Origin of the sequence: Streptomyces sp. NPDC086147 (assembly GCF_040702165.1) — a bacterium.
Taxonomy (GTDB): Bacteria; Actinomycetota; Actinomycetes; order Streptomycetales; family Streptomycetaceae; genus Streptomyces.
This window is the reverse complement of record NZ_JBFBJO010000001.1, coordinates 616978-846033: the sequence shown is the minus strand read 5'-3', so window position 1 is coordinate 846033 and position 229056 is coordinate 616978. Positions and strand designations below refer to the sequence as shown.

The following is a 229056-nucleotide window of genomic DNA, read 5'->3' as shown; positions in this document are numbered from 1 at the left end:
CGCCGGAGTCGCCGGCCCCGAAGTCCCCGGAGGAGAAGTCGCCGCCCTGGAAGTCGCCGCCGCCGTACTCGGAGGCGTACGCCGGGGTGGAGAGCATGGAGCCGAGGAAGGTACCCATGAGGAGGCCGGGGAGCAGGCCGCCGCCGAAGTAGCCGCCGGCCCAGGGGCCGTAGGCGGGCCCCGCCTCCCAGTAGGGGCGGCGGCCGGAATCGGTGTCGACCGTGCGGGCGAGGGGGTCGAGGCCGTCGTCCAGGCGGGCCGCGTCGGCGGCGCAGACCGGCACCTCGCGGGCGGTCCCGCCGGCCGGGGTCCAGCGGCGGTCCTCGGTGGAGGGGCCGTGGCGCGGGTCGAAGAAGCAGGGGGCGCGCCGCTCGGGCAGCGGGCGGCGCTCGCGGCGGGCGGCCAGGACGGCGAGGGAGAAGCGCCCGTCCTCCAGCGCCTCCGTCACCCCGCGCACGTCGTGCGGGCGGGCGGCGGAGCCCATGAGGGACTTGGCCCGGTCGTAGGCGTCGAGGGCGCGTTCGTAGTCGCCGCGCATGGTGTCGTCGGCGCCGGCCTCGGCGGGGTGGAAGTCGAGGCGTTCCAGCTCCTCGCCGAAGGCGGTGATGTCCTCGTCGACGACGACCCGGAGCTTCTCCAGGGCGGCCCGCTCCTCGGCCTCCTTGCGGAGCCGGTTGCGGCGGACGACCGCGTAGCCGCCCGCGCCGGCCGCGACGACGACGCCGCCGAGGACGGCGAGTCCGGCGACCGGGACCCCGGAGCCGGATCCGGCGGAGCCCCAGGAGGAGGGGGCGGAGCCCTTCATGGCGGGCAGGGCCTGGTCCACGAAGGCGTTCAGCTCGGTGGCCGCGTCCACGTCCGGCGTACGGACGGAGGCGGCGAGGTTCCGGACGGCCGCCGGGGACATCACGGAGGGGTCGACCCCGGCGTCGAACCGGTCGCCGAGCCGTACGGCGTACAGACCGGTGGCGCCGGTCCGGGCCCGCAGGTCGTCGAGGAGCCCCTGCGGCGGGAACTGGGCGTTCGCGGGCAGCACGGCCACGAAGAGCGGCTTGTCCGCGTCCTCGATCTTCCGCGCGAGGGCGTCCGCGTCGGCCTCGGACAGCTGGTCGGCGGCGCCGGGGTCGACGTAGACCGGGCCCTGCCTCAGGGCGGCGGCCGCGTCGGACACGCCCGTGGCCCTGGCGCCCGCGGTGGGCACCAGGACCAGGAGCAGCAGCAGTATCAACCCGCCGAGAGCCGCAAGGCGGGCGAGCGGCCTGGTCCTCATACGTCGACGCTACCCGAACGGCGTCGAACAGAACATAAAAGACCAAAGGCGACTATTCGGCGGGGTCGACTCCCGCCCGCAGCAGGCCGTAGGTGAAGGCGTCCTCCAGGGCCTGCCAGGAGGCGGCGATGACGTTCTCGCCGACGCCGACCGTGGACCACTCGCCGCGGCCGTCGCTGGTCGTGACCAGGACCCGGGTGGTGGACTCGGTGCCGTGGCGGCCCTCCAGGATGCGGACCTTGTAGTCGGTCAGCTCGAACTTGGCGAGCTGCGGGTAGATCCGCTCCAGGCCGACCCGGATCGCCCGGTCGAGGGCGTTGACCGGGCCGTTGCCCTCGGCGGTGGCGACGATCCGCTCGCCCTTGGCCCAGAGCTTCACGGTGGCCTCGTTGGCGTGGGTGCCGTCGGGGCGGTCCTCGACGATCGCCCGCCAGGACTCCGTGCGGAAGTAGCGGCGGGCCCGGCCCTCGGCCTCCTCGCGCAGGAGCAGTTCGAAGGAGGCGTCGGCGGCCTCGTACGTGTAGCCCCGGAGCTCGCGCTCCTTGACCCGCTCGACGACCCGGGAGACCAGCGCCCGGTCGCCGCCCAGGTCGACGCCGAGCTCCTTGCCCTTGAGCTCGATGGAGGCGCGGCCGGCCATGTCGGAGACCAGCATCCGCATGGTGTTGCCGACCCGCTCGGGGTCGATGTGCTGGTAGAGGTCGGGGTCGACCTTGATCGCGGAGGCGTGCAGTCCGGCCTTGTGGGCGAAGGCGGAGACGCCCACGTACGGCTGGTGGGTGGAGGGCGTGAGGTTGACGACCTCGGCGATGGCGTGCGAGATCCGGGTCATCTCGGCGAGGGCGCCCTCGGGCAGCACCCGCTGGTCGTACTTGAGCTCCAGGGCCGCGACGACGGGGAAGAGGTTGGCGTTGCCGACCCGCTCGCCGTAGCCGTTGGCGGTGCACTGGACGTGGGTGGCGCCCGCGTCGACGGCGGCGAGGGTGTTGGCGACGGCGCAGCCGGTGTCGTCCTGGGCGTGGATGCCGAGCCGGGCGCCGGTGTCGGCGAGGACGGTGGCGACGACGGCCTGGATCTGGGCGGGGAGCATGCCGCCGTTGGTGTCGCAGAGGACGACGACGTCGGCGCCGGACTCGTGGGCGGCGCGGACGACGGCCTTGGCGTAGTCGGGGTTGGCCTTGTAGCCGTCGAAGAAGTGCTCGCAGTCGACGAAGACGCGGCGGCCGTGCTCGCGCAGGTGGGAGACGGTGTCGCGGACCATCTCCAGGTTCTCTTCGAGGGTGGTGCGCAGGGCCAGTTCGACGTGCCGGTCGTGCGACTTGGCGACCAGGGTGACGACCGGGGCGCCGGAGTCGAGGAGTGCCTTGACCTGCGGGTCCTCGGCGGCGGTGCCGCCGGCCCTGCGGGTGGCGCCGAAGGCGACGAGCCGCGCGTTCCTGAACGCGATCTCCTGGCGGGCGCGGGCGAAGAACTCCGTGTCGCGGGGGTTGGCGCCGGGCCAGCCGCCCTCGATGAAGCCGACGCCGAAGTCGTCGAGGTGCCGGGCGATGGTCAGCTTGTCCGCGACGGTGAGGTTGATGCCCTCGCGCTGCGCCCCGTCGCGCAGCGTCGTGTCGAAGACGTGGAAACTGTCGTCGAGGGGTGCGGCCTCGACGTTCTCCGTGGTCATGGCTGTCATGGCTCCTGTCGGATGTGGCTCCGGAAGGTCTGGCTCCACTTGCCCCCATTCTCGCGCCGCGTCCGTCTCCGGCGTGGGTGGGGCCGGAAAACGAAAAAACCCCTCGCGGGTGCGAGAGGTCTGCGCGCGGGTCTGGGGCACGGTGTCCGCCTGCGTGGGGGTCGTTCCACGCTTCAGCGGTCACTGCGGACCGGCGCGCCGCTGCCGATAATCATCGTGGTAGCAGGCACGCCGGAAGTCTGGCACAGGTGACCGCCCCGTGGGGCGGGGGTCTCACGATACGGGCAGGCTGTCCGGTTTCCGTCCGGTGCCGGTCTCCGCGCCGGCGTCCTTCCCGACCCGGCCGAGGTCGATGTCTCGGGTCTCGCGCATCGTGAGGTAGACGACCAGGGAGACGGCCGCGCAGCCGGCGACGTACCAGGAGAAGCCCGACTCGATGCCCGCGTCCTTGAACCAGAGGGCCACGTACTCGGCGGTACCGCCGAAGAGGGCGTTGGCGACGGCGTACGGCAGGGCGACGCCGAGGGCGCGGACGCCGGTCGGGAAGAGCTCGGCCTTCACGCAGGCGTTGATGGAGGTGTAGCCGGTGACGACGAGGAGCGCGAGGAGGGAGAGGCCGAGGGCCGGCCAGAAGGAGCCCGCGTGCTTGAGCATCGCCATGATCGGCACGGTGAGGAGGGTGGAGCCGACCGCGAAGGTGATGAGCAGGGGGCGGCGCCCGATCCGGTCGGAGAGCCGGCCGGCGAGCGGCTGGAGGCAGGCGAAGACGATCAGGGCGCAGAAGGAGACCAGGGTGGCGGTCTGCTTGGGGAGCCCGGCGGAGTTGGAGAGGTACTTGGTGAGGTAAGTGGTGTACGTGTAGTACGCCACGGTCCCGCCCATGGTGAGCGCGACGACGAGGAAGGCCTCGCGGCGGTGCGCCCAGAGGGCCTTGAGGGTGCCCTGCTGTCCCTGCTCGACGCCGACGCCCGCGGACTCCTCGTAGACCTCGGTCTCCAGCATGGTGCGGCGCAGGTAGAAGACGACGGCCGCGCCGAGGGCGCCGACGACGAAGGGGACGCGCCAGCCCCAGGAGTGCAGGGCCGCGTCGGACAGGGTCTGCTGGAGGACGAGGAGCAGGCCGAGGCCGAGGACCTGGCCGGCGGTCATCGACACGTACTGGAAGCTGGAGGCGAAGCCCCGGTGCTCGGGGGCGGAGGCCTCGGTGAGGTAGGTGGCGCTGGCCGCGTACTCGCCGCCGACCGAGAGGCCCTGGAGGAGGCGGGCGACCAGGAGGACGGCGGCGCCGCCGTACCCGGCGACCGCGTAGGTGGGGGCGACGGCGATCAGGACGGCGGAGGCGGACATCAGGGTGACGGTGAGGGTGAGGGCCGTCTTGCGGCCCTTGCGGTCGGCGACGCGGCCGAGGAGCCAGCCGCCGACCGGGCGCATGAAGAAGCCGACGGCGAAGATGCCGGCGGTGTTCATGAGTTTGGCGGTGTCGTTGCCCTCGGGGAAGAACGCCCCCGCGAAGTAGGTGGCGAAGCTCGCGTACACGAACCAGTCGAACCACTCGACCATGTTGCCGGCGGAGCCGACCCAGATCTTCTTCCAGTGCTCTCGTCCCATGGGCAGGAACCGTGCCGGAGCACCGGCCCGGCCAACAAGGGTGCAGCGGGCAACGATCCTGTGTACTTGCGTGCGTTACGGTCGCGCGAGCAGCTCCTGTTCGACGAACTCCCGCACGTGTTCGAGGACTTGACCCCTCCCCGTGCCGGGGATGCCGACGGCGACGTGCACGCTGAAGCCGTCGAGCAGGGCGCGCGTCCGGGTGGCGAAGCGGTCCGGGTCGACCGGCCGGAACTCACCGCGCGAGACCCCTTCGGCCAGGATCGCGACCAGGTCCCGGTGCCAGGCCCCCTCGATGGCGGCCTGGCGCGCGCGGGCGTCGGCGTCGGCGTTCTGCGAGCGGTTCCAGACCTCCAGCCAGAGCGTCCAGTGCGGGTCGCGCGGCCCTTCGGGCACGTACACGTCCACGTATCCGTCGAGCCGCTCACGGGCGCTGCCCGGCCGGGAGAGCAGGGCGCCGCGCCGGGCCCCGAGCCGCCCCTCGCTCCACTCCAGGGTCTGGAGCAGCAGTTCGTCCTTGGTGCGGAAGTAGTACAGCAGGTGTCCGCTGCTCATTCCGACCTGCCGCCCGAGCCCGGCCATGGTGAGCCCGTCGAGCCCGCGCTCGGCGATGGTCCCCATGGCGGCGGCGAGCACCTCCTCGCGGGGCGGTGCGGCCTGGTTGCGGCGGCGGGGAGGGGACGTCGGACTGCTGCTCTGACTCACTCGTACGTTCTACCCGATGACGGGCCCGGGAGGCCCGGCCCTCAGACCTTCGGCTGCTGCTGGGTGATGCAGTGGATGCCGCCGCCGGCCGCGAAGATCGTGCGCGCGTCGACCAGGACGACCTCGCGGTCGGGGAAGAGGCGGCGGAAGATCTCGGCGGCGAGCTCGTCGTGGGGGTCGTCGAAGGCGCAGAGGATCACGGCGCCTTCGCAGAGGTAGTGGTTGATGTACGAGTAGTCGACCCAGTCGCCCTCCTCGTCCTTGAGGACGGTCGGGGCCGGGATCTCGATGACCTCCAGGGGGCGGCCCCGGGCGTCGGTGGCGGCGCGCAGGATGCTCGCGTGCGTCCGGGAGCGCTCGTAGTCGGGGTGGGCCGGGTCCCGCTGGCTGTGGACGAGGACGGTGCCGGGGCGGGCGAAGGCGGCGACGATGTCGACGTGGCCCTGGGTGCCGTACGTGCCGTAGTCGGCGGCGAGGCCGTGCGGGAGCCAGATCGCCTTCGTGGTGCCGAGCCTGGCGTGGATCTCGGTCTCGACCTGCTCTCGGGTCCACCCGGGGTTGCGGCCGGAGCCGAGCTGGACGGTGTCGGTGAGGAGGACCGTGCCCTCGCCGTCGACGTGGATCGCGCCGCCCTCGTTGACGAGGGGGCTGCTTACGACGGGGACGCCGGCCGTGTCCGCGACGTGGCGGGCGATCTTGGAGTCGTGCTCCCAGCGGGCCCAGTCCTGGGCGCCCCAGCCGTTGAACACCCAGTCCACGGCGGCCAGTTCGGTGCCGTTCGTGACGAAGGTCGGGCCGATGTCCCGCATCCAGGCGTCGTCGAGGTCGCGCTCGACCAGCTCGACGTCCTCGCCGAGGAGCGCGCGGGCGCCCTCCGCGTCGCCGGGGGCGACGACCATCGTCACCGGCTCGAAGCGGCGGACGGCGCGGGCCACCGAGGCCCAGGCGGCGCGGGCGGCGGTCAGCTCCTCGGCATCGGTGAAGGTGGGGTTGGGGCCGGGCCAGGCCATCCAGGTGCGCTCGTGCGGTGTCCACTCGGCGGGCATGCGGTACGTCATGGTCAGTGGGTCCTAGAGGAAGTAGGGGTGGTCGAGGGGGGCGAGACCGGTCCGGCCGCCGGCGCGGCGGCGCCGTGGGCGCCGGACCGCGTTCCGGGGGCGAGCCGGTTCACAGGTGCCGGTGGCGGTGTCCGGATCGCCCACGACCCCGTACGCAGGGCCGCGGGCGATCGCCGGGCCGACGGGCGGCCCGGCCGCGGTGAAGGTCCGGCGTACGGTCTCGCCGGCCCTTCCCGTCCCCCGCGTGCCGGAGGAGGTGATCCCGGTCGCGCCGAGGCCGTGCGGGGCGTCCCGCGGGCCCATGGCTCCGACCTGGAGCCGATCGCGTTCCGCGGGGGCAGTCGCACGTCCCAAACACCTCCCGTTTGAGCGTCACTCTAAATGCTGAGACGCGTGGCTCCAAGCATTGACGCACGGTATGGGCACAGGTCACATTGAGCGTCACTCTAAAAGTCGTCCACCAGCTTCCCCCGTCCCCTCTCAGCTCCCCGGGAGACCCCATGCCGATAGAACAGCGCGGAGTCGACACCGTCCCCGAGGCCGAACGCACCAGCGGCCCCCGCGACCTCGTCTCGATCCTGCTCGGCTCCAACCTCTGCCTGGGGGTGATCGTCTTCGGCTGGCTCCCCGTCTCCTTCGGCCTCGGCCTCTGGGGCTCGGTGACCTCCGTCGTCACCGGCACCCTCGTCGGCGTCGCGGTCACCGCCCCGCTCGCGCTGGTCTCCCTGCGCACCGCGACCAACCTCTCCACCTCCTCCGGCGCCTTCTTCGGCGTCCGGGGCCGGCTCGTCGGCTCGGTGGTGGGGCTGCTCCTCTCGCTCGGCTACACCGCCCTGACCCTCTGGATCGGCGGCGACGTCGTGGTGGGGGCCCTCGCCCGGCTGACCGGCCTGCCCACGGGCAGCGGCGCCCACGCCGTCGTCTACGCGCTGCTCGCCGCCTGCACGGTGGTCGCCGCCGTGTACGGCTACCGGCTGCTGCTGCGACTGAGCAAGGTGCTCGCGGTCGGCATGACCGCGCTCCTCGCCGTCGGCCTGGTCGCGTACGCCGGGGACTTCACCACGGCGGCGGTGCCGGACACCCCGTACCTCCTGGGCTCCTTCTGGCCGACCTGGCTGCTCTCGGCGGTGGCGGCGGGGCTCAGCGGGCCGGTCGCCTTCATCACCCTGCTCGGCGACTACACGCGGTACGTCTCCCCCGAGCGGTACGGCGCGCGGACCGTGTGGCGGGCGACCTGTCTGGGCCTGGTCGTGGGCCTGCTCGTCCCGCAGCTCTTCGGCACGTACACGGCGCTCGCGGCCCGCGGGGCGCTCGACTACGCCGGCCCGCTCGTCGCCGCCTCGCCCGGCTGGTACCTGGTGCCGCTCCTCGTCGCGGCCACGGCCGGCACCGTCGGCAACGCCGGGCTGATGCTGTACTCCATGGGGCTCGACCTGGACGCGATCCTGCCCCGGGCCACCCGGGCGCGCGCCACGCTCGTGGTCGCGGCGGTGGCCACCGCCTTCGTCTTCCTCGGCCACTTCGCCTCGGACGCGCAGACGGCGATGACCTCGTTCGTGCTGCTGCTCACCGCGATCGGCACCCCGTGGGCGGTGATCACCCTGATCGGGCACGCGCGCTGCGGGGGCGTCTACGACCCGGAGGCACTCCAGGTCTACAACCGGCGCTCGCGCGGCGGGATCTACTGGTTCTCGGCGGGCTGGCACCCGCGCGCCACCGCATCCTGGGCGGTCGGCGCGGCGGTCGGCCTGGCCGCGGTGTCGACGCCGCTCTACGAGGGGCCGCTGCTCGCCCTGACGGGCGGGATCGACTGCAGTTTCGTGCTCTCGGGGATCACGGGCGGCGCGCTGTACGCCGTCCTGACGCCGCACGGGGCCCCCGTGGCCGCGACGGCCCCGGAAGCCCCGGTGCGGGTGGAGGGGTAGGGATCAGCCCAGCTCGTGCATCCAGCCGTGGTTGTCCTCGGCCTTGCCGGTCTGGACGGCGAGGAGCGCCTCGCGCAGCCTCATGGTGACCTCGCCGGGCTCCCCGCCCGACTGGGTCCACTCGCCGCGCTCGGACTTGACGGTGCCGACCGGGGTGATGACGGCGGCGGTGCCGCAGGCGAAGACCTCGGTCAGGGTGCCGTTCTCGCTGTCGGCCTGCCACCGGTCGATGGAGACACGGCCCTCCTCGGCCTCCAGGCCCAGGTCGGCGGCCAGCTTGAGCAGCGAGTCGCGGGTGATGCCGGCGAGCAGCGAGCCGGTGAGGACGGGGGTGATCAGCTTGTTCCCGTACACGAAGTACAGGTTCATGCCGCCGAGCTCCTCGACCCACTTGTGCTCGACGGCGTCGAGGTAGGCGACCTGGTCGCAGCCCTTGGCCGCCGCCTCGGCCTGCGCGAGCAGGGAGGCCGCGTAGTTGCCGCCGGTCTTGGCGTCGCCGACGCCGCCGGGGACGGCGCGGACGCGGTTCTCCGAGAGCCAGATGGAGACGGGCTTCACGCCGCCGGGGAAGTACGGGCCGGCCGGGGAGGCGATGACCACGAAGAGGTACTCGTTCGCCGGGCGGACGCCCAGGCCGACCTCGGTCGCGATCATGAACGGGCGCAGGTAGAGCGAGGCCTCGCCGCCGTGCTCCGGGACCCACGCCTTGTCGTGCTGGACGAGGACGTCACAGGCCTCGACGAAGGTCTCGACCGGCAGCTCGGGCATGGCGAGACGGCGGGCGGAGGCCTGGAAGCGGCGGGCGTTGGCGTCGGGACGGAAGCTGGCGACCGAGCCGTCGGGGCGGCGGTAGGCCTTCAGGCCCTCGAAGATCTCCTGCGCGTAGTGCAGGACGTTGGTGGCCGGGTCGAGCGCGAGCGGGCCGTACGGGACGAGTTCGGCATCGTGCCAGCCGCGGCCGTCGGTCCACCGGATGGTGACCATGTGGTCGGTGAAGTGGCGGCCGAATCCCGGGTTGGCCAGGATCGCCTCGCGCTCCGCGTCGGACAGCGGGCTGGAGGAGGGCTTGAGCTCGATCGTGGGCGTCGTCATGAGTGCGTGTCCTTCACCGGTCGTGGGGAGAGGACCGCGCGCGTACGCCGCTGTCGGAGACGGCTTGTCCCTGACGGAGTGGACGTCCGACGGTGCCCGCATACGGCGGCCCCGCGTTCGATTATCGCGCGCGGGGACCGGTGCGTGAAACAGGCTGGCGCGGTCCGGGGTTCTTTCGGGGTGCGCACCCCGCGGCCGCGCATGGGACAGCCGCCGGGCGCTGTGCGACCCGGCGGCTGATGGCGTGTGTCAGTCGGCGCGGGTCAGCTCGCTACTCGCGCGGCGAGCGCGTCGCCGATCTCGTCCGTGGTGCGGACGGAGTCGCCCCGCTCGGTGAGGTCGGCCGCGACGGCCTCCTCGACCCGGACGGCCTCGGACTCGTAGCCGAGGTGGCGCAGCAGGAGGGCGACGGAGAGGACGGTGGCCGTGGGGTCGGCCTTGCCCTGGCCCGCGATGTCCGGCGCGGAGCCGTGGACCGGCTCGAACATGGACGGGAAGTCGCCGCTGGGGTTGATGTTGCCCGAGGCGGCGACGCCGATGCCGCCGGAGACGGCCGCGGCGAGGTCGGTGATGATGTCGCCGAAGAGGTTGTCGGTGACGATCACGTCGAAGCGGGCCGGGTCGGTGACGAGGAAGATCGTCGCGGCGTCGACGTGCAGGTAGTCGGTGGCGACCTCGGGGAACTCGGCGGCCACCCGGTGGAAGGTGTCCGTCCAGAGGTGGCCGGCAAAGGTCAGCACGTTGTTCTTGTGGACCAGCGTGAGCTTCTTGCGCGGGCGGGCCTGGGCGCGGGCGAAGGCGTCCCGGACCACGCGCTCGACGCCGAAGGCGGTGTTGACCGAGACCTCGGTGGCGACCTCGTGCGGGGTGCCCTTGCGGATGGTGCCGCCGTTGCCCGTGTACGGGCCCTCGGTGCCCTCGCGGACCACGACGAAGTCGATCTCGGGCTGTCCGGCGAGCGGGGTCGCCACGCCGGGGAGCAGCTTCGAGGGACGCAGGTTCACGTGGTGGTCGAAGGCGAAGCGGAGCTTCAGGAGGAAGCCGCGCTCCAGGACGCCGGAGGGCACCGACGGGTCGCCGATGGCGCCGAGCAGGATGGCGTCGTGCTTCTTGAGGGAGTCCAGGTCGGCGTCGGTGAGGGTCTCACCGGTGGCGTGGTAGCGCGTGGCGCCGAAGTCGTACTCCTCGGTCTCCAGCTTCACGTCCTGGGGAAGGACGGCCGAGAGGACCTTGAGGCCCTGGGCCACGACCTCCTGGCCGATGCCGTCGCCGGGGATGACTGCGAGATCGATGCTGTGAGACATGTCGGCACCCTACTGGTCGTCCCATCGTCTGACACGTCACGTCCATCATGTGGACGAACGTCCAGGCCTCGACGGGGGGGTCAGTGGCCGGTGGAGCCGCCGTTGTCACGGCGGTCGAGGGCGCGCTGGAGGGCGGCGGCGGCGTTCTGGCGGGCCTCGTCGGCGGGACGGGCGGCGGAGTGGCGGACGCGGCGGGCGGCCTGGGCGGCGATGGGGGCCATGAGGGATCGACTCCTTGAGATCAGTGGTGATCCGGCGTGCGGAGATGAGCGACGTACGGGGACCGGGAACGGTCGGCGACGTGCGGGGACCAGTGGTGATCGAAGGCGCCGGAAGGGGCGGGGAGCGCCGCCGCAGGGGTTGCCTGCACGGGGCGTCGCGCTCTCGACCGCCATTCGCTGATGGAGCGAGACGTTCGGCTCCTACAAAGCTAGGGCAGGCCGCCGCATCTGTCTCCACAATTACTCGGACTTCCTACTATCTGAGACGGCAGGACACCGAGGGTCACCCCGCGACGGCCCGCAGCTCCCGGATCAGGGCCCGTACGGCGGGCGAAGAGGCCAGCTCGGGGGTGGTGACGTAGCCCACCGAGCGCGTCGGGCGGTCCGGTCCGAGATCGGTGATCCGCACCGAGGGCGGCGCCCCGACCAGGGAGAGCTCCGGCATCACGGCCATCCCGAAACCGGTGCCCACCATGGAGAGGACCGTCCCGTCGTCCTCGGCCTCCACCGTCGCGGGCGGCAGCCACTCCTGCCCGGCCCACCACTCCCGGGTGTACGAGGTGCAGTTCTCCGTCCAGTCGATCAGCGGGAGCGTGCGCGGCGCCGGGTGCCCGGCCGGGTGCACCAGGGCGTACCCCTCCTCCAGGAGGACGCCGCCGACCAGCTCCGGCGGCACCGGCGAGGTGGTGCCGAGCGTCGCGATCCCCAGGTCGGCCCGCCCGTCGAGGACTTCGCCGGCCGTGCCGCGCCCCACCTCCCGCACGATCCGCACCTCGGGCACGACGTCCGGGTGGCGCTCCGCGAGCCGTCCCAGGGCGCGGGGCAGCAGGTGGAGGGCGGCGCTGCGGAAGGCCGCGATCCGCAGCGGTCCGGCGGGAGCGTCCGCCTTCGTGGCACGCACCTCGGCGGCCATCACCTCCAGGAGCCGCAGCACCCGCCGGGCGTACGCGAGGGCCCGCTCCCCGGCCGGGGTCGGGGTGGCGCCGGTCCGGCCCCGCTCGAAGAGGACGACGCCCAGCTTGCGTTCGCTGCCGCGCACCGAGTGCGAGACGGCGGACTGGGTCGTGCCGAGGACGATGGCGGCGGCCGAGAAGCCGCGCTCGCGCCCGACGGCGACGAGGACGCGCAGCTCGTGCGGGGCCAGATCGACGGCCTTGCTCCCGGACCCGTTCATGCGCGGCGCCACCCCTTCGTGCGTATCTGCGTGCTTGCGCGCCCACGTACCTGCGTGCCCGCGTGCCTCTGCGTACCTGCGTACCCGAGCGGCCGAGCGCCCGCGTACGCGACCTCGTCGCGGAGCCGTCGCATCCGCCCCCACCCGCGTCCATGAGCGACTTTCATGGATCCGCCGGAGCCATCGACGCTACCCCCTGCCCGGGCCGCCGGCCGCCTCCTACGGTCGGCGGCATGACGAACGACACCATGATCACCGTCCGGCAGACCGCCCGCCCCACCGGCTTCCCGACCCCCGACCTGTTCTCCTTCACGGAGGAACCGCTGCCGGCGCCCGGACCGGGCACCGCGCTCGTCCAGAACCTCCGGCTCTCGGTCGACCCGTACCACCGCGAGGCGATGGACACGGACGAGCTGTGGACCCTGGGCTCCCCGATGGAGGGCCGGGCCCTGGGCCGGGTGCTCGACTCGCGCGACCCGTCGCTGCGCCCGGGCGACCTCGTCCTGCACCGCAGGGGCTGGCGCACCCACGCCGTGGTGGCGCCGGACGAGGTGCGCCGGGTCCCGGACCTCGGCCCCGGCGTCCCGCTCGCCGCGCACCTGAGCCTGCTCGGCGGTACGGGCCTGTCGGCCTATGTGGGCCTGACCAGGATCGCGCGGCTCCGGGCGGGCGAGGACCTGTTCGTCTCGGCGGCGGCCGGCGGGGTGGGCACGGCGGCGGGGCGGCTCGCCCGGCTGCTCGGCGCGGGCCGTCTGGTGGGCAGCGCGGGTTCGGCGCGCAAGGTGGCGTACCTGACGGAGGAGGTGGGCTTCGACGCGGCCTTCGACCACCACGACGGGCCGGTGGCGGAGTCGCTCGCGAAGGCCGCGCCCGACGGGCTCGACGCGGTGCTCGACGGGGTGGGCGGCGAGCACCTGGAGGCCGCGATCGGCTCGCTGCGCGAGCACGGCCGGATCGCCTGGGTGGGCGCCGTGGCCCAGTACCACTCGCTCTCCGCTCCCCCGCCGGCCCCGCGCAACCTCTTCGACCTGGTCGGGAAGAGCATCCGGCTCGAAGGGTTCCTGGTCCGGAACCACATGGACGCCCTGGAGGAGCTGTACGACCTCGCCGTCCCGCACCTGCGCGACGGTTCGCTGCCGCTGGACGTGACGGTGGCGGAGGGCTTCGAGCACGTGGTGGACGCGTTCCTGGGGATGCTGCGGGGCGAGAACCTGGGGAAGATGCTCGTCACGGTCTGACTCGGCACACCCACCTAGGTTGTTTTCCTACCTAGGTAGTGATGGAATGCACGCATGGCCGCAGACCGCAGATCCAGCTGGCTCAAGGGAGTCCTCGACCTGCTCGTCCTCTCCTGTCTGACCGACGGCGAGAGCTACGGGTACGAGATCGCGAAGGCGCTCGCCGGGGCGGGCCTCGGCGAGATCAAGGGCGGGACGCTCTATCCCGTCCTGAACCGCCTGGAGGAGGCCGGTCTGGTCGAGGCCGAGTTCCGCGCCGCCGAGCGCGGGCCGGGCCGCCGCTACTACCGGCTCACCGACCCGGGCCGGACGCACCTGGCGGCCGAGGGCGCGGCCTGGACGGAGTTCCACCGGGCCGTGGGGACGCGACTGCACGCAGGGGGAGCAGCACCATGACCACCGACGCCTACTTCGAGGAGCTGACGGGCGCGCTGCGCGCGGCGGGCGTGCCCGAGGAGCAGATCGACCGGACCGCCGCCGAGCTGCGCGGGCACCTCGCGGAGACGGGGTCCGCGCCGGAGGAGGAGTTCGGGCCCGCCGCGCGGTTCGCGGCCCGGCTCGGCGGGCTCGCCCCGGCGCCCGGGGAGCCGGACGGGGCGGCGGAGCACTGGACGTGGACCGCGGACCTCTTCAACGACCGCCGGATGCTGGCCGTCCACGGGGACCAGGGCTGGGAGGTGGAGTCACTGGACGCGCTCGGCCGGTTCGTCTGCCGCCGGGCGCCGGGGGCCGCGCTCGCCTGGGAGTACCGCCGCGAGGTGATCACGGACCGCCGCCGCGCCCGGGTCCTGGACGAGCTGGAGCCGGAGGGCTGGGAGCTGTGCGGCGAGTGGCTGGTGTACGGCTACTTCAAGCGCCCGAAGGCGGCGACCGCGGGCCCCGAAGGGGGCCTGGAGTCGCTGCCGGCCCGCCCGCACGGGTGGCTGTTCCTCAGCCGCCGGGGCAAGGCGGTGCTGGCGGTCTGGGCGCTCGCCGTCCTCGGCTGTCTGGCGGTGGCCCTGGCCGGCCTCGGGCTGCCGGGGTACACGATCGCGCTGCTCGGCCTCGGCTACGCGATCGGCATGACGTACACGGCGAGGAAGGAGACGGAGAGGGGCCGCGTCCACGCGGACCGCGCGGCGACGGGGAACGACGGCCCCTGACGCACCGTCACACCCCCACGCCCTCAAATCCCTTCACGTCACATCGCCGTCCCGCCAGTCGAAGACGAGCGGGGCGGCGGGGTCCGGCAGGGGCCCCGCGCCCGCCGGGCGCAGGAAGACGCCCCCCTCCTCCTCCGGGAGGTGGACGATCCCGCCGGGCGTGAACGCCTCGACGCGCCCCTCCCAGACCTGCCAGCCGCGCCCCCGGTAGAGGGCCGCGCCCGCGTCCGAGGCGGCGAGCGCCCCGAAGGCGTAGGCCCCGTCGATCACCCGCTCCAGCTCGGCCATGACCGCCCCGCCGAGCCCCTTGCGGCGCAGGTCGGCCCGGACGGCGACCCCTTCCACGTACCCGACGCGGTGCGAGCGCCCTCCGTGGAGCAGCCGGCGCATGACGACGGCGCCGTGGGCGGCGATCCCCTCCCCGTCCTCGATCCAGGCGTGGAAGCCGCCGAGGGTGTGGTCCCAGTCCTCGTCGTCGAAGTTCCCCTCGAAGGCGAGGTCGAGCATCTCGCGTACGGAGCGGAGCCGGGCGGCTCCGAGTGCATGGGTGGGCGCGGTCCTCACGGTCATGCGCCTCACCCTCCCACATCACATTAACCCTTGAAAGTGAATTGACAGGTTACTCCGGGTCTGCTGGAATCACCCTGCCGACACCTAACCGTTAATCCACACCTAAGGGGTTAGAAGATGTCCGTACTGCCGACCCACCACCGCACCGTCACCGTCCGCGGGCACGAGATCGCCTACCGGGAGGCCGGCCCGGCCGACGCCCCCGCCCTCCTCCTGCTGCACGGCTTCCCCACCAGTTCGCACATGTTCCGCGACCTGATCCCCCTGCTCGCCGACCGCTACCGCCTGATCGCCCCCGACCACCTGGGCTTCGGCCGCAGCGCCGCGCCCCCGGCCGGCGACTTCCCCTACACCTTCGCCGAACTGGCCGCGCTCACGGCCGAGTTCACCGAGGCCGTCGGCCTGGAGCGGTTCGCGCTCTACGTCCAGGACTACGGCGCCCCCATCGGCCTCCGGCTCGCTCTCGCCCACCCCGGGCGGATCACCGCGATCGTCACCCAGAACGGCAACGCGTACGAGGAGGGCCTCGGCGCCGAGGCGTGGGCCCCGGTCCTCGCCCTGATCGAGGAGCGCACTCCGAAGACCGAGGAGCCGGTCCGCGCCATCCGCTCCCCGGACGGCATCCGGTGGCAGTACGAGACGGGCGTCCCCGCCGAGTACCACGACCTCCTCAGCCCCGACGCCTGGCACCACGACGCCGCCCTGATGGCCCGCGAGGGCCAGGACGGCATCCAGCTGGACCTGATCACCGACTACGGCTCCAACTTCGCCCTCTACCCGGCCTTCCAGGAGTACTTCCGCACCTCCCGGGTCCCCCTCCTCGCCGTCTGGGGCGAGGGCGACCAGGTGTTCGTCCCGGCGGGCGCCGAGGCCTTCCGCCGCGACCTCCCGGACGCCGAGGTCCACCTCCTGCCCACCGGCCACTTCGCCCTGGAGACCCACGCGCCGCGGATCGCGACGCTGATCGACGACTTCCTGACCCGGCGGGTCCCCGTCAGGCCGTAGCCTTCTCCAGGTCGCGGGCCATGCGCTCCACCCACTCGGTGAAGCCTTCCCGATGGCGGCCGTCACCCGCGAGCAGGGTCGCGACCTGCGCGTCCGTGAGCCGGTCGGGCCCCGGCCCGGTCAGCAGCCGGTGCAGCTCCTTCATCAGGGACGTCATCCGCAACGCGTCGAGGTGCTCGATCGCGTCGACCCCGTGCCCGGGGCCGAGTGTCGTTGAACCGGGCATGTCGTGCCTCCTCACCGATCCCCTCCCAGCAGCGTAAGCCTCCCGCATGGAAACCGCCCCCGACCCCGGTTGGGGGACCGGGGTCGGGGGCGGTGTCGGGGGCCCGTCCCGAGGGGACGGGGGTCTGCCCCTGGGGGCAGGGGCCGCTCGCGCGGCGGGCGGGCGTCAGCCCATGTGCGGGTAGCCGTACTCGGTCGGCGGGACCAGCGTCTCCTTGATCGCGCGGGTCAGCGTCCAGCGCATCAGGTTCTGCGGGGCGCCGGCCTTGTCGTCGGTGCCGGAGGCGCGGCCGCCGCCGAAGGGCTGCTGGCCGACGACGGCGCCGGTCGACTTGTCGTTGATGTAGAAGTTGCCCGCGGCGTAGCGGAGCTTCTCCATCGTGTACGCGGCGGCGGCGCGGTCGTTCGCGATGACCGAGCCGGTGAGCGCGTAGTCCGAGACCGACTCCATCTGGGTCAGCATCTCGTCGTACTTCTCGTCGTCGTAGACGTGGATCGCGAGGATCGGGCCGAAGTACTCGGTCGTGAAGACCTCGTTCTCCGGGTCGGCGCACTCGATGACGGTCGGGCGGACGAAGTAACCGACCGAGTCGTCGTAGGTGCCGCCGGCGACGATCGTGCAGCTCGGGTCGGACTTGGCGCGGTCGATCGCCGCCTTGTTCTTGGCGAACGAGCGGTCGTCGATGACGGCGCCGATGAAGTGCGACAGGTCGGTGACGTCACCCATGGTGATGCCGTCGACCTCGGCCGCGAACTCCTCCTTGAAGCCGTCGTTCCAGATCGAGGCCGGGACGTAGGCGCGCGAGGACGCGGAACACTTCTGGCCCTGGTACTCGAAGGAGCCGCGGGTCAGGGCGGTCTTCAGGACGGCGCGGTCGGCGCTGGGGTGGGCGACGACGAAGTCCTTGCCGCCGGTCTCGCCGACGATCCGCGGGTACGAGCGGTAGTTCTCGATGTTGTTGCCGACCGTCTTCCACAGGTGCTGGAAGGTCTTGGTCGAGCCGGTGAAGTGGATGCCGGCCAGGTCGCGGTGGTTCAGGGCCACCTCGGAGACGGCGATGCCGTCGCCGGTCACCAGGTTGATGACGCCCTTGGGCAGGCCCGCCTCCTCCAGGAGCTCCATGAGGAGCACGGCGGCGTGGGTCTGCGTCGGGGACGGCTTCCAGACCACCACGTTGCCCATGAGGGCGGGGGCGGTGGGCAGGTTGCCCGCGATGGCCGTGAAGTTGAACGGCGTGATCGCGTAGACGAAGCCCTCGAGCGGGCGGTGGTCCAGACGGTTCCAGACGCCCGGCGAGTTGGCCGGGGGCTGCTCGGCCAGGATCTGGCGGGCGTACGCCACGTTGAAGCGCCAGAAGTCGACGAGCTCGCACGGGGTGTCGATCTCGGCCTGCTGGGCGGTCTTGGACTGGCCGAGCATGGTGGACGCGGCCAGCGTCTCGCGCCAGGGCCCGGCGAGCAGCTCGGCGGCGCGCAGGATGATCGCGGCGCGGTCGTCGAAGGACATCGCGCGCCAGGCGGGGGCGGCGGCCAGGGCGGCGTCGATCGCGTCCTGGGCGTCCTGCTGGGTGGCGCCGCGGAAGGTGCCGATGACGGCCCGGTGGTTGTGCGGCTGGACGACCTCGAACTCCTCGCCGCCGCCCAGGCGCTTCACGCCGCCGATGGTCATCGGCAGCTCGCGCGGGTTCTCGGCCAGCTCCTTGAGCTTGAGCTCCAGACGGGCGCGCTCGGGGGAGCCGGGGGCGTAGCCGTGCACCGGCTCGTTGACGGGAGTGGGGACCTGGGTCACAGCGTCCATGAGTCTCGATACTCCTTCGGAGGGGTGGTGGGGCTCAGCCCTTGGTGAGGATGGAGCGGACGAAGAAGAGGAGGTTGGCCGGCTTCTCCGCCAGACGGCGCATGAAGTAGCCGTACCAGTCGGTGCCGTACGCGGTGTAGACGCGCATGCGGTGGCCCTCGGCGGCGAGGCGGTTCTGCTCCTCGCTCCGGATGCCGTACAGCATCTGGAACTCGTACTCGTCCGGCTTGCGCCCGGCGCGGCGGGCCAGCTCCTGGCCGACGGAGATCAGGCGCGGGTCGTGGGACCCGATCATCGGGTAGCCGGAGCCCTCCATCAGGATCTTCGTGATCCGGACGTACGCCTTGTCGATCTCCGGCTTCTCCTGGATCGCGACGGAGGCGGGCTCCTTGTAGGCGCCCTTCACGATCCGGACGCGGGAGCCGTTCGCGGCGAGGCGGCGGGCGTCGTCCTCGGTGCGGAAGAGGTAGGCCTGGATGACGCAGCCGGTCTGCGGGAAGTCCTTCCGCAGCTCCTCGTGGATGGCGAACATCGAGTCGAGGGTGGTGTGGTCCTCGGCGTCCAGGGTGACGGTGGTGCCGATCTCGGCGGCGGCCTCGACGACCGGCCGGACGTTGGCGAGCGCCAGCTCGTGGCCGTTCTCCAGGGACTGGCCGAACATCGACAGCTTCACGGACATCTCGGCGCGCTCGCCGAGGCCCAGCTCCTTCAGGCGGCCGATGAGCTCCAGGTAGGCGTCCCGGGCGGCGTGCGACTGCTCGACGGTGGTGATGTCCTCGCCGACGACGTCGAGGGTGACCTCCAGGCCGCGCTCGCTCAGCTCCCGCACGATCGGGACGACGTCGTCCACGGTCTCGCCGGCGATGAAGCGTGCCACGACCTGCTTGGTCCCGGGCGCGGCCGAGACGAAACGGCGCATCTTGTCGCTGCGCGACGCGGCGAGGATCACGGGACCCAGCACGGGGCACCTCCAGAGGGCAAGGGTAGAACGGGGCCGTACCCGGATGAAGACGCCGAAGCGAACGAACCGGAACAGCACGGATAACCACTGTGAAACCTACGAATCGGTCCGATCGTCCGCCACCTACAGCTGTCACGCATCCGTGGCCCGCCTCTCATACATCTGTCTGAGGGGGTGCGAGAATGGGTCGGTGAAGGGCGATTACCAAGACCTGGTGGACGAGATCTCCGCACTCCTCGGGGCCCCGGCGACGCTGGAGAACCGCGACTTCGGGCTGATCGCCTTCGGTGCCCACGACAGCGACGACGACACGGCGATGGACCCGGTCCGGACCCGGTCGATCCTGACCCGGCGGTCCACCCCGGCGGTCCGCGCCTGGTTCGAGGGCTTCGGCATCACCCGGGCGGAGGGCCCGGTCCGCATCCCCGCCTCCCCGGACGCGGGCGTCTTCCGGGACCGGATCTGCCTTCCCGTACGCCATCGGGGTGTCGTCCTCGGGTACGTGTGGCTGCTCGACGCCGAGCCGGGGCCCCCGCCCGAGCAGCTCGCGGCGGCCATGGAGGTGGCCGCCCGGATCGGCGGGCTCCTCGCCGACGAGGAGCGGGCGGGCACGGACCTCTCGCGCGAGTTCACCGCGGCCCTGACCGCCGGGCGCGGCTGGCAGAACGACATGGCCGTCGCGGCGCTGCGGGCGGCCCTGGGGCCCAGTGCGGACGGCCTGCACGCCGTCGTGTGCGTGACCCCGTGGCGGGGCGAGACCCCCTCGGTACGGGCCGTCCCCGGCGCGGCGGCGGTCGCCGCGCTCCCGGACGCCGCCTCCCTCGCCCTCCTCGTACGGCTGCGCACGGCCGAGGACCCCTCCCCCGCCCGCGCGGCGGCCGAGCGGCTGCGCGGGGACGCCCCGGCCGGGATCGCCGTCCCCCGCCGGGGCCTCGCGGAGCTTCCGGCGGCCTGGCGGGAGGCGAGCACGGCGGCGCGTGCCGCGACGGCGCAGCCGAAGCTGGGCCCGGTCGCGGAGTGGGCCGGGATCGGCCCGTACCGGCTCCTGGCGGCGCTCTACCACCCCGAGGTCGACCCGGTCGTCGCGCCGCTGCTGGCCCCCGCCCACACGGAACTGGCCCGCACGGCCGAGGCGTACCTCGACCACGCGGGCCAGGCGGGGCGCACGGCGGCGGCCCTGGGGATCCACCGGCAGACCCTCTACTACCGGCTGTCCCGGGTGGAGCAGCTCACCGGCCTGGACCTGGACGACGGCGAGGACCGGCTGCTGCTCCACATGTCCCTGAAGTCGGCCCGGTTGTAGGGATTCCCCAGGGTCGGATCACGAGCACAGGGGGAGCGTTCGGCGGCTGGGTCCCGCCCACGGAAGGTCGAGCACCGGCTGTACGAGGCCGCGGTGCGCGACGACGTCGACGCCGCGACACGGGTGCCGGCGGGCACGGACCCCTTCGTCCTCGCGCCGAAGGCGGAGGTCCCTCACCGAACACGAGGGCAGCCCCTGGAAGCACATCCCCTGGCGCTGAGGCGTCCGTGACAGCACGACGCCCGGCCGCCGGGCGCTCGTACGGGACGAGCGGCCGACGACCGGGCGCGGGGCGCGGGGCCGTGCGTCAGATCAGGTTGACCGAGCGGGCCGAGGTGGCGCCGATCTCCGCCGAGATGTCCGAGAGCACCGCCGCCGGGACGGTGTCGTCCACGGTGAGCACGACGAGCGCCTCGCCGCCCTCCTCCGCGCGGGAGACCTGCATGCCGGCGATGTTCAGACCGGCCTCGCCGAGGATCCGGCCGACCGTGCCGACGACGCCCGGGCGGTCCTCGTAGCGCAGCACGACCATGTGGTCGGCGAGCGCCAGGTCCACGTCGTACTCGCCGACGGCGACGATCTTCTGGAGGTGCTTGGGGCCGGCCAGGGTGCCGGAGACCGAGACCTCCTCGCCGCTGCCGAGGGTGCCGCGCACGGTGACCACGTTGCGGTGGTCGGGCGACTCGGAGCTGGTGGTCAGGCGCACCTCGACGCCGCGCTCCTGCGCGAACAGGGGGGCGTTGACGTACGACACGGTCTCGTCGACCACGTCCTCGAACACGCCCTTGAGCGCGGAGAGTTCGAGCACCTTCACGTCGTGCTGGGTGATCTCGCCGTAGACCTCGACGTCGAGCCGGGCCGCGACCTCGCCCGCGAGGGCGGTGAAGATCCGGCCGAGCTTCTCGGCGAGCGGCAGACCGGGCTTGACGTCCTCGGCGATGACGCCGCCCTGGACGTTGACCGCGTCCGGGACCAGCTCGCCGGCGAGCGCCAGGCGCACCGAGCGGGCGACGGCGATGCCGGCCTTCTCCTGGGCCTCGTCCGTGGAGGCGCCGAGGTGCGGGGTGCAGACGACCTGGTCGAGCTCGAAGAGCGGGGAGTCCGTGCAGGGCTCCTTGGCGTACACGTCGAGGCCGGCGCCGGCGACCCGGCCCTCCTTGAGCGCCGAGTACAGCGCCGCCTCGTCCACGATCCCGCCGCGCGCGGCGTTGACGATGCGGACGGAGGGCTTGACCTTGTGCAGCGCCTCGTCGCCGATGAGACCGAGGGTCTCCGGGGTCTTCGGCAGGTGGACGGTGATGAAGTCCGCGACCTCCAGGAGCTCGTCCAGGGTCAGCAGCTTCACCCCCATCTGGGCGGCGCGGGCCGGCTGCACGTAGGGGTCGTACGCGACGATCTTCATGCCGAAGGCGGACATGCGCTGGGCGACCAGGACGCCGATGCGGCCGAGGCCGACGACGCCGAGGGTCTTCTCGCTCAGCTCGACGCCGGTGTACTTGGAGCGCTTCCACTCGCCGTTCTTCAGCGCGGTGTTGGCCTGCGGGATGTTGCGCGCGGTGGCGACGAGGAGGCCGCAGGCGAGCTCGGCGGCGGTGACGATGTTGGACGTCGGGGCGTTGACGACCATCACGCCGGCCTTGGTGGCGGCGGAGACGTCGACGTTGTCCAGACCGACGCCGGCGCGGGCGACGACCCGGAGCTTCTTCGCGGCGGCAAGGGCCTCGGCGTCGACCTTGGTCGCGGAGCGGACCAGGATCGCGTCCACGTCGGCGACGGCGGGGATCAGCTCGGCGCGGTCGGCGCCGTTGCAGTGCCGGATCTCGAAGTCCGGGCCCAGCGCGTCGACGGTGGCGGGCGACAGCTCTTCAGCGATGAGTACGACAGGTTTCGAGCTCACGTGAGTCCTCACAGGTCCAGTGCGGACGGCCGTCCCGACGGCCGCAGGCGGTGGAGGGGGCTTGCCGCGTGAAAGCGCACGACGCTGTGGGCCTGACGCGTATGTTGTTGAGCAGTGTAGTGGTGCGAAGGCACGGTTCATGCGCCTCGTTGGAAGGATCACCCTTCCGTGGTTGGACGGCGTGTCCAACCACGTGGAACGGGGCCGGACAGCGTGTCCGGCCCCGCCCCGGAGGGCTTACGCCTCCTCGTCGTTCACCCAGCTCATGAGCTTGCGCAGCTCCTTGCCGGTGGTCTCCAGGAGGTGCTGCTCGTCCTGGGACTTGTACTCGTTGTACTTCTTCAGACCGCCGTGGTACTCGTCCATCCAGTTCTTGGCGAAGGTGCCGTCCTGGATGTCGGTGAGGACCTTCTTCATCTCGGCCTTGGTGGCGTCGGTGATGATGCGGGGGCCGGTGACGTAGTCGCCCCACTCGGCGGTCTCGGAGACCGACCAGCGCATCTTCTCCAGGCCGCCCTCGTACATGAGGTCGACGATGAGCTTCAGCTCGTGCAGGCACTCGAAGTAGGCGATCTCCGGCTGGTAGCCGGCCTCGACCAGGGTCTCGAAGCCGGCCTTGACCAGCGCCGAGGCACCGCCGCAGAGGACGGCCTGCTCGCCGAAGAGGTCGGTCTCGGTCTCCTCGGTGAAGGTGGTCTTGATGACGCCGGCGCGGGTGCCGCCGATGGCCTTGGCGTACGAGAGCGCCAGGGCGAAGGCGTTGCCGGTCGCGTCCTGCTCGACGGCGGCGATCGCGGGGACGCCGCGGCCCTCCTCGTACTGGCGGCGGACCAGGTGGCCCGGGCCCTTCGGGGCGACCAGGGCGACGTCGACGCCGGCCGGGGGCTTGATGAAGCCGAAGCGGACGTTGAAGCCGTGCGCGAAGAAGAGGGCGTCGCCGTCGTTCAGGTTCGGGGCGATGGACTCCTCGTAGACCTGGGCCTGGATCGGGTCCGGGATGAGGATCATGATGACGTCGGCCTCGGCGGCGGCCTCGGCGGGCGTGACCACGCGCAGGCCCTGCTCCTCGGCCTTGGCCTTGGACTTGGAGCCCTCGTGCAGACCGACGCGGACGTCGACACCCGAGTCACGGAGCGACAGCGCGTGGGCGTGCCCCTGGCTGCCGTAACCGATCACCGCGACCTTGCGGCCCTGGATGATGGACAGGTCGGCGTCGGCGTCGTAGAACAGCTCGGCCACTGGGATTCTCCTTGGTGTGCTGGTGTTGCGTCCCACCGTACGGCGGGCGGGGGAAGGGAGGTCGTGCGGTCTCGTCAGACGGACCGGGCGGGGCTCAGGCGGAACGGTCGAGGGACCGCAGGGACCGGTCGGTGATGGACCGGGCGCCACGCCCTATGGCGATCGTGCCGGACTGGACGAGCTCCTTGACGCCGAACTGCTCCAGCATCTTGAGCATGGCGTCCAGCTTGTCACTCGAACCGGTGGCCTCGATGGTGACGGCCTCGGGCGAGACGTCCACGGTCTTGGCGCGGAAGAGCTGGACGATCTCGACGATCTGGGAGCGGGTCTCGTTGTCGGCGCGGACCTTCACCAGGACGAGCTCGCGCTGGATCGCGGCGCTGGGCTCGAGTTCGACGATCTTCAGGACGTTGACCAGCTTGTTGAGCTGCTTGGTCACCTGCTCCAGGGGCAGTCCCTCGACGTTGACCACGATGGTGATGCGGGAGATGTCGGGGTGCTCGGTGACGCCGACGGCGAGCGAGTCGATGTTGAAGCCGCGGCGGGAGAACAGGGCGGCGATCCGGGCGAGGATGCCGGGCGTGTTCTCGACGAGGACGGAGAGCGTGTGCTTGGTGGACATGTCAGGGTCTCTTCCTTTTCGCTGTCGCTCTGCGTACTCAGTCGTCTTCGCCGTCGCCGAAGTCGGGACGGACGCCCCGGGCGGCCATGACCTCGTCGTTGGAGGTGCCGGCGGCGACCATCGGCCAGACCTGGGCGTCCTCGTGGACGATGAAGTCGACGACGACCGGCCGGTCGTTGATGGCGTTGGCCTCGGCGATGACCTTGTCCAGGTCGGCCGGGTCCTCGCAGCGCAGGGCGACACAGCCCATGGCCTCGGAGAGCTTGACGAAGTCGGGGACGCGGGTGCCCTTGTTCGCCTTCAGCTCGTCGGGACCGGAGTGCAGGACGGTGTTGGAGTAGCGCTGGTTGTAGAAGAGGGTCTGCCACTGGCGGACCATCCCGAGGGCGCCGTTGTTGATGATGGCGACCTTGATCGGGATGTTGTTCAGGGCGCAGGTGGTGAGTTCCTGGTTGGTCATCTGGAAGCAGCCGTCGCCGTCGATGGCCCAGACGGGACGGTCGGGCAGACCGGCCTTGGCGCCCATCGCGGCGGGGACGGCGTAGCCCATCGTCCCGGCGCCGCCGGAGTTCAGCCAGGTGGCCGGCTGCTCGTAGTCGATGAAGTGGGCGGCCCACATCTGGTGCTGGCCGACGCCTGCGGTGAAGATCGTGTCGTCGGGGGCGAGCTGTCCGATGCGCTGGATGACCTGCTGCGGCGAGAGGCTGCCGTCCTCCGGCAGGTCGTAGCCGAGCGGGTAGGTCTCGCGCCAGCGGTTCAAGTCGCTCCACCAGGTGGTGTAGTCGCCCTTGTTGCCCTCGCTGTGCTCGGCCTGGACGGCCTGGACCAGGTCGGCGATGACCTCGCGGGCGTCGCCGACGATCGGGACGTCGGCGACGCGGTTCTTGCCGATCTCGGCCGGGTCGATGTCCGCGTGGACGACCTTGGCGTACGGGGCGAAGCTGTCGAGCTTGCCGGTGACGCGGTCGTCGAAGCGGGCGCCGAGGGCGACGATCAGGTCGGCCTTCTGGAGCGCGGTGACGGCGGTGACGGAGCCGTGCATGCCCGGCATGCCGACGTGCAGCGGGTGGCTGTCGGGGAAGGCGCCGAGGGCCATCAGGGTGGTGGTGACCGGGGCGCCGGTGAGCTCGGCGAGGATCTTCAGCTCGGCGGTGGCGCCGGACTTGATGACGCCGCCGCCGACGTACAGGACGGGCCGCTTGGCGGCGCTGATCAGCTTGGCGGCCTCGCGGATCTGCTTGGCGTGCGGCTTGGTGACCGGGCGGTAGCCGGGCAGGTCGGTCTGCGGCGGCCAGGAGAAGGTGGTCTTCGCCTGGAGGGCGTCCTTGGCGATGTCGACCAGGACCGGGCCGGGGCGGCCGGTGGAGGCGATGTGGAAGGCCTCGGCGATCGTCCGCGGGATGTCCTCGGCCTTGGTGACCAGGAAGTTGTGCTTGGTGATCGGCATCGTGATGCCGCAGATGTCCGCCTCCTGGAAGGCGTCCGTGCCGATGGCCTTGGAGGCGACCTGGCCGGTGATCGCGACGAGCGGGACGGAGTCCATGTGCGCGTCGGCGATCGGGGTGACCAGGTTGGTCGCGCCGGGGCCGCTGGTCACCATGCAGACGCCGACCTTGCCGGTCGCCTGGGCGTAGCCGGTGGCGGCGTGGCCCGCGCCCTGCTCGTGGCGGACCAGGATGTGGCGCACCTTCTGCGAGTCCATCAGCGGGTCGTAGGCCGGGAGGATGCAGCCGCCGGGCAGGCCGAAGATGGTGTCCGCGCCCACCTCTTCGAGAGAGCGGATGAGGGACTGCGCGCCCGTGACGTGCTCGACGGGGGTGGGCAGCGCGCCGTTACGGGGCCGCGGCTGCGGATGGTGCCCGGTGGCCTGCTCGGTCATCAGCATCTCTTCTCGAAGCAGAGGGTTTTTGCGAGGTGTTCTATGAGGGTTTGCGGCGATTTCAAAGGGAGCCGGTGCAACAAAAAACCCCTCGTGCCGTGAGGCAAGCGAGGGGAGCGCGTCGGTGCGTTCTAAGCCGGGCCTACGGTGGCCCTGCTTCAGCCGACGCGCTTTCCAAGTACGAGAATTCGGGTGCGCATGGCACTGACCCTCTCCCTCAGCCCGCTGCACTGTCAAGTGGGTGGGACGGGCGTCTCAGTATGTGAGCGGATCGGGGGGTGGTTTCCGACACGCACGGGGACCGCTCCGGGCAGCGGGTACTCGTCCCTGACCAGGGCCCTGCGCAGCCGGTACTCGTCGAGCGGACCCGAGAAGGCCATGCCCTGGGCGTGGGTGCAGCCCATGGACCGCAGGGCGACGACCTGCTCCGGCACGTCCACGCCGTCGGCGACCGTCCGGATGCCGAGCTCGCCGGCGGTGCGGAGCACACCGCGGGTGATCTTGCGGAGCCGGGCGGACTCGACCACGCCCTCGACGAGCCCCCGGTCCAGCTTCAGCATGTCGACGGGGAGCCGCCGCAGGGCGTTGACCGCCACGTGTCCGCTGCCGAAGCCGTCGAGCGCGATCCGCACCCCGAGCCTGCGCAGGACGGCCAGGCGCTGCTCCAGCTCGTCGAGCGGGATCCGGGGGTCGCTGTCGGCGAGCTCGACGATCAGCGAGCCGGACGGCAGCCCGTGCCGGGTGAGCAGGGACTCGACGGAGCCGAGCGGCAGCGAGCGGTCCAGGAGGCGCCGGGCGGAGAGGCGGATGGAGACCGGCGTGCGATGGCCGATTCCCGCCCGCTCGGCGGCCTGCTCCACGGCCTCTTCGAGGAGCCAGCGTCCGAGCTCGGCGGTGCGGTCGCCGTCGTCGGTGACGCGGAGGTACTCGGCGGGGGTGAAGAGGATCCCCTGGGCGGAGCGCCAGCGGGCCTGGGCGCTGACGGCGGCGATCCGGCCGGTGGCGAGGTCGACGACCGGCTGGTGGAGCAGGGCGAACTCGCCGTCGTGGAGTGCGGTGCGCAGCCGGGCGGCCAGCTCCGTCCGCCGGACGACCTCGGCCTGCATCTGGGGGGCGTAGAGCTCGACGCGGTCCTTGCCGGCGGCCTTGGCGCGGTACATGGCGAGGTCGGCGTTGCGCAGCAGGTCGCCGGCGTCGACGCCGGGCTCGGCGAAGGCGACGCCGATGGAGGCGGCGACCCGCGCCTCCTGGCCGCCGTCCAGGCGGTACGGCTGGGAGAGCGTGAGCCGGAGCCGGTCGGCGATCTCGTGGACCTGGTTCCTGCGGGCCGTCCGGTCGCTGCCGCCGTCGCCGAGGATGAGGGCGGCGAACTCGTCGCCGCCGAGCCGGGCGGCCGTGTCCCCGGCCCGTACGGAGTCGTGGAGGCGGCGGGCGGCCTGGACGAGGAGCTCGTCGCCGGCCTGGTGGCCGAGGCGGTCGTTGACCCCCTTGAAGCCGTCGAGGTCGATGAAGAGCACGGCGGTGCCGGGGTCGGAGGAGCGGCGGCCGCCGAGGGCCTGCCGGACCCGCCGGGTGAAGAGCGCCCGGTTGGGCAGGTCGGTGAGCGGGTCGTGCTCGGCGTTGTGCTGGAGCTGGGCCTGGAGGCGGACGCGTTCGGTGACGTCCCGGCTGTTGAAGATCAGGCCGCCCTGGTGACGGCTGACGGTCGACTCGACGTTCAGCCAGTCCCCGCCGCGGCCCGAGCGGAAGCGGCACTCGATCCGGGTGGTGGGCTCGTCGGCAGGCGGGGCGGCCAGGAACCGCCGCACCTCGTGGACGACGGCGCCGAGGTCGTCGGGGTGGATGAGGGCGGCGAGCTCGGTGCCGATCAGCTCGTCGGCGTCCCGCCCGTACACCCCGGAGGCGGCCGGGCTGACGTAGTGCAGCCTGCCGTTGGGCGCGGCGATCATGATGACGTCGCTGGAGCCCTGCACGAGCGACCGGAAGTGGTTCTCCTTGTGGGCCAGTTCGTGGGTGAGGGCGATGTTGTCGAGGAGCATGATGCCCTGCCGCACGACGAGGGCGAGCACCACCGCGCAGCCGGTGAGGACGACGACGCGGTCGACCCGGCGCCCCTCGACCACGTTGTAGAGGATGCCGAGGGTGCAGACGGCGGCGGCGAGGTACGGGGTGAGGGCGGCGAGCGAACCGGCGACCGGACGGCTGTGGAGCCCCGGGCCGCGTGCGGCGGCCGCGCCGTCCGGGAGCCGGCGCACTCCCCAGGGCGCGTAGGCCAGCAGCAGGGAGCCGGCGAACCAGCCGGCGTCGAGGAGCTGGCCGGAGGCGTAGTTCTCGCGGAGCAGCGGCGAGGTGAACAGGGCGTCGCACAGGACGGTGAGGGCGAGGGCGGCGATCGCGGTGTTGGTCGCGGAGCGGTTGGCCTGCGCGCGCCGGAAGTGCAGGACGAGCACCATGCTGACGAGGACGATGTCGAGCAGGGGGTACGCGAGGGAGAGCGCGGCGCGGGCGACGGACTCGCCCCCGAAGTGGGCGGTGCGGGCGAGGGCCAGGCTCCACGAGAGGGTGAGCAGGGAGCCGCCGATGAGCCAGGTGTCGAGCGCCAGGCAGACCCAGCCGGCCCGGTTGGCGGGCTTCTTCGCCAGGACCAGGAGGCCGACGATGGCAGGCGGCGCGAAGAGCAGGAAGAAGACGTTGGCGACGGAGAAGTCCGGCACCTCGGTGCGCAGGACGACCTCGTACCAGCCCCACACCGCGTTCCCCGCGGCGGCCATGAACGAGGAGAAGGCGAAGAGCAGCCAGGCGGGGCGGGCGCTGCCGCGGTGGGCCCGGGCGTAGAGGTAGCAGGAGACCGCGGCGGTCAGGGCGGCGGCGCTCAGTCCGAAGTCGCCCATGAAGAGCGCCAGTTCCGGCGAGCCCCAGCCGAGGGAGGCGCCGGTTGTGTAGCCCGCGCAGAGGAGCCCCAGGGCGACCTGGGCGAGGACCGCCCCGGCGCCGGGGCGCCCGGGGGGCGGGGGCCCCGGATCCCCGTCGCCGACGGGGCGGCGCACCAGGACGGCCCCGGGCGCGCTCACCGGGCCCTCCGGCGCCGGGCTCCCGCACGCGGCCGCGTCGTGCGGCCGGGCGGGCGGCTCGTCGGCACCCCCGGGGGCGTGCCCGTCGCAGTCGCGGCGGTCGGGGGCGGCGCCGCGGTCCGGGGGCGCGACGCCCCCGGCCACCGCCCGCCCGGCGGTGTCCGTCGGCCCCGGGGGGCCGGGCGACCGGTGCGGCGCGGCCTGGTCCGGCACCGAACGCACGAGGCCGGCGGCGAGGCCCGGAAGGCCGGCGGACGGCGGTGCCGTCGCGTCGGATCGTCGGTCCTCAGGCCGTGCTCCACCCGTCGCCCCCCTCGGAATCTGATGTCCCGTCACTTCGCTCCCCGGCGTCAGCCCGTACTCGACGCAGTCCCCCGCTCCGGGACGATACACCAGGTTGGTCACTCAGGGACAGGTTCGCAGTACTCTCCGTGACGACCAGGGGAGTTGTGTCCGTTGTGCGCCGGGCGTGCGCCGTCCGGCGGCGCCCGGCGACGCCCCGCGGCGGCGTCCGGCCGCCGCGTCCGGACGGGGCTCAGCCGGTGGTGAGGAGGACGTTGACCAGGTCCTCGCCCGCCGCGAACCGCCGCAGCTGCCCCGCGATCAGCCGCTTCGCCCGCGGCATGAAGGCCGAGGTGGAACCGCCCACGTGGGGGCTGATCAGGACACCGGGAGCGTGCCACAAAGGGTGTCCGGTCGGCAGCGGTTCCGGGTCCGTGACGTCGAGCGCCGCCGTGATCCTGCCGCTCTCGACCTCCTTGAGCAGCGCGTTCGTGTCGACGACGGGGCCCCGGGCGACGTTCACCAGGAGCGCCCCGTCCTTGAGCCGCGCGAGGAACCCGGCGTCGGCGAGATGCCTGGTGGCGGGCGTGAGCGGGGTGGAGAGGACGACGACGTCCGCCTCCGGCAGGAGGGCCGGCAGGTCGGCCAGGGCGTGGACCGGGCCGCGCCCTGTGGTGCGTGCGGAGCGTGCGACGCGCACCACCCGCGCGCACTCGAAGGGTGCGAGCCGGTCCTCGATCGCGGCGCCGATCGAGCCGTACCCGACGATCAGGACGGACTTGTCGGCGAGCGCCGGGTAGAAGCCGGCCCGCCACTCCTCGGCGTCCTGGCCGCGCACGAACCCGGGGATGCCGCGCAGCGAGGCCAGGATCAGGGCGAGCGTGAGCTCGGCGGTGCTGGCCTCGTGCACGCCCTTGGCGTTGCACAGGGCGACGCCCGGCCGCAGCGAGCCGATGCCGGGGGTGACGTGGTCGATGCCGGCGGACAGGGTCTGCACGACCCGGACCGAGGTCATCCCGGCGAGCGGCCGGACGGCGATCTCCGTGCCCTTCATGTACGGGACGACGTAGAAGGCGCAGTGCGCGGGATCGGCCGGGAACTCCGGTCCGCCGTCCCAGAAGCGGTAGTTCAGGCCGGACTCGCCCGGCTCGGGAAGATCTTCGATCTCGTCCGCGGGAATCGGGAGCCACACGTCGGCGGCCGTGTCTTCGCATCTCATGTCCGGGAGGCTATGCGAAGAATCCCGTGCCCCATTGGTTACTTTGGGGGCGGCACAGGGAGGGGTACCGGCAGGTGGAGCGCAGGACTATCGGGGCGGCGGCGCTCGACGTGGGGGCGATCGGCCTGGGGTGCATGCCGATGCACTGGGCGTACAGCCGTTCGCAACAGCGCGGGGACCGCTCGCTGCGGACCGTGCACGCGGCCCTCGACGCCGGGGTGAGCCTGCTCGACACCGCCGACATGTACGGCCCGTTCACCAACGAGCTTCTGGTGGGGCGGGTGTTGAAGGAGCGACGGGCCGAGGCGTTCGTCTCGACGAAGTGCGGACTGCTCGTCGGCGACCAGCACGTGGTGGCCAACGGGCGCCCGGGGTACGTGCGTCGGGCCTGCGACGCCTCGCTGCGGCGGCTCCAGACCGACGTCATCGACCTGTACCAGCTGCACCGGGCGGACCCCGAGGTGCCGGTCGAGGAGACCTGGGGCGCGATGGCCGAGCTGGTGTCGGCGGGCAAGGTGCGGGCGCTCGGGCTCTGCGCCGTCGGCGCCCGGACCGGACGCCGGGGCACGGCCCGCGACGGTTACGAGGGAACGATCCGGCAGCTCGAACGGATCCAGCAGGTGTTCCCGGTGGCGGCGGTGGAGGCCGAGCTGTCGGTGTGGTCGCAGGAGGCGCTGGCGCGGCTGCTGCCCTGGTGCGCGGCCCGGGGCGTCGGCTTCCTGGCGGCGATGCCGCTGGGCAGCGGCTTCCTGACCGGGACGCTGACCCCGGGCGGCGGCTTCGAGCCGGACGACCCGCGGGCCCGGCACCCCCGGTTCACGGCGGAGATGATGGCGGCGAACCAGCCGCTCGTGGCGGGCCTGCGCCGGGTGGCCGCGCGGCACGGGGCGGACGTCACCCCGGCGCAGGTGGCCCTGGCGTGGGTGCTCGGCCGGGGACGGCACGTGGTGCCGGTGCCGGGGACGAAGCGGGAGCGGTGGGCGGTGGAGAACGCGGCGGCGGCCTCGCTGCGGCTGACGCCGGAGGACCTGACGGAGATCGCGACGCTCCCGGCGCCCCGGGGGTCCTGGGACTGAGCGGTCCGGACGCACCGGACGCGGACTCCCCGGGACCGGGTGGTCCGGGACCGGACGCGGGTCCCGGGACCAAAAGCCGACTCCCCGGGACCGGCCGTCCCGGTCCTCCCCGGATTCCCCCGTGGGGGACCCCGCCGGGAACCCCTCCGGGCCGGGAGGTGTTCTCAGGGGTAGGGATGCCGTTCGACCCGTCGAGCCCGCCGGACCCTCCGAAGGGGAGCGCGCCATGAAACGTCCTGTCGTCGTGAAGGCCCTGGGGAGCGTCGCCGCGCTGGTCCTGGCGGCGGGCTGCGCCCCGGGCGGCGCGTCCTCGGGGAGCGCGGAGGAGCGCCCTCGTACGCCCCCGTCGGCGTCGACGTCGGTCTCCGGGACCGCCGCCGCTCCCCCGGCCGCCGCCGGCCGGGTGACGGTGGCGGGGACGCTGACCGAGGGCCTGGAGTCGCCCTGGGGGCTCGCGGAGCTGCCCGGCGGCGATCTGCTCGTCTCCTCGCGGGACGAGCGGACGGTCACCAGGATCGACGGGCGGACCGGCGCGAAGACGCCGCTCGGCGAGGTGCCGGGGGTCGTGCCGGCCGGCGAGGGCGGACTGCTCGGCCTCGCGGTCCGGGACGGCTGGGTGTACGCGTACCTGACGGCGTCCTCGGACAACCGGATCGTGCGCATGCGGTACGGGGGCGGGGCCGGTGACCGGCTCGGGCCGCCGGAGCCGGTCCTGACCGGCATCCCCAAGGGGTTCACGCACAACGGCGGGCGGATCGCGTTCGGCCCCGACGGGATGCTGTACGCGGGGACCGGCGAGACCGGCGACACGGGTCTGGCGCAGGACCGGGAGTCGCTGGGCGGGAAGGTCCTGCGGATGACGCCCGAGGGGAAGCCTGCGCCGGGCAATCCCTTCCCGGGCTCGCCGGTCTACTCGTACGGCCACCGGAACGTGCAGGGGATCGCCTGGGACGCGGACGGGCGCCTGTGGGCGGCCGAGTTCGGACAGAACACCTGGGACGAGCTGAACCTGGTCGGGGCCGGGCGGAACTACGGCTGGCCGGAGGCCGAGGGGCGGGCGGGGAAGGAGGGGTTCACGGACCCGGTGGCCCAGTGGCCGACCTCGGAGGCCTCCCCGAGCGGGATCGCGTACGCGCGGGGCGCGATCTGGATGGCCGGCCTGCGGGGCGAGCGGCTGTGGCGGATCCCGCTCTCCGGCGCGGAACGCTCCGGAGAGCCCGAGGCGTTCCTCGAGGGCGAGTACGGACGGCTGCGGACCGTGCTCGCGACGGGCGGCGACCGGCTCTGGCTGGTGACGAGCGAGACCGACACCCGGGGGACGCCCGGGCCCGGCGACGACAGGATCCTCCGCCTCCGGGCGGAGTGAGGAGGACGGGACCGTGTTCGATCCGATGGCGGAGTTCTTCGCGCCGGGGCGCCGGCACACCGAGGAGGAGCGGCAGCGTCTCGCCCTGACCCGGGAGGACCAGGGGGACGCGGATCCGGGGCGCGGGCCGATAGACCTGCGGTCGGGGCGGGTGACGATACGGGTCCCCCGCGCGGAGAGGGATCCCGGCGGCGGGTCAGCGGGGCGCGGCGACCAGGTGCAGACGGTGGGCGAGGGCGGCGGCCTCGCCGCGGCCGGCGACGCCGAGCTTGGCGAGGATGTGGGAGACGTGGACGCCGGCCGTCTTGGGTGAGATGAACAGTTCCTCGGCGATCTGGCGGTTGGTGCGGCCGGCCGCGACCAGGCGCAGCACGTCCTGTTCGCGGGGGGTCAGGCCGAAGGCGTCGTTCCCGGGCTCCGCCGGCGCCGGGGGCCGCTCCTCGGGGGCCAGGGAGAGCCGGGCGCGGGCGGCGAGCAGGTCCACGTCCTCGCGGAGCGGGCGGGCGCCGAGCAGGTCGGCGGCGGCGCGGGCCCCGCGCAGCAGGGCGGCGGCCTCCTCGCGCCGGCCGCCCTCGGTGAGCAGGGCGTCGGCGAGGCGGTAGCGGGCGCGGGCGAGCTGGGCCGGACGGTCCAGCGGCTCGAAGGCGGTGACGACCTCGGCCCAGCGGGCGGCGGTCTCGCGGCCCTCGGCGCGGGCCAGCTCCTCGGAGGCCTGCCGGGCGTACGCGGCCCAGACGGGGACCGGGGCGGCCAGGGCGCGCAGGCAGCGGCGGACCAGGGCGAGCGCCTCCGCGCGGCCCTCGTCGGCGGCGGGCAGCCCCCGGCTGTCGGCCTCGGCGGTGACGGCGGTGAGGACCAGCGGCCAGCCGTAGCGGTGGGTGCCGGGCGGGAAGCCGCCCCGCTCGGCGGCGGCCAGCTCGGCCCGGACGTCGGCGACGCGCCCCTCGGCGGCGGCCACGGCGACCGCGACCTGGGCCATGGGCAGGGTGTACTGCGGGATCGGGTCGCGGGTGCCGTAGACGGCGCGGGCGTCGGCGAGGTGGCGGGCGGCGGCACCCGGTTCGCCCCGGGCGGCGGCGAGCTGGGCGAGCCGCAGCGATGCGGAGCCCCGGGGCTTGGTGCTGGTGGCCGAGCGCAGCAGCCGCTCGGCGGCCTCCCGGACCTCGTCCCAGCGGCCCAGGGAGAAGAGGGACTCGGCCCGGTTGGCCTCGGCCCAGCCGACGCTGTCGACGAGTCCGTACCTGCGGGCGAGGCGGACGCCCCCTTCGGCGACCTCGACGGCCTCGTGGGAGCGGCCGAGGAACTCCAGGGCGGAGGAGATGTTGATGTGGGCGCGCGCGGTCTCGTTGAACTGGCCGAGGGCGCCGGTCCGTTCCCGTACCGCGTGCATCTCGGCGAGGCCGGCGTCCACGTCGCCGGCCGCGACCCTGATGGTGCCGAGGGTCAGGCGGGCGTTGAGCTCGATCGACTCGGCCTCGACGAGGCGGGCGTACTCGACGGCGCGTTCGGCGGCGGTGAGGGCGTCGGGGCCGGGGTCGCGGAGCATGCCCCAGCCGGCGGCGCCGACGAGGACGACGGCGTGGACGGCGGAGGGCGGCAGGCCCTTGACGAGCTCTTGCGCGCGGGCGATCTCCTCGCGTCCGTCGCCCCGGCCCAGATTGGACTGGAGGCGGGCCTTCTCGGTCCAGAACCAGGCGGCGCGCAGGGGGTCGCGCTCCTCCTCGCCGCCGAGGATCCGCAGCGCCGTCTTCCCGATCTTGAGGGCGCGTTCGCGTTCGCCGCTGAGCCGGGCGGCGACGGCGGCCTCGGCGAGCAGGTCGAGGTGGCGCAGGGGGGTGGTGTCGGGGTCGCAGCCGCAGGGCGGGTAGGACTCGGCGTAGTCGATGGGGCGCAGCGAGGCCCGGACCTCGGCGGGGGCCTCGTCCCAGAGCTCCATGGCCCGTTCGAGGAGCCGGAGCTGCTCGGCGTAGGCGTGGCGCTTGCGGGTGGCGACGGAGGCGCGCAGGACGGCGGGCAGGGCCTTGGCCGGGTCGTGGGCGTGGTACCAGTACGTGGCGAGCCGGGTGGCCCGCTCGTCGGCCCGGACGGGCGTCGGATCGGCCTCCAGGGCCTCGGCGTAGCGGCGGTTGAGGCGGGAGCGCTCGCCGGGCAGCAGGTCGTCGCTGACGGCCTCGCGGACGAGGGAGTGCCGGAAGCGGTAGCCGTCGCCGTCGGGGACGGCGAGCAGGATGTTGGCTCCGACGGCGGCCCGCAGCGCCTCGATGAGGTCGTCCTCGGCGAGCCGGGCGACGGCGGCGAGGAGCCCGTACTCGACGGTGGAACCGCCCTCGGCGACGATCCTGACGACCCGCTGGGCGTCCTCGGGCAGGGCCTCGACCCGGACGAGGAGGAGGTCGCGCAGGGAGTCGCCGAGCCGCCCGGGGGCGCAGCCCGCCTCGTGGGAGACGACCAGTTCCTCGACGAAGAAGGCGTTGCCGTCGGAGCGTTCGAAGACCTCCTCGACGAGGCCCGGGTCGGGTTCGGCGGCGAGGATGCCGGTGAGCTGGCGGTGCACTTCGGTGCGGGTGAAGCGGGGCAGTTCGATGCGGCGGAGGGTGCGGAGCCGGTCGAGCTCGGCGAGGAGGGGGCGCAGCGGGTGGCGGCGGTGGATGTCGTCGGCGCGGTAGCTGGCGACGACCACGATCCGGCCGCGCCGCAGGGTGCGCAGCAGATAGGTGAAGAGGTGGCGGGTGGAGGTGTCGGCCCAGTGCAGGTCCTCCAGGACGAGCACGAGCGTGCGGTCGGCGGCGAGCCGTTCCAGGAGCCGTACGGTCAGCTCGAAGAGGCGGGCGGTGGAGTCCTCGTCGGCGGGGTCGTGGCCGCCGGGGTCGCCCAGTTCGGGCAGCAGCCGGGCCAGTTCGCCGTGCTGGCCGTCGGCGGCGGCGGTCAGCTCGTCGGGGAGCCAGCGGCGGAGCGCGCGCAGGGCGGCGGAGAAGGGCGCGAAGGGCAGCCCGTCGGCGCCGAGCTCGACGCAGCCGCCGAGGGCGACGACGGCGCCCCGGTCGCGGGCCGTGCCGGTGAACTCCTCGATGAGCCGGGTCTTCCCGACGCCCGCCTCACCGCCGATGAGCAGGGCCTGCGGCTCTCCCGCGGTCGCGCGGGAGAGCGCCTCGGTGAGGGCGGTGAGTTCGCCGGCCCGGCCGACGAAGACGGGGCTGACGGACCTGGTCTCCACGGGGCCGAGCATCGCACAGACGCCGCCGGGGGCGCTCGTACGGGGGCCGGGGGCCACCGGGGGGTCACGCGGCCCGGACGAAGCCGCCGGAGCCGCCGCCGTCGTCCACCCGCCCCTCCGCGTCCCGGCCCCCGCTCCGGCGGCCGGAGCGGTGCGGCTCCCGGGCGGCGGACGCGGCGGCCTCGCGGGACAGGCGCCGGGCGGCGGCCTCGCGGACGAGCTGGGCGTGGTTCATGCGGTCGATCTCGTACTCGAACATCGGGTGCTCCCTGGGAGGGCCGGGTGTCGGCGTCGCTTCTCGCGACGCCTCCACCGTCGTCCCCCAGGGGCCCCGGCCGCATCGGGCAAGTGCCGCATGTTCGGGGCGCGGGGGTCCTTAGGCGCTCCTCGGGGGTCCTTAGACGGTGCCCTCCATGGCCGGCTGCCCGTGTGCTGGTCATCGGGGGCGGAGGAGGGAGACGGACCGTTCCGGACGGGTCGGGGGAGACGGCGGGGCCGTTTCCGCCTCCTGCTCGCGTGCGACCGCAGGACGGTGGGGTCGCGAACGTCGATGGCGAGGCCGGCCGCACCAGAAGGTGCTCGAGCTCCTGGACGGCCACGGTCCGGCCCGGGCGGTCCTCGACCCCGCTCGTGTCCACACTGAAAAGGGGAGGACCTCGCAGATCCGAGCCCCGTGGACAGGGTGAGGCCCGGTGGACGGAGGTCAGAGCTTGAGGACCGCTCCGCGCCAGGTCCATCCCGCGCCGAGGACCGCGGCCCGCAGCGGGTCCTTCATGTCCGAGGTGTCGAAGCGGTAGAACTCCGTCGCCCGGAGGTCGCCTTCGGCCTCCCGCTCGACCGACCGGCGCCACGACACCGTCTTCACCTGCCCTCGTGACGCTTCGGCCGACACAGCCAGTGTGGGCGTACCACCGACCCACGAGACCTCGAACTGGCGGTCGATGGTGCGGACTTCATGAGACGCCGGGACCAGACGCATCCTGAACTGGGTGACCCGGCTCACCTGGGTGCGGATGAAGAACGTGTGCCAGGCGGGATCCGAGATCCGCCATTCCGCCACGAGGTCGGCCCCTTCAGGGGCGCCACCGCGCACGACGAACGGCACGTCCGGCCCGTTGAGCGCGAGCAGCGCCGCCCGGACCTCCTCCGCGGAACGCGGGGGAGTGCCACGGTCGGGACGCTCGGTGCCGGTCAGTCTGTCGAAGATGCCCATCCGCTCAACCTACGAAGCTCCGGCCCCGGCCACAACATCTCCCTGCGGCAGGACCGGATCCGTCCAGCCCGTAACCTTGCGTGATCAGGCGTGATCAGGCGTTGTCAGGTCCGCCGGAGGGTACCTGCCCGGTGTCCGGGCGGACTGTCCGGAGGAAGTCCTGGAAGTCTTCCAGGACATGGTCGTGCTGTGTCGCGGTGGCGGTCAGGATCAGCCGGATCACGGCGCGTCGCTTGGGGTCCGCGCTGTCCAGCATGGCCAGATAGACCTGCGACTGGACGAGGTTTCGGCGTACGCCTTGCACGACAGCCGTAAGCGCCAGCCGCTGTGTGAGGCCGGGAGCCTGCGCGGATCCGACGTCGCGACGCCGGACCACTGCCACGGACTCGGCGCCGTCACGCAGACGTTCCACCGCGTCGTCGGCGACGCCTTCCAGCGTCTCGGCCTCCGATAGGAAATCGCCGTCGATGGTGATGTTCGCCGTGAATCCGGCGTCCGCCTGCGGATGCAGAGCGACGAAGGCCACGGCCGGGGCGTCGACCTCGTCCGGCGGTGCCGGGATCCAGCCCTCCGGCAGGCGGAACTCGATCGGGAGGGGCAGGGTCGTGGCCATTCAGGTCCTTCCTTCCACTGAAACGCACATCAGTCGAACCAGCTGGTGACTTCGTCCTTGACGGAGCCGGCGGTGTCGCCGACCGCACCGGCCGCGTCCCCGACGGCGTTGGCGGCGTCGCTCGCGGCGGCCGAAACCTTGGCCGGATCGACCGTGAACTCTCCGCCCAGCTTTCCACCCAGGCCGACGGCGACGCCGAGTTCGCCACCGATGTGGAACTTGCCGTCCTCGCCCTTGCCGAAGGTCACCTTCGCCTCGGCGCCCGCCCCGGCCCATCCCTCGGCCGTCCCACCGGCGCCGATCCCGGCGAGCTCTCCACCCGCCGCGTACGAGGCCTTCGCCCCGGCGAAGGCCTTGGCACCCGCGTTGACGCCGCTCAGGCCCGCCCCCGCGCTGACTCCGGCCTCGGCTCCGGCGAACCCCTCACCGCGCATGTAGTAGCCCATGTGCCCGTACTCCGCCCGGCCCTCGGCCAATGCCCGCCCGCCCACGGAGGCCTCGGCCTTGCCGGTGAGACCGCTTTCGGTGAACCCGACGTTGGCGGTGGCCCGGGCTCCCGCGTAGGCGTCGGCGATGCCGGAAAGCTTCGTGGACCCGTTGGTCAGGGATCCTTCGGCAGTGGCGTGGCCGAGGTCGGCATAGGCCTTGGCCGAGGCCTCCTTGCCGTACTGGGGGCCGTAGGCGGAAACGCCTGCCGCGGGACCGGTCGCCGAGGCCTTGCCCTCGGACTGCCACCCGTCGGTCTTCGTGGTGGCGTCCTTGTCGGCTGCCCTCGGCATCGGAACCTTCGACAAGTCTCCCTCGGCGTGGGCATTGAAACCGTTGAGGGTCTGGTCGGCACCCTTGCCGAAGTTGTCCTTGTTGCTGTCGACCACAGCGGCCTCAAGAGCGATCTTGACGTGCTCGTCCGCCTGGGTGACGGCCCTGACCCGATCGTCGATGTATTGCTGCCACTTGGCGACCGCGCTGCGGATCGAGGTCTCGCCGTCGGGGTCGTGCCGGTAGGCGCTGCGCTCGGCGGGAGTGAGCTTGGCGTAGTCGAAGGCCACACGCCCCTGCTCCGAAACGGTCATGCCGGCGGCTATCGCCTCGGCCCGGGCGCTCTCGACCCGCTTCTTCAGATCCGTGAACTGCGCATGGGCGTCCCGCAACAGGCTGGCGATCGCCTTGGCCTGGATCTGCGCGGCCGAGTACTCGTAACGAGTCGCCGTGAAACCCGTCTGCGCGGTGCCGGCACTGACACCGACCCAGTTCTGGCCGCCGGTCGATGTCTTCTGTACGGTTTCCCCGTAGCGGATCTCGACCTTGTGCAACTCACCCGCCATGGCGTCCCATTTGGCGGCCGCCGTCGTCAGTAGGCCCAGGTCCGTGGTCATGACTTCGTGGTACGTAGGCACAGCGGTCCCCCTACAGGCCGTTCAACTTCGACTGCGACAGGAACTGGTTGCCGAGGCCGGTGTCGTTGCGGACGAAGAGGCCCGAGGCGCCGCGCAGCGCGCTCTTCTCGCCTGCAAGGCGGCCCATCAGAGTCTTCACCTGCTGGTCCCAGGTGTCCGCCACCTTCTTCAGACCGGCGGCCGTGTCCCAGCCTTCGAAGCCCTTCTGGGCCGACCCCGTGGCGTCGTCCGCGTGCTCCGAAGCCTTCTTGGTATTCGGCTCCAGCTCCGTCTCGATCGTGCCGGCCGCTGCCTTCTTCTCCGCAGGCGTCGAGGCGAAGTCCTGGGACCCGCCCGGAGAGAACAGTCCCGCCGAGGGCGGAGTGAAGCCCGGGGCATACGGCCCAGGCGGTCCACTGTTCAGCCGCAGGCCCGCGTCCTGCTCCACGCTGCTCGCACTTTCGAGAACCGGTTCCCTTTCGGAACTCCCTGACATGGTGCGCCTCCCCGTTGACAGGCACCGATCATAGGATCATTGCCCGTCCCCGAGGTGAACGGGACCCTGCCGCGCCGAACCGGTGACGAGCCGGGAGGACTCCGCCGAGCAACGCGGACCCGTCACGCTCCGAAAGAAACGACCCGACGAGCTCGTACGCGGCAGGCGGCGACACGCGGCGGCAGAGCCGCCAAGCGCATCCACCGACGAGCACGTGGACCATCGAGGCGAACACCGCCCCGTCATCGATGTTCGTGACCCCACCGCCCTGCGGCCGGGCGAGCTCAGGAGCCGGCGGTCGGGAGGGAGAGGAACAGGTCGAAGTAGGTGCCGACCGACAGGAGCAGGCCGAGGCCGCCCAGGACGGCTCCGGCGACGGCGACCGCGCGGACCCAGGCGGGGCGCCGGGGAAGGGCGAGCACGGTGACGGCGACGATCAGGGCGATCAGGGCGAAAACGCCGTTCACCAGGGCGGTGCTGTGCCAGGCGTCGCCGTAGATCTCGCTGATCTGCTGGGTGGGGGTGCCGGAGCCGGAGGTCTTGATCTGTCCGAGGAGCGTCTCGCGCTCGGAGACGACCTTGCCGGCCCAGGTGCCGGTGAGCGCGACGGCGGCGAGGGCGGCGGAGACCACGGCGGCGGCACCGGCGCCGACGCCGGTGTCCGTGACGGCGTGGGTCTCCCCGTCGAGGTCGTCGTCGAGGTCGTCGAGGTCGTCGAGCTCCCCGGCCGGCTCCTCCGCCGGATCCCCGGCGAGCGGGCCCGCGTCCGTCGCCGTCTCCCCCGCTCCGTCGACCCGCTCGGTCTTCCCGGCCGCCTCGGCCGTCTCGGTCTTCCCAGCCGTCTCGGCCGTCTCGGCCGTCTCGTCCTGCCCGGTCTTGCCGGTCTTCCCGGTCGTCTTGATGTCCATGCGGCGCACGCTAGGGGCCCCGTATGAGAGCGGTCTTAACGAACCGGATACCGGGCTACTCCCCCGCCCGTTCCTTCTTCGCCGCGCGCCACTCCGGCGCCAGTACCGACCAGAGCTCGGTGTCCGTGCGCGTGCCCCGGTGCGGATAGTTCTCGCGCAGGACGCCCTCCTTCGTCATCCCGAGGCGGCGGGCGACGGCGAGACTGGCCCCGTTCTCCGTGGAGGCGTACCACTCGACGCGGTGGATGCCGCGCTCCTCGACCGCCCAGTCGATGAGGATCCGGCAGGCCCGGGTGACCAGGCCCTTCCCGGCGGCGGACGGCTCCAGCCAGCAGCCCGCCTCGGCGGTGCCGTACGTTACGTCCATGGTCCGGAGCATGACGCCGCCGACGAGGGTGCCCCCGGTCCAGATGCCGAGGATCCGGCCGGCGTCGTTCGCGGCCTTCTCGGCGTACGAGCGGAGGAAGGAGCGGGCGGAGTCCAGGTCCGTGACGACGTCCGGGAGGCCGATGTGCTGCCCGACGTACTCCCGTCCCCGGTCCATGTGGGCCAGGAACTCCTCGGCCCGCCAGGGCTCCAGGGGCCGCAGCTCGGCGCCGTCGTCACCCAGCGATATCGCGAACATCCTCGTTCTCCTCCGTGGTCGGGACCGTCAGGCGCTGTACGGGGATACTCGCACGCGCGTCGGCGGTGGCCCGGCACTCCGGGGGTTCGATGCTGATCCGGGGCAGCAGGCGGTCGAGCCCCTTCGGCAGCCACCAGTTCGCGCCGCCGAGCAGGTGCATGAGGGCGGGGACCAGGAGGGTGCGCAGGACGAAGGCGTCGAGGGCGACGGCGGCCGCGAGGGCGATGCCGAACATCGCGACGACCCGGTCGCCGGAGAGCACGAACGCCAGGAAGACGGAGATCATGATGACGGCGGCGGAGTTGATCACCCGGCTGGTCTCGGCGAGGCCGACCCGGACGGCCCGCCGGTTGTCGCCGGTCTCCAGCCACTCCTCGTACATCCGGCTGACCAGGAAGACCTGGTAGTCCATGGAGAGTCCGAAGAGGACGGAGACCATGATCACCGGGAGGAAGGGTTCGATCGGTCCGGCGCTGCCGAGGCCGAGGAGTTCGCTCCCCCAGCCCCACTGGAAGACCGTCACGACGACGCCGAAGGCCCCGGCGACGGCCATGACGTTCATGACGGCGGCCTTGAGCGGGATGCCGATCGAGCGGAAGGCGAGCAGCAGGAGCAGACAGCCGAGGGCGACGACGACGCCGACGAAGAGCGGCAGCTTGCCGACGATGATCTCGGCGAAGTCGTCGTACGAGGCGGTGACGCCGCCCACGTTCACGTCGAGGGAGGTGCCCGCCTCGGCCCTCGGCAGCACGTCCTGGCGCAGCCGGTCGACCAGTTCGCTGGTCGCCTTCGACTGCGGCGAGGAGTCCGGGACGACGGTGAGGACGGCGGTGTCGCCCGAGCCGTTGTACGTGACCGGGGAGACGGCCGCGACGCCCTCGGTCGCGGAGAGCGCGGCCGGAAGCCGGTCCAGGGCGACCCGGTCGTCGGCGCCGTCGAGTCCGGCGACGAGGGTGAGAGGGCCGTTGACACCGGGTCCGAAGCCCTCGGCGAGCAGGTCGTAGGCCTTGCGCGTGGTCGCGGTGGCCGGGCCGTTGCCCTGGTCGGAGGTGCCGAGGTGGAGCGAGAGGGTGGGCAGCGCCAGGACCGCCATGACGACGGCGGCGACGGCCCCGAGGAGCTTGGGGTGGCGCTCGACGAAGGCGGACCAGCGGGCGGCGAAGCCGGTGGGCAGCTCGGGCTGCGGTCCGTGCTCGGCCAGGTTGCGGCGCTCGCGCCGGGACAGGGCCCGCATGCCGATCAGGGAGAGCAGCGCCGGGAGGAGGGTGACGGAGGCGGCGACCGTGAGGACGACGGTGAGGGAGGCGGCGACGGCGACGCCGTTGAGGAAGTTCAGCCGCAGGATCAGCATGCCGAGCAGGGCGATGCAGACGGTGGCCCCGGCGAAGACGACGGCGCGGCCGGTGGTGGCGACGGCGGTCTCGGCGGCCTCGGCGACGGGCAGGCCGCGTTTGAGGCCCCTGCGGTGCCGGGTCACGATGAAGAGCGCGTAGTCGATGCCGACGCCCAGGCCCACGAGCATGCCGAGCATGGGGGCGAAGTCGGCGACGGTCATCAGGTGGCCGAGCAGCACGATCCCGGAGTACGCGATGCCGACGCTGACGAGCGCGGTGGCGATGGGGAGCGCGGAGGCGGCGAGCGAGCCGAAGGCGAGGAAGAGGACGACGGCCGCGACGGCGACGCCGACGACCTCGGCGACGTGCCCGCCGGGGGCCTCGGTGAGGGCGACGACGGTGCCGCCCAGCTCGACCTGGAGTCCGTCGGTCTCGGCGCCCTTGGCGGTGTCGACGAGGGCCTTCGCCTGCCCCTCGGGGACGTCGTCGGCCTGCTCGGCGAAGGTGACGGTGGCGTAGGCGGTGCGTCCGTCCTCGCTGATCCGGCCCGCCGCGTCCTCGTAGGGGGAGGTCACGGCGGCGACGCCGGGCAGCTCGGCGACCTCGCGGAGCACGCCGGTCATGCGCTCCTGGACGGCGTCGGCGCGGACGCTGCCGCGTTCGGTGTGCCAGACGATGGTGTCGCCGTCGCCGCCGAGGCCGTGGAAGCCCCGGTCGAGCAGGGCGGTGGCGCGGCCGGACTCGGTGCCGGGGACCTCGTAGTCGTTGGAGTACGCGTTCCCCGCGAGGATCGCCCCGGTGCCGGCCCCGCCGAGGGCGAGGAGCCAGAGGAGGACGGCGACGAGGCGGTGCCTGATGCACCACCGGGCGATGGCTGCCAAAGGACGTGCTCCCTGGGTGGTTCGTGGATCTTTCCCGGGAACGGCCCGATAAAGAACGCATGACCTACGTGCGCCCACTCTCGCAGTCAAACGTGATCGTTTGCCCCTTTCGTGTCGATGGTCACAGCGGTGTCGTTCACCGGGGCGCGGGGGCTCCCCGCCCGTGCCCCGGCTCGCCCTCCGCGCTCAGCCGGAGACGCTGGCGCGCCCGTTCTCGATGTGGCCCATCAGCCGGCGGCGGAAGCCTCCGGGGGCGGTCACCTCGACGTCGTACCAGCCGTGCGCGTCGGCGGCCGAGTGGACGACGGTACGGGTCCGTCCCGGCTTCACGGTGACGGTGCGGGTCCAGTCCCCGAGGTCGTCCTCGTCCACGTAGCCCAGCGGCCGGACGGTGAAGGAGACGGGGGCGCGGCCGGTGTTCCGTACGGTGAGGTGCAGGTCGCGGTCGTGGTGGTCGATCCGGGTGGCCAGCTCGGCGCCGCCGGTCGCGGGGCCCTCGAACTCGCGCCGGAAGCCGTTGGGGCCGGTGACCGTGAAGCGGTAGCGGTCGCCCGGGACGGGGACGGTCCACTCCCCCGTACCCCTGACGTCCCGGTGCTGCGGGGCGGCGAACTCGCCCGCGTACGGGTAGAGGGCGAAGTGCGCGCTCGCCCTCCCCCGGTTGCTCAGCGCGACCGTGACGGCACCGGCGCGGACGGTGGCGGCGGCGTCCGGCTGGTACGGCAGGGGGCGGGCGGGGCGGACGCCGGGCTCCTGGACGGGCATCCGCTGCACGGCCGGGGGCTGGGGCCGCCAGCGGCCGGTGAACGGTGGGACCGGTCCCGGCTGCTCGACCTCCGGCTGCCTGCGGCCCCGGTGGAAGTCGAAGGCGGAGGTGAGGTCGCCGGTGACGGTCCGGCGCCAGGGGGTGATGTTGGGCTCGCGGACGCCGGTGAGCTTCTCCAGGAAGCGGATGACGGAGGTGTGGTCGAAGGTCTCGGAGCAGACGTAGCCGCCGACCGACCAGGGGGAGACGACGAGCAGCGGGACGCGGATGCCGAGGCCGGTGGGCTGCCCCTGCCAGCGCTCGTCCGTGTCGTCGGCGGGCGGGACGGGCGGCGGGACGTGGTCGAAGAAGCCGTCGTTCTCGTCGTAGTTGATCAGGACGACGGTGTGGCGCCAGACGTCGGGGTGGGAGCCGAGGGCGTCGAGCACCTTGTAGACGAGGGTGGCGGAGGCGATCGGGGAGGAGGAGCCGGGGTGCTCGGAGTCGATCGCGGAGGGCACGAGGTAGGAGACCTCGGGGAGGGTCCCGGCGGCGACGTCGGCGCGGAAGGCGTCGGCGAGGGTGCCGCTCTCGACGCGGCGGAGCCCGCGCTCGAAGAGGGAGCGCTCGGCCTCGGTGAGCCCCGCGACGCCCTCTTCGAGGAGGCCGAGGAGCCGGGCCCGCTCGGCGGGGTCCTTCGTGCCGCGCACGGCGGCGTAGAAGGACTCCATGAAGGTGTGGCCGCCGGTGCGGGCGAGCGCCTTGCGGGCGATCTTCTTGAAGGTGGTGAAGAACTCGATGTTGTTGTCGGTGAAGTTCTCCCACTCGGTGTACGTCTTCCAGCTCCGCCCGGCGGCTTCGAGCCGCTCGGCGTAGGTGGACCAGCCGTAGCCGGGGTGGGTGGCCTCGGCGTACGCGGCGTTGGTGACGGCCCGGCTGCCGTCGGCCTCGTGACCGGTCCAGCCGGACCAGAGGTGGTTGCGGTTGGGGCTCGTCGAGGTGTGGATCGACGAGTGGTAGGCGTCGCAGACGGTGAAGGTGTCGGCCAGCTCGTAGTGCAGGGGGATGTCGCGCCGGTCGTAGTACGCCATGGTGGCGGCGGTCTTGGCCGAGACCCAGCCGTCCATCCAGCCGCCGTGCCAGGCCTTGGCGCCGCCGCCCCAGGAGTGGTCGAGGTCGCCGATGTACTGGAGGTCCTTCTTCTGCGTCGCGGCGGCGTCCCGGATCGGGAAGGGGAGGACGGTCCGGTCGGCGCCGGCGGGCTGCTCGAAGACCGGGCGGCCGGAGGGCAGCTCCATGGCATTGCGGTCGCCGAATCCGCGGACGCCTCGGAGAGTGCCGAAGTAGTGGTCGAAGGAACGGTTCTCCTGCATCAGCACCACCACGTGCCGGACCGCCGAAAGGCCCCCGGAGTGGGGCTCCGCGGCCATCGCGGCCTGCAGGGACGGCGGCAGCAGCGATCCGGCCGCGGCGGCACCGAGGGCGCCTCCGCCCAGTGCGAGGAGCCTTCTGCGGGACATCTCGGACGACAAGACCGACCTCCAGTCGACGGCCAATGGTTCTCCTTCGAGCCATTGGATGGTTCGTCGGGGACGGTAGTGAGACGGGGTGACGGGCGGAAGGCCCGGGGCGGACCGGGTGGTGAACGTCCAACACCCGGTCACGGGAGTCCAAGCCGGAACGGCTCCGCGCCGCACGGGCGGGTGGGGGTACGGGCGTGGTGCACGGGGGCACCCCGGGTGCCGGGGGGGGCTCACGGGCCGGTCTCGTCCGGGCCCAGGCGAGAGGCGGCCGGTCGTCACGGCCGACGATCACGGCCGGCCGCCGCGGCCGACCCCCACGGTCGGCAGTCACCGGCAGCCACGGGCTGCGGCACCGCGCCGCCGACCGCGCCGAGGAACTGCGCCATGGTCTGCTTGTCGAACTCCGCCTTCTCGCCGAAGGGTTTGATCCGGTCCGCGCCGTTCTCGGCGGTGGCCTGGAGGTCCGGCATGTACTCCGCCGCCATGTTGCCGAGGTTCGGGGCGATGCCGACGAGCGGGCCGTCGTCGACGGCGAGCCCCGCTGACGTGCCGACCTTCTCGACGACCTTCTCCATGACGCTCGCCATGCTCTTGGTGTGCTCCACGGGCTTCGCGTCCTCGTCGCCCGGGACGCGACCGGTGACCGCCGCCTCCAGGGCGTTGCCCATGGCCGACTGGCCGATCGCGCCGAGGTCGTCCCGGTTCACGACGAGGTCGCCGGGACCCGCGCTCGTACCGCCGTTTCCGTCGAGTCCGTTCAGCCGCGTCCGCGACGACTGCCGCTCCACGGCGTCGCTCTTGCAGCTTTTCCCACTCGCCCCAGGACATCGAACCCCCTCCTTCGACCGGGTCCGCATTTCATTCGGCGTACGCCGGAAGGTTCGCGGAAGCGATGGCCGACCCCCTGTCGCCCACCGCTCGGTTCCGGCCACGGCCGCATCGCTCGCACCCCTTCCACGCGGGGCCCGAGACCGTCCGGGCAGGAGGGTGGACGGGCGGACAGGGGTGGTCCGGAAAGCGGTTCGGCCGTGCGTCTGCGAACAATCGGGGAGGCCCTCGCGGACGCGGAATTCGCCCCTCTCGGGCGGGCCTTCTCCGGTTGACCACGGAGGCGGCCGGACGGCAAGCTGACTTCCTGTCATTCACTGTGCCCTGGGGGAAACTTGAGCAAGACGGCACACCACATCGGCCCCGACTCCGCTCCCGACCGGTACCGGCTCCTCCGGTCCATCGGACGCGGCGGCGAGGCCGTGCTCTATCTCGCGGAGATCGAGCTGGCGGGCGGCACCGAGCCGGTCGTCGTCAAGGTCCTCGACTCGAAGACGACGATCACGCCCGAGATCTTCGAGCGGATCAGCCAGAAGTGGAACGAGCAGGCCGAACTGCTCCGCTTCGTGCACCGCCCGGGCGTCGTCGGCGTGCGGGAGCACTTCCAGGGTCCGCCGATCCACCGGCCCGGCGAGTCCGGGACGATCACCGGCCGGGCCCTGGTGCTCGTCATGAACCACGTCGACGGCCTCGACCTGCGCGACTGGCGGGCCGAGCGCACCCTCGCCTCCCCCGCCGAGCGGCGCGAGGTGATGCGGACCCTGGAGCAGCTCGCGGACGTCCTCGACTGGCTGCACTCCGGGAAGGCCACCCCGTCCGGGCGCACGGTCGTCCACGGCGACCTCTCGCCGGGCAACGTCATGGTGGACGAGCACGGGCAGGCGACCCTCGTCGACTTCGGCCTCAGCAAGCTGACCGCCGACCACCAGACCGCCGAGGTGTGGTTCACCCCCGGCTACGCGGCCCCCGAGATCTTCGACGGCAAGCGCACCCCGGCCACCGACCGCTACGCCTTCGGCGCCATCGCGTACTTCCTGCTCAGCGGGCAGTCCCCGCCCACCGCTCCCGAGCAGCTGGTCGCCGCGCTCCGCGCGCTGCCGCAGATCGCCGGGCTGCCGGAGGAGCAGCGGGACCGGGTGCTGAGCATCGCCTCGGCCGACGCCGGGCGGCGCCCGATCTCCCTGTCGTCCTGGGTGAAGGACGTACGGCACGGGGTGGTGTCCACCACGACGACCTCGCGCCCGGCGACGGTCGCGGACGCGGTCCCGCCGGTCGCGGACGCGGTCCCGCCGGCCCCGGCCACGCCCCCCGTCCCGTCCGCCCCGCCCGTCGCACCGCCGCTGCCCGCGGCCCCGCCGCAGAGCGCGGCCGCCACGGCGGCACCGGAGGACCGGCCGTCCTCGGGACCCGTCGTGTCGCCGCCCCCGGTCGTGACCCCGCAGCCGGTGGTCGCCCCGCCCGTCGCCGCCCCGGCGACCCCCCTCGACCCGCGGCACGCCGCGTACCAGCCCACCGCCGCCCCGCACGGCACCGCCGACGCCCCCGGCTTCGGCGGTCCCGGTTCCGGTTCCGGCGGATCGGGCTTCGGAGCGCCCGGCTTCGGCCCGCCGACGCCTCCCCCGTCGTCGGGCCCGGCCACCGCCTCCACCCCGGTCCCCGAGCCGCGGCGCCGCCGTCGCAAGGGCCCGCTGATCGGCGCCGTGGCCGGTGTCGTCGTGGTCGCCGCCCTCGCGGTGGCCGGCGTCCAGCTCCTCGGCGACAAGGAGGGCGACGGCAAGAACACCGCCGCCGGCCCGGTCTCCACCTCCCCGGTCGCCTCGACGGAACCCACCCCGGACCCCGGCACCGAGAGCCCGTCGGAGGAGCCCACGAGCGAGGCGCCGACCGAGGACTCCGCCTCCCCCTCGGAGTCGGCGAGCCCGACGGACGACCCCGGCTCGGTGCGGGACCTCCCCGTGGCCGATCTGACCACGCTCGCCTCCGTCAGCGACCCCGACGACTTCACCGTCGGCGCCGCCAAGATCAACACCAAGGAGTACGGGGCCACCCTGATCGGCGACTGCTACAACGGCGCCTACGTGGAGTACGACCTCAACCGCGAGTGGAAGAACTTCGAGTTCACCGCCGGGATCGACGACGGCTCGAAGATCGAGTCCGCCCGGGTCGTCATCTCCGTCGACAACCAGCCCGCCCTCTTCAACGAGACGGTGGAGCTGGGCAAGCCGATCACGAAGAGCCTGAAGATCGACGGGGCCCTGCGGCTGCGCCTCAAGGTCGAGTCGACCTGCACCGACAGCGGCAACGCCGTCATCGCCGCCCCGCTCCTCAAGCGGTAGCCGGAAGGACACAAGACGGCGGCCCCGCACCGGAGTTCCGGTGCGGGGCCGCCGTCCGTACGCGTACGGGACGGGGATCAGCCTTCGGCGACGCCCAGCCTCTCCAGGATCAGGTCCTTGACCTTCGCCGCGTCCGCCTGGCCGCGGGTGGCCTTCATGACCGCGCCGACCAGGGCGCCGACCGCCGCGACCTTGCCGCCGCGGATCTTGTCCGCGATCGCCGCGTTGCCCGCGATGGCCTCGTCGACCGCCGCGCCGAGCGCGCCGTCGTCCGAGACGACCTTCAGACCGCGCTTCTCGACGACCTCGTCCGGGGTGCCCTCGCCCGCGAGGACGCCCTCGATGACCTGGCGGGCCAGCTTGTCGTTGAGGTCGCCGGAGGCGACCAGGGCCGAGACCCGGGCCACGTCCGCCGGGGTGATCGCCAGCTCCTCCAGGGAGACGCCCTGCTCGTTGGCGTTGCGGGCGAGCTCGCCCAGCCACCACTTGCGGGCCGAGGCCGCGTCCGCGCCCGCCTCGATCGTGGCGACGATCGGGTCGACCGCACCCGCGTTGAGGATGGACTGCATGTCCAGCTCGGACACGCCCCACTCCTCGCGCAGCCGGTTGCGGCGCACGCGCGGCAGCTCGGGCAGGCCCTTCCGCAGCTCCTCGACCCACTCGCGGGAGGGGGCCACCGGCACCAGGTCCGGCTCGGGGAAGTAGCGGTAGTCCTCGGCGTTGTCCTTGATGCGGCCAGAGGTGGTGGAGCCGTCGTCCTCGTGGAAGTGACGGGTCTCCTGCACGATCGTCCCGCCGGAGGACAGGACGGCCGCGTGGCGCTGGATCTCGAAGCGCGCCGCGCGCTCCACCGAGCGGAGCGAGTTGACGTTCTTCGTCTCCGAGCGGGTGCCGAAGGTCTTCCTGCCGTGCGGACGCAGCGACAGGTTCACGTCGCAGCGCATCTGGCCCTTGTCCATGCGCGCCTCCGAGACGCCCAGGGCGCGGATCAGCTCGCGCAGCTCGGCGACGTACGCCTTGGCGACCTCGGGGGCCCGGTCGCCCGCGCCCTCGATCGGCTTGGTGACGATCTCGATGAGCGGGATGCCGGCCCGGTTGTAGTCGAGCAGCGAGTGCGAGGCACCGTGGATGCGGCCGGTCGCGCCACCGATGTGGGTGGACTTGCCGGTGTCCTCCTCCATGTGGGCGCGCTCGATCTCCACGCGGAAGATCTCGCCGTCCTCCAGCTGGACGTCCAGGTAGCCGTTGAAGGCGATCGGCTCGTCGTACTGGGAGGTCTGGAAGTTCTTCGGCATGTCCGGATAGAAGTAGTTCTTCCGGGCGAAGCGGCACCACTCGGCGATCTCGCAGTGCAGCGCGAGGCCGATCTTGATGGCGGACTCGACGCCGATCGCGTTGACGACCGGGAGCGAGCCGGGCAGGCCGAGGCAGGTCGGACAGGTCTGCGAGTTGGCGTCCGCGCCCAGCTCGGTGGAGCACCCGCAGAACATCTTGGTCCGGGTGCCGAGCTCGACATGGACCTCCAGGCCCATGACGGGGTCGTACTCGGCGAGCGCCGCTTCGTACGACAGCAGTTCAGTGACAGTCACGGTGAGACTTTCCCTCTCAGCCCAGCAGGACGTCGTCGTCGCCCAGGCGCTTCAGCTCCCGGTAGAGGATCGCCAGGCCGGTCGCGATCGCGGCGGCGGACACCGCGGCGTCCAGCAGTCGCAGGACGTCGTTGTCGGCGCGGGCCAGCTTGGCCTGCTTGGCGACGCTGACCGCGCCGAAGGCGGTGGTGGCCAGCGAGACGTACAGACCGGTCTTCGACTTCTTGAAGTTCTTGGCCTTCTTTGCCATGGCACTCACAGCGACGGAGCCTCCTCGAGCAGCGGGTGTCCCCACTTTTCCACGAAGGCGGCCTCGACGGCGGCTCCGACCTTGTAGAGCCGGTCGTCCTTCAGGGCGGGGGCGATGATCTGCAGACCGACCGGCAGGCCGTCCTCGGGCGCGAGGCCGCAGGGCAGCGACATGGCGGCGTTGCCGGCCAGGTTGGTCGGGATGGTGCACAGGTCCGCGAGGTACATGGCCATCGGGTCGTCGGCGCGCTCGCCGATCGGGAAGGCGGTGGTGGGGGTCGTCGGGGAGACGATCACGTCCACCTCCTCGAAGGCCTTCTCGAACTCGCGGGTGATCAGGGTGCGGACCTTCTGGGCCGACCCGTAGTACGCGTCGTAGTAGCCGGAGCTGAGCGCGTACGTACCCAGGATGATGCGGCGCTTGACCTCGTCGCCGAAGCCCGCCTCGCGGGTGAGGGCGGTGACGTCCTCGGCCGAACGGGTGCCGTCGTCGCCGACGCGCAGGCCGTAGCGCATGGCGTCGAAGCGGGCCAGGTTCGAGGAGCACTCGGACGGCGCGATCAGGTAGTACGCCGAGAGGGCCAGGTCGAAGGTGGGGCAGTCCAGCTCGACGATCTCGGCGCCGAGCGACTTCAGCAGCTCGACGGACTCGTCGAAGCGCTGCACGACGCCGGCCTGGTAGCCCTCGCCGCGGAACTGCTTGACGACGCCGACGCGCATGCCGGCGACCGAGCCGTTGCGGGCGGCCTCGACGACCGGCGGGACCGGGGCGTCGATGGAGGTGGAGTCGAGCGGGTCGTGCCCGGCGATCGCCTCGTGCAGCAGGGCCGCGTCCAGGACCGTGCGGGCGCAGGGGCCGCCCTGGTCGAGGGAGGAGGAGAAGGCCACCATGCCGTAGCGGGAGACCGCGCCGTAGGTCGGCTTGACGCCGACGGTGCCTGTGACGGCGGCGGGCTGGCGGATGGAGCCGCCGGTGTCCGTGCCGATGGCGAGGGGGGCCTCGTACGCGGCGAGCGCGGCGGACGAACCGCCGCCGGAGCCGCCGGGGATCCGGGTGAGGTCCCAGGGGTTGCCGGTCGGGCCGTAGGCGCTGTTCTCGGTGGAGGAGCCCATCGCGAACTCGTCCATGTTGGTCTTGCCGAGGATGACGACGTCGGCGGCCTTCAGGTTCTTGACCAGGGTCGCGTCGTACGGCGGGATCCAGCCCTCCAGCATCTTCGAGCCCACGGTGGTCGGGATGCCGACGGTGGTGAAGATGTCCTTGAGCGCGAGCGGCACACCGGCGAGCGGGCCGAGCTTCTCGCCCCGGGCGCGCTTCTCGTCCACGGCGCGGGCCTGGGCGAGGGCGCCGTCGCGGTCGACGTGCAGGAAGGCGTGGACCTTCTCGTCGACGGCCTCGATGCGGGCGAGGTGGGCCTCGGTGACCTCGACGGCGGTCAGCTCGCCGGCGGCGATCTTCCCGGCGATCTCGGCCGCGGTGAGCTTGATGATGGTGTTGTCCGTCATGACTTCTTAGTCCTCCCCCAGGATCTGCGGCACCTTGAAACGCTGCTGCTCCTGGGCCGGGGCGCCGGAGAGCGCCTGCTCGGGGGTGAGCGACGGACGGACCTCGTCCGCGCGCATGACATTGGTCAGCGGCAGCGGGTGGGAGGTCGGCGGTACGTCTTGGTCGGCGACCTCGGAGACGCGGGCGACCGCGCCGATGATGTCGTCGAGCTGGCCGGCGAAGTGATCGAGTTCTTCGCCCTTCAGCTCCAGACGCGCCAGCCGTGCGAGGTGGGCGACCTCCTCGCGCGTGATGCCAGGCATGCGGTTCCTCACGGGGTGAGCTTGATGGTGTGGGTCCATCCTATGGGGCCCGCGCCCTCGCCCGTGCAGTAACCTCCCGCCGCCCCGGCCGGGTCACCCCCGGGGGGCGACCTGGCCCGAAGGGTGGTCCAGGTCGGTCGGGGGCGGGAGGTCGGCGGGGCGGCGCCAGCCGTGCTCGCCGCGGGCCAGGAGCCAGGCGGTCGCCTCGTCGGACGGCATGGCGGCGGCGACCAGCCAGCCCTGGACGGCGTCGCAGCCCAGGTCGCGCAGCCGCTCCCAGGTCTCGTCGTCCTCGACGCCCTCGGCGACGACGAGGAGGCCGAGGGAGTGGGCGAGGTCGACCGTGCAGCGGACGATCTCGGCGTCCTCCGTGTCGACGGCGAGCCGGGCGACGAAGGAGCGGTCGATCTTCAGTTCGCTGACCGGGAGCCGGCGCAGGTGGACGAGGGAGGAGTAGCCGGTGCCGAAGTCGTCGAGGGACATCTTGACCCCGTGGCCGGTGAGTCCGTTGAGCGTGTCGGCGGCCCGCTGGGGGTCCTCCAGGAGCACGTGTTCCGTTATCTCCAGCTGGAGGGAGCCGGCCGGGACGCCGTGGCGGGCGAGCCGGGCGGCGACGGCGCCCGCGAAGCCGGGGGTGTGGACGTCGCGCGGGGAGACGTTGACGGCGACCGGGACGTCGAGGCCCTGGGCGCGCCAGCGGGCGACCTGGGCGAGGGCGGTCTCCAGGACGTACTCGGTGAGGTGGGGCATCAGGCCGGAGGACTCGGCGATGGCGATGAACTCGTCCGGGGGAACCCTTCCGCGCTCGGGGTGGACCCAGCGGACGAGCGCCTCCAGGCCGGCGACCTGGCCGTCGAAGCGGACCTTGGGCTGGTAGTGGAGCTGGACCTCGTGGGCGTCGAGGGCGCGGCGCAGGTCGCCGAGGAGGCCGAGCCGGTCGGGGGTGTTGGAGTCGCGCTTGGACTCGTAGACCTCGACGCCGGTGCGGTCCCGCTTGGCCTGGTACATGGCGACGTCGGCGCGGCGCAGCAGGCCCTCGGCGTCGAGGGCGTGGTCGGGGAAGACGGCGACGCCGGCGCTGGCCTCCAGGACGAGGGTGAGGCCGTCGAGGTCGAGCGGGGAGGAGAGTTCGGCGACGAGGTGGCGGGCGACGCGCTGGGCGCTGGTGGTGGAGTCGGCGGTGGGCAGCAGGACGGCGAACTCGTCGCCGCCGAGCCGGGCGGCCTCGGCGCCGCGCGGCAGGGCGAGGCGGAGCCGGTCGGCGATCTGGAGGAGGAGCCGGTCGCCGGCGAGGTGCCCGAGGGTGTCGTTGACCGAGCGGAAGCGGTCGAGGTCGATGAGGACGAGGGCGGCGCGGGCGCCCTGGCCCTCGGCGTCCTCCAGGGCGGTCCAGGCCCGTTCCAGGAGCCACTGGCGGTTGGGGAGGCCGGTGAGCGGGTCGCGGAGCTGCTCCTCGGCGCGGGCGCGGGCGATCCAGAGGGTGGAGTCGAGGGCGATGAGGGGGACGGCGAAGAGCGGCAGGAGGACCGGGCGGCTCGCGGCGACGGCGCAGATGAGCGGGGCGATGCCGAGGAGGGCGACGGCGACGAGGCCCTGCCGGAGGAGGGCGGTGCGGGCGGCGGTGGGCAGTCCGCGGCCCTGGGGGGCGAGCGTGTACCACAGGAGGAGCCGGGTGACCACGAGGTAGGCGGTCGCGGCGAGCGCGATCTCCGGGAGGTCCCCGATGGTCCAGTCGAGGGGCTGCCAGGGCCGCTCGACGGTCGGCACGTCGCCGAAGAGGGCGAGGACGAGGGCGGCGGCGCCGACGCCGAGGACGTCGGCGGCGCCGTGCAGCAGGCCCTGTCGCCAGCGGTGGTGGCGGGCGGCGCCGACGAGGGTGACGACGGTCAGGGAGACGAGTCCGGCGGGCACCCAGCCGTACAGCAGGAGGACGGCGAGGGTGAGGGCGGCGCCGGAGCCGGTGCCGCCCCACCAGCGGTCGCGGCCGAGGGCGACCAGGTGGCCGACGATGAGGCCGGTGAGGAGGGCCAGGGACCAGCCGGTGACCCCGCCGGGGAAGAGTCCGTGTCCGGTGGTCAGGGCTCGCTGGAGGCCGGCGGCGAGCACGACGGCCGCGGTGCCCACCACGACTGCGGGCAGCCGGGAGGTGGAGCCCCCGGGGGCCGTGCGGCCGTGCGGCCGGGGGACCGGGGCGGCGCTCTCGGTCGGTTCCATTTCCGTCCCTCTCACAGGCGGCGGTGCCGTCGGTGTGCGATGGGCCGCGGGCAGGCGGCCGTACGTCGTCCGGCCGTCGTCGTCCGGTGCGGGGCCGCCGGCGGGCGGCCGCTCCTCGTGCCACGGGGCCGTTGTCCTGACGCCACGACCGGTAGAGCCCTCGCGCGGCCGCGCAGGACGAGACGCACGGTCACCACACTAGGCCGCCGAGGGCTCCGACGGGCAGCGCTCTCCGTGTCTTGCCCGAATGAGACCTGGCCACCCCTCACGATCTGGTATGCGCCGAACGGGTGATGTCTCCCGGGACGGAAAGGGGCTATTCGGCACTCTCGGGGATGGGGACCGCGGCCTCCAGGGCGGCGTCGGGGCCCTGTTCGAGCAGGATCGAGAAGCCTCCCTCGTCCAGAACCGGAACTTTCAGCTGCATCGCCTTGTCGTACTTCGAACCAGGGTTTTCCCCCACCACGACGAAGGAGGTCTTCTTCGAAACGGAACCGGTCACCTTCGCTCCGAGCCGCTGGAGCGACTCTTTTGCGCCATCCCTGGTGAACTTCTCCAGGGTGCCGGTGACCACGACCGTGAGGCCCTCCAGCGGGCGCGGCCCCTCGTCCTCGCCGGCGCCCTCGTCCTCCAGGGCGACCCCGGCGGCCCGCCACCTGCGCACGATCTCGCGGTGCCACTCCTCGGCGAACCACTGCTTCACCGCCGTCGCGATGATCCCGCCGACCCCGTCGACGGCCGCCAGCTCCTCCTCGCTCGCCCGCTCGATCCGTTCCAGGGAGCGGAACTCGCGGGCGAGGGCCGCCGCCGCGACCGGCCCCACGTGCCGGATCGAGAGCCCGTTGATGAAGCGGGCCAGCGGGCGTGTCTTCGCCTTCTCGATGCTCTTCAGCATCGCCAGGGCGTTCTTCTTCGGCTCGCCCTTCTGGTTGGCGAAGACGGTGACGATCTTGTCCTCGCCGGTCTTCGGGTCCCGCTTGGGCAGGCCGCTGCTCGGGTCGAGGACGTACGCCTTGATCGGCAGGAGCTGCTCGATGGTGAGGTCGAAGAGACCGCCCTCGTCCGCGAGCGGCGGTTCGGACGGCTCCAGGGGGCCGGTCAGCGCCGCGGCGGCCACCATGCCGAAGTGCTCGATGTCCAGGCACTGCCGTCCGGCCAGGAAGAAGAGCCGCTCGCGCAACTGGGCCGGGCAGGTCCGGGCGTTCGGACAGCGGAGGTCGATGTCGCCCTCCTTCATCGGCTTCAGCGGCGTCCCGCACTCGGGGCACTCGGACGGCATCACGAACTCCCGCTCGCCGCCGTCCCGCAGGTCCGCGACCGGCCCGAGGATCTCCGGGATGACGTCGCCGGCCTTGCGCAGCACGACCGTGTCGCCGATCAGGACGCCCTTGGCCCTGACCACCTCCTGGTTGTGGAGGGTGGCGAACTCGACCTCGGAGCCGGCCACGGTCACCGGCTCCACCTGCGCGTACGGGGTGACGCGCCCGGTGCGGCCGACGCCGACCTTGATGTCGAGCAGCTTGGTGTTGACCTCCTCCGGCGCGTACTTCCAGGCGATGGCCCAGCGCGGGGCGCGGGCCGTGGAGCCCAGCCGGCCCTGGAGCGGGATCTCGTCCAGCTTGACGACGACGCCGTCGATCTCGTGCTCGACGGAGTGCCGGTTCTCCCCGAAGTACGCGATGAACTCCCGCACCTCGTCGAGCGTGTCCGCCACCTTGTTGTGCCGGGCAGTGGGCAGGCCCCACTCGTGGAGGAGTTCGTACGCCTCCGAGAGCAGGGCGATGTCGAAGCCCTCGCGGGCGCCGATGCCGTGCACCACCAGGTGGAGCGGGCGGGAGGCGGTGACCTTCGGGTCCTTCTGGCGGAGCGAACCGGCGGCGGCGTTCCGCGGGTTGGCGAAGGGCTTCTCGCCGGCCTCGACCAGGCGGGCGTTGAGCCCGAGGAAGGCCTCCATCGGGAAGTAGACCTCGCCGCGGACCTCCACGAGGTCCGGGATCCGGTCGCCGCTCAGCCGCTCCGGGACGTCCACGATCGTGCGCACGTTGGGCGTGATGTCCTCGCCGGTGCGCCCGTCGCCGCGGGTCGCGGCCCGGGTCAGCCGCCCGTGCTCGTACGTCAGGTTCACGGCCAGGCCGTCGACCTTCAGCTCGCACAGGAAGTGGTGGTCGGGCGTGCCGACGTCCCGGGCGACCCGCTCGGCCCAGGCGGCCAGTTCCTCGTCGTCGAAGGCGTTGTCGAGGGAGAGCATGCGCTCGCGGTGCTCGACGGCCGTGAACTCGGTCTCGTACTGCCCGGCGACCTTCTGGGTCGGCGAGTCGGGCGTCCGCAGCTCCGGGTACTCCTCCTCCAGCGCCTCCAGGGAGCGCAGCAGCCTGTCGAACTCGCCGTCGCTGATGACCGGCTGGTCCTTCACGTAGTACCGGAAGCGGTGCTCCTCGATCCGCTCGGCCAGGTCCGCGTGCTTCTCCCGTGCCTCGGCCGGCGGGGCCCCCTCGTCGACTGCCACCTTCGTCCGTCCTCCCGTACCTCGGTCCCCGGTCACTCCGGGTTGTCCGCGAGCGACTTCGCAGCCCGGACGCAATGGGCGAGCGCCGCGCGGGCGTGGGCGGGCGACGCGCCCGCGAGCCCGCACGTGGGGGTGATCACCACGGACTCCGCGAGGGTCCCCGGATTCAGCCCCAGCCTGCGCCACAGCGTCCTGACACCCATGACGCTACCGCCCGGGTCCGACAACGGGCCGCCGGTGGACGGCACCACACCGGCGAAGAGCTTCGTGCCGCCCTCCACGGCCTCCCCGATCGCCTCCTCGTCACGCTCGGTGAGCAGCCCGAAGTCGAACGAGATCCCGGCGACTCCGGCCCGGCGCAGCAGCGCGAAGGGGACGTCGGGGGCGCAGGAGTGGACGACCACCGGCCCGTCGTGGACCGCGGCCACGTCCCGCAGGGCGCCCTCCACGACCTGCCGGTCCACGGCCCGGTACGTGCGGTAGCCGCTGGCCGTGCGGACCTGACCGCGCAGCACGGCGGTGAGCGAGGGCTCGTCGAGCTGGAGGACCACCCGGGCGCCGGGCACGCGCTTGCGCACCTCGGCCAGGTGCTGGTGGAGTCCTTCGGCGAGCGAGCCCACCAGGTCCCGGCAGGCGCCCGCGTCGCCGAGGGCGGCCTCGCCGCCGCGCAGCTCCAGGGCCGCGGCGAGCGTCCAGGGGCCCACCGCCTGCACCTTGAGCGCGCCCTCGTACCCCTGGGTGAACTCCTCCAGGGCGTCGAGGTCCTCGCCGAGCCAGGACCGGGCCCGCCGGGTGTCGCGGCCGGGCCGGTCGCTGATCCGCCAGCCGCTCGGCTCCACGTGCGCGTACAGGTCGACGAGCATCCCGATCGTCCGGCCGATCATGTCGGCGCCGGGCCCGCGCGCGGGCAGCTCCGCGAGGAACGGGAAGTCCTCGAAGGAGCCGGTGACGGTCTTGGCGGCCTCGCGGGCGTCGCCGCCGGGCAGGGATCCGACGCCGGTGGCGGGGCCCCAGGGGAAGTCGTTCTTCTCGGTCGTGTCGCTCACCCGGGAAGCCTACGTGCCGGGGGCGTGCCGGGCGGCGCCGGTGACTGTGTCCCGGGCCGCCCGGCCCCGCTCCCGCCGTCGCCCCGCCGTCAGCGTCCCGGGCGGACGGTGAGGTCGTTGATCTCGGCGTCGCGCGGCAGGTCGAGCGCGGTGAGGATCGCCGTCGCGACCGACTCGGGGTCGATCCACCGCGACGGGTCGTACTCCTTGCCCTCCTGCTGGTGCACCTTGACCTGCATGGGGCTGGCGGTGCGGCCCGGGTAGACCGAGGTGACCCGCACCCCGTGGGCGTGCTCCTCGTGGCGCAGGGAGTCCGCGAGGGCCTTCAGTCCGTGCTTGGAGGCGGCGTACGCGCCCCACTCGGCGTGCGCGTTGAGCCCGGCGCCCGAGTTCACGAAGACGACGTGGCCCTGGGAGACGCGCAGTTGGGGCAGGAAGTGACGGGTGAGCTCGGCCGGGGCGACCAGGTTGACGTTCAGCTGGTGGTGCCAGGTCTTGGGGGTGAGCTCGCCGACCGGCCCGAGGTCGACGACGCCCGCGACGTGCAGCAGGCCGTCGACCCGCTCGGGCAGGCTCTGGTGCGAGAACGCCCAGGACAGCCGGTCCGGGTCCGCGAGGTCCCCGACGAGGGTCCGGGCGCCGGGGAACTCGGCGGCGAGCTCCTTGGCCCGCCCCGCGTCGCGCGCGTGGAGCACGAGTTCGTCCCCGCGCGCGTGGAGACGGCGCGCGACGGCCGCGCCGATGCCGGAGCCGGCTCCGGTGATCACATGAGTAGCCATGGACCCCATGCTCGCATCAGCGGGAGGCGATCCCCGCGCGCGTGCCCGTACCCGGCGGGGGCCGGTCCCCGCGCCCGCGTCAGCGGGAGGCGATCTCCGCCTCCAGGTACGCGAGGGCCGCCGGGCCGTCGTCCGCGAAGAAGACGAGGTCGGCGAGGGGGAGCGGGAGGAAGCCCTCCTCCTCCATGCGCCGGAACTGGTCCTTCAGGCCGTCGTAGAAGCCCGCCGTGTTGAGGAGGACGACCGGCTTGCGGTGCTTGCCGTGCTTCTTCAGCTCCAGGATCTCGGTGGCCTCGTCGAGGGTGCCGGTGCCGCCGACCATGACGACGATCGCGTCGGACTTGGCGAGGAGGAGCGCCTTGCGCCGCGCGAGGTCCTCGGCGACGACCATCTCGTCGGCGTCCGGGCGGGCCTTGTGGGCGAGGAAGTCGACGGAGACGCCGACGATCCGGCCGCCCGCCTCCTGGACCCCGTCCGCGACGACCTTCATCAGACCGGTGTCGGAGCCGCCCCAGACCAGGGTGTGCCCCGCCTTGCCGAGCAGGGTCGCGAACTCACGGGCCGGGGCCGTGTACCGCTCGTCGAGCCGGGCGGCGGAGAGGAAGACGCAGATGTTCATGGGTTCACCGTAGGCGGTCGCGGAAGAGGTCCGGCGGGCGGCGATGAGTTCTCGGGACGGCCCCGGTCTGCCCTGCCATGGACGAGGTGAGCAGGTTCGGGGGACGCGTCACGTCACGGGACGGGACGCCGGTCGCGTACGAGCGGTACGGGGGCGGGGACGGGCCGCCGCTCGTCCTGGTGGGCGGGGCGCCGGGGACGGCGGCGGGCGAGCGGGCGCTCGCCGGGCTGCTCGCCCGGAGCCTCCCCGTCGTGGCGTACGCCCGGCGGGGCCGCGAGGGCGCGGTGGAGCGGGAGATCGAGGACCTGGCGGCCGTCCTGGCGGCGGCGGGCCCGGGGGCGGCCGTGCACGGCGCGGGCACGGGCGGCGCCCTCGCGCTCGCCGCGGCGGCGGCCGGGCTGCCGGTGGGGCCGGTGTCGGTGTACGAGCCGGCGCCCACCGGCGCGTCCCTCGGGCGGGTCTCCGCGCGCGTGCTCGTGGTCGACGGGGGCGCCAGCCCGGCGGAGGCCCGGCGCGCGGCCCGCGCCCTGGCGGCGGCCCTCCCCCGGGCCCGGCACCGCACCCTGACGGGCCAGACCCACGAGGTCGCCCCGCACGTCCTGGCGCCGGTCCTGGCGGGGTTCCTGGCGGATTCCCTCGCGGAGGAGCGGGACTTTCCGGGCAGGTCCTAGCCTTGGCCCATGATCACATGTGTCGTGCGGTACACGATCGACCCGAAGAAGATCGAGGCCTTCGAGCGGTTCGGTCGCCGCTGGATGGAACTGGTGCGGGCCCGCGGCGGCACGCACCACGGCTACTTCCTTCCGGCGGAGGGCGCGAGCGACGAGGCCCTGGCCCTGTTCAGTTTTCCCAGCCTGGCCGCCTACGAGGAGTACCGGCGGCTGTTCGGCCGGGACCCCGAGTTCATCGAGGCGGACCGCATTCGCGACGACAGCGGATGCGTGCTGCGCTACGAGCGCACCTTCATGCGTCCGCTGCTTCCCGGCGACCTCGCGGCGGCCGACACCGTCCCCGGGCCGGTGGCCGGAGGTCCGGAGGAGACGCCCCGGGCCGGGGACCCGGACCTGCCGGGCCCCGGGCGGTGACGACTCAGGCGGTGGCCGGGGCCGGCTCCGTCGTCCGTCGTACCGTCGTCGCGATCGTCGCCGAGCCCACCACGCGCGTGCCGTCGTACAGCACGATCGCCTGGCCGGGGGCGACGCCCCGGACCGGCTCGTCGAAGGTGACCCGCAGCTCGCCGTCCTCCATCACAGCGCCCACCGGCGTCTCGCCGCCGTGGGCGCGGAGCTGGGCGGTGTAGCGGCCGGGGCCCTCGGGGGCGGTGCCGCACCAGCGGGGCTTGATCGCGGTGAGGGCGGTGACGTCCAGGGCCTCGACGGGGCCGACCGTGACCGTGTTGTTCACGGGCGAGATGTCCAGGACGTAGCGCGGCTTGCCGTCCGCAGCCGGGTGGCCGATCCGCAGGCCCTTGCGCTGGCCGATGGTGAAGCCGTAGGCGCCCTCGTGGGTGCCGACCTTCGTGCCCGCCTCGTCGACGATGTCGCCCTCCGCCTTCCCGAGGCGGGTGGCGAGGAAGCCCTGGGTGTCGCCGTCGGCGATGAAGCAGATGTCGTGGCTGTCGGGCTTCTTCGCGACCGCGAGCCCGCGCCGCTCGGCCTCCGCCCGGATCTCGTCCTTGGTGGTGAGGGTGTCGCCCAGCGGGAACATCGCGTGCGCGAGCTGCTTCTCGTCGAGCACGCCGAGGACGTACGACTGGTCCTTGGCCATGTCGGAGGCGCGGTGCAGCTCGCGGGTGCCGTCCTCGTGGAGGACGACGGTGGCGTAGTGGCCGGTGCAGACCGCGTCGAAGCCGAGGGCGAGCGCCTTGTCGAGGAGCGCCGCGAACTTGATCTTCTCGTTGCAGCGCAGGCAGGGGTTGGGGGTGCGGCCGGCCTCGTACTCCGCGACGAAGTCGTCCACGACGTCCTCGCGGAACCGCTCGGCCAGGTCCCACACGTAGAAGGGGATGCCGATGACGTCGGCGGCCCGGCGCGCGTCGCGGGAGTCCTCGATCGTGCAGCAGCCGCGCGCTCCGGTGCGGAACGACTGCGGGTTCGCGGAGAGGGCGAGGTGGACGCCGGTGACGTCGTGGCCCGCCTCGGCGGCACGGGCGGCGGCGACGGCGGAGTCCACTCCGCCCGACATGGCGGCAAGGACGCGAAGGGGGCGCGGGGGCGGGGTCTGAGTCATAGCCCCACCAGGGTACGGGGCGCCGGGAACCACCGTCGCGGGAGTAAGCGTTCTCGATGACATGGGGAGCAAGGGGAACAAGGCGGTGGGACGGCGTGCCGTCCTGATCGGCGGCGGGGCCGCCGTGGTGGGCACGGCCGTGCTCGCCAGGGAAGAGCTGGCGCGCGCCTGGTGGCGGCTGCCGGGAACGCGGCGGAAGCGGGTGGAGGGGGAGCTCGACCACGCGTCCGCCGAGTGGACGTCGGCGGCGCGGGCGAACTGGCGGCGGGCGGACCGGCCGGACGACTACACGATCGACCGGGTCGTGATCCACGTCGTGCAGGGCAGCTACGCGACCGCCCTGAAGGTCTTCAAGAACCCGGGGCACGGGGCCGCCACGCACTATGTGGTCCGCAAGGACGGGCACGTGGCGCAGATGATCCGGGAGCTCGACGTGGCCTTCCACGCGGGGAACCGGGACATGAACGAGCGGAGCGTCGGCATCGAGCACGAGGGCTTCGTCGACCGGCCGCAGGACTTCACTGCGGCGATGTACGAGGGGTCGGCGCGGCTGACGGCCGACATCTGCGCCCGGCACGGGATACCCGTGGACCGGGAGCACGTCATCGGGCACGTCGAGGTCGAGGGCACCGACCACACCGATCCCGGCCCGCACTGGGACTGGGACCGGTACATGCGGCTCGTGCGGGAGGCGTCGAAGAAGCCCGTGTAGGCGGGGCCCCGGGGCCTTAGGTGAGGCCGGCCGTGCGGGCCCGCTCCACCGCCGGGCCGATCGCGTCGGCGACCGCCGCCACGTCCTCCTCGGTCGAGGTGTGGCCGAGGGAGAAGCGCAGGGTGCCCCGGGCGAGGTCGGGGTCGGTGCCGGTGGCGAGCAGGACGTGGCTGGGCTGGGCGATGCCGGCGGTGCAGGCGGAGCCGGTGGAGCAGGCGATGCCGGCCGCGTCGAGCAGCAGGAGCAGCGAGTCGCCCTCGCAGCCCGGGAAGGTGAAGTGGGCGTTGGCGGGGAGCCGGTCGACCGGGTCGCCGCCGAGGATCGCGTCGGGGACGGACGTACGGACGGCGGTGACGAGCGCGTCGCGCAGGGCGCCGACCTCGCGGGCGAACTCCTCGCGCCGCTCGGCGGCGAGCCGGGCGGCGACGGCGAACGCGGCGACGGCCGGGACGTCGAGGGTGCCGGAGCGGACGTGCCGCTCCTGGCCGCCGCCGTGCAGGACGGGCACGGGGGTGTGCTCGCGGCCCAGGAGCAGGGCGCCGATGCCGTAGGGGCCGCCGATCTTGTGGGCGGAGACGGTCATGGCGGCGAGCCCGGAGGCGGCGAAGTCGACCGGAACCTGTCCCACGGCCTGGACGGCGTCGGCGTGCAGGGGGACGCCGTACTCGGCGGCGACGTCGGCGAGTTCGCGGACCGGCATGAGGGTGCCGATCTCGTTGTTCGCCCACATGACGGTGGCCAGGGCGACGGTCTCGGGGTCGCGGGCGATCGCCTCGCGCAGGACCTCGGGGTGCACCCGGCCGTGCCGGTCGACGGGCAGGTACTCGACCCGCGCGCCCTCGTGGACGGCGAGCCAGTCGACGGCGTCGAGGACGGCGTGGTGCTCGACCGGGCTGGCCAGGACGCGGACGCGGCGGGGGTCGGCGTCGCGGCGTGACCAGTAGAGGCCCTTGACGGCGAGGTTGTCGGCCTCGGTGCCGCCGGAGGTGAGGACGACCTCGCTCGGCCGGGCGCCGAGGGCGGCGGCGAGGGTCTCGCGCCCCTCCTCGACGGTCCGCCGGGCCCGCCGTCCGGCGGCGTGGAGGGAGGAGGCGTTGCCCGTGACGGCGAGGTGGGCGGTCATCGCCTCGATCGCCTCGGGCAGCATGGGCGTGGTCGCGGCGTGGTCGAGGTAAGCCATGGTGGGTCGATTCTACGAGCCCGCCGGGGCGCTCCCGGCGCCTGGCCTGTTTACGCCCTCACGGGTGCGCCGCCGCCCCGTCCGGGTGCGCCGCCGCCCCCGTCCCTGTGCGGCGAGGACGGGGGCGGCGGTGGTCGGACCGCGCGGACTCGGCCGCGCGGGTGCGGGGGCTCAGCCGCGCGGGGCGCGGGCGAGCTGGCGGGACTGGGCGACCAGGCGGTCGGCGCTGTCCCAGACCTCGGCGTCCTCCTCCAGGAAGCCGCCGGCCAGGTTGCGGGTGGTGATGGAGACCCGCAGCGGGCCGGGGGCCGGGCGGCAGCGGACGTGGGTGGTGAGCTCGACGGTCGGGGTCCAGCCCTTCAGGCCCAGCTCGAAGGAGGTCGGCGGCAGGGCGTCGACGGTGAGCAGCAGGGAGAGGGCGTCGGGCTCGCGCCCGTCGGCGAGGCCGAACCAGGCGCGCATCTCGCCCTTGCCCGAGGGGGCGCCGATCGCCCAGCCGACGCAGGCCGGGTCGAGGCGGATGTCGAGCCGCTCGGTGATGGCGGAGGAGCCGGGGATCTGCGGGGTCGGGCCGTCGGAGGCGCCGAAGCAGTTCTCGATCGGGGCCATCGCCGGGGGCGTCGCGCTGGTGCGGACGTCGTCGGGGAGGGCGTCGAGGTCTCCGTACGAGGCGAGGACGCGGATGCGCTCGACCTCGGTGCCGTCCTCGGCGTACTGGAAGAGCGAGGCCTGTCCGGTGGAGAGGGTCCGGCCGGTGCGGACGGTCTCGGTCCGGATCACCGCGGGGCCGGGCACGGACGGCGTGAGGTAGTGCGCCGAGATCGTGAACGGGTCGGGGTGCGGGAGGTGGTGGCCGAGGGCGCGGCCGAGCAGGGCGAGGAGGTAGCCGCCGTTGACGGCGTGGATGATCGTCCAGCCGGCGGAGAGGTCGGCGTCGTAGACGCCGGGCTCCCGGAGGACGACGGCGGTGTCGCGGTCGAACTCGTTCGTGACGACGGCGTGCGTCCCGGCGTTCGTCTCGGTGCTCGTGCTCATGGACCCGAAGGTACCGCAGGTTACTACTGAGCGGTAGCTTTCTCGGGGTCCTCGCGGGTGGAGGAGCGGCGGTTCCAGGCGCGGGGCGCGCGCCAGTGGTAGCGCATCGCGAGGAGGCGGAGCACGAAGGCGGTGAGGACGGCGGCGCCGCTCGTGAAGGCGTTGAGCGCGTCGAAGCGGATGCAGAGCACGACCATCGTCGCGCCCACGATCGCCGGGACGGCGTAGAGGTCGCGGTCCCAGCGCAGCAGCGAGGGCACCTCGTTGGCGAGCACGTCGCGCAGGACGCCGCCGCCGACGGCGGTGGCGAGCCCGAGGGCGGCGGAGGAGGTGAGGCCGAGGCCGTAGTCGTACGCCTTCGTCGTCCCCGTCACGCAGAAGAGGCCGAGCCCGGCGGCGTCGAACACGTTGACGGCGGTCTGGGTGCGCTCCACCTGCGGGTGCAGGAAGAAGACGAGGACCGTCGCGACCAGGGGCATGAGGAAGTAGCCGAGGTCGGTGAAGGCGGCGGGGGGCACGGCGCCGATGATCAGGTCGCGCAAGAGGCCGCCGCCGAGGGCGGTGACCTCGGCGAGGACGGCGATGCCGAAGACGTCGAAGTTCTTCCGGACGGCGAGGAGGGCGCCGGAGATGGCGAACACGAAGATGCCGACGAGATCGAGGGCGTGTTGGACGGAGGGGGTGAACAGGTCGTGGAGCACCGCCCCATTGTCCTGGTCCGGAACCCGTGCCCCTTCCCTCCGGGGGGCCGGGAGAGCCGGAAGGCCGGAGCGGCCGCGATGCGGCGGCTCCGGCCTTCCGGTCGGCGCGTGCTACTTCTCCGACGCCCCGGGCTTGTCCGAAGACTCGGGCTTGTCCGAAGACTCGGGCTCGTCCAACGCCTCGGGCTTGCCCAATGCCTCGGGCTTGCCCAATGCCTCGGGCTCGCCCAATGCCTCGGGCTCGCCCAACGCCTCGGGCTTGCCCAACGCCCCGGGCTTGCCCGAAGACTCGGGCTCGGCCTTCTCCGGCTCCGGCTTCGCCGGCTCGGCCGGCCCCGCCGGCGCCCCCGACTCCGGTGACGTCCGGGCCGCCGGGACCGTGTCGGTCTTGCCGGCCGGGACGATCGCGACCGCCTCCGTCCGCTTCACCGTCCCGGCCTCGATCCCGGCCGCGAAGTGGCAGGCCACCTTGTGCCCGTCGCCCAGGTCCACCAGCTCCGGACGCTCCGTCGCGCAGCGGGTCTCCTGCTTCCACGGGCAGCGCGTGTGGAAGCGGCAGCCCGTCGGCGGGTTGGCCGGCGACGGCAGGTCGCCGCGGAGCAGGATGCGCTCGCGGCGGTCCTCGACCTCCGGGTCCGGCACCGGCACCGCCGACATGAGCGCCTTGGTGTACGGGTGCTTCGGCGCCGCGTACAGCGCGTCGCTCGGGGCCTCCTCGACCAGCGCGCCCAGGTACATGACCCCGATGACGTCCGAGATGTGCCGGACGACGGCGAGGTCGTGCGCGATGACCAGGTAGGTCAGGCCGAGCTGCTCCTGGAGCTCCTCCAGGAGGTTGATCACCTGCGCCTGGATCGACACGTCGAGCGCCGAGACCGGCTCGTCGCAGATGATCACGTCGGGTTCGAGGACGAGCGCCCGCGCGATGCCGATGCGCTGGCGCTGTCCGCCGGAGAACTCGTGCGGGTAGCGCGAGAGGGCGTTGGCGGGGAGGCCGACGCGGGTGAGGATCTCCTTGATCCGCTCCCGGCGCTCGTCCTGGTTCGCGCCGATGCCGTGCGCGGCCATGCCCTCGCTGAGGATCGACTCGATGTTCTGGCGCGGGTTGAGGCTGCCCAGCGGGTCCTGGAAGACCATCTGGAGGCGGCGGCGGAACCGGCGCATCTCCTCGTCGGGCAGCTTGGCCAGGTCCGTGCCGTCGAGGACGATCTCGCCGTCGGTGACGTCGACGAGGCGCAGCACGGCCCGGCCGAGCGTCGTCTTTCCGCAGCCGGACTCGCCCACGAGGCCGTACGTCTGGCCGGCCTCGACGTTGAGCGAGATGCCGTCGACGGCGTAGACGTGGCCGACCGTGCGGTTGAAGAGGACGCCCTTCCTGACGGGGAAGTGGACCTTCACATCGTTGAGTTGGAGCAGGCTCATGCCGGCACCTCCGACTCGGCCTGGGCGGGGAGGACGGGGTTGACGCAGCGGACCCGGTGGTCCTTCGCGCGCGGTTCCGTCAGTTCGGGCGTGCCGGTCAGGCACTCCATCGTGTAGGAGTCGCAGCGGGGCGCGAAGGCGCAGCCGTCGGCCCAGGCGATCTTGTCGTTGATGGATCCGCGGATGGGCCGGAGCGGCTCGCCGCGCGGGGCGTCCAGGCGCGGGATGGAGCCGAGCAGGCCGTGCGCGTACGGGTGGGTCGGGTGCGCGAACAGTTCGCGGCGGGCCGCGGACTCCACCGCCCGGCCCGCGTACAGCACGTTGACCTGGTCGCAGAGGCCGGCGACGACACCCAGGTCGTGGGTGATCATCAGCAGGGCGGTGCCCTCCTGGTCGACGAGTTCCTTGAGCAGTTCCAGGATCTGGGCCTGGATGGTCACGTCGAGCGCGGTGGTCGGCTCGTCGGCGATGAGCAGCCGGGGCGCGCACGCCACGGCCATCGCGATGAGCGCGCGCTGGCGCATGCCGCCCGAGAGCTGGTGCGGGTACTCCTTCAGGCGCCGCGTCGGGTCGGGGATGCCGACCCGGTCGAGCAGGTGGGCGGCCTCCTTGCGGGCGGCCTCGCCCTTCATGCCCCGGTGGCGCCGGAGGATCTCGGTGACCTGGACACCGATGGGGACGACCGGGTTCAGCGAGGAGAGCGGGTCCTGGAAGATCATCGCGAGCCGGCTGCCGCGCATGTCGCGGATCTTCTTCTCGCTCAGGCCCAGCAGGTCGGTGCCGTCGAAGACGGCGCGCCCGCCCACGGTGACGCCCTTGCGCGGCAGCAGGCCCATCAGGGCCAGCGAGGTCACCGACTTGCCGCAGCCGGACTCGCCGACCAGGCCCACGACCTGTCCCTGGTCGACGTCGAAGGAGACCCCGTCCACCGCGGTGGACGGCGTGCGGCCCCGGCCGCCGAAGGTGACGGTGAGTTCTTCAACCGAAAGAAGTGCCATGGGACTTCAGCCTCGCAGCTTCGGGTCGAGGGCTTCGCGCATGGCCTCGCCGAGGAGGGTGAAGCCGAGGGCGGTGATGATGATCCCGACCGCCGGGTAGACGGCCATCATCGGCTCGTTGTCGAAGAACCGCTGCGCCTGGGAGAGCATGACGCCCCACTCCGGGATCGCCGGGTCGGGGTTGCCGAGGCCCAGGTAGGAGAGGGCCGCGGCCTCGATGATGGCGGTGGCGAGGCTGAGCGTCGCCTGCACGATGACCGGGCTCAGCGAGTTCGGCAGGATCTGCGTGACGACGATCCGCTTCTTCCGCACGCCGAGGGCCTTCGCGGCGAGCACGTAGTCCGCGCCGCCCTGGGCGAGCATCGAACCGCGCAGCAGACGGGCGAAGATCGGGATCTGCACGACGCCGACGGCGATCATCACCGTGGTGAGGGACTGGCCCATGACCGCGGCGATCGAGACCGCGAGGAGCAGCGACGGCAGGGACAGCATGATGTCGATGAAGCGCATCACCACGGTGTCGATCCGCTGGCCCGGCTTGCCGCCGAGGGTCGCGGCGGCGCCGGAGAGCATGCCGATCAGCGCGCCGACGACCAGGCCGATGAGCATCGAGACCACGCCGACGAGGAGGGTCTGCCGGGCGCCGACGAGCATCCGGGAGAACAGGTCGCGGCCCAGGTGGTCGAGGCCGAACCAGTTCTCGCCCCGCATGCCGACGAACTTGCCCTGGTTGGCGAAGACTTCGCCGCGCCAGGTCTGGGCGGTCGGCGAGTAGGGCGCGAACCAGGGGCCGACGACGGCGACCAGGGCGAACAGCGCGATGATGACGGCGCCGATGACGGCCATCTTGTTCGCCCGCAGGCGCCGGAAGGCCTCGCGCCACAGGCTGGCGCCGACGGTGGCCTCGTTCCGCTGGGTGAGCGCCGCGAGGCGGTCGATCTTCTCTGTCTTGGTGCTCACGGTCAGTGCACCCGCACTCTCGGGTCAATGAGGCTGTACGCCAGGTCGACCAGCAGGTTGATGAGGACGTACACCATCGCGATGAACATGATGAAGCCGACGAGCACCGGGTAGTCGCGGGCGTCGATGGAGGTGCGGATGAAGGAGCCGATGCCGCCGAAGGAGAAGACCGACTCGGTGAGGACCGCTCCGGAGAGGAGGCTGCCGGTGAGCAGGCCGATCGCGGTGATCACCGGGAGGAGCGCGTTGCGCAGCACGTGGCGGACGCGGACGACGTTCTTCCCCAGGCCCTTGGACTCGGCGGTGCGGATGTAGTCCTCGCCGAGCACTTCGAGCACGCTGGCGCGGGTCATCCGGACGATGACGGCGAGCGGGATGGAGGCGAGGGTGACGGCCGGCAGGACCAGGTGCATGATCGCGTCCCAGGACGCGTCGAACTCTCCGGTGAGGAGGCCGTCGAGGACGGCGAACCCGGTGACGCTGGTCGCGTCGAGTCCGGTGGAGAGGCGTCCGTAGCTCGGGAAGATGCCGAGTTCGACGGCGAGGAGGCCCCTGAGGATCATGGCGAGGAAGAACACCGGGATGCAGATGCCGACGAGCGATCCGGAGACCGAGGCGACGTCCAGCCAGCCGCCGCGGCGCTTGGCCGCGAGGTAGCCGAGCGGGATGCCGGCGACGACGGCGATGAGGATGGCGGCGACGCCGAGTTCCACGGTGGCCGGGAAGCGCAGCGCGAACTCGTCCCACACCGGCTGTCCGGTCTGGGTGGAGGTGCCGAGGTCCAGGTCCAGGATCCGCTTGAGGAAGCGGCCGTACTGCACCCAGACGGGCTGGTCGAGTCCCAGCGCCCGGTTGATGCGTGCCACTTCGGCTTCGGTCGCCCGCTCGCCCAGGATCGCTGAGGCGGGTCCGCCGGGCAGCCGGTTCAGCCAGAGGAAGAGCAGAACCGACAGGCCGAGCAGGGTGGGTATGAGCTGTAGCAGTCTTCGTACGACGAGTCGCAGCACCCCGCGTGCCCCTTTCTTGCGTGTGCGTGAGAAGCGGGATCCGCCCGGCCACGTCCGACGTGGCCGGGCGGATCCCGCTCGGGTGACGATTACTTGAAGGAGACCTCGGCGAAGTTCTCCTGCGTCAGCGGGGAGACCTTCGGCGGGTTGACGTTCTTGCCGAACGCGATGGCCGGGGGCGAGGAGGAGATCGGGAGGCCCGGCAGGTACTCCATGATCGCCTGGTTGGCCGCCTTGTAGGCCTCGACGCGCTTGACCGGGTCGGCGATCTTGGAGGCGCCGTTCACGGCGTCGAAGACCTTCGGCTCCTTGAAGCCCCACTGCTTGTCGTACCCGGCGAACCAGGTGCCGATGAAGTTGAAGCCGTCGTTGAAGTCACCGGTCCAGCCGAGCATGTGCAGGTCGCACGAGCCGGCCTCGGTGGCGTCCAGGTAGTCCGGGGCCCACTTCATCGGCTTCGGGGTGACGGTGACGCCGGCCTTCTCCAGGTCGGCCTTCATCAGCTCGAACATGTCCTGCGGGGCGGGCATGTACGGGCGGGTGACCTCGGTCGGGTAGCAGAACTCGACCTTGAGGGCGGACTCGCCGGCGCCCTTCAGGAGCTCCTTGGACTTGTTGGTGTCGAACGCGTACGTCTTCACCTTGTCCGAGTAGCCCGCGATGGTGTCGGGCATGAACTGCGTGGCCACCTTGCCGCCCTCGGGCAGCTGGGTCTTCACGAGGTTCTCGCGGTCGATGGCGTGGGCGATGGCCTGGCGGACCGCGGGCTTCTTGAGCGCCGCGTTCTTCTCCTGGCTCATGCCGACGTAGAAGAGGTTGAAGACGTCACGCGTCGGGACGTTGTACCCCTCCTTCTCCAGGGTCTTCACGTCCGCGGGCGACACCAGGTCGTAGCCGTCGATGTCACCGGCCTGGAGCGCCTGGCGGCGGCCCTCCTCGGTGTCGATCGTGCGGAAGACCAGGTTCTTCACCTTGGCCTTGTCGCCCCAGTAGTCGTCGAAGCGCTCCAGGGTGACTTCCTTGTTGCCCTTGTTCCACTTCGTGATCTTGTACGGGCCGGTGCCGGCGACTGTGCCGGCCTCCTGGCTGTACTTGGGGTACGTGATGGCGTCGCCCTTGGCGGACGCGTCCTGCTTCACGTACTCCTTGATCGCCTTCGGCGAGTGGATCGCGAGGGCCTGGAGGGAGAAGCCGCCGGGGAGCTGCGCGGAGGGCTCGTTGACCTCGATGACCGCGGTGTTCTCGTCCTTCGCCGTGCAGGACTTGTAGTTGGGCTTCGGCGCCTCGGCGTCCTCGTTCTTCGCGAAGCCGCCCATGATGGACTGCCAGTAGTACGAGACCGAGCTGGACTGGTAGGTGCCCTTCCAGTTGAACCAGTGGTCGTAGTTCGCGCAGACGGCGGCGGCGTTGAACGCCTCGCCGTCGTGGAACTTCACGTTCTTGCGCAGGTTGAACGTCCACACCGTGCCGGCGGGGTTGGCGGACCACGTCTCGGCGAGGCCGCCGACGAGCTTGCTGCCTCCCGACTCGTGCTCCAGGAGTGCTTCGAAGGCCTGCCGGGTCACCCGGAAGGTCTCGCCGTCGCTCGCGAGGGCGGGGTCCAGGGAACCGGGGTCACCGGCGCCGGCGAACACGAAGGTGTCCTTCGCACCGCCCTTCGCGCCGTCCTTTCCGCGCTCGCTGGAGCAGCCCGTCGCGACGAGCGCGGCGGCAGCCACCACCGTGATCGCCCGAACGGTACGGGAATTGAATATTCGCATGGGGCCACCCCAGGATCAGCCGTGTGGAGAGGTCTTGACCGGCCGAACACTACCCACGGGCAACGAGCTGGAGAACAGTCCGGATAACGGTGATACCTAGTCGAGACCCGGACACTTGCCAAACCGGGCAGTTCCGGGACAAGTGCGTGGCCTGGGCGAACACCCTTGGCGCGCGGGCGAGTTAACGGGAGGTGTCACGACCGGACAGATCGGCCATCCCGGTCTTCCGGTCACGCTCGGGGCGGATAGCCGTATCCCGGGGCAGGCGGGGCGGCGTGCGCCTCGCGGTCGTAGAAGGGGCGCGCGTTCGCCCGCAGCCAGAGCGCCACCGGGTCGTACGCGTCGGAGAGGGCGACCGTCGAGACGGGCAGCCCGTCGGGGACGGAGCCGATGGACTGGCGCATCATCGACCGGACCGTGTCGACGGCCGCCGGGGAGGTGTCGTACAGGTCGAGCCCGATGACCAGGTACGGGGAGCCGAGCGCGGGCTGCACCCAGCCGCGGCGCAGCGCCCGGACGGCCGGGGTGCGGTGCGCGTTCTGCGTGATCAGGGCGTAGAACTGCGGGATCTCCAGGGCGGGCTCGGTGACGCGCAGCGGTCCGGCGGGCATCCGGTCGAGGCCGGTGGCGATCCGGCGCAGATCGGCCCAGGGGATGCCGACGCCGCCGCCGGGGGCGTGCGGATTCAGCCAGACGCCCCAGCGGTCGGGGTAGAGGGCACGGGCGATCTCGCGGCCGGTGACGCGCTCGTGGGCGCGGTTCCAGCCGGAGGCGGCGAGCTCCTGGACGGAGGTGACGCAGGGCGCGTAGCCGAAGCCCTCGACCTCCATGTTCCCGTACTGGGCGTCGGGCGAGCCGGGCGAGCCCTGCCAGAGCAGCATCCGGAGCTCGCCGTCGGCGAGGGCGTGCAGCAGCTGCTCGTACGCGTCGTAGCGTCCGGGCGCCACCTGGCGCAGCATGTGCTCGACCTGACCGGCCGCAGCGGTGCCTGACGCACTCACCCTGGGTCCCGCCCCTCTTTTCGTCCACCACGTCTGTACGGCCGCCGGGTCAGGTGCGGCCGTCGAACCGTTCCGTCGAACCGGTCCCGTCGAATCAGTTCAGCTTAGGGCCTGCCCGGCGGGTCAGGGCCGGACGCCGCGGACCCGGCCATGACCCGCCGGGCAGGCCCTGAACAGGGTGCCGCTCACACGGCGGCGCGCTGGTAGAAGGGGCGGACCCGGTCCACCATCCAGTCGCCCACCGGGTCCTGTGCCATGTCGAGCAGGATCAGGTTGACCGGCCAGGCGACCTCGACGCGGCCGAGGGCCCGGCCGAGGGCGTCCAGGGGCGCGGTGCGGTCGGCGCCCTCCCAGCGGGAGAGCTGGACGCCGATGAAGAGGGCCGGTTCGGTGCCCTCGACGCTGGCGAGGGCCCGGCGGGCGCTGGTGACGACGCCGGTGGCCTCGAACTCGGCGGAGGCGGCGGCGAGGAAGTCGACGGGGTCGTCCTGCCAGTCGGGCTCGAAGAGCCGGACGCGGCCGCCGGACGCGGGGCCGTCGAGCGGGGTCCGGCCGGCGCGGCAGAGCTCGGCGACGGCGGGCGGGGGCAGCGGGACGCCGACGGTGCCGCCGGGGTTCACGGCGATGCCGAGCTGCGGGGGCAGGCCGCGGGCGAAGTCGCGGGCGGGGGCGACGGCGAAGGACATGTGGTCGCCGGCGCAGGCGCGGAACTGCTGCTCGGAGCTGAAGACGGGGACGTAGGCCGCGCCGTCGATCTCCATGGTGGCGAGGTCCAGGTCGGTGCTGTCGGGGCCGCCGCCGTTGGGCAGGGGGATCCAGACCGGGCTGCGGCCCAGCACCTCGACGAGGCGGCCGCCCGCCTCGGGGTTGCCGAGCGAGGCGGCGAGGACCTCTTCGAGCTCGTTGCCCGGCCACGTCACGTCCACGGTCCCGCTCCCCTTCTCCGCACGGCCTGCCGTACCCGGCCGCCCGGCAGCACCCTAACGCCACCCCGGCGCCGCCGTGGCCGGAAGAGAGGGGTACGAGCGCCCCGGACGCGCCGTGCGGAGGGTCAGGCCGCCTCCCCGAAGGTGATCGTCCGGAGGGTGTCGGCGGCGTCCCGGTCGAGCAGGGTCGCCGAGGCGCAGCCGTGCGGGAGCCGGCCGGTCTCGGCGGCCCGCAGCAGCCGGCCGACCGCGCGCCGGTGCCGGGCGAAGGCGTACGCGGAGACGCCCCGGCCCCGGGCGTGCTGCCCGGCCCTGGCGGTGTCCGGGGTGACGTCGAGGAGGACCAGGTGCAGGTCGCTCCCCCGGCGGCGGGCCTCGCGGGCGAGCCAGCCGCGCACCCAGGACTGGGTGCCGCAGTCGTGCACGACCACGCCCGCGCCGGAGCGCATGGCGCGGCGCAGCCCGGCGTAGTGCGCGATCCGGACCAGGGGGCGGTAGAGGGCGTACGGCAGGAGGCGGGGCATCCGGGCCTCCCAGCGCTCCCGGGCGTCCTGGGAGTCGATGCCCCGGCCCCCGGCGGTCCGCTTCATCAGGGTGGACTTGCCGCTGCCGGGCAGCCCGGAGACGACCACGAGGTCCCCGGCCGCGAACACGAGGGCTCGGGGGCCCCGGCCGCCGCGCTCGCGCAGGTCCCGCAGGGCCCGGTCCCGTCTCCGGGTCCGGGCGCGGGCCCGTGGGGACGGTATGCCGGTACTCGTCGCATACGCGCCGGTGTGCTGGAACGTCATAGCCTCTCCCCCTGCCGGGCCTCAGGAGACCCTTCCCAAGAAGTGTAAAGAAACGGTAATGGGGCACAAGCGATTTGCCGCGCCGACACCGCGTGCAATGATGTGCGCGCCAGGCGCCCACGGTCGCCTGTACAACCGCATACCGGCCGTTCGAATCCGCGCGGGAGAGTTCCGGACCACGGAGTGGGTGACCACCCGGTGCGTCCGGGCGCCGAAGGAGCAAGACCCTCCCTTGAATCTCTCAGGCCCCGTACCGCGTGGATGAGGCAGATCTGAAAAGCGGGACACCCTGTGTCCCCACCCAAGGTGCAAGCCGGGATCTCGGTGACGAGATGACCCCGGTGAACCTCTCAGGTTCCATGACAGATGGGGAGGACGTCCTCGCCCGTCATGTCTTCGTCACCGAACGCCCTTGGGACCCGGGAGCCACCCCATGACCTCTGCCCCCCGCCTGACCGCCCTCGATGCCCTGCATCGTTCGCTGGGCGCGACCATGACCGACTTCGCCGGCTGGGACATGCCGCTGCGGTACGCCAGCGAGCGCGACGAGCACACCGCGGTCCGCACCCGGGCCGGCCTCTTCGACCTCTCCCACATGGGCGAGATCACCGTCACCGGACCGCAGGCCGTCGAGCTGCTCGACTTCGCCCTCGTGGGCAACATCTCCACGGTGGGCACGGGCCGCGCCCGGTACACGATGATCTGTCGCGAGGACGGCGGCATCCTGGACGACCTGATCGTCTACCGCCTGGGCGAGACCGAGTACATGGTGGTCGCCAACGCCTCCAACGCCCAGACCGTCCTGGACGCCCTCACCGAGCGCGCGGCCGGCTTCGACGCCGAGGTCCGCGACGACCGCGACGCGTACGCCCTGATCGCGGTCCAGGGCCCGGAGTCCCCCGGCATCCTGAAGTCGGTCACCGACGCCGACCTGGACGGCCTGAAGTACTACGCCGGCCTGCCGGGCACGGTCGCGGGCGTGCCCGCGCTGATCGCCCGCACCGGCTACACCGGCGAGGACGGCTTCGAGCTCTTCCTGAAGCCGGAGCACGCCGAGGGCGTGTGGCGGGCGCTGACCGCGGCCGGCGAGGGCGTCGGCCTGATCCCCTGCGGCCTGTCCTGCCGCGACACGCTCCGCCTGGAGGCGGGCATGCCGCTGTACGGCCACGAGCTGACCACCTCCCTCACCCCCTTCGACGCCGGTCTCGGCCGGGTCGTGAAGTTCGAGAAGACGACCAACGAGGGCCGCTTCGTCGGCCGCGAGGCCCTGGAGAAGGCCGCCGAGCGCGCCGAGACCGCCCCGCCGCGCAAGCTGGTCGGCCTGATCGCCGAGGGCCGCCGGGTCCCGCGCGCCGGGTTCTCCGTCGTCAAGGACGGCGAGGTCGTCGGCGAGGTCACCTCCGGGGCCCCGTCCCCGACCCTCGGAAAGCCGATCGCGATGGCGTACGTGGACGCGGCGCACGCGGAGCCCGGCACCCAGGGTGTAGGTGTGGACATCCGGGGCACCCACGAGCCGTACGAGGTCGTGGCGCTGCCGTTCTACAAGCGCCGGAAGTGACGCGTCCGTCCCACTCCGCGTCTCACCCCGCAAGACCGACGTTCATCAGCACTCCCCCGATCCAGGAGAATCAGGTCATGAGCAACCCCCAGCAGCTGCGGTACACCAAGGAGCACGAGTGGCTGTCGGACGCCGAGGACGGCGTCGCGACCGTCGGCATCACCGAGTTCGCGGCCAACGCGCTCGGTGACGTCGTCTACGCCCAGCTCCCCGAGGTCGGCGACACCGTCACCGCGGGCGAGACCTGCGGCGAGCTGGAGTCGACGAAGTCCGTGAGCGACCTGTACTCCCCCGTCTCGGGTGAGGTCGTCGCCGCCAACCAGGACGTGGTGGACGACCCGTCGCTGGTGAACACGGCTCCGTTCGAGGGTGGCTGGCTGTTCAAGGTGCGCGTCGCGGGTGAGCCGGACGACCTGCTCACCGCCGACGAGTACGCCGCGTTCTCCGCCGGGAACTGAGACCGGGCCCGAGACCCCTTAGGGATCGATTCATGTCGCTTCTGAACACTCCCCTCCACGAGCTGGACCCCGACGTCGCCGCCGCCGTCGACGCCGAGCTCCGCCGTCAGCAGTCCACCCTGGAAATGATCGCCTCGGAGAACTTCGCTCCGGTCGCGGTCATGGAGGCCCAGGGCTCCGTCCTCACCAACAAGTACGCCGAGGGCTACCCGGGCCGCCGCTACTACGGCGGCTGCGAGCACGTCGACGTGGCCGAGCAGATCGCCATCGACCGCGTCAAGGACCTGTTCGGCGCCGAGTACGCCAACGTCCAGCCGCACTCCGGCGCCTCCGCGAACCAGGCCGCCCTCTTCGCGATCGCCCAGCCGGGCGACACGATCCTGGGCCTGGACCTGGCGCACGGCGGCCACCTCACCCACGGCATGCGCCTGAACTTCTCCGGCAAGCAGTTCGACGTGGTCGCGTACCACGTGGACGAGGCCGGTCTGGTCGACATGGCCGAGGTCGAGAGCCTCGCCAAGGAGCACCGCCCGAAGGTGATCATCGCGGGCTGGTCGGCGTACCCGCGCCAGCTGGACTTCGCGGAGTTCCGCCGGATCGCGGACGAGGTCGGCGCCTACCTGTGGGTCGACATGGCCCACTTCGCGGGCCTGGTCGCCGCCGGTCTGCACCCGAACCCGGTCGAGCACGCGGACGTGGTGACCTCCACCACGCACAAGACGCTCGGCGGCCCGCGCGGCGGCATCATCCTGGCGAAGAAGGAGTTCGCGAAGAAGCTGAACTCCTCCGTCTTCCCGGGCTTCCAGGGCGGCCCTCTGGAGCACGTGATCGCGGCCAAGGCCGTCTCCTTCAAGGTCGCGGCCTCGGAGGAGTTCAAGGAGCGCCAGCAGCGCACCCTGGACGGCGCCCGGATCATCGCCGAGCGCCTGGTCCAGGACGACGTGAAGGCCCACGGCGTCTCGGTCCTGTCCGGCGGCACGGACGTGCACCTGCTCCTGGTCGACCTGCGCGACTCGGAGCTGGACGGCCAGCAGGCCGAGGACCGCCTCCACGAGGTCGGCATCACGGTCAACCGGAACGCGGTCCCGAACGACCCGCGTCCCCCGATGGTCACCTCGGGCCTGCGCATCGGCACGCCGGCGCTCGCGACCCGCGGTTTCGGGGCCGAGGACTTCCGCGAGGTCGCGGACGTCATCGCCGAGACCCTGAAGCCGGGCTTCGACGCCGAGAAGGCCGAGGCCCTCAAGGCCCGGGTGACCGCCCTGGCGGACAAGCACCCGCTGTACCCCGGCCTGAAGTGACACCTTAGTAATTTCGTACGCTTTTGTTCGTACGGACATCCGGGGCACCGCGCACACTGGAACAACGGGCGCGGTGCCCCGACCCATGTCCCCCGCCCGCACGCCTTCTCTGCACCACCCCGGCAGACAACGACGTCCAGCCCCACAAGGAGTCCTCCCGTGGCCATCTCGGTCTTCGACCTGTTCTCGATCGGCATCGGCCCGTCGAGCTCCCACACGGTGGGCCCCATGCGCGCGGCCCGGATGTTCGCCCGCCGGCTGAAGAACGAGGGCCTGCTGGCCCACACGGCGAAGGTGCGGGCGGAGCTGTACGGCTCGCTCGGCGCCACCGGCCACGGCCACGGCACCCCGAAGGCCGTCCTGCTCGGCCTGGAGGGGAACTCTCCCCGCACGGTCGACGTCGAGCACGCGGACGAGGAGTTCGAGCGGATCAAGGCGAGCGGCCGGATCAACCTGGTCGGCGCCCACGACATCCCCTTCGACTTCGACGCCGACCTGGTCCTGCACCGGCGCAAGGCGCTCCCGTACCACGCCAACGGCATGACGGTCTTCGCGTACGACGCGGAGGGCGGGCTCGTCCTGGAGAAGACGTACTACTCGGTGGGCGGCGGCTTCGTCGTCGACGAGGACGCGGTGGCGGGCGAGAACCCGATCGTCCCGGACGACACGGTCCTGAAGTACCCCTTCCGCACCGGCGACGAGCTGCTCCGCCTCGCGAAGGAGACCGGCCTGTCGATCTCCGCGATGATGCTGGAGAACGAGAAGGCCTGGCGCACCGAGGACGAGATCCGCGCGGGCCTCCTGGAGATCTGGCGGGTCATGCAGTCCTGCGTCTCGCGCGGCATGTCCCGCGAGGGCATCCTGCCCGGCGGCCTGAAGGTGCGCCGGCGCGCCGCGAACTCCGCCCGCAAGCTGCGCTCCGAGGGGAACCCGGCGGCGCACGCCATGGAGTGGATCACCCTGTACGCGATGGCGGTGAACGAGGAGAACGCGGCGGGCGGCCGGGTGGTCACCGCCCCGACGAACGGCGCGGCCGGCATCATCCCCGCCGTCCTGCACTACTACATGAACTTCGTCCCGGGCGCGGACGAGGACGGCGTGGTCCGCTTCCTCCTCGCGGCCGGCGCGGTCGGCATGCTCTTCAAGGAGAACGCCTCGATCTCCGGCGCCGAGGTCGGCTGCCAGGGCGAGGTCGGCTCGGCCTGCTCGATGGCGGCGGGCGCCCTCGCCGAGGTCCTGGGCGGCTCCCCGGAGCAGGTGGAGAACGCGGCCGAGATCGGCATGGAGCACAACCTGGGCCTGACCTGCGACCCGGTCGGCGGCCTGGTCCAGATCCCGTGCATCGAGCGCAACGGCATGGCGGCGGTCAAGGCCGTCACGGCGGCGAAGATGTCGATGCGCGGCGACGGCAGCCACCTGGTCTCCCTGGACAAGGTCATCAAGACCATGAAGGAGACGGGCGCCGACATGAGCGTGAAGTACAAGGAGACGGCGCGCGGCGGCCTCGCGGTGAACATCATCGAGTGCTGAGGCCGCCGGCCTCCGGCGGGCCGCCGTACGGGCTCAGGCGCGCCCGCGCAGCACGCGCGCGATCTCGATGTCGCCTTCGAGGGCGCTGAGCCGCGGAGGGGTCCTGGAAGCGTCGAGGACCACGGCGTGGAGGCGGTCGACGAAGCCGGTGGCCCCGGACGGGCGGCGACCGCGGGTCGCGCGGCCCGTCCGGGCGGGCGGATCAGGCCTTGCTGAGGTGCGACCAGAACTCGTCCCACGACAGCCGGCCGTCGCCGTTGTCGTCGCGCTGCTTGATGAGCGCCTCGGCGACCGTCTCGGTGACGTTGAAGTCGCCCAGCTGCGCCATCACGCTCTTGTACTCCGCGGCGGTGATGAAGCCGTCCCCGTCCACGTCGTACCGGTTGAATGCCGTGCGTGCCGACTCGATGTCCGCCACTGTTTCCGCCCCTTCATGGTGCTTGTCTGACGGGGGTCAGATTAGCCGTCCCGCCGCCGCCCGATGCGGGTGGTCCCGGTGCGAGGGGTCACCGGGCCCCATCGGTGCCGGTTGGGGTGATCCAAGGGCTTTCGTACATCAATGTCGGGCGTCCAGCATGCGGACGACCCGGGGAAACACACAATGAACCGCATAGCCATTCACTGTTTACAAGGCAGGTGCCACATGTCACCAACGATTCACAGTTAAAGTATTCATATTTGCCCGATTTTGCCCCGCTAGGGACTTTTGGTGATCGGGCACTTGTCTGACATAGTCGTTGACACGACCCCCATTGACCCGGGCCAGGTCGACACAGCGGCCGTGGATACACCCCCCCGTCCACGGCGCCTCACACGGAAGCCCCCAGCTCGCCCCACCACGGCGCACGGGGGCTTCCGTGCGTCCGGGGCCGGGTCGCCGCGGGGGTCAGGGGCGGTCCGCGACCCGCATCTCGAACCAGGTCGTCTTGCCGCGCGGCGCCAGGTCCGCGCCCCACCGGTCCGCCAGCTTGTCGACGAGGAAGAGCCCCCGGCCGCTCGTGTCCAGCTCGTGCACCGGCATCAGACAGGGCAGCCCGCGCGAGGGGTCGCGCACCTCGACCCGGATCCGGCCCCGGCCCTTCTGCAACCGGAGCGCGAAGACCCGTGCACCGGTGTGCCGGACGGCGTTGCCCACCAGCTCCGAGACCAGGAGGACCGCGTGCTCGGTGAGCTGCGGTCCCAGCCCCCACTGGTTCATCAGCACGTGCTGCGTGAGCCTGCGGGCCACCCACGCGGACTCGGGCAGGGACGGCAACCGGACGTCGCCCTCCGCCGGATTGCCGTACAACTCCACCGCTTCGGCGGCCTGTTGGTCGTCCGCGGTCAGTGACCACCGCTCCGCGGCGGCGCTCGCGCGCCGCCGTGGTTGTTCCCTGTCCTCCAGGCCCGCCATGCCCCTCATCATGGCCGCACGGAGCGGCCCGCGGAGGCCGTTCCGCCGGAATCGACCCCCGGCGGACCCTCCTGCGGGCCGCTTTCGGTCAGGTCAGCCGAATTTCGCCTTCCCCGGGCCCTCCTCGACGAAGCTGCGCATCCCGCGCTCCCGGTCCTCGGTGGCGAACAGGGCGGCGAACCAGGTGCGCTCGATGGCGAGACCGGTGTCGATGTCGGCCTCCAGGCCCTGGTCGACCGCCTCCTTCGCGGCCCGCAGGGCGACGGCCGGGCCATGCGCCAGCTTCGCGGCCCACGCGTGCGCCTGCTCGTACACCTCGGCGGCCGGGACGACCCGGTCGACCAGGCCGAGGGAGAGGGCCTCGTCCGCCATCACCATCCGGCCGGTGAAGATGAGGTCCTTGGCCCTGGAGGGGCCGACGAGGCGGGAGAGGCGCTGGGTGCCGCCCGCGCCCGGGATCAGGCCGAGCAGGATCTCGGGCTGGCCGAGCTTGGCGTTGTCGGCGGCGATCCGGTAGTCGGCGCAGAGCGCCAGCTCGCAGCCGCCGCCGAGCGCGTAGCCGGTGATCGCGGCGACGACCGGCTTGGGGATGCGGGCGACGGCGGTGAAGGCGTCCTGGAGGGCGCGGGAGCGATTGACCATGGCCACGTGGTCCATGACCTGCATCTCCTTGATGTCCGCGCCGGCCGCGAACACCTTCTCGCCGCCGTACAGGACCACGGCCCGCACGTCGTCGCGGTCGGTCGCCTCCTGGGCGAGCTCGCGCAGCCGGTCCTGGGTGGCGACGTCCAGGGCGTTCATCGGGGGACGGTCGAGGCGGATCGTGCCGACGCCTTCGGCGACTTCGAGGTTCACAGTCATGGGAGAAGGTTAGAGGTCGTTAACGCGGCGGGGCCCGGTGCTGTTGCTCACAGCACCGGGCCCCGCCGAAAAGCTCGGGAACGCCTAGGCGGTCCACTCCGACCACGGCATGTTCCAGCCGTTGAGGCCGTTCTCCGGCTTGATCTGCTTGTCCTTGGAGTTCTTCACGACGACCACGTCACCGATGATCGAGCTGTCGTAGAACCAGGCGGCCGGCGTCGAACCGTCCCCCGCGCCCCGGGTGTCCGAGAGGCCGACGCAGCCGTGGCTGACGTTCTGCGAGCCGAAGGTGCTCTTCGGGGCCCAGTAGTTGCCGTGCACGAAGGTGCCCGACTGGGACAGGCGCATCGCGTGCGGCACGTCCTTGATGTCGTACTCGCCGCCGAAGCCGACGGTGGCGCCGTTCATCCGGGTCACCTTGTACTTCTCACTGATGACCATCTGACCGTTGTACGTGGTCGTGGACGGCGCGCCCGCGGTGATCGGCAGCGTCTTGACGATCTTCCCGTCGCGCTCGACCTTCATCGTCTTGGCGCTGGCGTCGACGGTGGAGACCTGGCGGCGGCCGATGGTGAAGGTGACGGTCTTCTTCTGCTTGCCGTAGACGCCGGGGCGGCCCTCGACGCCGTCCAGGTTCAGGTGGACCGTCACCTTGGTGCCGGCCGCCCAGTACTGCTCGGGGCGGAAGTCGAGGCGGTCGTTGCCGAACCAGTGGCCCTCGATCGGGACGGACGGCACGGCCGTCACCTTGATGGCCTTCTCGACGGCCTCGGGGTCGGTGATGCCCCGGGTGAAGTTGATGGAGACCGGCATGCCGACGCCGACGGTCGAGCCGTCCTCCGGCGTGTAGTGGCCGATGAAGGTGTTCTTCGGGACCAGGGTCGTGAAGGTGGTGTCCTTCGCCGACTCGCGGCCCTCGGCGTCCTTCGCGACGGCGTGCACCTTGTACTGGGTGCCCCCGGCCAGGTGCGCGGTCGGCTGCCAGCTCGCGCCGTCCGCCGCGATCTCGCCCTCGACCGCGGTGCCCTTGGAGTCGGCGACCGTGACCGTGGTCAGCTTGCCCTGCTGGGCGGTCACCTTGAGGGCGCCGCTGGTGGCGACCGAGTCGGCGCCGTCCTTCGGAAGGATCGTCACGACGGCCTGGGAGGCCGCGGTGTCCTGCCGGCCGGCGTCCTGGGCCTGCGGGCCCTTCGCGCCGTCGGCGGCGTCCCCGCCGCCCCCGCCGCAGGCGGTGAGCACCAGGAGCAGCGCCCCCGCCGCCAGGGCCTGGAGCCGGACGCCCCCGCGTCGCCAGCCCCTCCCCGTGGTCCCCGCCGGTGCCCCCGATATCGGCTGCCCGTTCACTGTGGTCGTCTCCCCTCGCACGGCCCGGCAACGCCACGGCCCCACCCCCGTGCGCATCGCTCGCGCACACGGCGTTAGATAATCACACCGCAGGACACGAAAGATCCTCGCGCATGTCACCGTTCCGTCCCGATCGACGTGCGACGACGACGGAAGCGGCGGGGGTGGCGGGGGCGACGGGAGCGACGGGGAGTCAGCGGAGCGCGGAACCGGCCTTCCAGCTCTTCCAGTCCGTGTTCCAGCCGCCGAGCCCGTTGTCGGGGGCGACCTTCCGGTCGCGGGAGTTGACCACCTCCACCACGTCGCCGACGAGGGTCCGGTCGAAGAACCAGCCCGCGGGCGAGCGCTCGCTGCCGCCCTTCTCGTCCCGGAGCCCCACGCAGCCGTGGCTGACGTTGGCGGTGCCGAAGGTCTCGGGCGGGGCCCAGTAGTTGCCGTGCAGGAAGGTCCCGGACTCGGTGAGCCGCATCGCGTGCGGCACGTCCTTGATGTCGTACTCGCCGCCGAAGCCGACCGTGGCGCCGTTCATCCGGGTCACGTCGTACAGCTCGGTGACGACCATCTTCCCGTTGTACGTGGTGGTCTTCGGCGCTCCCGCGGTGATCGGCAGGGTGGCCAGGACCTCGCCGTCCCTGCGGACCTCCATGGTGTGCGCGGCGGCGTCCACGACGGAGACCTGGGAGCGGCCGACGGTGAAGCCGACCTTCTTGCGCTGGGTCCCGTACACGCCGGGCGCCCCCTCGACGTCCCGCAGGCCGATGTCGACGGTGACCCGGGTGCCGGCGGCCCAGTACCGCTCCGGGCGGAAGTCGAGCCGCTCCTTGCCGAACCAGTGGCCGGAGACCTCCACCGGCGGGTCCGAGGTGATCCGGACGGCGCGCTCGACCGCGGCCCGGTTCTCGACGGGCCGGCTGAAGGTGAAGGAGACGATCATGCCGGCGCCGACCGTGGAGCGGTTCTCCGGCTTGAAGTAGCCGATGAAGCGGGACTCGGGCACCACGGTGCTGAAGGTGGTGTGGCGGGCCGAGCGGCGTCCGTGGGCGTCGAGCGCGACGGCGTCCACGCTGTACTTGGCGGCCGGCGCGAGCCGGCCGGGGGCCGAGGGCCGCCAGCGCAGCCCGTCGGCGGAGACCTCCCCGGCGACCTCGGTCCGCCGGCCGTCCTCCACCCGGGCGACGTTCACCCGTTCGAGTCGTCCGCTGTCCACCCTCACCTCGACCGGTCCTCCGGTCGGGACCGCGCGGCTGCCGTCCTCCGGGGTGACCCGGATGACGTCGCCGGGGGCCCGTCCCTTGCCCGGCAGGGAGAGGTCGACGCCCCTGCCGCCGTCCGCTCCGGTGCAGCCCGCGAGGCCCGCCAGCAGTCCCGCCACCGCGAGGACGTGCCCCGCCCTCTTCCATACAGATCTCACGCCCGGCCCAACGACGGCCACCCTCCAGGGGAAACGTGCGCGCGGGCCATGTTGGGAGCACGGCCGTGCGGGCAGAACAGGGGGAGAACCTCGCGCGGGGAGCGGTGGCCGGGACGCCACCGCTCCCCGCGTGCGGACCCGACGGAGCCGCGGGAGGCCGGACGGTGGCGAGCGCAGCCGAGCAGGAGGCGGTACAGCAGCGTGCCCTGGAGCGGGCGGGGCCGCCCGTGTGGCCGGGGGCGCCGACGCCCCTGGGCGCCCGCTGCCGGGTCGGGCCCGGCGGGGTCGCGGGCACCAACTTCGCCCTGTGGGCGGGCGGGGCTGAGGCCGTCGAGCTGTGTCTGTTCGACGGGGACGGGACGGAGACGCGGCTGCCGCTGACCGAGCTGACCCACGAGATCTGGCACGGCTTCGTGCCCGGGATCGGCCCGGGGCAGCGCTACGGCTACCGGGTGCACGGCCGCTGGGACCCGTGGACGGGCGCCCGGTGGAACCCGGCGAAGCTGCTCCTCGACCCGTACGCGCGGGCCGTCGACGGCGAGTTCTCCCTGCCGCCCGAGGTGTACGGGCACGTGCGGGACTGGCCGCAGCAGCACGTGGCCGACACCGTCCGCGACGAGCGGGACTCCGCCCCGCACGTCCCCAAGGGGGTCGTCGTCCACGACGACGACGACTGGTCCGACGACCGCAGGCCCAAGACGCCCTGGCAGGACTCGGTCATCTACGAGGTGCACGTCAAGGGCTTCACGAAGCTGCACCCGGGCATCCCCGAGCATCTGCGCGGCACGTACGCGGGGCTCGCGCACCCGGCCGCGGTCGACCACCTCGTACGGCTCGGGGTGACGGCGGTGGAGCTGCTGCCGGTGCACCAGTTCGCGCACGAGGACCACCTGCTGCGGCGGGGCCTGCGCAACTACTGGGGGTACAACTCCGTCGGCTACTTCGCGCCGCACGCCGGCTACGCGTCCTCGGGGACGGCCGGGCAGCAGGTCGGCGAGTTCAAGAAGATGGTGCGGGCGCTGCACGCGGCCGGGATCGAGGTCATCCTCGACGTGGTCTACAACCACACGGCGGAGGCGGGCGAGCTGGGCCCGACCCTCTCCCTGAAGGGCATCGACAACCGGGGCTACTACCGGCTCCAGTCCGACGCCCGCCGGTACGCCGACTACACGGGCTGCGGCAACACCCTGCACGTGGTGCAGCCCCAGGTGCTGCGGCTCATCACCGACAGCCTGCGCTACTGGGTGACGGAGATGGGGGTGGACGGCTTCCGCTTCGACCTGGCGGCGGCGCTCGCCCGCTCCTTCCACGACGTCGACATGCTCTCCCCCTTCCTCGCGGTCATCGCCCAGGACCCGGTGCTGCGCCGGGTGAAGCTGATCGCGGAGCCCTGGGACGTGGGCAACGGCGGCTACCAGGTGGGGGCCTTCCCTCCGCTGTGGACCGAGTGGAACGACCGCTACCGGGACGCGGTGCGGGACTTCTGGCGCGGGGCGCTGCCGGACGTGCGGGACCTCGGCTACCGGCTCTCCGGCTCCAGCGACCTGTACGCCTGGGGCGGGCGCCGGCCGTACGCCTCGGTCAACTTCGTCACCGCCCACGACGGCTTCACGCTGCGGGACCTCGTCACGTACGAGCGGAAGCACAACGAGGCCAACGGCGAGGGCAACCGGGACGGCACCCACGACAACCGCTCCTGGAACTGCGGCGCGGAGGGCGAGACCGACGACCCGGAGATCGGGGCGCTGCGGCTGCGCCAGCAGCGCAACCTGCTCACCACCCTGCTCCTGTCGACCGGGGTGCCGATGCTGGTCTCCGGCGACGAGATGGGCCGCACCCAGGGCGGCAACAACAACGCGTACTGCCAGGACAACGAGATCGGTTGGCTCGACTGGTCGCTGCCGGAGGACCCCGGCCGGGCCCAGCTCCTCGCCCTGTCCCGGCGGCTCCTCGCACTGCGCCACCGGCATCCGGTGCTGCGCCGCCGGGCCTTCTTCTCCGGCCGGCCGCAGCGGGCGGACGGGCTGCGGGACCTGGCCTGGTTCACGGCCGGGGGGACCGAGATGACGGAGGGCGACTGGTACGCGCGGACGGGGACGCTCGGCCTCTACCTGTCGGGCCGGGACATCCCGGGCCGGGACGAGCGGGGCGAGCGGATCACCGACGACAGCTTCCTCGCCGTCCTGCACTCCGGCCACCGCCCCCTGGACTTCCGGCTGCCGGGCCCGCCGTGGGCGGAGACGTACGAACTGGTCGTGGACACGGCCCGCGAGGACCAGTCCGGGCCGCCGGGCACGGTCCACCGGGGCGGGGAGGTGCTCGCGGTGGGGGCGCGGTCGGTGGTGCTGCTGCGGGTGTCGAGGTGAGGGCGGGGGCGCGCGGGATCGGCGGAGCACGACGGAGCAGGTGAAGTCGCCGCCGCCGGGGCGGCGGGCGCCGCTTCGGGCCGGGTCCGGACGGGCGGGGGGAAAACCGGATGAGCGGTGTCAGTGGCGAACCGTAAGGTCGGACCTGATGCCCGAGAAACCCTTGCCCCCAGCGAATCCGGCGGACACCGCCGACCGGTCGGCGGTGCGCGTCCTGCTCCGCCTGTGGCCGTACGTCCGACCCGTGCGGGGGCGGCTGTTCACGGCCGCCTTCGTCGCGATAGTCGCCTCCTGTCTGTCGCTCGTCATCCCCCTCGTCCTGAAGTGGCTGGTGGACGGGCCCGTCGCGGACCGGGACCCCGGGGGCGTGTGGCTCGGCGCGCTGTACCTGCTGCTGCTCGGGATCACGGAGGCGGTCCTCTTCGGCTTCCGGCGCTGGCTGGTGGCGCGGCCGCTCGCCGGGGTGGAGGCCCGGATGCGGTCGGACCTGTACGGCAGGCTCCAGCGGCTGCCGATCGCCTTCCACGACCGGTGGGCGTCGGGCCAGCTCCTGTCGCGCGGGACGACGGACCTGATGCTGGTCCGGATGTTCCTCGCCTTCCCGCTGACCTTCCTCCTGGTCAACGGCGTGACGATCCTCGCCGGATACGTGCTGCTGCTCTCCCAGGACTGGTCCCTCGGCCTGGTGCTGCTGACCCCGGTGCTGCCGCTGGTGGTGGTCTGCTCGCTCTTCGAGGGCCGGTACGGCCTGGTGGCGCGCCGGGCCCAGGACCAGGTGGGCGATCTGACGACGGTCGTGGAGGAGAGCGTCCTCGGCATCCGGATCGTCAAGGGCTTCGGCCGGCACCGCAGCCAGGCGCGGGCCTTCCGCGAGCTCTCCGAGCGCCTGCGGGGCACCGAGCTGGTCAAGGCCCGGCTGCTCGCCATGATCTGGGCGGTCATCACGGTCGTACCGGAACTGGCCATCGGCGCGGCGCTCGTCCTCGGCACGGTGCAGGTCGCGGACGGCGACCTGTCGGCGGGCACGCTCGTGGCGTTCCTGTCGACGGCGCTCGCGCTGCGCTGGCCGGTGGAGTCGATCGGCTTCCTGCTCGCGATGAGCCAGGAGGCGGCGACGGCGACGGAGCGGTACTTCGAGGTGATGGACGCCGAGGAGGAGCCGGAGACGGCCTCCCCCGGGGCCCCGCGGGCCGACGGCCCGGACGGGGTGCGCTTCGAGAACGTCACCTTCCGCTATCCGGACGCCCCCGAGGGCGCCCCGCCGGTCCTGGACGGCGTGGACCTGCACATCCGCCCCGGCGAGACGCTGGCCCTGGTCGGCGGCACGGGCTCCGGGAAGACGACCCTCACCGCCCTCGTCCCGCGCCTGCACGAGACGACGGACGGCCGGATCCTCCTCGACGGCGAGGACGTCGCGCTGATGGAGCGGAGCCGCCTCCGCTCCCTGGTGTCGGTGGCCTTCGAGGAGCCCACCCTGTTCTCCGCGTCCGTCGGCGAGAACGTCCTGATGGGCGCCGACGGGACGGCGGGCGAGCCGGAGCTGCGGCGCGCCCTCGCCGTGGCCCAGGCGGACGACTTCGTGGACCGGCTGCCCGAGGCCGCCGCGACCCGGGTCGGCGAGCAGGGCCTGAGCCTGTCGGGCGGCCAGCGGCAGCGGCTCGCCCTGGCCCGCGCGGTGGTGGGCCGCCCCCGCTTCCTCGTCCTGGACGACCCCCTCTCCGCCCTCGACGTGCACACGGAGGCGCGGGTGGAGGCGGCCCTGCGGGAGGTGCTGCGGGAGACGACGGCCCTGGTGGTGGCGCACCGCCCGTCGACGGTGATGCTGGCCGACCGGGTCGCGCTGCTGTCCGGGGGCCGGATCACGGCCGTGGGCACCCACCAGGAACTGCTGCGGAGCAGCGAGGAGTACGCCTGGCTGATGTCGGGCGAGAAGGAACGGCGATGACGGACACCACGCTCACGAAGCCGCCCACCACCGCGCCGGACGAGCCGGACCCCTTCGACCGCGACGACCTGCCCGCTCCCCCGGGGGCGACGGGCGCCCTGCTCCGCTCCCTCCTGTCCGCGCACCGCGCGCGGGTCGCGGTCGCCGCGCTCGTCCTCCTGGTCAAGGAGGCGGCGGTCCAGGCGGGCCCGCTGCTCGTCGCGTACGCCATCGACCGCGCCGTCCCGGCCTTCCGCGCGGGCGACCACGGCCCGGTGGTCGCGGTGGCCCTCGGCTACCTCCTCTGCTCGGTCCTCTCGGGCCTCCTCCAGTACGTCTTCGTCCGGGGAGCGGCCCGCGTCAACCAGGACGTCCTCCTGGACCTGCGGGGCCGGATCTTCCGCCACGCACAACTGCTCAGCGTCGACTTCCACGAGCGCTACACCTCGGGCCGGCTGATCTCCCGCTCCACCACGGACGTGGAGTCGCTGCGGGAACTCCTCTCGGAGGGCCTCCAGGAACTGATCGGCGTGGTCCTCTCCTTCGTCTCGATCACCCTCGTGCTCCTCTGGCTGGACCTGGGCATCGGCGCGGTGGCGACGGCGTCCTTCGTCCCCCTCTACCTCCTGGTGCAGCTCTACCGCCGCCGCGCGGGCCGGGTGTACGGCGAGCGCTCCACCGCGATCGCGGGCGTGATCGTGAAGTTCGCGGAGACGATGAACGGCATCAGGCCCGTCCGCGCGTTCCGCCGCGAACGGACCAACGACGCGGAGTTCGCGGCCCTCAACCACCGCCACGAACGAAGCAACGGCGACGCGCTCCTGGAGATGGCCCGCTATGTCGTGGGCTCACGTCTGGTGGCGAACACGGCAGTGGCCGGAATGTGCCTCTGGGGCGCGTACCGGGTGGCGGAGGGCTCCCTGGAACTGGGCGTGCTGGCGGCGGCCGTCCTGTACATGCGACGCCTGTACGACCCGATCGACCGCCTGGGCATGTTCCTCAACTCGTACGAGTCGGCGGCGGCGTCCCTCGCCAAGATCGCGGGCCTCCTGGCCCAGGAACCGGGCGTCCCGGAGACGACGGCGCCCCGCGACCTCCCGCACCGCGAGGGCGCCCCGGGTCGGGAGGTGGTCTTCGACGACGTGAGGTTCGCGTACCGCACGGGAGGCGAGGTCCTCCCCACCTTCGACCTGAGGATCCCGGCCGGCCAGACGGTGGCGGTGGTGGGAGCGACGGGCGCGGGAAAGTCGACCCTGGCCAAACTCCTGGCCCGCTTCTACGACCCGACGGAGGGCCGGGTCCTCCTCGACGGCATCGATCTCCGCGATCTCACCACCCCCGACCTGCGGCGCGGAATCGTCATGGTCACCCAGGAGGCGTTCCTCTTCTCGGGCACGGTGGCGGAGAACATCGCGATCGGCCGCCCGGACGCGACGCGCGCGGAGATCGAGGAGGCGGCGAAGGCCATCGGCGCCCACGACTTCATCACGGGACTGCCCGACGGCTACGACACGGACGTACGGAAGCGCGGCGGCAGGATCTCGGCGGGCCAGCGCCAACTGGTGGCCTTCGCCCGCGCGCTCCTGGCGGACCCGGCGGTCCTGATCCTGGACGAGGCGACGAGCTCCCTCGACGTACCCGGTGAAAGGGCGGTCCAGCAGGCCATGGACACGGTCCTGAAGGGCCGTACGGCGGTGGTCATCGCCCACCGCCTGTCGACGGTCGAGGTGGCGGACCGGGTCCTGGTGATGGAGTCGGGCCGGATCGTCGAGGACGGCCCGCCGTCGGCCCTGGTGACGGGAGACGGCCACTACGCGGGCCTGCACCAGGCGTGGCGGGACAGCCTGGTGGGCTGAAGAGGACCGCGTACGTGAGTGGGGGCCGTGGAGGGGGCCGTGTTCGGGACGTGGAGCGTGATGTGGGGCGCGCGAGAACCGGTCACTCCGCCGGGACCCGCAGGCGCCGTGAATCACGCGGTCCCGAACGCGGCCCCCGGAACGGCCCCCACGCCCCCGAAAAACCGGAGTGCGCCCCACCGCCCAACCCCCGCAGGCGAAAACACGCCTTCGGCCGAACAACACCCCACGTCCATCCCACAGCTCACGAAACGTCCGCTTAACGAACGCGCCCGTACCAGCAGCGGACGATTTCTGGCCAACTTCCAGCCGCACTCCTGACAGGTCCCCGTCATCCCTGTCACTCTCTCCCCGGCCCCCGAACGAAAGTTCCCGGCGTCACCTGAACGTGCTCAACCGCTCTCCTTGCTCTGCCCGACGGACTCACCCAAGCCCGCCGGTACCCCCCTCGCAAAAGGAGTCCGCGTGAGATCCACGCCCAGCCGTCGTGCCACCGCGACCGGCGCCCTGATAGCCGCCGCCGCCATGCTCGCCGTGAGCGTCCAGACGGGCGCCGCCACCGCGGCGGACACCCCGTTCAGCGCCGCCCCCAAGGCCCAGCAGGGCACCTCGGCGAACCCCGGCAAGCTCCCGGCCGACCTCACCCCGGCCCAGCGCACCGCGCTGATCAAGGCGGCCGACGCCGACAAGGCCGCCACGGCCAAGTCCCTCGGCCTCGGCGCCGAGGAGAAGCTGGTCGTCCGCGACGTCGTCCAGGACCGCGACGGCACGACCCACACCCGCTACGAGCGGACCTACGCGGGCCTGCCCGTCCTCGGCGGCGACCTGGTCGTCGAGGAGTCGAAGGCCGGCGCCCGGCAGAGCGTCACCAAGGCGGTCCGCACGGAGCTGAAGAACGTCGACACGACCGCCAAGGTCGCCCCGGCCGCCGCCGAGAAGCAGGCCGTCGGCCTCGCCCAGGCGGACGGCTCGGAGAAGACCGCCGCCAGCCGCGCCCCGCGCAAGGTCGTCTGGCTCGCCGAGGGCTCCCCGGTCCTCGCGTACGAGACCGTCGTCGGCGGCCTCCAGCACGACGGCACCCCGAACGAGCTGCACGTCGTCACGGACGCCAAGACGGGCGCGAAGCTCTACGAGTGGCAGGCCGTCGAGACCGGCACCGGCAACACGCAGTACAGCGGCCAGGTGACGCTCGGCACCGCGCCCTCGTACACGCTGACGGACACGGGCCGCGGCAGCCACAAGACGTACAACCTCAACGGCGGCAGCTCCGGCACGGGAACGCTGTTCACCAACTCCACCGACGTGTGGGGCAACGGCAACCCGTCCAACAAGGAGACCGCGGGCGCCGACGCGCACTACGGCGCCGCGCTCACCTGGGACTACTACAAGAACGTGCACGGCCGCACCGGCATCCGCGGTGACGGCGTCGGCGCGTACTCCCGGGTCCACTACGGCAACGCGTACGTCAACGCCTTCTGGCAGGACTCCTGCTTCTGCATGACGTACGGCGACGGCGCGGGCAACGCCAAGCCGCTGACCTCGATCGACGTGGCCGCGCACGAGATGACGCACGGCCTGACCTCGGTCACCGCCAAGCTGGTCTACAGCGGCGAGTCCGGCGGCCTCAACGAGGCCACCTCGGACATCTTCGCGGCGGCCGTCGAGTTCTACGCCAACAACGCCCAGGACCAGGGCGACTACCTGGTCGGCGAGAAGATCGACATCCGCGGCAACGGCACCCCGCTGCGCTACATGGACAAGCCGAGCAAGGACGGCTCGTCCAAGGACGCCTGGTACTCGGGCATCGGCTCGATCGACGTCCACTACTCCTCGGGCCCGGCGAACCACTGGTTCTACCTGCTCTCCGAGGGCAGCGGCACCAAGACGATCAACGGCGTGAACTACGACTCGCCGACCTCGGACGGCCTGCCCGTCACGGGCATCGGCCGGGACAAGGCCGCGCTGATCTGGTTCAAGGCGCTCACCACCAAGTTCGGCTCGAACACCAACTACGCGGCCGCCCGCACGGGCACGGTCGACGTGGCGAAGGCGCTCTACGGCGCCACCAGCCCCGAGGTGACGGCCGTCGAGAACGCCTGGGCCGCCATCAACGTCGGCGCCCGTCCCGGCGGCGGCAACCCCGGTGGCAAGGTCTTCGAGAACACCGCCGACGTCGCCGTCCCGGACAACGGCGCCGCGGTCACCTCGACGGTCAACGTCACCGGCGTCACCGGCAACGCGCCCAGCAACCTCTCCGTCGGCGTGGACATCGTCCACACCTACAAGGGCGACCTGATCGTCGACCTCGTCGCCCCCGACGGCTCGGTCTACAACCTGCACAACCGCACCGGCGGCAGCGCCGACAACATCGTCCAGACCTACACCGTGAACGCCTCCTCGGAGGTCGCCAACGGCGCCTGGAAGCTCCGCGTCCAGGACAAGGCCTCGGCCGACACCGGCTACATCAACGCCTTCAAGCTGACCTTCCCGTAACCGTCACGGGCAGGGCCGGAACGAAGTGACGGACGCCCCGGGGGCAACGCCCCCGGGGCGTCCGCGCGTCCTCCGTAGGGTGGACCACGTGATCAGGGTGCTGCTGGCCGACGACGAGACGATGATCAGGGCCGGGGTGCGGGCCATCCTCACCACCGACCCCGGGATCGAGGTGGTGGCGGAGGCGGGCGACGGGCACGAGGCCGTCGCGCTCGCCCGCGAGCACCGGCCGGACGTCGTGCTGCTCGACGTCCGGATGCCCCGGCTCGACGGACTCGCCGCCGCCGAGGAGCTGCGCGGGACCGTGCCGGGCACGGCCGTCGTCATGCTGACGACCTTCTCCGAGGACGCCTTCATCGCGCGGGCGCTCGGCTCGGGCGTCGGCGGCTTCCTGCTGAAGTCGGGGGATCCGCGCGAACTCATCGCCGGGGTCAAGGCGGTGGCGGCCGGCGGGGCGGCGCTCTCACCCTCGGTCGCCCGCCGGGTCATCGACACCCTGGGCGGCGAACGGTTCACGCGCGCCGCCGGGGCGCGGGCCCGTCTGGAGCCGCTGACCGGCCGGGAGCGGGAGGTCGTCGCCCTCCTCGGCGCCGGACTCTCGAACCAGGAGATCGCGGACCGCATGTACGTGGTCGAGGGCACGGTCAAGGCGCACGTGAGCGCGGTCCTGGCCCGTCTGGGCCTGCGCAACCGGGTGCAGCTGGCGGTCCTGGCGTACGAGGCGGGCCTGGTCCCGCATGAGTGACCGCCCTCACCGGCCCTGGCCCCGTATGCGTGAACGCCCCCACCGGACCTGGCCCCGCATGAGCGAGCGCCCCCGCCGCCCCGCCCGCGCCCACGCCACCGACGCGGCCCTCTGGCTCCTCCTCTGCGTCCCGGTCCTGCTCCGCTCGGACCCGAACGACGGCGGTTCCTGGCCCCTGGTCGCCCTGGGCGTGACGGTCCTCGGCGGCTGCGTCGCGGTGAGCCGGCGGTGGCCGCTGGTGCCGCTCGCGGTCACGGTCGCGACGAGCCTGACCGTCACCCCGGAGCTGTTCACCGCCTCGTACAGCCCGGCCCTGGTGGCCTTCGGGTATCTGGCGGGACGGCGGCGGGCGCGGACGCGCGGGGCGCTGTGGCTGTTCGCCGCGATCGCGGCGGCGGGGCTGCTCCTGACCACGGTCACGGGCACGCCCCTCGGCCAGTGGTTCACGCTGCTGCTCGCGCTGGCGCTGGCGGTCGTGGCGCCCTGGCTGATCGGCCGGTACGCGCGCCAGTACGACCGGCTGGTGCGCAGCGGCTGGGAGCTGGCGGACCGGATGGAGCGGGAGCGGGCGGCCGTCGCCGACCGGGAGCGGTTGCGGGAACGCTCCCGGATCGCGGGCGACATGCACGACTCCCTCGGCCACGACCTGGCCCTGATCGCGATCCGCGCGGGCGCCCTGGAGGTGGACCCGGGGCTCGGCCCGGACCAGCGGCGGGCGGCGGGCGAGCTGCGGCGCGCGGCGGCGGACGCGACGACCCGGCTGAGGGACGTCGTCGGCGTCCTGCGGGAGGACGGCGCGGGGGCGCCGACGACCCCGCCGGGCGAGACGGTGGAGGAACTGGTGGCCCGCGCCCGCGCGTCGGGCCTGCCCGTCACGCTCACCACGCCACCGATGCCGGCCCTGCCGGGGATGACGGGCCCCGCCCTGCACCGGGTCGTGCAGGAGGGCCTGACCAACGCGGCCAAGCACGCGCCGGGCGCGGCGGTCTCGGTCGCGGTGGCGCCGGAGACGACGGGCGTACGGGTCGAGGTGGTCAGCGGCCCCGGCGGCTCCGGGGACGCCGCCCTCCCCTCCGGCGGCACCGGCCTCGTCGCCCTGGACGAGCGGGTGCGGCTCGCGGGCGGCTCGCTGACGCACCGGGCGACGGCGGACGGCGGGTTCGTCCTGACGGCCGTCCTGCCCCGCGATCCCCCACCGCCCCGGCCCGCAGCACCCACCTCCGCGCGGGAGCTGGACCGGGCCCGCCGGAAGGTCCGCCGGGGCCTCACCCAGGCGATCTGGATCCCCCTGGCACTCCTCACCGCGCTCGGCGTGCTGATGGGCGGGGTCGCGCTGTGGACCCAGCACCGGTCGTACCTGGAGCCGGAGGAGTACGCCCGGCTGCACGTCGGCCAGTCGTACGCGGAGGCCGCCGGGGAACTGCCCGCCCGCCCCCTGGACGGCCCGCCCCACGGCGCCCCCGCCGAACCGCCCGGGACGGACGAGTGCCGCTACTACCGCACCACGCTGCTCGCCGCCGTACCGGTGTACCGGCTGTGCTTCACGGCGGGGCGCCTCGCCGACAAGGCCGAGGTGCCCCGAACCGCCACGAGGTGATCGCTCCTCCTCGCTGTACGCACACGGTCCGGCGGGCTGGGCGGCTCACCGCGTTCACGGGGAGGCGGGGCCCGTGGTGGCCTCCTTCGGCTGCGAGACGCGGGCCACGAGGAAGAGCAGTACGCCACAGCCGGCGACCAGGATCCAGCCCGGGCGGGACGCGTGCGCGAGGCCCATCGGGCTGGTGTCCGTGACCAGGCCGCCGGCGAGAGCGATGCCGAGGGCGGAGCCGAGTTGCCGTGCGGTGGAGGTGATCGCCCCGGCCACGCCGGCACGGGCGGGCGGCAGTCCGTTGACCGCGGTGTTGGTGATCGGGGCGTTGACGAAGCCGAACCCGATGCCGATGAGCGCGTAGGCGGCCAGAAGCAGGAGCACGTTCGTGTGCGGGGTGAGCCGGACCAGGCAGAGCCCGCCGGCGGTGAGGAAACCACCGGCGAGCAGCAGCGGCAGCCGCGGCCCCGCGCGGCCGGTCATGCGTCCGGACCAGGGGGCGCAGACGGTCGCCCCGAGGGCCAGGGGCAGAGTCGCCGCACCGGCGGCCAGCGGCGTCCATCCCCGGGTGTGCTGCAGATAGAGGGTGTTCAGGAGCAGTGTCACGCTCAGGGCGACGAAGACCGCCACCGCGCCGACGACGGCGCCGCTGAAGGCCGGGCGGCCGAAGAGCCCCAGATCCATCAGCGGCTCGGGCCGGCGGGACTCGACCCACACGAATCCGGCCGTCGCCGCGGCGGCCCCCGCGTATCCCGCCCATGCCGCGGGCGATGTCCAGCCGATGCGCGGCCCTTCGATCAGGACGCCGACCACGACGGCGAGGGCCATGGTCAGCAGGACCTGGCCGGGCAGGTCGAGCCGCCGGGCCCGCGGTGCCCGGGACTCCGGCACGAACACCGCGCTGAGCAGCAGAGCGGCCGCGATGACGGGTGTGTTGATCCAGAACAGCGCCCGCCAGTCGAGCCATGCGAGCAGCGCGCCGCCCGTGACGGGTCCGGCGGCCATGCTCAGTCCGAACACCGACGCCCAGACGCCGATCGCCCGCGCCCGTTCCTTCGGGTCCGGCATCGCGTTCACCACGATCGCGAGCGCCACGGGGCTGAGCATCGAGGCACCGACGCCCTGGAGGGCGCGGGCCGCGACGAGCACTCCCGCCGACGGGGCGAGCGCGCAGAGCAGTGAGGCCGCGCCGAACACGGCCAGCCCCGACTGGAACACCCTGCGCCGTCCGAAGCGATCCGCCAGCGCGCCGGAGGAGATCAGGAGGCCGGCCAGGGCGAGGGTGTAGGCGTCCACGATCCATTCGAGACCGCGCGTGTCGGCGTCCAGGCCGCGCCCGATGGCCGGCAGACCCACATTGACGACGGTGGTGTCCAGGCCCACCAGGAACATGCTCAGGCAGCAGACGGCCAGTACGGTCCGGCGTCTGCGCGCACTCAGCACGGGTTGAACGGGGTGTGTGGTCGCGGTCACGGCCTGCCTCTGATCGTCCGGGAACTGTGTCCGGCAAGGCTCGGCCCGGGCGACCGCCGCGGCCCATCGATTTTGCGAAGACTGCAAGACTGGGTCCATGGACACGGGAGCCGGGGACACAGGAGCCAGGGACGCGGAGCTGGAGCAGCTCATCGGGGGCATCGGCCCCCGGCTGCGCCGACTTCGCCGGGAACGGGGGCTCACGCTGGAGGCGCTCGCCGCCACGACCGGGATCTCGGTCAGCACGCTGTCCCGAGTGGAATCGGGCAAGCGGCGCCCCACTCTGGACCTGCTCATCCCCCTGGCACGGGCGCACCGCGTCGCGCTCGACCAGCTGGTGGCCGCGCCTGCCAGCGGTGACCCCCGGGTGCACCTCCGGCCCCTGCGCAAGGAACGCGGGAGCGTCCTCGTGCCCCTGACGCAGTACCCGGGCCGGGTGCAGGTCTTCAAGCAGGTGCTGGCACCCCGCAGGCCGGAACTGGTCACCCACGAGGGCTACGAATGGCTCTACGTCCTCGCCGGTCGGCTGCGCCTCGTCCTCGGGGAGAAGGACTTCACGCTGCGGCCCGGCGAAGTGGCCGAGTTCGACACCACCGAGCCTCATTGGTTCGGCCCCGCCGACACGAACGCCGTGGAGATCCTGCACCTGTTCGGTCCACGGGGGGACCAGGCCGTCGTCCGCGCCGGACCCTCCACGACCACCGCCCCGACGGGCTCACCGTGACAAAGCCGTCCGGAGGCGGGAGCCCAGAACCGTGGCGCCCTGGGAACAGGGCACCACGGTTCGGGGCATTCGGCGGACCGCTACCGCAGCAGCACCCCCGCTCCCGCCCCTGTCGTCTCCTCCGGCAGGGCCGCGAGGCCCAGTTCGGAGGGGTGGGCGAGGAGGGGGTGGGTGGGCAGGACCCGGACGGTGCAGCCGAAGGAGCCGGTGCGGTCGAGTTCCAGGGTGCCCGCGTACGGGAGGCGGCCCTCCAGGTCGGGGCCGCCCGCCGGCTTGAGGGCGACGGTGCGGGATGCGGTGAGGGTGTCGTCGGCGTCGACCCGGCCGGTGACGGCCTGGACCTCGACGTCGTCGGGGCCGAGCGCGCCGAGGGCGACCCGGACGCGGACGACCGGGGTGGCGCCCAGCTCCGCGTCGGCCACGTCGTCCGCGAGGCCGTCGCCGACCTCGACGTGGTCGACGGTCACCCGGGGCCAGGCCTCCCGGACCCGGGCCTTCCAGGCGGCGAGTTCGCGGGCCCGGTCCGGGGTGAGCGCCCGGCGGGCGGAGGCGGCGGGGGCGTAGAGCCGCTCGACGTACTCGCGGACCATGCGGTCGGCGAGGACCTTGGGGCCGAGGTCGGTGAGGGTGCGCCGGACCATCGCCGTCCAGCCGGCCGGGACGCCGTCGCCGCCCCGGTCGTAGAAGCGGGGGGCGACGCGGCGCTCGATCAGCTCGTAGAGGGCGGCGGCCTCCAGGTCGTCGCGGCGCTCCTCGTCGGCGGCGGCCGCGCCGTCGGCGGTGGGGATGGCCCAGCCGAAGTCGGGCTCGAACCACTCGTCCCACCAGCCGTCGAGGACGGAGAGGTTGAGGCAGCCGTTGAGGGCGGCCTTCATGCCGCTGGTGCCACAGGCCTCCAGGGGGCGCAGGGGGTTGTTGAGCCAGACGTCGCAGCCGGGGTAGAGGCCGCGGGCCATCTCCATGCCGTAGTCGGGCAGGAAGACGATCCGGTGCCGGACCCGGGGGTCGTCGGCGAAGCGGACGAGTTCCTGCACGAGCCGCTTGCCGCCGTCGTCGGCGGGGTGGGCCTTGCCGGCGACGACGAGCTGCACGGGCCGCTCGGGGTGGAGCAGCAGCGACCGCAGCCGGTCCTTGTCGCGCAGCATCAGGGTGAGCCGCTTGTACGACGGGACGCGGCGGGCGAAGCCGATGGTGAGGACGTCGGGGTCGAGGACGGAGTCGGTCCAGCCGAGCTCGGCGGCGGCCGCGCCGCGCTGCCGCCAGGAGGCCCGCAGCCGGTCCCGCACGTCGGCGACGAGCCGCTCGCGCAGGGTGCGGCGCAGGTCCCACAGCTCCCGGTCGCTCGCGTCGGGGCCCAGCGGGCCGACCTCGGGGGCGACCCAGGTGGGGGCGTGGACGCCGTTGGTGATGGAGGTGATGGGCACTTCCTCGGGGTCGAATCCCGGCCATAGTCCGGCGAACATGGCGCGGCTGACAGCGCCGTGGAGGGTGGAGACGCCGTTGGCGCGCTGGGCGAGGCGCAGACCCATGGCGGCCATGTTGAAGACGCCGGGTTCGCCGCCGAGCGGGGTCTCGTCGCCGAGGGCGAGGACGCGGCCGGTGTCGACGCCGGGCAGGGCGCCGTCCTCGCCGAGGTGGCGGGCGACCAGGGTGCGGTCGAAACGGTCGATGCCGGCCGCGACGGGGGTGTGGGTGGTGAAGACGGTCCCGGCCCGGACGGCCTCCAGGGCGCCGTCGAAGTCGAGTCCTTCGCCCTGGAGTTCACGGATGCGTTCGAGGCCGAGGAAGCCGGCGTGGCCCTCGTTGGTGTGGAAGACCTCGGGGACGGGGTGGCCGGTGAGCCGGGTGTACGTGCGGACGGCGCGGACGCCGCCGATGCCGAGCAGCATCTCCTGGAGGAGCCGGTGCTCGCTGCCGCCGCCGTAGAGGCGGTCGGTGACGCCGCGCTCGCCGGGGGCGTTCTCCTCGACGTCGGAGTCGAGCATGAGCAGCGGGACGCGGCCGACCTGGGCGGTCCACAGCTGGGCGTGCAGGCTGCGGCCGCCGGGGAGGGCGAGGGTGACGCGGGCGGGGGTGCCGTCGGGCTCGCGGAGCAGGGTGACGGGCAGCTCGCCGGGGTCGAGGACGGGGTACTGCTCCTGCTGCCAGCCGTCCCTGCCGAGGGACTGGCGGAAGTAGCCGTGCCGGTAGAGCAGTCCGACGCCGATCAGGGGGACGCCGAGGTCGCTGGCGGCCTTGAGGTGGTCGCCGGCGAGGATGCCGAGGCCGCCGGAGTACTGGGGCAGGGCGGCGGCGACGCCGAACTCGGGCGAGAAGTAGGCGACGGCGGCCGGGAGGTCGCCGGACTGCTCCTGGTACCAGCGGGGGGCGTGCAGATAGGCGTCGAGGTCATCGGCGGCGGCCCGGAGCCGGGCCAGGAAGTCCTGGTCGGCGGCGAGCGCGGCGAGCCGGGGGGCTTCGAGGGCGCCGAGGACCCGGACGGGGTCGGCGCCGGCCCGGGAGCCCGGCCGGGACGGGTCGGCGGCGAGGGAGTCGAAGAGGGCCCGGGTGGGCTCGTGCCAGGACCAGCGCAGGTTGCGCGCCAGGTCGGCGAGGGGTCGAAGGGTGTCGGGGAGGACGGGACGCACGGTGAATCGACGGATTGCCTTCACGTGTTCCACCTTCGCAGGCGAGTACGGACCGGAGCGGACGCACCACGCTGTGTGTCCGGCGTGCCGCTCCGATGGTAGCCCCGACCGGATCGGAGCAACGGGAACCGACGGGTACGGGAACCCTTGTGACGGCCCGTGCGGGAGCAACCTCCCGGTGCCACAGGGGCGGTGACGGCCTCGTGTCCGACTTCAGTCCTGGCCCGATTTGCTACGACCCGGTAGTTAACAAAGCGCCGGATTGCCCGAGGGTGCACCATGGGAAGGCTCCTCCGGTAACGCCCGGCACGCGCCCGTTCCTGACCCCCTTTCACCCCCTCGGTTCGGCCGTCCGGGTGAACGCGGACGGGAGAGGGCACGCCCCCGACCCGCCGGCCGTCGGCGGAGCTAGAAAGAGCGCACCACCACCCGCACCCCCGTAACCCGTCAGGTGATGCTGTGAATCCGCTCATGGGACGCATTCCCGTACTGGACGTCCGCCCACTGGTCGACTGCGGCCGGCGCCCCGCGAAGGCGGTGGCCGGAGAGACCTTCGAGGTGACGGCGACCGTCTTCCGCGAGGGTCACGACGCGGTCGCCGCCAACGTCGTGCTGCGCGGCCCGTCGGGCCGTCCCGGCCCCTGGATCCCGATGCGCGAACTGGCGCCGGGCACCGACCGCTGGGGTGCCGAGGTCACCCCGGACGCCGAGGGCTCGTGGACGTACGCCGTGGAGGCCTGGAGCGACCCGGTCGCCACCTGGCGGCACGCGGCGAAGATCAAGATCCCGGCCGGGATCGACTCCGAACTGGTCCTCGCGGAGGGGGCCGAGCTGTACGAGCGGGCCGCGAAGGGCGTCCCGAAGAAGGGCGGCGGCCGGGAGGCGGTGCTCGCGGCGGCGGACACCCTGCGCGACCCGTCGCGACCCGCCGCCGCGCGGCTCGCGGCGGCCCTCACCCCCCGGGTGGTGGAGGTCCTGGACCGCCATCCGCTGCGCGAACTGCTCACCTCGTCCCCGAAGTTCCCGCTCCAGGTGGAGCGCGAGCGGGCCCTGTACGGCTCCTGGTACGAGTTCTTCCCGCGCTCGGAGGGCGCGCGGACGGTCGACGGGCGCACGGTCCCGGGGAACTTCCGGACGGCCGCCGAGCGGCTGCCGGCGGTGGCGGCGATGGGCTTCGACGTGCTGTACCTGCCGCCGGTGCACCCGATCGGCGAGACGCACCGCAAGGGACCGAACAACTCCCTGTCGGCGTCGCCGAGCGACGTGGGCGTGCCGTGGGCGATCGGTTCGCCGGAGGGCGGGCACGACGCGCTCCACCCGGACCTGGGCACCTTCGAGGACTTCGACGCCTTCGTGGCGCGGGCCCGGGAGCTGCGCCTGGAGGTCGCGCTCGACTTCGCGCTCCAGTGCTCGCCGGACCACCCGTGGGTGGAGAAGCACCCGGACTGGTTCCACCACCGCCCCGACGGCTCGATCGCGTACGCGGAGAACCCGCCGAAGAAGTACCAGGACATCTACCCGATCGCGTTCGACAGGGACATGGACGGGATCGTCGAGGAGACCGTGCGGGTGCTGCGGCACTGGATGGACCACGGGATCCGGATCTTCCGCGTCGACAACCCGCACACCAAGCCGGTGGTGTTCTGGGAGCGGGTGATCGGGGAGGTCAACAAGGCCGATCCGGACGTGATCTTCCTGGCGGAGGCGTTCACGCGGCCCGCGATGATGCGGACCCTGGGCGCGATCGGCTTCCAGCAGTCGTACACGTACTTCACCTGGCGCAACACCAAGGAGGAGCTGACGGAGTACCTCACGGAGCTGTCCCGGGAGACGGCCGCGCAGATGCGGCCGAACTTCTGGGTGAACACCCCCGACATCCTGCCCGGCTACCTCCAGAAGGGCGGCCGGCCCGCGTTCGAGGCGCGGGCGGTGCTCGCGGCGACGCTCTCGCCATCCTGGGGCATGTACGCCGGGTACGAGCTGTGCGAGAGCGCCCCGCTGCGGGAGGGCGGAGAGGAGTACCTCGACTCGGAGAAGTACGAACTGCGGCCCCGTGACTGGGAGTCGGCGGAGCGCGCGGGGAGGACGATCACCCCGCTGATCACGAACCTGAACCGGATCAGGCGCCGCCACCCGGCGCTGCGCCGGCTGCGGAACCTGACCTTCCACGAGGCGGACAACCCGCAGGTGATCGCGTACAGCAAGCGCTCCGGTTCGAACACCGTTCTGGTGGTCGTCAACCTCGACCCGCACCACACCCAGGAGGCGACGGTCTCGTTGAACATGCCGGAACTCGGCCTCGACTGGCACGAGACCGCGCCGGTGCGCGACGAGCTCACCGGCGAGACCTATCACTGGGGCAGGTCCAACTACGTGCGCCTGGAACCGGGCGTCACGCCCGCGCACGTGCTGGCCCTGCGACCGTCCCCGCAGACCGGAGGGTCACCCACCTCATGACTGTCAACGAGCCCGTCCCCGACACGTTCGAGGACACCCCCGCCAAGGACCGCGATCCCGAGTGGTTCAAGCGGGCCGTCTTCTACGAGGTCCTGGTCCGCTCCTTCCAGGACAGCAACGGCGACGGCGTCGGCGACCTGAAGGGCATCACGTCCAAGCTGGACTACCTCCAGTGGCTGGGCGTGGACTGCCTCTGGCTGCCGCCGTTCTTCAAATCCCCGCTGCGCGACGGAGGTTACGACGTCGCCGACTACACGTCCGTGCTCCCGGAGTTCGGCGACCTCGCCGACTTCGTGGAGTTCGTGGACGCGGCCCACCAGCGCGGCATGCGCGTGGTCATCGACTTCGTCATGAACCACACCAGCGACCAGCACATGTGGTTCCAGGAGTCGCGGCGCGATCCGGACGGGCCGTACGGTGACTACTACGTCTGGGCCGACGACGACAAGCAGTACCCGGACGCCCGGATCATCTTCGTCGACACGGAGACCTCCAACTGGACCTTCGACCCGGTGCGCAAGCAGTACTACTGGCACCGGTTCTTCTCGCACCAGCCGGACCTCAACTACGAGAACCCGGCGGTGCAGAAGGAGATCCTGTCCGCGCTGAAGTTCTGGCTGGACCTGGGGATCGACGGCTTCCGGCTCGACGCGGTGCCGTACCTCTACCAGGAGGAGGGCACCAACTGCGAGAACCTCCCGGCCACCCACGCCTTCCTGAAGCGGGTCCGCAAGGAGATCGACGAGCACTACCCGGACACGGTGCTGCTCGCCGAGGCGAACCAGTGGCCGGAGGACGTCGTCGACTACTTCGGCGACTTCCGGTCGGGCGGCGACGAGTGCCACATGGCCTTCCACTTCCCGGTCATGCCGCGGATCTTCATGGCCGTGCGGCGCGAGTCGCGCTACCCGGTCTCCGAGATCCTGGCGAAGACCCCGGCGATCCCCTCCGGCTGCCAGTGGGGCATCTTCCTGCGCAACCACGACGAGCTGACGCTCGAGATGGTCACGGACGAAGAGCGCGACTACATGTACGCGGAGTACGCCAAGGACCCGCGGATGCGGGCCAACATCGGCATCCGGCGCCGGCTCGCCCCGCTCCTGGACAACGACCGCAACCAGATGGAGCTGTTCACCGCGCTGCTCTTCTCGCTGCCCGGTTCACCGGTGCTGTACTACGGCGACGAGATCGGCATGGGCGACAACATCTGGCTGGGCGACCGGGACGGGGTGCGCACCCCGATGCAGTGGACGCCCGACCGGAACGCCGGGTTCTCCTCCTGCGACCCGGGGAGGCTCTACCTTCCGGCCATCATGGACCCGGTCCACGGCTACCAGGTGACCAACGTCGAGGCCGGCATGGCCTCGCCGTCGTCGCTGCTGCACTGGACGAAGCGGATGATCGAGATCCGCAAGCAGAACCGGGCCTTCGGCACGGGGACGTACACGGAACTGCCGTCGTCCAACCCGGCGGTGCTCGCGTTCCTCCGTGAGGACGGCGATGACCTCGTGCTCTGCGTGAACAACTTCTCGCGGTTCGCGCAGCCGACCGAGCTCGACCTGCGCACCTTCGCCGGGCTGCACCCGACGGAACTGGTCGGTGGCGTGAAGTTTCCTGCCATCGGGCAACTCCCGTACCTCCTGACCCTCGCGGGCCACGGGTTCTACTGGTTCCGCCTCAAGAAGGCCTGAGACCGCGACGGTTCGGCCACGTCCGCGGCGGGGCGGTTTCGCCCGTCCCGCCGGGGGCACTGTGAACGACAGCACGATTCAGGTCCATACGGGCCTTCTTCTCGGGCCCGTACGGATCTTCCCTTTCCGACACGTCCCGCACATCCGGACAGTCCAAGCCGCCATCCGGGACACTCTGCGCATTTGAACGTATACGAAACCCATCTGCGCGCCCCGGGGAAAGGACGCGATGCCATGCCGGAGACCGCATCCGACACCCGGGCCCCGGACGCCCTCCTGCCGTCCCTCGCCCCCCTGCTCCACGAATGGCTGCCACGGCAGCGCTGGTTCGCGGGCAAGGGCCGCCGGGTCACCGGATTCACCCTGGACACGGCCACCGAGCTGCTCCCTCTGGACGGCCCGGGGCCCGGCCTCCTCCATCTGCTCGTACGGGTCGAACAGCCGGGCCGCCCGGCCGGTTCGCCCTCCGACTGCTACCAACTGCTCCTGGGCGTACGGACCCAGCTCCCGCCCCGCCTCGCCCCCGCCCTGATCGGGCGGATCCGGCAGGGGCCGCTCGCCGGGCGGGCCGTCTACGAGGGGCTGCGCGACCCGCGGCTCGCCGGGCTCCTCTACGAGCGGCTGCGCACCCCGGGCCGGACCGGTCCGCTGCGCTTCCACGCCACCACCGCCCTGCCGGCCGCGCTCGCGCCCCGCGTGCTCGACGCCGAGCAGTCCAACTCCTCGCTGGTCTACGGGGACGCGTACATCCTCAAGATCTTCCGCCGGGTCAGCCCCGGCGCCAACCCCGATCTGGAGCTGCCGCTGGCGCTCAGCCGGGCCAGCTGCGCCCGGGTGCCCGCGCCGGTCGCCTGGTTCGAGTCGGGGGCCGCGACCCTCGGCGTCCTCCAGCCCTATCTGCGGGACTCCCGGGACGGCTGGCGGCTCGCGCTCGACGCGCTGGCCGACGGCCGGGAGTTCACCACCGAGGCGCGGGCGCTCGGCCGCGCCACGGCCGAGGTGCACCTGGCGCTCGCCGGGGCGCTGCCGACGCGGCGGCTCGGGAAGGCCGAGGCGGAGCTGCTCGCCGACGCGATGGACCGGCGGCTGCACGCGGCGGCGCAGGCCGTGCCCGCGCTGCTGCCGCACGTGCCGGGGCTGCGGGCCGTCTTCGCGGCGGCGGGCGGGGCCGCCGGGGCGGGGGCGCTCCAGCGCATCCACGGCGACCTGCACCTCGGGCAGACCCTGCGGGGCTCCGACGGCGCCTGGGCGGTCATCGACTTCGAGGGCGAGCCCGCGAAGCCGCTGGACGAGCGGCGCAGCCCGCAGCCCACGGTCCGGGACGTCGCCGGGATGCTCCGCTCCTTCGACTACGCGGCCCGCACCCACCGCCCGTGGAACGCCGACTGGGCGGCCCGCTGCCGCGCCGCCTTCTGCACCGGCTACGCGGAGGCGGCGGGCGCCGACCCGCGCTCGGACCCCGCGCTCCTGCGCGCCTACGAGACCGACAAGGCGGTGTACGAGGTCCTCTACGAGGCCCGTCACCGGCCGGACTGGCTGCCGGTCCCGATGGCGGCGATCGAACGGCTGGCGGCGATCCCGTGAGTACCCCGTTCGGAGCAGCGGGCCCGTCCTGTGGGCCCCCTCCCACCCGCGAGAACCCCCACCGGCCCCGTTCGGCCGAGTGTCCCGGCGTCCCCGCGGCGCGTTCCACAGGCGTGTTCCGCACCGATCCCCCCTTTCCCTCTCCCGTCCTCCAGGAGGCATCCCCGTGACCGCCCGATCCGCAGGAAAGACGTCCACAGCCAAGAAGGCGCCCGCGTCGGCCACTGCCAGGAAGGCGTCCGCGGCGGACCTGCCCGCCGTGCGGAAGGAGCCGGCGCCGGAGCGGCCCGCCGTACGGAAGGCGCCACCGCTCGACCCGGGCGACCGGGCGCGGCTGCTCGCCGGAGAGCACCACGACCCGCACGGGGTGCTCGGCGCGCACCCGGTGCGCGGCGGGGTGGTGGTGCGGGTGCTGCGCCCGTTCGCCCGGGAGGTCGCCGTCCTCACCAAGGGCCGCCGGGTCGTGCTCCACGACGACGGCGACGGCCTCTTCTCGGGGCTGCTGCCGCTGCTGCGGAAGGTGCCGGCGTACGAGCTGCGGGTGCGCTACGCGGAGGGCCCCGAGCTGGAGGTCCAGGACCCGTACCGCTTCCTGCCCTCGCTGGGCGACCTCGACCTGCACCTGATCGGGGAGGGCCGGCACGAGGAGCTGTGGACGGCGCTCGGCTCCCGGATCATGACGCACGAGGGCGTGACCGGCACCCGGTTCGCGGTCTGGGCGCCGAACGCGCGCGGGGTGCGGCTCACCGGTGAGTTCACGTACTGGGGCGCGGGCCTGCCGATGCGCTCGCTCGGCTCGACGGGCGTGTGGGAGCTGTTCGTGCCCGGCCTCGGCGAGGGCACGGTCTACAAGTACGACATCGCCCGGCCCGACGGCTCGCACACGCTGCGGGCGGACCCGATGGCCCGGCGGACCGAGTGCCCGCCGAACACGGCGTCGATCGTCACCGAGTCGCACCACGTGTGGAACGACGGGGAGTGGATGGAGCGGCGGGGCGCGCGCCCGGCGCACGAGTCCCCGCTCTCGGTGTACGAGGTGCACCTGGCGTCCTGGCGGCCGGGGCTGACCTACCGCGAGCTGGCCGAGCAGCTTCCCGCGTACGTGCGCGACCTCGGCTTCACGCACGTGGAGTTCATGCCGGTCGCCGAGCACCCCTTCGGCGGCTCGTGGGGCTACCAGGTGACCGGGTTCTACGCGCCGACGGCCCGGATGGGCACCCCGGACGACTTCAAGCACCTGGTGGACGCGCTGCACCGGGCGGGGATCGGGGTCCTGATGGACTGGGTCCCGGCGCACTTCCCGAAGGACGACTGGGCGCTCGCGGAGTTCGACGGACGGCCGCTGTACGAGCACGAGGACCCGCGCCGGTCGCACCACCCGGACTGGGGGACCCTGGAGTTCGACTACGGGCGCAAGGAGGTGCGGAACTTCCTGGTCGCCAACGCCGTGTACTGGTGCCAGGAGTTCCACATCGACGGCCTGCGCGTGGACGCGGTCGCCTCGATGCTCTACCTGGACTACTCGCGCGAGCACGGCGAGTGGGTGCCGAACGAGTTCGGCGGCCGGGAGAACCCGGACGCGGTGGCGTTCCTCCAGGAGATGAACGCGACCGTGTACCGGCGCTGCCCGGGGATCACGACCTTCGCGGAGGAGTCCACGGCCTGGGACGGCGTGACGCGGGCGACGGACCAGGTGGGTCCCGGCGGCTTCGGCGGCCTCGGCTTCGGCATGAAGTGGAACATGGGCTGGATGCACGACTCTCTGGAGTACGTGCAGAAGGAGCCGGTGCACCGGAAGTACCACCACGACGAGATGACGTTCTCGATGGTGTACGCGTACAGCGAGAACTACATCCTGCCGATCTCGCACGACGAGGTGGTGCACGGCAAGCGGTCGCTCGTGTCGAAGATGCCGGGCGACTGGTGGCAGCAGCGGGCCAACCACCGCGCCTACCTGGGCTACATGTGGGCCCACCCCGGCAAGCAGCTCCTCTACATGGGCCAGGAGTTCGCGCAGGGCGGGGAGTGGTCGGCGGACCAGGGGCCGGACTGGTGGCTGCTCGACCCGGCGTACGGGGCGGAGGCCGACCACCGGGGCGTGCGGGACCTGGTCCGCGACCTGAACACGGTGTACACGGCGACGCCGTCGCTGTGGGAGCGGGACACCTCGCCGGAGGGGTTCGAGTGGGTGGTCGGGGACGCGGCCGACGACAACGTCTTCGCGTTCCTGCGGTTCGACGGCTTCGGCTCGCCGCTGCTCGCCGTGTCGAACTTCTCGCCGGTGGTGCGGCAGGACTACCGGCTCGGGGTGCCGGACACCTTCGCGGCCTGGACGGAGGTGCTGAACACGGACGCGGGCCGGTACGGGGGCTCGGACGTGGTCGGCGCCGACCCGGTGAAGACCGAGTCGGTGCCGTGGCACGGGCGCCCGTCCAGCGTGCGGATGACGCTGCCGCCGCTGGCGACGGTGTGGTTCAGGCCGGCTTGAAGGGCACGGCGGGCGTGATCACGCGGGCCTGATCACGCCCAGGCGCTGGGTGGCCCGGGTCAGCGCCACGTACAGGTCATTCACGCCGTGCGGGGCGCCGGCCCGGATGCCGTCCGGGTCGACGACGAGGACCGTGTCGAACTCCAGGCCCTTGGCCTGCCGGGGGTCGAGGAGGACCACCGGCCGGGTGAGGTCGGGGGCCGGGCCGTGGTCGGCGTCCGGGAGGGCGCCGGCCAGGGCGGGGTGCAGCTCCGGCGGGGCGATCACGGCGAGCCGTCCGTCGGGGCGCCGCTCGGCGGCGACCGCGTCGGCGGCCTCCTTCACCGGGTCCTCGACCGTGCGGTCCCAGGGCTCGACGCCGGTGGAGCGGACCGAGCCGGGCGGCTCGAAGCCGGGGTCGGTCTCGCGCCGGACCTCGGCGGCGACGGCCATGATCTCGGCGGGGGTGCGGTAGTTGACGCCGAGCCGGACCAGGTCCCAGCGGTCCTCCACATACGGGCCGAGGATGTCCCGCCAGGCGCCGACGCCGGCCGGGTCGCCGGTCTGGGCCGGGTCGCCGACCAGGGTCATGGAGCGGGTGGGGCTGCGGCGCATCAGGAGCCGCCAGGCCATCGCGGAGAGCTCCTGGGCCTCGTCGACGATGATGTGCCCGAAGGCCCAGGTGCGGTCGGCGGCGGCGCGCTCGGCGGCGGTGCGGTGGTCGTCCTCCTCGTGGCGCTCGGCGAACCGCTCGGCGTCGATGATGTCGTGGGCGGAGAGGACCTCGGAGGCGTCCTTGTCCTGCTCCTCCTTGTCCTCGAACTCGTAGGTGCGGGAGGCGTAGGAGACGTCGAGGACGCCCTGCGCGTACTGGATGCGCTTCTGCCGCTCGGCCTCCTCGGCGGCGCGGAGGGCCGAGTCGTCCTGGCCGAGCAGTTCGGCGGCCTCGTCGAGGAGGGGCACGTCGGCCGGGGTCCACGCGCCGCCCCCGCGCCGGATCGCGGCGGCGTCGGCGTCGGGCAGGTGGGTGGGCTCGGTGAGGTAGTCGGCGAGGAGGTCCTGCGGGGTGAGGGCGGGCCAGAGGGTGTCGAGGGCCGCGTACACCTCGGGGTTGGCGGCGATGCCCTTGGCGAGCAGGGCGATGTCGTCGGGGCCGAGGAAGTTGGGGCCGCCGTAGGGGTCGGCGCCGATGCGGTCGGCGAGCTGCTCGGCGAGGGCGTCGAGGATCCGGAAGACGAAGTAGGGGCGGGCGAGGTTGTGCGGGAGGGCGGTCTCGCGGGCCTTGTGGCGGGCCTCCAGGGCCATGTCCCAGTCGACGACCAGGTCGCCGTCCTCGTGCGGGACGACCAGCGGCTCGCCGCGCTCGGGGACCCGCTGGCGGTCCCGTACGGCGGCGGCGAGGGCGTCGGCCATGGCGGCGGAGCCCTTGACGGCGGCGGCGCGCGGGGTGTCGGTGCCGGTGGCTCGGACGCCGGGGAAGAGCTCGGCGGGGGTGGCGAGGAGGACGCCGGTCTCGCCGAGGGAGGGCAGCACGTTGCCGATGTAGCCGAGGAAGGCGGGGTTGGGGCCGACGATGAGGACGGCCCGGCGGGCGAGCTGCTCGCGGTGGGCGTAGAGGAGGTACGCGGCGCGGTGCAGGGCGACGGCGGTCTTGCCGGTGCCGGGGCCGCCCTCGACGACGAGGACGCCGCGGTGCGGGGAGCGGATGATGGCGTCCTGCTCGGCCTGGATGGTCTGCACGATGTCGTGCATGCGGCCGGTGCGGGCGGCGTCGAGCGAGGCGAGCAGCACCTCGTCGGCGTCCCGGCCCTCGTGGCCGGTGCGGGTGGCGTCGGCGAGGTCGAGGACCTCGTCGTGGAGGGCGGTGACCGTGCGGCCGGTGGTGCTGATGTGGCGGCGGCGGGAGAGGCCCATCGGCTCGTACCCGGTGGCGAGGTAGAAGGGGCGGGCGACCTCGGCGCGCCAGTCGACGACGAGGGGGGTGCGGTTCGGGTCGTCCTCGCGGATGCCGAGCCGGCCGATGTGGTGGTCGCGGCCGTCGCGGAAGACGAGCCGGCCGAAGCAGAGGCCACTCTCCCCCGCGTTGAGCGCGGCGAGCAGCCCGGACCGCTCGGCGACCAGCACGTCCCGTTCGAGCCGGCCCTGGTTGCTGCCGGTGCCGGGGGTGCGCAGGGCGCGGTCGACGGCGGCCTCGGCCCGGTCCCTCAGGTCGTCGAGCCGTGTGTAGAGATCGGTGATGAATTGTTGTTCATTCCGAAATTGCTCGGTTGACAATTCGACTCCCGGCGCGATACAGTGCGTTTAGTGAAATTCTCCGTGTACCGCTGTGCGTAGACACGGAATCCACGAATATACGTGATGCGATACCCCGACTGTCAATTCTAGTCGGGGTATTTCTGTATGCCCTGACGGCTTCATATGTCCCGACAGCGCGAGAATTCCGGGCCGGGCCCCGGCTCATTCCGCGCCGGACACGCCCCGGTCGCGCCCGGGGCCGTCGTGGACCGTCAGCGCTCCGGCGAGGTCGAGGTCGGCGACGGTGCCGTGCGCTCCGGCGCGGACGAGCAGCACCGCGCCGAGCGCGGTGCTCCAGAACGTCCTGACCTCGACGCCGAGCGGTCGGTGGGTCCCCCAGCCGCGACCGTCGACGAGCCGGCCCGCGAAGCGCTCGGACTGCCGGAACAGCAGCTGGAGGTGCCGGTCGACCACGGGGGCGAGCTCGGGCCTGGAGATCCCCGCGGCGAGCGCCCGCGCGACCGACGGGAGCGAGGGCATGGCCAGGACGGCGCGGGCGACGTTGCGCCGGAAGGCCGCCGCGTCGGGGGCCTGCCGGCCGATGCGCTCGATCCGCCGGGCGTCGTGCAGCAGGCCGAGGAAGGCGGCGTGCACGAGCAGCGCGTCCTTGGACCCGAAGTGGTAGGTGACCTGGTTGGGGAAGACGCCCGCCGCGTTCGCGATCTCCACGACGCTCGGCTCGGCGCCGGTCCGCTCCCCGCAGAGCCGCGCGGTCGCCTCGATCAGCCGGCGCCTCGTCGCGCGCCCCCGGTCGCGCGATCGGGCCGGCGCCGGGCGGGCCGGGGTCGCCCCGGCTTCGGTTCGCTTCTTCTCCACATCCGAATTGTATGTGATACAACAAGACCTCGTTCGCTTGTATCGCATACAAGAAAGGTGAGGGGCATGCACCGGACCGAGGTCGTCGTGACCGGACTCGGCGCGATCACACCGCTCGGCGGGGACGTGGAGTCCACCTGGAACGCCCTGCTCGCCGGCGAGTCCGGCATCCGCGGCGGTGTCCTGCCCGGCCACGAGGACGTCGGCCTTCCCGACGTCGTCGCGGGGACGATGGCGGCCGACCCGGCCGATTCCCTGTCGCCGGTGCGGGCCAGGCGGCTCGACCGCTCGCAGCAGGCGGCCCTCGTCGCGGCGGCCGAGGCCTGGGCCGACGCCGGTGCCCCGCGGGTGGACCCGGACCGGCTCGCGTCCGCGATCGGCACGGGCATCGGGGGCGTACAGACCCTGCTGAGGGAGGACGACGTGCTGGAGACGGCCGGAGCACGGCGCGTCTCGCCCCGCACGGTCCCGATGCTCATGCCCAACGCGGCGGCGGCCCTGATCAGCATCGAGTACGGCGCGCGGGCCGGCGTCTACACCCCCGTCTCGGCGTGCTCCTCCGGTGCCGAGGCGATCGCCCTGGGGGCCCGGCTCATCCGCGCGGGCGAGGCGGACGTGGTCATCGCGGGCGGGACCGAGGCCGCGATCACCCCGATCACCGTCGCCGGCTTCGTCCAGGCGCAGGCGCTGTCCCGGTACACCGCCGAACCCGCCTCGGCGTCCCGGCCGTTCGCCGCGGACCGCAGCGGATTCGTCCTCGGCGAGGGCGCGGCCGTCGTGGTGCTCGAAAGCGCCGAACACGCCGCCGCCCGGGGCGCGCACGTCCGCGCGGTGCTCGCGGGCGCCGGCATCGCCGCCGACGCCCACCACATCACCGCGCCCGCCGCCGACGGCTCCGGCCAGATCGCGGCCATGCGCAAGGCGCTCGCGCAAGCCGGTCTGGCTCCGGAGCGGATCGCCCACGTCAACGCCCACGCCACCGGAACCGAGGTCGGCGACGTCGCCGAGGCGCGCGCGATCGGGAAGGTCTTCGGCCGCGCCACCGTGACCGCCCCCAAGGCGGCACTCGGCCACCTCTTCGGCGCGGCCGGCGCGATCGAGGCGCTCGTCGCCGTCCTCAGCGTGGAGCACGGTGTCGTCCCGCCGACCCGCAACCTCGCCGCGGCCGGCGTCGGTCCCGACATCGGCCTCGACGTCGTCACGGAGCGGCGGGACGCCCCCCAGGAGGCCGTGCTCAGCAACTCCTTCGGCTTCGGCGGGCAGAACGTCTCGCTCGTCGTCACCGGCGCGCGGCGCCCCGGCCCTCGAACGGCCACGACGGCGCCGTGACCCGTACGGGCACCCCGACGCCCGGCCCGTGAAGAGCCGTCCCCTACGCCGGGGTCCCGGGGCCCCCGGTCAGCGCCTTGTGGAAGTGGACGTCCTCGGCGCCGCCCGGGATGCCGAGGGTGCGGCCGGTCTCCACGTAGCCGTGCCGCCGGTAGAAGTCCGGGGCCTGGAAGGTGAAGGAGGAGACGGTGGCCCGGTCGCAGCCGCGGCGGCGGGCCTCCGCCTCGGCGGCGCGCAGGAGCCTGCCGCCCCAGCCGTCGCGGCGGTGCTCCTCGTGGACCCAGAGCATTCCGATGCCGAGCAGTCCGGCCCAGGTCCAGGCGGTGATCCCGCCGACGACCTCGCCGGTCGCCGGGTCGACGGCCTTCACCGAGAACTCGCTCTGGTCCTTGAGGCTGGTCCCAGTGGCCGCGAAGTTGTACGCGTCGAGCCCCCGGTCGAGGAGCTTCGCCAGCTCGGGGTCACGGTCCCCGACGGTCAGGCCGGTCATGTCGTGATCATGATTCATGCCGCCCGAGTCTGGCACAGGGCCCCGGGGCCCTCTCCCGGCCGGATCCAGGAGTGCTCCGGGGCCCCGCCCGGCCGGATCCAGGAACCCCGAGGGTGGCTCAGGAGCCGAGCACGTCCTCCAGTTCCTCCAGGAGGCGGCGCTTCGGCCGGGCGCCGACCAGGGACTTCACGGGCTCGCCGGCCTGGAAGACCATGAGGGTCGGGGTGGCGAGGACCCCGTACCGCACCGTGGTCTCCGGGTTGCGGTCCACGTCGATCTCGACGATCCGGAGGCGTGCGGCCTCCTCCCGGGCGAGCGCGCCGAGCACCGGCTTCAGCTGCCGGCACGGCCCGCACCACTCGGCGGTGAACTGCACCAGGACCGGCAGCCCGGAACCCAGCACCTCCGTCCCGAAGTCCGCGTCCGTGACCTCGTCCACGCCTTCCGCGTACGTCGTCATCCCTCTTCCTCCTCCGTGTCGGTCTCCACGGCCGTTTCCTCCACGGCCAGTTCGCACCGGGGCTCCGGGCCGTGCGGCAGCTCCGCCTCGGCCCGGAGGAGCTGGGCGCCCACCTGGGCGCGTACCGCCCGGAGCTGTTCGATCAGGCCGTCCAGCTCGGCGACCTTCCGCCGGTAGACGGCGATCGACGCGGGGCACGCGTCGCCCGCCGGGTGCCCCGCGCGCAGGCAGTCGACGAACGGCCGCGTCTCCTCCAGCTCGAACCCGAAGTCCTGAAGGGTCCTGATCTGCTGGAGGAGCCGCAGGTCGTCCTCGTCGTACGTGCGGTGCCCCCGGTCCGTACGCCGGGCGGTCAGGAGGCCCCGGGACTCGTAGTACCGCAGGGTCCGCGGGGTGGTCCCGGCCCGCTCGGCCAGCTCTCCGATGCGCATGCGCCGACCGTAGGCCCTGACGTCGGCGTCAAGGCAAGGGCCTCACCCCGGGAGGGGTCGGTCGGCTGCCCGCAGCAGCGGGACGACCCCGGCCTCCTCGTACGCGAAGTGGGCCTCCAGCCCGCTCCGGAGGCGTTCGAACTCGCCGCGCAGCTCCCGCGGCCCGGTCTCCTCGACCCGGGCGAGGCACGGGAAGAGGCCGGCGTCCTCGCCGCCGTGGTGGACGGCCGTGGCGGCGCAGAAGGCGACGCAGTGCCGCCGCAGCTCCACGGTGAGGTCGGGGGCCGTGTGCGCGCCCAGGCCCTCGCTCGCGGACCGGCACGCGACGTGAGTCCCCCGTTCCAACCGCACGCCCCGGTGGGCGTCAAGCGTGTTCCCGGTCCGGCGGCAGCAGCGGTTTCCCCTCCACCGGGGACGAGAGCACGATCGAGGTCGTGGTGCGGCCGAGGATCGAGGTCTGCTCCAGGACCTCTTCGAGGTGGGCGGTGTCGGTGACGGCGACCTTGAGGATCCAGCAGTCCTCGCCCACCACGTGGTGGACCTCCAGGACCTCGGGGCGGGCGGTCAGTTCGAGGGTGCGGGGGTGTTTGAGGGTGTAGCCGCCGTGCGGGTTCACGCGGATGAAGGCCTGGAGGCCGTAGCCGAGGCGGGCCGGGGAGACCCTGGCCCCGTAGCCGGTGACCGCGCCGCCCTCCTCCAGGCGGCGGACCCGCTCGGTGACCGCCGCCGGGCTGAGCCGGACGCGGCGGCCGAGCTCGCTCAGCTTGATCCGGCCGTCGGTCTGGAGGAGGTCCAGGATCTGCCGGTCGATGGCGTCGAAGGGCGCACGAGGGCCCACCGAGGTTTCGTCGGCGACGGTCCGCGAACGCCGTGGTTCCTTCGGCGCGACGGCCTGGAGACCCATGTTTCCCCCTTCAGACGGCGAACGCCCAACGTAACACTTGTCCCCGAGGGAAAGGGAGTTGGAATTCATGGACGTTCTGGTCATCGGCGGGAGCCGTTATTTCGGCAAGCGGGTCATCGCCCTCCTGCGCGAATCCGGGCACCGCGTCACGGTGCTCAACCGGGGTTCCTCCGGAGTTCCCGGCGGGCCTTCCGGCGGGATCGGGCACCTCGTGGCCGACCGCGACGACGAGGCCGCCCTGGAATCCGTGCTCGCGGGCCGCTCCTTCGACGTCGTCCTCGACCAGGTCTGCTACACCCCGCGCCAGGCGGAGACCGCCCGGCGGGTCTTCGCGGGACGCGTCCGGCGCTACGTGATGACGTCGACGGTGGAGGTGTACGGGGACGAGGACTCGCCCGTACCGCTCCCGGAGACCGCCCTCGACCTGGCGTCGGTCGCCGTCGACACGGGCGCGGCCTGGGACGACCCGGAGTTCCGCGACGCGCACTACGGGGAGGGCAAGCGGCAGGCCGAGGCGGTGTTCGCGGCCGGGACGCCGTTCGCCTGGGCCTCGGTCCGGGTGGCGCACGTCCTCGGCGGCGACGACGACTTCACCGGTCGGCTCGACCACTACGTGCGGCGCGTCCGGGACGGCGAGCCGATCGCGGTCCCGTCGGTGAACCGTCCGGCGACCTACGTGTACGTGGAGGAGATCGCCGCGTTCCTCGCCTGGGCCGTGGAGGCGGACTTCACCGGGCCGGTGAACGCGCACTCCCACGGCCCGCTGCACACCGCCGACCTCTGCGCGGAGATCGAGCGGCAGGTGGGCGGCCGGACGGTGTTCCGGGAGGTGGGGGCCGGGGCCGCGGAAACCGGGGCCGGGAAGGCCGGGGAGGTGGAGGCCGGGGCCGGGGAGACCGGGGCCGGGGAGGTCTCGCCGTTCTCCTTCGCCCGCTCCTACCCGATGGACAACTCGCGCGCCACGGAGCTCGGTTACTCCTTCACGCACACCTCGGAGTGGCTCGCGCGGGCCGTCTCCGAAGCGGTCGGGACCGGCGGGGCCTCCGGGGCGGTGCGGTGACGTCCTTCCGGATGCTGGGGGACGTGCGGGTCGGGGCCGTCGGGCTGGGCACGATGCCGCTCTCCATCGAGGGGCGGCCCGACGGGGCGCGGGCCGTCGCCACGGTCCACGCGGCCCTGGACGCGGGCACGACCCTGCTCGACACCGCCGACTCCTACCACCCGCCGGGCGGCGAGCCCGGCGAGGGCGAGCTGCTCGTGGCCCGGGCCCTGGCCTCGTACGGAGGCCGTACGGACGGGGTGCTGGTGGCGACGAAGGGCGGGCGGGGGCGGACGGCCGACGGCGGCTGGACCGTGAACGGCCGGCCGGAGCACCTGCGACGGGCGGCGGAGGCCTCGGCCCGGCGGCTCGGGGGCGGCGCGATCGGCCTGTACCAGCTGCACAAGCCGGACCCGGCCGTCCCGTACGCCGAATCGCTCGGCGCGGTACGGGAGTTGCTGGACGCGGGCACGGTCCGGCTCGCCGGGGTCTCGAACGTGGACGCGGAGCGGATCCTGCTGGCCCGGGAGGTCCTGGGCGACCGGCTCGTCTCCGTGCAGAACCGGTACTCGCCCGCCGTCCGGGACGGCGGGGCGGAGCTGCGCCTCTGCGCGGAGCTGGGCCTCGCCTTCCTGCCGTGGAGCCCGCTGGGCGGGATCTCGCGCAGCTCCCTGGACGGGGCGTCCGCCCTGGAGGAGGACCCGGAGTTCGGGGCGTTCCACCGGGTGGCGCGGGCGCGCGGGGTCGGCCCGCAGCGGGTGGCGCTCGCCTGGCTGCTGTCGCTCTCGGAGACCGTCCTGCCGATCCCGGGGGCGAGCCGCCCGGAGACGGCCCGGGACTCGGCGGCCGCGGCCGGGCTCGTCCTGACGGAGGAGGAGCTGACGGAGCTGGCGGCGGTGCGGGGGTGAACGGGAGGTCCCCGGCCGCTCGTGGCGGCCGGGGACCTCCCGTACCCGGGGCCCGGATCCGGCTCAAGGCCCGGGACCCGGAGGTTCTTCGCGGGAGCGGGGAGAGGACGGAGGCCGGTCAGACCGCCGCGGGCGTCTTCTCGCCCTCCCCGTCCGCCCGCTGGTCCGGGACCGGGGTCGTCGGGGCGTGGTCGTCGACGAGGGTCTTCTCGTCGAAGGGGACGCGGCCGGCGAGGACCTCGGCCACCCGCGCCTTGTCGATCTCCTTGGTCCAGGTGCCGACGAGGACGGTGGCGACGGCGTTGCCGGCGAAGTTGGTGAGGGCGCGCGCCTCGCTCATGAAGCGGTCGATGCCGACGATCAGGCCCACCCCGTCGACCAGTTCGGGCCGGTGCGACTGGAGGCCGCCCGCCAGGGTGGCGAGGCCCGCGCCGGTGACGCCCGCCGCGCCCTTCGAGGCGATGATCATGAAGACGAGGAGGGAGACCTGCTCGCCGAGCGACAGCGGGTCGCCCATCGCCTCGGCGACGAAGAGCGAGGCCATCGTGAGGTAGATCGCGGTGCCGTCGAGGTTGAAGGAGTAGCCGGTCGGCACGGTGATGCCGACGACCGGCTTGGAGACGCCCAGGTGCTCCATCTTCGCGATGAGGCGCGGCAGCGCCGACTCGGAGGAGGAGGTGGAGAGGATCAGCAGGAACTCGCGGCCCAGGTATTTCAGGAGGGTCCAGATGCTGATCCCGGCGACCAGCCGCAGGATCGCGCCGAGCACGACGAAGACGAAGAGTCCGCAGGTCAGGTAGAAGCCGATCATGATGACGGCGAGGGACTTCAGGGCGTCCACGCCGGTCGCGCCGACGACGGCCGCGATCGCGCCGAACGCGCCGACGGGGGCGGCCCACATGATCATGGCGAGGATGCGGAAGACCAGCCGCTGGATGTGCCCGATGCCGCGCAGGACCGGCTCGCCGGCCGCGCCCATCGCCTGGAGCGCGAAGCCCGCGAGGAGGGCGACCAGGAGGGTCTGGAGGACCTCGCCCTCGGTGAAGGCGGAGACGAGGGTGGTGGGGATGATCCCGAGGAGGAAGTCCGGCGTGGACTCGCTCGCGCCCTCCGCCTGCTTGGCGCCGGCCTCGGCCAGCTCCTTGGTGAGGTGGAGGCCGGAGCCGGGCTCCAGGAGGTTGCCGACGAGCAGGCCGATCGCGAGCGCCACCGTCGACATGAGCAGGAAGTAGCCGAGGGCGAGGCCGCCGACGGCGCCGACCTTCGCGGCCTTCCGGACCGAGCCGACGCCGAGCACGATCGTGCAGAAGATGATCGGGGAGATCATCATCTTGATCAGGTTGACGAAGCCGGTGCCGAGCGGCTTGAGCTCGACGGCGAAGCCCGGCGCCAGGAAGCCGACCGCGATGCCGAGCAGGACGGCGCCGATGACGGCCAGATACAGATAGTGGGTACGGTCCCGGCGTGCGGCCACGGGGGTCCTCCTCGTGCTGGTGGGTGTCCCCCGGGCGTCCGCGTCCCGGTGGACCTCCGCGACTATCCACCAGCCTGTGACCCGGGTCACGGTTGCGTACGTTTCGTTCACGGCCGAAACGACACCGGTCGCGGAAGGGGGCCGGGCCGCGACGCCGCCGCGCGGTCCCGGGCGTGCACACTTACCCGCATGCGCCTCCGCCTCCCCCGTCCCCGCAGCCTGGCCGGCCAGCTCTTCGCGATGCAGGTCGTGCTCGTGGCCGTCGTGGTGGCGGGGTGCGCGGTCTTCGCTTACCTCACGGACCGGGCGCAGGCCGAGGAGACCGCGCGGCGCCAGTCCACGGCCACCGCCGCGGCCGTCGCCGACTCGCCGTCCGTGGCCACCGCCGCGCGCTCGGCCGACCCATCGGCGGCGCTCCAGCCGTACGCGGAGTCGCTGCGCCGCCACGCGGACGTCGCCTTCGTGGTGATCATGGCCCCGGACGGCACCCGCTGGACGCATCCGGAGCCGGACCAGATCGGCCGCACGTACCTCGGCCACATCGAGGAGGCCCGGCGGGGGCGGATCCACTCCGAGACGCACCTCGGGGTCCTCGGGCCCTCCGTGCGGACGATCGCGCCCGTCTTCGACGCCGACGGGCGGGTCGTCGCGCTGGTCAGCGCGGGCATCACGATCGAGCGGATCAGCGCGCAGGTACGGGAGCAGGTGACCGCCCTGCTCGGCATGGCGGGCGCGGCGCTCGCGCTCGGCGGGGCGGGGACGTACGTCGTGAACGCGCGCCTGCGCCGCCACACCCACGGCATGAACGCGACCGAGCTGAGCCGGATGCACGACTACCACGAGGCCGCGCTGCACGCCGTGCGGGAGGGGCTCGTGATGCTCGACGGGCGGCGGCGGATCGCCCTGATCAACGACGGGGCGCGGGAGCTGCTCGGCCTGGACGAGGGGGTGGTGGGCCGCCCGGCGGCGGAGCTCGGCCTGCCCGCGCCGCTGACGGGCGCGCTGCTCTCCTCGGAGCCGCGCGTGGACGAGACGCACCTGACGGACGACCGGGTCCTCGTCGTCAGCACCCGCCCGGTGGTGGGCGGGGAGCGGCGCGGGACCGTCGTCACCCTGCGGGACCGCACGGAGCTCCAGGCCCTGTCGGGCGAGCTGGACTCCGAGCGGGGCTTCACGGAGGCGCTGCGCTCGCAGGCGCACGAGGCGGCGAACCGGCTGCACACGGTCGTCTCGCTCATCGAGCTGGGCCGGGTGGCGGAGGCGGTGGAGTTCGCGACGGCGGAACTGGAGCTGGCCCAGGCGCTCACCGACCGGGTCGTGGACGCGGTCGGCGAGCCCGTCCTCGCCGCGCTGCTGCTCGGCAAGGCGGCGCAGGCCAACGAGCGGGGCGTGGAGCTGGTCCTCACCGAGGACAGCCGCATCGACGACGGGCGGGTGCCGTCGGCCCTGCCCGCCCGGGACCTGGTGACGATCCTCGGCAACCTGATCGACAACGCGGTGGAGGCGGCGGGCGGCACCCCGCACGCGCGCGTGACGGTCACGGTCGCGGCCCGCGCGGGGGACGGCGAGCTGTTGCTCCGGGTCGGGGACAGCGGCCCCGGCGTCCGCCCGGCCGACCGGGACGCGGTCCTCGGACGCGGCTGGTCCACCCGGGGCCCGGGCCGCGGCCTGGGCCTGGCCCTGGTCCGCCAGGCGGTCTCCCGCGCCTCGGGCACGCTGGCCCTCGCGGACGGGACGGAGGGCGGGGCGGAGTTCACGGTACGGCTGCCGCTGCGGGGGGCTCCGGAGGCGGAGCCGGTACGGGGGCCGGTGCCCGCGCCACGGGAGGGGGGCGCTTCGGACGCGGGCGGCGCCCCGGGGGCGGCCGGGCCCTCCCGTACGGCCGGATCCCCCCGTACGGACAAGACCGTCGGCGCCTCCGGGGCGGAGGTGGTGTCATGAGCGCCGCTCCCCTCCGGGTCCTGGTCGTCGAGGACGACCCCGTGGCCGCCGACGCGCACGCGCTCTACGCCGGGCGCGTCGAGGGGTTCGCCGTCGTCGGGGTCGCGCACTCGCGGGCCGCCGCCGTGCGGGTGCTCGACCGGACGCGGGTCGACCTGATCCTGCTCGACCTGTACCTGCCCGACGGCCACGGCCTCCAGCTGCTGCGCGCGCTGCGCGCCGCCGGGCACACCGCCGACGTCATCGCGGTGACCTCCGCCCGGGACCTGGCGGTCGTGCGGGAGGGCGTCTCCCTGGGGGTCGTCCAGTACGTGCTCAAGCCCTTCGCCTTCGCGACCCTCAGGGACCGGCTCGTGCGGTACGCCGAGTTCCGGGCCGCCGCCGGGGAGGCCTCCGGGCAGGACGAGGTGGACCGGGCCCTCGCCGCCCTGCGGGCCCCGCACCCCGCCGCGCTCCCCAAGGGCCTGAGCGCCCCCACCCTGGAGGCGGTCACCCGCACCCTCAGGGCCGCCGCGGACGGACTCACCGCCGCCGAGGCGGGGGCGGCCGTCGGGATCTCCCGGATCACCGCGCGCCGCTACCTGGAGCACCTCGTCACCGAGGGCCGGGCCGTGCGGGCGCCCCAGTACGGGCAGATCGGACGGCCCGAGCTCCAGTACCGCTGGCTGGAGGGACCGGCGCGCGGTCACTGAACAGGGGAAACGGTGTTACCGGGCGGTTCACACGTTCCTACGACCCATGGCCTTGGGTGAACGCACCGTAGCCACCCGTCACCCTCCGCACCTACGGTGGCCGCGTGCACCAGCCCTCCCCACCCTTCGACGCCCCGGCCGCCCGCCGCCTGCGCGAGGGCCTCGGCATGGCCCACGGCCACGTCGCGTACGGCCTGCGGGCGCAGTACGGCGTCTTCGCCACCCCCGAGACCGTCCTCGCCTGGGAACGCGGCCGGGCGGTCCCCACCGAGCAGGAGCTCACGGCCCTCGCGGGCGTCCTGTGGTGCTCCCCCGCCGAGCTGATCGCCACCGCCTCCACCCTGCGCGAGCACCGGGTGGCGCGCGGCCTCGCCCCCGAGGAACTGGCGCGGCAGGTGGGGCTCGCGGCCTCCGCGTACCGGCGGATGGAGGACGAGGGGCGCTGGCGCGGCACCGAACGCCAGACGGCCGCCCTCGCGGAGGTCCTCGGCCTCGGCCCGCGCGCCCTGATCACCGCGACCGGCGGCGACGAGCGCCTCGCCGAACTGCTGCGCGACGCGGTCACCACCCGCTGGCAGGCGTACGTGAAGCCGGTGGTGCGGACGGTGCCGCTGCCCAGGCGGACCGTGGAGTCCGTGCTCCAGCGGCTGCACACGGAGTACCACGCCCGGATGGCGGCGGTCAGCAGCTGGGGCGCATCGGGGACCACGGGCGACGAGGGGCGCGTGTATCTGGACGGGATCGTCGGCCACTTCTGGGAGTCCGTCGGAGCCTGACCCACCGGCCGTGCGACCACGCGCCCGGACGACAGCGCGTACCCCGCGGGGTACGGTCGACGGGCGGACACCGGTCCGGCGGCCGCCGTGTCCCCGACCTCGGTCACGGGGCGGCGGCCGGCCGGACGGCACCCTCTCCGCACGCGGTCCACGGCGATCCCGGAGGAGGCCGGATGGCGGGTCATGCCGACGGCGCCACCCGGTCCGGGGCGCGGCGACGCCCCCGGCGCGCCACGCCGTTCCGGCGCCCCTCGCGCGCCGTGCGCCGGGACCTCTCCCAACTGCTGTGCGCGGTCGCCGGTCTGGGACTGGGGCTGGTGGCACCGCTGGTCACCGGCGGACCGCAGGTGGACGCGGGCCGGGTGGTGAGCGTGCTGTTCCCCCTGGGCTTCGGCGTCATCGGCCTGGTGAGCGTCATCTACTCGGTGCTCTTCCTGGTCGTCCAGTTCTCCGCGAGCACGTTCACCCCGCGCCTCGGCCTGTTCCGCCACGAGCCGGTCGTCTGGCGGACGTTCGCCTTCGCCATCGGCCTGTTCGTCTTCTGCGTCACCTCGGGCCTGGCCATCGGCTCGCGGACGACCGTCTCCGCCTTCGTCCCGTGCGCGGCCATGGTTTTCACCCTGATCGCGCTCGGTCTGATGCGCACCCTCCAGATGAAGGCGTTCGACTCGATCCAGCTCGGCCACGCGCTCACCGCGATCACCGCCCGCGCGCACGCCCTGTACGACGGCCTGTACGTCCGCCCGTACGCGCCGCCCTCCCCCAAGGCGCGGCCGGAGCCGGAAACGGGCACGTACGCGGAAGTGCGCTGGACGGGTCCGCCCGCCGTGCTCCAGAGCGTCGACGTGCCCCTCCTCCTGGACGCCGCCCGGAAGGACGGCTCCTCGGTCGCCTTCCGCGTCGCCCCCGGTACGACCCTGTCGGAGGGCACGGTGATCGCCCGGGTGACCGGGGACGGCCCGCGGGCGGCGACGCTCCTCGGAGCCCTGTCGACGGGGGTGGAGCGCACCTTCGACCAGGATCCCGAACTCCCCCTGCGGCTCCTCGCCGACATCGCCCTGCGCGCCCTGTCCCCGGCGGTGAACGACCCGGCCACGGCGGTGGAGGCCCTGGACCGCCTGGAGGCCCTGCTGCTCCTCCTCGCCGGCCGCGACCTGGACGTCGGACGGTTCCACGACCCCGCCGGACGGACCCGGGTGAGCGTTCCGGTCCCGGGCTGGGACCGCTGCGTCCGGACCGCCGTCGACGACGTGCTCCTCGCCGCCACCGGGTCCCCGATGGCGCTGCGCAGGACGCGCGACCTGCTGCGCGGGCTGGCGGAGCGGGCCCCCGAGGACCGGCGCGCCGTCGTGCTCGACCGCCTCCGGTGGGTCGAGCGGACCGGCGGCGAGGCGTACCCGCTCGTCTGGGCGGACGGCACCGGGGCGGGCCCGGACGGGCCCTCCGGGACGCGCACGCGTGGCACGCCCGGGTGAGGGGCCCGAGAATGGGAGGGCCGGACGGGGCGCCTCCCCCGCCGCTCCCGGAGCACGGCAGAGACCCAGGTGATGACGCATGTGCCGATGGCTGGCGTACTCGGGCACGCCCGTCCTGCTCGACACCATCCTGTACAAGCCTGAGCACTCCCTGATCGACCAGAGCCTGCACTCCAAGCTCGGCGTGGAGACCACCAACGGCGACGGGTTCGGCGTCGGCTGGTACACGGAGGGCACCGACTCCCCGGCGCTCTTCCGGGAGATCGGCCCCGCCTGGAGCAACCGCAACCTGCGGGAGCTGGCGGACCACGTCCGCTCGCCGCTCTTCTTCGCCCACATCCGGGCGTCGACCGGGACGGCGGTGCAGCAGTCGAACTGCCACCCGTTCCGGCACGGCCGCTGGATGTTCATGCACAACGGCGCCGTCGCGGAGTTCCACCGCGTGCGCCGCGCCCTCACCCTGCTCGTCGACCCGGCGCTGTACGCGGACCTCGAAGGGACGACGGACTCCGAGGTGATGTTCTACCTGGCCCTCACCTTCGGCCTCGACCGGGACCCGCCCGGCGCGATCGCCCGGATGGCGGGAACGGTGGAACGCGTCGGCCGCGAGCACGGCGTGGAGTTCCCCCTCCAGATGACGCTGGCCGTCAGCGACGGCGAACGCCTCTGGGCCTTCCGCTACTCCAGCGAGCGCGCTTCCCGGTCCCTGTTCTACAGCAGCCGGGTGGAGACGCTGCGCCGGCTGCACCCCGACGTCACGTTCCTCCAGGGCGCCTCCGAGGGCACGCGCCTCATCGTCTCCGAGCCCCTGGGCGACCTGCCCGGCGCCTGGAACGAGGTGCCGGAGGGCAGTTACGGCATCGTCCAGCCGGACGGCGACGAGATGCACCCGTTCGCGCCGGTGGCGGTGTAGGGGCGGGGGCCGGATTGCGGTCCCGGCGGTCGAAGGTCCTAGTCCCGGCGGTCGAAGTCGAAGAGCTGGCCCGCGGCGTCCGGTGCGCAGGGGGCCAGGGCGAGGCGGGCCCAGGCGGCCGTGCGGTCGCCGACGACGGTGACGCAGCCGCCGGGGGGCGCGGAGCCGGCCGGGACGATCCGGTAGCCCTCGACGGGAGTGCCGTACGGCTCCAGGGAGAACTGCTCGATCCGGGTGGGGTCGCCGCACTCGGAGTCCTCGTACGGCGCGCCGGGCACGCGCCCGCCGGAGGGGATGCCGGAGCAGCCGGCGCCGTAGTCGGGGTGGTCGGAGGCGATCCGCCACCGTCCGCCGCCCGCCTCCGCGAGCGCGTACAGCGGGACGTCCGCGGCGGCGCACGGCACCTGGTGGATCTGGCCGCTCCGGGTGCCGCGCCGCTCGCCGAGGCAGAGGTCGGTGCCGGCCACCCGGATGCGCACGTCGCCGGCGGCGGGCGCGGTGGGGGTGCGGGGCGGGTGCCCGGTGTGGCCGTCCCGCAGGAAGGCGACGACGCTGACCCCGGCGAACACGAGGGCGGCGACCGCGATCGCCGGGACGAGGAGGCGGCGTATTCGCGACCGGGCCCCGCCGGTCCCCGGCCCGGAAGGCTCGACGACGGGGGCGGAGGGCCAGACGGGCGGGGCGTCGGGGGCCTGTTCGGGGGCGGGGGCTCCCTCGGAGGCAGAGGCCTCTTCACGCACCGGGTCCGTCGGCTTCGCGTCCGTCGGCCCCGGGCCCTCCGTCGCGGACTCCGAGTCCGGCCCCGGATCCGCGTCCTCATCCGGATCCGCCTCCACCGCCCCGTACCCCCTCCGCTCCGCGAGCTCCCTCCGTACCGTCCGCCACCGCTCCGGCGCGGCCGGTCCGGCCCCGCACGCGCGGACGAAGGCGGTCAGGAGGTCCTCGCGGGGCAGGGTCGCGCGGGACAGCATGTTCGCCACCGTGGAGCGGGGCAGGACGTCCCCGCGCGCCTCCGCCCGCGCCGAGAGCTCGCGGTACGTCAGGCCCGACCAGTCCTTGAGCGCCCGGAGGCGCGCGAGGAACTCGGCGGGGCTCCGGGCGCCCCGCGGGTCAGGGGCGTGCTCCCCCGGCGTCATCCGCGCCTCCCCCTCCTCCCGGACGGGCGGACAGGATCGGGACATGTCCGGGACAGGCCCCAAGCCTTGTTGATCTCGTGCTCGGGCTCAAGAGTGGAATCCGGCATTTCCGGGGGCGTGCCGCACGGGAACGGCCCCGACCGTCCACGGGGGGACGGTCGGGGCCGCTTCCGGCGTACGAGGGCCGGGGCGTGTCCGGCGGATCAGGGTCGGACGGGCCCTAGAAGACGGACTCCGCCTCGCGCATGCGGTCCGCCGGGACCCTCTTGAGCTGGGTCACGGCCTCCGCCAGCGGCACCATCTCGATGTTCGTGCCGCGCAGCGCCGTCATCCGCCCGAAGTCGCCGCGGTGCGCCGCCTCGACCGCGTGCCAGCCGAAGCGGGTCGCGAGGACGCGGTCGTACGCGGTCGGGGTGCCGCCGCGCTGGACGTGGCCGAGGATGACCGGACGGGCCTCCTTGCCGAGGCGCCGCTCCAGCTCGACGGCGAGCTGGGTCCCGATGCCCTGGAAGCGCTCGTGGCCGAACTGGTCGATCTCGCCCTTGGCGTACTCCATCGAGCCCTCGGCCGGGTGCGCGCCCTCGGCGACGCAGATGACCGCGAACTTCTTGCCGCGCGCGAAGCGTTCCTCGACCATCTTGACGAGGTCGTCGACCTCGAAGGGGCGCTCGGGGAGGCAGATGCCGTGCGCGCCGCCGGCCATGCCGGACTCCAGGGCGATCCAGCCGGCGTGGCGGCCCATCACCTCGACGACCATCACGCGCTGGTGGGACTCGGCGGTGGTCTTGAGGCGGTCCATGGCCTCGGTAGCGACGCCGACGGCGGTGTCGAAGCCGAAGGTGCGGTCCGTGGAGGAGATGTCGTTGTCGATGGTCTTCGGGACGCCGACGACGGGCATGCCGGCGTCGGAGAGCATCCGGGCGGCGGTCAGGGTGCCCTCGCCGCCGATCGGGATGAGGACGTCGATGCCGTACTGGTGGGCCAGGTCGGCGGCGGACTCGGCGGCCTCGCGCAGCCGGTTCCGCTCCAGGCGGGCCGAGCCGAGGATGGTGCCGCCGCGGGCCAGGATGCCGCTGACGGCGTTGAGGTCGAGGGGCCGGAAGTGGCCGTCGAGGAGGCCCTTGAACCCGTCCTCGAAGCCGATGACCTCGTCTCCGTGGCCGGTCATCGCCCGGTGCACGACCGACCGGATCACTGCGTTCAGGCCGGGGCAGTCGCCGCCTGCGGTGAGAACTCCGATGCGCATCGTGCTGTGTCTCCTGCTCGGTCGCGGTCCGTGTGAGCCAGGGCAATTCTCACACGCCGGGCCTGAGGGGCGCGCTCGCCGCCGTTCCGCGCGTCCCTCACGACGGTCCCCGGGCACCCTTCCGGGGGCCCTCACGGCCGCCCCCGGACGTCCCTCCCGCCGGCCTTCCCGGGCCTCCCCCGGAGGCCTTTCGGTCCGGGGTTCCGGGCCTTTCGTCCGGCGGGCGACCTAGCCACCGCCGGGGGTATTGTCAAGGGGGTAATGCCGCCCTATCGGGGCTTTCCGAGCCCTTTTGATTGACGTACGGGCCGGGAAGGCGGAGTGGGGGCACCGCCCGGGCCCTTCCGCAGGACTGGACAGGAGACCACGGCGTGACGCGCAGCGTGTACGTGACCGGGATCGACCGCGGGGACGGCCGCCAGGTCGTCGAGCTGGGAGTCATGGAGCTCCTCACCCGCCAGGTGGACCGGGTGGGGGTGTTCCGGCCGCTGGTGCACGACGGGCCCGACCGGCTCTTCGACCTGCTGCGCGCCCGCTACCGGCTCTCGCAGGACGCCTCGACGGTCTACGGCATGGACTACCACGAGGCCTCGGCCCTCCAGGCCGAACGGGGCACCGACGAGCTGGTCTCCCGGCTGGTCGACCGCTTCCACGCCGTCGCCCGGGAGTACGAGGTCGTCCTCGTCCTCGGCACCGACTTCGCCGCCACCCAGCTCCCCGACGAGCTGGCGATCAACGCCCGGCTCGCCAACGAGTTCGGCGCCTCCGTCATCCCGGTGGTCGGCGGCAAGGGCCAGTCGGCGGAGTCCGTGCGGGCCGAGGCGCGCAACGCCTTCCGGGCGTACGACGGGCTCGGCTGCGACGTGCTCGCGATGGTGGTCAACCGGGTGGCGGCCGAGGACCGGGAGGCGATCGCGGAGCGGCTCGCGGCCCGGCTGCCCGTGCCCTGCTACGTCCTGCCGGACGAGCCGGCCCTGTCGGCGCCGACCGTCGCCCAGATCACCCACGCGCTCGGCGCCACCGTCGTCCTCGGGGACGACGCCGGGCTCGCCCGGGACGCCCTGGACTTCGTCTTCGGCGGCGCGATGCTGCCGAACTTCCTGAACGCCCTGACGCCCGGCTGTCTGGTCGTCACCCCCGGGGACCGGGCCGACCTGGTCGTCGGCGCGCTCGCCGCGCACTCGGCCGGCACCCCGCCGATCGCCGGGGTGGTGCTCACCCTGAACGAGCGGCCCAGCGAGGAGATCCTGACCCTGGCGGCCCGGCTCGCGCCCGGCACCCCGGTGGTCTCGGTCGCCGGGAACAGCTTCCCGACGGCCGCCGAACTCTTCGCCCTGGAGGGCAAGCTGAACGCGGCCACCCCGCGCAAGGCGGAGACCGCGCTCGGCCTGTTCGAGCGGCACGTGGACACCGCCGACCTGCTCAAGCGGGTCTCGGTGGCCCGCAGCGGCCGGGTCACCCCGATGATGTTCGAGCACGAGCTGCTCGAACAGGCGCGGGCCCACCGGCGCCGGGTGGTGCTGCCGGAGGGCACGGAGGAGCGGGTCCTGCGCGCGGCCGACGTGCTGCTGCGCCGGGACGTGTGCGACCTGACGCTGCTCGGCGACGTGGAGACCATCCGCAAGAAGGCCGCCGACCTGAGCGTGGACCTGCGCGACACGCAGCTCATCGACCCGCACACCTCGGAGCTGCGGGACTCGTTCGCGGAGAAGTACGCGGCGCTGCGCGCCCACAAGGGCGTCACCGTGGAGCTGGCGTACGACGTGGTGTCGGACGTGAACTACTTCGGCACCCTGATGGTCCAGGAGGGCCTGGCCGACGGGATGGTGTCCGGCTCGGTGCACTCCACGGCCGCGACGATCCGCCCGGCCTTCGAGATCATCAAGACGAAGCCGGAGGCGTCGATCGTCTCGTCGGTCTTCTTCATGTGCCTGGCGGACAAGGTCCTCGTGTACGGCGACTGCGCGGTCAACCCGGACCCGGACGCCGAGCAGCTCGCGGACATCGCCGTCCAGTCGGCGGCCACCGCGGCCCGGTTCGGCGTGGAGCCGCGGATCGCGATGCTCTCGTACTCCACGGGCACCTCGGGCTCCGGCGCCGACGTCGACAAGGTGCGGGAGGCGACCAAGCTCGTCCGGGAGGCGCACCCGGAGCTGCGGATCGAGGGGCCCATCCAGTACGACGCGGCCGTGGAGCCCTCGGTGGCGGCGACGAAGCTGCCGGGTTCGGAGGTGGCGGGGCAGGCGTCGGTGCTGATCTTCCCCGACCTGAACACCGGCAACAACACGTACAAGGCCGTGCAGCGTTCGGCCGGCGCCGTGGCCGTCGGCCCGGTCCTCCAGGGCCTGCGCAAGCCCGTGAACGACCTCTCGCGCGGCGCGCTCGTCAGCGACATCGTCAACACGGTCGCCATCACGGCGATCCAGTCCCAGGGTCAGGAGCTCCCCGCATGACCGCGCCCACGCGTGTACTCGTCCTCAACTCCGGTTCCTCGTCGCTGAAGTACCAGCTCATCGACATGCGCGACGGCAGCCGCCTGGCGCAGGGGATCGTGGAGCGGATCGGCGAGGAGACCTCGCGGATCGCGCACACCCCGCTCCGGGAGGGCGGCGGCCGGCGCGAGAAGGACGGTCCGATCTCCGACCACTCGGCCGCCCTGAAGGCCGTCGCCGGGGAGCTGGCGGCGGACGGGCTCGGCCTGGACTCCCCCGAACTGGCGGCGATCGGGCACCGGGTGGTGCACGGCGGGCTGCGGTTCACCGAGCCGACGGTGGTCGACGGCGAGGTGCTCGCGGAGATCGAGCGGCTCGTGCCGGTGGCGCCGCTGCACAACCCGGCGAACCTGATCGGCATCCGCACGGCGATGGTGCTGCGGCCCGACCTGCCGCAGGTGGCGGTCTTCGACACCGCCTTCCACACCACGATGCCGGAGTCGGCGGCGCGGTACGCGATCGACGTGGAGACCGCCGACGCGCACCGGATCCGGCGGTACGGCTTCCACGGCACCTCGCACGCGTACGTCTCGCGGGAGACGGCGCGGCTGCTCGGCAAGGCGCCGGAGGAGGTGAACGTGATCGTGCTGCACCTGGGGAACGGGGCGTCCGCGTCGGCGGTGCGGGGCGGCCGGTGCGTGGACACCTCGATGGGCCTGACGCCCCTGGAGGGCCTGGTCATGGGGACCCGGTCGGGCGACATCGACCCGGCGGTCACCTTCCACCTGCGTCGGGTGGCGGGGATGTCGGCGGACGAGATCGACGTCCTGCTGAACAAGCGGTCCGGTCTGGTGGGGCTCTGCGGCGACAACGACATGCGGGAGATCCGCCGCCGGATCGACGAGGGCGACGAGCGGGCGGCGCTCGCCTTCGACGTCTACGTCCACCGGCTGAAGAAGTACATCGGGGCGTACTACGCGGTGCTCGGCCGGGTGGACGCGGTGGCGTTCACGGCGGGGGTGGGCGAGAACGCGGCGCCGGTGCGGCAGGCGGCGATCGCGGGTCTGGAGGAGCTGGGGCTCGCGGTGGACGCGGAGCTCAACGCGGTGCGCTCGGACGAGGCGCGGTTCATCTCGCCGGAGTACGCGCGGGTGGCGGTCGCCGTGGTGCCGACGGACGAGGAGCTGGAGATCGCGCGCCAGAGCTACGCGCTCGTACGGGGCCCGGTCGGGCGGGAACCGCTCGGAGAGGAATCACCCGGACAGGAATCGCTCGTGCGGGACCTGCTCGAACGGGACGCGGAGGCCTCGAACGAGTGATCGCTTGAGCGGCCGCCCGCCCATTTGTACTTTCCGCCAGTCGGAATATTCCGCAGTGAAACAAACCGATAGGATCCGCCTCATGCGCCGTTCCAAAATCGTCTGCACGCTGGGCCCCGCCGTCGACTCGTATGAGCAGCTGAAGGCTCTCATCGAGGCCGGCATGAACGTGGCCCGATTCAACTTCAGCCACGGTACCCAGGCAGAGCACCAGGAGCGGTACGACCGCGTCCGGCAGGTCTCCGCGGACACCGGGCGCGCCGTCGGGGTCCTGGCGGACCTCCAGGGCCCGAAGATCCGTCTGGAGACCTTCGCCGAGGGACCGGTCGAGCTGGTGCGCGGTGACGAGTTCACCATCACCACCGAGGACGTCCCGGGCGACAAGTCGATCTGCGGCACCACCTACAAGGGTCTGCCGGGCGACGTCTCCAAGGGCGACCAGGTCCTCATCAACGACGGCAACGTCGAGCTGCGGGTGGTCGAGGTCGAGGGCCCCCGGGTCAGGACCATCGTCATCGAGGGCGGTGTCGTCTCGGACCACAAGGGCATCAACCTGCCCGGCGCGGCCGTGAACGTCCCGGCCCTGTCCGAGAAGGACGTCGACGACCTGCGCTTCGCCCTGCGGATGGGCTGCGACATGGTCGCCCTGTCGTTCGTCCGGGACGCCGACGACGTCAAGGACGTCCACAAGGTGATGGACGAGGAGGGCCGCCGGGTCCCCGTCATCGCCAAGGTGGAGAAGCCGCAGGCCGTCGAGAACATGGCCGACGTCGTCGCCGCGTTCGACGCGGTCATGGTGGCCCGCGGCGACCTCGCTGTGGAGTACCCGCTGGAGAAGGTCCCGATGGTGCAGAAGCGCCTGGTGGAGCTCTGTCGCCGGAACGCCAAGCCGGTCATCGTCGCCACCCAGATGATGGAGTCGATGATCACCAACTCGCGTCCGACCCGCGCCGAGGCGAGCGACGTCGCCAACGCGATCCTGGACGGCGCCGACGCGGTCATGCTGTCGGCCGAGTCCTCGGTCGGCGCGTACCCGATCGAGACCGTCAAGACGATGTCGAAGATCGTCACGGCGGCCGAGGAGGAGCTGCTCTCCAAGGGCCTCCAGCCCCTGGTCCAGGGCAAGAAGCCGCGCACCCAGGGCGGTTCGGTGGCCCGCGCGGCCTGCGAGATCGCGGACTTCCTGGGCGGCAAGGCGCTGGTCGCCTTCACCCAGTCCGGCGACACCGCCCGCCGCCTCTCGCGCTACCGCGTCCAGCAGCCGATCCTCGCCTTCACGACGGACGAGAACACCCGCAACCAGCTCACCCTGAGCTGGGGCGTCGAGTCCTTCGTCGTCCCGCACGTGGACAACACCGACGCGATGGTCGACCTCGTAGACGCCGAGCTCCTCAAGCTCCAGCGCCACAACGAGGGCGACACCATGGTCATCACGGCCGGCTCGCCCCCCGGCGTTCCCGGCACCACGAACATGGTCCGGGTGCACCACCTGGGCGGCGGCGAGCGCGCCTGACGCGCCCCGCACGCACGCCGAAGCCCCCGTCCGGTGCGGACGGGGGCTTCGGCGTGCGGCTCCCGGAGCGGTACGGGGGATCAGCCGGGCTCGATCGTGTTGTGGAGACCCGGGATCTTGAGGGTGCCGCCGAACTGGCCGGCCTGCTTGATCTTCACGTCGGTGAACCAGACGAGCGGGATGTCCAGCGGGGGCGGGGACTCCGGGCTGAAGGTGACCCGGACGAAGGGGAGGCCGAAGATGTTGCCCTTCAGCTCCTCCGTGTACATCGTCACCGTGCCGCCGGTGATGGTCGACGGGCCGGCTTCCCTGGGGTTGGCGGGAAGGGAGCGGACGTGGGCCTTGCGGCCCTCGGAGTGGGCCGTGATCTGGTGCAGGTCCTTGATCACCACGCTGCTCGCGGTGAACTTCAGCACCTTCTTGATCTTGCCGCCGTAGGTCTTCACCTCGACGATGCCGTGGTACTTCAGGCCCAGCAGATCGAGCTTCGTGCTCTCCAGGACCCACGGCTCGTCCGGGAGCAGCGGGATGCCGGGCTCCAGTTCGGCCGCAGCGAGCGCCGCGTCGTCGCGCTCGGGGCACGGGAAGCGGGGCTTGGCGCCCTCGGGTATGTCCTCGTCCTTCTTGGCGTCGAGGCCCTTCGCGCTCTCGGGCAGCTCCTCGACCGCGGCACCGGCCTTCTCGGCGGCCTCGCGGATCGCGGCCTTCTTCTTCTCCGCGGCCGGGTCGGCGGCCGGCTTCGCGGCCGGATCGACGGCCGGCTTCGCAGCTCCGGTCGCCTTCGGCGCGACGGTCGCCTTCGGCACGGTGGCCGTCTTCGGCGCGGTGCTCGTCTTCGGCGCGGTGGTCGGGGCCTGGGTCGTCGGCGCCGCCGTGGTGGGCGTGGCCGTCGGCTTCGGGTCCGGGCCGTCGAAGAGGTCCTTCAGCGCGTCGCCCAGACCCAGCGGGTCCAGCGGGTTCTTCGACTTCGCCGGCGTGGGTGCGGCCGTCGTGGTCGGCGTGGCGGCGGGCTTCGGAGCCGTGGTGGTGGTCAGCTTCCGCTGCGTGGTCGTCTGTCCGGTCGCGGTCGGCGTCGGCGCGGCGGTGGCGGAGGGAGTGGCCGAGGGGGACGCGGTCGCGGTCGCCGAGGGGGTGGCCGTCGGCTTCGCCGTCTCCTTCTCCTTCTCCGTCTCCGAGGCCTCCGGCGTCGGCTCGTCCGAGCGCGTCACGCAGGGGCCGGGGGCGAAGGGGATGTCCTTGTCGTCGGCGAGGGCGATCTTGGGCGTGAGGCCCATGCCCACGAACACCGCGGTCGGCATGGCGGCCAGCGCCATCGCCTTGCCCGCGGGGCCCTGGATCCTGTTCAGCAGCGACTTGCGTGGGGCCGCGTGGCGCGGTCCGCCCTTCGCGAGCGCCGGCTGGGTCTCGTCACCCCGCACTGTTCCTCCCGCCGTTGGCATCGAACGTCTTCTGGGTCGCGTGGTGCTCCGGTCCGCGCTGCTCCGGGAGCCCGGCCGTCAGCACGGCCCCGGCTTCGGCGGAGGCCTCCGGCTCGGCGTCGTCCTCCGTGTCCACGGTCTCCTCGACCGGCGGCGCGGGAGCCCAGGCGATGGACATGCCGCCCCCGATGAGGGAGAGCAGGAATCCGACGCCGAGACCGCCGAAGTTCGACACGGGGATGGAGACCAGTCCGAGGACGATCGTCGCGACGCCCGCGAAGACGCGTACGGCGGGCTGGAACCACATCATCAGACCGAGCGTGATGAGCAGGGTGCCGATGATCAGCGCGCTGGATCCGGCGGTCGTCTTCATCGCGAGGGTGATGTTGCCGAGCCGCATGTCCCCGTAGGGGAGGTAGGCGATCGGCACGCCACCGAGGAGGGTGAACAGTCCCGCCCAGAAGGGCCGGGTCTGCCGCCAGACCTTGAACCGGTTCTCCTTGGGGACTTCGCGGGAGGCAGGGGTCTCGGCGCTCATGGAAAACAGCTCCCTGGAAGCGGTGTTGCTGATATTTGTTGTTGCGACGTGGGGCGCCCGGCGGCGGGACCGCGCCCGGCGGCCCCGCCGCTTCGGGGCGGATCGGTCCGGGGACCGGTCAGCCCTTGAAGCACTCCTTCTCCGTGCCCCGGTGCAGGGACAGGTTCAGGTCGGGAAGCCTGAAGGTGGCGGCCGTGGTGGCCCACGCCTTCTGCCTGACGTTGCTCAGGGTGGCGTTCTCGGCGCGCTGGGCGAAGCCGAACTTGTTGGCCTCGGTGTTGGGCTGGATGCCCTGGCCGTCCTTGGTCTTCGGCAGCGAGCCGGCCGCGACGCCGATGTCGATCTGCTTGAACTCGGCGTCGGCCTCCAGGTAGGAGACGTCGAGGTACAGGTCCTTCGCGTAGACCTGCTCGTCCGTGTCACCCTTCTTGGCGGCGGCGCTGTTGCCGGCCTCCAGGCGGAGGGTGATGTCACCGAGACCCGGAACCGGCGTCACGACCGACTGGCACATGTTGGTGATGTGCGCCGTGTCGAAGCCGGAGACCGCGACCGGGGCGCCGAACGGCGTGCCGTCCAGCTTGTTGCCCTTGGCGACACTGCCGTACTGGACGAACTCGGTGCCCACCAGCTTGTCGGTGGAGACCTTGAACTCCTGGCCGGAGATCGCGAACGACGCGGCGAGCGCGCCCTGCGCCAGGCCGACGCCGATCGCCGCGGTGGCGACCACGCTGGGCACCATGACGACGGCGAAACGCTTCCATCTGGTCCCGCCACGAACCTGGGACTTCATGAGAATCCTCCTTCTCGGACGTACATCTCCAGAAGGGGCGTGGGCCCGTTCTGCGATGGGAGAAGAGCTACGTCCTCGGGAAGGAGAGCGCCGGGGCGTCGAACGACGCGCTGCGCGTCCGAGTCACCGGCGATCACCCCCGAGCGACAACCATGGGCCACGCGGTGCGCGTGACCTGATCGGACAGGCCCCGTTCGGTGAGAGCGGGAACCCCCCTGTCCGCGACCGGCGCCGGAGCACCGGTCCGCCCGGTGGGGACCCTCCCCGCGATCCCGGTTGGTTGCCGGGGTCGTGCGGTTCGGACCGAGCGTGGCCGATCGTGGTCCATTCCGGGCGCCCGCACAAGGGGGTTCGTTACCGGCTAGTAACGGGTGCATAACCACGTCATGGCGGGACGGGACCGAACGGGCACACAGGGTGCGTTCGAAGGGAGGGGAATGTCAGGAGATCGGCGGATGAATCAGGGCAGAACGCCGGGTTCGATTTACTGCAAGTAACAGCGGCCGCGATTACCAAGTTTTGGTAAAGCGCGGCCGCGTTTTGTCACTCAGCTGCCAAATCGCCGGTCGATTCGGCGCGGGGAGCGGGGGTCTCGAACGCCTCAGAACAGCACGCGTGCGAGCGCCTGCCGGGCCGCCGTCACCCTCGGGTCGTCGGCGCCGATCACCTCGAACAGCTCCAGGAGCCGCAGCCGCGCCGCGTCCCGGTCCTCACCGGCCGTGCGGCGCACGGTCTCCACCAGGCGCCCGAAGGCGTCCTGCACGTGGCCGCCCGCCAGATCCAGGTCGGCGGCAGCGAGCTGCGCGGTGACGTCGGCCGGGTTGTCGGCGGCGTTCCCGCGGACGGCGCCCGGGTCCAGGTCCTGCACGCGGGCGAGGAGTTCGGCCTGCGCGAGGCCGAGCTTGGCCTCCGGGTGGGCCGGGTCGTCGGCGAGCACGTTCTTGTAGGCCTGGACGGCACCGGCCAGGTCGCCCGCGTCGAGCGCGACCATCGCCGCTTCGAGGAGGGAGTCGTACGGGCCGGCGGGCCGCTCGGCGACGGGGGCCGAGGGGTCGGCGTCCGCGTCCACGACGATGCCGGTGAGGCCGAAGCGCTCCTCGCCGACCGCGATCAGCTGGTCGAGGGTCTCGCGGATCTGGGCCTCGGGCACCGCGCCCTGGAAGAGCGGCAGCGCCTGACCGGCGACCACCGCGAAAACGGCCGGAATTCCCTGGATGCCGAACTGCTGCATCAGCATCTGGTTGGCGTCGACGTCGATCTTCGCGAGCAGGAAGCGGCCGTGGTACTCGACGGCGAGCCGCTCCAGGAGGGGGCCGAGCTGCTTGCAGGGCTCGCACCACTCGGCCCAGAAGTCGAGGACGACCGGGACCTCGGCGGAACGCTGGAGCACATCGCGCTCGAAGCCCGCCTCGTCGACGTCGATCACCAGGGCGGACGGGGGCACGGCGGCCGTTCCGCCCTGCCGGGCGGCTTCGGCGCGCGCCTGCTCCGCCTTCGCCTTGGCCTCTCCGGCCGCCTTCACCGCGGCGAGGTCGACGACGCCGCTCATGGACATGTTTCGGGGCTGCATGGCTACATCCTCCCCCCTCCGCGCGCGTAACCGTTAAGCCGTGGCCGAACCGCGCCGTCCACCCGCCTCCCGCCGGTGTGCGAGACGCGTGGACGACACGGTTGCCCGTCTTCTGTTGTCTGGATTCCGTACCGGGTCCCCACCCGGCACCATGGTTGTCGCTCGGGCCGCTCAAAGCCTTTCGCTACGAGTCGTAGCGTAACTGCCGGGGCGGAGGCGGCGGGAGGGCGGACGGCCGATCCGTACGGTGAACTGCCTCACATCGCGGGCCTCTGGCGCCCTACCTACCGGCGGGTATGGTCGTCGTTCATGTGTAGCCGCACCCACCGCAGCAGCCGTACCGGGCGCCCCCGCTCCACCGAGGCCGACGAGGCCATCCTGGAAGCGACCCGCGCGGCCCTGGTCGAGCTGGGCTGGTCCAAGCTCACGATGGGGGACGTCGCCGGCCGCGCCGGGGTCGCCAAGACGACCCTCTACCGCCGCTGGGCCAACAAGAGCGAACTGGTGGTGGACGCGGTCGCCGTCCTCTTCGACGAGCTCGAACTCCCCGACCTGGGCTCGCTCCGGGCCGACATCGAGCACGTGGTGCTCCAGTTCGCGGCACTCCTCGAACGCCCCGAGACCAAGACGGCCCTGATGGCGGTGGTCGCCGAGTCGACCCGGGACGAGCCGCTGCGCGAGCGCATCCGCGCCTCCATCGTCGACCGCCAGAAGCGCCTCGTCCTGGAGGGCCGGATGCGGGCGCAGCGACGCGGCGAACTCCCGGCCGACCGGGACCTGCCGGCCGTCGGCGCCACCGACGACCTGATCTTCGACGTGATCGCGGGCGCGGTGGTGCACCGCGCCCTGGTCAGCGCCGAGCCGGTGGACGAGCCGTGGGTGGCGCGCCTGTCGGCCCTCCTGGTGGGGGGCCTGGGCGCGGCGGCGGCCGGGAACCGGGACGCGTGAGGGGCGGTACGGGAAGTCCCGTACCGCCCCTGCCCCGCGCCGGACGGCTCAGAAGCCCGGGGGCTCCGTGTAGACGCCCCACTCGTCGCGCAGGGCGTCGCAGATCTCGCCGAGGGTGGCCTCGGCGCGGACGGCCTCCAGCATCGGCCCGATCATGTTCGAGCCGTCGCGGGCGGCGGCCAGCATGGCGTCGAGCGAGGCGCGCACCTTCGCGTCGTCCCGGTGGCCCCTGCGCTCGCCGAGGACGCGGACCTGCTCGCGCTCGACCTCGTGGCTGACCCGGAGGATCTCCAGGTCGCCGGTGACGGAGCCGTGGTGGACGTTGACGCCGACGACCCGCTTGTCGCCCTTCTCCAGGGAGCGCTGGTACTGGAAGGCGGACTCGGCGATCTCGCCGGTGAACCAGCCGTCCTCGATGCCGCGCAGGATGCCGGAGGTGATCGGGCCGATCGGGTGCCGCCCGTCCGGGTGGGCGCGGCGGCCGCGCTCCTTGATCTGGTCGAAGATCCGCTCGGCGTCGGCCTCGATGCGGTCGGTGAGCTGCTCGACGTACCAGGAACCGCCCAGCGGGTCCGCGACGTTGGCGACGCCGGTCTCCTCCATGAGCACCTGCTGGGTGCGCAGCGCGATCTCGGCGGCCTGCTCGCTGGGGAGGGCGAGGGTCTCGTCGAGGGCGTTGGTGTGCAGGGAGTTGGTGCCGCCGAGGACCGCGGAGAGGGCCTCGACCGCGGTCCGCACGACGTTGTTGTACGGCTGCTGGGCGGTGAGGGAGACGCCGGCGGTCTGGGTGTGGAAGCGGAGCCACTGCGCCTTGTCGGTCTTCGCGCCGTACACCTCCTTCATCCAGCGGGCCCAGATCCGGCGGGCGGCGCGGAACTTGGCGATCTCCTCGAAGAAGTCGAGGTGGGCGTCGAAGAAGAAGGAGAGGCCGGGGGCGAAGACGTCGACGTCCAGACCGCGGGAGAGGCCGAGTTCCACGTAGCCGAAGCCGTCGGCGAGGGTGTACGCGAGCTCCTGCGCGGCCGTCGCGCCGGCCTCGCGGATGTGGTAGCCGGAGACGGAGAGCGGCTTGTACGCGGGGATCTTCGCCGCGCAGTGCTCCATCAGGTCGCCGATGAGGCGCAGATGGGGCTCGGGCTCGAAGAGCCACTCCTTCTGCGCGATGTACTCCTTGAAGATGTCGGTCTGGAGTGTGCCGTTGAGCACGGCCGGATCGACGCCCTGGCGCTCGGCGGCGACCAGGTACATGCAGAAGGCCGGGACGGCGGGTCCGGAGATCGTCATGGACGTCGTGACGTCGCCGAGCGGGATGTCCTTGAAGAGGACCTCCATGTCGGCGGCGGAGTCGATGGCGACGCCGCAGTGGCCGACCTCGCCGAGCGAGCGGGGGTCGTCGGAGTCGCGGCCCATGAGGGTGGGCATGTCGAAGGCGACGGAGAGGCCGCCGCCGCCGGCGGCCAGGATCATCTTGTACCGCTCGTTGGTCTGCTCGGCGTTGCCGAAGCCGGCGAACTGGCGGATGGTCCAGGTCCGGCCGCGGTAGCCGGTCGGGTGCAGGCCCCGGGTGAAGGGGTACTCACCGGGCCAGCCGATGCGCTCGAACCCCTCGTAGGCGTCCCCGGGCCGGGGCCCGTAGACGGGCTCGACGGCGTCGCCGGAGAGCGTGGTGAAGTCGGCGTCCCGCTTGCGGGCCTTGTCGTAACGGGCCTGCCAGCGACGGCGGCCTTCCTCGATGGCGTCAGCGTCCATGCTTCGAATTTACTAGGACGTCCTAGTAAATGTCGATGGCAGACCCCGCGCCGGTGTGGCGCGGGGTGGGGGTTACGCCTTGGCGGGGACGGGCTGCGCGCCGCTGACCAGCGGAAGCGTCTCGCGGTGGACCCTGCGCTCGACGAAGAAGGCGGCGAAGGGGATGGTCCCCGAGACCAGCACCCAGAGCAGCTTCCCGAACGGCCAGCGCGCCTTGGAGCCCAGGTCGAAGGCGAAGACGAGGTAGATGATGTAGAGGACACCGTGGGTCTGGGAGACCGCGAAGGTGAGGTCCTCGCCCGTGTGGAAGCCGTACTTGGCGATCATGCACGCGCACAGGATGAGGAGCATGACCGCGGTCACGTACGCCATGACGCGGTAGCGGGTCAGCACGCTGGATTTCATGCCGTCGAGCGTAACCGCACGTTCCGGGCGATCTTCGGGCGGGTCAGACCTCGTCGAAGTCGTTCGCCGACACCCGGAGCGGGCGGAGCATCGCGAAGATCTCGGCGCACTCCTCGGCGTCGTACGCGCCGAGGCCGAAGTCCATCTCCATCAGGTCGCGGGTGGCCGCCTCGACCACCTCGCGGCCCTTGTCGGTGATGGTGGCGAGGGTGCCGCGGCCGTCGTTGGGGTTGGGGCGCTTGGCGACGAGGCCGGACCTCACGAGCCGGTCGACCGTGTTCGTCACCGAGGTGGGGTGGACCATCAGCCGCTCGCCGATCTTGGACATCGGCAGCTCGCCCGCCTTGGAGAAGGTGAGCAGGACCAGGGCCTCGTACCGCGCGAAGGTCAGGCCGTACGGCTTGACGACGGCGTCGACCTCCGCGAGGAGGATCTGGTGGGCGCGCATGATCGAAGTGATCGCGGCCATCGAGGGGACCGGCCCCCAGCGCTTCTGCCAGAGTTCGTCGGCGCGGGCGATGGGGTCGAAGGGGAGACTGAGCGGCTTCGGCACGCGTCGACCTTACCCATGGGGAACATGGCGGTCAGCCCCGTCTCGTCCTTCGGTCGCCCCGGCCGCCGGTCCGCCGGCGGGCCTCCTGGGGTGGACGACGAGGCCCCGCTCCGGACAGGAGCGGGGCCTCGGGAAGCGGGGCGGGGCGGGCGTCAGGCGCCGAGGTGGCGCTCCACGGTCGCGACCTTCGCGGTCAGGCCGTCCGTCACGCCGGGACGGATATCGGCCTTGAGGACGACGGAGACGCGGGGCGCGCGTGCCTCGACGGCGGCGACGGCGCGCTTGACGACGTCCATCACCTCGTCCCACTCGCCCTCGATCGAGGTGAACATGGCGTCGGTGCGGTTCGGCAGGCCGGACTCGCGGACGACCCGGACGGCGTCGGCGACGTACTCGCCGACCTCCTCGCCCACGCCGAGCGGAGTCACCGAGAAGGCGACGATCACGCGTTCACCGTGCCCTCACGGCGGGCGCGGGACGCGATGACCGCGTCCTCGGCCTCGCGCTTCAGCTTCCGCTCGGCGTAGAAGCCGCCCAGGGGCAGCACCGAGAGGACGAAGTAGAGGGCGGCGGTGCCGAAGCTCCACTTGGTGCGGTTCCAGGCGTCCAGCCAGAAGAGCACGTACAGGACGAACAGGATGCCGTGGACGGCCCCCATGACCGGCACCGCGTTGAACTCCGTCGTCCGCTTGAGCACCGAGCAGACGAGCAGGAGCAGGAACGAGACGGCCTCCGGCGCGGAGACGAGCCGGAGCCGGTGGAGGGAGGAGGCGGTCTTGATGTCCACGGAGGGGATCACCTTCGTTCGGTCTCGTGACGCGATCTTGTGAATGGATGCACAAGGGCCCGTCCATTGTGCACGGTGACTTTGCTGTCTCTTTATCCGGGTCCCCAGTACCTTCAGCGGGTGGCAACGTTCCGACTCCAAGGCAGCAAGGTGCTCGCCGTCTCCCTGACCGGCGACGCCGTGAAGGCGAAGAACGGCTCGATGGTCGCCTACGACGGCCAGATGGCGTTCAAGAAGATGAGCGGGGGCGGCGAGGGCCTGCGCGGCATGGTCACCCGCCGGCTCACGGGCGAGCAGATGGAGGTGATGGAGGTGCGCGGGCAGGGGACCTGCTGGTTCGCCGACCGGGCCTCCGAGATCAACCTCGTCTCCCTGCACGGCGACAAGCTCTGGGTGGAGGCGAGCAATCTGCTCTGCACCGACGCGGGGCTGCGCACCGGCACCACCTTCACGGGCCTGCGCGGCGGGGCCACCGGCAACGGCCTCTTCACCACGACCGTGGAGGGGACGGGCCAGGCGGCGATCATGTCGGACGGTCCGGCGGTGGTGCTGCGGGTGACCCCGCAGTACCCGCTCCAGGTCGACCCCGGCGCGTACATCGCCCACCAGGGCAACCTCCAGCAGCACTTCCAGTCGGGCGTGACCTTCCGCACCTTCATGGGCGAGGGCGGCGGCGAGGCCTTCCAGATCCGCTTCGAGGGGGACGGCCTGGTGTACGTCCAGCCCAGCGAGCGGAACACGATCGGAGGCGACGTCTGATGCCGTTCCGCGAGATCAACTCGAAGATGGTCGAGGCGACCGTCGTCCCGGGGCAGCGGATGTTCAGTCAGCGCGGCGCGATGCTGGCGTACCGGGGTGACGTCACTTTCACGCCGAACACGGCGGGCGGCCAGGGCGGCCTGATGTCGATGATCGGGCGCCGGGCGGCCGGCGAGGCGACCCCGCTGATGACGGTCGAGGGCAGCGGCACGGTGATGTTCGGGCACGGCGGCCACCACATCCAGGTGATCGCGCTGACCGGCGACACCCTGTACGTCGAGGCCGACCGGCTGCTCGCCTTCGACGGGACCCTGGAGCAGGGCACGATGTTCATGGGCTCGCAGGGCGGGGTCATGGGCATGGTCCGGGGCCAGGTGACCGGCCAGGGCCTCTTCACCACCACCCTGAAGGGCCACGGCTCGGTGGCCGTGATGGCGCACGGCGGCGTGATCGAGCTGCCGATCGTCCCGGGCCGCCCGGTGCACGTGGACCCGCAGGCGTACGTGGCCCACCACGGCGACGTGCGGAACAAGCTCTCCACCGCGCTCGGCTGGCGGGACATGGTGGGGCGCGGCTCGGGCGAGGCGTTCCAGCTGGAGCTGAGTGGCAGCGGCGCGGTGTACGTCCAGGCCTCGGAGGAGAAGCTGTGAGCACCCCTGTCATCCACGATCCGCAGACCCTGCCGTCGGACGACAACGTCAATCCGTACACCTTCTGCGTGGAGCTCAAGGGATCCCAGTGGTTCCTCCAGAAGGGCAAGATGATCGCCTACTACGGGCGGATCGAGTTCAACGGCATCGGGCACGGGCGGCTCGACCGGCTGGTGCGGACGTCCTTCCACTCGCCGCTGCACGCGAGCGACTGGGTGGTGGCCGAGGGCAGCGGGAAGATGCTGCTCGCGGACCGGGCCTTCGACGTGAACTCCTTCGACCTGGACGAGGGCAACCTGACGATCCGGTCCGGGAACCTGCTGGCCTACCAGCCGACCCTGGCGCTGAAGCAGTCGATCGTGCCGGGCTTCGTGACGCTGATCGGGACGGGCAAGTTCGTGGCGGCGTCGAACGGTCCGGTGGTCTTCATGGAGCCGCCGATGCGGGTGGACCCGCAGGCGCTCGTCGGCTGGGCGGACTGCCCCTCGCCGTGCCACCACTACGACCACGGCTATCTGACGGGCGTGATGGGCGGCCTGCGGTCCCTGACGGGCCTGGGCGGCACCTCGGGCGAGGAGCACCAGTTCGAGTTCGTGGGGGCGGGCACGGTGCTGCTCCAGTCCACGGAGCTGCTGATGGCGGAGCGGGACGCCGGTGCTCCCCCGGCCCAGGCGGGCGTTCCCGGCGGTCACGGCGGGTACGGTTCAGGCCACGGGCAGCAGGGTTCGGCACCGCGCCTTCCCGGCCAGCTGGGGGACCTCCAGCGTCGCTTCGGGCTGTGAGCGGTAGTCTGCGGACCGTGACGCCCTCGAACGCCTGCGCCCGCGGCGGAGTGGGGAAAGCGCCCGGGTGGGGCCCCGGGTGCCCGGCGTCACGCTCCCAGATTTCGTCAAGAATTCAACTTCTTAGGTAGAATCCACATATGGAGACCGAGACGGCCACCCCGTGGCTCACCGACGGCGAGCAGTGTGCCTGGCGCACCTTCCTGGACGTCCAGAGGATGCTGACGCACCAGTTGGAGAAGGACCTCCAGCCCTTCGGCCTGACGATGAACGACTACGAGATCCTGGTGAACCTCTCCGAGTCGGCCGAGCGCCGGCTGCGCATGAGCGACCTCGCCGCGGCCACCCTCCAGTCGAAGAGCCGCCTCTCCCACCAGATCACCCGGATGGAGAACGCCGGCCTGGTCCGGCGCGAGAACTGCGAGTCCGACCGGCGCGGCCTGTACGCCGTCCTCACCGACCAGGGCATGGAGACCATGCGCAAGGTCGCCCCGCACCACGTGGAGTCGGTGCGCCGGCACTTCATCGACCAGCTCACCCCCGAGGCGCTCGGCGACCTCCACGAGTCCCTGAAGCCGGTCGCGGAGCAGCTCCGCGGACGCCGCGGCAAGCCGTAGGTCCCCGCCGTGCGCGAGAGGGCCTCCCCGGTGATCCGGGGAGGCCCTCTCGCGCACGTGCCGCTCAGTTGCCCGTCAGCTCCGCCACCAGCTCGTCGGCGGCCGCGTACGGGTCGAGGTCGCCCGCCGTGATCCGCTCCGCGAGCGCGTCCAGGCGCCGGTCGCCGCGCAGGTCCCCGATCCGCTCGCGCAGGGCCGTGACCGCGATGGTCTCGACCTCGTGCGACGCCCGGGCCCTGCGGCGCTCCGCCAGGACCCCGTGCTCCTCCATCCAGGCGCGGTGCTTCTCCAGGGCCTCCACGACCTCGTCGACGCCTTCGCCGCGCGCCGCGACCGTCTTCACGATCGGCGGCCGCCAGTCGCCCGGCCCGCGCGACTCCCCGAGGCCGAGCATGTGGTTGAGCTCGCGGGCGGTGGCGTCCGCGCCGTCCCGGTCGGCCTTGTTCACCACGTACACGTCGCCGATCTCCAGGATGCCCGCCTTCGCGGCCTGGATCCCGTCGCCCATGCCCGGCGCGAGCAGGACCACCGAGGTGTCGGCCTGGGAGGCGATCTCGACCTCCGACTGCCCGACGCCGACGGTCTCCACGAGGATCACCTCGCAGCCGGCCGCGTCCAGGACGCGGATGGCCTGCGGGGCGGACCAGGCGAGGCCACCCAGGTGCCCCCGGGTGGCCATGGAGCGGATGTAGACGCCCGGGTCGGAGGCGTGGTCCGACATCCGGACCCGGTCGCCGAGCAGCGCTCCCCCGCTGAACGGGGAGGACGGGTCGACGGCCAGGACGCCGACCCGCTTCCCCGCCCGGCGGTACGCGGAGACGAGCGCGGACGTCGAGGTGGACTTGCCGACGCCGGGAGAGCCGGTCAGGCCCACCACGTACGCGCCGCCGGTGAGCGGCGCGAGCGCCGCCATCACCTCACGGAGCTGCGGGGACGCCCCCTCCACCAGCGAGATGAGCCGGGCCACGGCCCGGGGCCTGCCCTCGCGCGCCTGGGCGACGAGTGCGGGGACGTCCACCATGTGCAGAGCTCCTTGCCTGGGTGCTTACTTGCCGGCCACGCGAACGATCAGGGCGTCGCCCTGGCCGCCGCCGCCGCACAGGGCCGCCGCGCCGACGCCGCCGCCGCGCCGCTTGAGCTCCAGGGCGAGGTGGAGCACGACCCGGGCGCCGGACATGCCGATGGGGTGGCCGAGGGCGATGGCGCCGCCGTTGACGTTCACCTTGTCGGAGGTGACGCCGAGGTCCTTCATCGACTGGACGAGGACTGCGGCGAAGGCCTCGTTGATCTCGATCAGGTCGAGGTCGTTGACGCCCAGGCCCTCCTTCTTCAGGGCGTGCAGGATGGCGTTGGCCGGCTGCGACTGGAGGGAGTTGTCCGGACCGGCCACGTTGCCGTGGGCGCCGATCTCGGCGATCCACTCCAGGCCCAGCTCCTCGGCCTTGGCCTTGCTCATCACGACGACGGCGGCGGCGCCGTCGGAGATCTGCGAGGAGGTGCCGGCGGTGATCGTGCCGTCCTTGGCGAAGGCGGGACGGAGCCTGCCGAGGGTCTCGGTGGTGGTCTCCGGGCGGACGCCCTCGTCCTTGGCGAAGATCACCGGGTCGCCCTTGCGCTGCGGGATCTCGACCGGGGTGATCTCGGCCTCGAAGAGGCCGTTCTTCTGGGCGGCGGCGGCGCGCTGGTGCGACAGGGCGCCGATCTCGTCCTGGGCGGGGCGCTCGATGCCGAGGCGGGTGTTGTGCCGCTCGGTGGACTCGCCCATGGCCACGGCGTCGAAGGAGTCGGTGAGGCCGTCGTACGCCATGGAGTCGAGCATCTCGATCGCGCCGTACTTGTAGCCCTCGCGGGACTTCGGGAGCAGGTGCGGGGCGTTGGTCATCGACTCCTGGCCGCCGGCGACGACCACATCGAACTCGCCGGCGCGGATGAGCTGGTCGGCGAGGGCGATGGCGTCGAGCCCGGAGAGACACACCTTGTTGATGGTGAGGGCCGGGACGTTCATCGGGATGCCGGCCTTGACGGCGGCCTGGCGGGCGGGGATCTGACCGGCGCCCGCCTGGAGCACCTGGCCCATGATCACGTACTGCACCTGGTCTCCGCCGATGCCGGCCCGGTCGAGGGCGGCCTTGATGGCGAAGCCGCCGAGGTCGGCGCCCGAGAAGGACTTGAGCGAACCGAGCAGGCGACCCATGGGCGTACGGGCGCCCGCGACGATCACTGAGGTGGTACCGGTCGTTCCAGACATGAGGCACGGCCCCTAGGGATGAGAAGTGAACGAGGGTTTACCGCCAATGTACTGAGGGGTCCGGCACCCGGTCATCGGCGCGACGGTGTGACGGCGCGCACGTTGCGTAACCGCCCCTTCGGGGATGCACTGGACCCATGCTGACGCGAATCGACCACATCGGGATCGCCTGTTTCAACCTCGACGCGACCGTCGAGTTCTACCGCGCGACCTACGGCTTCGAGGTCTTCCACACCGAGGTCAACGAGGAGCAGGGCGTCCGCGAGGCCATGCTCAAGATCAACGGGACCTCGGACGGCGGGGCCTCCTACCTCCAGCTCCTGGAGCCGACCCGGGAGGACTCGGCGGTGGGCAAGTGGCTCGCCAAGAACGGCGAGGGCGTGCACCACATCGCCTTCGGCACCGCCGACGTCGACGGGGACGCCGAGGCCATCCGCGGCAAGGGCGTCCGGGTCCTCTACGACGAGCCGCGGACCGGCTCCATGGGCTCCCGGATCACCTTCCTGCACCCCAAGGACTGCCACGGCGTCCTCACGGAACTGGTCACCTCGGCGAAGCCGTCGGCTGACCACTCCTCAGCGGAGCACTGACCTCCGGATTCCCGGCCCGGTAGAGTGGGCGGCTCCGGGCCGGGGCCGGTCGGGGCCGCTCCGCGTGGCACCCAAGTCGGGATGTCGGGGTCGTCCGATCTGCCACGATTCCCCGGGGGCCCGTCCCCGGCCGAGGGGGCGGCGCTCGTTGAGTGTCGCGACCAGGGTTGGGTTCTTCCCCGCTCGAACGCGTTGAGAGCTCGGGGAAGGATGGGACCGCGCAGTGCGGGGCTACGAACGCCAGGAGAGCCACCGAGCTGAAGACGACCATCTCGCCCGGTTCGAAGCCGAGATGGACCGGCTGAAGACCGAGCGGGAAAAGGCCGTCCAGCACGCCGAGGACCTCGGTTACCAGGTCGAGGTCTTGCGCGCCAAGCTCCACGAGGCGCGCCGCACCATCGCGTCCCGGCCCGCGTACGACAGCGCCGACATCGGCTACCAGGCCGAGCAGATGCTGCGGAACGCGCAGGCGCAGGCCGAGCAGCTCCGCCAGGACGCCGAGCGCGAGCTGCGCGAGGCCCGCGCCCAGACCCAGCGCATCCTCCAGGAGCACGCCGAGCACCAGGCCCGGCTCCAGGCCGAGCTGCACAACGAGGCCGTCCAGCGCCGTCAGCAGCTGGACCAGGAGCTGAACGAGCGCCGCCAGACCGTCGAGGCGCACGTCAACGAGAACGTCGCCTGGGCCGAGCAGCTGCGCGCCCGTACGGAGTCCCAGGCCCGCCGGCTGCTGGAGGAGTCCCGCGCGGAGGCCGAGCAGGCGCTCGCCACCGCCCGCGCCGAGGCCACCCGGCTCGCCGAGGAGACCGGCCGCCGCGTCGGCGCCGACGCCGAGGCCGCCCGTGCCGAGGCCGAGGCGATCCTGCTGCGCGCCCGCAAGGACGCCGAGCGGCTCCTCGCCAACGCCGCGGGCCAGGCCCAGGAGGCCACCAGCCACGCCGAGCAGCTCCGCTCCTCCACCGCGGCCGAGGCCGACCAGGCCCGCCGCCAGGCCACCGAGCTGTCCCGCGCCGCCGAGCAGCGGATGCAGGAGGCCGAGGAGAGGCTGCGGACCGCCCGTACCGAGGCCGAGAGGGCGCTTACCGAGGCCAAGGAGACCGCCGCCCGGCAGCTCACCTCCGCCGAGTCGGTCAACGAGCAGCGCACCCGTACGGCCAAGGCGGAGATCGCCCGGCTCGTCGGCGAGGCCACCAAGGAGGCCGAGACCCTCAAGGCCGAGGCCGAGGAGAAGCTGCGCGAGGCGAGCGCCGAGGCGGAGAAGCTGGTCGCGGAGGCCTCCGACAAGGCCCGTACGGCCGCCGCCGAGGACTCCGCCGCCGCGCTCGCCAAGGCCGCCCGCAGCGCCGAGGAGATCCTCACCAAGGCGTCCGAGGACGCCCGGGAGACCACCCGCAAGGCCGCCGAGGAGGCCGAGCGGGTCCGCCGGGAGGCCGAGACCGAGGCCGACCGGCTGCGCGCCCAGGCCGAGGAGCAGGCGGACGAGCTGCTCGGTTCGGCGAAGGACGACACCAAGGAGTACCGCGCCAAGACCGTCGAGCTCCAGGAGGAGGCGCGGCGGCTGCGCGGCGAGGCCGAGCAGCTGCGCGGCGAGGCCATCGACGAGGGCGAGCGGATCCGCGGCGAGGCGCGCCGCGAGGCCCTCCAGCAGATCGAGGAGGCGGCCGGGACCGCCGAGGAGCTGCTGTCCAAGGCCCGTACGGACGCCGAGGAACTGCGGACGAAGGCCGGCGCGGAGAGCGAGCGGGTCAAGTCCGAGGCGATGGAGCGCGCCCAGACGCTCCGGGCCCAGGCCGAGGAGACCTTGGAGCGCACCCGCGCCGAGGCCGAGCGGCTGCGCGCCGAGGCCGAGGAGCAGGCCGAGTCGGTGCGGACCGCGGCCGAGACGGCGGCGGCGGGGCTGCGCGCGGACGCCGAGCGGGCCGCCGAGGCCCGGCGCGCGGAGGCCGCCGAGGAGCTGACCCGGCTGCACACCGAGGCCGGGGCGAAGGTCGCGGCCGCCGGGGAGGAGCTCACCGACGCGCGCGCCGAGGGCGAGCGGATCCGGCGCGAGGCCGCCGAGGAGACGGAGCGGCTGCGGACCGAGGCCGCCGAGCGCATCCGCGTCCTGCGGGAGCAGGCCGAGCAGGAGGCCGAGCGGCTGCGGATCGAGGCGGCGGCGGACGCGGGCACCGCGCGCGCCGAGGCCGAGGCCGTGGCCGTACGGCTGCGCACGGAGGCGTCCGACGAGGCCGAGCGGCTGCGGTCGGAGGCCCAGGAGACCGCCGACCGGGTGCGGGCGGAGGCCGCGGCCGCCGCCGAGCGGGTGGCCGCCGAGGCCGCCGAGGCGCTGGCCGCCGCGCAGGAGGAGGCCGTACGGCGCCGCCGGGAGGCCGAGGAGACGCTCGAATCGGCGCGTTCCGAGGCCGGCCGGGAGCGCGAGCTGGCCCGCGAGCAGTCCGAGGAGCTGCTCGCGGCGGCCCGCAAGCGGGTCGAGGACGCCCAGACCGAGGCGCAGCGCCTGGTCGAGGAGGCGGACGCGCGGGCGACCGAGATGGTCACGGCGGCCGAGCAGACCGCCCAGGAGGTGCGGGACTCGGTGGCCGGCCTGCGCGAGCAGGCCGAGGAGGAGATCGCGGGGCTGCGGTCGGCGGCCGAGCACGCCGCCGAGCGGACGCGCACCGAGGCGCAGGGGGAGGCGGACCGGGTCCGCGCCGAGGCGTACGAGGAGCGGGAGCGGGCGACCGAGGACGCGGCCGGCGTCCGGGCACGGGCCCAGGAGGAGTCCGAGGCCGCGAAGGCGCTGGCCGAGCGGACGGTCACGGACGCGCTCGCCGAGTCGGAGAAGCTGCGGGCGGACACCGCCGAGTACGCGCAGCGGGTGCGGACCGAGGTGACGGATTCGCTGGCCTCGGCCGAGCAGGACGCGGCCCGTACGCGGGCGGACGCCCGGGACGACGCGAACCGGATCCGTTCGGAGGCCGCGGAGCGGGCCGAGACGGTGGTCGGCGAGGCGCGGGCCGAGGCGGACCGGCTCACCACCGAGGCGGTCGAGCTGATGGAGACGACCGAGCAGGACGCCCGGCGCATCCGCGCCGAGGCCGAGCAGGTCAGGACGGACGGCGAGGCGCACGCGGAGGCGCTGCGGGCGGCCGCGCTCGCGGACGGCGAGCAGGTCCTCGACGAGGCCCGCAAGGCCGCCGACAAGCGCCGCGCCGACGCCGCCGAGCAGGCCGACGCGCTCATCGCCGAGGCCACGAGCCAGGCCGAGCGCCTCACCCGCGAGGCCGCCGAGCTGGCCGAGCGGGTCACGTCCGGGGCGACGGCCGAGGCCGAGCGGCTCACCGCCGAGGCGGTCGAGCTGATGGAGACGGCCGAGCAGGACGCCCGGCGCATCCGCGCCGAGGCCGAGCAGGTCAGGACCGACGGCGAGGCGCACGCCCAGGCGCTGCGGGCCGCGGCCCTCGCGGACGGCGAGCAGGTCCTCGACGAGGCCCGCAAGGCCGCCGACAAGCGCCGCAGCGACGCGGCCGAGCAGGCCGACGCGCTCATCGCCGAGGCCACGAGCCAGGCCGAGCGCCTCACCCGCGAGGCCGCCGAGCTGGCCGAGTCGGTCGTGGCGGAGGCGCGCGCCGGGGCGGAGGCCACGACGGTTTCCGCGCGGCGGGACGCCGAGGAGGTCCGCGCCGGGTCGGAGCGGCTGAAGGCGGACGCCGAGGCGGCGGCCGAGCGGATGCGCTCGGAGGCCCGCGAGGAGGCGGACCGGGTCCTCGACGAGGCGCGGGAGGCCGGGGCCAAGAAGCGTTCGGACGCGGCCGAGCAGGCGGACCAGCTCATCGACAAGGCCCGGGAGGAGGCGCTGCGCGCCACCACGGAGGCCGAGTCGCAGGCGGACCTGATGGTGGGCGCGGCCCGCAAGGAGGCAGGGCGGATCGTCGCCGAGGCGACCGTCGAGGGCAACTCGCTGGTGGAGAAGGCCCGTACGGACGCGGACGAGCTCCTGGTCGGGGCGCGCAGCGACGCGACGGCCATAAGGGAGCGGGCCGAGGAGCTGCGGGGCCGGATCGAGGGCGAGATCGAGGAGCTGCACGACCGGGCGCGGCGCGAGACGGCCGAGCAGATGAAGACGGCCGGCGAGCGGGTCGACAAGCTCGTGAAGGCGGCGACGGAGCAGCGCGCCGAGGCCGAGGAGAAGGCGAAGGAGCTGGTCTCCGAAGCGAGTTCGGAGGCGAGCAAGGTCCGGATCGCGGCGGTGCGGAAGGCCGACGGGCTGCTCAAGGAGGCCGAGCAGAAGAAGGCGTCGCTCGTCGCGGAGGCCGAGGCCATCAAGGCGGAGGCCCTGCGGATCAGGGCCGAGGCGGAGGCCGAGGCCGCGGAGACGATCGCGGAGGGCAAGCGCGAGCTGGAGGTGCTGGTGCGCCGGCGCAAGGACATCAACGCCGAGATCTCCCGTGTCCAGGACGTGCTGGAGGCGTTGGAGTCCTTCGAGGCGCCGGGGGGCGCGAAGCCGGCCGGGGGGATCGGCACCAGGGCGGGGGCTTCGGCCGGTTCCACCCGTACGAGTGGCAAGTCACAGGACGGCTAGCCACTCAAAAGGCTGGACATTCTCCAGACCAAACAGGCATACGCTCGATGACACGCCGCTTCGGCCCCTAGGATTCCCTCTAACACCTCACCGGTCTCATTCGACAGGAACCCCATGAGCGACACTTCCTCCCCCTTCGGCTTCGAGCTCGTGCGGCGCGGTTACGACCGCGGTCAGGTGGACGACCGCATTACCAAGCTCGTGGCCGACCGCGACAGTGCTCTTTCGCGCATCACCTCTTTGGAGAAGCGCATCGAGGAGCTCCACCTCGAAACGCAGAACGCCCAGGCACAGGTCACCGACGCCGAGCCGTCGTACGCGGGGCTCGGCGCCCGGGTCGAGAAGATCCTCCGGCTCGCCGAGGAGGAGGCGAAGGACCTGCGCGAGGAGGCCCGTCGCGCCGCCGAGCAGCACCGCGAGCTGGCCGAGTCGGCCGCCCAGCAGGTGCGCAACGACGCGGAGACGTTCGCCTCGGACCGCAAGGCCAAGGCCGAGGACGAGGGCGTCCGGATCGTCGAGAAGGCGCAGGGCGAGGCCAACTCGCTGCGCGCCGAGGCGCAGAAGGACGCGCAGTCGAAGCGCGAGGAGGCGGACGCCCTCTTCGAGGAGACCCGCGCCAAGGCCGCCCAGGCCGCCGCGGACTTCGAGACCAACCTGGCGAAGCGCCGCGAGCAGTCGGAGCGGGACCTGGCCTCGCGCCAGGCGAAGGCCGAGAAGCGCCTGGCCGAGATCGAGCACCGGGCCGAGCAGCTCCGCCTGGAGGCCGAGAAGCTGCGTACGGACGCGGAGCGCCGGGCCCGCCAGACGGTGGAGACCGCGCAGCGCCAGGCCGAGGACATCGTGGCCGACGCGAACGCCAAGGCCGACCGCATCCGCAGCGAATCGGAGCGCGAGCTGGCGGCCCTGACGAACCGCCGGGACTCCATCAACGCGCAGCTGACCAACGTCCGCGAGATGCTGGCGACGCTGACCGGTGCCGCGGTGGCGGCGGCCGGCTCCCCGATCGACGACGAGCGCCAGGCCGGCGTCCCGGCCCAGCAGACGCGCTGACGGCACGTCGGACAACGACTCGGCAACGGCCCGCGAACCCTCCGTCATTCCGGTGGCGGAGGGTTTTGCGCGCCCGTAGGTTGTACGCATGATCGAGCTTGAGGGCCTGACCAAGCGCTACGGGACGAAGACCGCGGTCGACCACCTCTCCTTCCAGGTACGCCCCGGCGTGGTGACCGGCTTCCTCGGGCCGAACGGGGCGGGCAAGTCGACGACGATGCGGATGATGCTGGACCTGGACAACCCGACGAGCGGGACGGTCCGGATCGACGGGAAGCACTACCGGGAGCTGCACGAGCCGCTGAAGCACATCGGGGCGCTGCTCGACGCCAAGGCGATGCACGGCGGCCGTTCCGCGTACAACAACCTGCGGTGCCTGGCGGAGTCGAACCGCATCCCGCGGGCGCGGGTGGACGAGGTGCTCGGCCTGGTGGGTCTGACGCCGGTCGCGAAGAAGAAGTCGAAGGGTTTCTCCCTCGGCATGGGGCAGCGGCTCGGCATCGCCTCGGCGCTCCTCGGTGATCCCGAGATCCTGATGTTCGACGAACCCGTCAATGGTCTGGACCCCGAGGGAATTCACTGGATCCGCAATCTCATGAAGGCGTTGGCGGCCGAAGGCCGGACGATCTTCGTTTCCAGCCATCTGATGAGTGAAATGGCGCTGACGGCCGATCACCTGATCGTGATCGGACAGGGAAAACTGCTGGCCGACACGTCGATGGCGGATTTCATCCAGCAGAATTCCCGGAGTTATGCCCGGCTGCGTTCGCCGCAGCAGGAGCGGCTGCGGGACGTGCTGCACGCCGACGGCTTCGTCGTGGTCGAGGCGGGCGGCGGCGTCCTGGAGGTGGACGGGGCGACGACCGAGAAGCTGGGCGAGCTGGCGGCCGAGAACGGCATCGTGCTGCACGAGCTGAGCGCCCAGCGCGCCTCCCTCGAAGAGGCCTTCATGCAGATGACGGCGGGCGCGGTGGAGTACCACGCGCACGGCACCGATGTACACGGCGGCGCGCCGGCGCCCGGCCCCCAGTGGGGCACGACCACCAAGGGAGCCTGAACGATGGCAGCGGCATCCGCGGTCCTCCAGTCCGAGTGGACCAAGATCCGGACGGTGTCGTCGACCGTCTGGACGCTGGCGAGCGCCTTCCTCGTCACGGTGGCGATGGGCGCGGGGGTGAGCGCCCTGGTGAGCTCCACCTTCGACGATCTGAACGAGGCGGAGCGGCTCACCTTCGACCCGACCCTGATCAGCTTCTCCGGGATGGTCCTCGGCCAGCTGGCGATGGTGGTCTTCGGCGTCCTGGTGGTGGGGACCGAGTACTCCTCGGGCATGATCCGCACCTCGCTGGCGGCCGTGCCGCAGCGCGCGACCTTCCTCTTCTCGAAGATCGCGGTGGCGGGCGGGCTCGCCTTCCTGGTGGGGCTCGCCACGAGCTTCCTGACCTTCTTCCTCGGGCAGGCGCTGCTCGGCGGGCGCGGTGCCTCGATCGGTGACGAGAACGTGCTGCGCGCGGTGGTCGGCGCCGGGCTCTACATGGGGCTGATCGCCGTGTTCTCCATGGGCGTGGCGACGATGCTGCGCTCGTCGATGCTGTCGCTCGGCATCCTGATGCCGTTCCTCCTCCTGGTCTCGAACATCCTCGCGGCGGTGCCGAAGGCCAAGGAGGTGGCGCGTTACTTCCCGGACCAGGCGGGCTCGAAGATCATGCAGGTCGTGCCGGACGCCATGAACACGGAGGAGGCGCCGTACGGCCCGTGGGGCGGGCTCGGGATCATGGTGCTCTGGGTGGCGGCGTCGCTCCTCGGCGGCTATCTGGTGCTGAAGCAGCGGGACGCCTGATCACCCTCTGTTTGGCCGGAACCGTCAACGGCTCGATAAGCTCCTAGCTCATACGGGGGGCTCCGGCCGACGGACGCCGCGCCCCGGCACGGATCCGACCGACCTGTCGATGGGGCTGCAGAATGATCGAGGCAGTCGGCCTGACGAAGCGCTACGGCGCCAAGACGGCCGTGTACGACCTTTCCTTCCGGGTGAGGCCCGGCGTGGTGACCGGCTTCCTGGGGCCCAACGGCTCCGGGAAGTCGACGACGATGCGGATGATCCTGGGGCTCGACCGGCCCTCGGCGGGCCATGTGACGATCGGCGGCCATCCCTTCCGGCAGCTGCCGAACGCGCCCCGGCAGGTGGGCGCGCTCCTCGACGCCAAGGCCGTGCACGGCGGCCGGAGCGCGCGCAGCCACCTCCTCTCGCTCGCCCAGCTCGCGGGCATCCCGGCGCAGCGGGTCGACGAGGTCCTCGGCGTGGTCGGCCTCCAGGACGTGGCCAAGCGGCGCTCGAAGGGCTTCTCGCTCGGCATGGGCCAGCGGCTCGGCATCGCGGCGGCCCTCCTCGGCGATCCGCAGGTGCTGCTCTTCGACGAGCCGGTCAACGGTCTGGACCCCGAGGGCATCCTCTGGGTGCGGAACCTGATGAAGAAGCTGGCCGCCGAGGGCCGGACGGTCTTCGTCTCCAGCCACCTCATGAGCGAGATGGCGCTGACGGCGGACCACCTGATCGTGATCGGCCGGGGGCAGCTCCTGGCGGACATGAGCGTCAAGGAGTTCATCTCGGCCAACTCCGCCGACTTCGCCCGGGTGCGGACGCCGGGGACCGAGCCGGCGCAGCGGGAGAAGCTGACGGCAGCCCTGGCGGAGGCCGGCGGCCAGGTCCTCTCCGAGCCGGACGGGGCGCTGCGGGTGACCGGCCTGCCCCTGCCGAGGATCAGCGACCTGGCGCACGGCGCGGACGTACGGCTCTGGGAGCTGTCCCCGCACCAGGCGTCCCTGGAGGAGGCGTACATGCGCCTGACGCAGGGCGCCGTGGACTACCGCTCCACCGACGACCGGCTCGCCCATCTCCAGCCGCCGCTCCAGCCCGGGCAGCCGGGGTACGGGACACCGCCGCGCCCGGTGGTCCAGGACGTGCCGCAGCAGGGCTGGTACGCCCCGCCGCCGCCCGGACAGAACCCGTACGCCACGGCGCCGCAGGCTCCCGGCCACGCTCCCGCGCCGGCCCCGTACGCCCCTCCGGCCGCTCCCCGGCCGGGCGACACCACCGAGGACGCCCGATGACCGCCCCCGTCCACCCGCAGCACGTCCCGGCGCCGCACGCCTACGTCTCCCCCATCCCGGTCCGCCGGGCGAACCTCGGGGACGCCCTCGCCTCCGAGTGGACGAAGATCCGTTCGGTGCGTTCGACCCTGTGGACGCTCGGCGTCATGATCCTGCTGATGGCGGTCATCGGCCTGGGCGTGGCGGCCATCGCCTCGGCCTCCGAGGCCCCGATGAACGAGGAGACCGCGCTCGCGTTCGGCTTCTTCGGCATGCTGCCGGCGTCGATCTGCGTGATCACGCTCGGGGTGCTCACGATCGCCTCGGAGTACGGCACGGGCATGATCCGCACGACGCTGACGGCCTGCCCGAGCCGGGCCCGGGTGCTCACCGCGAAGGCGATCGTCTTCTTCCTGCTGGTCTTCACGGTCACCACGGTGGTGGCGACGCTGATCGCGGTGGCGCAGGTCGCCATGGTGGACGGGGCGGAGCCGACGGGCGGCGAGTGGCTGCGCGCGACGGTCGGCGCGGGCGCCTACCTGGCCGCGCTCGGTCTGCTGTCGCTGGCGATCGGCACGGTCATCCGGCACTCGGCGGGTGCGATCACGGTGATGATCGGCCTGCTGCTCCTGCCGCTGGTGGCGGCCCTCTTCATGTTCTCCCAGGCGCTGAAGTCGGTGCAGGAGTGGCTGTTCACGTACGCGATCCCCTCGCAGATGATCGCGCTCTACAGCTCGCGGCCGCCGTTCGGCGAGGACGGTCCGGCCGGCTGGGAGCCGCTGCTGATCATGGGGGGCACGGCGGCGGTGGCGCTCGCCGGCGCCTACGCCCTGCTGAACAGCCGGGACGTGTAGGCGGGCCGGTACTCCCTAGTACCTCGGCGCGTTGCGGGACCGCTGCACCCGGCTGGTGCGGCGGTCCTTCGCGTTCCAGCAGGCCTTGTGCCAGTGGCGCCGGTCGTCCACTCCCCCGTACTCCGGCCAGGCGACCACGTGCGGGGCGCCGCCCGGGATCTCCTGGTCGCAGCCGGGGCAGCGGTAGCGCTTGCCGGGCGCGCTGGCCCCGGCGACGAGGCGGACGTACCACTCCTCGCCCTGCCAGCTCTCGGTGCGCTGCGCCCCGCCGTACCGGTCGCCGTGGTCGCCCTGCGGCTCGGACTGGTCGCGGCCTCGGGCGCGGTTGTGACGCGGGGACACGGGCACACACCTCACGGGATCGGGGAACACGGACGGTTCCCTCCAGCCTACGGGCCGCCACGCGGTGCCCCGGGCCCGGTGGGCGGGGGCCCTGCCGAAAATCGCAAGAACTTCATCAACGGCCGTTGCCTTTGGCACGTGTCAGGCGTTGTTGCCAGTGCGAGGGGGAGATTCGCGTCGGCCGCAAGGAGGCACAAGGCGATGCGCGTGGGTACGTTCGTTCTGGCCGCCCAGTTCCCGGGCCAGGGACAGGGAGAGGCGCTGCACCGTGCGGTGCGGACCGCCGAGGTCGCCGAGGAGGCGGGGCTCGACTCCGTCTGGCTGGCCGAGCACCACTTCGTGCCGTACGGGGTGTGTCCCTCGGCCGTGACGCTGGCGGCGCTGCTGCTCGGCCGCACCCGGCGGCTGCGGGTCGGCACGGCGGTGAGCGTGCTGCCGACCGTCCACCCGGTCGCCCTGGGCGAGCAGGCGGCGCTGCTGCACCTCACCTCGGGCGGCAGGTTCACCCTCGGGGTGGGCCGGGGCGGGCCGTGGGTCGACCTGGAGGTGTTCGGCGCGGGTCTGGAGGCGTACGAGGAGGGGTTCCCCGAATCGCTCGACCTGCTGCTCCGCTGGCTGACCGAGCCGCGCGTCGGCGCCGGAGGGGAGCGGTTCTCCTTCCGGGAGGTGCCGGTGGTGCCCCGGCCGGACGAGCTGATCGGCGGGGAGGCGGCCCCGGAGGTGGTGGTGGCCTGCACCTCGCCGAAGAGCGTGCGGCTGGCCGCCGAGCGCGGCCTTCCGATGCTGCTCGGGATGCACTGCGGCGACGAGGACAAGGCCGAGATGGTCGCGGCCTGGACGCGCTGGTCGCGGGAGGCCGGGCGGGACCCGGACGAGACCGCGCGGATCGGCTCCCACCACGTGTCGGCGGGGGTGGCCCAGCTCGCGGACCGGCGCGAGGACGCGGCCGAGGCGCTGGTGAAGGCGATGCCCGGCTGGCTGAGGCAGGGGCTCGACGCGCACGTGACCGTGGACGGCCGGCAGCGCTCGATGCGGGACCCCGTGGCGTACACGGAGCTGCTGTGCGGACTGCACCCGGTGGGCACGCCCCGGCTCGCGGCGGACCGGCTGGCGGCGACGGCGGAGCGCACGGGCATCACGCGCTTCGCCCTGCTCGCGGAGGGTTCGGGCGACCTCGCGGCGACCGAGGAGAACGTCCGGCGCCTCGGCGCGGAGGTCCTGCCGCTCCTGGTGTGAGGCGGCGGGATCCCGGCAACAAAGCGGCGGGCCTCCGGTGCGGAGCCGCGCGGTCCCGTCCTCCCGGTGACTGTGCTGCCGCTCCGGCATCCCTTCGCGCCGGTGCGCGTCGACACGCGCCGGCCCCCTTCTCCCGCGACGGGGAGCGGCAGCACCATGTCTCAGCAGTCGCGCAGTTCCGGGGACTGGTTGAGCAGCTGCCCCCTGATGGACGTGAAGCGGGCGAGCCGGTCGTCCACCGCCGGGTCCAGCGGGAAGACCGCCACCCGGTGGCAGTTCTGGAACGCGAGACGCACCCCGAAGTGCCGCTGCAGGGCGCCACGGATGGCGTCGCTCGCGAGTGCGCGCAGCAGCTGACCACGTGCCTGCTCATTCGGCGGCGGCGTCTGGTTGTCGGCGAACTCTCCGCCGTCGACCTTCAGCTGGGCCACCAGAGAACTGATCATCTCCCATGCGTAGGGCAGGGAGGTCCGGACGCAGTCGACGAAGTCGGCTTCGTCGACCTCGCCTCGCTCGGCCTGTTCCAACAGGGCCGGTGAGACGTCGAGCGACATGGGTTCTCCTCTCGCGACCCCGCGGACGGGGTCTTGCGGGCAGGGCGAAGGCCGGGCCGTCCGCCACGCAGCGTGCACGGACGACGACCTCCAGCTTCCACGGTAAGCGCGCAGTCCTGGCCGCACCAGAAGATGGAGAAGACAACCGGCCGATAACCGACGGGTGTTCGGCTCATGAAGATCCCCTCCGAAGTCCGGACACCGCCCGAATCGCGCGGAGGAGCGCCCGTCTTGTAGCGTTGCCGACCATGCGCCTCGTCATTGCCCGCTGTTCCGTCGACTACGCGGGCCGGCTCACCGCCCACCTGCCCTCCGCGCCCCGTCTGATCCTGGTCAAGGCAGACGGCAGCGTCTCCATCCACGCGGACGACCGGGCGTACAAACCGCTCAACTGGATGTCCCCGCCGTGCACTCTCAAGGAGGGTGCCGACGCCGAGGCCGGCGTCTGGACCGTGATCAACAAAGCGGGCGAGAAACTGATCATCACGATGGAGGAGATCCTCCACGACTCCTCGCATGAGCTGGGCGTGGACCCGGGCCTCATCAAGGACGGTGTGGAGGCGCACCTCCAGGAGCTGCTCGCCGACCGCATCGAGACCCTCGGCGCGGGCTACTCCCTGATCCGCCGCGAGTACCCGACCGCGATCGGTCCCGTGGACATCCTGTGCCGGGACTCGGACGGCGCGACGGTCGCGGTGGAGATCAAGCGGCGCGGCGAGATCGACGGCGTCGAGCAGCTCACCCGCTATCTGGAGCTGCTCAACCGCGACCCGCACCTGGCCCCGGTCAAGGGCGTCTTCGCGGCCCAGGAGATCAAGCCGCAGGCCAGGGTCCTCGCGACGGACCGCGGGATCGGCTGCGTGGTCCTCGACTACGACGCCCTGCGCGGCATCGAGGACGACAAGCTGCGCCTGTTCTAGGAGCGGTACGGGAACGGCCCCGGGTGTGTCCACACCCGGGGCCGTTCCTTCTTCCGTGCGTACGGGGTCAGGCGGGAGGCTCCGTGGCGGTGGGGTCGGCGGGGGCGGGCGCGCTGCCGAGGGAGGCGGAGGCGGAATTGCTGGGGCTGCCCTCTCCGGCGGGCGGGCTCGTCGTCTCCGTGGTCTCCGTCGGCTCCGGTTCGGTGGTCGGCGGGGTCACGGGCGGCGTCGTCGGAGGGGTCGTCGGCGTCGTCGGCGTCGAGGAACTCGGCTTCGGGGACGTCGGCGGGCGGGACGTGCTCGGCCCCGACGTCGGAGAGGTGGGCCGCGTCGTCTCCGTCGGGGACGTCGTCGTCGACGGGCCGTCCGAGGAGGAGGGCGAGCCGCCGGTGGCGCCGGGGCTCGTGGCGGAGGACGACGGGGCGCCGCCAGAGCCGGAGGGGCTCGGGGTGCCGGAGGCGGAGGGCTCGCCCGTCTCCCCCGGTTCGGCGTCCTCGGGCGTCTCGTCGGTCCCGGTCTCCTCGTCGGGGGCGCCCTGGGTCGCGGTGCTGTCGGAGGTGACGCGCTGCGGGGCCGGGTCCTCGCCGTTGCCGGAGGTGGCGCCGAGGGTGACGACGGTGCCGAGGACGGCGACGAGGAGCGCGCCCGCGCCGACCGCGACCAGGTTGCGGCGGGCGCCGTCGAGGATGCCGCTCCCGAGGCCGGGGCGGGCGCCGCCCTTGACGGGGACGGGGACGGGGCTCGTGGCGGGCTCCGGGCCCTTGTCCGAGGAGCCGGCGAAGCTGCCGAAGCCGGGGAAGGCGGGGGCCGGGGTCCGTACGGGTCCGCCGGGCAGCGGGGCCGTGGCCGGTTCCGGGGCCGGGCGGACCGGGCGGGCGGCCGGGGTGCCGCGCGGCGGGGAGACGGGCTCCTCGGCGCGGAGGGCGGCCGGGGCGGTGTGCTCCCGGGAGAGGTCGGCGACGAGGGCGAGCGCCCGGCGGCCGGCGACGGTGCCGGGCTTGTCGGCGAGCACGCCGCGCATGCCGATGGAGGCCTCCAGTTCGGCGCGGGCCCGCTCCAGGTTGCCCGCGCAGATCGCGAGGACGCCGAGCTCGTGGTGGAAGTAGGCCTCCTCCGCGACGTCCCCGGTCAGCCGGGCGGCCTCCTGACCGGCGCGCAGGGCCCGCTCCCAGGCGCCCCAGTGCAGTCCGGCGGCGAAGGCGGGGGCGGCGGCGCGGGCGAGGAGGACGGCGGTGGCCCGCTGCTCGGCGGCGGCTTCGGCGTCGCCGGTGTTGCCGGGGAGGAGGGCGGTGAGCGCGGCGAGCAGGGCGTCGGACTCGACGGCGGCCCGCTCGGGGGTGACGGAGGGGTGGGCGGCCCACCAGGCGTAGTGCTGGGCGGCGGTGTGGGCGCGGTCGGCGGTCCCGGGCTCGTACCCCTGGGCGAGGAGCTGGGTGAGGACCCCGGCGGCGAGCCGGTAGCGGGGGCCGGCCGGGGAGAGCAGGCCGCAGGCCATGAGCTCGCCGAGGGCGGCGTCGGCGTGGGTGTCGCCGACCAGGGCCGGCAGGTGGGCCTGGTGCGGGACCTCGCCGCCGAGGGCGACGGCGAAGCGCAGGGCGGTCTGGGCGGAGCGGCTGAGCCGGGAAGCGAGGAGGGCGGCGGGGGCGGCGCCCTCGCCGAGGCTGGGCAGCGGTATCTCGCGCAGCTCGACGTCGGGGTCGTCGACGCCGTCGAAGGCGGCGGCCGCGGCCTTCGCCGCCGCTGCGGGGTCGGTGGGTCCGAAGGCCTCTTCGAGGGCGCCGAAGGCGTCGAACTCGGCGGGGGTGACGCGCAGCCGGTCGCGCTGGCGGAGCAGGGCGCCGGCCTGGACGAAGCGGAGGGGCAGGCCCTCGGACTCGAACCACAGGTCGCCCGCCCAGTTGGCCTCGTCGTCGGTGAGGGTGCGGCCGACGGCGCTCTCCAGGAGCGTCAGGGCGGCGCCGCGGCCGAGGCCGGCGAGGAGGACCTCCTCCAGGTGGGCGGCGGCCGAGGGCGCGGGGGTGTCCGGGGACGCGGCGAGGAGGAAGGCGCACTCGGGGGCGGCGGCGAGGAGTTCGTCGAGGGCGGCGCCGCCGAACTCCAGGTCGTCGACGACGACCACGGCGCCGACGCCGCGGAGCTGGTCGAGGAGGGCGGGCCGGTCGGGCCGGTGGCCGGGGGCGTGCCGGACGGCGTCGAAGAGCTCGTGGAGGAGTTCGCCGGCGGTGCGGTGGTGGCCGGAGAGGCGGACGACGCCGTCGGGGGCGAGGTCGGCGCAGTCGGCGGCGACCGCGTCCAGGAGGGCGGTGCGGCCGGAGCCGGGGACGCCGAGCAGCCGGGCGGAGCGGCCCCGGCCGAGGATCGCGGCGAGCCGCTCGCGCTCCTCCTGGCGTTCGAGGAGCGGCAGGACGGGGGCCGCCGGGCCGGGCGGTACGGACGGGGCGGCGGCGCGGGCGGCCTCGGCGCGCTCCTCGGGGGTGCGGGGGCGGGGCGCTTGCGGCGCCTGTCCGGGCGGGCAGGGCTCGATCTCGCTGCCGTCGACGGGGTTGACGGTGAGGAGGAGCTCCCCGGAGACGAGCCGGACGACGCGGGCACGCGCGGGCGTGGGCGCGGGTGCGGGCACGCCACGGCCCTGGCGGGCCTCCTCGCCCTCGGTGTCGTGACCGTACTCCTCCGACCCAGGATTGATCGGGTCCATGGTCCTAGCCCCCAAGAAGCGGTGTGCGGGCCCGCCGGGTGGGTCGCGTCCTCGTCGGACGGCCGAATGTGCGGACGGCCGAAACCCTAGACCGTGCCGGGACGCCCGGGAACAGTCGGGGTGCTCCCGAGACCAAGACGTCACGGTCTTGTGAGGATGGGGCGTGATGCCCGGTGCGCGCCGTGGGTCCGCTTCGGGCCGGCCCCCGGGGCGGGTCTCAGACCCGGGGCAGCGACTCCAGGGCGAGGCCGCCCTCGATGGCGAGGATGCGGTGCAGCCGGGTGGCGACGAGGAGGCGCTGCATCTGGGGCGGCACCCCGCGCAGGACCAGGCGCCGGCCGCAGCGGCCGGCCCGCCGGTGGGCGCCCATGATGACGCCGAGCCCGGTGGCGTCCCAGGAGTCGAGCCCTGTCAGGTCGAGCACCAGGTCGCCGACTCCGTCGTCGACGGCCGAGTGCAGGACCGTACGGGCGTCCGCCGCGCTGCGGACGTCGAGGCGGCCCCCGACGACCAGCTCGACATGGTCGCCCCTGATGTGCATATGCGCTCCCCGAGAGTGCTCCGTCTTCGCAACAACTGACTGCCGCACCGGCAGAAGCGTTGCGCCTTGTCAGCGATCCGCTACCGAAATTCACCCCACGGAGTGAGGGCGGGGTGGTGGACCGGGTTCCGTACTCGTTCGGTGTGTGCGGAGGCCCCGGTCCGCTCAGTACGTTCCGCTCAGTACGTGTAGTAGCCCTGCCCGCTCTTGCGGCCGATGTCACCCGCGTCCACCATCCGGCGCATCACCTCCGGCGGAGCGAACTTCTCGTCCTGGGACTCGGTGTAGATGTTGTTGGCCGCGTTCACCAGGATGTCGATGCCGGTGAGGTCGGCGGTGGCGAGCGGGCCCATGGCGTGGCCGAAGCCGAGCCTGCAGGCGATATCGATGTCCTCGGCGGTGGCGACGCCCGACTCCTGGAGCTTGGCGGCCTCGACGACGAGGGCGGCGATGAGCCGGGTGGTGACGAAGCCGGCGACGTCGCGGTTGACGACGATGCAGGTCTTGCCGACGGACTCGGCGAACTCGCGGGCGGCAGCGAGGGTGGCGTCGCTGGTCTTGTAGCCGCGGACGAGCTCGCAGAGCTGCATCATCGGGACGGGCGAGAAGAAGTGGGCGCCGACGACGGCCTCGGGGCGCCCGGTCACCGCGGCGATCTTGGTGATCGGGATCGCGGAGGTGTTCGAGGCGAGGACGGCGCCGTCCTTGGCGACCTTGTCGAGCGAGCGGAAGATCTCGTGCTTGACGTCGAGGTCCTCGAAGACGGCCTCGACGATCACATCGGCGTCCGCGACGGCCTCCAGCTCGGTGGTGGTCGTGATCCGGCCGAGCGCGGCCTCCGCGTCGGCGGCGTCCAGCTTCCCCTTGGCGACGAAGCGGTCGTACGACGCCTTGATGCCGTCGGTGCCGCGGGTCAGGGCGGCGTCGGTGACGTCACGCAGGACGACGTCCCAGCCCGCCTGTGCCGAGACCTGCGCGATGCCGGACCCCATGAGTCCGGCCCCGATGACGGCGAGCTTCCTGGCCACGATGTTCCACCCCTCCACGCCTGTTCACTTCTGGCTCTCCGGCGGAGATTAGCGGTCCGGAGGCGCCATGTGACCGCTAAGTAATGCGCGTCACGCCCTCTTTGACGGACGTCACACTCACGACAGGCCGTACGGGGTTCCGGGCGGGGGCGCGCGGCGTCCGCCGTGACGGTCGGCACACGCGCGTCACGGGACGCGGGCGGCTGACTACGCTGGCGCCATGGTCAATCTGACGCGCATCTACACCCGTACCGGCGACAAGGGCACCACCGCCCTGGGGGACATGAGCCGGACCGCCAAGACGGATCTGCGGATCTCGGCCTACGCCGACGCCAACGAGGCGAACGCCGTGATCGGTACGGCGATCGCCCTCGGGCAGCTCGACGAGGAGGTCGTGAAGGTCCTCGTCCGCGTCCAGAACGACCTCTTCGACGTCGGCGCGGACCTCTCCACCCCGGTCGTGGAGAACCCGGAGTACCCGCCGCTGCGGGTCGAGCAGACGTACGTGGACAAGCTGGAGGCCGACTGCGACCGCTTCCTGGAGGAGCTGGAGAAGCTGCGCTCCTTCATCCTGCCGGGCGGCACGCCCGGGGCGGCGCTGCTGCACCAGGCGTGCACGGTGGTCCGGCGGGCGGAGCGCTCCACCTGGGCGGCCCTGGAGGTGCACGGCGAGACGATGAACGCGCTGACCGCCACGTACCTCAACCGGCTATCGGACCTGCTCTTCATCCTCGCGCGCACGGCCAACCGGGAGGTCGGGGACGTCCTGTGGGTGCCGGGCGGGGACCGCTGAGGCCTTCCCGGGTGCCTTCTCCGGAGTCTTCCCGGGGGCCTGCTCCGGGGCGTTCTCCGGCGCCTTCTTCGGCCAGATCGCGTAGCTGAGCGCGATCAGGCCGTGGATGCCGGCCGCCCGCCAGGCGACGAGGATCCAGCTCCGCAGGCCGTCGGTGTTCCCGTCGTCGCCGACGTACCGGGCCGCCAGGAGCAGCAGGCCCGAGGCGACGGCGGCGGCGGTCACCGTGCCGAGCCAGACCGCGCCCTCGTGGCGGGCGCGGGCCATGCCGTACCGCGGGGGCCTCACGGGCGGCGGGGCGCCGCCGAGGCGGTGGGCGGCGTGGCCGTCGAGCCACTTCACGGTGCGGTGGCCGTGGCCGACGGTGTAGCCGATGTAGAGCGCGGCGATGCCGTGCCGCCAGTTCGGATCGGCGCCGTTCTTGAGGTCGATCGCGGTGACGACGAGGAGCAGGACCTCCAGGAGGGGTTCGCAGAGCAGCAGGGCCAGGCCCGTCCGGGGCATCTTCAGCAGGTAGCGGGTGGCGAGGCCGGCGGCCAGCAGGACCCAGAAGCCGACCTCGCAGACGACGATCAGCGTGACGATCACGAGGGTTCCCCTTTCGGTTCCCCCTCAGCGTCCCGCCGGCCCGGGCCGGTTTCGTCGTCACCGGTGACGAATCCCGTCTACATCCTTCGACGGAGGGCCGGATCGCCCCGTACGAGGAGGTTCCCGCACGCGGGGGCGTGTTGGATGAGTACGTGACGCCCCGCCGCCCCGTGACGCTCCCCTGCCCGACGGGACTCCCCCGCCCGCACCGCTTCGACCTGCTGATGGGCTTCCTCGGGCTCTCCTGCGGACTGCTCCTGTGGTCCTTCGGGCTCTACACGACGGGCGACCGCCTCTTCGACCAGCGGTGGGCGGCGCTGGTCCCGCTCGCGGTGATGGCCTCGGCGGAGGCGGTGCGCCGGACGATGCCGCAGACGGCGATCCTCGCCGGCACGCTCGCGATCGTCGGCGACCAGTTCACCAACGGGAACCTGGTCACCGTCCTGATGTTCACGGACGTGGTCTACGCGGCCGTCGTGTACGGGAACCCCGCCACCGCCCGCCGGGTCCCCTACACGACCGGCCTTGTCACGGTCGCGGTGACGGTCGGCTTCCTCGTCTGGTGGCAGAACGCGATCGCCCTGCTCGTCGGGGTGCTCACGGGCATGATCTCCTTCATGCCCGCGATGACCGGCGCCGTCGTGCGCAACCACCGGGAGGCGGCGGACGCCGCCCGGCTGCGGGCCGAACAGACGGCGCTGCTCGCAGAGATGGACCGTACGCAGGCCGTGGTCGCCGAGCGGGCGCGGATGGCGCGCGAGCTGCACGACATGGTGGCGAACCACCTCTCGGCGATCGCGATCCACTCCACGGCGGCGCTCTCCCTCGACGACCCGGGCACCACCCGGCAGGCGCTCACCGTGATCCGGGAGAACAGCGTGGCGGGCCTGTCGGAGATGCGACGGCTCATCGGCATCCTCAGGGACGGCAGCGGGGACGCCGAACCGGCCGCCGCTCCCACCCTCGCCGGCCTGGACGCCCTGGTCGACCAGGCGCGGGCGAACGCCCGGCCGAGCGGTCTCGTCCTCGTCCTGGAGGACGTCCGGGAGGACGCGGTGGGACTGTCCGCGCCGGTGGAGCTGGCGGCGTACCGGATCGTGCAGGAGTCGCTGACGAACGCACTGAAGCACGCGGCGCCCGGCGAGGTCCGGGTGGTCCTCGCCCGGGAGCCGGGCGCGCTCACGGTCGAGGTGACCAGTCCGTTCGGGGAGCGCCCGGGGCCGACCGCGCCCGGCTCGGGGGCGGGTCTGGTGGGGATGCGGGAGCGGACGGCCCTGCTGGGCGGGGTCTTCGGGGCGGGGCCGGTGACGGACGGCGGGGGAAGGAGACTGTGGCGGGTGCGGGCGGAGCTGCCCGTGGACGCGAGCGACGAGGAGCGGGCATGACGGTGCGGGTGGTGGTCGCCGAGGACCAGAGCGCGGTGCGGGCGGGCCTGGTGCTGATCCTGGGCAGCGCGCCGGACGTCGAGGTGGTCGGGGAGGCGGCCGACGGGGAGCGGGCGGTGGAGCTGGCGCGCGAACTGCGCCCGGACCTGGTCCTGATGGACGTGCAGATGCCCCGGATGGACGGGGTGACGGCGACCGGGATCGTGGTGTCGGAGGGGCTCGCGGACGTGCTCGTGCTGACCACCTTCGACCTGGACGCGTACGTCTTCGGGGCGCTGCGGGCGGGGGCGGCGGGCTTCCTGCTGAAGAACGCGGAGGCCCGGGAGCTGATCGAGGCGGTGCGGACGGTGGCGCGCGGCGAGGGGCTGATCGCCCCGGCGGTGACGCGGAGGCTCATCGCGGAGTTCGCCGCGTCCGGGCGGTCGTCCGCGCCGGAGGGGGGAACGGACCCCGCCGTCCTGGACGCGCTGACGCCCCGGGAGCGGGAGGTCCTCTCGGCGCTCGGCCGGGGCCTGTCGAACGCGGAGATCGCGGTACGGCTCGACATGGCGGAGGCGACGGTGAAGACGCACGTCAGCAAGGTGCTGGGGAAGCTGGCGCTGCGGAGCAGGGTCCAAGCGGCGGTGCTCGCACAGGAGTTGGGGGTGTAGGGAAGCACGCCGACTTTGGTCTGGACCTCTTGACGATTGGTCCAGACCTTCCTACGCTCGCGGGGCGCGCGCATCTCCACGGACCACCCCCACCCCGTCCGCAACTTGAGGAGCACCGTTGAGCACTCAAGCACCGACGCGCAGAGCAGGGTTCAGACACCGGGCCGCTGCCGGTCTGACCGCCCTCGTCCTGCCCCTGGCCGCCATGGTCGGCCTCGCCACCCCCGCCGAAGCGGCCACCTCGGCCACGGCCACCTACACCAAGACCCAGGACTGGGGCTCCGGCTTCGGCGGCAACTGGACCGTCAAGAACACCGGAACCACCGCCCTGACCTCCTGGACCGTCGAGTGGGACTACCCCGCCGGCACCGCGGTCACCTCCGCCTGGGACGCCACCGTCACCAGCTCCGGCACCCACTGGACCGCCAAGAACGTCGGCTGGAACGGCACCCTCGCCCCCGGCGCCTCCGTCTCCTTCGGCTACAACGGCACGGGCCCCGGCGCGCCCAGCGGTTGTAAGATCAACGGCGCCCCGTGCGACGGCTCCACCCAGCCGGGCGACAACCCGCCCTCCGCCCCCGGCACCCCGGTCGCCTCGAACGTCACCAACACCTCGGCGAAGCTCACCTGGACCGCGGCCACCGACGACAAGGGCGTCAAGAACTACGACGTGCTGCGCAACGGCACGAAGGTCACCACCACCACGGCCCTCACCTACACCGACACGGGCCTGACCGCCGGCACCGACTACAGCTACACGGTCGTCGCCCGCGACACCATCGACCAGACCGGCCCCGCCGCCGGACCCGTCGCGGTGCGCACCACCGGAGGCCCGGACGTCCCGCCGCCGCCGAACGCGGTCAAGCTGGGCTACTTCACCAACTGGGGCGTCTACGGGCGCAACTACCACGTGAAGAACATCGTGACCTCGGGCTCCGCGTCCAAGATCACCCACATCAACTACGCCTTCGGCAACGTCCAGGGCGGCAAGTGCACCATCGGCGACTCCTACGCCGACTACGACAAGGCGTACACCGCCGACCAGTCGGTCGACGGCGTCGCCGACACCTGGGACCAGCCGCTGCGCGGCAACTTCAACCAGCTGCGCAAGCTGAAGAAGGCGTACCCGAACATCAAGGTCCTGTGGTCCTTCGGCGGCTGGACCTGGTCCGGCGGCTTCGGCCAGGCCGTGCAGAACCCGACCGCCTTCGCCCAGTCCTGCTACGACCTGGTCGAGGACCCGCGCTGGGCCGACGTCTTCGACGGCATCGACCTGGACTGGGAGTACCCCAACGCCTGCGGTCTCACCTGTGACACCAGCGGCCCGGCCTCCTTCAAGAACATGATGCAGGCCATGCGCGCCAAGTTCGGCGCCAACAACCTGGTGACCGCGGCCGTCACGGCCGACGGCTCCGCCGGCGGCAAGATCGACGCCGCCGACTACGCCGGCGCCGCCCCGTACTACGACTGGCTCAACGTCATGACGTACGACTTCTTCGGCGCCTGGGACGCCAAGGGCCCGACCGCCCCGCACTCCCCGCTCACCTCGTACTCCGGCATCCCGCAGGCGGGCTTCAACTCCGCCGACGCGATCGCCAAGTTCAAGGCGAAGGGCGTCCCGGCCAGCAAGCTGCTGCTCGGCATCGGCTTCTACGGCCGCGGCTGGACCGGCGTCACCCAGTCCGCCCCGGGCGGCACGGCGACGGGCGCGGCGCCCGGCACGTACGAGGCGGGCATCGAGGACTACAAGGTCCTCAAGAACACCTGCCCGGCCACCGGCACGATCGCCGGCACCGCGTACGCCCACTGCGGCACCAACTGGTGGAGCTACGACACCCCGGCCACGGTCACGTCCAAGATGGGCTGGGCCAAGACCCAGGGCCTGGGCGGTGCCTTCTTCTGGGAGTTCAGCGGTGACACCACCAACGGCGAGCTGGTCGGCGCGATCAACAGCGGCCTGAGCTAGCCCGTACGAGAACGAAGAAGCGGGGGACGGCGCAGCACGCCGTCCCCCGCTTCCGTCGTCATACAGGCCTACGCGACGTTGACCCTCTGCCCCGGAGGCGCCGCCTCCAGCCAGGCCATGAAGCCCGTCCGGGCGTCCTCGCTCATCGCGAGCTCCAGGCGGACGCCCTCGTACATACAGGGCTGGATCACCGCGTCCGAGAGCAGCGCGAGCTCCTCCTCGCCCGCCGGCGTCCGGCGCTCCAGGGCCACGATGGAGGAGCGCTCCAGGACCCGGCGCGGACGGGGCGCGTACGAGAAGACGCGGAACCAGGCGATCTCGTCACCGCTGTAGCGGGCGACGCCGTACACCCAGCCCTTGCCGGCCGGATCCGGCTCGTCGGGGACGTTCCAGCGCAGGGAACAGTCGAACGTCCCGCCGGCCTTCTGGATCAGTCTCCGGCGCAAGCCGAAGACGAAGAGCCCGATCACCACCAGTGCGACGACCAGGCCGCACACGAGCAGAGCGAGGAACATCTTCACCGACCTCCTCGCTGCGTCCCGTGGCCGAACCCGCCGGCCGAACCGAATACAACCTGCACCTGCATCGCCTCAGCCGCGGCACGGTCTGGAAAATTCCAGCCGTGCCGCGGCTGAGGGCACTACTCTGCGCGGACCGTCAGCGGACCGATACCGCGCGCAGCCGGACCTCGGCGCGCCGCTCGGCGGCGGCGTCGGAGTCCGTCTTGGCGCGCTCCAGCGCGCGTTCGGCGCGCTGGGCGTCGATCTCGTCCGCCAGCTCGCAGACCTCCGCGAGCAGCGACAGCTTGTCGTCCGCGAACGAGATGAATCCACCGTGGACGGCGGCGACGACGGTCGCGCCCTCACTCGTACGGATGGTCACCGGGCCCGACTCCAGCACACCGAGCAGCGGCTGGTGGCCGGGCATGACGCCGATGTCGCCGGAGGTGGTACGCGCGATGACCAGGGTGGCCTCGCCGGACCAGACACTCCGGTCCGCGGCGACCAGCTCGACGTGCAGCTCAGCAGCCAAGGGTGGCTCCTCGGGTCACCACCCGGCGGTCGTGCCGGGTGTTGGGGTCAATTCTAGGGGGCGTGGAGAGGGGGGCGGGACGGATCCCGCCCCCCTCAAGGCGAGCACGGGGCTCAGGAGACGCCGAGCTCCTTGGCGTTCTTCTTGAGGTCCTCAAGACCACCACACATGAAGAAGGCCTGCTCCGGGAAGTGGTCGAACTCACCGTCGCAGATCGCGTTGAACGCGGCGATCGACTCGTCGAGCGGAACGTCCGAACCGTCCACACCGGTGAACTGCTTGGCGGCGTGGGTGTTCTGCGACAGGAAGCGCTCGACGCGGCGCGCGCGGTGGACGACGAGCTTGTCCTCCTCGCTGAGCTCGTCGATACCGAGGATCGCGATGATGTCCTGGAGGTCCTTGTACTTCTGCAGGATCCCCTTGACGCGCGTGGCGGCGTCGTAGTGCTCCTGCGCGATGTAGCGCGGGTCCAGGATCCGGGACGTGGAGTCCAGCGGGTCCACGGCCGGGTAGATGCCCTTCTCGGAGATCGGACGGGAGAGAACCGTCGTCGCGTCGAGGTGGGCGAAGGTGGTCGCCGGCGCCGGGTCGGTGAGGTCGTCGGCGGGGACGTAGATCGCCTGCATCGAGGTGATCGAGTGACCACGGGTCGAGGTGATGCGCTCCTGGAGGAGACCCATCTCGTCGGCCAGGTTCGGCTGGTAGCCCACCGCGGAGGGCATGCGGCCGAGCAGGGTCGACACCTCGGAACCGGCCTGGGTGAAGCGGAAGATGTTGTCGATGAAGAACAGCACGTCCTGCTTCTGCACATCGCGGAAGTACTCCGCCATGGTCAGACCGGCGAGGGCGACGCGGAGACGGGTGCCCGGGGGCTCGTCCATCTGGCCGAAGACCAGGGCGGTCTTGTCCAGAACGCCGGACTCTTCCATTTCCGCGATGAGGTCGTTGCCCTCACGGGTGCGCTCGCCGACGCCGGCGAAGACGGAAACGCCCTCGTGCAGCTTGGCCACACGCATGATCATTTCCTGGATCAGAACGGTCTTGCCGACACCGGCGCCACCGAACAGACCGATCTTTCCACCCTTGACGTACGGGGTGAGGAGGTCGACGACCTTCAGGCCGGTCTCGAACATCTCGGTCTTCGACTCGAGGTCCGCGAACGCCGGGGCCTTGCGGTGGATGGACCAGCGCTCGCCGACCTCCGACTCCGCCTCGGGCTCGTTCAGGATCTGGCCCAGCGTGTTGAACACGCGACCCTTGGTGACGTCGCCGACGGGCACCGTGATGCCGTCGCCGGTGTCGACCACGGGGGCCTGGCGGACCAGACCGTCGGTGGGCTGCATGGAGATGGTGCGGACGATGCCGTCACCGAGGTGCTGCGCGACCTCGAGGGTCAGCGTCTTGAGCTTGCCCTCCTCGGCCGGGTCGGCGACCTCGACGTGCAGGGCGTTGTAGATCTCCGGCATCGCGTCGACGGGGAACTCCACGTCGACGACCGGGCCGATGACCCGGGCGACGCGGCCCGTGGCGGCGGCCGTCTCAACAGTGGTCGTCATTACTTGTCACTCCCCGCGGTCGCGTCGGCCAGGGCTGCGGTGCCACCGACGATCTCGCTGATTTCCTGGGTGATTTCGGCCTGGCGGGCCGCGTTGGCAAGTCGGGAGAGGTTGTTGATCAAGTCTCCCGCGTTGTCGGTGGCCGACTTCATCGCGCGGCGCGTGGCGGCGTGCTTGGAGGCAGCCGACTGGAGCAGCGCGTTGTAGATCCGGCTCTCGACGTAGCGCGGCAGCAGGGCGTCGAGGACGTCCTCCGCCGACGGCTCGAAGTCGTACAGCGGACGGAGGGTGTCCGGCTCGCCGGCCTCCTTCGCCACCTCGTCGAGGCTGAGGGGCAGCAGCCGGGCCTCGATGGCCGTCTGGGTCATCATCGAGACGAACTCGGTGTAGACGATGTGGAGCTCGTCCACACCACCCTCGGCCGTGTCCTTCTCGATCGCCTCGATCAGCGGTGCCGCGATCTTCTTGGCGTCCGCGTACGTGGGCTCGTCCGTGAAGCCGGTCCACGTGTCGCTCAGCTTCCGCTCACGGAAGTTGAAGTGCGCGACACCGCGGCGACCGACGACGTAGACGTCGACCGTACGGCCCTTGCCCTCCAGCTCCTTGATGAGCTTCTCCACCGCCTTGATGGCGTTGGAGTTGAAGGCGCCGGCCAGACCGCGGTCGCTCGACAGGAGCAGGACCGCGGCACGGCTGGGGTTCTCCGCCTCGGTGGTCAGCGGGTGCTTGTCGTTCGCACCCGTGGCCACCGCCGTGACCGCGCGGGTGAGCTCGGTCGCGTACGGGGTCGACGCCTGCACCTTGCGCTGCGCCTTGACGACACGCGAGGCGGCGATCATCTCCATCGCCTTGGTGATCTTCTTCGTCGCGGTGACGGATTTGATGCGACGCTTGTAGACCCGGAGCTGCGCTCCCATGAGTCAGGTCCCTTCCGTCGTCACTTCGAGACGTTGACGGCGGCAGGGGCGTCCGCGCCGAGCAGCTTGCCGTCGGACGTCTCGAACTGCTGCTTGAACTCCGCGATGGCGTCGGCGACGGCCGTGAGGGTGTCGTCCGACATCTTCTTGCCCTCGCGGATGGAGGTCATGAGACCGGAGTGGTTCTGGCGCAGGTACGCCAGGAGCTCGGCCTCGAAGCGGCGGATGTCGGCGACCGGGACGTCGTCCATCTTGCCGGTGGTGCCGGCCCAGACCGAGACGACCTGGTTCTCCGTGGGCATCGGCTGGTACTGAGCCTGCTTGAGCAGCTCGACCATCCGCTGACCGCGCTCCAGCTGCGCCTTCGAGGCCGCGTCCAGGTCGGAACCGAAGGCCGCGAAGGCCTCCAGCTCACGGAACTGGGCGAGGTCCACGCGGAGGCGGCCGGCGATCTGCTTCATGGCCGGGTGCTGGGCGGAGCCACCGACTCGGGAGACCGAGATGCCGACGTTCAGGGCCGGGCGCTGGCCGGCGTTGAACAGGTCGGACTCCAGGAAGCACTGGCCGTCGGTGATGGAGATGACGTTGGTCGGGATGAACGCCGAGACGTCGTTCGCCTTGGTCTCGACGATCGGCAGACCGGTCATCGAGCCGGCACCCAGCTCGTCCGAGAGCTTCGCGCAGCGCTCGAGGAGACGGGAGTGCAGGTAGAAGACGTCACCCGGGTAGGCCTCACGGCCCGGCGGGCGGCGCAGCAGCAGCGACACGGCGCGGTAGGCGTCGGCCTGCTTCGACAGGTCGTCGAAGACGATCAGGACGTGCTTGCCCTGGTACATCCAGTGCTGGCCGATGGCCGAGCCCGTGTACGGCGCCAGGTACTTGAAGCCGGCCGGGTCGGACGCCGGGGCGGCGACGATCGTCGTGTACTCGAGCGCACCGGCCTCTTCCAGGGCGCCGCGCACGGACGCGATGGTCGAGCCCTTCTGGCCGACGGCGACGTAGATGCAGCGGACCTGCTTGTTCACGTCGCCCGAGCGCCAGTTGTCGCGCTGGTTGATGATCGTGTCGACGCACAGCGCGGTCTTGCCGGTCTGGCGGTCGCCGATGATCAGCTGGCGCTGACCGCGGCCGACCGGCGTCATGGCGTCGACGGCCTTGTAACCGGTCTCCATCGGCTCGTGCACCGACTTACGGGCCATGACGCCCGGGGCCTGCAGCTCGAGGGCGCGGCGGCCCTCGGTCGCGATCTCGCCGAGACCGTCGATCGGGTTGCCGAGCGGGTCGACAACGCGGCCGAGGTATCCCTCGCCGACACCGACGGAGAGGACCTCGCCGGTGCGCTGCACCGACTGCCCCTCCTCGATGCCGCTGAACTCGCCGAGGACGATCGCACCGATCTCGCGCTCTTCGAGGTTCAGCGCGAGACCGAGGGTGCCGTCCTCGAACTTCAGCAGCTCGTTCGCCATGGCCGAGGGAAGACCCTCGACCTTCGCGATGCCGTCACCGGCCAGGCTGACCGTGCCGACCTCCTCGCGCGAGGCCGCGTCCGGCTGGTACGACTGGACAAAGGTCTCCAGTGCGTCCCGGATCTCCTCCGGCCGGATCGTGAGCTCCGCCATCTGGGTTCCCTGCTCTCCTTGTTGGGCCCGAAGTTTCTTAAGGGGTCTGGGGGCCGACCCCCAGGAATCTTCTGCAATCTCTGCACGGCCCAACCGGGCCGCTGGTGATGCTGTGATGCTTTTCTGCTGTGGTGACCGCGTCAGCCGGCCAGTCGACGGGTCGCCTCGCCGAGGCGCTCCGCGATGGAGCCGTCGATGACCTCGTCACCGATCCGCACGGTGATCCCACCGAGGACCGCGGGGTCCACGTCCAGGTTCAGGTGCATCTCCCGGCCGTACAGCTTGGCGAGGACGCCTCCGAGGCGCTGCTTCTGCCGGTCCGACAGCGGCACCGCCGAGGTGACGACGGCGACCATCCGGTCCCGGCGCGCCGCGGCGAGCTTGGACAGGGACTCGAGTCCCGCTTCCAGGCTACGTCCCCGGGGCTGGGTCACCAGACGGACGACCAGGCGCTCGGTGGTCGCGTGGGCCTTGCCGCCCAGCAGGCTGCGGAGCAGCGTGCCCTTGGCGGTGGCCGTGGCGGCCTTGTCCGTCAGCGCCGAGCGGAGCTCGGTGCTGGAGGACACGATCCGGCCGAAGCGGAACAGCTCGTCCTCGACGCCGTCCAGCGCGCCCGCCTTCTGCGCCGCGGTGAGGTCCGCGGTGTTCGCCAGCTCCTCGGTCGCGTCGACCAGGTCGCGCGAGCGCGACCAGCGGGAGCGGACCATGCCCGAGACCAGGTCGGCGGTCTCGCCGCCCACCTGACCGGTCAGGAGTCGCTGCGCGAGTGCGGCCTTGGCCTCACCCGACTGGGCGGGGTCGGTCAGGACCCGGCGCAGCGACACCTCGCGGTCGAGCAGCACGGTGACTGCGGCGAGCTCGTCCGCGAGCTTCGTCGCGTCGACCGGGGTGTTGTCGGTCAGCGCGTCGAGGGACTCGCGGGCGGCTGCCAGTGCTTCACGGCTCGCTCCGTTCATCGGACGGCCTCGGCCTTCTCCTCGAGCTCGTCGAGGAAGCGGTCGATCGTGCGGCTCTGGCGGGCGGTGTCCTCCAGGGACTCGCCGACCAGCTTGCCGGCCAGGTCCGTGGCGAGCTTGCCCACGTCCTGACGCAGCGAGGCGGACGCGGCCTTGCGGTCGGCCTCGATCTGCGTGTGGCCGGCCGCGATGATCTCCTCGCGCTGGCGCTGGCCTTCCGCCTTCATCTCCTGGATGATCGCGGTGCCCTGCTCCGTCGCCTCCTGGCGAAGACGCGCGGCCTCGTGGCGGGCCTCGGCGAGCTGGGCCTTGTACTGCTCCAGCACACTCTGAGCCTCGATCTGGGCCGACTCGGCCTTCTCGATGCCACCCTCGATGGCCTCGCGGCGCTCGTCCAGAACCTTGTTGATGTTCGGGAGGAGCTTCTTGGCGAGGAAGCCGAAGACGATGACGAAGGCGATCAGGCCGATGACGAGCTCGTCAAGATGCGGGATCAGAGGAGGCTGGGGCTCCTCCGCCGCCGCAAGAAGCAGAGCGTTCACATCAGTGCCTTCCGTAAAAAGAATCGGGCTGTCGGTCCGGGCTTACTGGTAGACGAAGCCCATGACGATGCCGATGAGGGCGAGCGCCTCACAGAAGGCGAAGCCCATGATCTGGTTGGTACGGATCAGACCGGCGGCCTCGGGCTGGCGGGCGAGGGCCTGGGTGCCGTTACCGAAGATGATGCCGACGCCGACGCCGGGGCCGATGGCCGCGAGGCCGTAGCCGATGGAGGCGACGTTGCCGACCAGGGTCGTCTTGGCGGAGTCACCGGGGGCGGCGAGGTTGATCAGTTCGAGAGCAGCGGACATGCCGTTACTTCCTTCTCTTTCAATGACCCGGTGGGGGTTGGCCACCGGACGTCTGCTGGTTTCGGGGGGAACTGCGTCCGAGGGTCGGGCTCAGTGGTGCTCGGAGAGCGCGCCCTGGACGTAGCTGCAGGCCAGGAGGACGAAGACGTACGCCTGGACGGCCTGGATGAAGAGCTCGAATGCGGTCATCACGATGACCATCACGAACGAGGCGCCGGCGTAGACGAAGCCCAGGCCGTTCATGAGGTACCAGGTGGCCAGCGAGAACATCACGATGAGCAGGTGACCGGCGAACATGTTCGCGAACAGTCGGACCGCGTGCGTGAAGGGCCGGATGAGGAGGTTCGAGAAGAACTCGAGGACGACGACCATGGGGAGGATCGCGCCGAGGGACTTGTCGTAGCCGACGATGTTCTTCCAGCCGCCCACGAAGCCGTGCTTCTTGAAGGTGAGCGAGATCCACATGACGTACACGATCAGCGCGAGACCGGCCGGGAAGGCGATCAGCGAGGTGACCGGGAACTGGGCGAGCGGAACGATCGACCAGAGGTTCATGATCCAGACGAAGAAGAACAGCGACACCATGAAGGGGACGTACTTCTCGCCGTCCTTCTTGCCGATGATCTCGTAGACGATGCCGCGGCGCACGAAGTCGTAACCGGCCTCGCCGACCATCTGCAGCTTGCCGGGGATCAGCTTGGGCTTGTTGAAGGCGGCCCAGAAGAAACCGACGACCACGATGGAGCCGAGGATGGCGAGCAGCATCGGCTTGGTGAACTCGATGCCGCCCACCGTCGCGATGGGCTCGTACATGAACGTGTGCAGGCCCGGCGCCGGGAAGCCACATCCGGTGAAGATGTGGCAATCCGGGTCGAAGGCAAGCGTCTGGTCAGCACTCACCGCGGGCTCCTTCAGCGTGGCGCATAGGTACGGCAACCTCGTTGTGTCGGCGCGGCACGCAGCCGCGGGTCGGCACTGGACTGGTCTTACGGATAAGGGGGCGGCGGTTCGGCTTCGAGCCTCGCGCTGGGACAGGCGTCTCGGATGCCCGCGCCCGCAGTGCCGCAGTTGGCACCGGACGATAGCAGGAAGCCGAACGCGGCTTTATCCCGGCCCTACCCTTCACGACTTCGGCCCCGAGTTTCCGGGGTCGATGTAAGTGATCTTGGCCTTCATGTAGGCCCGGGCCTGCGCGGCGACCCACACGATGGTGGCGGCGAGCAGCGTGAAGGCGAAGGGCTTGAAGTCGAACAGCGTGGTGTTCTTGAGCAACGCCAGGAAGATGAAGAGCACCAGGAGCTGGGCCGTGTAGAGCATCAGCCCCATCGCCTGGAACAGGTGCGGGAACGACTTCGCCGTCCGCTGGAGAACCAGTTGTCCGATCCCCATGAAGAGGAGGACCACCAGGGTGCCGACGACCGCGCCGAGCGCGCCCTTGCCACCGGCGACCACCCCGCTGACGACCGTGGCGACGACGCCGACGGCTGCGGTGGGTACAACGGTGTGCAGGAGGATGCGTGCGTCGCTGGACGGCATGGCGGTGTCTCCGCTTGATGGAGGGGGCGATGGTGTCGTCATGGACGAGCGTAAGCCCGGTCCGAGGTGGGTCTCGGGGCCAACGGACCGTCGCACTACGGTCTTTCGGCACTGTCGCCGGGTCTCGTGAACGGTATCACAAACTATTTGAATAGGTCTTTACCCATAAGGTGTGCCAGTTGTCACACATGAGGGTTACACCGCGCGTGTGTGCACGACGGCGGGGCACCTTGTCTGGTAATGCCCGCCGCCGCGGCTTTCGTCAACCTGGCGTTCCGGCCTTCCGCCGGTCGGTGAAGCGCGCGCGGTTGCCGATGGCGGTGGCGCCGTTGATGCCGGCGGGCACCGGGACGCGCTCGTCCTCGTCCGTGACGGGCTCCGGGGACGGCTCCGCGTCCGCCTCCGCGGCGGAGGCCGGCCCGCGGCGCCGGTAGCGGGGCGGCACCACGGACTCGGCCCAGCGGGGCGCACGCGGCGTGAAGCGCGGCATCAGGAGCAGCACCAGGCCGATCGCGCTGAGCGCGACGACCCCGAGGACGATCCACATCGAGGTCGAGTGGACCGAGTACGCCAGCGTCCCGAAGGCGATCAGGGCCGACCAGAAGTACATGATCAGCACCGCGCGGCTGTGCGAGTGGCCGATCTCCAGGAGCCGGTGGTGCAGGTGGCCGCGGTCGGCCGCGAACGGCGACTGGCCCTTCCAGGTGCGGCGCACGATCGCCAGGACCAGGTCCGCCATCGGGATCGCGATGATCGTCAGCGGCAGCACGAGCGGGATGAAGACCGGCAGGGCGGCGTGGGTGGCCTCACGGGTCGAGCCCTCGAAGAGCTTCAGCACGTCGGGGTCGACCTGGCCGGTGATCGAGATGGCGGAGGCCGCCAGGATCAGGCCGATCAGCATCGAGCCGGAGTCGCCCATGAAGATCCGCGCCGGGTGCATGTTGTGCGGCAGGAAGCCCAGGCACATGCCCATGAGGATGGCGGTGAAGAGCGTCGCGGGGGCGGCGGCCTCGATCGTGTAGCCGTACCAGAGGCGGTAGGCGTACAGGAAGAAGGCGGTGGCGGCGATGCAGACCATGCCGGCGGCGAGGCCGTCGAGGCCGTCGACGAAGTTCACCGCGTTGATGGTGAGGACCACCAGGGCGACCGTGAGGAGCGTGCCCTGCCCGGGGGTCAGGGAGACGACGCCGACGCCGGGGATCGGCAGCCACAGGATCGTCAGGCCCTGCGCGACCATGACGCCCGCCGAGATCATCTGCGCGCCCAGCTTGATCAGCGCGTCCAGCTCGAACTTGTCGTCCAGGACGCCGATCAGCCAGATCAGCGCGGCGCCGGAGAGCAGCGCGCGGGGCTCGTTGGACAGCTCGAAGACGCTGCCGAGGTTCTGCAGGTGGGCGGCGACGAGCAGACCCGCGCACAGCCCGAAGAACATGGCGATGCCACCGAGCCGCGGAGTCGGTTCTCGGTGTACGTCGCGGGCGCGGATCTCCGGCATCGCCCCGGTCGCGATGGCGAACTTCCGCACCGGACCGGTGAGCAGATAGGTCACCGCGGCCGTGACACAGAGCGTCAGCAGGTAATCACGCACGGGCTGCCCCACAGGAATCGCTGGCCATCTCAGCCCCACACCCTAGCCGTGCCGTCCATGTGCTGGGAGACACGCGGGGCCGCCCGGACGGTTGCACCGGGGGTCCGGTCAGTGTGCGTACGGCGGAAAACGGCCGGTCAGCGCCCGTACTTCGGCCCGTACCCAAGCCGTCTCCGCGGGGTCGTCGCGGAGCGCGGCGGTGAACAGCCCGGCGATCCTGGCCATTTCGGGGGTGCCCATGCCCTGGGTGGTGACGGCGGCCGTGCCGAGCCGGATCCCGCGCCCCTCCCCGTGCGGGAGCGCGCAGGTGTCGAGCACGATGCCGGCGGCGGCGAGCCGGGCGCGGGCGGTGCGCCCGTCGATGCCGAGGGGGGCGGGGTCGGCGGTGACGAGGTGGGTGTCGGTGCCGCCGGTGGTCGGCGCGAAGCCCTCGGCGGCGAGGGCGGCGGCGAGGACCCGGGCGTGCTCGACCACCCGGTGGGCGTACGCGGTGAACGCGGGCGCCTCGGCCTCGCCGAAGGCCACCGCCTTGGCCGCGATCGTGTGCATCTGGGCGCCGCCCTGGCTGAACGGGAACACCGCCCGGTCGATCCGTCCCGCGAGCTCCTCCCCGCACAGGACCATTCCGCCGCGCGGGCCGCGCAGCACCTTGTGGGTGGTGGCGCAGACGACGTCGGCGTACGGGACGGGGCTGGGGGCCGCTCCCCCGGCGACCAGGCCGATGGTGTGGGCCGCGTCCGCGATCAGGTAGGCGCCGGTCTCGTCGGCGATCTCGCGGAAGACCTCGTAGTCGAGGTGGCGGGGGTAGGAGATGGAGCCGCAGACGATCGCCTTGGGGCGGTGGTGGCGGGCGAGGGCGGCGACCTGCTCGTAGTCGACGAGCCCGGTCTCGGCGTCGACGCCGTACGGGACGAAGTCGAACCAGCGGCCGGAGAAGTTGGCGGGCGAACCGTGGGTGAGGTGCCCGCCGTGCTCCAGGCCCATGGCGAGGACCGTGTCACCGGGCCTGAGAAGGGCCGCGTACGCCGCCAGGACGGCCGAGGAGCCGGAGTGGGCCTGGACGTTCGCGTGGTCGGCTCCGAAGAGCGCGGTGGCCCGTTGTACGGCGATCCGCTCGACGGCGTCGGCGTACTCGCAGCCGCCGTGGTGCCGGGCGCCGGGGTAGCCCTCGGCGTACTTGTTGGCGAGCGGGGAGCCGAGGGCGGCGAGGACGGCGGGCGAGGTGAAGTTCTCCGCCGCGATCAGCTGGAGGCTGTCGGCCTGCCGCCGCTCCTCGCCGAGCAGCACGTCGGCGACCTCCGGGTCCTGCCGGCGCAGGACGTCGAGTGCGTCTTCGGGGGGCGCGGTGACCGGCATGGCTGACTCCGGGCGTGGAGGGATGTCAGCACCAATGTAGGTACGGGCCGCCGGACGCGCGCGCCGAGCACTCAGCGCCGCGCCGTCACCCCGGTCAGGGCCGTCACCACGGGGTCAAGGGCCTGGTTGATCTCGTCGCCGATCGAGCGGAAGAACGTGATGGGGGCGCCGTACGGGTCGTTGACCTCGTCCGCGTCCGGGGACGGGGCCAGGAGCCACCCGCGTAGAGCCGCGGCCGCGCGGACCAGGGCGCGGGCGCGTTCGACCATGCCCTCGTCGCGCGGGTCCGGGAGCGTGGCCGGGTCGATGGCGCGGACCAGGCGGGTGAACTCCTTCAGGGTGAAGGTGCGCAGCCCCGCCGAGTGGCCCATCGAGATGACCTGCGCCCGGTGGTCCCGGGTCGCCGTCAGGACGAGGTCCGCGCGGATGACGTGCTCGTCGAGGAGCTCGCGGCCCACGAAGCCGGTGTGGTCCGCGCCGAAGTCGGCGAGGACCAGCTCCGCGTTGGCCTCCATCGGGGCGCCCTCGTGGCCCCAGGTGCCCGCGCTCTCCACGATCAGGCCGCCGCCGAGGGGGTCCCCGAGCCGGTCGCACAGGGCGTGGCGGGTCAGCCGCTCGGTGATCGGCGAGCGGCAGACGTTGCCGGTGCTGACGTGGAGGATGCGGAAGGTGTCGCTGTCGTCGTGCCCCGCTATGCCACGCCCCTCAAGGGCGGTCAACTGGCCACCTCGAGGTCGGGTACGACCTTCCGGAGCTCCTCCGCGGAGAGCGCTCCCTGCCGCAGCAGCACCGGCACCGGGCCGGTCACGTCGACGATGGACGAGGGGACGTTGCCGGGCGTCGGGCCGCCGTCGAGGTAGACGGAGACGGAGTCGCCGAGCATGTTCTGCGCGGCGTCGCAGTCCTCCGGCGACGGGTGGCCGGTGAGGTTCGCCGAGGAGACGGCCATCGGTCCGACCTCGGTGAGCAGCTCGATCGCGACGGGGTGCAGCGGCATCCGGACGGCGACGGTGCCCCGGGTGTCGCCGAGGTCCCACTGGAGGGACGGCTGGTGCCTGGCGACCAGGGTGAGCGCGCCGGGCCAGAAGGCGTCGACGAGCTCCCAGGCCTGCTCGGAGAAGTCGGTGACCAGGCCGTGGAGGGTGTTCGGGGAGCCGATGAGCACGGGCGTGGGCATGTTGCGGCCGCGCCCCTTGGCGGCCAGCAGGTCCGCCACGGCCTCGCTGCTGAAGGCGTCCGCCCCGATCCCGTACACGGTGTCGGTGGGCAGCACGACCAGTTCGCCCCGGCGGACGGCGGACGCGGCCTCGCGCAGGCCCGTCAGTCGGTCGGTCGCCTCGTTGCAGTCGTATCGCCGTGCCATCAGTTCCCGGCCTCCTCGTACGCGTGGTTCGTCATGGCGGTGACGACGGTCGGGGCCGTCACGGTGTCGCCTTGCGGGCGGTCGCGAAGCGCGGCCGGTTGTTCAGGTCGGGGTGGTCGGCGGCGTCCGCCCAGCCGGCCTCCTCGTTGAAGATCCACGGCACCTGGCCGCCCTGGGTGTCCGCGTGCTCGATGACGACGAGGCCGCCGGGACGGAGCAGGCGGTGGGCGGTGCGCTCGATGCCGCGGATGGTGTCGAGGCCGTCCTCGCCGGAGAAGAGGGCCATCTCCGGGTCGTGGTCGCGGGCCTCGGGCGCCACGTACTCCCACTCGGTGAGCGGGATGTACGGCGGGTTGGAGATGACCAGGTCGACCTGGCCGTCGAGGTCGGGCAGGGCGGTCAGCGCGTCGCCCTGGTGGACGGTGACGCGGGAACCCTCGGCGTTCTTCCGGGTCCAGACGAGGGCGTCGTCGGAGAGCTCGACGGCGTGCACGCGCGAGCGCGGCACCTCCTGGGCCATGGCGAGGGCGATGGCCCCGGAGCCGGTGCACAGGTCGACGATGAGCGGCTCGACGACGTCCATGGCGCGCACGGCGTCTATGGCCCAGCCGACGACCGACTCGGTCTCCGGGCGCGGCACGAAGACGCCGGGCCCCACCTGGAGCTCCAGGTAGCGGAAGAACGCCCGCCCGGTGATGTGCTGGAGGGGTTCGCGGGCCTCGCGGCGGGCGACCGTCTCCCAGTAGCGGGCGTCGAAGTCCGCGTCCTTGACGTTGTGCAGCTCCCCCCGCTTGACGCCGTGCACGAACGCGGCGAGCTCCTCGGCGTCGAAGCGCGGGGAGGGGACGCCGGCGTCGGCCAGCCGCCGGGTGGCCTGGGCCACCTCGGCGAGCAGCAGACTGCGGGGGCCTGGGGGTCGCCCCCCAGAAAGTGACTGCACGCTGGTCCTCCGTGGTGCGGGGTGGGGCTCGGTGGTGGCCGGACGGCCTTACGCCGCGGCGAGCTTCGCCGCCGAGTCGGCGTCGACGCACGCCTGGATCATCGTGTCGAGGTCGCCGTCGAGCACCTGGTCCAGGTTGTACGCCTTGAAGCCGACGCGGTGGTCCGAGATGCGGTTCTCCGGGAAGTTGTACGTCCGGATCTTCTCGGAGCGGTCGACGGTGCGGACCTGGCTGCGGCGGGCGTCGGCGGCCTCGGCCTCGGCCTTCTCCTGGGCGGCGGCGAGGAGCCGGGAGCGCAGGATGCGCATGGCCTGCTCCTTGTTCTGGAGCTGGCTCTTCTCGTTCTGGCAGGAGGCGACGATGCCGGTCGGCAGGTGGGTGATGCGGACGGCGGAGTCGGTGGTGTTGACCGACTGGCCGCCGGGGCCGGACGAGCGGTAGACGTCGATGCGCAGGTCGTTGGCGTGGACCTCGACCTCGACCTCCTCGGCCTCGGGCGTGACGAGCACGCCGGCGGCGGAGGTGTGGATGCGGCCGGCGGACTCGGTGGCGGGCACGCGCTGGACGCGGTGCACCCCGCCCTCGTACTTGAGCCGCGCCCAGACGCCCTGGCCGGGCTCGGTGGCGCCGTTGCCGCCCTTGGTCTTCACGGCGACCTGGACGTCCTTGTAGCCGCCGAGCTCGGACTCGGTGGCGTCGATGATCTCGGTCTTCCAGCCGACGCGCTCGGCGTACCGGAGGTACATGCGGAGCAGGTCGCCGGCGAAGAGCGCGGACTCGTCGCCGCCGGCGCCGGCCTTGATCTCCAGGATGACGTCCTTGTCGTCGCTGGGGTCGCGCGGGACGAGGAGCAGGCGGAGCCGTTCGGTCAGCTCCTCCCGGTCCTTCTCCAGCTGCTTGACCTCGGCGGCGAAGTCGGGGTCGTCGTGCGCCAGCTCGCGGGCGGTCTCGATGTCGTCACCGGTCTGCTTCCAGGAGCGGTAGGTGCCGACGATCGGGGTCAGCTCGGCGTAGCGCTTGTTCAGCTTGCGCGCGTTCGCCTGGTCGGCGTGGACCGAGGGGTCCGCCAGCTTCTTCTCGAGGTCGGCGTGCTCGCCGACCAGTTCCTCGACCGCCTCGAACATGCGGGGGCTCCTGGTTTTCGTCAGTTGCTACGGGGACGCCAAAGCGCCGGTCCCGGCCACCCGCGCGGGGCGACCGTGGACCGGCGCAGGGGCTCGCTACTTGTTGGCGGAGCCGGCGGCCTTGCCGAAGCGGGCCTCGAAGCGGGCGACGCGGCCGCCGGTGTCGAGGATCTTCTGCTTGCCCGTGTAGAACGGGTGGCACTCGGAGCAGACCTCGGCACGGATGGTGCCGTCGGTGAGGGTGCTGCGGGTGGTGAACGACGCGCCACAGGTGCAGCTGACCTGGGTCTCGACGTACTCGGGGTGGATCTCGCGCTTCAAGGTGTCTCCTATGTTCCGGGAGGGCACCGGGTCGCTGCTGCGGGTTGCGGCATGCGTGAACCGGGGCCGACGTACCAGTCTGCCAGGACCGGCCGCATCTCCCCAAACCGGGGTCGGGCCGGAGGTATTCCCGGCCTACCTCACGACGCCCCCGGCCGCCCCGGCGGCGGTGTCCTTCGTGACGGAGGCGGGGATGGGCAGATCGTCCTTGAGCGCCTTCCAGACCTGCGCGGACTGCTGCTCCAGGGGCACGACCCGGTTGGGGTCGATCCGGTCGTACACGACGGGCAGGGTGACCATCTGGACGTTCTGGGCGTCGATGCCGGAGAGGCCCCGGGCGAAGCCGGTCAGCTCCTGGACGGAGTCGAGTTCGGAGTCGGGGGTGATGGCCCTGGTGGCGGCGTCGGCGAGGCCGAGGAGCTTCGTCGGGTCGGTGAGGACGCCGAGGTCCTTGACCTGTGTGACGAGGGCCTTGACGAAGGCCTGCTGGAGCTGGATGCGGCCGAGGTCGCTGCCGTCGCCGACGCCCTTGCGGGTGCGGACGAGGCCGAGGGACTGCTCGCCGTTCAGGGTGTGGGGGCCCGGGGCGAGGTCGAGGTGGCTGTCGTCGTCCTCGATGCGCTCGGTGGTGGTGATCTCGACGCCGCCGAGCTCGTCGATGATCTCCTTGAAGCCGGTGAAGTCGACCTCGACGTAGTGGTCCATGCGGATGCCGGACATCGACTCGACGGTCTTCACGGCGCAGGCCGGGCCGCCGACCTCGTACGCCGTGTTGAACATGGCACGGCGCCGGCCGGGGACGCTGGCGCCCCGGGCGTCGGTGCAGTCCGGCCTCGTTATCAGGGTGTCGCGGGGTATGGAGACGACGCTCGCCCTCTTGTGGCCCTCGTGGACGTGGACGACCATCGCGGTGTCGGAGCGGGCGCCGCCCTCGTCCCTGCCGTAGGCGTCGTTGTCGCCGGAGCGCGAGTCGGAGCCGAGGACGAGGATGTCCATGGAGCCGTCGTCGACGTCGACGGGGCGCTGGGGACCGAGCTGGGCGTTGATGTCGACGCCCTGGATGTTGTGGTCGAGCTTCTTGTAGTAGGCGTAGCCGAAGCCGGCGCCGCCGAGGACGAGGACCACGAGGGCCCCCGTGATGAGGATCGGCACCTTGCGGCGTCGGCCGCTGTTCGTCTGCTCGGTCATCGCCCGTCCTTCGGCCCTGGATTCACCTTCTGTGACGGAGAGACACCCCAAAGGGTTGCACGCGGATCGGCGGCGTTTCGGACGGGAAAACGCCGCGCCCACCGTGCGGACACGGTGGGCGCGGCGTTCGGCGCAGTTCACGACGGGGGCGCGGGCCGGGCCCGGCCCCGTCGTGTGACGTGGATCTCGTGGACCGCGTCAGTCGTTGTTGCTCGCTCCGGGGGTGGTCTTCTGGATCTGGAGGAGGAACTCGCCGTTCGACTTCGTCTGCTTCATCTTGTCGAGCAGCAGCTCGATCGCCTGCTGCTGGTCGAGCGCGTGCAGCACGCGGCGCAGCTTCCAGGTGATCGCGAGCTCGTCGCTGCCGAGGAGGATCTCCTCCTTGCGCGTGCCCGAGGCGTCGACGTCGACGGCCGGGAAGATGCGCTTGTCGGCGAGCTTCCGGTCGAGCTTGAGCTCCATGTTGCCGGTGCCCTTGAACTCCTCGAAGATCACCTCGTCCATGCGTGAACCCGTGTCCACCAGAGCAGTCGCGAGGATGGTCAAAGAGCCGCCGTCCTCGATGTTGCGCGCGGCACCGAAGAAGCGCTTCGGCGGGTAGAGCGCGGTCGAGTCGACACCACCGGACAGGATGCGGCCGGAGGCCGGGGCGGCGAGGTTGTACGCGCGGCCCAGGCGGGTGATCGAGTCGAGCAGGACGACCACGTCGTGACCCAGCTCCACGAGGCGCTTGGCGCGCTCGATGGCCAGCTCGGCGACGGTGGTGTGGTCCTCGGCCGGACGGTCGAAGGTCGAGGAGATGACCTCGCCCTTGACCGACCGCTGCATGTCGGTGACTTCTTCCGGACGCTCGTCGACCAGGACGACCATCAGGTGGCACTCGGGGTTGTTGACCGTGATCGCGTTGGCGATGGCCTGCATGATCATGGTCTTGCCGGTCTTCGGCGGGGCCACGATCAGACCGCGCTGGCCCTTGCCGATCGGTGCGACGAGATCGATGATCCGCGTGGTCAGCACGCCCGGGTCGGTCTCCAGGCGGAGCCGGTCCTGCGGGTAGAGCGGGGTCAGCTTGTTGAACTCCGGGCGGCCGCGGCCGGAGTCGGCGGCCATGCCGTTCGCGGAGTCCAGGCGGACGAGCGCGTTGAACTTCTCGCGGCGCTCGCCCTCCTTCGGCTGGCGCACGGCACCGGTGACGTGGTCGCCCTTGCGCAGGCCGTTCTTGCGGACCTGGGCGAGGGAGACGTACACGTCGTTCGGGCCGGGCAGGTAGCCGGAGGTCCGGATGAACGCGTAGTTGTCGAGGATGTCGAGGATGCCCGCGACGGGGATCAGGACGTCGTCGTCGGCGACCTGCGGCTCGCCGGCCTGGAAGTCGTCGCGGCCACGGCGCCCGCGGCGGTCGCGGTAGCGGCCGCGACGGCCCCGGCGGCCGCCCTCGTCGTCGTAGTCGTCCTGCGGACCGGCCTGCTGGCCGCCCTGCTGACCCTGGCCGCCGCCCTGGCCCTGGCCCTGGCGCTCCTGACGGTCCTTGCGCTGGCCGCCCTGGCCGCCCTGGCCGCCGCCCTGCTGGTCGTCGCCCTTGCGGTCGCGCTGGCGGTCCCGGCGGTCGCGGCGGTCACCGCGCTCGCCGCGGTCCCGGCGGCCGCGGCCCTCGGCGCCGTCGACGGCGCCGTCGGTCCGGGTGTCGGTCTGCGCCTCGGCCTTGACCTCGCGGGTCTCGGTACGGGCTTCCGCGCGGGCCTCGGTCCTGACCGCCTGGGCGGTCTCGGCCGCGCCGTCCGGCGAACCGGCGGGGGCGGTGGCGCGACGGCGGCGGCGCTCGCCGGCCGGCTGCTCGTCGCCCTGCTCCGACGGGGTCTTGGGCGAGGGCTGGCCCGGGATGTCGATCTGCTGCTGGCCGACGGCCTTCTCGGCCTTCTCCGCCTTGGGGGCGGGGGCCTCGGCGGCGGGCTCCGCGGCGGTCTCGCCCGTACGGGCCTTGGAGGTGGCGCGGCGCTTCGGCTTGGTCTCGGCGGCGGTGTCGGCGGCCTTGGCCGGGGCGGCGGAGCCCCCGCCGGCCTGCGCCTCCTTGATGACCTCGATCAGCTGGCTCTTGCGCATCCGCGCGGTGCCCCTGATGCCGAGGCCGGACGCGACCTGCTGCAGCTCGGCCAGGACCATGCCCTCGAGGCCGGTGCCGGAGCGGCGGCGCCGTGCGGTGCCGCCGGTGGCAGCACCTGCGGCGGGCGCGGCGTTGTCGACACTGCTGTCGGCAGTCACGCCCATCAGATCGGTGGTGTCGCTCACGAAGGGTCCTTCCCTGGAGCGGACGTCGGCCATCTGGCTCGGCGACCGGTTGTGCTGTCCGGCAGGGTCCTGGTGTGTGGACCGAGTCCGGGGCGGTGGTCCCGCCGGGTGCGGCGGAAGAGAGGAAACGTGCTGTGGGTCCGGCCCGAGGCCCCCTGCTCGGCCCTCACGAGAGAAGAGCGAGGGGTGTCGTGCCGGTTCCGGAGCGTGCTCGAAACTGCTCAGGCGGGCTGCTCAGGCAGTTGGGGAGGCTCCCGGAAGAATGGGTGGTCCCTGAGGGGACACTCCGCACCGCTCCACAAAGAGGTCGGGTGCAGACTTGAGGTTAACACTACCGGCTCCAACAAACATTCCCCCTCTCACTCACCGGCAATCCGCCGACCGGGGCGCTGCCCGGCGCCCCGGCCCGTCACCTAGGGCGCCAGCGGCAGGACGCTCGCGCCGGACGCGTCGAGGTCGAGCCGGTTCGCGGCCCATCCCCCGCCCGCGAGCAGGGCGACCTTGTCGGCGGTCCCCCGCTCGGCGAGGGCGAGGACCGTGGGGCCCGCGCCGGAGATGACCGCGGGGACGCCGTCCGCCCGCAGCCGGTTGACCAGGGCGACGCTCTCGGGCATCGCGGGAGCGCGGTACTCCTGGTGCAGCCGGTCCTCGGTGGCCGCGAGCAGCAGCTCGGGGCGGCGGGTCAGGGCCTCGACGAGGAGGGCGGCGCGGCCGGCGTTGGCGGCGGCGTCCACGTGCGGGACGGTGCGCGGCAGGAGTCCGCGGGCGGTCTCGGTCAGTACGGGCTTCCCGGGGACGAAAACCACCGGAACGATGGAATCGGAGGGGTCCATCCTGATGGCCCGCGCGGCGCCGGACTCGGTCCAGGCGAGCGTGAATCCGCCGAGGAGACAGGCGGCGACGTTGTCGGGGTGGCCCTCGATCTCGGTGGCCAGCTCCAGGAGGGCGGCCTCGTCGAGCTTCGCGTCGCCGCCTATGGTCACGGCGCGGGCGGCGACGATGCCGGCGCAGATGGCGGCGGAGGAGGAACCGAGGCCGCGGCCGTGCGGGATGCGGTTGGCGCAGACGACCTCAAGACCGCGCGGCTGCCCGCCGAGCAGGTCGAAGGCCGTGCGCAGGGAGCGTACGAGCAGGTGGCTCTCGTCGCGCGGGAGCGTCTCGGCGCCCTCACCGGCGATGTCGACGTGCAGCCCGGAGTCGGCGACTCGGACGACCACGTCGTCGTAGAGCCCCAGCGACAGGCCGAAGGCGTCGAAGCCCGGGCCGAGGTTGGCGCTGGTGGCGGGGACGCGCACCCGTACGGCGGCGGCGCGGAACGCTGGACCGGCCATCGCTCGTTGATTCTCCTTGGATTGCGACAACGGGTATTTCAACGGGTATTTCAAGAGAAGTACACCGGGACCCGGCAGGCCGTTTCGGCCACGGGGGCGACAACGGCAACGACACCGCGCATATGCGTCGGGGCGGGTCGGTACAGCCTATCGAAGGAAGGTTCTGCGGCGACATAGGGCGCACAGGAGGCGCACGATGCGTGTCGCGGGCCGCCCTGTGCCCCTCTGTGGGTTCCTGATCGGGTTTCGCCGGGCGGCACTTCCCGTACGGGGGACGGCCCGGAGCGGGACGCGTCCCCCGTACGGGGGAACGGGATCAGGCCAGACCGAGGCGCTCGGCGGCGGCCACGGCGTCGACCGGTACGGTGACGGGCTGCGGCGCGCCGGCGACGGCCCAGTCGGGGTCCTTGAGGCCGTTGCCGGTGACGGTGCAGACGATCCGCTGGCCGGGGTCGACCTTGCCCTGCTCGGCGGCCTTCAGCAGACCGGCGACCGAGGCGGCCGAGGCGGGCTCGACGAAGACGCCCTCCTGCGCGGCCAACAGGCGGTAGGCGCGCAGGATCTCACGGTCCGTCACCTCGTCGATGAAGCCGCCCGACTCGTCGCGCGCGGCGATCGCGTAGTCCCACGAGGCCGGGTTGCCGATGCGGATCGCGGTGGCGATCGTCGACGGGTCCTTGACGACCTCGCCGCGCACGAGCGGGGCGGAACCGGAGGCCTGGAAGCCCCACATGCGCGGACGGCGGGTGGCCAGGCCGTCCTCCGCGTACTCGCGATATCCCTTCCAGTACGCGGTGATGTTGCCCGCGTTGCCGACTGGCAGGACGTGGATGTCGGGGGCGTCGCCCAGCATGTCCACGATCTCGAACGCGGCGGTCTTCTGGCCCTCGATGCGGACCGGGTTGACCGAATTGACCAGTGCCACCGGGTAGTTGTCGGAGAGGCGGCGGGCCAGGGTGAGGCAGTCGTCGAAGTTGCCGTCGACCTGGAGGATCTTCGCGCCGTGCACGAGGGCCTGGCCCATCTTGCCGAGCGCGATCTTGCCCTGGGGCACGAGCACGGCGGACACCATGCCGGCGCGCACCGCGTAGGCGGCGGCGGAGGCCGAGGTGTTGCCGGTGGAGGCGCAGATGACGGCCTGCGCGCCCTCCTCCTTGGCCCGGGTGATGGCCATGGTCATGCCCCGGTCCTTGAAGGAGCCGGTGGGGTTGGCGCCCTCGACCTTGAGGTGCACCTCGCAGCCCGTGCGCTCGGAGAGGACCTGAGCCGGAACGAGCGGCGTACCGCCCTCACGGAGCGTGACGACCGGCGTCGCGTCCGTGACCGGAAGGCGGTCCCGGTACTCCTCGATGATGCCGCGCCACTGATGGGTGCCCTTGCTGGTCATGGGTCCTTACTCCCCTTCAACACGCATGATGCTGGCGACACCGCGCACGGTGTCGAGCTTGCGCAGCGCCTCGACGGTCCCGGAGAGGGCGGCGTCGGGCGCGCGGTGGGTGACGACGACGAGGGAGGCCTCGCCGTCTCCGTCCTGTCGACCGTGCTGGCGCACGGTGTCGATCGACACGCCGTGCTCGGCGAAGACCGTCGCGACCTGGGCGAGGACGCCCGGCTTGTCGGCCACGTCGAGGCTGATGTGGTACCGCGTGACGACCTCGCCCATGGAGCTGACGGGCAGCTGGGTGTACGCGGACTCCCCGGGGCCGTTGGCCCCGTCGAGCTTGTTGCGGCACACGGCGACGAGGTCGCCGAGCACGGCCGAGGCGGTCGGCGAGCCGCCGGCGCCGGGGCCGTAGAACATGAGCCGCCCGGCGGCCTCCGCCTCGACGAAGACCGCGTTGTACGCCTCGCGGACGGAGGCCAGCGGGTGGCTGAGCGGGATCATCGCGGGGTGCACGCGCGCGGTGACGGACCCGCCGTCGGCGGCCCGCTCGCAGATGGCGAGCAGCTTGATGGTGCAGCCCATCTGCTTGGCGGAGGCGAAGTCGGCGGCGGTGACCTCGGTCATGCCCTCGCGGTAGACGTCGTCGAGGCGCACGCGCGTGTGGAAGGCGATCCCGGCGAGGATGGCGGCCTTGGCGGCGGCGTCGAAGCCCTCGACGTCGGCGGTCGGGTCGGCCTCGGCGTACCCGAGGGCGGTGGCCTCGTCGAGCGCCTCGGAGTAGCCCGCGCCGGAGGTGTCCATCTTGTCGAGGATGAAGTTCGTCGTGCCGTTGACGATGCCCATCACCCGGTTGATCTTGTCGCCGGCGAGGGACTCGCGCAGCGGCCGGATCAGCGGGATGGCGCCGGCGACGGCGGCCTCGTAGTACAGGTCCTGTCCGTGCCGCGCGGCGGCCTCGTAGAGGGTCGCGCCGTCCTGGGCGAGCAGCGCCTTGTTGGCGGAGACGACGGAGGCGCCGTGCTCGAAGGCGGCGGTGATGAGGGTGCGGGCCGGCTCGACGCCGCCGATGACCTCGACGACCACGTCGATGTCCCCCCGTTTGACCAGGGCGGTGGCGTCGGTGGTGACCAGTTCCGGGGCGATGCCCTCGCGGACCTTGTCGGGCCGGCGGACGGCCACGCCGGCGAGCTCGACCGGGGCGCCGATGCGCGCGGCGAGGTCGTCGGCGTGCGTCGTCATGATGCGCGCCACCTCTGAGCCGACCACTCCACAGCCCAGCAGCGCCACCTTCAGCGGACGCGTACGCATCATCCGACCTCGTTTCTCGTACTACTTCGTATTTCTACGTTCGTATCTCTACGGTCCTACGGTGTGGACCAGTCTCACTCACCGGACGGGGGTTTCCGCCCTTTGTCCGAATCGTGAGACATGGATTCCATCACCCGACTATTTCATCACCCGACGTCGAGACGCAGGAGATCTTCCTCCGTCTCGCGGCGGACGATGACGCGCGCCTCGCCGTCGCGGACGGCGACGACGGGCGGGCGGAGCGCGTGGTTGTAGTTGCTGGCCATCGAGCGGCAGTACGCGCCGGTGGCCGGCACGGCGAGGAGGTCGCCGGGCGCCAGGTCGGAGGGCAGGAAGGCGTCCCGTACGACGATGTCGCCGCTCTCGCAGTGCTTGCCGACGACGCGGGAGAGCATCGGCTCGGCGTCGCTGGTCCGCGAGACGAGGGCGACGCTGTACTCGGCGTCGTACAGGGCGGTGCGGATGTTGTCCGACATGCCGCCGTCGACGCTCACGTACGTCCGCAGCCCGTCGAGCGGCTTGATCGTGCCGACCCGGTAGAGGGTGAAGGCGGTGGGCCCGACGATGGCCCGCCCGGGCTCGACGGAGATGCGGGGCGTCCGCAGCCCGGCGGCCTCGCACTCCCTGCTCACGATCTCGTTGAGCGCCTTGGCGATCTCGTGCGGCTCGCGCGGGTCGTCCTCGGAGGTGTACGCGATGCCGAGGCCGCCGCCGAGGTCGATCTCGGGCAGCTCGACGCCGTGCTCGTCGCGCACCTCGGTGAGGAGCTGGACGACGCGGCGGGCGGAGACCTCGAAGCCGGCCATGTCGAAGATCTGCGAGCCGATGTGCGAGTGGATGCCGACGAGTTCGAGCCCGTCGAGCTTGAGCGCCCGGCGCACGGCCTCGGCGGCCTGCCCGCCGGCGAGCGCGATGCCGAACTTCTGGTCCTCGTGGGCGGTGGCGATGAACTCGTGCGTGTGGGCCTCGACGCCGACGGTCACCCGGATCTGCACGCGCTGGCGCTTGCCGAGGGACTGGGCGATGTGGGCGACGCGGACGATCTCCTGGAAGGAGTCGAGCACGATCCGCCCGACGCCGGCGCCCACCGCCTTCTCGATCTCCTCCTCGCTCTTGTTGTTGCCGTGGAAGGCGATGCGCTCGGCGGGCATGCCGGCGGAGAGGGCGGTGGTGAGCTCGCCGCCGGAACACACGTCGAGGTTCAGCCCCTCTTCCGCGAGCCACCGCACGACGGCCCGGGAGAGGAAGGCCTTCCCGGCGTAGAAGACGTCGGCGTCCGGACCGAAGGCCTCGGCCCAGGCGCGGCAGCGGGCGCGGAAGTCGGCCTCGTCGAGGAAGTAGGCGGGGGTGCCGAACTCCTCGGCGAGGGCGTTCACGTCGATCCCCCCGACGGTGGCGGCCCCGTGCTCGTCCCTCCCGACGGTCCGGGACCACACCTTGGGGTCGAGGGCGTTGAGGTCGGCGGGCGGGGCGGAGTAGTGGCCCTCGGGGAGGACGTCGGCGTGGCGGGGCCCTGCGGGGTGGGCGGAACGGCTCATGTCTGCGTCTGCTCTTTCAGATCCGATCGGGTGCGCTGATGCCGAGCGCGGAGAGGCCACCGGCGAGCACCGTCCCGGCGGCTTCGGCGAGCGCGAGCCGGGAACGGTGGGCGGCCGAGGGTTTCTCGTCGCCGAGCGGCAGCACGGTGTGCTGGAACGCGAGCAAGGCGTCGGCGACGGCTTCGAGGTGCCGGGCGACCCGGTCGGGGGCGCGGTGGCGGGCGGCGGCCAGGAGCGCGGAGGGGTGGTCGCGGAGGAGGCCGAGGAGTTCAGCGCCGCCGCAGTCCCCCGGTTCGGGGGAGAACCCGAGCTGCCGGGCGTTGACGAGCAGCCGGCGGGTGCGGGAGTACGCGTATTGAACGCGGAAGAGGGGGTTGCGCTCGTGCGGGACGAGGAGGGGGGCGGGGTCGAGGGCCCGGTCGTGGGGGGCGGCCCGGAGAAAGGCCCAGCGCGTGATGTCGTCCCCGTACGCGCCCGGCTCGCCGGGCCGCACGTGGATCCGCTCGCCGTCGTGCGCCCCGACCTCGACGTCGGCCCCCTGGGAGCGCAGCAGCCGGGCGAGGGTCTCGACCACGACGACGGCGCGGGGACCGTCGCCCCCGGCGAGACGGACGGTGGTCCCGGCGAGGGCGGCACCGTGCCCGTACGAGGTCCCGGCAGCCAGGATCCCCCGTACGAGATCGGCGTCGGCGTCCCCGCGCAGGGTGAAGTTCAGGAATCCGGGCCCGGTGACCTCGACGGACCGCAGCCCCGGAACGTCCCGGAGCCGCTCTTCGAGGATCCCGGCGACGTCGAGGGCGCTGCGCCCGGCGGGCCGGGCGAGGGCGAGGGCGATGCTGCTGGCGTACTCCCCCACTCCCCCGGGCCGGGCCCGCTCGACCTTGACGCGCGGAGGAACGTCGACCCGCAGAGCACCGTCGTCGACCGCACGGCGCACGGCGCGCAGCACGGTGAGGGAGAGATCCGCGGGGGTCACGGGACAAGCCTAGGGGAGGAGGGGGGGCCTGACGCGAACCGGTTTCGCCATGCGGGCAGCGGGGAAAGGACGGCCCCCTCGGCCCACGGAGGAAATCAGTCGGGGAGGGAGTCGCCGCGGCCCTCGACGGCGCCGTCGAGGAGACCGTCGCGGAGGCGGTCGGGGAGCCCGTCGCGTTCGACCCCGAGGCCGTCCGGGAGCACGTCCCGGAGTCCTTCCTGGGGGGCGTCGGCCAGGGCCGGTTCCTCTCCGCCGTCCTGACCGGCCGCGTCGGGACGCTCCCGCCGCTCGCGGTGCATCAGCTGCCGCACGACACGGACGAGCTCGGTGGGCTCGAAGGGCTTGGAGAGAAAGGCGTCGACCCCGGAGGCGGCTTCGCCGGCGGCATCGCCGCAGGCGCTGATGATGGCCACCGGAAGATGCCGGGTCCGCGGATCGGCCCGCAGCCGCTCGGCCGTCCTGATCCCGTCGAGACGGGGCATGACGACATCGAGGGTGACGACATCGGGCCGAACCCGATGCACGACATCCAGACACTCGGCACCATCGGCCGCGGTCACGACCTCGAACCCCTCGAGTTCGAGATTGACCCTGATCAACTGCCGGATCACCTTGTTGTCGTCGACAACGAGCACCCGGCCGGACGCGCCTGACACACGAACGAGAGTAGGACGCCCCCGACGACCGCGTCCGGCTTTTACCCACTTCTGACCCGTGCGGGGGACACGCCCCTCCGTGACACCCCGGAAATACCTGTTCACAGGCACTCCCCCGAAGCTGGTAGGGTTCTACCCGTCGCCGCCGAACGCGGCGGACGCCCCCGTAGCTCAGGGGATAGAGCAACGGCCTCCGGAGCCGTGTGCGCAGGTTCGAATCCTGCCGGGGGCACTTCGCAGAAGTGCCACACAGACCCCGTGATCAGCGGAAACGCTGGGCGCGGGGTCTTGTTGTATGTGCAGGCGTGTGCCGCCCTGAGCCGCCGTATGTCGAGGTCCGTGGACGAGGCGTGGACGGGATCTTGGGTCATCGCCGCAGGTGAGGTCCGGGAGGGGACAGCATCGGCGGGCCCGCTGAAGGGCACGGATCACGCCTGGCTCCATGCCTGACGATGGCGAGCCACGCTGTACACCTGCTCGACCTGCTCAGCCGTCAGTGCCCCTGAGAGCGGCGCCAGAGCCGCTACTTGGCGCTCCTGGTACACCCGGACATCGAGCTGCGTGGCCACCACCTTGAGATCCGTGACGCCAACGAAGACGAGGACTGGCTCGACCGGTACGGGAAAGCCGCAGTAGTGCTCAAGCACCCTGACTACGCGCTTGGCCTCAGCCCGGCTCTTGCGGACATAAGGCGCCGGCTTTCCGTGATTGACCTTCACGGCATCGTCGCCGACCCACACGGTCTTGTTGTGGTGGTGCTTCGTATTGATGCTGAACACCCCTCCAGGCCCGATCAGTAAGTGATCGACGTCCACGCGGTTGGCCAAGGGGATGGCATGTAGAACTCGCCATCCGTGACGCGCCAAGCGGTTCAGCTCGGCTCCCACCCGCTTCTCCCCCGCCAGTCCCTTCCGCCACGAGTCCCACTCTGTGGGGCGCCGCAAGAGCTGTGAGACGACTCGCTCAATGAACCCCGGGCCGGATCTGTCGAGCAGGTCACGGATAGCTTCTCCGGGACGGTTCGTGGACAGGGCGTCGGCCGGCTTCAGAGGCGGCAGCGTCGGGCGATCGTCGGCCGCGGATGCTTCCTGCGATGACACCGACTCGCGGACGTCCTGTAAGTGGTGCGTCAGCACGGCGATCACGTCGTCGCGATACTCAGCGGCCAGGACGGTGATGTCCCCCGTCCTTACGTCCGCCCAACCGACCGCGGTGCCATCAGGCAGATTCGCGTACAGGCGATCATGTCCGTACCGCTTCCAGCGCGTGACCTTCAGCTCCATGAGCCCCCCTCGTCCGCTTCCAGCCCGAAGCATCGCAGCGGAAAGGGCTCGAAACGAGAGAGGCCCCGGACAAGATGCCCGGAGCCTCAAGGGGGTGCAGGGTGCTCACTCGTATTCGCGCAGGAGGTCCTCGATACGCCGGTTGGCGACGTCCTGTCGCCCGTCGAGACACTTCGCGTAGCGGGTCAGCAGGACCTCCACGCTGTTGCCGGCGCGCTCGGCCACCTCGGTCGGGTCGACACCGGCATTGAGCCAGGTCGACAGCGCTGAATGCCGAAGGTCGTACGGCCGACTTGCGAGCGGCGAGGCGGCGACGGCCGGCGGAAGCGCGAGGAGCCGGGCTTCCTGCCAGACGCGGTAGTAGGTCGAGGAGGGAACTACCGAGCCCTTCTCGCTGAAGAACAGGCGCCCGTCGTCGGCTGTGCCGAAAGTGCCCAGATGATCACGGAGAACGGCAACCAGATGAGGCGGGATGGGCACACGTCGAACGTCCTCGGTCGGTCGGTTCTTCAGTCCGCGGTTGTCGTGGGTCTCCCCCGAATCCGTCCATTGCTTGCCGACTGACGGCCGGGTCCGATGCAGGAGTGCCGAGCCCCAGCCCTGCTCGGGAAGGACGAGGTCCGTCTCGACCAGGCCCACGGCTTCTGCCGGGCGAAGACCGCCGAAGTACATCGCGGCGAAGAGGCCGACCAGCCGACGCCCGCGAGCCCGCCGGTACCCACCAACGTAGGAAACGGCCGTCAGGAGATTGCGAGCCTGCTCGGGGTTGGCGACGACGCGGGGATCGACCTGGTTGGACACCTTCGGCTTCTGCCAGCGGACAGCCGTGATCGGGTTCTCTCGCAGCTCCCCCAGGTCCACGGCGTAGTTCGCCGCATTCACGAGGGTCCGCCGCTTACGCCGCACGGTTTCCGCAGCAGCTGCGGTCCCGTCGAGCTTGATTTTCAAGGCATCCAGCACCGCACGAGCCGTAGCAGGCTCAGCAAGATCAGCGAGCGGCCGGGACGCCTTGGACACCCAGTGAAGGACATTCATCACCTCGTCCGGCACTTCTCGCTCGGCAGGTCCCGGAAGCACGAAAGCCCAGTTACGCAGCGCTCTACGGATCAACTCATCTGCTGGCCGTCCAGGGCGGTCACCAAGGAGCTCCACAGTGACGCTGGTAAGCGACTCATTTATGCCGTCTCGTGTATTGGGGGCGGCATGAGGCCACTTCATCGCCAGGTACCTGAGGGCGAATTCGTACCACGACACGGCGGACTTCTTCTGCTCCATCGAGGCAGGGAGGCCGGACTCCGTATCGAACTCTTCACCGTCCCGCATCGCCCGCATGAGCTTCGTGCGATAGTGATCTGCGAGCGCCTTGGTACGGAACGACTCGGACGAGACGTTGCCCGCCACAGACCAGCGGACCCCGTACGAGGGCGTCTTGGTGTCCCGCTTACGGACGCTCCAGACCTTCACATCAAGCGACTTCACGCGGCCCTCTCCAGTCCACGGAGCCAGGTGTCGAAGTCACTCCGCCACACTCGAAGCTCGCCGTTGGGGAGCTTGAACGCGGCCGGCGCATGCCCCAACTCCCGCCAGCGGTAGAAGGTGCGTCGCGAGACCCCGCCCAGGACAGCGAGGATCTGCGGCACGGTCATCAGTTCGTCCTTCACAGCAGTTCATCCCCCTGGGCTTCGAGTTCGGCGCGAAGTTCGCGGGCATGTTCGCGGTTGTGTTGGATGTCGCGGCGGATGTTGGCGGCGAGCCAGGATTCGCCGGGGGTGTGGCCGTGTCCGGCGTAGGTCCAGTGGGCGATGGTGAGGACGGTGGCTTCGGGGTGTTCGTCGGGGTCGGGGAGGCCGAGGGCGGTGCGTTGCTGTTGGGCGCGGTAGTCGGCGCGGACCTGGCGGAGGGCGCTGAGGGTGGTGGAGTAGCTGCGGGATTTGGTGGAGAAGTGGCCGCGGAAGCCGAGCATGTGGGCCCAGTCGCGTAAGCGGCGGTCGGGGTAGGCGGCGTGGAGGTCGAGGCAGGCCTCCATCAGGCGCCGGGGGTGGTCGGGGATGTCGAGGAGGATGAGGGCTTCTTTGTTGCCGACGGGGTGGTCGGTGGTGCCGGTGGTTTCGGCGGCTTTGGTGGCGTACTTGGCGACGTAGGCGGCGACGGCCTGTTCGGTGAGGTCTTCGCCCTGGCCGAAGGCTTTGATGGGCTGGATGTCGAGCTGGGTGCCCCAGGTGAGGGCGAGGTCCTGGCCGACGCCGTGCGCGGGGGCGGCGGGGATGACGACGCGGACGCGGGTGGCGGCGGCGCGGATGGCGTCGGTGAGCAGGTCGAGGGTGGCCCAGGCCGGGGGCGGGGTGTCCGGTCCGTCGGGGCCGTCGAAGCGGATGACGGCGTGGAAGTGGACGGCGCCGCGTTTCTGGTACTCGGCGACCTTGCCGAAGGAGACGCGGGACTGTTCGCGGGCGGCTTTCTGCGTGAGGCCGGCGCGGGCGGCGATCTCGCGTCGCAGGTAGATGGTGAAGTAGCGCCACAGGTCGGAGGCGTGGTTGTTCCACAGCACCGCCCCCGCGTAGTCGTACGTGGCCGGGTCGAGCGGGGTGCCCAGCTCGGGTGCGTCCTCGGGGTGGCGGGTGCCGCAGCGGCAGGGCCGGGTGCCGGGCCGGTTGTGCACGGGGCCGAAGGACGGGGCGGTCAGGGTCGCGAAGACCCGGGGGTGGTCCCGGATCGTCTCCGGGGTGCCCTTGTCGGGGGCGCCGGTGAGTCCGGCGCGGATCAGGTGGTAGGTGTCCCCGGCGTAGGTCCAGGCACAGGCCGGGCAGCGGGACGCCCGCCGGTTGCCACAAGCCACCCGCAGCACACCACCAGGCTCGGCATCGGTGGTGTAGGCGTGCAGGACGGTCTTGGTGGCGGGGTCGAGGAGCTTGGTACCGCCGGTCAGGCGGATGGGGCTGGTGCAGCCTCCGGTACGGCGGAGTTGTTCGGTGAGACGGTCGAAGCCGGGAGACCCGGCCACCCGGAGCAGATCGCTCAGGGTGGCCGGGTCCAGGCCCGCCGCGAGGGCGGTGTCAGTCACCAGCGCCGCCCCTTCTTCGGGGTGCTGGCGGAGGCGGCGACGGGGCCCGTGAGGTCCTTGGAGGGTCGGCCCCATGAGCCCTTGCGGGGCTGCTTGTCCTCGGGGCGACGGGCGTCGTGTTCGTTGTGCGCGGCGGTCAGCTGTCCGACCGGGTCCCAGTCGTCGAGGGGGGTACGACGGAAGGGGATCCTCATGCCGACACCTCCACCGAGGAAACGGGGGACGTGACGCGGGTGCCGGTGCCCTTGCAGGCCGGGCAGGTGGCGGCCAGGGTGCGGCGCTGTCCGTCGGGGGTGAGCGTGCCGGTGGTGATGTGGACGACGGGGAAGCCGTCGCAGTGGGAGCAGACGCGCGGGGGCAGGCTGGTCTGGGACATGATGGGTTTTCCCTTTCGGGTCCGGTGGATCTGGAGGGTGTTGAAGGCGCCCGGGGCGGCGGTTCTTTGGCGAGAGAGCCGTCCCGGGGGCCGCTCAGTGTGTGTTGCGCCTGCCATGCCCCTTGGCCGCGTACATCGCCTTGTCGGCGGCGGACAGGGCGTCGGTGAGGGTGGGGACCGGCAGGTGTCCGGGGTAGGCGCAGCCGACCGAGGCGGAGACCGGCAGGACGTGCCCGTGGTGGGTGACCGGACTGTCCAGCGCGGACCAGAGGGCGAGAAGGCCGGCGGTGCGGTCGGGGTGAGCGACGATGGCGGCGAACTCATCCCCGCCGAGCCGGGCCGCGACCCCGGACCGTCCGCACCAGTCGTCCAGCCGCTGCGCAGTGGTGGTGAGGACGGTGTCTCCGGCGGCGTGGCCGTGGGTGTCGTTGACGGCCTTGAAGTCGTCCAGGTCGACCAGGAGCACCAGGGCGCCGGGGTGTTTGGCGATGAGTCGTTCGGCGCGGGCGGTCCATCCGGCCCGGGTGTGCAGGCCGGTCAGCGGGTCGCGGCGGGCGGTGGCCAGACGGCGCGTAAGCAGACCACCGTGCAGGGCCCAGCCCAGGGCCGGTAAGCCCGCGGCCGCCATGGTGTAGCTGTCCATCGGGGTCACCGGCCCTTCTGCATGTCGCGGACCAGGAGGCGCAGCACGACCGCGATCAGTGCGACGGAGACGCCGGTGATGGCGACCGCGAGGAGCATCGAGACCAGGACCGTGCCGACGACCAGGATCACCGCGCCGCCGCCGGCCGCGAGGGCGAGCGCGCTGCCGGGGGTGAGCTGCACCGTCGTGCGAGCCGGAACGACCGGCATCGAGGCCGGGGCCGGGGTCGAGGCGGGAGAGGTCGGTTCGACGCTGGCGGCCGGGGTGGGGGTCGGGTGGTTGAGGGGGATGGGTTTGCCGGTCGGGAGCGGGTTGACCGGGATGCGGGGCTGGAGCATGAGGCGGGTCTCCCTACTTGATGGTGGTGTCGATGACGGGGGCGAGGAGGCTGTCGGCCAGGAGGTAGCCGCCGAGGAGGAGGACGGCGACGAGCCACCAGGGCGGGCGGATGAGCTTGATGCCGAGTCCGCCGACGACGAGCAGGGCGAGCCAGAGCGGGACGTTCATGGCGCGGGTCTCCTTTTCAGCGGGGGTTGCAGCGGTGGGTGCGGGCGGCGAGTTCGGCGGCGGCGCGGGTGTTGTAGTCGGCGGAGAAGTCGCAGCGCGGGGCGGTGCACACAGCGGTGTGCTTGGTGCGGCCCCGGCCGTCGCGGTGGGTGCCGACCTGGACCGGGCCGATGCGGGTGACGTCGTAGAAGCGGTTCGGACGCACAGGTCTTGCCTCCTTTCTGGTCAGGCGAGCTGGAGGGCGATGGAGTCCGCGAGAGCGGCCGGGAGGCCATGGCGAGTGCGGAGGGTTTCCGCGTCGATCGGCTCACCGGTCTGAGCCCGGTGAGCGTCCGCGATCTTCTGCGCGTGAGCCAGCAGCGCGGGCGGCACCGGGACGGCGGGTGCCGAGCGGACAGGCTCCGGCGGGACTTCGACGGCGACGGGTTCGGCCGGCGGGAGCTCCGGTGCCGGGTGCGGAGCAGGTTCCGGAGCGCGTTCCACGACCAGCTCGGTCATGGGTTCTTCCGCCGCGGCGGGTTCGGGCTCCGGGACGGGAGCGGGTTCGGGTTCTGGTTCGGGGTGGGGTGCGTGGGCGAGGAGGGTGCCGCCGAGGAAGGCCAGGGCGGGCCATCCGGCGACGAGGATGCGCAGCCACGGCGGGACGTCGTTCATGTCGAGAAGTCCGGCGGTGGCGACGTTGGCGCCGAGGGACGCGATCAGGGCGATGGCGAACCACAGCCAGGCGTCACGGTTGCCGCCGTCCTTGCGCATCCGGCGCCACGCGGCGACCAGCAGCAGGTCGACGGAGACCGGATAGGCCCAGGCCTTCCATCCGTCCTGACCGGCCGCCGCCGCCAGGTCGTGCAGGTGGGCGAAGGACAGGGCCCCGGCGATGACGGCCTGGACCAGCACGGCGTCGAAGCGGAGGGTGCGGAACATCAGGGGTTCACCTCCTTTCGGGCATGGGTCGGGTAGGGACCTGGCGTGAGACGGTCACGCCACCGAGGTGGGGAGGAGGCCCGCTAGGGGGTCGCCGGGGACGGCTTGACCAGCGGAACCGGCGTCGGGGCGCCGACGTGGACCGGGACGGCGGGCCGGTAGGGGGTGAGGGCGGGCAGGTCCGGGGTGAGGTGGGCGTGCGCGGCGCAGATCTCGGCCGCTTCGGCGGCGGTGAGCTGGGGGGTGCGGATGCGGGACCAGCCGCCGGAGGTGTCCCCCGCGACCGCGATGCCGGGCCGGTCCGGGGGGATGGTCAGTACGGTGACGACGGCGTCGGGGGCGATGTCGCCGACGCCCATTTCGGCGGTCTGCTTGTCGTTGACCCGGTGCACGGTCCGGCCGGTGAGCTGGGCCCGGAGCGCGGTGGCGCCCTTGCCGAGGTCGGAGCCGAAGCGCTGCCCGCACACCTCCAGGAAGATGCCGGCCGCACGGGCCATCTGACCCAGGCGGATGAGCTGCGTGACCATGCGGTCCCGGCGTTCCTCGTCCTTCTTCGTCGCCACCAGGAACAGTTCCGCGACCTCGTCCACCAGGACCACCACCGGGGCGGGACGGACGTCATCGGGCAGGGCCCAGATGTCACCGGCCCCGTAGGCGCTGAGGAGGTCGAAGCGCTCTTCCATCTCGCCCACCAGCACCTCCAGGAGGCCGTCGGCGTCCTCGGGGGTGGTGGCCAGGGCGGAGAGGCGGGGTGCGTAGGTGCGGTGCTCGACTCCGCGCTTGCAGTCGATGCCGACCAGGGCGACCGGGAGCGGGGCGAGTCCGGCGACGAGGTTGCGCTGATACATCGACTTGCCCGACTGATTCGCGCCCAGGGTCAGCGCGTGGGGGATCTTGAGGTAGTCGCGGACGAAGGCGGTGCCGTCCTCGCGCAGTGCGACCGGAACCGACATCGGCCCCGACAGGATGCGGCGCGGCATCCGCACCCGGCGAAGAACGTCGTAGCCGGTCATCCGCAGCTCCACGAAGCCGGGCTTGACCGTCACCACGGTGACCGAGTGGACGCCCCAGGCGTGCCGCAGCCGCTCGGAGGCCGCCATCACATCAGCGGGCTCCAGACCCGCCGGGAGGCGCAGGGTGACCCGCAGGCCGGTCAGGCTGCCCCGGATCCGGCGGACCTTCGGGGGAACCGGCTGGACGTCGGCGCGGCGGGCGACGTTGCGGACGAGGAAGGCACGGAAGCGGGACGGCTGGACCGTCAGCCCGCACACGTCCATCGTGGACCGGTAGGTCACCGCGAACCGCGTGGTCGCCACCGGCAGACCTACCAGCGACCAGAACACGCGCGGTGTCCGGGCCTTGGCGTAGCCGAGAGTGCCGGCGGTTCCGGCGAGGGGGAGACCGACCTCCCATAACGTCGACAGGTCCGTCATGACCAGGCCCCGGCCGTGAGGGCGACGGCGCGGAACGAGATGCCGTGACGGGTCTGGCCGTTGAACGTGTTCTCCCAGTCCCGGGCCTTGAGCCCGATAACCGATACCGGCATGCCCGGCGTCAGGTTCTCCGGGAGACCGGTCTCCGGCACGGTCACCTGGTAGAGGTTGCCCTCCCCCTCGTCCGAGATCAGCAGCCCGACCGTCGACAGCCCCGCACCGGTCTCCCGGTCCACGGCGCGCTCACCGGTCTGCTTGCTCACGAGCTTCGGGACGGGGGCCGTGGCGACGAACACCACGGCGGTCGACGTGTCCACCTTGAACGACGGCATAGCGGTACTCCTTGAGTCGGGCTCAGCGATGTTCGCCAAGTCGCAGCTTCACTATGAAAGTAGGCGCAGAAAAACTGCGAGTCAAGAAGTTCTGCGAGTAGCAGCGCAGCTGCATCTCTGCGACTCTGAGGGCGACACCTAAGGAGGACCACATGACCAGCGGTTTCGGCCTAGTCGTCCGGTTCAACCTGCGCGACGCAGAGGCAGCGAAAGCCTTCGACGTTCTCGTCGAGGAGACCTTGAAGGGCATCCAGGCCCATGAGCCCGGAACCCTCTCGTATGTCGTGCACACCGTGGCTGACGAGCCCAACACCCGGTTGTTCTATGAGCTGTACGCCGACCGTGAGGCGTTCGACCAGCACGAGCAGCAGCCGCACACCCGCCACTTCCTGGCTGAGCGGGAGAAGTACGTGGCGGACTTCGACGTCACCTTCGTGCAGAGCCAGGGTGCCGCCGGGGCGTGGAGGTGACCTCAGAAGAACGCCGTGTCTTCGGTGCGCGGGTTGCAGACCTTCGCGAGCAGCGCGGCCTCACGCAGAAGCAGCTGGCCGCCGAGATCGGTCGTACTGCGAGTTGGCTGTCCCAGGTAGAACGGGGCATCCAGCCGGTCAACCGCCTTGACGTGCTGCGCCTACTGGCGGACGGCTTGGGAGTCTCCGTACAGGAGCTGCGGGCAGACGCGCCGACGCAGGCCCCGGCAGAAGAACCGGCCATCGAGCTTCCCAACGATCTCGACCAAGCGCGCTTGGTCATCTCGGGCCACCCCGTCCCGGAGGTCGTTCTCGATCCGGCCGGCCCTGGCCCCGCCAATGTGGAGGAGCTGCAACGCGCGGTGGACCGAGTGTGGGAGCTGACCCACGCCAATGAGTTCGCGGAGCTGAGTTCCACCTTGGGGCCGTTGGTACCCCGGATCGAGCGCGCGGCGAGGACGGCTCCGCCGGAGGATCGGGGAAGGCTATGGGGTCTGCTCAGCCGCACGTACCAGGCTCTCGCCGCCGCATTCGTACGGCAAGATGAGGCGGACGCCGCATGGGTAGCAGCGGACCGTGCCATCCGCGCAGCGGAGGAGTCGGGCAAAACCCTTGAGGTGTTCGCCAGCGTCTTTCGTCTGTCCCAGGCCTTCGTACGGCTCAAGCACCTCGACCAGGCCGAGCACTCAGCGACCACCGCCTTGAACGCGCTGGAACGGCACTATCGAGAAGCCGCGGGTGAACCCGAGGCACTGTCAGTCATCGGAGCCCTGCACCTGGCGCTGGCCCTCATCCACGCACGAGCGGGTGACCGTACCCGGGCGCGGCAGGAGATGAAACGAGCCCGCGAGGTCGCGGCACGACTGGGCGAAGACCGCAACGACTTCAACCTGGAGTTTGGGCCGACCAACGTGGAGATCCAGGCCGTCTCGATCGCGGTCGAGCTGGGAGACGCCGGCGAAGCCATCGAGGTCGGCACCGAGCTGGACACGTCCTCGCTGTCGCTGGAGCGTCGAGCCCGCCTGAAGATGGACCTTGGCCGGGCCTACGCGCAACGGCGCCAGGTCGGCGAAGCACTGGGAGCCCTGCTGGACGCCGAGGACCTGTCCCCAGACTTGATCCACACACACGTCGTCGCTAGGGAAACGATCCGGGACCTTCTCCTCTTGGCCGGACGTGCGACGCCCCCGGAGCTGAAGGAGCTTGCCGACCGGGCAGACGCGCGGCCTTGAGCTGTTACAAGTTTCTCTACCTCATCAAGCACCCGGCTGCGCTCCGCTCCGCCGGGCGGGCTTCCCGGCTCCGCTGGGGCGCCGCTCCTGCCTCCGGCCCGCTCCGCCCCCGCTGCGCCGACGCCCGCCCCTGTAAGCGGGACAGGCCCAAGGGCTTGAGTCCGAGTACCCGACGCCCGTGGTTCTTTTCCCGTCACCGACATGCCTCCGGCGGGGGCGCAACAAGCACCAGGATGGGCGGGGGCTCCGTGAGCGGGTGCCGGCCGTGGGGTGTTGCGGTGAGGGAACTCCCATCCCGTCTGCCGTCGACCCAGGCAGAGCCGAGCAGACACGGCACCGGGCGTCCAGGTCGTTCGTACAGTGGCGCGCTCCACCTGGACGCCCGGCACCGCGCCTGCTCCACGGTGTGTGGGTCGACGGCAGACGGGATGGGAGTTGGGGGGCTTGCGGTGGGCGAGCCCAAGCTGGTTCCGCCCCAGATCTTCAACAGCTAGGGGCAGGCACTCCTGACCTCTGCCAAAATCCACCCATGAGGCGTTGCGTTGGAGTGACACGACGTGGGCAGGCGTGCCGAAACTCGGCAGGGCGAGGCGGCCTTTGCCATCTTCACGGAGGAGGCCGACGTAGCCAGACGCCCAGGGTTCGGACACCACCTATAAGGCCTCTAGGCTTGCATCAGTCGCCCAATCCAGGGCAATCACCTCGCCGAAGAGGTTGGCTTTGGAAGCTGTCATGGATGCTTACGAGTTGGTTTGAATGGTTCTGGGGCAAGGTCGGTCGACGCTGACCACGAGCCTTCAAGGCGGTACGCTCCTGCCAACACGTCACTCTTATGAAGTCCGCTGCTAACGCTACGTGCGACTGGGAGGGAGCCACCTATGCAGTGTCCTTCCTGCTTGGCCCCCACCAGTGTGATTGAAGCTAGAGAAACCAACGACGGCTGTTCGATCAGGCGACGCCGCCGATGCTCAGCCTGTGACCGGGTGTTCACGACAGTAGAAATGTGCACACTCCAGTTCCCGCCCCTGCAAGGCCTGCTTACTCCCTTCTCGCGCCACTCCGTGATCACCAAGGTCCGCACTGCGGCGCAGAAGCAGCCTGAAGTAGAAGATGCAACCGCTCGCAGGTCCAGGTCGAGGCAACCCTCCCTAGGATCCGTGCGCCCACTTCGTCTCCCCGTGCACCAGAGCTCAGGGCCTGACGTGAACGGCTATGCGCCGTTTCCGCTGCTCTCTGCTTCGGGCCGGGGTTGAGCCAGCGCTATAGACCTAACCCACTAACATCATCGAGACCAAGGAGCGCGATGCGCGGTCCGGCCCTTTAGCGCATCCACGTCTTCATGTGGCCGTTGATCCGTGATCTGTCTGTCAACCTCTTGAGCGGCGTGCTGGTCAGCCTGGCCGGCCTCTCAGTACGGCGTCTTCGTCGCCGACACATCCAGCGCCGCGCGAGGGCAGCGACTGACAACGCTGCTTCTGAGTGACCGCACCCGCTGAGTGTCTAACTGCGTGACAACCGTGGCGTACGTTCCCGAACAACAGCGAACGCCTACGTTCAATCTCTCCAAGTCATCGGGGCTCTAGCCTCTATACAGCCCGCTGCCTAAGTTGCTTCGGGACGAAGAAGTCCTCGTGCCACATCCGTACCAGGTCGCGTGGGGACTCACGGGGAACGAGGGGCATTTAGAGGGCCTGCATGGCGAAGCGGATAGCGCCGCAGCCGTGCAGGTCAAGGCGAGGATCACCCTCTCGCTCTCCTAGAGCGGTGGTACACGATGGCTGGTGAGACGTGGGGGCCGTAGCCCCCGACAGGAGATGTGCGATCTGTGCGACAGCACGCCGAGCCGCATCCTGCCGTCGCCAACGTACCGGGGTATGATCCCCTCCGCCCCAACTAAGGGGCCACGGAAGGAACTTCCTCTCCGCCGGCGCGAGTCGGAAATCGGACCAGAAGAGCCAACCGCCACTGAACCCTCCCAGCCGGGAGGCCGAGTGCAGGAGCAGCATGCCGAAGACCGCGTATATCTACGTCCCCGCGCCCTCGAAGGCGAACCTTGAGATCGGCCTCAACCGCGGACTGTGGGGCTGGAAGAGCCCCACCCTTGACCGTGCAACCGGCCGCTCTGACGTCCAGAGCCTTGAAGTAGGCGACTACCTCGTCCTCGCACACATTGGCCCACAGGCCCGCGTCCCCGCCGGCGGATGGGCCAACGCTGCTCTCAAGCGCGTCATCGTCACCCAGATCACCCGGCCCTACTTCGAGGACACCACACCAGTCTGGCCTGACGACACCTACCCCGAGCGAGTCGGTATCGACCTCCTTGCCGACGAAACCAACGTCACTGGACAGACCCTGGGCGACCAGGCCGCCGAAGCGCTCCGGCTTTCCGCCAACAAGCAGGGCTCAGCGCTCGTCTACCCCGGCACCGCCGCTCTCGCCCAGTTCGTCACCGAGTTGTCAACCGCAGACGAGCAGCAGCCCCAAACCTCCAATGAACCGGGCGCTGTGACACATACCGGTGCCGACAGCGCACTCGCCGAAGTCCTGGTCCGCCGTGAGCAGAGCAAGCTTCGCAAGAAGATGCTCAACGGCGCCGAGACCTTCACCTGCGCCCTGTGCGGACGCCACCTCCCGGTCCGCTTCATCCGGGCCGCTCACATCAAGCGCCGTAGCCAGGCCACCCGCGAAGAGCGCCTCCAGATGGCGAACATCATGCCTGCCTGCCTCCTGGGCTGCGACGAACTCTTCGAGCACGGCTACATCCATGTCACCGAGACCGGCCACGTAGCTGTGAGCGGCAAGGCCGGCGAGCACCCCGCCCTTAAGGAAGCCGCCGACCAGCTCAACGGCAACCCCGTCGGCGGGTACAGCCAACACCGGGCCCCTTACTTCGCCTGGCACCGAAACAACATCGTTCAGTAAGGGCCTGGCTCGGGGCGCTCTCGGGCCAGATCCCACCAGAGTTTCGACGCCGGGATCCAGGCGCACGGCCTATACGTGGACGGGGCCGCGTGATCACATCCGAGATAGCTCTCTGACCTGGCAGAACTCCCGAGACACACAGGGCCTCCGGAGCCGTGTGCGCAGGTTCGAATCCTGCCGGGGGCACTTCGCAGAAGTGCCACACAGACCCCGTGATCAGCGGAAACGCTGAACGCGGGGTCTTGTTGTATGTGCCGGCGAGCGTACGACCGCTGGGGCGGGAGCCCCTTGGTGGGGCGCGGGTACCGATCGGGGCGTGGTGTTTCGGGGGTGTCCCGGAAATGCGGCGGGCCTCGACGTCGGTGGTCCGTCATGTTTCACGGCCAACGCCCCGGCCTTCCGTTCGAGTTCGATGACGAGCACGTCGAAGCACGAGTCGTCGGCGGGGACGTACACGAGCGGTTCCGTCGGAACGCCTTCCCTGCCGGTCGTCCTCCGACCGGTCTCCGCCGGGCGCCCGGAGCCGGCCTCCTCACGGACGGGGCCGGTCCTTTCGCCGCATCGTCTTCGGGGCTCTCGGACGCCGAGGCGGCTTACGCGGAGGCCCGGTAGAGGCTCAGGTTGCCGTTGGCGAACAGGTGGACGTAGCCGCACGACCAACAGATCAGCCCGGTGGCCGACTCGTTCGCCCAGGCCAGGTTGAAGAACTCCATCCCGGTGCTGTTCAGCTTCACCTCGCGCTCCCGGAAGGTGTCGCCCTCGCAGATCAGGCAGTGGATCTTCTTCTCGCCCACCTGCGCGTGCACGGGCTTGGCCATGGCTCCCCCTCGTTCTCGTTCCGGTCTCGGGGCGGCACACCCGCGCGCCGCCCCGCCGCCTCACTCTGGCACGACGACGGACGCCGGGACATTGCCCGTGATCGGCAGTCCTGGCGAGTACCCCGTGCCGGGTCGCGCAGGGTTTCACCTGCGGCAGCGGTCTCCGGCGTCCGGTCGTGCCGCTCCTTCGGGGCCTTCGGGGCCTTCGGTCGGCCCTCGTTCCCGACGGTGGTCGTGAGCGATCGGCCGGTGCTTCTACGATGCCTGGCAGCGGCCCGGTGGCCGGGACGCTCGGAGTCGGGTGAGGTGGGGTCTGTATGGGGCGGTCGCGTGATGCCTGGCTGCGGCGGTTTCCCGGGGTGGGGGCCGCGGGCGGGAGCGGGGCGGGGTGGGAGTTGGTGTGCTTTCCCCACGCCGGTGGTTCCGCCTCCTACTGGCGGCCCCTCGCCCTGGCGCTCTCCCCCGCCGTCGACGTGTCGGCCGTGCAGTACCCGGGGCGCCTCGACCGGCTGCGCGAGGCGCCCGTGGAGGACCTCCACCGGCTCGCCGATCTGATCGCGAAGGCGCTGGGGCCGTCGGGCGGGCGTCCCCGGGCGCTGCTCGGGCACAGCATGGGGGCCTCGCTGGCGTACGAGGTCGCCGTGCGGCTCGCCCTGGTGCACGGCGGCGGGCCGGACCTGCTCGTCGTGTCGGGGCGGCGCGCGCCCGCCGCCGCCCGGTGGCGGGACCGGTACGTTCCGCTCGGTGACGACGAACTCGTCGCGCGCGTCAGGCGGTTGGGAGGGACGGACGCCGCCGTGTTCGACGAGCCCGACCTGCTGGAGCTGATCCTGCCCGCGCTGCGCGGGGACTACCGCGCCCTCGCCTCGTACGAGGACACCCCGGGCCGGCCGCTGGCCTGCCCCGTCGTCGCCCTGACCGGCGACCGGGACACCGAGGCGACCGTCGAGGAGGTCGGGGCCTGGGGCGAGCACACCTCGGGTGCCTTCCGGACGCACGTCTTCGAGGGCGGCCACTTCTTCCTCAACGACCACGCCGACGAGGTGGCCGGGCTGGTCCGGGGCCTGCTGTCGGCCCGTACCGGCTGAGCGCGGACGGGCCGGTCTTCCGGCGGGGCCCCGGAATCGTTCGGTCGGGGGCGCGCGATCGGCGGGCTGGAAGGGTTCGGCGGGCCCGGCCCACCGCCGTCGTGGCCCGTCAGTGGATGTCGGCCCCGTACACGTGCTCGACGGTCAGGGTGATGAGGACCCGGCGGTCGGAGACCATCACCGCCCGGTACTCGTCCCAGTCCGGGTGCTCGCCGGCGGCGGCCCGGTAGTAGTCGACCAGGGCCTCGACCTCCGGTCCGTGCGGGTCGGTGCCCGGCCCGGTGAGCGTGACGGTCCCCTCGGCGGTGGCCCAGGACATGCCGTCGGGGCCGGTGACCTCGAGCGCGGCCCGGGGGTCCCGTCGCAGGTTCGCCGCCTTGGCGGTTCCGGCGGTGGTCGACACGCGGACGACGCCCGCCGACTCGTCGTAGGACGGCTGGACGGGGGAGAGCTGCGGACGTCCGTCCGCCTTGATGGTCGCGAGGATCCCGAGCCGGCTCTCGGCGAGCAGCGCCCTGGGATCGAAGGATGCGGCAGTCATGGACCGATCATCGACCGCCCGGTGGTGGGGAAGTCAAGTGAACCGCCCCTCCAACGGCGGTACTCGGCCGGGCGGCCCCGCCTCTTCGGCACCTGGCGGCCGGTCCGCCCGCGCCCCGTTCCCCCTCCGCCCGACCCCGCTCACCGGCCCCTGCCAAGAGCCCGTTCTCCTCATGGACGACATCACGCCACGTATGGAGCGGTACGGGGAGTTCCCGGCACCGCTCTTCGCGCCGGAGCGTACGGAGGCGTGACGCGGGGCGCGGACACCGACCGGTCGCGCGGGTGACGAGTGGTCCGGTCGGGGCGGTGGGGAGGAAGCGGCGCGCGGGCGGGCGGGAGCGGGTCTGCAAGGGCGGGTACGCAGGGCAACTGCCTTGCTCCGCAGCGTACATGGCGCAAAGAGAACGGAAGGCGGACCTCCCGCGGGGTGGGTATCGGCGGTACGGCCTTGTTGTCCCTCCTGTGGTGCACACTTGCTGCCTGGTACAGCGCTCACGGGGAAGGCGGCCTGGCACATGCTGACGGGGATCGAGGAGGTCGACTGGGCCTCGCTGGGGCATGCGTACGGCCCCGCGGACGACGTGCCGGAGCTGCTCCGCGGACTCGCCTCCGCCGATCCCGCCGAGCGGGAGACCGCCCTCGACGGCATGTACGGGGCGGTGCACCACCAGGGCGACGTCTACGACTCGACGCTCGCCTGCATCCCCTTCCTCCTCGAACTCGTCGCCGACCCCGGCGTCCAGGACCGCGGCTGCATCGTCGAACTCCTCACCAGCATCGGGGGGATCGAGCTGGACGACGAGGAGGAGATGGGCGAACACCCGGGCGACGACGGGGAGTTCATCCCCGCCGCCAACTACGCCATGGCCGCCGCCGCCATCGCCGCCGGGGCCGACGTCTTCCTCGGCCTCGTCCCGGACCCCGACCCCGAGGTGCGGCTCGCCGCGCCGTGCGCGCTCGCCTCGCTGCACCCCGAGCCCGCCCGGGTGCTGACCCTGCTGCGGGAGCGGCTCACCGTCGAGCGGGACACCGAGGTGCGGCTCGCGCTGGTGGCCGCCGTCGGGCAGCTCGCCCTGCGGCACGCTTCCCTGCGCGCCGAGACCGTCGACTGGCTCGGCTGGCTCGCCCGTGCCGCCCAGGACCCGGGGCTCCGGCTCGCGGCCCTCGCCCAGCGGGCGCGCTGCGCGCCGTGCGAGATCCCCGAGGACGTCGTGCCGTGGGTGACGGAGCTGCTGGAGGAGATCAGGACCGCGTCCGTCCCCGGCGCCGGGTCCGACACGCTCCGGGGCGCCGCCCCGACGCTCATCGGGCAGGTGCGGGAGCTCCTGGAGGAGCACGCGGCCGGGCGGCCCGCCCCCTGGACCGAGGAGCTGCTGCGGACGCTGCACGCCGCGCTCGACGACCGCGTCGACGACCGGATCGCGCTGGTCCTCGCCCAGCTCCGCAGCCCCGACTGGGGGCAGCGCTCGGACGCGATCTGGCTGTGCGGAGGGCTGATACGGGTCTGGCGCGGGCGGTACGAGGAGGTCGTCCGGCTCGTCGGCGACCAGCTCCACGACCCCGAGCCCCGGCTCCGGGAGGCGGCCACCTCCTTCCTGGAGCGGCTCTTCGAGCTGGGCGCGCCCGCCGCCGACGCGCTCGCGGCGCGCCTGGCCTCGGCGCCCCCGGGGCCGGCCGGCGGGTACGGCGCCGTCGGGCGGTCCGGGCGGGACGGGGCGCTGATCGCCCTCGCCCGCGCCGGGGACGTCCGCGCGGTGCCGCTGATCGCCCGCGCCCTGGAGGAGGGCGAGGTGCGGCGGGAGCTGCTGTACGCCACGGACGGCCTCGGGCCCTCCGCGGCGATGCTCGCCCCCGCGCTCCGGCGCGAGCTCGCACGGGTCGAGCTGGACGAGCGGCTGTACGACCGGGCGGCCCCGCTGCTCCACGCCCTGGCCGCCGTGCGGGGCGCCCAGGCCCTCCCCGAGGTGCTGCGGGTGCTGCGCGGCGCGCCCGCGAACCGGCGCGACCGGGTGCGGGAGGCCGCCCTGCGCACCCTCGCGGCCTTCGGGCCCGCCGCCCGGGAGGCCGTACCGGAGCTGCGGGGGCTCCTGGCCGACGAGTCGGCCGCCGTCTCCACGGCGGCGGCGCGCGCCCTGTGGGCGGCCGAGGAGGGTGTGGCGGCGGTGCTGCCGGTCCTGGAGCGGTGGCTGCGGCCGGACCTGCCGGGCGCGGACCGGTGCGCCGCCGCGCGGGTCCTGGGCGAGATCGGTCCGGCGGCGGTCGCGGCGGCCCCCGCCCTGCGGCCCGCCCTCGTCTCGCGGGACCCCTGGGTGCGGGTCCGCGCCGCCGGTGCCCTGTGGCGGGTGACCGGGGAGACGGAGGAGGCCCTTCCGGTGCTGCTCGCCGCCTGGGAGGAGCACCGGCACGCGCGCGTGGACATCGCGGAGTGCCTGGCGGAGATGGGCCCCGCCGCCTCGGCCGCCCAGCCGGCCGTCCTCACCGAGCTGACCCGCAGACGCCGGCACAACGCCCGCGAGGGCGCCTCGGGCACGCACGACCTCCACCTCGACGAGAAGCTCCTCACCCTGTGCCGGGCCGCGCTCGCGCGGATGGAGCGGGGGGTGTACTGAGCGGGGGCGTACTGGGCGGGGACATACTTGCCTGGCGGAGCGCGTACCCGGGCGGAACGATCGAGGTGGAAGCCCGGGCGGAAGACAAAAAGGACTTCGGTCCGCATAAGGTCTACGGGGAGCAGGACAGCCCGTAGACCGACCGGGGAGCAGGTGGCCACGTGGCAGCGCGCGGAGTGCACGTCGCCCTCGGCGTCCTGTGCGCGCTGTGCGTCTCCGCGCTCGCCGGCTGCGGAAGCGCCGGTACGGGCGGGCTGGAGAGCGCCGGGCCCACGCGCCCCGCCGTGGGGCCCGTACGGCTCTGGCCCGATCTGCCGCCCGCCACGAACCCGCCGATCGACTACGGCGAGTCCGACATCCAGCGCGTTCCCGGGATCCGGGTCGCCGGCGGCGACGTGCGCTCCGTCGACGCGGTGGAGGTCGTCCGGGCCGAGGTGCGCGCCCGTCCCGACGCGCGCAGCGGCGCGGACGGGCTGTACGAGGAGACCGCCCGGGCGATCGGGGCGTGCGTGAGCGAGCCGGCCTCCTGCCCGGTCATGCGGCCGTACTACCGCGACCTCACCGGCGACGGCCGGGACGAGCTGATCGTCGGGATCCGGATGCCCGAGCAGCAGGTCGCCGTACGGGTCTACCGCGCCGAGGAGGGCGGTCTCACCCGGATCATGTCCACCGTCGACCAGGTCATCAGCGTGGAGCTGGCCGGCCGCGACCTGATCATGCGGGTCGGGTCGGCCGGCATCCCCGGGTACGAGTACCGCACCGCCTGGGCCTGGGACGAGCGGCAGGGCAGCATGCTGCCCACCCGGGACGAGATCGTCCGGACGGGCCCTTCCGGCGGCAGGTCCCCGGCCGGGCGGGGTCCCGGGCCGGGGCCCGAGGTCGGGGTCGGTTCCGGGTCCGGTTCCGAGGCCGGGACCGCCTCCCGCCCCGACCCCGGTCCCTCCGGAACGGCCCCCGCCCCCACCCCCGTACCCCCTCCGGAGGAGAGTCCGTGAAGGCGCTCCGGCGGCCCGCCTGGACCGCGACCCTCACCTGGAAGGCCGCCGTGTTCATCGCGGTGATGTGCTGCGCCCTCGCCGCGCTGCTCGGCGCCCTCGTCCACGTGTCCGTGACCCGGCAGACCGTGGACGACGCCCGGCAGAAGGCGCTGGTCCGGCTCGGCGAGGTCACCGACCTCTACGAGGCGGGCGAGCCGCTCCCCCGGTTCGCGGGCGTCGACCCGCCGGACCTCCCCGCGCCCCTGCGGGTGCTCGCCCTGCGCGGCGAGCGCGGCACGGTGGTGGCCGACCGCGGGGGCCGGCCCGCGATGTGGGCGGCGGGCCCCGCCGACGGCCGGGCCCTCGCCGTGCGCCTCGACTACACCCAGAGCGCCGGGACGATCGACGCGCTCGGGCGTTCGCTGCTCGGCTCCTCCGCCCTGGCGATCGGCGCGACCCTGCTCGTGGGCGTCTTCGCCGTCACCCGGGTCACGCGCCGGCTGCACCTCACCGCCCGGGTGGCCCGCCGGATCAGCGCCGGCGACCTCGACGCGCGCGTGGACGACCCGAGGACGAAGGACCCCTCCCGGCCCCAGGACGAGGTGGCGACCGTCTCCGGCGCGCTCGACACCATGGCCTCCTCCCTCCAGCGGAAGCTCCAGAGCGAGCAGCGGTTCACCGCCGACGTGGCGCACGAGCTGCGCACCCCGCTGACCGGTCTCACCGCCGCGGCCGAACTGCTGCCCGAGGGGCGCCCCTCGGAGCTCGTACGGGACCGGGTGCGGGCGATGCGCGGGCTCACCGAGGACCTCCTGGAGATCTCGCGGCTCGACGCCCGCAACGAGACCGTGGACCTGGCCGTGCACGAACTCGGTCCGCTGGCCGAACGGGTGGTCCGCGCCTCGGGCACGGAGACGGAGGTGCGGGTCCTCCGGGACGCCGACGTGGAGACGGACCGGCGGCGCCTGGAGCGGGTCCTCGGCAACCTGGTGTCCAACGCCCACCGGCACGGCGCGCCCCCGGTGGTGGTCACGGTGGACGGGCCCGTGGTCTCCGTGCGGGACCACGGGCCGGGGTATCCCGCGTATCTGCTGGAGTCCGGGCCGCAGCGCTTCCGCACCGAGAGCGGGGGCAAGGGGCACGGCCTGGGGCTGACCATCGCGGTGGGGCAGGCCGAGGTGATCGGCGCCGAACTGGTCTTCGCCGAGGCGCCCGGCGGGGGCGCCGAGGCCCGGCTGCGGCTCCCCGAGTACGTACGCCTGGACGATCCCCCGCCGGAGGGGAACGCCTGAGGACGCCCGATGCCCTCGGGCCCGAGGCCGCCGGGGACACCCGAGGCCGCACGGAGGGCCGCGGCAGGAGCACGGCGGCACACCGTCCCGCAAAAGGGACATAGCGCATGCCGCTTGCTACGTTGCGGCCATGACCGCACCGCGAACGGACGCGCCCCCGCCCGGGGTCCCCGTCCCGAAGCGCCGCGGCGTGGAACTCTCCCTCCTCGTCTGCGCCGTCCTCATCTCCGTCTACGGCTACGCCGCGGTCGGTCTCGCCCGCGCCGGCGCCGTGCCGCCGGACGCGGCCCGCTACGGGGCCGGGCTCGGCCTGCTCGCGCTCGTCGCCCACCTCGCGGTCCGCTTCGGCGCCCCGTACGCCGATCCGCTGCTGCTGCCGATCGCGGTCCTGCTCAACGGCCTCGGCCTGACCCTGATCCACCGGCTCGACCTGGAGACGCCGTACGACCGGGCGGCGACGACCCAGCTGGTCTGGTCGGCCCTCGGGGTGACGCTCTTCATCCTGGTGGTGCTGCTGCTGCGCGACCACCGCACCCTCCAGGGGTACGCGTACGTCTCCGTCGCCGCCGCCCTCGCCCTGATGCTCCTGCCGGTCTTCTTCCCCGCCGTGAACGGCGCCAGGATCTGGATCCGGATCGGCGGGCTCTCCTTCCAGCCGGGCGAGTTCGCCAAGATCCTGCTCGCGGTCTTCTTCGCCGCGTACCTCTCCGCCAATCTCCACGCGCTCGCGTACACCGGCCGCCGGATCTGGAAGTTCCAGTTCCCCCCGGGGCGGGTCCTCGGGCCCGTCGTGGCGATCTGGCTGCTGAGCGTCGGCGTCCTCGTCCTGGAGCGGGACCTCGGCACCTCGCTGCTCTTCTTCGGCCTCTTCGTGATCATGCTGTACGTGGCGACCGGCCGGACCGGCTGGATCGCGGTCGGCCTGGTGCTCGCCTCCGCCGGCGCCTTCCTGGTCGGCTCGCTCGAACCGCACGTCCACAGCCGGGTGCAGGACTGGCTCGACCCCTTCGCCTCGATCCGGGCGGGCGAGGGGCCGGGGCAGCTCGCCCAGTCCCTGTTCGCCTTCGCGGCCGGCGGGATGCTCGGCACGGGGCTCGGCCTCGGCCACTCCGTGCTCATCGGCTTCGCCGCCAAGTCCGACTTCATCCTGGCGACGGCCGGCGAGGAGCTGGGGCTCGTCGGCCTGACCGCGCTCTTCCTGCTGTACGCGCTGTTCGTCGGCCGCGGCTACCGTGCCGGGCTCCTGCTGCGCGACCCCTTCGGGCGGCTCCTCGCGATCGGGCTCGCCTCGATCGTGGCGCTCCAGGTCTTCGTGATCGCGGGCGGGGTGATGGGGCTCATCCCGCTGACCGGCATGGCGATGCCGTTCCTGGCGCAGGGAGGTTCCTCGGTGGTGACCAACTGGGTGATCGTCGCCCTCCTCGTCCGGGTCAGCGACTCGGCACGCGCGCCGCGACCGGAGTCGGCCGACACCGGGGAACTCGCGCGGGTCAAGGAGGGCGCCGCGTGACCGGGCGGGTACCGGCGCACGCGCTCCGAACCGCCCCCGGAGCCCCCCGGTGATCCGGTACATCCGGCGCGCCGCCGCGCTCTGTCTCCTCCTCCTGGCCGCGCTGCTCGTGAACGCGGGCCGCGTCATGGTCGTCGAGGCCGGGTCGCTCGACGACAACCCGGCCAACCGGCGGATCGCGATCAGCCGGTACGAGCAGCCGCGCGGCGCGATCGTCGTCGACGGGAAGCCGGTGACGGGCTCCCGCGACAGCCGGCAGCAGCTCCGCTGGGAACGGACCTACCGCCAGGGGCCGTTGTACGCGCCGCTGACCGGTCACGCCTCCCAGACGTACGGCACGACGCTCGTCGAGAACGCCGAGGACGCCGTCCTGGCGGGCACGGAGCCGATGCTGGCCCCGCTGCCGCTCCTGAACGGCCTCACCCGGGGCCGGGAGCCCGGCGGCGACGTGGTCACCACGATCCGGGCGCCGATGCAGGAGACCGCCTTCCGGGGGCTCGACGGGAAGCGGGGCGCGGTGGTGGCGGTCGAACCGGCCACCGGCCGGATCCTGGCGCTCGTCAGCTCGCCCTCGTACGACCCGGGGGTGCTCTCCGGGACGGGCCCGGGGGTGGAGGAGGCCTGGAAGCGGCTGGGCTCCGCGCCGGACCGGCCGATGCTGAACCGGGCGCTGCGGCAGACGTACCCGCCGGGCTCCACGTTCAAGATCGTGACGGCAGCGGCGGCCCTGGACGCGGGCGCGGTGCGGGACGTGGACGCGCCGACGGACACCCCGGAGCCGTTCGTGCTGCCGGGCACCCGGCAGGTGCTGCCGAACGAGGCGAAGGGCTGCGGCGACGCCTCCCTCGCGTACGCCCTCCAGTGGTCGTGCAACACGGTGATGGCCGGGCTCGGGGTGGAGGTGGGTCTGACGGGGATGGTCGACGCGGTGGAGCGGTTCGGCTTCAATGACACGGCGCTCCGGGTGCCGTCCTGGGTGGCGAAGTCCAACTTCGACCGGGAGATGGGCCCGGACCAGCTCGCGCTGTCGTCGATCGGGCAGTTCGACACGACGGCGACCCCGTTGCAGATGGCGATGGTGGCGGCGGCGGTCGCCAACAACGGCGAGATCGCCCGTCCGCACCTCGTCGACCGCACGACGACCTCCGGCGGCGCGACCGTGGAGCGGACCGCGCGCCGCGCCTACCGGCAGGCGATGAACCCCTCGACGGCGCTCCGGCTCCAGGAGCTGATGGTGCGGGCCGTGGAGGACGGGACGGGGGCGAACGCGGCGATCCCGGGGGCCCGGGTCGGCGGCAAGACCGGCACCGCCCAGCACGGCTTCGGCAACACCGGCACCCCCTACGCCTGGTTCATCGCCTGGGCGCAGGGCGAGGACTCGGCCCGGCCGGCGGTGGCGGTGGCGGTGGTCGTCGAGGACGCGGAGGCCTCCCGTACGGACATCAGCGGGGGCGGCAGCGCGGCGCCGGTCGCGAAGGCGGTGATGGAGGAGGCGCTGCGGCTGGAGGCGGAGGGGAGGAGGTAGGGCGGGGCCTCCGCGCGGGGGCCTCCGCGCAGGAGCCTCCGTACCACGGTCGCCCCGTCCCACGGTCACTCCGCGCCCGCCTCGCCGCTCCCCGCCTCGATCGCCGCCGTCACCTCCGCCGCCCGGTCCCGCTCCTCCGCCGCGAAGCGCTCCGCGTCGAGGCGTTCCGCGACCTCCTCGTCCTGGGCCATCAGCAGGTCCAGGTTGGAGTCGCCGAGGTCGAAGACGCCCATGTCCAGGTAGGCCTTCTGGAGGCGCGGGCCCCACAGGCCGATGTCCTTGACGCAGGGGACGATCCGGCTGAAGAGCAGCTTGCGGAAGAGCCGGAGGAACTCGCTGCGCTCGGTCAGCTCCTCGGCCTCCCTGCGCGCGACGCCGAAGTTCACCAGGACGTCGGTGGCGCGCAGCCGGTCGCGCATCAGGTGGCAGCCCTCGATGACGAACTCCTCGCGCTCGCGGAGCTCGGCGTCCGAGAGCTGCCGGTAGTGGTCGCGCAGGGCCATCCGGCCGAAGGCCACGTGCCGGGCCTCGTCCTGCATCACGTACGCGAGGATCTGCTTCGGCAGCGGCTTGTCGGTGGTGTCGCGGATCATGCCGAAGGCGGCGAGGGCGAGGCCCTCGATGAGGACCTGCATGCCGAGGTAGGGCATGTCCCAGCGGGAGTCGCGCAGGGTGTCGTCGAGGAGGCCCTTGAGGTTGTCGTCGATCGGGTAGAGCATCCCGACCTTCTCGTGGAGGAAGCGGCCGTAGATCTCGGCGTGCCGGGCCTCGTCCATGGTCTGGGTGGCCGAGTAGAACTTGGCGTCGAGGTCGGGGACGGACTCGACGATCCGGGCGGCGCAGATCATGGCGCCCTGTTCGCCGTGGAGGAACTGGCTGAACTGCCAGGAGGAGTAGTGGCGGCGCAGCTCGCCCCGGTCCTTCTCGGTCAGCTTGGCCCAGTGGCGGGTGCCGTGGAGGTCCAGGGCCTCGTCCGGGGTGCCGAGCGGGTCGTACGGGTCGACCTCCAGGTCCCAGTCGATGCGGGTGGCGCCGTCCCACTGCTTGTCCTTGCCCTTCCGGTAGAGGGCGAGGAGCCGGTCGCGGCCGTCGTCGTAGTCCCAGGAGAAGCGGGCGGCGCCGGCGGCCGGCACGCCCCAGACGGCTTCGCCGGGGGCGTTCGTGTAGAGGTCGTGCGTCGACATGGACGACTCCTTCTTCCGGGCGGCGCCGGTACGGCCCCAGCAGGCTCACACGCTGTTGACGGCCCGTCAATAACTCCTACGAGAAGGCGCGCGAAGGATTGACGACTCTGCTGACGAGCAGTCCAATAACGGGTGACCCACGGCAACGCGACGGCGAGCAGCGCGAGGTGTCCCCGCCATGACCCCCTTCACCGAGCCCGACTTCACCCGCTTCCGGGACGCGCTGGGACCGCTGCGCGACCGCGAGCAGGTCGCCGAACGCCTCCTGGAGTCGTCGCGCAAGCACTCCTACGACCCCGACACCGAGCTGGACTGGGACGCGCCCTTCGAGGAGGGCAGGTGGTTCTGGCCGCCCGAGCTGGTCTCCCTCTACGGCACCCCGCTGTGGCGCCGGATGTCCGAGGAGCAGCGGCTCGACCTCTCGCGCCACGAGGCGGCCTCGCTGGCCTCGCTCGGGATCTGGTTCGAGATCATCCTCATGCAGCTGCTCGTCCGGCACGTCTACGACAAACCGCTGACCAGCCAACACGTGCGGTACGCGCTGACCGAGATCGCCGACGAGTGCCGGCACTCGATGATGTTCGCCCGGCTGATCCGGCGCGGCGGGACGCCCGAGTACCCGGTGCCGAGGGTCCACCACAACCTCGCGAGGGTCCTGAAGAGCGTCTCCACCACCCCGGGCTCCTTCGCCGCCACGCTGCTCGGCGAGGAGATCCTGGACTGGATGCAGCGCCTGACGTTCCCGGACGAGCGGGTGCAGCCCCTCGTGCGCGGGGTGACGCGGATCCACGTGATCGAGGAGGCCCGCCACGTGCGGTACGCCCGCGAGGAGCTGCGCCGCCAGATGGTGACCGCCCCGCGCTGGGAGCGCGAGTTCACCCGGCTGAGCTGCGGCGAGGCGGCCCGGGTCTTCTCGGTCTGCTTCGTCAACCCGGGAGTGTACGAGGCGGTGGGCCTGGACCGGCGCGAGGCCGTCGCCCAGGTGCGGGCGAGCGGGCACCGGCGGGAGGTCATGCAGGCGGGCGCCAAGCGGCTGACGGACTTCCTCGACGACGTGGGACTGCTGCGGGGGCCGGGACGGCGGCTGTGGAGGTCGTCGGGGCTGCTGGCGTGAGGGGGTGCCGCAGGCCCTGCGGGTGCTACCGGCCCTACGGGCCCTGCCCGCCCTACGGGCCCTACGGGTCCTGCCGGTCGTGCGAGCCCCGCCGGCCGTGCGGGTCCCACCGGTCACGCCGACCCCGGGAACCGGACCGCGCTCCCCGCCGGGAAGGCGCGCGGTTACGCTGCGGAGCATGACGAGTCCCCCCACGCCCGCCTACCGCAGGCTCAGCGTCGAGGAGCGGCGCGGCCAGCTCCTCGAAGCGGCCCTGGGGCTCTTCGCCCACCGGACGCCCGAGGACGTCTCGCTCGACGACGTCGCCGAGGCGGCCGGCGTCTCGCGGCCCCTCGTCTACCGGTACTTCCCCGGCGGCAAGCAGCAGCTGTACGAGGCCGCCCTGCGCTCCTCCGCCGACGCCCTGAACCACTGCTTCGCCGAGCCGCTCGCCGGACCGCCCACGGAGCGGCTCGGCCGGGTGCTCGACCGCTACCTGGCCTTCGTCGACGAGTACGACGCCGGGTTCAGCGCGCTGCTGCGCGGCGGCAGCGTCGTCGAGACCCCGCAGACCACCGCGATCGTGGACGAGGTGCGGCGGGCCGGCGCCGAGCAGATCCTCCTCCACCTCGGGGTGGAGCGGCCGGGCCTCCGGCTCGGGATGCTGGTCCGGACGTGGATCGCCGCCGTGGAGGCCGCCTCGCTGATCTGGCTGGGCGAGGAGAAGCAGCCCCCGGCGGCGGAGCTGCGCGACTGGATGGTGGACCACCTGGTCGCCCTGCTGACCGCGACGGCGGCGGGCGACGAGGAGACGATGGCGGTCGTCCGGCGGCTGCTCGCCCAGGAGAAGGCCGAGGGGCCGGTGGCGGACCTGGCCCGCCGGGTGATCCCGGTGGTGAACGAGGCCGCCCACCTGCTGTGAGCCGTGGGCGGGGACGGCGAGCCCGTCGCGGGGACGGACGGTGACCCGTCCCGGGCGCGGCGGGAGAGACTGGAGGGGTGAGAAGCGAGAACACCCCCTTCCGCGGCGGGCCCCTGGACGGCCGGGTCCTGCCGATCCTGGTCGGCCCGACCGGCCACCCGCCGAAGTGGTACGAGGTCCCGGTCCCGGCGCACGACGGGAACCCGCCGACGGTGTACGCCTACCGGCGCGAGCCCGCCGGCTACACGAAGCGGCTCGGGCTCCAGCGCGGCTGGGTGTACGCGTACGCCCCCGGGGGCCGGGAGCGGCGCGAGCTGAAGTGGCCGTGGTCGAAGCCGGGCGGGGGCTCCGGGGGCTCTGGTCCGACCGGGTGAGGGCGCCGGACGCGCCCCTGTTCATACGGTAATCAGATGAAGTGAACCGTCATCATCCCCGTGGAGGTGGTGACGTGTCACGAAGGCTGCTGCGCACGGTCTGCACGGGAGCGCTCGCCGCGCTGACGGCGCTCACGGGGGCGGTCCCGGCGGGCGCCGACCCGGCGGACCCGCCCACGGAGCCTCCGGCCCGGGCCCCGGTCGCCCGGCCGGACCCGGAGCTGGAACCGGTGGGCCCGGTGGACCCGAAGGCCCCCGAGGCTCCCGTACCGACCGCCCCCACCGATCCGGAGGGCACGGAACCCGACGACGCCGCCGCCCTCGCGCCCCCCGGCGGAACCTCCGTGGCCGGCCTGCTCACGCGCCTGCGCACGCTCTACCGGCAGGCCGAGGAGGCCACCGAGCGCCACAACGCCGCCGAGGAGGCGCTGAAGCTCCAGACCGCCGACACGCAGAGGCTCGCGGCCGGGCTCACCGGCGCGCGGGCGGCCCTCGACCGGGAGCGCGCCGAGGCCGGACGGATCGCCCGGGAGCAGTACCAGGGGAGGTCGGAGCTCTCCTCGTACCTGGACGTGCTCTTCGCCCCGGACGCGCGGGCGGCCATGGACCGGGAGCGGCTGGCGGCCCGGGCGGGGCGGGACCGGGCGGGCGCCGTCGCCCGGCTCGAAGGGGCGGCCCGGCGGGCGGACGCACTCACGAGCACCTCCCGCAAGGCCCTGGACCGGCAGCGGCGGCTCGCCGCCGAGCAGCGCACGCGGCGCGACGAGGTCCGGAAGAAGCTGCGGGAGGTGGAGAGACTCCTCGCCGGCCTCTCCCCGACCCAGCTCACCCGGCTCACGCAACTGGAGCGGACGCAGACCGCGGGCGCCCAGCGCGAACTGCTGGGCTCCGGGGTCCTGGACGGCCCGCGCACCCCGTCCCGGGCGGGCGGGGAGGCCCTGAGGTTCGCGGTGGGGCAGATCGGCAAGCCGTACGAGTGGGGGGCAGAGGGCCCGGAGGCGTACGACTGCTCGGGGCTGACGCAGCGGGCGTGGGCGGCGGCGGGCCGGAGGATCCCCCGGACCAGCCAGGAACAGTGGAGGACGCTGCCCCGGGTCCCCCTCACGGAGCTGCGGCCCGGTGACCTGGTGGTCTACTTCCCGGGCGCGACGCACGTGGCGGTCTACCTGGGCGAGGGGCTGGTGGTCCAGGCCCCGCGCCCCGGCGCGAAGGTGAAGGTCTCCCCGGTCGCGGCGAATCCGCTGCTCGGAGCGGTACGCCCGGACCCGGACGGAACGGCCCTGGCCTCGTACACTCCACCGGACCTGCCGGAGGGCGCGAGGGCGGGCGAGGACGAGGGCTTCGACCACACCTGAACGCACGGCCGGACGCCCGGTCCGGGATCGTGACGACCCAACGCACGGCCAAACGCCCGGTCCGGGATCGTGACGACCGAACGCACGGCCGGTCGCTCACTCCAGGATCGTGACGACCCCGACCACCCAGATCGCCAGGTGCAGCAGGACCCCCACCGCGCACCCGCCGCCCATCAGCACGCCCTTGAACGTCCAGCCACCGGTCTCCGGCGGGGGGTGTCCGTACGCCCGCTCCTCGTACGAGGCGGGATCGTCCCAGTCGACCGGCCGCCCCAGCTCCCCGGCGCGGGCGGCCCGCACCGCCGCCAGCCGCCCCTGGGCGAACGCGGTGGCGGCGAGCGCCTCGGGCCCGCGCCAGGCGAGGGCCTTCATCCGCCGCGCGGGAGACCCGTACCGCTCCTCGAACGCGACCGTCTCGTCCTCCCGCCGGTCCTCTTCGAGGTACATCCACCGCCCGGCCTCCGCCGCGTCCCCGTACAGCCGGTACACCTCGGCGAGCCGGCGGCGCAGGGGCAGGTCGCACGGGAAGGACGAGACGAGTCCACGCAGCCGCTGCCGCGCCACGGGCACCCGCCCGGCGGCGAGGTCCGCGTCCACGCGGGCGAGGGTGTTCGAGAGAGACATGCCCGCATGATCGAACGGAACGGGCCGCCGCCACGACCGGTTTTCGACGGTCGTGGCGGCGGCCCGTTCTTGTCAGTTCTGGGTCAGCGACGCCAGGTACGCGCCCGTCTTCTCCGGTTCGTAGAAGAAGTTCTCGAAGTCGGACGGGTCGTTGAAGCCGTTGGCGAAGCGGTCGGCGGCGGGCTGGAGCCGGCCGGCGGCGCCGAGGAGGTTCAGGACGTGCTCCGGCGGCGGGGCGAGCATCGCGTTCGTCCACTTGGTGACGTGTCGGGCCGTCTGCCAGTGGCGGTCGAAGGTGGCGCGCATCCAGTCCTCGTCGAAGGGCGCCTCGCCGTGTTCGACGATCGAGGAGAGGTAGGCCGCCGCGCACTTGGAGGCCGAGTTGGAGCCCTGGCCCGTGATCGGGTCGTTGGCGACGACGACGTCCGCGACGCCGAGGACCAGGCCGCCGCCGGGGAGGCGGCCGACCGGGTTGCGGACGGTCGGGGCGTAGCGGCCGGCGAGGGTGCCGCCCGCGTCGGTCAGTTCGACCTTGGTGGCCCGCGCGTACTCCCACGGCGTGAACCGCTCCATCAGCTCCAGCGTCAGCGCCAGGTGCTCGGAGGGGTCCTTGACGCCCTTGAAGACGTCGAGCGGGCCGCCGGGGATCCCCTCCCAGAAGAGGATGTCGGCGCGGCCGCCGGTGGTGAGGGTCGGCATGACGAACAGCTCGCCGACGCCGGGGACGACGTTGCAGCGGACCGCGTCGAAGTCGGGGTGCTCGGGGCGCGGGCCGAGGCCGTGGACGTACGCGACGGCCAGCGCCCGCTGCGGCGCGTCGTACGGGGAGCGCGAGGCGTCCCGTTCGAACATGGAGACCAGCTCGCCCTTGCCGGCCGCGACGAGCACCAGGTCGTAGTTGCGGGAGAAGTAGTCGAGGTCCCCGACCGCCGCGCCGTGGATGACGAGCTGGCCGCCGCGCTGGGCGAAGGTCTCCATCCAGCCGGCCATCTTCACCCGCTGGTCGACGGACTGCGCGTACCCGTCCAGCCTGCCCACCCAGTCGATCGGGCGGGAGGAGTCGGGGCCGGCCACCGAGACGCCGAGGCCCTCGATGCGGGGGGCCTGGGACTCCCAGAAGTTGAGCCCGAGGTCCCGCTCGTGCTGGAGGGCGGTGTCGAACATGCACTGGGTGGACATGACCCGGCCGGCGCGGATCTCGTCCGCCGTCCGGTTCGACATGAGGGTGACCTCGTACCCCCGCGACTGCAGTCCGAGGGCGAGCTGGAGGCCGGACTGCCCGGCTCCGACTATGAGTATCTTCCGCATGGGTGGTGCTCCTGGCGTGGCGTGGCGTGACGGGGGCGGGGCTATTCGGGGGTGGCGTCCAGGGCGTGCGCGACCATGGCGAGCAGGGTCTCCACGACGCTGTAGCGCTTGCGCGCGTCCATGATCACCACGGGGACGTGCGCCGGCACGGTCAGCGCCTCCCGCACGTCCTCCGTCTCGAACAGCTCGCTGCCCTCGAAGTGGTTGACCGCCACGATGTACGGGAGTCCGCAGCTCTCGAAGTAGTCGAGGGCCGGGAAGCAGTCGGTGAGGCGCCGGGTGTCGGCGAGCACGATCGCCCCGATCGCGCCGCGCACCAGGTCGTCCCACATGAACCAGAAGCGCTGCTGGCCCGGCGTGCCGAAGACGTAGAGCACCAGGTCGTTGTCGAGCGTGATCCGGCCGAAGTCCATCGCCACGGTGGTGGTGAGCTTGTCCGGCGTGGCGGTGAGGTCGTCGGTGTCCTCGCTCGCCCGGGTCATCAGGGCCTCGGTCTGGAGCGGGGTGATCTCCGAGACCGCGCGGACGAAGGTGGTCTTGCCGACGCCGAAGCCGCCCGCGACGACGATCTTCGTCGCCGTGGGGGCCTTGCTGTGGTCGAGCTGCCAGTCCTGCGCGCCGTCCTCGGTGTCCGGGCCGGACGGTTCGGACGGTTCGGACGCGCCGGGGCGGGGCTGTGCGGGGATGCCGACGGCCACCGGTGTGTCGGAGACCGCTTCGGAGACCGCTTCGGAAGCGGCCGCGGAGACGGTTCCGGAGGCGTCTCCGGAGACGGAGACGGCGGTGGCGTCAGAGACGACGGAGTCCACTCAGCACCCTTTCGAGGAGCGCGCGGTCGGGCTGGCCGGTGCCGTGACCGGTCCCGTACACACGGATCTTTCCCTGGTCGGCCAGGTCGCTGAGGAGCACCCGGACGACCCCCAACGGCATCTTCAGAAGCGCCGAGATCTCGGCCACCGTCCGCATCCGGCGGCAGATCTCGACGATGGCCCGCATCTCCGGCATCAGGCCGCGGGCGCCGGTCCCGCCGTCCGTCAGGACCTTGCGCGCGGCGGGCGCTTCGAGCGCCGCCACGAAGGTCTCGACGAGCAGGACGTGGCCGAAGCGGGTCCGGCCGCCGGTCAGCGAGTACGGGCGCACGCGCGCGGGGCGGCGGCCCTCTCCCCGTACCGGCAGCTTGAACGCGTGCGGGACCGGGGCCGCCGAGGACATGGCCGTCACCGGGGGCCCTCCAGGGACTTGCGCAGCTCGCTGCGGACCTCGGGGGTGAGGACGTGGCCGGCGCGGCCCACGAAGAGCGCCATGTGGTACGCCACGACGCTCATGTCGCAGTCGGGCGTGGCGTGCACGCCGAGCAGCGAGCCGTCGCTGATCGACATGACGAAGACGCTGCCCTCGTCCATCGCCACCATGGTCTGTTTGACCCCGCCGCCGTCCATCAGGCGCGCGGCGCCGATGGTGAGGCTGCCGATGCCGGAGACGATGGTGGCCAGGTCGGCGCTGGAGCCGCGCGGGCCCCGGGGGGCGGCGGCCTCCTCGGCGGGCGCGGCGTCCTGCGGGGGCTCAGGGTCCGAGGACAGCAGCATCAGGCCGTCCGAGGACACGACGGCCACCGAGCGGACCCCCGGCACCTCCTCGACCAGGTTTCCCAGCAGCCATTGCAGGTTGCGGGCTTCCGTACTCAGTCCGAACGTTCCCGTCGCGGTCAACTGCGTGCCTCCTCGACTGTGTCCCCCGTCTTCTCCCCTGTACGTGCAGTCCTTGCGTTCCCTATCCCCGCCGCGCCCGATCCGGGCGTGCCCGTTCCCGGTGCGCCCGCGCCCGCCGTCTCCGTGCCCGGCGTGCTCATCTCCGTCTCCACGTCCCGGCGCCCGGCCTCGGCGCCCCGGTGGAAGCCGCCGAGCCTGCGGCGCAGGGCCTCGGCGTCCACGCCGCCCTGGCGGGGGGCGGCGGCGGGGCCGGCCTGGCGCACCACCTGGGGGGTGCGCTTGGGCAGGCCCTTGTCGGTGACCCGCCCCCACTGCCCGGGGCGCGGCCCGGGAACCGGCGGCTGGTCGACGGCCGGTTCGGGGGCGGCGGGCTGGACGGCCTCGGTGACGGCCCGGGCGCCGGTGTCCCCGTCGGCGGCCCGCTCGTGGACGTCCGGCTCCCGCGGCGGGGCGGGCAGCCGGACCTGGAGCGTGGTCTCGGAGACGGACTCCGGGGCGTGGGAGCCTTCACTCTCGTACGACTCCGAGGGCGCGGGCTCCGGTTCGGGCGCGTACGGCTCCTCCACCGTCCGGCGAGGTTCCGGGACGTACGGCTCCCCGGAGACGACCGGCGGCTCGGGCGCGTACGGCTCCCCGGAGAAGGCTTCCGACTCGGGCGCGTACGGCTCCTCGGAGACGGCCGGCGACTCGGAGACGGCCGCCGGCTCGGGCTCGTGGGGCTCCTCCCGCGCGAACGCGCGTTCCGCCGCCTCCACCAGGGGGTCGCGGGTGCGGGACGGCAGGGTGTTGGAGTTGGCCTCCGCGACCGAGCCGGGGAGCTGGATCACGGGGGCCGCGCCCGCGCCCGCGACCCGTACGGGCTCCGTGACGGAGGCCGGCGGGGTGGTGGGCAGCAGGGGCAGCGGCAGGACCACGACGGCCGCCGTGCCGCCCGGCTGCTGCTCGCGCAGCTCGACGCGGACGCCGTGGCGGGCGGCGAGCAGGGCGACGACCCGCATGCCGAGGCCCTCGCCCTCGAAGGCGTCCGGGTCGGCCTCGGCCAGGCGGGCGTTCAGCTCGGCGGAGCGGGCGGGGGTCATGCCGATGCCGGAGTCCTGGACGGAGAGCATCACCTCGCCGGTCTCCAGGAGCCAGCCGGAGAGCTGGACCTCGGCGTCGGGCGGCGAGAAGGAGGTGGCGTTCTCCAGGAGTTCCGCGACCAGGTGGCTCAGGTCGTCCGCGGCGAAGCCGGCGATCTGGGCGTGCGGCGGGAGGGACTGGATGGTGACCCGCTCGTACCGCTCGATCTCGCTGACGGCGGCGCGCAGCACGTCGACGAGCGGGACGGCCCCGGCGTGGCCGTGGACGTGCTCGTGGCCGGCGAGGACGAGGAGGTTCTCGCTGTGGCGGCGCATGACGGTCGCCATGTGGTCGAGCTTGAAGAGGGTGCCGAGGCGGTCGGGGTCCTGCTCGCGCTCCTCCAGCTTCTCGATGACGCCGAGCTGGCGCTCGACGAGCCCGAGGTTGCGCAGGGAGAGGTTGACGAAGGTGTGCCGGACGGTGCCGCGGAGCTTTTCGAGCTCGGCGGTGAGGAGGGCGACCTGCCCCTGGAGCTCGGCGCGCTGGGTGGCCAGCTCGGCGGCGAGGGCCTCCTTGTCGGCGGCCAGGTCGGCCCGCTCGGCGGTGAGGTGCCCGGTGCGCGCGGAGAGACCGGCGAGCTTGCCGTGCAGGGTGTTGAGGGAGCGGACGGCCTGCGCGAACTCGTCGTTGCGGCCGGTGAAGCGGACCGGCTCCTCGGTGGCCGGGTCGGGGGCGGCGGCGAGCCGGGCGGCCCCGATGCGGAGCACGGCGAGCGGCCGGGTGAGGCTGCGGGCGACGTAGGTGGAGACGCCGACGGCGAAGAGGAAGCAGCCGCCGAGGAGGGCGAGGCGCAGTTCGAGGGCGGTGACGTCGTCGTCGCGGAGCGCGGAGAGGCGCTCGACGCGCTGGGCGGCGAGGGTGGACTCGACGCCGCGCATCTGCTCGATGCGGGCGGAGAGCGCGGCCTCCAGGGCGGCCGGGTCGGTCTTGCGCTCGGCGGTGGTCAGCCGGGGCTGGTCGGTGAGGGAGGCGAGAAAGCGTTCGGCGTTCTTGACGTCGGGCCCGGTGACGGTGCCGGCGAGCGAGTCGCGGGCGGCGGCGCCGGCGGCCTGGTCGAAGTCGCCGAGGGCGGCGAGCTCGCGGACGCGGGCCTGCTGGGCGGCGGCGGCGAGGCGGTCGCGGGTCCGGTCGGCCTCCGCGGCGCCCTTCGGCTCCTCGGGGACGTAGGTGCCGGTCGTGTCGTCGTAGCGGAAGTCGCCGGTGGGCTCGGGCTGCGGCACGGAGAGCGCGCCGAGGAGCAGTCCGCGGGTGGCGGAGGCCTGTTCGACGGCGCGGCCGAGGGCGGCGGGGGCGCGGGTGGCCCCGATGAGCGAGGCGTCGGCCGCGCGGGCCGGGGTCCGGTCGGCCAGCTCGTC

General features: G+C 72.5%; 202 protein-coding genes, 1 tRNA gene, 1 pseudogene and 1 riboswitch (2 of these 205 cut by a window edge). Of the genes and pseudogenes, 71 read left to right on the top strand and 133 right to left on the bottom strand.

Features of this window, described 5'->3' with window-relative positions; genetic code table 11:
- From AB0398_RS03975 to AB0398_RS03950, 6 genes and pseudogenes are all read right to left on the bottom strand, one after another.
- Positions 1-1270: the 5' portion of a hypothetical protein gene (locus AB0398_RS03975; RefSeq protein ID WP_366372182.1), read on the bottom strand. 77 nt of this gene lie to the left of the window's left edge; only the first 1270 of its 1347 coding nucleotides appear in the window; it begins with the start codon at positions 1268-1270; its stop codon lies off the left edge, out of view.
- Between the two features lie 52 nt (positions 1271-1322).
- Positions 1323-2939: a citramalate synthase gene (gene cimA / locus AB0398_RS03970; RefSeq protein ID WP_366372181.1), complete on the bottom strand. Its 1617-nt coding sequence runs from the start codon at positions 2937-2939 to the stop codon at positions 1323-1325.
- 282 nt (positions 2940-3221) lie between these two features.
- Positions 3222-4556, bottom strand: a complete 1335-nt coding sequence (locus AB0398_RS03965; RefSeq protein WP_366372180.1) for an MFS transporter — start codon at positions 4554-4556, stop codon at positions 3222-3224.
- Between the two features lie 75 nt (positions 4557-4631).
- Positions 4632-5177, bottom strand: coding sequence for a TetR/AcrR family transcriptional regulator (locus AB0398_RS03960; RefSeq protein WP_366372354.1), 546 nt, complete (start codon positions 5175-5177; stop codon positions 4632-4634).
- Positions 5178-5302: 125 nt separating this feature from the next.
- Positions 5303-6319, bottom strand: a complete 1017-nt coding sequence (locus AB0398_RS03955) for an agmatine deiminase family protein (protein ID WP_366372179.1) — start codon at positions 6317-6319, stop codon at positions 5303-5305.
- A 105-nt stretch (positions 6320-6424) separates the two neighbouring features.
- Positions 6425-6658, bottom strand: a pseudogene (locus AB0398_RS03950) (hypothetical protein); the annotation flags it as partial.
- A 161-nt stretch (positions 6659-6819) separates the two neighbouring features.
- Between AB0398_RS03950 and AB0398_RS03945 the strand changes: the two are divergent.
- Positions 6820-8244, top strand: a complete 1425-nt coding sequence (locus tag AB0398_RS03945; RefSeq protein WP_366372178.1) for a cytosine permease — start codon at positions 6820-6822, stop codon at positions 8242-8244.
- Between the two features lie 3 nt (positions 8245-8247).
- Here the strand turns inward: AB0398_RS03945 and AB0398_RS03940 are convergent, their stop codons facing one another.
- The 4 genes from AB0398_RS03940 to AB0398_RS03925 form a co-directional block, all read right to left on the bottom strand.
- The gene (locus AB0398_RS03940) at positions 8248-9336 is read right to left on the bottom strand and encodes a branched-chain amino acid aminotransferase (protein WP_366372176.1); all 1089 of its coding nucleotides are present in this window, start codon (positions 9334-9336) and stop codon (positions 8248-8250) included.
- A 263-nt stretch (positions 9337-9599) separates the two neighbouring features.
- Complete coding sequence (locus AB0398_RS03935) at positions 9600-10640, bottom strand: 3-isopropylmalate dehydrogenase (protein WP_366372174.1); 1041 nt, start codon at positions 10638-10640, stop codon at positions 9600-9602.
- An 80-nt stretch (positions 10641-10720) separates the two neighbouring features.
- Positions 10721-10861, bottom strand: a complete 141-nt coding sequence (locus AB0398_RS03930; RefSeq protein WP_356548324.1) for a hypothetical protein — start codon at positions 10859-10861, stop codon at positions 10721-10723.
- Positions 10862-11144: 283 nt separating this feature from the next.
- On the bottom strand, positions 11145-12035 hold the full coding sequence (locus tag AB0398_RS03925) for a LysR family transcriptional regulator (RefSeq protein WP_366372172.1): 891 nt from the start codon (positions 12033-12035) through the stop codon (positions 11145-11147).
- Between the two features lie 233 nt (positions 12036-12268).
- Here AB0398_RS03925 and AB0398_RS03920 point away from each other — a divergent pair, with 233 nt between their 5' ends.
- From AB0398_RS03920 to AB0398_RS03910, 3 genes are read left to right on the top strand one after another with little or no spacing between them, the layout of a single operon-like run.
- Complete coding sequence (locus AB0398_RS03920; protein ID WP_366372170.1) at positions 12269-13273, top strand: NADP-dependent oxidoreductase; 1005 nt, start codon at positions 12269-12271, stop codon at positions 13271-13273.
- Between the two features lie 54 nt (positions 13274-13327).
- Complete coding sequence (locus AB0398_RS03915; RefSeq protein WP_366372168.1) at positions 13328-13669, top strand: helix-turn-helix transcriptional regulator; 342 nt, start codon at positions 13328-13330, stop codon at positions 13667-13669.
- Positions 13666-14415 carry a hypothetical protein gene (locus AB0398_RS03910; protein WP_366372166.1) on the top strand — a complete coding sequence of 250 codons (750 nt, stop codon included), beginning with the start codon at positions 13666-13668 and terminating at the stop codon, positions 14413-14415. Before AB0398_RS03915 ends, AB0398_RS03910 begins: the two co-directional genes overlap by 4 nt.
- A 33-nt stretch (positions 14416-14448) precedes the next feature.
- On the opposite strand, the gene AB0398_RS03905 is transcribed toward AB0398_RS03910, so the two are convergent.
- Positions 14449-14985 carry a GNAT family N-acetyltransferase gene (locus AB0398_RS03905; protein WP_366372165.1) on the bottom strand — a complete coding sequence of 179 codons (537 nt, stop codon included), beginning with the start codon at positions 14983-14985 and terminating at the stop codon, positions 14449-14451.
- A 117-nt stretch (positions 14986-15102) separates the two neighbouring features.
- On the opposite strand from AB0398_RS03905, the gene AB0398_RS03900 reads away from it, so the two are divergent.
- The gene (locus tag AB0398_RS03900; protein WP_366372163.1) at positions 15103-15990 is read left to right on the top strand and encodes an alpha/beta fold hydrolase; all 888 of its coding nucleotides are present in this window, start codon (positions 15103-15105) and stop codon (positions 15988-15990) included.
- Here the strand turns inward: AB0398_RS03900 and AB0398_RS03895 are convergent.
- From AB0398_RS03895 to AB0398_RS03885, 3 genes are all read right to left on the bottom strand, one after another.
- Positions 15980-16216 carry a hypothetical protein gene (locus AB0398_RS03895; protein ID WP_366372161.1) on the bottom strand — a complete coding sequence of 79 codons (237 nt, stop codon included), beginning with the start codon at positions 16214-16216 and terminating at the stop codon, positions 15980-15982. The genes AB0398_RS03900 and AB0398_RS03895 overlap by 11 nt on opposite strands.
- A gap of 165 nt (positions 16217-16381) precedes the next feature.
- Complete coding sequence (pruA, locus tag AB0398_RS03890) at positions 16382-18013, bottom strand: L-glutamate gamma-semialdehyde dehydrogenase (protein ID WP_366372159.1); 1632 nt, start codon at positions 18011-18013, stop codon at positions 16382-16384.
- Between the two features lie 34 nt (positions 18014-18047).
- On the bottom strand, positions 18048-18974 hold the full coding sequence (locus AB0398_RS03885) for a proline dehydrogenase family protein (protein ID WP_366372158.1): 927 nt from the start codon (positions 18972-18974) through the stop codon (positions 18048-18050).
- A gap of 190 nt (positions 18975-19164) precedes the next feature.
- Between AB0398_RS03885 and AB0398_RS03880 the strand changes: the two genes are divergently transcribed.
- A complete protein-coding gene (locus AB0398_RS03880; RefSeq protein WP_366372156.1) occupies positions 19165-20277 on the top strand; it encodes a helix-turn-helix domain-containing protein in 1113 nt (370 codons plus the stop codon).
- Positions 20278-20584: 307 nt separating this feature from the next.
- On the opposite strand, the gene serA is transcribed toward AB0398_RS03880, so the two are convergent.
- The 6 genes from serA to AB0398_RS03850 all read right to left on the bottom strand — a co-directional run bounded on the left by serA (position 20585) and on the right by AB0398_RS03850 (position 30486).
- Positions 20585-22174 carry a phosphoglycerate dehydrogenase gene (gene serA, locus AB0398_RS03875; RefSeq protein WP_366372155.1) on the bottom strand — a complete coding sequence of 530 codons (1590 nt, stop codon included), beginning with the start codon at positions 22172-22174 and terminating at the stop codon, positions 20585-20587.
- 237 nt (positions 22175-22411) lie between these two features.
- Positions 22412-23413, bottom strand: a complete 1002-nt coding sequence (gene ilvC / locus AB0398_RS03870) for a ketol-acid reductoisomerase (RefSeq protein WP_365549216.1) — start codon at positions 23411-23413, stop codon at positions 22412-22414.
- A 94-nt stretch (positions 23414-23507) separates the two neighbouring features.
- Positions 23508-24035 carry an acetolactate synthase small subunit gene (ilvN, locus tag AB0398_RS03865; RefSeq protein ID WP_125663775.1) on the bottom strand — a complete coding sequence of 176 codons (528 nt, stop codon included), beginning with the start codon at positions 24033-24035 and terminating at the stop codon, positions 23508-23510.
- A gap of 37 nt (positions 24036-24072) precedes the next feature.
- Positions 24073-25920 carry an acetolactate synthase large subunit gene (locus tag AB0398_RS03860; RefSeq protein ID WP_366372152.1) on the bottom strand — a complete coding sequence of 616 codons (1848 nt, stop codon included), beginning with the start codon at positions 25918-25920 and terminating at the stop codon, positions 24073-24075.
- A gap of 227 nt (positions 25921-26147) precedes the next feature.
- A complete protein-coding gene (locus tag AB0398_RS03855; RefSeq protein ID WP_366372353.1) occupies positions 26148-28877 on the bottom strand; it encodes an EAL domain-containing protein in 2730 nt (909 codons plus the stop codon).
- Positions 28878-29520: 643 nt separating this feature from the next.
- Positions 29521-30486: a 2-hydroxyacid dehydrogenase gene (locus tag AB0398_RS03850; protein WP_366372150.1), complete on the bottom strand. Its 966-nt coding sequence runs from the start codon at positions 30484-30486 to the stop codon at positions 29521-29523.
- Positions 30487-30560: 74 nt separating this feature from the next.
- Here AB0398_RS03850 and AB0398_RS03845 point away from each other — a divergent pair, with 74 nt between their 5' ends.
- From AB0398_RS03845 to AB0398_RS03835, 3 genes are all read left to right on the top strand, one after another.
- Entirely contained in the window at positions 30561-31562 is a 1002-nt protein-coding gene (locus AB0398_RS03845) for an aldo/keto reductase (RefSeq protein WP_366372149.1), read from the top strand.
- A 226-nt stretch (positions 31563-31788) separates the two neighbouring features.
- On the top strand, positions 31789-32928 hold the full coding sequence (locus tag AB0398_RS03840) for a PQQ-dependent sugar dehydrogenase (protein ID WP_366372148.1): 1140 nt from the start codon (positions 31789-31791) through the stop codon (positions 32926-32928).
- Positions 32929-32953: 25 nt separating this feature from the next.
- Positions 32954-33241: a DUF6191 domain-containing protein gene (locus AB0398_RS03835; RefSeq protein WP_366372352.1), complete on the top strand. Its 288-nt coding sequence runs from the start codon at positions 32954-32956 to the stop codon at positions 33239-33241.
- On the opposite strand, the gene AB0398_RS03830 is transcribed toward AB0398_RS03835, so the two are convergent.
- The 11 genes from AB0398_RS03830 to AB0398_RS03780 all read right to left on the bottom strand — a co-directional run bounded on the left by AB0398_RS03830 (position 33125) and on the right by AB0398_RS03780 (position 46644).
- Positions 33125-36154, bottom strand: a complete 3030-nt coding sequence (locus tag AB0398_RS03830; RefSeq protein WP_366372147.1) for an AAA family ATPase — start codon at positions 36152-36154, stop codon at positions 33125-33127. The genes AB0398_RS03835 and AB0398_RS03830 overlap by 117 nt on opposite strands.
- A gap of 52 nt (positions 36155-36206) precedes the next feature.
- Entirely contained in the window at positions 36207-36401 is a 195-nt protein-coding gene (locus tag AB0398_RS03825; RefSeq protein ID WP_366372145.1) for a hypothetical protein, read from the bottom strand.
- Positions 36402-36845: 444 nt separating this feature from the next.
- Entirely contained in the window at positions 36846-37355 is a 510-nt protein-coding gene (locus AB0398_RS03820; RefSeq protein WP_366372144.1) for a hypothetical protein, read from the bottom strand.
- Between the two features lie 94 nt (positions 37356-37449).
- Positions 37450-37968 carry a hypothetical protein gene (locus AB0398_RS03815; protein WP_366372142.1) on the bottom strand — a complete coding sequence of 173 codons (519 nt, stop codon included), beginning with the start codon at positions 37966-37968 and terminating at the stop codon, positions 37450-37452.
- Positions 37969-37997: 29 nt separating this feature from the next.
- Positions 37998-39344: a hypothetical protein gene (locus AB0398_RS03810; protein WP_366372140.1), complete on the bottom strand. Its 1347-nt coding sequence runs from the start codon at positions 39342-39344 to the stop codon at positions 37998-38000.
- 31 nt (positions 39345-39375) lie between these two features.
- Positions 39376-39792 carry a hypothetical protein gene (locus AB0398_RS03805; protein ID WP_366372138.1) on the bottom strand — a complete coding sequence of 139 codons (417 nt, stop codon included), beginning with the start codon at positions 39790-39792 and terminating at the stop codon, positions 39376-39378.
- 332 nt (positions 39793-40124) lie between these two features.
- Positions 40125-40748 (bottom strand): hypothetical protein, encoded by a 624-nt coding sequence (locus tag AB0398_RS03800; RefSeq protein ID WP_366372136.1) that lies wholly within the window; start codon positions 40746-40748, stop codon positions 40125-40127.
- 55 nt (positions 40749-40803) lie between these two features.
- The gene (locus AB0398_RS03795) at positions 40804-41373 is read right to left on the bottom strand and encodes a GNAT family protein (RefSeq protein ID WP_366372134.1); all 570 of its coding nucleotides are present in this window, start codon (positions 41371-41373) and stop codon (positions 40804-40806) included.
- Positions 41351-43588, bottom strand: coding sequence for an MMPL family transporter (locus AB0398_RS03790; RefSeq protein WP_366372132.1), 2238 nt, complete (start codon positions 43586-43588; stop codon positions 41351-41353). The genes AB0398_RS03795 and AB0398_RS03790 overlap by 23 nt, the downstream gene beginning before the upstream one ends.
- Positions 43589-43774: 186 nt before the next feature.
- Positions 43775-45865, bottom strand: a complete 2091-nt coding sequence (locus tag AB0398_RS03785) for a phosphocholine-specific phospholipase C (RefSeq protein WP_366372130.1) — start codon at positions 45863-45865, stop codon at positions 43775-43777.
- Positions 45866-46131: 266 nt separating this feature from the next.
- A complete protein-coding gene (locus AB0398_RS03780; protein WP_366372128.1) occupies positions 46132-46644 on the bottom strand; it encodes a hypothetical protein in 513 nt (170 codons plus the stop codon).
- A gap of 375 nt (positions 46645-47019) precedes the next feature.
- Here AB0398_RS03780 and AB0398_RS03775 point away from each other — a divergent pair, with 375 nt between their 5' ends.
- Positions 47020-49020, top strand: a complete 2001-nt coding sequence (locus tag AB0398_RS03775; RefSeq protein WP_366372126.1) for a protein kinase — start codon at positions 47020-47022, stop codon at positions 49018-49020.
- A gap of 77 nt (positions 49021-49097) precedes the next feature.
- Here the strand turns inward: AB0398_RS03775 and gatB are convergent, their stop codons facing one another.
- The 9 genes from gatB to AB0398_RS03730 all read right to left on the bottom strand — a co-directional run bounded on the left by gatB (position 49098) and on the right by AB0398_RS03730 (position 59831).
- Positions 49098-50609, bottom strand: a complete 1512-nt coding sequence (gene gatB / locus AB0398_RS03770) for an Asp-tRNA(Asn)/Glu-tRNA(Gln) amidotransferase subunit GatB (RefSeq protein WP_366372124.1) — start codon at positions 50607-50609, stop codon at positions 49098-49100.
- Positions 50610-50625: 16 nt separating this feature from the next.
- Positions 50626-50859 carry a hypothetical protein gene (locus AB0398_RS03765; RefSeq protein ID WP_185893491.1) on the bottom strand — a complete coding sequence of 78 codons (234 nt, stop codon included), beginning with the start codon at positions 50857-50859 and terminating at the stop codon, positions 50626-50628.
- Between the two features lie 5 nt (positions 50860-50864).
- Positions 50865-52364: an Asp-tRNA(Asn)/Glu-tRNA(Gln) amidotransferase subunit GatA gene (gene gatA / locus AB0398_RS03760; protein WP_366372122.1), complete on the bottom strand. Its 1500-nt coding sequence runs from the start codon at positions 52362-52364 to the stop codon at positions 50865-50867.
- A gap of 6 nt (positions 52365-52370) precedes the next feature.
- Entirely contained in the window at positions 52371-52667 is a 297-nt protein-coding gene (gatC, locus tag AB0398_RS03755; RefSeq protein ID WP_015036350.1) for an Asp-tRNA(Asn)/Glu-tRNA(Gln) amidotransferase subunit GatC, read from the bottom strand.
- Between the two features lie 93 nt (positions 52668-52760).
- Complete coding sequence (locus AB0398_RS03750) at positions 52761-54881, bottom strand: bifunctional diguanylate cyclase/phosphodiesterase (RefSeq protein ID WP_366372120.1); 2121 nt, start codon at positions 54879-54881, stop codon at positions 52761-52763.
- A gap of 316 nt (positions 54882-55197) precedes the next feature.
- Positions 55198-57387, bottom strand: a complete 2190-nt coding sequence (ligA, locus tag AB0398_RS03745) for an NAD-dependent DNA ligase LigA (RefSeq protein WP_366372118.1) — start codon at positions 57385-57387, stop codon at positions 55198-55200.
- Between the two features lie 32 nt (positions 57388-57419).
- Positions 57420-58433, bottom strand: a complete 1014-nt coding sequence (locus AB0398_RS03740) for a methionine synthase (protein ID WP_366372116.1) — start codon at positions 58431-58433, stop codon at positions 57420-57422.
- A gap of 89 nt (positions 58434-58522) precedes the next feature.
- On the bottom strand, positions 58523-59221 hold the full coding sequence (locus AB0398_RS03735) for an SDR family oxidoreductase (RefSeq protein WP_366372114.1): 699 nt from the start codon (positions 59219-59221) through the stop codon (positions 58523-58525).
- Positions 59222-59291: 70 nt separating this feature from the next.
- Positions 59292-59831, bottom strand: coding sequence for a TIGR00730 family Rossman fold protein (locus AB0398_RS03730; protein ID WP_366372112.1), 540 nt, complete (start codon positions 59829-59831; stop codon positions 59292-59294).
- 77 nt (positions 59832-59908) lie between these two features.
- Here AB0398_RS03730 and AB0398_RS03725 point away from each other — a divergent pair, with 77 nt between their 5' ends.
- Together AB0398_RS03725 and AB0398_RS03720 are read left to right on the top strand one after the other, a co-directional pair.
- Complete coding sequence (locus AB0398_RS03725) at positions 59909-60502, top strand: alpha/beta hydrolase (RefSeq protein ID WP_366372110.1); 594 nt, start codon at positions 59909-59911, stop codon at positions 60500-60502.
- Positions 60503-60511: 9 nt separating this feature from the next.
- A complete protein-coding gene (locus tag AB0398_RS03720; protein ID WP_366372108.1) occupies positions 60512-60916 on the top strand; it encodes an NIPSNAP family protein in 405 nt (134 codons plus the stop codon).
- A 4-nt stretch (positions 60917-60920) separates the two neighbouring features.
- On the opposite strand, the gene mnmA is transcribed toward AB0398_RS03720, so the two are convergent.
- On the bottom strand, positions 60921-62060 hold the full coding sequence (mnmA, locus tag AB0398_RS03715) for a tRNA 2-thiouridine(34) synthase MnmA (RefSeq protein ID WP_366372106.1): 1140 nt from the start codon (positions 62058-62060) through the stop codon (positions 60921-60923).
- A 61-nt stretch (positions 62061-62121) separates the two neighbouring features.
- Between mnmA and AB0398_RS03710 the strand changes: the two genes are divergently transcribed.
- The gene (locus tag AB0398_RS03710; RefSeq protein WP_366372104.1) at positions 62122-62772 is read left to right on the top strand and encodes an N-acetylmuramoyl-L-alanine amidase; all 651 of its coding nucleotides are present in this window, start codon (positions 62122-62124) and stop codon (positions 62770-62772) included.
- A 16-nt stretch (positions 62773-62788) separates the two neighbouring features.
- Here the strand turns inward: AB0398_RS03710 and AB0398_RS03705 are convergent, their stop codons facing one another.
- The 11 genes from AB0398_RS03705 to AB0398_RS03655 form a co-directional block, all read right to left on the bottom strand.
- Complete coding sequence (locus tag AB0398_RS03705) at positions 62789-63952, bottom strand: cysteine desulfurase family protein (protein ID WP_366372102.1); 1164 nt, start codon at positions 63950-63952, stop codon at positions 62789-62791.
- 171 nt (positions 63953-64123) lie between these two features.
- The gene (locus tag AB0398_RS03700; protein WP_366372100.1) at positions 64124-64987 is read right to left on the bottom strand and encodes a thioesterase family protein; all 864 of its coding nucleotides are present in this window, start codon (positions 64985-64987) and stop codon (positions 64124-64126) included.
- A 23-nt stretch (positions 64988-65010) separates the two neighbouring features.
- Complete coding sequence (locus AB0398_RS03695) at positions 65011-65688, bottom strand: trimeric intracellular cation channel family protein (protein ID WP_366372099.1); 678 nt, start codon at positions 65686-65688, stop codon at positions 65011-65013.
- 111 nt (positions 65689-65799) lie between these two features.
- On the bottom strand, positions 65800-67110 hold the full coding sequence (locus tag AB0398_RS03690; RefSeq protein ID WP_366372097.1) for an oligopeptide/dipeptide ABC transporter ATP-binding protein: 1311 nt from the start codon (positions 67108-67110) through the stop codon (positions 65800-65802).
- A complete protein-coding gene (locus AB0398_RS03685; RefSeq protein WP_366372095.1) occupies positions 67107-68108 on the bottom strand; it encodes an ABC transporter ATP-binding protein in 1002 nt (333 codons plus the stop codon). Before AB0398_RS03685 ends, AB0398_RS03690 begins: the two co-directional genes overlap by 4 nt.
- Positions 68109-68114: 6 nt before the next feature.
- Complete coding sequence (locus tag AB0398_RS03680) at positions 68115-69074, bottom strand: ABC transporter permease (protein ID WP_366372351.1); 960 nt, start codon at positions 69072-69074, stop codon at positions 68115-68117.
- Positions 69071-70075 (bottom strand): ABC transporter permease, encoded by a 1005-nt coding sequence (locus AB0398_RS03675; RefSeq protein ID WP_366372093.1) that lies wholly within the window; start codon positions 70073-70075, stop codon positions 69071-69073. The genes AB0398_RS03680 and AB0398_RS03675 overlap by 4 nt, the downstream gene beginning before the upstream one ends.
- Before the next feature lie 89 nt (positions 70076-70164).
- Positions 70165-71835 carry an ABC transporter substrate-binding protein gene (locus AB0398_RS03670; RefSeq protein ID WP_366372091.1) on the bottom strand — a complete coding sequence of 557 codons (1671 nt, stop codon included), beginning with the start codon at positions 71833-71835 and terminating at the stop codon, positions 70165-70167.
- A 230-nt stretch (positions 71836-72065) separates the two neighbouring features.
- A complete protein-coding gene (locus AB0398_RS03665) occupies positions 72066-72836 on the bottom strand; it encodes an enhanced serine sensitivity protein SseB C-terminal domain-containing protein (RefSeq protein WP_366372090.1) in 771 nt (256 codons plus the stop codon).
- A gap of 185 nt (positions 72837-73021) precedes the next feature.
- Entirely contained in the window at positions 73022-73762 is a 741-nt protein-coding gene (locus tag AB0398_RS03660; RefSeq protein WP_366372088.1) for an enhanced serine sensitivity protein SseB, read from the bottom strand.
- A gap of 125 nt (positions 73763-73887) precedes the next feature.
- Positions 73888-74550, bottom strand: coding sequence for an AAA family ATPase (locus tag AB0398_RS03655; RefSeq protein WP_366372086.1), 663 nt, complete (start codon positions 74548-74550; stop codon positions 73888-73890).
- A gap of 151 nt (positions 74551-74701) precedes the next feature.
- Positions 74702-74816, top strand: a riboswitch (glycine riboswitch).
- 167 nt (positions 74817-74983) lie between these two features.
- On the opposite strand from AB0398_RS03655, the gene gcvT reads away from it, so the two are divergent.
- From gcvT to AB0398_RS03635, 4 genes are all read left to right on the top strand, one after another.
- On the top strand, positions 74984-76108 hold the full coding sequence (gene gcvT / locus AB0398_RS03650; RefSeq protein WP_366372084.1) for a glycine cleavage system aminomethyltransferase GcvT: 1125 nt from the start codon (positions 74984-74986) through the stop codon (positions 76106-76108).
- A gap of 77 nt (positions 76109-76185) precedes the next feature.
- Entirely contained in the window at positions 76186-76566 is a 381-nt protein-coding gene (gene gcvH / locus AB0398_RS03645) for a glycine cleavage system protein GcvH (protein ID WP_030218599.1), read from the top strand.
- Positions 76567-76598: 32 nt separating this feature from the next.
- Positions 76599-77867, top strand: coding sequence for a serine hydroxymethyltransferase (gene glyA / locus AB0398_RS03640; protein ID WP_366372082.1), 1269 nt, complete (start codon positions 76599-76601; stop codon positions 77865-77867).
- Between the two features lie 159 nt (positions 77868-78026).
- A complete protein-coding gene (locus AB0398_RS03635) occupies positions 78027-79397 on the top strand; it encodes an L-serine ammonia-lyase (RefSeq protein ID WP_366372080.1) in 1371 nt (456 codons plus the stop codon).
- 202 nt (positions 79398-79599) lie between these two features.
- Here AB0398_RS03635 and AB0398_RS03630 read toward each other — a convergent pair whose 3' ends face one another.
- The 5 genes from AB0398_RS03630 to AB0398_RS03610 form a co-directional block, all read right to left on the bottom strand.
- The gene (locus AB0398_RS03630; protein WP_015036303.1) at positions 79600-79815 is read right to left on the bottom strand and encodes an EF-hand domain-containing protein; all 216 of its coding nucleotides are present in this window, start codon (positions 79813-79815) and stop codon (positions 79600-79602) included.
- Between the two features lie 468 nt (positions 79816-80283).
- The gene (locus AB0398_RS03625; protein WP_366372078.1) at positions 80284-80790 is read right to left on the bottom strand and encodes an ATP-binding protein; all 507 of its coding nucleotides are present in this window, start codon (positions 80788-80790) and stop codon (positions 80284-80286) included.
- Positions 80791-80883: 93 nt separating this feature from the next.
- Complete coding sequence (locus AB0398_RS03620; protein WP_366372076.1) at positions 80884-81651, bottom strand: enoyl-CoA hydratase-related protein; 768 nt, start codon at positions 81649-81651, stop codon at positions 80884-80886.
- A gap of 84 nt (positions 81652-81735) precedes the next feature.
- Complete coding sequence (locus tag AB0398_RS03615) at positions 81736-82995, bottom strand: Ig-like domain-containing protein (RefSeq protein ID WP_366372074.1); 1260 nt, start codon at positions 82993-82995, stop codon at positions 81736-81738.
- A gap of 193 nt (positions 82996-83188) precedes the next feature.
- A complete protein-coding gene (locus AB0398_RS03610) occupies positions 83189-84406 on the bottom strand; it encodes an Ig-like domain-containing protein (protein ID WP_366372073.1) in 1218 nt (405 codons plus the stop codon).
- 164 nt (positions 84407-84570) lie between these two features.
- On the opposite strand from AB0398_RS03610, the gene glgX reads away from it, so the two are divergent.
- The 6 genes from glgX to AB0398_RS03580 all read left to right on the top strand — a co-directional run bounded on the left by glgX (position 84571) and on the right by AB0398_RS03580 (position 95387).
- A complete protein-coding gene (glgX, locus tag AB0398_RS03605) occupies positions 84571-86772 on the top strand; it encodes a glycogen debranching protein GlgX (RefSeq protein ID WP_366372071.1) in 2202 nt (733 codons plus the stop codon).
- A gap of 148 nt (positions 86773-86920) precedes the next feature.
- Positions 86921-88717 (top strand): ABC transporter ATP-binding protein, encoded by a 1797-nt coding sequence (locus tag AB0398_RS03600; RefSeq protein ID WP_366372069.1) that lies wholly within the window; start codon positions 86921-86923, stop codon positions 88715-88717.
- The gene (locus AB0398_RS03595; protein WP_366372067.1) at positions 88714-90552 is read left to right on the top strand and encodes an ABC transporter ATP-binding protein; all 1839 of its coding nucleotides are present in this window, start codon (positions 88714-88716) and stop codon (positions 90550-90552) included. Before AB0398_RS03600 ends, AB0398_RS03595 begins: the two co-directional genes overlap by 4 nt.
- A 465-nt stretch (positions 90553-91017) precedes the next feature.
- Complete coding sequence (locus tag AB0398_RS03590; RefSeq protein ID WP_366372065.1) at positions 91018-93045, top strand: M4 family metallopeptidase; 2028 nt, start codon at positions 91018-91020, stop codon at positions 93043-93045.
- An 88-nt stretch (positions 93046-93133) separates the two neighbouring features.
- A complete protein-coding gene (locus tag AB0398_RS03585) occupies positions 93134-93790 on the top strand; it encodes a response regulator transcription factor (protein WP_366372063.1) in 657 nt (218 codons plus the stop codon).
- A 58-nt stretch (positions 93791-93848) separates the two neighbouring features.
- Positions 93849-95387: a histidine kinase gene (locus AB0398_RS03580; RefSeq protein ID WP_366372061.1), complete on the top strand. Its 1539-nt coding sequence runs from the start codon at positions 93849-93851 to the stop codon at positions 95385-95387.
- A 54-nt stretch (positions 95388-95441) separates the two neighbouring features.
- On the opposite strand, the gene AB0398_RS03575 is transcribed toward AB0398_RS03580, so the two are convergent.
- Positions 95442-96851: an MFS transporter gene (locus AB0398_RS03575; protein WP_366372059.1), complete on the bottom strand. Its 1410-nt coding sequence runs from the start codon at positions 96849-96851 to the stop codon at positions 95442-95444.
- 97 nt (positions 96852-96948) lie between these two features.
- Here AB0398_RS03575 and AB0398_RS03570 point away from each other — a divergent pair, with 97 nt between their 5' ends.
- Entirely contained in the window at positions 96949-97575 is a 627-nt protein-coding gene (locus tag AB0398_RS03570) for a helix-turn-helix domain-containing protein (protein ID WP_366372057.1), read from the top strand.
- A gap of 80 nt (positions 97576-97655) precedes the next feature.
- On the opposite strand, the gene glgP is transcribed toward AB0398_RS03570, so the two are convergent.
- Complete coding sequence (gene glgP / locus AB0398_RS03565; protein ID WP_366372055.1) at positions 97656-100226, bottom strand: alpha-glucan family phosphorylase; 2571 nt, start codon at positions 100224-100226, stop codon at positions 97656-97658.
- Between the two features lie 447 nt (positions 100227-100673).
- On the opposite strand from glgP, the gene AB0398_RS03560 reads away from it, so the two are divergent.
- From AB0398_RS03560 to glgB, 4 genes are all read left to right on the top strand, one after another.
- Complete coding sequence (locus AB0398_RS03560) at positions 100674-102659, top strand: alpha-1,4-glucan--maltose-1-phosphate maltosyltransferase (protein WP_366372053.1); 1986 nt, start codon at positions 100674-100676, stop codon at positions 102657-102659.
- On the top strand, positions 102656-104350 hold the full coding sequence (treS, locus tag AB0398_RS03555; RefSeq protein WP_366372051.1) for a maltose alpha-D-glucosyltransferase: 1695 nt from the start codon (positions 102656-102658) through the stop codon (positions 104348-104350). Before AB0398_RS03560 ends, treS begins: the two co-directional genes overlap by 4 nt.
- 234 nt (positions 104351-104584) lie before the next feature.
- The gene (locus tag AB0398_RS03550) at positions 104585-105934 is read left to right on the top strand and encodes a maltokinase (protein WP_366372049.1); all 1350 of its coding nucleotides are present in this window, start codon (positions 104585-104587) and stop codon (positions 105932-105934) included.
- Positions 105935-106100: 166 nt separating this feature from the next.
- Entirely contained in the window at positions 106101-108422 is a 2322-nt protein-coding gene (gene glgB / locus AB0398_RS03545) for a 1,4-alpha-glucan branching enzyme (protein WP_366372047.1), read from the top strand.
- 18 nt (positions 108423-108440) lie between these two features.
- Here the strand turns inward: glgB and AB0398_RS03540 are convergent, their stop codons facing one another.
- Positions 108441-110675 (bottom strand): UvrD-helicase domain-containing protein, encoded by a 2235-nt coding sequence (locus AB0398_RS03540; RefSeq protein WP_366372045.1) that lies wholly within the window; start codon positions 110673-110675, stop codon positions 108441-108443.
- A gap of 183 nt (positions 110676-110858) precedes the next feature.
- Entirely contained in the window at positions 110859-111512 is a 654-nt protein-coding gene (locus tag AB0398_RS03535; protein ID WP_366372043.1) for a TetR/AcrR family transcriptional regulator C-terminal domain-containing protein, read from the bottom strand.
- 66 nt (positions 111513-111578) lie between these two features.
- On the opposite strand from AB0398_RS03535, the gene AB0398_RS03530 reads away from it, so the two are divergent.
- Positions 111579-112841 carry a beta-ketoacyl-[acyl-carrier-protein] synthase family protein gene (locus AB0398_RS03530; RefSeq protein WP_366372041.1) on the top strand — a complete coding sequence of 421 codons (1263 nt, stop codon included), beginning with the start codon at positions 111579-111581 and terminating at the stop codon, positions 112839-112841.
- A 43-nt stretch (positions 112842-112884) separates the two neighbouring features.
- Here the strand turns inward: AB0398_RS03530 and AB0398_RS03525 are convergent, their stop codons facing one another.
- The 5 genes from AB0398_RS03525 to AB0398_RS03505 form a co-directional block, all read right to left on the bottom strand.
- Positions 112885-113331: a GNAT family N-acetyltransferase gene (locus AB0398_RS03525; protein ID WP_366372040.1), complete on the bottom strand. Its 447-nt coding sequence runs from the start codon at positions 113329-113331 to the stop codon at positions 112885-112887.
- A gap of 118 nt (positions 113332-113449) precedes the next feature.
- On the bottom strand, positions 113450-113791 hold the full coding sequence (locus tag AB0398_RS03520; RefSeq protein WP_366372039.1) for a thioredoxin domain-containing protein: 342 nt from the start codon (positions 113789-113791) through the stop codon (positions 113450-113452).
- Positions 113788-114222: a MerR family transcriptional regulator gene (locus AB0398_RS03515; protein WP_366372037.1), complete on the bottom strand. Its 435-nt coding sequence runs from the start codon at positions 114220-114222 to the stop codon at positions 113788-113790. Before AB0398_RS03515 ends, AB0398_RS03520 begins: the two co-directional genes overlap by 4 nt.
- A 42-nt stretch (positions 114223-114264) precedes the next feature.
- Positions 114265-114567 carry a hypothetical protein gene (locus tag AB0398_RS03510; RefSeq protein ID WP_366372035.1) on the bottom strand — a complete coding sequence of 101 codons (303 nt, stop codon included), beginning with the start codon at positions 114565-114567 and terminating at the stop codon, positions 114265-114267.
- Between the two features lie 19 nt (positions 114568-114586).
- A complete protein-coding gene (locus AB0398_RS03505; RefSeq protein ID WP_366372033.1) occupies positions 114587-115126 on the bottom strand; it encodes an Lrp/AsnC family transcriptional regulator in 540 nt (179 codons plus the stop codon).
- 67 nt (positions 115127-115193) lie between these two features.
- Here AB0398_RS03505 and AB0398_RS03500 point away from each other — a divergent pair, with 67 nt between their 5' ends.
- Positions 115194-116186 (top strand): NAD-dependent epimerase/dehydratase family protein, encoded by a 993-nt coding sequence (locus AB0398_RS03500; protein WP_366372031.1) that lies wholly within the window; start codon positions 115194-115196, stop codon positions 116184-116186.
- A gap of 11 nt (positions 116187-116197) precedes the next feature.
- A complete protein-coding gene (locus AB0398_RS03495) occupies positions 116198-117073 on the top strand; it encodes an aldo/keto reductase (RefSeq protein WP_366372350.1) in 876 nt (291 codons plus the stop codon).
- A gap of 118 nt (positions 117074-117191) precedes the next feature.
- On the opposite strand, the gene AB0398_RS03490 is transcribed toward AB0398_RS03495, so the two are convergent.
- Positions 117192-118547, bottom strand: coding sequence for a cation:dicarboxylase symporter family transporter (locus tag AB0398_RS03490; protein ID WP_366372029.1), 1356 nt, complete (start codon positions 118545-118547; stop codon positions 117192-117194).
- A 189-nt stretch (positions 118548-118736) separates the two neighbouring features.
- Here AB0398_RS03490 and AB0398_RS03485 point away from each other — a divergent pair, with 189 nt between their 5' ends.
- The 5 genes from AB0398_RS03485 to AB0398_RS03465 all read left to right on the top strand — a co-directional run bounded on the left by AB0398_RS03485 (position 118737) and on the right by AB0398_RS03465 (position 124344).
- Positions 118737-120488 carry a sensor histidine kinase gene (locus AB0398_RS03485; protein WP_366372027.1) on the top strand — a complete coding sequence of 584 codons (1752 nt, stop codon included), beginning with the start codon at positions 118737-118739 and terminating at the stop codon, positions 120486-120488.
- Positions 120485-121180, top strand: coding sequence for a response regulator (locus AB0398_RS03480; protein WP_366372025.1), 696 nt, complete (start codon positions 120485-120487; stop codon positions 121178-121180). Before AB0398_RS03485 ends, AB0398_RS03480 begins: the two co-directional genes overlap by 4 nt.
- A gap of 104 nt (positions 121181-121284) precedes the next feature.
- The gene (locus tag AB0398_RS03475; protein WP_366372023.1) at positions 121285-121956 is read left to right on the top strand and encodes a helix-turn-helix transcriptional regulator; all 672 of its coding nucleotides are present in this window, start codon (positions 121285-121287) and stop codon (positions 121954-121956) included.
- 173 nt (positions 121957-122129) lie between these two features.
- Positions 122130-123431, top strand: a complete 1302-nt coding sequence (locus tag AB0398_RS03470; RefSeq protein WP_366372021.1) for a DUF2254 family protein — start codon at positions 122130-122132, stop codon at positions 123429-123431.
- A 79-nt stretch (positions 123432-123510) separates the two neighbouring features.
- Positions 123511-124344 carry a class II glutamine amidotransferase gene (locus AB0398_RS03465; RefSeq protein WP_366372019.1) on the top strand — a complete coding sequence of 278 codons (834 nt, stop codon included), beginning with the start codon at positions 123511-123513 and terminating at the stop codon, positions 124342-124344.
- A gap of 38 nt (positions 124345-124382) precedes the next feature.
- On the opposite strand, the gene AB0398_RS03460 is transcribed toward AB0398_RS03465, so the two are convergent.
- Positions 124383-125480, bottom strand: coding sequence for a helix-turn-helix domain-containing protein (locus AB0398_RS03460; RefSeq protein WP_366372017.1), 1098 nt, complete (start codon positions 125478-125480; stop codon positions 124383-124385).
- Between the two features lie 220 nt (positions 125481-125700).
- Positions 125701-126726 carry an ATP-dependent 6-phosphofructokinase gene (locus AB0398_RS03455; RefSeq protein WP_366372015.1) on the bottom strand — a complete coding sequence of 342 codons (1026 nt, stop codon included), beginning with the start codon at positions 126724-126726 and terminating at the stop codon, positions 125701-125703.
- Positions 126727-127097: 371 nt separating this feature from the next.
- Here AB0398_RS03455 and pta point away from each other — a divergent pair, with 371 nt between their 5' ends.
- The 3 genes from pta (at position 127098) to pyk (ending at position 131990) form a co-directional block, all read left to right on the top strand.
- A complete protein-coding gene (gene pta, locus AB0398_RS03450) occupies positions 127098-129179 on the top strand; it encodes a phosphate acetyltransferase (RefSeq protein WP_366372013.1) in 2082 nt (693 codons plus the stop codon).
- Positions 129176-130477: an acetate kinase gene (locus tag AB0398_RS03445; protein ID WP_366372011.1), complete on the top strand. Its 1302-nt coding sequence runs from the start codon at positions 129176-129178 to the stop codon at positions 130475-130477. Before pta ends, AB0398_RS03445 begins: the two co-directional genes overlap by 4 nt.
- Positions 130478-130559: 82 nt before the next feature.
- Positions 130560-131990 carry a pyruvate kinase gene (pyk, locus tag AB0398_RS03440; RefSeq protein ID WP_366372009.1) on the top strand — a complete coding sequence of 477 codons (1431 nt, stop codon included), beginning with the start codon at positions 130560-130562 and terminating at the stop codon, positions 131988-131990.
- Positions 131991-132070: 80 nt separating this feature from the next.
- Here the strand turns inward: pyk and AB0398_RS03435 are convergent, their stop codons facing one another.
- From AB0398_RS03435 to AB0398_RS03420, 4 genes are all read right to left on the bottom strand, one after another.
- Complete coding sequence (locus AB0398_RS03435; protein WP_366372007.1) at positions 132071-133408, bottom strand: hypothetical protein; 1338 nt, start codon at positions 133406-133408, stop codon at positions 132071-132073.
- Positions 133398-133946 (bottom strand): DUF6114 domain-containing protein, encoded by a 549-nt coding sequence (locus AB0398_RS03430; protein WP_366372005.1) that lies wholly within the window; start codon positions 133944-133946, stop codon positions 133398-133400. Before AB0398_RS03430 ends, AB0398_RS03435 begins: the two co-directional genes overlap by 11 nt.
- Before the next feature lie 118 nt (positions 133947-134064).
- Complete coding sequence (locus AB0398_RS03425; protein WP_366372003.1) at positions 134065-134736, bottom strand: DUF6230 family protein; 672 nt, start codon at positions 134734-134736, stop codon at positions 134065-134067.
- Positions 134737-135337: 601 nt separating this feature from the next.
- Positions 135338-136306, bottom strand: coding sequence for a tetratricopeptide repeat protein (locus AB0398_RS03420; RefSeq protein ID WP_366372001.1), 969 nt, complete (start codon positions 136304-136306; stop codon positions 135338-135340).
- A 309-nt stretch (positions 136307-136615) separates the two neighbouring features.
- Between AB0398_RS03420 and AB0398_RS03415 the strand changes: the two genes are divergently transcribed.
- Complete coding sequence (locus tag AB0398_RS03415) at positions 136616-137254, top strand: TetR/AcrR family transcriptional regulator (protein ID WP_366371999.1); 639 nt, start codon at positions 136616-136618, stop codon at positions 137252-137254.
- Positions 137255-137302: 48 nt separating this feature from the next.
- Here the strand turns inward: AB0398_RS03415 and AB0398_RS03410 are convergent, their stop codons facing one another.
- The 5 genes from AB0398_RS03410 to AB0398_RS03390 form a co-directional block, all read right to left on the bottom strand.
- On the bottom strand, positions 137303-139003 hold the full coding sequence (locus AB0398_RS03410) for a methylmalonyl-CoA mutase family protein (protein WP_366371997.1): 1701 nt from the start codon (positions 139001-139003) through the stop codon (positions 137303-137305).
- A gap of 72 nt (positions 139004-139075) precedes the next feature.
- On the bottom strand, positions 139076-139408 hold the full coding sequence (locus AB0398_RS03405; RefSeq protein ID WP_366371995.1) for a DUF3817 domain-containing protein: 333 nt from the start codon (positions 139406-139408) through the stop codon (positions 139076-139078).
- A 43-nt stretch (positions 139409-139451) separates the two neighbouring features.
- The gene (locus tag AB0398_RS03400; RefSeq protein ID WP_366371993.1) at positions 139452-139961 is read right to left on the bottom strand and encodes a MarR family transcriptional regulator; all 510 of its coding nucleotides are present in this window, start codon (positions 139959-139961) and stop codon (positions 139452-139454) included.
- A gap of 152 nt (positions 139962-140113) precedes the next feature.
- Complete coding sequence (locus AB0398_RS03395; protein WP_366371991.1) at positions 140114-140407, bottom strand: MTH1187 family thiamine-binding protein; 294 nt, start codon at positions 140405-140407, stop codon at positions 140114-140116.
- Positions 140404-140748, bottom strand: a complete 345-nt coding sequence (locus AB0398_RS03390) for a DUF3817 domain-containing protein (RefSeq protein WP_030218767.1) — start codon at positions 140746-140748, stop codon at positions 140404-140406. The genes AB0398_RS03395 and AB0398_RS03390 overlap by 4 nt, the downstream gene beginning before the upstream one ends.
- A gap of 120 nt (positions 140749-140868) precedes the next feature.
- Between AB0398_RS03390 and AB0398_RS03385 the strand changes: the two genes are divergently transcribed.
- The 4 genes from AB0398_RS03385 to AB0398_RS03370 all read left to right on the top strand — a co-directional run bounded on the left by AB0398_RS03385 (position 140869) and on the right by AB0398_RS03370 (position 143556).
- Positions 140869-141507 (top strand): AIM24 family protein, encoded by a 639-nt coding sequence (locus tag AB0398_RS03385; RefSeq protein WP_121833451.1) that lies wholly within the window; start codon positions 140869-140871, stop codon positions 141505-141507.
- On the top strand, positions 141507-142157 hold the full coding sequence (locus tag AB0398_RS03380; RefSeq protein ID WP_366371989.1) for an AIM24 family protein: 651 nt from the start codon (positions 141507-141509) through the stop codon (positions 142155-142157). The genes AB0398_RS03385 and AB0398_RS03380 overlap by 1 nt, the downstream gene beginning before the upstream one ends.
- Positions 142154-142939 (top strand): AIM24 family protein, encoded by a 786-nt coding sequence (locus tag AB0398_RS03375; protein ID WP_366371988.1) that lies wholly within the window; start codon positions 142154-142156, stop codon positions 142937-142939. Before AB0398_RS03380 ends, AB0398_RS03375 begins: the two co-directional genes overlap by 4 nt.
- Positions 142940-143079: 140 nt before the next feature.
- The gene (locus tag AB0398_RS03370; RefSeq protein WP_366371986.1) at positions 143080-143556 is read left to right on the top strand and encodes a MarR family transcriptional regulator; all 477 of its coding nucleotides are present in this window, start codon (positions 143080-143082) and stop codon (positions 143554-143556) included.
- Positions 143557-143620: 64 nt separating this feature from the next.
- Here the strand turns inward: AB0398_RS03370 and meaB are convergent, their stop codons facing one another.
- Positions 143621-144577, bottom strand: a complete 957-nt coding sequence (gene meaB / locus AB0398_RS03365; RefSeq protein ID WP_366371984.1) for a methylmalonyl Co-A mutase-associated GTPase MeaB — start codon at positions 144575-144577, stop codon at positions 143621-143623.
- A 24-nt stretch (positions 144578-144601) separates the two neighbouring features.
- A complete protein-coding gene (locus AB0398_RS03360; protein ID WP_366371982.1) occupies positions 144602-145804 on the bottom strand; it encodes an acetyl-CoA C-acetyltransferase in 1203 nt (400 codons plus the stop codon).
- A gap of 137 nt (positions 145805-145941) precedes the next feature.
- Here AB0398_RS03360 and mce point away from each other — a divergent pair, with 137 nt between their 5' ends.
- The 7 genes from mce to AB0398_RS03325 all read left to right on the top strand — a co-directional run bounded on the left by mce (position 145942) and on the right by AB0398_RS03325 (position 155946).
- Positions 145942-146394: a methylmalonyl-CoA epimerase gene (gene mce, locus AB0398_RS03355; RefSeq protein ID WP_366371980.1), complete on the top strand. Its 453-nt coding sequence runs from the start codon at positions 145942-145944 to the stop codon at positions 146392-146394.
- Between the two features lie 223 nt (positions 146395-146617).
- Entirely contained in the window at positions 146618-150952 is a 4335-nt protein-coding gene (scy, locus tag AB0398_RS03350) for a polarized growth protein Scy (RefSeq protein WP_366371979.1), read from the top strand.
- 114 nt (positions 150953-151066) lie between these two features.
- Positions 151067-152002 (top strand): cellulose-binding protein, encoded by a 936-nt coding sequence (locus AB0398_RS03345; protein WP_366371977.1) that lies wholly within the window; start codon positions 151067-151069, stop codon positions 152000-152002.
- Positions 152003-152090: 88 nt separating this feature from the next.
- Positions 152091-153059: an ABC transporter ATP-binding protein gene (locus AB0398_RS03340; protein WP_366371975.1), complete on the top strand. Its 969-nt coding sequence runs from the start codon at positions 152091-152093 to the stop codon at positions 153057-153059.
- Positions 153060-153062: 3 nt separating this feature from the next.
- On the top strand, positions 153063-153842 hold the full coding sequence (locus AB0398_RS03335) for an ABC transporter permease (protein ID WP_366371973.1): 780 nt from the start codon (positions 153063-153065) through the stop codon (positions 153840-153842).
- Positions 153843-153964: 122 nt separating this feature from the next.
- The gene (locus tag AB0398_RS03330; protein WP_366371971.1) at positions 153965-155113 is read left to right on the top strand and encodes an ATP-binding cassette domain-containing protein; all 1149 of its coding nucleotides are present in this window, start codon (positions 153965-153967) and stop codon (positions 155111-155113) included.
- Positions 155110-155946 (top strand): ABC transporter permease subunit, encoded by an 837-nt coding sequence (locus AB0398_RS03325; protein ID WP_366371969.1) that lies wholly within the window; start codon positions 155110-155112, stop codon positions 155944-155946. The genes AB0398_RS03330 and AB0398_RS03325 overlap by 4 nt, the downstream gene beginning before the upstream one ends.
- Before the next feature lie 15 nt (positions 155947-155961).
- Here AB0398_RS03325 and AB0398_RS03320 read toward each other — a convergent pair whose 3' ends face one another.
- Complete coding sequence (locus AB0398_RS03320) at positions 155962-156288, bottom strand: ATP/GTP-binding protein (RefSeq protein ID WP_366371967.1); 327 nt, start codon at positions 156286-156288, stop codon at positions 155962-155964.
- A 201-nt stretch (positions 156289-156489) separates the two neighbouring features.
- Here AB0398_RS03320 and AB0398_RS03315 point away from each other — a divergent pair, with 201 nt between their 5' ends.
- Positions 156490-157524 (top strand): LLM class flavin-dependent oxidoreductase, encoded by a 1035-nt coding sequence (locus AB0398_RS03315; protein WP_366371965.1) that lies wholly within the window; start codon positions 156490-156492, stop codon positions 157522-157524.
- Between the two features lie 161 nt (positions 157525-157685).
- Here the strand turns inward: AB0398_RS03315 and AB0398_RS03310 are convergent, their stop codons facing one another.
- A complete protein-coding gene (locus tag AB0398_RS03310; protein ID WP_030218823.1) occupies positions 157686-158078 on the bottom strand; it encodes an SCO5389 family protein in 393 nt (130 codons plus the stop codon).
- Positions 158079-158326: 248 nt separating this feature from the next.
- Between AB0398_RS03310 and nucS the strand changes: the two genes are divergently transcribed.
- Positions 158327-158998, top strand: coding sequence for an endonuclease NucS (nucS, locus tag AB0398_RS03305; RefSeq protein WP_366371964.1), 672 nt, complete (start codon positions 158327-158329; stop codon positions 158996-158998).
- Positions 158999-159065: 67 nt separating this feature from the next.
- Here nucS and AB0398_RS03300 read toward each other — a convergent pair whose 3' ends face one another.
- From AB0398_RS03300 to AB0398_RS03290, 3 genes are all read right to left on the bottom strand, one after another.
- Complete coding sequence (locus tag AB0398_RS03300; protein ID WP_366371962.1) at positions 159066-161693, bottom strand: ATP-binding protein; 2628 nt, start codon at positions 161691-161693, stop codon at positions 159066-159068.
- Between the two features lie 217 nt (positions 161694-161910).
- The gene (locus AB0398_RS03295; RefSeq protein WP_030210572.1) at positions 161911-162234 is read right to left on the bottom strand and encodes an STAS domain-containing protein; all 324 of its coding nucleotides are present in this window, start codon (positions 162232-162234) and stop codon (positions 161911-161913) included.
- Between the two features lie 179 nt (positions 162235-162413).
- Entirely contained in the window at positions 162414-163262 is an 849-nt protein-coding gene (locus AB0398_RS03290; RefSeq protein WP_366372349.1) for a 3-hydroxyacyl-CoA dehydrogenase family protein, read from the bottom strand.
- Between the two features lie 220 nt (positions 163263-163482).
- On the opposite strand from AB0398_RS03290, the gene AB0398_RS03285 reads away from it, so the two are divergent.
- Positions 163483-164055: a cob(I)yrinic acid a,c-diamide adenosyltransferase gene (locus tag AB0398_RS03285; protein ID WP_366371960.1), complete on the top strand. Its 573-nt coding sequence runs from the start codon at positions 163483-163485 to the stop codon at positions 164053-164055.
- Here the strand turns inward: AB0398_RS03285 and AB0398_RS03280 are convergent.
- On the bottom strand, positions 163972-164643 hold the full coding sequence (locus AB0398_RS03280) for a hypothetical protein (RefSeq protein WP_366371959.1): 672 nt from the start codon (positions 164641-164643) through the stop codon (positions 163972-163974). The two genes, AB0398_RS03285 and AB0398_RS03280, sit on opposite strands and share 84 nt — an antisense overlap.
- 224 nt (positions 164644-164867) lie before the next feature.
- On the opposite strand from AB0398_RS03280, the gene AB0398_RS03275 reads away from it, so the two are divergent.
- The 3 genes from AB0398_RS03275 to AB0398_RS03265 all read left to right on the top strand — a co-directional run bounded on the left by AB0398_RS03275 (position 164868) and on the right by AB0398_RS03265 (position 168644).
- Complete coding sequence (locus tag AB0398_RS03275) at positions 164868-166028, top strand: histidine kinase (RefSeq protein ID WP_366372348.1); 1161 nt, start codon at positions 164868-164870, stop codon at positions 166026-166028.
- Complete coding sequence (locus AB0398_RS03270; protein ID WP_366371957.1) at positions 166025-166678, top strand: response regulator transcription factor; 654 nt, start codon at positions 166025-166027, stop codon at positions 166676-166678. Before AB0398_RS03275 ends, AB0398_RS03270 begins: the two co-directional genes overlap by 4 nt.
- A 205-nt stretch (positions 166679-166883) precedes the next feature.
- On the top strand, positions 166884-168644 hold the full coding sequence (locus tag AB0398_RS03265) for a glycoside hydrolase family 18 chitinase (protein ID WP_366372347.1): 1761 nt from the start codon (positions 166884-166886) through the stop codon (positions 168642-168644).
- Positions 168645-168712: 68 nt separating this feature from the next.
- Here the strand turns inward: AB0398_RS03265 and AB0398_RS03260 are convergent, their stop codons facing one another.
- From AB0398_RS03260 to AB0398_RS03140, 25 genes are all read right to left on the bottom strand, one after another.
- Positions 168713-169159, bottom strand: a complete 447-nt coding sequence (locus AB0398_RS03260; RefSeq protein ID WP_366371956.1) for a DUF2550 domain-containing protein — start codon at positions 169157-169159, stop codon at positions 168713-168715.
- Between the two features lie 142 nt (positions 169160-169301).
- Positions 169302-169676, bottom strand: coding sequence for a F0F1 ATP synthase subunit epsilon (locus AB0398_RS03255; protein ID WP_188269236.1), 375 nt, complete (start codon positions 169674-169676; stop codon positions 169302-169304).
- Positions 169677-169789: 113 nt separating this feature from the next.
- Entirely contained in the window at positions 169790-171232 is a 1443-nt protein-coding gene (gene atpD, locus AB0398_RS03250) for a F0F1 ATP synthase subunit beta (RefSeq protein ID WP_366371954.1), read from the bottom strand.
- A complete protein-coding gene (locus tag AB0398_RS03245) occupies positions 171232-172149 on the bottom strand; it encodes a F0F1 ATP synthase subunit gamma (RefSeq protein WP_366371952.1) in 918 nt (305 codons plus the stop codon). Before AB0398_RS03245 ends, atpD begins: the two co-directional genes overlap by 1 nt.
- Before the next feature lie 20 nt (positions 172150-172169).
- Positions 172170-173768, bottom strand: a complete 1599-nt coding sequence (atpA, locus tag AB0398_RS03240; RefSeq protein WP_125661757.1) for a F0F1 ATP synthase subunit alpha — start codon at positions 173766-173768, stop codon at positions 172170-172172.
- Positions 173769-173908: 140 nt separating this feature from the next.
- Positions 173909-174724, bottom strand: a complete 816-nt coding sequence (locus AB0398_RS03235; RefSeq protein ID WP_366371950.1) for a F0F1 ATP synthase subunit delta — start codon at positions 174722-174724, stop codon at positions 173909-173911.
- On the bottom strand, positions 174721-175266 hold the full coding sequence (locus tag AB0398_RS03230) for a F0F1 ATP synthase subunit B (protein WP_366371949.1): 546 nt from the start codon (positions 175264-175266) through the stop codon (positions 174721-174723). The genes AB0398_RS03235 and AB0398_RS03230 overlap by 4 nt, the downstream gene beginning before the upstream one ends.
- Positions 175267-175308: 42 nt before the next feature.
- Complete coding sequence (gene atpE, locus AB0398_RS03225) at positions 175309-175575, bottom strand: ATP synthase F0 subunit C (protein ID WP_366371947.1); 267 nt, start codon at positions 175573-175575, stop codon at positions 175309-175311.
- Between the two features lie 90 nt (positions 175576-175665).
- A complete protein-coding gene (gene atpB, locus AB0398_RS03220; RefSeq protein ID WP_125661766.1) occupies positions 175666-176475 on the bottom strand; it encodes a F0F1 ATP synthase subunit A in 810 nt (269 codons plus the stop codon).
- A gap of 222 nt (positions 176476-176697) precedes the next feature.
- Complete coding sequence (locus AB0398_RS03215) at positions 176698-177111, bottom strand: hypothetical protein (protein ID WP_366371945.1); 414 nt, start codon at positions 177109-177111, stop codon at positions 176698-176700.
- A gap of 262 nt (positions 177112-177373) precedes the next feature.
- Positions 177374-178699 (bottom strand): MraY family glycosyltransferase, encoded by a 1326-nt coding sequence (locus AB0398_RS03210; protein WP_366371944.1) that lies wholly within the window; start codon positions 178697-178699, stop codon positions 177374-177376.
- A 108-nt stretch (positions 178700-178807) separates the two neighbouring features.
- Positions 178808-180055, bottom strand: a complete 1248-nt coding sequence (gene glyA, locus AB0398_RS03205; RefSeq protein WP_366371942.1) for a serine hydroxymethyltransferase — start codon at positions 180053-180055, stop codon at positions 178808-178810.
- Positions 180056-180126: 71 nt separating this feature from the next.
- Positions 180127-180774, bottom strand: a complete 648-nt coding sequence (locus tag AB0398_RS03200) for a protein-tyrosine-phosphatase (protein WP_366371941.1) — start codon at positions 180772-180774, stop codon at positions 180127-180129.
- Positions 180771-181418 (bottom strand): L-threonylcarbamoyladenylate synthase, encoded by a 648-nt coding sequence (locus AB0398_RS03195; RefSeq protein WP_053648610.1) that lies wholly within the window; start codon positions 181416-181418, stop codon positions 180771-180773. Before AB0398_RS03195 ends, AB0398_RS03200 begins: the two co-directional genes overlap by 4 nt.
- 58 nt (positions 181419-181476) lie before the next feature.
- Positions 181477-182358: a peptide chain release factor N(5)-glutamine methyltransferase gene (gene prmC, locus AB0398_RS03190; RefSeq protein WP_366371939.1), complete on the bottom strand. Its 882-nt coding sequence runs from the start codon at positions 182356-182358 to the stop codon at positions 181477-181479.
- Positions 182359-182406: 48 nt separating this feature from the next.
- Entirely contained in the window at positions 182407-183483 is a 1077-nt protein-coding gene (gene prfA, locus AB0398_RS03185; RefSeq protein ID WP_366371937.1) for a peptide chain release factor 1, read from the bottom strand.
- 96 nt (positions 183484-183579) lie between these two features.
- Complete coding sequence (gene rpmE, locus AB0398_RS03180) at positions 183580-183804, bottom strand: 50S ribosomal protein L31 (RefSeq protein WP_030218896.1); 225 nt, start codon at positions 183802-183804, stop codon at positions 183580-183582.
- 135 nt (positions 183805-183939) lie between these two features.
- Positions 183940-184992 (bottom strand): LCP family protein, encoded by a 1053-nt coding sequence (locus AB0398_RS03175; protein ID WP_366371935.1) that lies wholly within the window; start codon positions 184990-184992, stop codon positions 183940-183942.
- 198 nt (positions 184993-185190) lie between these two features.
- Complete coding sequence (gene rho / locus AB0398_RS03170) at positions 185191-187311, bottom strand: transcription termination factor Rho (RefSeq protein WP_366371933.1); 2121 nt, start codon at positions 187309-187311, stop codon at positions 185191-185193.
- 380 nt (positions 187312-187691) lie between these two features.
- A complete protein-coding gene (gene thrB, locus AB0398_RS03165; RefSeq protein WP_366371931.1) occupies positions 187692-188609 on the bottom strand; it encodes a homoserine kinase in 918 nt (305 codons plus the stop codon).
- Positions 188610-188925: 316 nt separating this feature from the next.
- Positions 188926-189996 (bottom strand): threonine synthase, encoded by a 1071-nt coding sequence (thrC, locus tag AB0398_RS03160; RefSeq protein ID WP_366371929.1) that lies wholly within the window; start codon positions 189994-189996, stop codon positions 188926-188928.
- A gap of 6 nt (positions 189997-190002) precedes the next feature.
- The gene (locus AB0398_RS03155) at positions 190003-191301 is read right to left on the bottom strand and encodes a homoserine dehydrogenase (protein WP_366372346.1); all 1299 of its coding nucleotides are present in this window, start codon (positions 191299-191301) and stop codon (positions 190003-190005) included.
- A 146-nt stretch (positions 191302-191447) separates the two neighbouring features.
- Positions 191448-192839, bottom strand: a complete 1392-nt coding sequence (gene lysA, locus AB0398_RS03150) for a diaminopimelate decarboxylase (RefSeq protein WP_366371927.1) — start codon at positions 192837-192839, stop codon at positions 191448-191450.
- 16 nt (positions 192840-192855) lie between these two features.
- Positions 192856-193815: an ArgS-related anticodon-binding protein NrtL gene (gene nrtL, locus AB0398_RS03145; protein WP_366371925.1), complete on the bottom strand. Its 960-nt coding sequence runs from the start codon at positions 193813-193815 to the stop codon at positions 192856-192858.
- A gap of 95 nt (positions 193816-193910) precedes the next feature.
- Positions 193911-194426: a response regulator gene (locus AB0398_RS03140; RefSeq protein WP_366372345.1), complete on the bottom strand. Its 516-nt coding sequence runs from the start codon at positions 194424-194426 to the stop codon at positions 193911-193913.
- A 205-nt stretch (positions 194427-194631) separates the two neighbouring features.
- On the opposite strand from AB0398_RS03140, the gene AB0398_RS03135 reads away from it, so the two are divergent.
- Positions 194632-194703, top strand: a tRNA-Arg gene (locus AB0398_RS03135).
- 196 nt (positions 194704-194899) lie between these two features.
- Here AB0398_RS03135 and AB0398_RS03130 read toward each other — a convergent pair.
- The 13 genes from AB0398_RS03130 to AB0398_RS03070 all read right to left on the bottom strand — a co-directional run bounded on the left by AB0398_RS03130 (position 194900) and on the right by AB0398_RS03070 (position 203027).
- Entirely contained in the window at positions 194900-195754 is an 855-nt protein-coding gene (locus AB0398_RS03130; RefSeq protein ID WP_366371924.1) for a nuclease-related domain-containing protein, read from the bottom strand.
- A gap of 105 nt (positions 195755-195859) precedes the next feature.
- Entirely contained in the window at positions 195860-197233 is a 1374-nt protein-coding gene (locus AB0398_RS03125; RefSeq protein ID WP_366371922.1) for a site-specific integrase, read from the bottom strand.
- Positions 197230-197400, bottom strand: coding sequence for a helix-turn-helix domain-containing protein (locus AB0398_RS03120; RefSeq protein WP_366372344.1), 171 nt, complete (start codon positions 197398-197400; stop codon positions 197230-197232). The genes AB0398_RS03125 and AB0398_RS03120 overlap by 4 nt, the downstream gene beginning before the upstream one ends.
- A gap of 11 nt (positions 197401-197411) precedes the next feature.
- On the bottom strand, positions 197412-198815 hold the full coding sequence (gene repSA / locus AB0398_RS03115) for a replication initiator protein RepSA (protein ID WP_366371920.1): 1404 nt from the start codon (positions 198813-198815) through the stop codon (positions 197412-197414).
- A complete protein-coding gene (locus AB0398_RS03110; protein WP_366371918.1) occupies positions 198812-199009 on the bottom strand; it encodes a hypothetical protein in 198 nt (65 codons plus the stop codon). The genes repSA and AB0398_RS03110 overlap by 4 nt, the downstream gene beginning before the upstream one ends.
- Positions 199006-199191: a hypothetical protein gene (locus tag AB0398_RS03105; protein WP_366371916.1), complete on the bottom strand. Its 186-nt coding sequence runs from the start codon at positions 199189-199191 to the stop codon at positions 199006-199008. Before AB0398_RS03105 ends, AB0398_RS03110 begins: the two co-directional genes overlap by 4 nt.
- A gap of 94 nt (positions 199192-199285) precedes the next feature.
- Positions 199286-199834 carry a GGDEF domain-containing protein gene (locus tag AB0398_RS03100; protein WP_366371914.1) on the bottom strand — a complete coding sequence of 183 codons (549 nt, stop codon included), beginning with the start codon at positions 199832-199834 and terminating at the stop codon, positions 199286-199288.
- Positions 199835-199839: 5 nt separating this feature from the next.
- Positions 199840-200172, bottom strand: a complete 333-nt coding sequence (locus tag AB0398_RS03095) for a SpdD-like protein (protein WP_366371912.1) — start codon at positions 200170-200172, stop codon at positions 199840-199842.
- A gap of 13 nt (positions 200173-200185) precedes the next feature.
- Positions 200186-200341, bottom strand: a complete 156-nt coding sequence (locus tag AB0398_RS03090; protein ID WP_109185025.1) for a hypothetical protein — start codon at positions 200339-200341, stop codon at positions 200186-200188.
- Positions 200342-200357: 16 nt separating this feature from the next.
- Positions 200358-200546, bottom strand: a complete 189-nt coding sequence (locus AB0398_RS03085) for a mobile element transfer protein (RefSeq protein ID WP_109185026.1) — start codon at positions 200544-200546, stop codon at positions 200358-200360.
- Between the two features lie 20 nt (positions 200547-200566).
- Positions 200567-201262, bottom strand: coding sequence for a DUF2637 domain-containing protein (locus tag AB0398_RS03080; protein ID WP_366371910.1), 696 nt, complete (start codon positions 201260-201262; stop codon positions 200567-200569).
- A gap of 83 nt (positions 201263-201345) precedes the next feature.
- Positions 201346-202695 carry an FtsK/SpoIIIE domain-containing protein gene (locus AB0398_RS03075; RefSeq protein WP_366371908.1) on the bottom strand — a complete coding sequence of 450 codons (1350 nt, stop codon included), beginning with the start codon at positions 202693-202695 and terminating at the stop codon, positions 201346-201348.
- The gene (locus tag AB0398_RS03070) at positions 202692-203027 is read right to left on the bottom strand and encodes a hypothetical protein (protein WP_366371906.1); all 336 of its coding nucleotides are present in this window, start codon (positions 203025-203027) and stop codon (positions 202692-202694) included. The genes AB0398_RS03075 and AB0398_RS03070 overlap by 4 nt, the downstream gene beginning before the upstream one ends.
- 152 nt (positions 203028-203179) lie before the next feature.
- On the opposite strand from AB0398_RS03070, the gene AB0398_RS03065 reads away from it, so the two are divergent.
- From AB0398_RS03065 to AB0398_RS03055, 3 genes are all read left to right on the top strand, one after another.
- A complete protein-coding gene (locus AB0398_RS03065; protein WP_366371904.1) occupies positions 203180-203497 on the top strand; it encodes a putative quinol monooxygenase in 318 nt (105 codons plus the stop codon).
- Entirely contained in the window at positions 203488-204729 is a 1242-nt protein-coding gene (locus AB0398_RS03060; RefSeq protein WP_366371902.1) for a helix-turn-helix transcriptional regulator, read from the top strand. The genes AB0398_RS03065 and AB0398_RS03060 overlap by 10 nt, the downstream gene beginning before the upstream one ends.
- 2004 nt (positions 204730-206733) lie before the next feature.
- Positions 206734-207651, top strand: a complete 918-nt coding sequence (locus tag AB0398_RS03055; protein ID WP_366371900.1) for a hypothetical protein — start codon at positions 206734-206736, stop codon at positions 207649-207651.
- Positions 207652-208244: 593 nt separating this feature from the next.
- On the opposite strand, the gene AB0398_RS03050 is transcribed toward AB0398_RS03055, so the two are convergent.
- The gene (locus AB0398_RS03050; protein ID WP_366371898.1) at positions 208245-208469 is read right to left on the bottom strand and encodes a hypothetical protein; all 225 of its coding nucleotides are present in this window, start codon (positions 208467-208469) and stop codon (positions 208245-208247) included.
- Positions 208470-208867: 398 nt separating this feature from the next.
- Between AB0398_RS03050 and AB0398_RS03045 the strand changes: the two genes are divergently transcribed.
- Entirely contained in the window at positions 208868-209557 is a 690-nt protein-coding gene (locus AB0398_RS03045; protein ID WP_366371896.1) for an alpha/beta fold hydrolase, read from the top strand.
- Positions 209558-209666: 109 nt separating this feature from the next.
- Here AB0398_RS03045 and AB0398_RS03040 read toward each other — a convergent pair whose 3' ends face one another.
- Positions 209667-210098, bottom strand: a complete 432-nt coding sequence (locus tag AB0398_RS03040; RefSeq protein WP_366371894.1) for a PPOX class F420-dependent oxidoreductase — start codon at positions 210096-210098, stop codon at positions 209667-209669.
- A 517-nt stretch (positions 210099-210615) separates the two neighbouring features.
- Here AB0398_RS03040 and AB0398_RS03035 point away from each other — a divergent pair.
- The 5 genes from AB0398_RS03035 to AB0398_RS03015 all read left to right on the top strand — a co-directional run bounded on the left by AB0398_RS03035 (position 210616) and on the right by AB0398_RS03015 (position 218013).
- The gene (locus AB0398_RS03035; protein WP_366371892.1) at positions 210616-212709 is read left to right on the top strand and encodes a HEAT repeat domain-containing protein; all 2094 of its coding nucleotides are present in this window, start codon (positions 210616-210618) and stop codon (positions 212707-212709) included.
- 161 nt (positions 212710-212870) lie between these two features.
- Positions 212871-213704: a hypothetical protein gene (locus AB0398_RS03030; RefSeq protein WP_366371890.1), complete on the top strand. Its 834-nt coding sequence runs from the start codon at positions 212871-212873 to the stop codon at positions 213702-213704.
- Positions 213701-214978, top strand: a complete 1278-nt coding sequence (locus AB0398_RS03025; protein ID WP_366371888.1) for a HAMP domain-containing sensor histidine kinase — start codon at positions 213701-213703, stop codon at positions 214976-214978. Before AB0398_RS03030 ends, AB0398_RS03025 begins: the two co-directional genes overlap by 4 nt.
- 130 nt (positions 214979-215108) lie before the next feature.
- Positions 215109-216488, top strand: coding sequence for an FtsW/RodA/SpoVE family cell cycle protein (locus AB0398_RS03020; protein ID WP_366371886.1), 1380 nt, complete (start codon positions 215109-215111; stop codon positions 216486-216488).
- Positions 216489-216537: 49 nt separating this feature from the next.
- The gene (locus AB0398_RS03015) at positions 216538-218013 is read left to right on the top strand and encodes a penicillin-binding transpeptidase domain-containing protein (RefSeq protein ID WP_366371884.1); all 1476 of its coding nucleotides are present in this window, start codon (positions 216538-216540) and stop codon (positions 218011-218013) included.
- A gap of 65 nt (positions 218014-218078) precedes the next feature.
- Here the strand turns inward: AB0398_RS03015 and AB0398_RS03010 are convergent, their stop codons facing one another.
- A complete protein-coding gene (locus tag AB0398_RS03010; RefSeq protein ID WP_366371883.1) occupies positions 218079-219197 on the bottom strand; it encodes a ferritin-like domain-containing protein in 1119 nt (372 codons plus the stop codon).
- Between the two features lie 178 nt (positions 219198-219375).
- Here AB0398_RS03010 and AB0398_RS03005 point away from each other — a divergent pair, with 178 nt between their 5' ends.
- The 4 genes from AB0398_RS03005 to AB0398_RS02990 all read left to right on the top strand — a co-directional run bounded on the left by AB0398_RS03005 (position 219376) and on the right by AB0398_RS02990 (position 222941).
- The gene (locus tag AB0398_RS03005; protein WP_366371881.1) at positions 219376-220311 is read left to right on the top strand and encodes a diiron oxygenase; all 936 of its coding nucleotides are present in this window, start codon (positions 219376-219378) and stop codon (positions 220309-220311) included.
- A gap of 178 nt (positions 220312-220489) precedes the next feature.
- Positions 220490-221212, top strand: a complete 723-nt coding sequence (locus tag AB0398_RS03000) for a TetR/AcrR family transcriptional regulator (RefSeq protein ID WP_366371879.1) — start codon at positions 220490-220492, stop codon at positions 221210-221212.
- Between the two features lie 77 nt (positions 221213-221289).
- On the top strand, positions 221290-221586 hold the full coding sequence (locus tag AB0398_RS02995) for a hypothetical protein (protein WP_366371877.1): 297 nt from the start codon (positions 221290-221292) through the stop codon (positions 221584-221586).
- Positions 221587-221660: 74 nt separating this feature from the next.
- Positions 221661-222941 (top strand): NlpC/P60 family protein, encoded by a 1281-nt coding sequence (locus AB0398_RS02990; protein ID WP_366371875.1) that lies wholly within the window; start codon positions 221661-221663, stop codon positions 222939-222941.
- A gap of 96 nt (positions 222942-223037) precedes the next feature.
- Here the strand turns inward: AB0398_RS02990 and AB0398_RS02985 are convergent, their stop codons facing one another.
- The 6 genes from AB0398_RS02985 to AB0398_RS02960 all read right to left on the bottom strand — a co-directional run.
- The gene (locus tag AB0398_RS02985; protein ID WP_366371873.1) at positions 223038-223565 is read right to left on the bottom strand and encodes a DUF6584 family protein; all 528 of its coding nucleotides are present in this window, start codon (positions 223563-223565) and stop codon (positions 223038-223040) included.
- A 72-nt stretch (positions 223566-223637) separates the two neighbouring features.
- Entirely contained in the window at positions 223638-224873 is a 1236-nt protein-coding gene (locus AB0398_RS02980; protein ID WP_366371871.1) for a styrene monooxygenase/indole monooxygenase family protein, read from the bottom strand.
- A gap of 41 nt (positions 224874-224914) precedes the next feature.
- Entirely contained in the window at positions 224915-225682 is a 768-nt protein-coding gene (locus AB0398_RS02975) for an ATP/GTP-binding protein (protein ID WP_366371869.1), read from the bottom strand.
- The gene (locus AB0398_RS02970; protein WP_366372343.1) at positions 225663-226085 is read right to left on the bottom strand and encodes a DUF742 domain-containing protein; all 423 of its coding nucleotides are present in this window, start codon (positions 226083-226085) and stop codon (positions 225663-225665) included. Before AB0398_RS02970 ends, AB0398_RS02975 begins: the two co-directional genes overlap by 20 nt.
- Before the next feature lie 5 nt (positions 226086-226090).
- Positions 226091-226582, bottom strand: coding sequence for a roadblock/LC7 domain-containing protein (locus AB0398_RS02965; protein WP_366371867.1), 492 nt, complete (start codon positions 226580-226582; stop codon positions 226091-226093).
- Positions 226579-229056 carry the 3' portion of a nitrate- and nitrite sensing domain-containing protein gene (locus tag AB0398_RS02960; RefSeq protein ID WP_366371865.1) on the bottom strand. 630 nt of this gene lie beyond the right edge of the window, so only the last 2478 of its 3108 coding nucleotides appear in the window; its start codon lies beyond the right edge, outside the window — the gene reads right to left on this strand; it ends in the stop codon at positions 226579-226581. Before AB0398_RS02960 ends, AB0398_RS02965 begins: the two co-directional genes overlap by 4 nt.

Bases quoted from the DNA above. Each gene is read 5' to 3' on its own strand.
- AB0398_RS03000 (WP_366371879.1), top strand. From the start codon at position 220,490: ATGACGAGTCCCCCCACGCCCGCCTACCGCAGGCTCAGCGTCGAGGAG.
- AB0398_RS03850 (WP_366372150.1), bottom strand. From the start codon at position 30,486: ATGAGATGCGAAGACACGGCCGCCGACGTGTGGCTCCCGATTCCCGCG.
- gcvH (WP_030218599.1), top strand. From the start codon at position 76,186: ATGAGCAACCCCCAGCAGCTGCGGTACACCAAGGAGCACGAGTGGCTG.
- AB0398_RS03020 (WP_366371886.1), top strand. From the start codon at position 215,109: ATGACCGCACCGCGAACGGACGCGCCCCCGCCCGGGGTCCCCGTCCCG.
- AB0398_RS03595 (WP_366372067.1), top strand. From the start codon at position 88,714: ATGACGGACACCACGCTCACGAAGCCGCCCACCACCGCGCCGGACGAG.
- AB0398_RS03730 (WP_366372112.1), bottom strand. From the start codon at position 59,831: ATGAACATCTGCGTCTTCCTCTCCGCCGCCCGGCTCGACGAGCGGTAC.
- AB0398_RS03935 (WP_366372174.1), bottom strand. From the start codon at position 10,640: ATGTCTCACAGCATCGATCTCGCAGTCATCCCCGGCGACGGCATCGGC.
- rho (WP_366371933.1), bottom strand. From the start codon at position 187,311: ATGGCCGACGTCCGCTCCAGGGAAGGACCCTTCGTGAGCGACACCACC.
- AB0398_RS03655 (WP_366372086.1), bottom strand. From the start codon at position 74,550: ATGACGTTCCAGCACACCGGCGCGTATGCGACGAGTACCGGCATACCG.
- pyk (WP_366372009.1), top strand. From the start codon at position 130,560: ATGCGCCGTTCCAAAATCGTCTGCACGCTGGGCCCCGCCGTCGACTCG.
- AB0398_RS03270 (WP_366371957.1), top strand. From the start codon at position 166,025: ATGACGGTGCGGGTGGTGGTCGCCGAGGACCAGAGCGCGGTGCGGGCG.
- AB0398_RS03315 (WP_366371965.1), top strand. From the start codon at position 156,490: ATGCGCGTGGGTACGTTCGTTCTGGCCGCCCAGTTCCCGGGCCAGGGA.
- AB0398_RS03325 (WP_366371969.1), top strand. From the start codon at position 155,110: ATGACCGCCCCCGTCCACCCGCAGCACGTCCCGGCGCCGCACGCCTAC.
- thrC (WP_366371929.1), bottom strand. From the start codon at position 189,996: ATGACCAGCAAGGGCACCCATCAGTGGCGCGGCATCATCGAGGAGTAC.
- AB0398_RS03430 (WP_366372005.1), bottom strand. From the start codon at position 133,946: ATGAGCGCCGAGACCCCTGCCTCCCGCGAAGTCCCCAAGGAGAACCGG.
- AB0398_RS03155 (WP_366372346.1), bottom strand. From the start codon at position 191,301: ATGCGTACGCGTCCGCTGAAGGTGGCGCTGCTGGGCTGTGGAGTGGTC.
- AB0398_RS03905 (WP_366372165.1), bottom strand. From the start codon at position 14,985: ATGACCGTGAGGACCGCGCCCACCCATGCACTCGGAGCCGCCCGGCTC.
- AB0398_RS03055 (WP_366371900.1), top strand. From the start codon at position 206,734: ATGCCGAAGACCGCGTATATCTACGTCCCCGCGCCCTCGAAGGCGAAC.
- pruA (WP_366372159.1), bottom strand. From the start codon at position 18,013: ATGGACGCTGTGACCCAGGTCCCCACTCCCGTCAACGAGCCGGTGCAC.
- AB0398_RS03930 (WP_356548324.1), bottom strand. From the start codon at position 10,861: ATGGCCCCCATCGCCGCCCAGGCCGCCCGCCGCGTCCGCCACTCCGCC.
- AB0398_RS03600 (WP_366372069.1), top strand. From the start codon at position 86,921: ATGCCCGAGAAACCCTTGCCCCCAGCGAATCCGGCGGACACCGCCGAC.
- AB0398_RS03900 (WP_366372163.1), top strand. From the start codon at position 15,103: ATGTCCGTACTGCCGACCCACCACCGCACCGTCACCGTCCGCGGGCAC.
- AB0398_RS03090 (WP_109185025.1), bottom strand. From the start codon at position 200,341: ATGAACGTCCCGCTCTGGCTCGCCCTGCTCGTCGTCGGCGGACTCGGC.
- AB0398_RS03330 (WP_366371971.1), top strand. From the start codon at position 153,965: ATGATCGAGGCAGTCGGCCTGACGAAGCGCTACGGCGCCAAGACGGCC.
- AB0398_RS02970 (WP_366372343.1), bottom strand. From the start codon at position 226,085: ATGTCCTCGGCGGCCCCGGTCCCGCACGCGTTCAAGCTGCCGGTACGG.
- AB0398_RS03410 (WP_366371997.1), bottom strand. From the start codon at position 139,003: ATGGACGCTGACGCCATCGAGGAAGGCCGCCGTCGCTGGCAGGCCCGT.
- AB0398_RS03300 (WP_366371962.1), bottom strand. From the start codon at position 161,693: ATGGACCCGATCAATCCTGGGTCGGAGGAGTACGGTCACGACACCGAG.
- gatA (WP_366372122.1), bottom strand. From the start codon at position 52,364: ATGACGGACAACACCATCATCAAGCTCACCGCGGCCGAGATCGCCGGG.
- AB0398_RS03835 (WP_366372352.1), top strand. From the start codon at position 32,954: ATGGCGGAGTTCTTCGCGCCGGGGCGCCGGCACACCGAGGAGGAGCGG.
- AB0398_RS02980 (WP_366371871.1), bottom strand. From the start codon at position 224,873: ATGCGGAAGATACTCATAGTCGGAGCCGGGCAGTCCGGCCTCCAGCTC.
- AB0398_RS03455 (WP_366372015.1), bottom strand. From the start codon at position 126,726: ATGCGCATCGGAGTTCTCACCGCAGGCGGCGACTGCCCCGGCCTGAAC.
- AB0398_RS03750 (WP_366372120.1), bottom strand. From the start codon at position 54,881: ATGGAACCGACCGAGAGCGCCGCCCCGGTCCCCCGGCCGCACGGCCGC.
- AB0398_RS03965 (WP_366372180.1), bottom strand. From the start codon at position 4,556: ATGGGACGAGAGCACTGGAAGAAGATCTGGGTCGGCTCCGCCGGCAAC.
- lysA (WP_366371927.1), bottom strand. From the start codon at position 192,839: ATGAGCCGTTCCGCCCACCCCGCAGGGCCCCGCCACGCCGACGTCCTC.
- AB0398_RS03295 (WP_030210572.1), bottom strand. From the start codon at position 162,234: ATGCACATCAGGGGCGACCATGTCGAGCTGGTCGTCGGGGGCCGCCTC.
- AB0398_RS03195 (WP_053648610.1), bottom strand. From the start codon at position 181,418: ATGGCACGGCGATACGACTGCAACGAGGCGACCGACCGACTGACGGGC.
- AB0398_RS03495 (WP_366372350.1), top strand. From the start codon at position 116,198: ATGCTGGGGGACGTGCGGGTCGGGGCCGTCGGGCTGGGCACGATGCCG.
- atpD (WP_366371954.1), bottom strand. From the start codon at position 171,232: ATGACGACCACTGTTGAGACGGCCGCCGCCACGGGCCGCGTCGCCCGG.
- AB0398_RS03485 (WP_366372027.1), top strand. From the start codon at position 118,737: ATGCGCCTCCGCCTCCCCCGTCCCCGCAGCCTGGCCGGCCAGCTCTTC.
- AB0398_RS03465 (WP_366372019.1), top strand. From the start codon at position 123,511: ATGTGCCGATGGCTGGCGTACTCGGGCACGCCCGTCCTGCTCGACACC.
- glyA (WP_366371942.1), bottom strand. From the start codon at position 180,055: ATGCCGGTCACCGCGCCCCCCGAAGACGCACTCGACGTCCTGCGCCGG.
- AB0398_RS03520 (WP_366372039.1), bottom strand. From the start codon at position 113,791: ATGACGACGTACGCGGAAGGCGTGGACGAGGTCACGGACGCGGACTTC.
- AB0398_RS03685 (WP_366372095.1), bottom strand. From the start codon at position 68,108: ATGGCACTTCTTTCGGTTGAAGAACTCACCGTCACCTTCGGCGGCCGG.
- AB0398_RS03340 (WP_366371975.1), top strand. From the start codon at position 152,091: ATGATCGAGCTTGAGGGCCTGACCAAGCGCTACGGGACGAAGACCGCG.
- AB0398_RS03525 (WP_366372040.1), bottom strand. From the start codon at position 113,331: ATGACCGGCCTGACCGTCGGGGACCGTGACCCCGAGCTGGCGAAGCTC.
- AB0398_RS03095 (WP_366371912.1), bottom strand. From the start codon at position 200,172: ATGCTCCAGCCCCGCATCCCGGTCAACCCGCTCCCGACCGGCAAACCC.
- AB0398_RS03815 (WP_366372142.1), bottom strand. From the start codon at position 37,968: ATGGCCACGACCCTGCCCCTCCCGATCGAGTTCCGCCTGCCGGAGGGC.
- AB0398_RS03710 (WP_366372104.1), top strand. From the start codon at position 62,122: ATGGGGAGCAAGGGGAACAAGGCGGTGGGACGGCGTGCCGTCCTGATC.
- AB0398_RS03945 (WP_366372178.1), top strand. From the start codon at position 6,820: ATGCCGATAGAACAGCGCGGAGTCGACACCGTCCCCGAGGCCGAACGC.
- AB0398_RS03515 (WP_366372037.1), bottom strand. From the start codon at position 114,222: ATGCGCATCGGAGAGCTGGCCGAGCGGGCCGGGACCACCCCGCGGACC.
- AB0398_RS03175 (WP_366371935.1), bottom strand. From the start codon at position 184,992: ATGACCGAGCAGACGAACAGCGGCCGACGCCGCAAGGTGCCGATCCTC.
- AB0398_RS03260 (WP_366371956.1), bottom strand. From the start codon at position 169,159: ATGTTCCTCGCTCTGCTCGTGTGCGGCCTGGTCGTCGCACTGGTGGTG.
- AB0398_RS03470 (WP_366372021.1), top strand. From the start codon at position 122,130: ATGGCGGGTCATGCCGACGGCGCCACCCGGTCCGGGGCGCGGCGACGC.
- AB0398_RS03940 (WP_366372176.1), bottom strand. From the start codon at position 9,336: ATGACGACGCCCACGATCGAGCTCAAGCCCTCCTCCAGCCCGCTGTCC.
- treS (WP_366372051.1), top strand. From the start codon at position 102,656: ATGACTGTCAACGAGCCCGTCCCCGACACGTTCGAGGACACCCCCGCC.
- AB0398_RS03235 (WP_366371950.1), bottom strand. From the start codon at position 174,724: ATGAACGGAGCGAGCCGTGAAGCACTGGCAGCCGCCCGCGAGTCCCTC.
- ilvN (WP_125663775.1), bottom strand. From the start codon at position 24,035: ATGTCCACCAAGCACACGCTCTCCGTCCTCGTCGAGAACACGCCCGGC.
- AB0398_RS03860 (WP_366372152.1), bottom strand. From the start codon at position 25,920: ATGCTGATGACCGAGCAGGCCACCGGGCACCATCCGCAGCCGCGGCCC.
- AB0398_RS03445 (WP_366372011.1), top strand. From the start codon at position 129,176: ATGACCGCGCCCACGCGTGTACTCGTCCTCAACTCCGGTTCCTCGTCG.
- AB0398_RS03420 (WP_366372001.1), bottom strand. From the start codon at position 136,306: ATGCAGCCCCGAAACATGTCCATGAGCGGCGTCGTCGACCTCGCCGCG.
- nucS (WP_366371964.1), top strand. From the start codon at position 158,327: ATGCGCCTCGTCATTGCCCGCTGTTCCGTCGACTACGCGGGCCGGCTC.
- AB0398_RS03100 (WP_366371914.1), bottom strand. From the start codon at position 199,834: ATGGACAGCTACACCATGGCGGCCGCGGGCTTACCGGCCCTGGGCTGG.
- AB0398_RS03335 (WP_366371973.1), top strand. From the start codon at position 153,063: ATGGCAGCGGCATCCGCGGTCCTCCAGTCCGAGTGGACCAAGATCCGG.
- gcvT (WP_366372084.1), top strand. From the start codon at position 74,984: ATGACCTCTGCCCCCCGCCTGACCGCCCTCGATGCCCTGCATCGTTCG.
- AB0398_RS03460 (WP_366372017.1), bottom strand. From the start codon at position 125,480: ATGACGCCGGGGGAGCACGCCCCTGACCCGCGGGGCGCCCGGAGCCCC.
- AB0398_RS03920 (WP_366372170.1), top strand. From the start codon at position 12,269: ATGACGAACGACACCATGATCACCGTCCGGCAGACCGCCCGCCCCACC.
- AB0398_RS03550 (WP_366372049.1), top strand. From the start codon at position 104,585: ATGCCGGAGACCGCATCCGACACCCGGGCCCCGGACGCCCTCCTGCCG.
- AB0398_RS03285 (WP_366371960.1), top strand. From the start codon at position 163,483: ATGGTCAATCTGACGCGCATCTACACCCGTACCGGCGACAAGGGCACC.
- AB0398_RS03380 (WP_366371989.1), top strand. From the start codon at position 141,507: ATGCCGTTCCGCGAGATCAACTCGAAGATGGTCGAGGCGACCGTCGTC.
- AB0398_RS03120 (WP_366372344.1), bottom strand. From the start codon at position 197,400: ATGACCGTGCCGCAGATCCTCGCTGTCCTGGGCGGGGTCTCGCGACGC.
- AB0398_RS03560 (WP_366372053.1), top strand. From the start codon at position 100,674: ATGGGACGCATTCCCGTACTGGACGTCCGCCCACTGGTCGACTGCGGC.
- AB0398_RS03670 (WP_366372091.1), bottom strand. From the start codon at position 71,835: ATGCGAATATTCAATTCCCGTACCGTTCGGGCGATCACGGTGGTGGCT.
- AB0398_RS03215 (WP_366371945.1), bottom strand. From the start codon at position 177,111: ATGCCGTCCAGCGACGCACGCATCCTCCTGCACACCGTTGTACCCACC.
- gatC (WP_015036350.1), bottom strand. From the start codon at position 52,667: ATGCCTGGCATCACGCGCGAGGAGGTCGCCCACCTCGCACGGCTGGCG.
- AB0398_RS03110 (WP_366371918.1), bottom strand. From the start codon at position 199,009: ATGAGGATCCCCTTCCGTCGTACCCCCCTCGACGACTGGGACCCGGTC.
- AB0398_RS03480 (WP_366372025.1), top strand. From the start codon at position 120,485: ATGAGCGCCGCTCCCCTCCGGGTCCTGGTCGTCGAGGACGACCCCGTG.
- AB0398_RS03275 (WP_366372348.1), top strand. From the start codon at position 164,868: ATGGGCTTCCTCGGGCTCTCCTGCGGACTGCTCCTGTGGTCCTTCGGG.
- AB0398_RS03065 (WP_366371904.1), top strand. From the start codon at position 203,180: ATGACCAGCGGTTTCGGCCTAGTCGTCCGGTTCAACCTGCGCGACGCA.
- glyA (WP_366372082.1), top strand. From the start codon at position 76,599: ATGTCGCTTCTGAACACTCCCCTCCACGAGCTGGACCCCGACGTCGCC.
- AB0398_RS03625 (WP_366372078.1), bottom strand. From the start codon at position 80,790: ATGGCGGGCCTGGAGGACAGGGAACAACCACGGCGGCGCGCGAGCGCC.
- AB0398_RS03620 (WP_366372076.1), bottom strand. From the start codon at position 81,651: ATGACTGTGAACCTCGAAGTCGCCGAAGGCGTCGGCACGATCCGCCTC.
- AB0398_RS03005 (WP_366371881.1), top strand. From the start codon at position 219,376: ATGACCCCCTTCACCGAGCCCGACTTCACCCGCTTCCGGGACGCGCTG.
- cimA (WP_366372181.1), bottom strand. From the start codon at position 2,939: ATGACCACGGAGAACGTCGAGGCCGCACCCCTCGACGACAGTTTCCAC.
- AB0398_RS03105 (WP_366371916.1), bottom strand. From the start codon at position 199,191: ATGTCCCAGACCAGCCTGCCCCCGCGCGTCTGCTCCCACTGCGACGGC.
- AB0398_RS03960 (WP_366372354.1), bottom strand. From the start codon at position 5,177: ATGGGGACCATCGCCGAGCGCGGGCTCGACGGGCTCACCATGGCCGGG.
- atpE (WP_366371947.1), bottom strand. From the start codon at position 175,575: ATGTCCGCTGCTCTCGAACTGATCAACCTCGCCGCCCCCGGTGACTCC.
- meaB (WP_366371984.1), bottom strand. From the start codon at position 144,577: ATGGTGGACGTCCCCGCACTCGTCGCCCAGGCGCGCGAGGGCAGGCCC.
- atpA (WP_125661757.1), bottom strand. From the start codon at position 173,768: ATGGCGGAGCTCACGATCCGGCCGGAGGAGATCCGGGACGCACTGGAG.
- AB0398_RS03840 (WP_366372148.1), top strand. From the start codon at position 31,789: ATGAAACGTCCTGTCGTCGTGAAGGCCCTGGGGAGCGTCGCCGCGCTG.
- AB0398_RS03825 (WP_366372145.1), bottom strand. From the start codon at position 36,401: ATGTTCGAGTACGAGATCGACCGCATGAACCACGCCCAGCTCGTCCGC.
- AB0398_RS03705 (WP_366372102.1), bottom strand. From the start codon at position 63,952: ATGGCTTACCTCGACCACGCCGCGACCACGCCCATGCTGCCCGAGGCG.
- AB0398_RS03360 (WP_366371982.1), bottom strand. From the start codon at position 145,804: ATGTCTGGAACGACCGGTACCACCTCAGTGATCGTCGCGGGCGCCCGT.
- AB0398_RS03265 (WP_366372347.1), top strand. From the start codon at position 166,884: ATGGTCGGCCTCGCCACCCCCGCCGAAGCGGCCACCTCGGCCACGGCC.
- AB0398_RS03505 (WP_366372033.1), bottom strand. From the start codon at position 115,126: ATGGGTCTCCAGGCCGTCGCGCCGAAGGAACCACGGCGTTCGCGGACC.
- AB0398_RS03310 (WP_030218823.1), bottom strand. From the start codon at position 158,078: ATGTCGCTCGACGTCTCACCGGCCCTGTTGGAACAGGCCGAGCGAGGC.
- AB0398_RS03405 (WP_366371995.1), bottom strand. From the start codon at position 139,408: ATGAAATCCAGCGTGCTGACCCGCTACCGCGTCATGGCGTACGTGACC.
- AB0398_RS03735 (WP_366372114.1), bottom strand. From the start codon at position 59,221: ATGGGGTCCATGGCTACTCATGTGATCACCGGAGCCGGCTCCGGCATC.
- AB0398_RS03415 (WP_366371999.1), top strand. From the start codon at position 136,616: ATGTGTAGCCGCACCCACCGCAGCAGCCGTACCGGGCGCCCCCGCTCC.
- mce (WP_366371980.1), top strand. From the start codon at position 145,942: ATGCTGACGCGAATCGACCACATCGGGATCGCCTGTTTCAACCTCGAC.
- AB0398_RS03800 (WP_366372136.1), bottom strand. From the start codon at position 40,748: ATGGACATCAAGACGACCGGGAAGACCGGCAAGACCGGGCAGGACGAG.
- thrB (WP_366371931.1), bottom strand. From the start codon at position 188,609: ATGGCCGGTCCAGCGTTCCGCGCCGCCGCCGTACGGGTGCGCGTCCCC.
- AB0398_RS03530 (WP_366372041.1), top strand. From the start codon at position 111,579: ATGCACCGGACCGAGGTCGTCGTGACCGGACTCGGCGCGATCACACCG.
- AB0398_RS03725 (WP_366372110.1), top strand. From the start codon at position 59,909: ATGGACGAGGTGAGCAGGTTCGGGGGACGCGTCACGTCACGGGACGGG.
- AB0398_RS03570 (WP_366372057.1), top strand. From the start codon at position 96,949: ATGGACACGGGAGCCGGGGACACAGGAGCCAGGGACGCGGAGCTGGAG.
- AB0398_RS03915 (WP_366372168.1), top strand. From the start codon at position 13,328: ATGGCCGCAGACCGCAGATCCAGCTGGCTCAAGGGAGTCCTCGACCTG.
- AB0398_RS03720 (WP_366372108.1), top strand. From the start codon at position 60,512: ATGATCACATGTGTCGTGCGGTACACGATCGACCCGAAGAAGATCGAG.
- AB0398_RS03910 (WP_366372166.1), top strand. From the start codon at position 13,666: ATGACCACCGACGCCTACTTCGAGGAGCTGACGGGCGCGCTGCGCGCG.
- AB0398_RS03370 (WP_366371986.1), top strand. From the start codon at position 143,080: ATGGAGACCGAGACGGCCACCCCGTGGCTCACCGACGGCGAGCAGTGT.
- AB0398_RS03075 (WP_366371908.1), bottom strand. From the start codon at position 202,695: ATGACGGACCTGTCGACGTTATGGGAGGTCGGTCTCCCCCTCGCCGGA.
- AB0398_RS03895 (WP_366372161.1), bottom strand. From the start codon at position 16,216: ATGCCCGGTTCAACGACACTCGGCCCCGGGCACGGGGTCGACGCGATC.
- AB0398_RS03035 (WP_366371892.1), top strand. From the start codon at position 210,616: ATGCTGACGGGGATCGAGGAGGTCGACTGGGCCTCGCTGGGGCATGCG.
- AB0398_RS03700 (WP_366372100.1), bottom strand. From the start codon at position 64,987: ATGAGCACGAGCACCGAGACGAACGCCGGGACGCACGCCGTCGTCACG.
- AB0398_RS03810 (WP_366372140.1), bottom strand. From the start codon at position 39,344: ATGACCACGGACCTGGGCCTACTGACGACGGCGGCCGCCAAATGGGAC.
- AB0398_RS03050 (WP_366371898.1), bottom strand. From the start codon at position 208,469: ATGGCCAAGCCCGTGCACGCGCAGGTGGGCGAGAAGAAGATCCACTGC.
- AB0398_RS03925 (WP_366372172.1), bottom strand. From the start codon at position 12,035: ATGAACGGGTCCGGGAGCAAGGCCGTCGATCTGGCCCCGCACGAGCTG.
- AB0398_RS03040 (WP_366371894.1), bottom strand. From the start codon at position 210,098: ATGACTGCCGCATCCTTCGATCCCAGGGCGCTGCTCGCCGAGAGCCGG.
- AB0398_RS03425 (WP_366372003.1), bottom strand. From the start codon at position 134,736: ATGAAGTCCCAGGTTCGTGGCGGGACCAGATGGAAGCGTTTCGCCGTC.
- AB0398_RS03820 (WP_366372144.1), bottom strand. From the start codon at position 37,355: ATGGGCATCTTCGACAGACTGACCGGCACCGAGCGTCCCGACCGTGGC.
- AB0398_RS03580 (WP_366372061.1), top strand. From the start codon at position 93,849: ATGAGCGAGCGCCCCCGCCGCCCCGCCCGCGCCCACGCCACCGACGCG.
- AB0398_RS03010 (WP_366371883.1), bottom strand. From the start codon at position 219,197: ATGTCGACGCACGACCTCTACACGAACGCCCCCGGCGAAGCCGTCTGG.
- AB0398_RS03795 (WP_366372134.1), bottom strand. From the start codon at position 41,373: ATGTTCGCGATATCGCTGGGTGACGACGGCGCCGAGCTGCGGCCCCTG.
- AB0398_RS03830 (WP_366372147.1), bottom strand. From the start codon at position 36,154: ATGCTCGGCCCCGTGGAGACCAGGTCCGTCAGCCCCGTCTTCGTCGGC.
- AB0398_RS03245 (WP_366371952.1), bottom strand. From the start codon at position 172,149: ATGGGAGCGCAGCTCCGGGTCTACAAGCGTCGCATCAAATCCGTCACC.
- AB0398_RS03070 (WP_366371906.1), bottom strand. From the start codon at position 203,027: ATGCCGTCGTTCAAGGTGGACACGTCGACCGCCGTGGTGTTCGTCGCC.
- AB0398_RS03955 (WP_366372179.1), bottom strand. From the start codon at position 6,319: ATGACGTACCGCATGCCCGCCGAGTGGACACCGCACGAGCGCACCTGG.
- AB0398_RS03130 (WP_366371924.1), bottom strand. From the start codon at position 195,754: ATGGAGCTGAAGGTCACGCGCTGGAAGCGGTACGGACATGATCGCCTG.
- AB0398_RS02985 (WP_366371873.1), bottom strand. From the start codon at position 223,565: ATGTCTCTCTCGAACACCCTCGCCCGCGTGGACGCGGACCTCGCCGCC.
- AB0398_RS03080 (WP_366371910.1), bottom strand. From the start codon at position 201,262: ATGTTCCGCACCCTCCGCTTCGACGCCGTGCTGGTCCAGGCCGTCATC.
- AB0398_RS03690 (WP_366372097.1), bottom strand. From the start codon at position 67,110: ATGAGCCTGCTCCAACTCAACGATGTGAAGGTCCACTTCCCCGTCAGG.
- AB0398_RS03765 (WP_185893491.1), bottom strand. From the start codon at position 50,859: ATGGCAAAGAAGGCCAAGAACTTCAAGAAGTCGAAGACCGGTCTGTAC.
- prfA (WP_366371937.1), bottom strand. From the start codon at position 183,483: ATGTTCGAGGCGGTCGAGGAACTGGTCGGCGAGCACGCCGACCTCGAG.
- AB0398_RS03500 (WP_366372031.1), top strand. From the start codon at position 115,194: ATGGACGTTCTGGTCATCGGCGGGAGCCGTTATTTCGGCAAGCGGGTC.
- mnmA (WP_366372106.1), bottom strand. From the start codon at position 62,060: ATGACTCAGACCCCGCCCCCGCGCCCCCTTCGCGTCCTTGCCGCCATG.
- AB0398_RS03345 (WP_366371977.1), top strand. From the start codon at position 151,067: ATGAGCGACACTTCCTCCCCCTTCGGCTTCGAGCTCGTGCGGCGCGGT.